208 protein-coding genes, 9 tRNA genes and 1 pseudogene (1 of these 218 running past the window's edge) are annotated in these 228769 nt (G+C 61.9%); 105 read left to right on the top strand and 113 right to left on the bottom strand.

Going from position 1 to position 228769, the window contains the following annotated elements; genetic code table 11:
• Window positions 1–142: 142 nt before the first annotated feature.
• Window positions 143–835, bottom strand: coding sequence for a tRNA/rRNA methyltransferase (locus KI797_RS06110; RefSeq protein WP_042648595.1), 693 nt, complete (start codon window positions 833–835; stop codon window positions 143–145).
• 194 nt (window positions 836–1029) lie between these two features.
• Here KI797_RS06110 and aceK point away from each other — a divergent pair, with 194 nt between their 5' ends.
• Window positions 1030–2757 (top strand): bifunctional isocitrate dehydrogenase kinase/phosphatase, encoded by a 1728-nt coding sequence (gene aceK / locus KI797_RS06105; protein ID WP_042648594.1) that lies wholly within the window; start codon window positions 1030–1032, stop codon window positions 2755–2757.
• A 314-nt stretch (window positions 2758–3071) separates the two neighbouring features.
• Here aceK and KI797_RS06100 read toward each other — a convergent pair whose 3' ends face one another.
• From KI797_RS06100 to KI797_RS06075, 6 genes are all read right to left on the bottom strand, one after another.
• On the bottom strand, window positions 3072–4031 hold the full coding sequence (locus KI797_RS06100; protein ID WP_226172014.1) for a LysR substrate-binding domain-containing protein: 960 nt from the start codon (window positions 4029–4031) through the stop codon (window positions 3072–3074).
• The gene (pdxH, locus tag KI797_RS06095) at window positions 4031–4669 is read right to left on the bottom strand and encodes a pyridoxamine 5'-phosphate oxidase (protein WP_171273446.1); all 639 of its coding nucleotides are present in this window, start codon (window positions 4667–4669) and stop codon (window positions 4031–4033) included. Before pdxH ends, KI797_RS06100 begins: the two co-directional genes overlap by 1 nt.
• A gap of 151 nt (window positions 4670–4820) precedes the next feature.
• Window positions 4821–5081, bottom strand: a complete 261-nt coding sequence (locus KI797_RS06090) for a hypothetical protein (RefSeq protein WP_378002259.1) — start codon at window positions 5079–5081, stop codon at window positions 4821–4823.
• A 53-nt stretch (window positions 5082–5134) separates the two neighbouring features.
• On the bottom strand, window positions 5135–7099 hold the full coding sequence (locus KI797_RS06085; RefSeq protein ID WP_042648591.1) for a reprolysin-like metallopeptidase: 1965 nt from the start codon (window positions 7097–7099) through the stop codon (window positions 5135–5137).
• 250 nt (window positions 7100–7349) lie between these two features.
• Entirely contained in the window at window positions 7350–7679 is a 330-nt protein-coding gene (locus KI797_RS06080; protein WP_042648590.1) for a hypothetical protein, read from the bottom strand.
• On the bottom strand, window positions 7676–9661 hold the full coding sequence (locus KI797_RS06075; protein WP_042648589.1) for a reprolysin-like metallopeptidase: 1986 nt from the start codon (window positions 9659–9661) through the stop codon (window positions 7676–7678). The genes KI797_RS06080 and KI797_RS06075 overlap by 4 nt, the downstream gene beginning before the upstream one ends.
• Before the next feature lie 210 nt (window positions 9662–9871).
• Between KI797_RS06075 and KI797_RS06070 the strand changes: the two genes are divergently transcribed.
• Window positions 9872–11083 carry an RsmB/NOP family class I SAM-dependent RNA methyltransferase gene (locus tag KI797_RS06070; protein ID WP_226172011.1) on the top strand — a complete coding sequence of 404 codons (1212 nt, stop codon included), beginning with the start codon at window positions 9872–9874 and terminating at the stop codon, window positions 11081–11083.
• 65 nt (window positions 11084–11148) lie between these two features.
• Here the strand turns inward: KI797_RS06070 and KI797_RS06065 are convergent, their stop codons facing one another.
• Entirely contained in the window at window positions 11149–11493 is a 345-nt protein-coding gene (locus KI797_RS06065; RefSeq protein ID WP_005331467.1) for a Grx4 family monothiol glutaredoxin, read from the bottom strand.
• Between the two features lie 288 nt (window positions 11494–11781).
• On the opposite strand from KI797_RS06065, the gene sodB reads away from it, so the two are divergent.
• The gene (gene sodB / locus KI797_RS06060) at window positions 11782–12366 is read left to right on the top strand and encodes a superoxide dismutase [Fe] (RefSeq protein ID WP_005331469.1); all 585 of its coding nucleotides are present in this window, start codon (window positions 11782–11784) and stop codon (window positions 12364–12366) included.
• A 101-nt stretch (window positions 12367–12467) separates the two neighbouring features.
• Here sodB and KI797_RS06055 read toward each other — a convergent pair whose 3' ends face one another.
• The 41 genes and pseudogenes from KI797_RS06055 to KI797_RS05855 form a co-directional block, all read right to left on the bottom strand.
• Window positions 12468–13277 (bottom strand): MlaA family lipoprotein, encoded by an 810-nt coding sequence (locus KI797_RS06055; protein WP_042648587.1) that lies wholly within the window; start codon window positions 13275–13277, stop codon window positions 12468–12470.
• Between the two features lie 88 nt (window positions 13278–13365).
• Window positions 13366–14619: a c-type cytochrome biogenesis protein CcmI gene (gene ccmI, locus KI797_RS06050; protein ID WP_042648586.1), complete on the bottom strand. Its 1254-nt coding sequence runs from the start codon at window positions 14617–14619 to the stop codon at window positions 13366–13368.
• Window positions 14616–15095 (bottom strand): cytochrome c-type biogenesis protein, encoded by a 480-nt coding sequence (locus KI797_RS06045; RefSeq protein WP_005333041.1) that lies wholly within the window; start codon window positions 15093–15095, stop codon window positions 14616–14618. The genes ccmI and KI797_RS06045 overlap by 4 nt, the downstream gene beginning before the upstream one ends.
• An 11-nt stretch (window positions 15096–15106) precedes the next feature.
• Window positions 15107–15637 (bottom strand): DsbE family thiol:disulfide interchange protein, encoded by a 531-nt coding sequence (locus KI797_RS06040; RefSeq protein ID WP_043129055.1) that lies wholly within the window; start codon window positions 15635–15637, stop codon window positions 15107–15109.
• On the bottom strand, window positions 15634–17589 hold the full coding sequence (locus KI797_RS06035) for a heme lyase CcmF/NrfE family subunit (protein ID WP_042648585.1): 1956 nt from the start codon (window positions 17587–17589) through the stop codon (window positions 15634–15636). The genes KI797_RS06040 and KI797_RS06035 overlap by 4 nt, the downstream gene beginning before the upstream one ends.
• A 165-nt stretch (window positions 17590–17754) precedes the next feature.
• A complete protein-coding gene (gene ccmE / locus KI797_RS06030) occupies window positions 17755–18246 on the bottom strand; it encodes a cytochrome c maturation protein CcmE (protein WP_043129054.1) in 492 nt (163 codons plus the stop codon).
• On the bottom strand, window positions 18243–18449 hold the full coding sequence (gene ccmD, locus KI797_RS06025; protein ID WP_025326268.1) for a heme exporter protein CcmD: 207 nt from the start codon (window positions 18447–18449) through the stop codon (window positions 18243–18245). Before ccmD ends, ccmE begins: the two co-directional genes overlap by 4 nt.
• A 2-nt stretch (window positions 18450–18451) precedes the next feature.
• Window positions 18452–19192: a heme ABC transporter permease gene (locus KI797_RS06020; RefSeq protein ID WP_005333032.1), complete on the bottom strand. Its 741-nt coding sequence runs from the start codon at window positions 19190–19192 to the stop codon at window positions 18452–18454.
• 165 nt (window positions 19193–19357) lie between these two features.
• Window positions 19358–20026, bottom strand: coding sequence for a heme exporter protein CcmB (ccmB, locus tag KI797_RS06015; RefSeq protein WP_043129052.1), 669 nt, complete (start codon window positions 20024–20026; stop codon window positions 19358–19360).
• 2 nt (window positions 20027–20028) lie between these two features.
• A complete protein-coding gene (gene ccmA, locus KI797_RS06010; protein ID WP_042648455.1) occupies window positions 20029–20664 on the bottom strand; it encodes a cytochrome c biogenesis heme-transporting ATPase CcmA in 636 nt (211 codons plus the stop codon).
• Window positions 20665–20885: 221 nt separating this feature from the next.
• Entirely contained in the window at window positions 20886–21272 is a 387-nt protein-coding gene (locus tag KI797_RS06005) for a DUF2802 domain-containing protein (RefSeq protein ID WP_042648456.1), read from the bottom strand.
• A gap of 94 nt (window positions 21273–21366) precedes the next feature.
• Window positions 21367–21855, bottom strand: a complete 489-nt coding sequence (locus KI797_RS06000; protein ID WP_005333026.1) for a chemotaxis protein CheW — start codon at window positions 21853–21855, stop codon at window positions 21367–21369.
• A gap of 69 nt (window positions 21856–21924) precedes the next feature.
• Window positions 21925–22785 (bottom strand): chemotaxis protein CheW, encoded by an 861-nt coding sequence (locus KI797_RS05995; RefSeq protein WP_226172008.1) that lies wholly within the window; start codon window positions 22783–22785, stop codon window positions 21925–21927.
• Window positions 22782–23576, bottom strand: a complete 795-nt coding sequence (locus KI797_RS05990; protein ID WP_042648458.1) for a ParA family protein — start codon at window positions 23574–23576, stop codon at window positions 22782–22784. Before KI797_RS05990 ends, KI797_RS05995 begins: the two co-directional genes overlap by 4 nt.
• Window positions 23577–23580: 4 nt before the next feature.
• Complete coding sequence (locus KI797_RS05985) at window positions 23581–24489, bottom strand: flagellar motor protein MotB (protein ID WP_042648459.1); 909 nt, start codon at window positions 24487–24489, stop codon at window positions 23581–23583.
• A gap of 2 nt (window positions 24490–24491) precedes the next feature.
• Window positions 24492–25229, bottom strand: a complete 738-nt coding sequence (locus KI797_RS05980; RefSeq protein WP_042648460.1) for a flagellar motor protein — start codon at window positions 25227–25229, stop codon at window positions 24492–24494.
• A 2-nt stretch (window positions 25230–25231) separates the two neighbouring features.
• Window positions 25232–26347 (bottom strand): protein-glutamate methylesterase/protein-glutamine glutaminase, encoded by a 1116-nt coding sequence (locus KI797_RS05975; RefSeq protein WP_042648461.1) that lies wholly within the window; start codon window positions 26345–26347, stop codon window positions 25232–25234.
• A 31-nt stretch (window positions 26348–26378) separates the two neighbouring features.
• The gene (locus tag KI797_RS05970; protein WP_214006112.1) at window positions 26379–28514 is read right to left on the bottom strand and encodes a chemotaxis protein CheA; all 2136 of its coding nucleotides are present in this window, start codon (window positions 28512–28514) and stop codon (window positions 26379–26381) included.
• 11 nt (window positions 28515–28525) lie between these two features.
• The gene (locus tag KI797_RS05965; RefSeq protein WP_025326257.1) at window positions 28526–29266 is read right to left on the bottom strand and encodes a protein phosphatase CheZ; all 741 of its coding nucleotides are present in this window, start codon (window positions 29264–29266) and stop codon (window positions 28526–28528) included.
• Window positions 29267–29278: 12 nt separating this feature from the next.
• The gene (gene cheY / locus KI797_RS05960) at window positions 29279–29650 is read right to left on the bottom strand and encodes a chemotaxis response regulator CheY (RefSeq protein ID WP_425266319.1); all 372 of its coding nucleotides are present in this window, start codon (window positions 29648–29650) and stop codon (window positions 29279–29281) included.
• Window positions 29651–29773: 123 nt separating this feature from the next.
• On the bottom strand, window positions 29774–30493 hold the full coding sequence (locus KI797_RS05955; RefSeq protein ID WP_025326255.1) for an RNA polymerase sigma factor FliA: 720 nt from the start codon (window positions 30491–30493) through the stop codon (window positions 29774–29776).
• Window positions 30486–31361 carry a MinD/ParA family protein gene (locus tag KI797_RS05950; RefSeq protein WP_025326254.1) on the bottom strand — a complete coding sequence of 292 codons (876 nt, stop codon included), beginning with the start codon at window positions 31359–31361 and terminating at the stop codon, window positions 30486–30488. The genes KI797_RS05955 and KI797_RS05950 overlap by 8 nt, the downstream gene beginning before the upstream one ends.
• A 1-nt stretch (window position 31362) precedes the next feature.
• Window positions 31363–32862, bottom strand: coding sequence for a flagellar biosynthesis protein FlhF (gene flhF / locus KI797_RS05945; RefSeq protein ID WP_226172005.1), 1500 nt, complete (start codon window positions 32860–32862; stop codon window positions 31363–31365).
• Window positions 32863–32878: 16 nt separating this feature from the next.
• On the bottom strand, window positions 32879–34981 hold the full coding sequence (gene flhA, locus KI797_RS05940) for a flagellar biosynthesis protein FlhA (RefSeq protein ID WP_182788213.1): 2103 nt from the start codon (window positions 34979–34981) through the stop codon (window positions 32879–32881).
• Between the two features lie 391 nt (window positions 34982–35372).
• Complete coding sequence (flhB, locus tag KI797_RS05935; protein WP_042650090.1) at window positions 35373–36503, bottom strand: flagellar biosynthesis protein FlhB; 1131 nt, start codon at window positions 36501–36503, stop codon at window positions 35373–35375.
• Window positions 36496–36687, bottom strand: coding sequence for a hypothetical protein (locus KI797_RS05930; RefSeq protein WP_171268715.1), 192 nt, complete (start codon window positions 36685–36687; stop codon window positions 36496–36498). Before KI797_RS05930 ends, flhB begins: the two co-directional genes overlap by 8 nt.
• A complete protein-coding gene (gene fliR / locus KI797_RS05925; RefSeq protein ID WP_043129034.1) occupies window positions 36680–37477 on the bottom strand; it encodes a flagellar biosynthetic protein FliR in 798 nt (265 codons plus the stop codon). Before fliR ends, KI797_RS05930 begins: the two co-directional genes overlap by 8 nt.
• A gap of 70 nt (window positions 37478–37547) precedes the next feature.
• Window positions 37548–37817 carry a flagellar biosynthesis protein FliQ gene (fliQ, locus tag KI797_RS05920; RefSeq protein WP_010673927.1) on the bottom strand — a complete coding sequence of 90 codons (270 nt, stop codon included), beginning with the start codon at window positions 37815–37817 and terminating at the stop codon, window positions 37548–37550.
• A 27-nt stretch (window positions 37818–37844) separates the two neighbouring features.
• Window positions 37845–38720 (bottom strand): annotated as a pseudogene (gene fliP, locus KI797_RS05915) (flagellar type III secretion system pore protein FliP).
• Window positions 38707–39081: a flagellar biosynthetic protein FliO gene (gene fliO / locus KI797_RS05910; protein ID WP_226172002.1), complete on the bottom strand. Its 375-nt coding sequence runs from the start codon at window positions 39079–39081 to the stop codon at window positions 38707–38709. Before fliO ends, fliP begins: the two are co-directional and overlap by 14 nt.
• A complete protein-coding gene (fliN, locus tag KI797_RS05905) occupies window positions 39078–39473 on the bottom strand; it encodes a flagellar motor switch protein FliN (RefSeq protein ID WP_042650085.1) in 396 nt (131 codons plus the stop codon). The genes fliO and fliN overlap by 4 nt, the downstream gene beginning before the upstream one ends.
• A gap of 50 nt (window positions 39474–39523) precedes the next feature.
• Window positions 39524–40594, bottom strand: coding sequence for a flagellar motor switch protein FliM (gene fliM, locus KI797_RS05900; protein WP_042650084.1), 1071 nt, complete (start codon window positions 40592–40594; stop codon window positions 39524–39526).
• 10 nt (window positions 40595–40604) lie between these two features.
• A complete protein-coding gene (gene fliL / locus KI797_RS05895; RefSeq protein ID WP_226171999.1) occupies window positions 40605–41111 on the bottom strand; it encodes a flagellar basal body-associated protein FliL in 507 nt (168 codons plus the stop codon).
• A gap of 57 nt (window positions 41112–41168) precedes the next feature.
• Entirely contained in the window at window positions 41169–43142 is a 1974-nt protein-coding gene (locus KI797_RS05890) for a flagellar hook-length control protein FliK (RefSeq protein WP_226171997.1), read from the bottom strand.
• Window positions 43143–43232: 90 nt separating this feature from the next.
• Window positions 43233–43673: a flagellar export protein FliJ gene (gene fliJ, locus KI797_RS05885; RefSeq protein WP_043129023.1), complete on the bottom strand. Its 441-nt coding sequence runs from the start codon at window positions 43671–43673 to the stop codon at window positions 43233–43235.
• A 16-nt stretch (window positions 43674–43689) separates the two neighbouring features.
• On the bottom strand, window positions 43690–45021 hold the full coding sequence (gene fliI / locus KI797_RS05880) for a flagellar protein export ATPase FliI (RefSeq protein ID WP_226171994.1): 1332 nt from the start codon (window positions 45019–45021) through the stop codon (window positions 43690–43692).
• 120 nt (window positions 45022–45141) lie between these two features.
• Complete coding sequence (gene fliH / locus KI797_RS05875; RefSeq protein ID WP_226171992.1) at window positions 45142–45945, bottom strand: flagellar assembly protein FliH; 804 nt, start codon at window positions 45943–45945, stop codon at window positions 45142–45144.
• Window positions 45946–46013: 68 nt separating this feature from the next.
• Entirely contained in the window at window positions 46014–47075 is a 1062-nt protein-coding gene (gene fliG / locus KI797_RS05870; protein ID WP_043129018.1) for a flagellar motor switch protein FliG, read from the bottom strand.
• Window positions 47068–48774, bottom strand: a complete 1707-nt coding sequence (gene fliF, locus KI797_RS05865; RefSeq protein ID WP_042650077.1) for a flagellar basal-body MS-ring/collar protein FliF — start codon at window positions 48772–48774, stop codon at window positions 47068–47070. Before fliF ends, fliG begins: the two co-directional genes overlap by 8 nt.
• A 55-nt stretch (window positions 48775–48829) precedes the next feature.
• Window positions 48830–49147: a flagellar hook-basal body complex protein FliE gene (gene fliE, locus KI797_RS05860; protein ID WP_042650076.1), complete on the bottom strand. Its 318-nt coding sequence runs from the start codon at window positions 49145–49147 to the stop codon at window positions 48830–48832.
• A gap of 204 nt (window positions 49148–49351) precedes the next feature.
• On the bottom strand, window positions 49352–50128 hold the full coding sequence (locus KI797_RS05855) for a lipid-binding SYLF domain-containing protein (RefSeq protein ID WP_226171990.1): 777 nt from the start codon (window positions 50126–50128) through the stop codon (window positions 49352–49354).
• A 339-nt stretch (window positions 50129–50467) separates the two neighbouring features.
• Between KI797_RS05855 and rimO the strand changes: the two genes are divergently transcribed.
• The 11 genes from rimO to KI797_RS05800 all read left to right on the top strand — a co-directional run bounded on the left by rimO (window position 50468) and on the right by KI797_RS05800 (window position 64965).
• Window positions 50468–51796: a 30S ribosomal protein S12 methylthiotransferase RimO gene (gene rimO, locus KI797_RS05850; RefSeq protein ID WP_226171988.1), complete on the top strand. Its 1329-nt coding sequence runs from the start codon at window positions 50468–50470 to the stop codon at window positions 51794–51796.
• 560 nt (window positions 51797–52356) lie between these two features.
• Window positions 52357–54039, top strand: a complete 1683-nt coding sequence (locus tag KI797_RS05845) for an ABC transporter substrate-binding protein (protein WP_041205282.1) — start codon at window positions 52357–52359, stop codon at window positions 54037–54039.
• Window positions 54040–54157: 118 nt separating this feature from the next.
• Window positions 54158–55141, top strand: coding sequence for an ABC transporter permease (locus KI797_RS05840; protein WP_042648440.1), 984 nt, complete (start codon window positions 54158–54160; stop codon window positions 55139–55141).
• Between the two features lies 1 nt (window position 55142).
• On the top strand, window positions 55143–56057 hold the full coding sequence (locus KI797_RS05835) for an ABC transporter permease (RefSeq protein ID WP_042648441.1): 915 nt from the start codon (window positions 55143–55145) through the stop codon (window positions 56055–56057).
• Entirely contained in the window at window positions 56054–57076 is a 1023-nt protein-coding gene (locus tag KI797_RS05830) for an ABC transporter ATP-binding protein (RefSeq protein ID WP_226171986.1), read from the top strand. The genes KI797_RS05835 and KI797_RS05830 overlap by 4 nt, the downstream gene beginning before the upstream one ends.
• Before the next feature lie 11 nt (window positions 57077–57087).
• A complete protein-coding gene (locus tag KI797_RS05825; RefSeq protein ID WP_226171983.1) occupies window positions 57088–58080 on the top strand; it encodes an ABC transporter ATP-binding protein in 993 nt (330 codons plus the stop codon).
• 100 nt (window positions 58081–58180) lie between these two features.
• The gene (locus KI797_RS05820) at window positions 58181–59896 is read left to right on the top strand and encodes a glycoside hydrolase family 9 protein (RefSeq protein WP_226171981.1); all 1716 of its coding nucleotides are present in this window, start codon (window positions 58181–58183) and stop codon (window positions 59894–59896) included.
• A complete protein-coding gene (locus KI797_RS05815; protein ID WP_226171978.1) occupies window positions 59889–60761 on the top strand; it encodes a BadF/BadG/BcrA/BcrD ATPase family protein in 873 nt (290 codons plus the stop codon). The genes KI797_RS05820 and KI797_RS05815 overlap by 8 nt, the downstream gene beginning before the upstream one ends.
• A gap of 150 nt (window positions 60762–60911) precedes the next feature.
• Window positions 60912–62777 (top strand): beta-N-acetylhexosaminidase, encoded by a 1866-nt coding sequence (locus KI797_RS05810; RefSeq protein ID WP_226171975.1) that lies wholly within the window; start codon window positions 60912–60914, stop codon window positions 62775–62777.
• A gap of 200 nt (window positions 62778–62977) precedes the next feature.
• Window positions 62978–64531 (top strand): methyl-accepting chemotaxis protein, encoded by a 1554-nt coding sequence (locus tag KI797_RS05805; RefSeq protein ID WP_226171972.1) that lies wholly within the window; start codon window positions 62978–62980, stop codon window positions 64529–64531.
• A 77-nt stretch (window positions 64532–64608) separates the two neighbouring features.
• The gene (locus tag KI797_RS05800) at window positions 64609–64965 is read left to right on the top strand and encodes an MGMT family protein (RefSeq protein WP_041205261.1); all 357 of its coding nucleotides are present in this window, start codon (window positions 64609–64611) and stop codon (window positions 64963–64965) included.
• A gap of 20 nt (window positions 64966–64985) precedes the next feature.
• Here the strand turns inward: KI797_RS05800 and KI797_RS05795 are convergent, their stop codons facing one another.
• Both KI797_RS05795 and topA read right to left on the bottom strand, forming a co-directional pair.
• Window positions 64986–65156, bottom strand: a complete 171-nt coding sequence (locus KI797_RS05795; protein WP_162852227.1) for a hypothetical protein — start codon at window positions 65154–65156, stop codon at window positions 64986–64988.
• Window positions 65157–65271: 115 nt separating this feature from the next.
• Complete coding sequence (gene topA, locus KI797_RS05790) at window positions 65272–67893, bottom strand: type I DNA topoisomerase (protein ID WP_171273422.1); 2622 nt, start codon at window positions 67891–67893, stop codon at window positions 65272–65274.
• A gap of 360 nt (window positions 67894–68253) precedes the next feature.
• Here topA and astB point away from each other — a divergent pair, with 360 nt between their 5' ends.
• The gene (gene astB, locus KI797_RS05785; RefSeq protein ID WP_226171969.1) at window positions 68254–69591 is read left to right on the top strand and encodes an N-succinylarginine dihydrolase; all 1338 of its coding nucleotides are present in this window, start codon (window positions 68254–68256) and stop codon (window positions 69589–69591) included.
• A gap of 88 nt (window positions 69592–69679) precedes the next feature.
• On the opposite strand, the gene sohB is transcribed toward astB, so the two are convergent.
• A complete protein-coding gene (sohB, locus tag KI797_RS05780; RefSeq protein WP_226171967.1) occupies window positions 69680–70687 on the bottom strand; it encodes a protease SohB in 1008 nt (335 codons plus the stop codon).
• Between the two features lie 221 nt (window positions 70688–70908).
• Between sohB and KI797_RS05775 the strand changes: the two genes are divergently transcribed.
• The gene (locus KI797_RS05775; protein WP_042648450.1) at window positions 70909–71664 is read left to right on the top strand and encodes a YciK family oxidoreductase; all 756 of its coding nucleotides are present in this window, start codon (window positions 70909–70911) and stop codon (window positions 71662–71664) included.
• Window positions 71665–71751: 87 nt separating this feature from the next.
• Entirely contained in the window at window positions 71752–72636 is an 885-nt protein-coding gene (locus KI797_RS05770; RefSeq protein ID WP_005331279.1) for a LysR family transcriptional regulator, read from the top strand.
• Between the two features lie 69 nt (window positions 72637–72705).
• On the opposite strand, the gene KI797_RS05765 is transcribed toward KI797_RS05770, so the two are convergent.
• Complete coding sequence (locus KI797_RS05765; protein ID WP_226171963.1) at window positions 72706–73878, bottom strand: MFS transporter; 1173 nt, start codon at window positions 73876–73878, stop codon at window positions 72706–72708.
• A 163-nt stretch (window positions 73879–74041) separates the two neighbouring features.
• Here KI797_RS05765 and KI797_RS05760 point away from each other — a divergent pair, with 163 nt between their 5' ends.
• Both KI797_RS05760 and KI797_RS05755 read left to right on the top strand, forming a co-directional pair.
• Window positions 74042–75184, top strand: coding sequence for a MalY/PatB family protein (locus tag KI797_RS05760; RefSeq protein WP_226171960.1), 1143 nt, complete (start codon window positions 74042–74044; stop codon window positions 75182–75184).
• A gap of 239 nt (window positions 75185–75423) precedes the next feature.
• Window positions 75424–76758 carry a TAXI family TRAP transporter solute-binding subunit gene (locus KI797_RS05755; RefSeq protein ID WP_226171958.1) on the top strand — a complete coding sequence of 445 codons (1335 nt, stop codon included), beginning with the start codon at window positions 75424–75426 and terminating at the stop codon, window positions 76756–76758.
• Window positions 76759–76833: 75 nt separating this feature from the next.
• Here KI797_RS05755 and KI797_RS05750 read toward each other — a convergent pair whose 3' ends face one another.
• Entirely contained in the window at window positions 76834–77742 is a 909-nt protein-coding gene (locus tag KI797_RS05750) for a LysR family transcriptional regulator (protein ID WP_226171956.1), read from the bottom strand.
• 169 nt (window positions 77743–77911) lie between these two features.
• Between KI797_RS05750 and KI797_RS05745 the strand changes: the two genes are divergently transcribed.
• The 4 genes from KI797_RS05745 (at window position 77912) to ygjK (ending at window position 83450) form a co-directional block, all read left to right on the top strand.
• Window positions 77912–79168, top strand: coding sequence for an adenylosuccinate synthetase (locus tag KI797_RS05745; RefSeq protein WP_218409413.1), 1257 nt, complete (start codon window positions 77912–77914; stop codon window positions 79166–79168).
• A 262-nt stretch (window positions 79169–79430) separates the two neighbouring features.
• The gene (locus tag KI797_RS05740; protein WP_226171954.1) at window positions 79431–79970 is read left to right on the top strand and encodes a YbhB/YbcL family Raf kinase inhibitor-like protein; all 540 of its coding nucleotides are present in this window, start codon (window positions 79431–79433) and stop codon (window positions 79968–79970) included.
• Window positions 79971–79981: 11 nt separating this feature from the next.
• Window positions 79982–80785, top strand: coding sequence for a helix-turn-helix transcriptional regulator (locus tag KI797_RS05735; protein WP_226171952.1), 804 nt, complete (start codon window positions 79982–79984; stop codon window positions 80783–80785).
• Between the two features lie 184 nt (window positions 80786–80969).
• The gene (gene ygjK / locus KI797_RS05730; RefSeq protein ID WP_226171950.1) at window positions 80970–83450 is read left to right on the top strand and encodes an alpha-glucosidase; all 2481 of its coding nucleotides are present in this window, start codon (window positions 80970–80972) and stop codon (window positions 83448–83450) included.
• Between the two features lie 74 nt (window positions 83451–83524).
• Here ygjK and tyrS read toward each other — a convergent pair whose 3' ends face one another.
• Window positions 83525–84724, bottom strand: a complete 1200-nt coding sequence (gene tyrS, locus KI797_RS05725; RefSeq protein WP_226171948.1) for a tyrosine--tRNA ligase — start codon at window positions 84722–84724, stop codon at window positions 83525–83527.
• 114 nt (window positions 84725–84838) lie between these two features.
• On the opposite strand from tyrS, the gene KI797_RS05720 reads away from it, so the two are divergent.
• Together KI797_RS05720 and KI797_RS05715 are read left to right on the top strand one after the other, a co-directional pair.
• The gene (locus KI797_RS05720) at window positions 84839–86158 is read left to right on the top strand and encodes a peptidoglycan DD-metalloendopeptidase family protein (RefSeq protein WP_226171945.1); all 1320 of its coding nucleotides are present in this window, start codon (window positions 84839–84841) and stop codon (window positions 86156–86158) included.
• 56 nt (window positions 86159–86214) lie between these two features.
• The gene (locus KI797_RS05715; RefSeq protein WP_226171942.1) at window positions 86215–87339 is read left to right on the top strand and encodes an anhydro-N-acetylmuramic acid kinase; all 1125 of its coding nucleotides are present in this window, start codon (window positions 86215–86217) and stop codon (window positions 87337–87339) included.
• Between the two features lie 91 nt (window positions 87340–87430).
• Here the strand turns inward: KI797_RS05715 and KI797_RS05710 are convergent, their stop codons facing one another.
• Window positions 87431–87712, bottom strand: a complete 282-nt coding sequence (locus KI797_RS05710) for a hypothetical protein (RefSeq protein WP_182788160.1) — start codon at window positions 87710–87712, stop codon at window positions 87431–87433.
• Window positions 87713–88119: 407 nt separating this feature from the next.
• On the opposite strand from KI797_RS05710, the gene KI797_RS05705 reads away from it, so the two are divergent.
• Window positions 88120–89385 carry a RidA family protein gene (locus tag KI797_RS05705; RefSeq protein ID WP_226171925.1) on the top strand — a complete coding sequence of 422 codons (1266 nt, stop codon included), beginning with the start codon at window positions 88120–88122 and terminating at the stop codon, window positions 89383–89385.
• Window positions 89386–90049: 664 nt separating this feature from the next.
• Here the strand turns inward: KI797_RS05705 and KI797_RS05700 are convergent.
• On the bottom strand, window positions 90050–91000 hold the full coding sequence (locus tag KI797_RS05700; RefSeq protein WP_005342491.1) for an IS1595-like element ISKpn3 family transposase: 951 nt from the start codon (window positions 90998–91000) through the stop codon (window positions 90050–90052).
• Between the two features lie 239 nt (window positions 91001–91239).
• Complete coding sequence (gene tkt, locus KI797_RS05695) at window positions 91240–93231, bottom strand: transketolase (RefSeq protein WP_042650725.1); 1992 nt, start codon at window positions 93229–93231, stop codon at window positions 91240–91242.
• A gap of 341 nt (window positions 93232–93572) precedes the next feature.
• Between tkt and metK the strand changes: the two genes are divergently transcribed.
• From metK to ruvX, 7 genes are all read left to right on the top strand, one after another.
• The gene (metK, locus tag KI797_RS05690; protein ID WP_005330558.1) at window positions 93573–94724 is read left to right on the top strand and encodes a methionine adenosyltransferase; all 1152 of its coding nucleotides are present in this window, start codon (window positions 93573–93575) and stop codon (window positions 94722–94724) included.
• Window positions 94725–94792: 68 nt separating this feature from the next.
• A complete protein-coding gene (locus KI797_RS05685) occupies window positions 94793–95320 on the top strand; it encodes a SprT family zinc-dependent metalloprotease (protein WP_226171921.1) in 528 nt (175 codons plus the stop codon).
• 73 nt (window positions 95321–95393) lie between these two features.
• Window positions 95394–96086 (top strand): endonuclease, encoded by a 693-nt coding sequence (locus KI797_RS05680; protein WP_005330560.1) that lies wholly within the window; start codon window positions 95394–95396, stop codon window positions 96084–96086.
• Between the two features lie 69 nt (window positions 96087–96155).
• Window positions 96156–96887 (top strand): 16S rRNA (uracil(1498)-N(3))-methyltransferase, encoded by a 732-nt coding sequence (gene rsmE / locus KI797_RS05675; RefSeq protein ID WP_182788154.1) that lies wholly within the window; start codon window positions 96156–96158, stop codon window positions 96885–96887.
• A 51-nt stretch (window positions 96888–96938) separates the two neighbouring features.
• A complete protein-coding gene (gene gshB, locus KI797_RS05670) occupies window positions 96939–97889 on the top strand; it encodes a glutathione synthase (RefSeq protein ID WP_042650729.1) in 951 nt (316 codons plus the stop codon).
• A 207-nt stretch (window positions 97890–98096) separates the two neighbouring features.
• The gene (locus KI797_RS05665; protein ID WP_139435608.1) at window positions 98097–98651 is read left to right on the top strand and encodes a YqgE/AlgH family protein; all 555 of its coding nucleotides are present in this window, start codon (window positions 98097–98099) and stop codon (window positions 98649–98651) included.
• 55 nt (window positions 98652–98706) lie between these two features.
• Window positions 98707–99129 carry a Holliday junction resolvase RuvX gene (gene ruvX / locus KI797_RS05660; protein ID WP_025326196.1) on the top strand — a complete coding sequence of 141 codons (423 nt, stop codon included), beginning with the start codon at window positions 98707–98709 and terminating at the stop codon, window positions 99127–99129.
• A gap of 27 nt (window positions 99130–99156) precedes the next feature.
• On the opposite strand, the gene yidZ is transcribed toward ruvX, so the two are convergent.
• The 4 genes from yidZ to KI797_RS05640 form a co-directional block, all read right to left on the bottom strand.
• Window positions 99157–100176, bottom strand: a complete 1020-nt coding sequence (yidZ, locus tag KI797_RS05655) for an HTH-type transcriptional regulator YidZ (RefSeq protein WP_226171918.1) — start codon at window positions 100174–100176, stop codon at window positions 99157–99159.
• A gap of 13 nt (window positions 100177–100189) precedes the next feature.
• Entirely contained in the window at window positions 100190–101359 is a 1170-nt protein-coding gene (locus KI797_RS05650; protein ID WP_042649334.1) for an MdtL family multidrug efflux MFS transporter, read from the bottom strand.
• Between the two features lie 267 nt (window positions 101360–101626).
• Window positions 101627–102778, bottom strand: a complete 1152-nt coding sequence (gene blaMOX / locus KI797_RS05645) for a CMY-1/MOX family class C beta-lactamase (protein WP_226173022.1) — start codon at window positions 102776–102778, stop codon at window positions 101627–101629.
• 248 nt (window positions 102779–103026) lie between these two features.
• A complete protein-coding gene (locus KI797_RS05640; protein ID WP_041205244.1) occupies window positions 103027–104466 on the bottom strand; it encodes an alanine/glycine:cation symporter family protein in 1440 nt (479 codons plus the stop codon).
• A gap of 744 nt (window positions 104467–105210) precedes the next feature.
• Between KI797_RS05640 and tal the strand changes: the two genes are divergently transcribed.
• On the top strand, window positions 105211–106161 hold the full coding sequence (tal, locus tag KI797_RS05635; RefSeq protein WP_226171915.1) for a transaldolase: 951 nt from the start codon (window positions 105211–105213) through the stop codon (window positions 106159–106161).
• 193 nt (window positions 106162–106354) lie between these two features.
• Window positions 106355–106534, top strand: coding sequence for a DUF3545 family protein (locus KI797_RS05630; RefSeq protein WP_025326190.1), 180 nt, complete (start codon window positions 106355–106357; stop codon window positions 106532–106534).
• A gap of 95 nt (window positions 106535–106629) precedes the next feature.
• Here KI797_RS05630 and KI797_RS05625 read toward each other — a convergent pair whose 3' ends face one another.
• Together KI797_RS05625 and ung are read right to left on the bottom strand one after the other, a co-directional pair.
• A complete protein-coding gene (locus KI797_RS05625; protein ID WP_041205240.1) occupies window positions 106630–107178 on the bottom strand; it encodes a hemerythrin domain-containing protein in 549 nt (182 codons plus the stop codon).
• A 176-nt stretch (window positions 107179–107354) separates the two neighbouring features.
• The gene (ung, locus tag KI797_RS05620) at window positions 107355–108041 is read right to left on the bottom strand and encodes a uracil-DNA glycosylase (RefSeq protein ID WP_226171912.1); all 687 of its coding nucleotides are present in this window, start codon (window positions 108039–108041) and stop codon (window positions 107355–107357) included.
• Between the two features lie 599 nt (window positions 108042–108640).
• Here ung and grcA point away from each other — a divergent pair.
• Window positions 108641–109021 carry an autonomous glycyl radical cofactor GrcA gene (gene grcA, locus KI797_RS05615; protein WP_005330139.1) on the top strand — a complete coding sequence of 127 codons (381 nt, stop codon included), beginning with the start codon at window positions 108641–108643 and terminating at the stop codon, window positions 109019–109021.
• A gap of 100 nt (window positions 109022–109121) precedes the next feature.
• Here the strand turns inward: grcA and KI797_RS05610 are convergent, their stop codons facing one another.
• From KI797_RS05610 to hemA, 7 genes are all read right to left on the bottom strand, one after another.
• On the bottom strand, window positions 109122–110405 hold the full coding sequence (locus KI797_RS05610; protein WP_226171909.1) for a dicarboxylate/amino acid:cation symporter: 1284 nt from the start codon (window positions 110403–110405) through the stop codon (window positions 109122–109124).
• A gap of 304 nt (window positions 110406–110709) precedes the next feature.
• On the bottom strand, window positions 110710–111564 hold the full coding sequence (gene kdsA / locus KI797_RS05605; RefSeq protein ID WP_005330144.1) for a 3-deoxy-8-phosphooctulonate synthase: 855 nt from the start codon (window positions 111562–111564) through the stop codon (window positions 110710–110712).
• A 37-nt stretch (window positions 111565–111601) separates the two neighbouring features.
• Window positions 111602–112402 (bottom strand): SirB1 family protein, encoded by an 801-nt coding sequence (locus KI797_RS05600; protein ID WP_042649337.1) that lies wholly within the window; start codon window positions 112400–112402, stop codon window positions 111602–111604.
• An 11-nt stretch (window positions 112403–112413) separates the two neighbouring features.
• Complete coding sequence (locus KI797_RS05595) at window positions 112414–112797, bottom strand: SirB2 family protein (RefSeq protein ID WP_043133018.1); 384 nt, start codon at window positions 112795–112797, stop codon at window positions 112414–112416.
• A 42-nt stretch (window positions 112798–112839) separates the two neighbouring features.
• Complete coding sequence (gene prmC, locus KI797_RS05590) at window positions 112840–113673, bottom strand: peptide chain release factor N(5)-glutamine methyltransferase (protein WP_226171908.1); 834 nt, start codon at window positions 113671–113673, stop codon at window positions 112840–112842.
• Complete coding sequence (prfA, locus tag KI797_RS05585; protein WP_041205238.1) at window positions 113673–114761, bottom strand: peptide chain release factor 1; 1089 nt, start codon at window positions 114759–114761, stop codon at window positions 113673–113675. The genes prmC and prfA overlap by 1 nt, the downstream gene beginning before the upstream one ends.
• A gap of 51 nt (window positions 114762–114812) precedes the next feature.
• Complete coding sequence (gene hemA, locus KI797_RS05580; protein WP_226171907.1) at window positions 114813–116072, bottom strand: glutamyl-tRNA reductase; 1260 nt, start codon at window positions 116070–116072, stop codon at window positions 114813–114815.
• Window positions 116073–116197: 125 nt separating this feature from the next.
• Between hemA and lolB the strand changes: the two genes are divergently transcribed.
• From lolB to KI797_RS05500, 15 genes are all read left to right on the top strand, one after another.
• The gene (lolB, locus tag KI797_RS05575) at window positions 116198–116776 is read left to right on the top strand and encodes a lipoprotein insertase outer membrane protein LolB (RefSeq protein ID WP_043133024.1); all 579 of its coding nucleotides are present in this window, start codon (window positions 116198–116200) and stop codon (window positions 116774–116776) included.
• Window positions 116776–117672, top strand: a complete 897-nt coding sequence (gene ispE / locus KI797_RS05570) for a 4-(cytidine 5'-diphospho)-2-C-methyl-D-erythritol kinase (protein WP_404801080.1) — start codon at window positions 116776–116778, stop codon at window positions 117670–117672. The genes lolB and ispE overlap by 1 nt, the downstream gene beginning before the upstream one ends.
• A tRNA-Gln gene (locus tag KI797_RS05565) sits at window positions 117652–117726 on the top strand. The genes ispE and KI797_RS05565 overlap by 21 nt, the downstream gene beginning before the upstream one ends.
• A 173-nt stretch (window positions 117727–117899) precedes the next feature.
• A complete protein-coding gene (locus KI797_RS05560; protein ID WP_005330162.1) occupies window positions 117900–118847 on the top strand; it encodes a ribose-phosphate pyrophosphokinase in 948 nt (315 codons plus the stop codon).
• 95 nt (window positions 118848–118942) lie between these two features.
• Window positions 118943–120961, top strand: a complete 2019-nt coding sequence (locus KI797_RS05555; RefSeq protein ID WP_226171903.1) for a bifunctional metallophosphatase/5'-nucleotidase — start codon at window positions 118943–118945, stop codon at window positions 120959–120961.
• Between the two features lie 197 nt (window positions 120962–121158).
• Entirely contained in the window at window positions 121159–121755 is a 597-nt protein-coding gene (gene pth, locus KI797_RS05550; protein ID WP_005330168.1) for an aminoacyl-tRNA hydrolase, read from the top strand.
• Window positions 121756–121968: 213 nt separating this feature from the next.
• Window positions 121969–123060, top strand: a complete 1092-nt coding sequence (gene ychF / locus KI797_RS05540) for a redox-regulated ATPase YchF (RefSeq protein WP_005330171.1) — start codon at window positions 121969–121971, stop codon at window positions 123058–123060.
• A 235-nt stretch (window positions 123061–123295) separates the two neighbouring features.
• Window positions 123296–123372, top strand: a tRNA-Met gene (locus KI797_RS05535).
• Window positions 123373–123389: 17 nt separating this feature from the next.
• Window positions 123390–123464 (top strand) — tRNA-Gln (locus KI797_RS05530).
• 47 nt (window positions 123465–123511) lie between these two features.
• Window positions 123512–123586: transfer RNA gene (locus tag KI797_RS05525), tRNA-Gln, on the top strand.
• Between the two features lie 35 nt (window positions 123587–123621).
• A tRNA-Met gene (locus KI797_RS05520) sits at window positions 123622–123698 on the top strand.
• A gap of 17 nt (window positions 123699–123715) precedes the next feature.
• Window positions 123716–123790, top strand: a tRNA-Gln gene (locus KI797_RS05515).
• A 141-nt stretch (window positions 123791–123931) separates the two neighbouring features.
• A tRNA-Gln gene (locus KI797_RS05510) sits at window positions 123932–124006 on the top strand.
• A 38-nt stretch (window positions 124007–124044) separates the two neighbouring features.
• Window positions 124045–124121, top strand: a tRNA-Met gene (locus KI797_RS05505).
• 8 nt (window positions 124122–124129) lie between these two features.
• Window positions 124130–124213 (top strand) — tRNA-Leu (locus KI797_RS05500).
• Between the two features lie 195 nt (window positions 124214–124408).
• Here KI797_RS05500 and KI797_RS05495 read toward each other — a convergent pair.
• On the bottom strand, window positions 124409–126241 hold the full coding sequence (locus KI797_RS05495) for an SLC13 family permease (protein ID WP_226171901.1): 1833 nt from the start codon (window positions 126239–126241) through the stop codon (window positions 124409–124411).
• 269 nt (window positions 126242–126510) lie between these two features.
• Between KI797_RS05495 and yqfB the strand changes: the two genes are divergently transcribed.
• The 3 genes from yqfB (at window position 126511) to KI797_RS05480 (ending at window position 128299) form a co-directional block, all read left to right on the top strand.
• Complete coding sequence (yqfB, locus tag KI797_RS05490) at window positions 126511–126843, top strand: N(4)-acetylcytidine aminohydrolase (RefSeq protein ID WP_226171899.1); 333 nt, start codon at window positions 126511–126513, stop codon at window positions 126841–126843.
• Window positions 126844–126930: 87 nt separating this feature from the next.
• On the top strand, window positions 126931–127851 hold the full coding sequence (locus KI797_RS05485) for an alpha/beta hydrolase (protein WP_226171898.1): 921 nt from the start codon (window positions 126931–126933) through the stop codon (window positions 127849–127851).
• 61 nt (window positions 127852–127912) lie between these two features.
• On the top strand, window positions 127913–128299 hold the full coding sequence (locus tag KI797_RS05480; RefSeq protein ID WP_042648465.1) for a DUF1622 domain-containing protein: 387 nt from the start codon (window positions 127913–127915) through the stop codon (window positions 128297–128299).
• A 103-nt stretch (window positions 128300–128402) separates the two neighbouring features.
• On the opposite strand, the gene KI797_RS05475 is transcribed toward KI797_RS05480, so the two are convergent.
• On the bottom strand, window positions 128403–129767 hold the full coding sequence (locus KI797_RS05475; RefSeq protein ID WP_226171897.1) for an MDR family MFS transporter: 1365 nt from the start codon (window positions 129765–129767) through the stop codon (window positions 128403–128405).
• A 171-nt stretch (window positions 129768–129938) separates the two neighbouring features.
• On the opposite strand from KI797_RS05475, the gene KI797_RS05470 reads away from it, so the two are divergent.
• Together KI797_RS05470 and KI797_RS05465 are read left to right on the top strand one after the other, a co-directional pair.
• Window positions 129939–130535, top strand: coding sequence for an HAD family hydrolase (locus tag KI797_RS05470; protein WP_226171895.1), 597 nt, complete (start codon window positions 129939–129941; stop codon window positions 130533–130535).
• A gap of 182 nt (window positions 130536–130717) precedes the next feature.
• Entirely contained in the window at window positions 130718–131698 is a 981-nt protein-coding gene (locus KI797_RS05465; protein WP_026141915.1) for an IS5-like element IS5 family transposase, read from the top strand.
• Window positions 131699–131806: 108 nt separating this feature from the next.
• Here KI797_RS05465 and KI797_RS05460 read toward each other — a convergent pair whose 3' ends face one another.
• From KI797_RS05460 to tapM, 19 genes are all read right to left on the bottom strand, one after another.
• The gene (locus tag KI797_RS05460; protein ID WP_226171893.1) at window positions 131807–132142 is read right to left on the bottom strand and encodes a hypothetical protein; all 336 of its coding nucleotides are present in this window, start codon (window positions 132140–132142) and stop codon (window positions 131807–131809) included.
• A 226-nt stretch (window positions 132143–132368) separates the two neighbouring features.
• On the bottom strand, window positions 132369–133166 hold the full coding sequence (locus KI797_RS05455; protein WP_042649569.1) for a DUF1338 domain-containing protein: 798 nt from the start codon (window positions 133164–133166) through the stop codon (window positions 132369–132371).
• Window positions 133167–133315: 149 nt separating this feature from the next.
• On the bottom strand, window positions 133316–134785 hold the full coding sequence (astD, locus tag KI797_RS05450; protein ID WP_226171891.1) for a succinylglutamate-semialdehyde dehydrogenase: 1470 nt from the start codon (window positions 134783–134785) through the stop codon (window positions 133316–133318).
• 65 nt (window positions 134786–134850) lie between these two features.
• Window positions 134851–135870, bottom strand: coding sequence for an arginine N-succinyltransferase (gene astA / locus KI797_RS05445; RefSeq protein ID WP_025326162.1), 1020 nt, complete (start codon window positions 135868–135870; stop codon window positions 134851–134853).
• Between the two features lie 75 nt (window positions 135871–135945).
• The gene (locus KI797_RS05440) at window positions 135946–137163 is read right to left on the bottom strand and encodes an aspartate aminotransferase family protein (RefSeq protein WP_041205231.1); all 1218 of its coding nucleotides are present in this window, start codon (window positions 137161–137163) and stop codon (window positions 135946–135948) included.
• 278 nt (window positions 137164–137441) lie between these two features.
• Window positions 137442–138023: an aminodeoxychorismate synthase component II gene (locus tag KI797_RS05435; RefSeq protein ID WP_226171889.1), complete on the bottom strand. Its 582-nt coding sequence runs from the start codon at window positions 138021–138023 to the stop codon at window positions 137442–137444.
• 369 nt (window positions 138024–138392) lie between these two features.
• Window positions 138393–138608 (bottom strand): hypothetical protein, encoded by a 216-nt coding sequence (locus KI797_RS05430; RefSeq protein ID WP_005329964.1) that lies wholly within the window; start codon window positions 138606–138608, stop codon window positions 138393–138395.
• A 123-nt stretch (window positions 138609–138731) separates the two neighbouring features.
• On the bottom strand, window positions 138732–139736 hold the full coding sequence (trpS, locus tag KI797_RS05425) for a tryptophan--tRNA ligase (protein WP_041205201.1): 1005 nt from the start codon (window positions 139734–139736) through the stop codon (window positions 138732–138734).
• A 17-nt stretch (window positions 139737–139753) separates the two neighbouring features.
• The gene (locus KI797_RS05420; RefSeq protein WP_226171886.1) at window positions 139754–140419 is read right to left on the bottom strand and encodes a phosphoglycolate phosphatase; all 666 of its coding nucleotides are present in this window, start codon (window positions 140417–140419) and stop codon (window positions 139754–139756) included.
• Window positions 140409–141080: a ribulose-phosphate 3-epimerase gene (gene rpe, locus KI797_RS05415; RefSeq protein WP_041205203.1), complete on the bottom strand. Its 672-nt coding sequence runs from the start codon at window positions 141078–141080 to the stop codon at window positions 140409–140411. Before rpe ends, KI797_RS05420 begins: the two co-directional genes overlap by 11 nt.
• Before the next feature lie 438 nt (window positions 141081–141518).
• Window positions 141519–142391, bottom strand: a complete 873-nt coding sequence (locus tag KI797_RS05410; protein WP_226171883.1) for a Dam family site-specific DNA-(adenine-N6)-methyltransferase — start codon at window positions 142389–142391, stop codon at window positions 141519–141521.
• Between the two features lie 70 nt (window positions 142392–142461).
• Window positions 142462–144012, bottom strand: coding sequence for an SPOR domain-containing protein (locus KI797_RS05405; protein WP_226171880.1), 1551 nt, complete (start codon window positions 144010–144012; stop codon window positions 142462–142464).
• The gene (gene aroB / locus KI797_RS05400) at window positions 144002–145084 is read right to left on the bottom strand and encodes a 3-dehydroquinate synthase (protein WP_226171878.1); all 1083 of its coding nucleotides are present in this window, start codon (window positions 145082–145084) and stop codon (window positions 144002–144004) included. Before aroB ends, KI797_RS05405 begins: the two co-directional genes overlap by 11 nt.
• A 16-nt stretch (window positions 145085–145100) precedes the next feature.
• Complete coding sequence (gene aroK / locus KI797_RS05395; protein ID WP_005329951.1) at window positions 145101–145619, bottom strand: shikimate kinase AroK; 519 nt, start codon at window positions 145617–145619, stop codon at window positions 145101–145103.
• Between the two features lie 191 nt (window positions 145620–145810).
• A complete protein-coding gene (locus tag KI797_RS05390) occupies window positions 145811–148036 on the bottom strand; it encodes a type IV pilus secretin PilQ (RefSeq protein WP_226171876.1) in 2226 nt (741 codons plus the stop codon).
• A gap of 16 nt (window positions 148037–148052) precedes the next feature.
• Entirely contained in the window at window positions 148053–148580 is a 528-nt protein-coding gene (locus KI797_RS05385) for a pilus assembly protein PilP (protein WP_042649570.1), read from the bottom strand.
• Window positions 148581–148582: 2 nt separating this feature from the next.
• Window positions 148583–149182 carry a PilO family type IV pilus biogenesis protein TapO gene (tapO, locus tag KI797_RS05380; RefSeq protein WP_005329946.1) on the bottom strand — a complete coding sequence of 200 codons (600 nt, stop codon included), beginning with the start codon at window positions 149180–149182 and terminating at the stop codon, window positions 148583–148585.
• Window positions 149179–149748 (bottom strand): PilN family type IV pilus biogenesis protein TapN, encoded by a 570-nt coding sequence (gene tapN, locus KI797_RS05375; protein WP_005329944.1) that lies wholly within the window; start codon window positions 149746–149748, stop codon window positions 149179–149181. The genes tapO and tapN overlap by 4 nt, the downstream gene beginning before the upstream one ends.
• The gene (gene tapM / locus KI797_RS05370) at window positions 149736–150797 is read right to left on the bottom strand and encodes a PilM family type IVa pilus assembly protein TapM (RefSeq protein WP_041205206.1); all 1062 of its coding nucleotides are present in this window, start codon (window positions 150795–150797) and stop codon (window positions 149736–149738) included. Before tapM ends, tapN begins: the two co-directional genes overlap by 13 nt.
• 297 nt (window positions 150798–151094) lie before the next feature.
• On the opposite strand from tapM, the gene KI797_RS05365 reads away from it, so the two are divergent.
• Window positions 151095–153584: a penicillin-binding protein 1A gene (locus tag KI797_RS05365; protein WP_041205207.1), complete on the top strand. Its 2490-nt coding sequence runs from the start codon at window positions 151095–151097 to the stop codon at window positions 153582–153584.
• Between the two features lie 56 nt (window positions 153585–153640).
• Here the strand turns inward: KI797_RS05365 and oxyR are convergent, their stop codons facing one another.
• The 3 genes from oxyR to KI797_RS05350 form a co-directional block, all read right to left on the bottom strand.
• Window positions 153641–154537 carry a DNA-binding transcriptional regulator OxyR gene (gene oxyR, locus KI797_RS05360; RefSeq protein ID WP_005329937.1) on the bottom strand — a complete coding sequence of 299 codons (897 nt, stop codon included), beginning with the start codon at window positions 154535–154537 and terminating at the stop codon, window positions 153641–153643.
• A gap of 163 nt (window positions 154538–154700) precedes the next feature.
• Window positions 154701–155348 carry a DsbA family protein gene (locus KI797_RS05355; RefSeq protein ID WP_226171874.1) on the bottom strand — a complete coding sequence of 216 codons (648 nt, stop codon included), beginning with the start codon at window positions 155346–155348 and terminating at the stop codon, window positions 154701–154703.
• 74 nt (window positions 155349–155422) lie between these two features.
• Window positions 155423–156283: a Vmh family MBL fold metallo-hydrolase gene (locus KI797_RS05350; protein WP_226173019.1), complete on the bottom strand. Its 861-nt coding sequence runs from the start codon at window positions 156281–156283 to the stop codon at window positions 155423–155425.
• Window positions 156284–156409: 126 nt separating this feature from the next.
• On the opposite strand from KI797_RS05350, the gene KI797_RS05345 reads away from it, so the two are divergent.
• Window positions 156410–157312 (top strand): LysR family transcriptional regulator, encoded by a 903-nt coding sequence (locus KI797_RS05345; RefSeq protein WP_226171872.1) that lies wholly within the window; start codon window positions 156410–156412, stop codon window positions 157310–157312.
• 48 nt (window positions 157313–157360) lie between these two features.
• Here KI797_RS05345 and KI797_RS05340 read toward each other — a convergent pair whose 3' ends face one another.
• Together KI797_RS05340 and KI797_RS05335 are read right to left on the bottom strand one after the other, a co-directional pair.
• Window positions 157361–158143, bottom strand: a complete 783-nt coding sequence (locus KI797_RS05340; protein ID WP_041205209.1) for a BPSS1780 family membrane protein — start codon at window positions 158141–158143, stop codon at window positions 157361–157363.
• Window positions 158144–158182: 39 nt separating this feature from the next.
• Window positions 158183–159148 (bottom strand): fimbrial protein, encoded by a 966-nt coding sequence (locus KI797_RS05335; RefSeq protein ID WP_226171870.1) that lies wholly within the window; start codon window positions 159146–159148, stop codon window positions 158183–158185.
• Between the two features lie 210 nt (window positions 159149–159358).
• Here KI797_RS05335 and KI797_RS05330 point away from each other — a divergent pair, with 210 nt between their 5' ends.
• Window positions 159359–160186 (top strand): M23 family metallopeptidase, encoded by an 828-nt coding sequence (locus KI797_RS05330; protein ID WP_042649587.1) that lies wholly within the window; start codon window positions 159359–159361, stop codon window positions 160184–160186.
• Window positions 160187–160252: 66 nt separating this feature from the next.
• On the opposite strand, the gene KI797_RS05325 is transcribed toward KI797_RS05330, so the two are convergent.
• On the bottom strand, window positions 160253–161590 hold the full coding sequence (locus KI797_RS05325) for an MATE family efflux transporter (RefSeq protein ID WP_226171868.1): 1338 nt from the start codon (window positions 161588–161590) through the stop codon (window positions 160253–160255).
• A gap of 153 nt (window positions 161591–161743) precedes the next feature.
• Between KI797_RS05325 and mscM the strand changes: the two genes are divergently transcribed.
• From mscM to frdD, 7 genes are all read left to right on the top strand, one after another.
• A complete protein-coding gene (gene mscM / locus KI797_RS05320) occupies window positions 161744–165019 on the top strand; it encodes a miniconductance mechanosensitive channel MscM (protein ID WP_226171865.1) in 3276 nt (1091 codons plus the stop codon).
• A 77-nt stretch (window positions 165020–165096) separates the two neighbouring features.
• Window positions 165097–165774, top strand: coding sequence for a glycerophosphodiester phosphodiesterase (locus tag KI797_RS05315; RefSeq protein ID WP_042649591.1), 678 nt, complete (start codon window positions 165097–165099; stop codon window positions 165772–165774).
• Window positions 165775–165933: 159 nt separating this feature from the next.
• Entirely contained in the window at window positions 165934–167811 is a 1878-nt protein-coding gene (locus KI797_RS05310; RefSeq protein WP_005329900.1) for a methyl-accepting chemotaxis protein, read from the top strand.
• A 514-nt stretch (window positions 167812–168325) separates the two neighbouring features.
• Entirely contained in the window at window positions 168326–170110 is a 1785-nt protein-coding gene (gene frdA, locus KI797_RS05305; protein WP_042649592.1) for a fumarate reductase (quinol) flavoprotein subunit, read from the top strand.
• Entirely contained in the window at window positions 170103–170837 is a 735-nt protein-coding gene (locus tag KI797_RS05300; protein WP_005317203.1) for a succinate dehydrogenase/fumarate reductase iron-sulfur subunit, read from the top strand. The genes frdA and KI797_RS05300 overlap by 8 nt, the downstream gene beginning before the upstream one ends.
• A gap of 11 nt (window positions 170838–170848) precedes the next feature.
• Window positions 170849–171247 (top strand): fumarate reductase, encoded by a 399-nt coding sequence (locus KI797_RS05295; protein WP_041205215.1) that lies wholly within the window; start codon window positions 170849–170851, stop codon window positions 171245–171247.
• An 11-nt stretch (window positions 171248–171258) separates the two neighbouring features.
• Window positions 171259–171615 (top strand): fumarate reductase subunit FrdD, encoded by a 357-nt coding sequence (gene frdD / locus KI797_RS05290; protein ID WP_041205216.1) that lies wholly within the window; start codon window positions 171259–171261, stop codon window positions 171613–171615.
• A 99-nt stretch (window positions 171616–171714) separates the two neighbouring features.
• Here the strand turns inward: frdD and KI797_RS05285 are convergent, their stop codons facing one another.
• Both KI797_RS05285 and KI797_RS05280 read right to left on the bottom strand, forming a co-directional pair.
• Window positions 171715–172953: a winged helix-turn-helix domain-containing protein gene (locus KI797_RS05285; protein WP_042649593.1), complete on the bottom strand. Its 1239-nt coding sequence runs from the start codon at window positions 172951–172953 to the stop codon at window positions 171715–171717.
• 74 nt (window positions 172954–173027) lie between these two features.
• Entirely contained in the window at window positions 173028–173669 is a 642-nt protein-coding gene (locus KI797_RS05280; RefSeq protein WP_042649594.1) for a class I SAM-dependent methyltransferase, read from the bottom strand.
• Window positions 173670–173799: 130 nt separating this feature from the next.
• Here KI797_RS05280 and KI797_RS05275 point away from each other — a divergent pair, with 130 nt between their 5' ends.
• The 7 genes from KI797_RS05275 to KI797_RS05245 all read left to right on the top strand — a co-directional run bounded on the left by KI797_RS05275 (window position 173800) and on the right by KI797_RS05245 (window position 180307).
• Complete coding sequence (locus tag KI797_RS05275) at window positions 173800–174465, top strand: thermostable hemolysin (RefSeq protein ID WP_042649595.1); 666 nt, start codon at window positions 173800–173802, stop codon at window positions 174463–174465.
• Window positions 174462–175955 carry an AMP-dependent synthetase/ligase gene (locus tag KI797_RS05270; RefSeq protein ID WP_226171862.1) on the top strand — a complete coding sequence of 498 codons (1494 nt, stop codon included), beginning with the start codon at window positions 174462–174464 and terminating at the stop codon, window positions 175953–175955. Before KI797_RS05275 ends, KI797_RS05270 begins: the two co-directional genes overlap by 4 nt.
• The gene (locus KI797_RS05265) at window positions 175952–176617 is read left to right on the top strand and encodes a TenA family transcriptional regulator (protein WP_182788093.1); all 666 of its coding nucleotides are present in this window, start codon (window positions 175952–175954) and stop codon (window positions 176615–176617) included. The genes KI797_RS05270 and KI797_RS05265 overlap by 4 nt, the downstream gene beginning before the upstream one ends.
• Window positions 176607–177455 carry an SDR family oxidoreductase gene (locus tag KI797_RS05260; RefSeq protein WP_182788091.1) on the top strand — a complete coding sequence of 283 codons (849 nt, stop codon included), beginning with the start codon at window positions 176607–176609 and terminating at the stop codon, window positions 177453–177455. Before KI797_RS05265 ends, KI797_RS05260 begins: the two co-directional genes overlap by 11 nt.
• Window position 177456: 1 nt before the next feature.
• Window positions 177457–178092, top strand: a complete 636-nt coding sequence (locus KI797_RS05255) for a tetratricopeptide repeat protein (RefSeq protein ID WP_182788089.1) — start codon at window positions 177457–177459, stop codon at window positions 178090–178092.
• Window positions 178093–178175: 83 nt separating this feature from the next.
• On the top strand, window positions 178176–178868 hold the full coding sequence (locus tag KI797_RS05250) for a response regulator (protein WP_043133278.1): 693 nt from the start codon (window positions 178176–178178) through the stop codon (window positions 178866–178868).
• Window positions 178865–180307 (top strand): ATP-binding protein, encoded by a 1443-nt coding sequence (locus KI797_RS05245; RefSeq protein ID WP_182788087.1) that lies wholly within the window; start codon window positions 178865–178867, stop codon window positions 180305–180307. Before KI797_RS05250 ends, KI797_RS05245 begins: the two co-directional genes overlap by 4 nt.
• Window positions 180308–180383: 76 nt before the next feature.
• On the opposite strand, the gene rloA3 is transcribed toward KI797_RS05245, so the two are convergent.
• A complete protein-coding gene (gene rloA3, locus KI797_RS05240) occupies window positions 180384–180857 on the bottom strand; it encodes a retropepsin-like aspartic peptidase RloA3 (protein WP_041206839.1) in 474 nt (157 codons plus the stop codon).
• 425 nt (window positions 180858–181282) lie between these two features.
• Here rloA3 and KI797_RS05235 point away from each other — a divergent pair, with 425 nt between their 5' ends.
• From KI797_RS05235 to KI797_RS05210, 6 genes are all read left to right on the top strand, one after another.
• On the top strand, window positions 181283–182326 hold the full coding sequence (locus tag KI797_RS05235) for a GMP reductase (protein ID WP_042649602.1): 1044 nt from the start codon (window positions 181283–181285) through the stop codon (window positions 182324–182326).
• Between the two features lie 94 nt (window positions 182327–182420).
• Window positions 182421–183614, top strand: coding sequence for an elongation factor P maturation arginine rhamnosyltransferase EarP (gene earP, locus KI797_RS05230; protein WP_042649603.1), 1194 nt, complete (start codon window positions 182421–182423; stop codon window positions 183612–183614).
• A gap of 43 nt (window positions 183615–183657) precedes the next feature.
• Window positions 183658–184224, top strand: coding sequence for an elongation factor P (efp, locus tag KI797_RS05225; protein WP_011707002.1), 567 nt, complete (start codon window positions 183658–183660; stop codon window positions 184222–184224).
• Between the two features lie 198 nt (window positions 184225–184422).
• Window positions 184423–185034, top strand: coding sequence for a DUF2238 domain-containing protein (locus KI797_RS05220; RefSeq protein WP_042649604.1), 612 nt, complete (start codon window positions 184423–184425; stop codon window positions 185032–185034).
• A 106-nt stretch (window positions 185035–185140) separates the two neighbouring features.
• Window positions 185141–185893: a DUF3530 family protein gene (locus tag KI797_RS05215; protein ID WP_226171859.1), complete on the top strand. Its 753-nt coding sequence runs from the start codon at window positions 185141–185143 to the stop codon at window positions 185891–185893.
• Window positions 185894–186010: 117 nt separating this feature from the next.
• Complete coding sequence (locus tag KI797_RS05210) at window positions 186011–186967, top strand: D-2-hydroxyacid dehydrogenase (RefSeq protein ID WP_042649606.1); 957 nt, start codon at window positions 186011–186013, stop codon at window positions 186965–186967.
• 110 nt (window positions 186968–187077) lie between these two features.
• Here the strand turns inward: KI797_RS05210 and KI797_RS05205 are convergent, their stop codons facing one another.
• The 3 genes from KI797_RS05205 to KI797_RS05195 all read right to left on the bottom strand — a co-directional run bounded on the left by KI797_RS05205 (window position 187078) and on the right by KI797_RS05195 (window position 189613).
• Window positions 187078–187554 (bottom strand): glycine zipper domain-containing protein, encoded by a 477-nt coding sequence (locus KI797_RS05205; protein ID WP_042649607.1) that lies wholly within the window; start codon window positions 187552–187554, stop codon window positions 187078–187080.
• Between the two features lie 244 nt (window positions 187555–187798).
• Complete coding sequence (locus KI797_RS05200) at window positions 187799–189346, bottom strand: sensor domain-containing diguanylate cyclase (protein WP_226171856.1); 1548 nt, start codon at window positions 189344–189346, stop codon at window positions 187799–187801.
• An 18-nt stretch (window positions 189347–189364) separates the two neighbouring features.
• Entirely contained in the window at window positions 189365–189613 is a 249-nt protein-coding gene (locus tag KI797_RS05195; protein WP_139751017.1) for a hypothetical protein, read from the bottom strand.
• 13 nt (window positions 189614–189626) lie between these two features.
• On the opposite strand from KI797_RS05195, the gene KI797_RS05190 reads away from it, so the two are divergent.
• Both KI797_RS05190 and KI797_RS05185 read left to right on the top strand, forming a co-directional pair.
• On the top strand, window positions 189627–190229 hold the full coding sequence (locus KI797_RS05190) for a nitroreductase family protein (protein ID WP_042649609.1): 603 nt from the start codon (window positions 189627–189629) through the stop codon (window positions 190227–190229).
• Between the two features lie 110 nt (window positions 190230–190339).
• Window positions 190340–191821 carry a sensor domain-containing diguanylate cyclase gene (locus KI797_RS05185; protein WP_226171853.1) on the top strand — a complete coding sequence of 494 codons (1482 nt, stop codon included), beginning with the start codon at window positions 190340–190342 and terminating at the stop codon, window positions 191819–191821.
• 24 nt (window positions 191822–191845) lie between these two features.
• Here the strand turns inward: KI797_RS05185 and KI797_RS05180 are convergent, their stop codons facing one another.
• Together KI797_RS05180 and KI797_RS05175 are read right to left on the bottom strand one after the other, a co-directional pair.
• Complete coding sequence (locus KI797_RS05180; RefSeq protein WP_226171850.1) at window positions 191846–192508, bottom strand: HAD-IA family hydrolase; 663 nt, start codon at window positions 192506–192508, stop codon at window positions 191846–191848.
• Window positions 192505–192729 carry a hypothetical protein gene (locus KI797_RS05175; protein ID WP_025326108.1) on the bottom strand — a complete coding sequence of 75 codons (225 nt, stop codon included), beginning with the start codon at window positions 192727–192729 and terminating at the stop codon, window positions 192505–192507. Before KI797_RS05175 ends, KI797_RS05180 begins: the two co-directional genes overlap by 4 nt.
• A 113-nt stretch (window positions 192730–192842) precedes the next feature.
• Here KI797_RS05175 and KI797_RS05170 point away from each other — a divergent pair, with 113 nt between their 5' ends.
• Window positions 192843–193739 carry a LysR family transcriptional regulator gene (locus KI797_RS05170; protein ID WP_226171847.1) on the top strand — a complete coding sequence of 299 codons (897 nt, stop codon included), beginning with the start codon at window positions 192843–192845 and terminating at the stop codon, window positions 193737–193739.
• A gap of 45 nt (window positions 193740–193784) precedes the next feature.
• Here the strand turns inward: KI797_RS05170 and KI797_RS05165 are convergent, their stop codons facing one another.
• Window positions 193785–194435 (bottom strand): cold shock domain-containing protein, encoded by a 651-nt coding sequence (locus KI797_RS05165; protein ID WP_226171844.1) that lies wholly within the window; start codon window positions 194433–194435, stop codon window positions 193785–193787.
• Between the two features lie 148 nt (window positions 194436–194583).
• Window positions 194584–195747, bottom strand: a complete 1164-nt coding sequence (locus tag KI797_RS05160; protein ID WP_226171841.1) for an FAD-dependent monooxygenase — start codon at window positions 195745–195747, stop codon at window positions 194584–194586.
• A gap of 227 nt (window positions 195748–195974) precedes the next feature.
• Here KI797_RS05160 and miaB point away from each other — a divergent pair, with 227 nt between their 5' ends.
• The 5 genes from miaB to lnt all read left to right on the top strand — a co-directional run bounded on the left by miaB (window position 195975) and on the right by lnt (window position 201685).
• The gene (gene miaB, locus KI797_RS05155; protein ID WP_226171838.1) at window positions 195975–197408 is read left to right on the top strand and encodes a tRNA (N6-isopentenyl adenosine(37)-C2)-methylthiotransferase MiaB; all 1434 of its coding nucleotides are present in this window, start codon (window positions 195975–195977) and stop codon (window positions 197406–197408) included.
• Between the two features lie 49 nt (window positions 197409–197457).
• Window positions 197458–198513: a PhoH family protein gene (locus KI797_RS05150; protein ID WP_005329829.1), complete on the top strand. Its 1056-nt coding sequence runs from the start codon at window positions 197458–197460 to the stop codon at window positions 198511–198513.
• The gene (ybeY, locus tag KI797_RS05145) at window positions 198510–198977 is read left to right on the top strand and encodes an rRNA maturation RNase YbeY (protein WP_226171835.1); all 468 of its coding nucleotides are present in this window, start codon (window positions 198510–198512) and stop codon (window positions 198975–198977) included. The genes KI797_RS05150 and ybeY overlap by 4 nt, the downstream gene beginning before the upstream one ends.
• A 99-nt stretch (window positions 198978–199076) precedes the next feature.
• A complete protein-coding gene (gene corC, locus KI797_RS05140; RefSeq protein WP_005329827.1) occupies window positions 199077–199958 on the top strand; it encodes a CNNM family magnesium/cobalt transport protein CorC in 882 nt (293 codons plus the stop codon).
• 197 nt (window positions 199959–200155) lie between these two features.
• Complete coding sequence (gene lnt / locus KI797_RS05135) at window positions 200156–201685, top strand: apolipoprotein N-acyltransferase (RefSeq protein ID WP_226171832.1); 1530 nt, start codon at window positions 200156–200158, stop codon at window positions 201683–201685.
• Window positions 201686–201897: 212 nt separating this feature from the next.
• Here the strand turns inward: lnt and KI797_RS05130 are convergent, their stop codons facing one another.
• Window positions 201898–202380 (bottom strand): zinc ribbon-containing protein, encoded by a 483-nt coding sequence (locus KI797_RS05130; RefSeq protein ID WP_226171829.1) that lies wholly within the window; start codon window positions 202378–202380, stop codon window positions 201898–201900.
• 235 nt (window positions 202381–202615) lie between these two features.
• On the opposite strand from KI797_RS05130, the gene leuS reads away from it, so the two are divergent.
• The 15 genes from leuS to KI797_RS05055 all read left to right on the top strand — a co-directional run bounded on the left by leuS (window position 202616) and on the right by KI797_RS05055 (window position 218143).
• Window positions 202616–205192: a leucine--tRNA ligase gene (leuS, locus tag KI797_RS05125; protein WP_226171827.1), complete on the top strand. Its 2577-nt coding sequence runs from the start codon at window positions 202616–202618 to the stop codon at window positions 205190–205192.
• Window positions 205193–205301: 109 nt separating this feature from the next.
• Window positions 205302–205784: an LPS-assembly lipoprotein LptE gene (locus KI797_RS05120; protein WP_226171825.1), complete on the top strand. Its 483-nt coding sequence runs from the start codon at window positions 205302–205304 to the stop codon at window positions 205782–205784.
• Between the two features lie 13 nt (window positions 205785–205797).
• Complete coding sequence (gene holA, locus KI797_RS05115) at window positions 205798–206832, top strand: DNA polymerase III subunit delta (protein ID WP_226171823.1); 1035 nt, start codon at window positions 205798–205800, stop codon at window positions 206830–206832.
• 64 nt (window positions 206833–206896) lie between these two features.
• Window positions 206897–207550 (top strand): nicotinate-nucleotide adenylyltransferase, encoded by a 654-nt coding sequence (gene nadD / locus KI797_RS05110; protein WP_042649620.1) that lies wholly within the window; start codon window positions 206897–206899, stop codon window positions 207548–207550.
• 212 nt (window positions 207551–207762) lie between these two features.
• Window positions 207763–208101, top strand: coding sequence for a ribosome silencing factor (gene rsfS / locus KI797_RS05105; RefSeq protein WP_226171821.1), 339 nt, complete (start codon window positions 207763–207765; stop codon window positions 208099–208101).
• Between the two features lie 20 nt (window positions 208102–208121).
• Window positions 208122–208589, top strand: a complete 468-nt coding sequence (rlmH, locus tag KI797_RS05100; protein WP_042034723.1) for a 23S rRNA (pseudouridine(1915)-N(3))-methyltransferase RlmH — start codon at window positions 208122–208124, stop codon at window positions 208587–208589.
• 99 nt (window positions 208590–208688) lie between these two features.
• Window positions 208689–210617: a penicillin-binding protein 2 gene (mrdA, locus tag KI797_RS05095; protein ID WP_226171819.1), complete on the top strand. Its 1929-nt coding sequence runs from the start codon at window positions 208689–208691 to the stop codon at window positions 210615–210617.
• Window positions 210618–210683: 66 nt separating this feature from the next.
• On the top strand, window positions 210684–211787 hold the full coding sequence (rodA, locus tag KI797_RS05090) for a rod shape-determining protein RodA (RefSeq protein ID WP_226171817.1): 1104 nt from the start codon (window positions 210684–210686) through the stop codon (window positions 211785–211787).
• Window positions 211787–212800: a lytic murein transglycosylase B gene (mltB, locus tag KI797_RS05085; RefSeq protein WP_226171815.1), complete on the top strand. Its 1014-nt coding sequence runs from the start codon at window positions 211787–211789 to the stop codon at window positions 212798–212800. The genes rodA and mltB overlap by 1 nt, the downstream gene beginning before the upstream one ends.
• Window positions 212742–213674 (top strand): septal ring lytic transglycosylase RlpA family protein, encoded by a 933-nt coding sequence (locus tag KI797_RS05080; protein ID WP_226171813.1) that lies wholly within the window; start codon window positions 212742–212744, stop codon window positions 213672–213674. The genes mltB and KI797_RS05080 overlap by 59 nt, the downstream gene beginning before the upstream one ends.
• Window positions 213675–213866: 192 nt before the next feature.
• Window positions 213867–215096: a D-alanyl-D-alanine carboxypeptidase family protein gene (locus KI797_RS05075; RefSeq protein ID WP_226171811.1), complete on the top strand. Its 1230-nt coding sequence runs from the start codon at window positions 213867–213869 to the stop codon at window positions 215094–215096.
• 289 nt (window positions 215097–215385) lie between these two features.
• Window positions 215386–215649 (top strand): DUF493 family protein YbeD, encoded by a 264-nt coding sequence (gene ybeD, locus KI797_RS05070; RefSeq protein WP_226171809.1) that lies wholly within the window; start codon window positions 215386–215388, stop codon window positions 215647–215649.
• An 82-nt stretch (window positions 215650–215731) separates the two neighbouring features.
• The gene (gene lipB, locus KI797_RS05065) at window positions 215732–216409 is read left to right on the top strand and encodes a lipoyl(octanoyl) transferase LipB (RefSeq protein ID WP_043129089.1); all 678 of its coding nucleotides are present in this window, start codon (window positions 215732–215734) and stop codon (window positions 216407–216409) included.
• Between the two features lie 85 nt (window positions 216410–216494).
• Complete coding sequence (lipA, locus tag KI797_RS05060; protein WP_042649627.1) at window positions 216495–217460, top strand: lipoyl synthase; 966 nt, start codon at window positions 216495–216497, stop codon at window positions 217458–217460.
• A 164-nt stretch (window positions 217461–217624) separates the two neighbouring features.
• Window positions 217625–218143: a GNAT family N-acetyltransferase gene (locus KI797_RS05055; protein ID WP_226171807.1), complete on the top strand. Its 519-nt coding sequence runs from the start codon at window positions 217625–217627 to the stop codon at window positions 218141–218143.
• 48 nt (window positions 218144–218191) lie between these two features.
• Here the strand turns inward: KI797_RS05055 and nqrE are convergent, their stop codons facing one another.
• The 4 genes from nqrE to KI797_RS05035 form a co-directional block, all read right to left on the bottom strand.
• Entirely contained in the window at window positions 218192–218791 is a 600-nt protein-coding gene (gene nqrE, locus KI797_RS05050; RefSeq protein ID WP_043129091.1) for an NADH:ubiquinone reductase (Na(+)-transporting) subunit E, read from the bottom strand.
• A 171-nt stretch (window positions 218792–218962) separates the two neighbouring features.
• Complete coding sequence (locus KI797_RS05045) at window positions 218963–219394, bottom strand: hypothetical protein (RefSeq protein ID WP_226171805.1); 432 nt, start codon at window positions 219392–219394, stop codon at window positions 218963–218965.
• A gap of 273 nt (window positions 219395–219667) precedes the next feature.
• Entirely contained in the window at window positions 219668–221398 is a 1731-nt protein-coding gene (gene recJ, locus KI797_RS05040) for a single-stranded-DNA-specific exonuclease RecJ (protein WP_182788040.1), read from the bottom strand.
• A gap of 101 nt (window positions 221399–221499) precedes the next feature.
• Window positions 221500–222849 (bottom strand): sigma-54 dependent transcriptional regulator, encoded by a 1350-nt coding sequence (locus KI797_RS05035; RefSeq protein ID WP_081805640.1) that lies wholly within the window; start codon window positions 222847–222849, stop codon window positions 221500–221502.
• 442 nt (window positions 222850–223291) lie between these two features.
• Between KI797_RS05035 and KI797_RS05030 the strand changes: the two genes are divergently transcribed.
• From KI797_RS05030 to KI797_RS05020, 3 genes are all read left to right on the top strand, one after another.
• The gene (locus KI797_RS05030; RefSeq protein WP_226171803.1) at window positions 223292–224986 is read left to right on the top strand and encodes a hypothetical protein; all 1695 of its coding nucleotides are present in this window, start codon (window positions 223292–223294) and stop codon (window positions 224984–224986) included.
• Window positions 224987–225344: 358 nt separating this feature from the next.
• Window positions 225345–225752 carry a large-conductance mechanosensitive channel protein MscL gene (gene mscL / locus KI797_RS05025; protein WP_005329794.1) on the top strand — a complete coding sequence of 136 codons (408 nt, stop codon included), beginning with the start codon at window positions 225345–225347 and terminating at the stop codon, window positions 225750–225752.
• A 753-nt stretch (window positions 225753–226505) separates the two neighbouring features.
• Window positions 226506–228769 carry the 5' portion of a COG1361 family protein gene (locus KI797_RS05020; RefSeq protein ID WP_226171800.1) on the top strand. 88 nt of this gene lie beyond the right edge of the window, so only the first 2264 of its 2352 coding nucleotides appear in the window; it begins with the start codon at window positions 226506–226508; its stop codon lies off the right edge, out of view.

Below are 228769 nucleotides of genomic sequence, written 5' to 3'. Positions count from 1 at the left end.
GCGCATCAACCGGCCCCAGTGCCACCTGTGGTGGTACCGGTAATAATGGTGGTGGTGATGATGTTGGTGAATAGCTGCATGACGAACACTCTTGAACGAAACTGGTTGTTAGCAATACCTTGCCGGACCTTGGGCTGTCAACCTAAACCTCTTTGCCAAACTTGCGGGCGAGGTCTTTGCAGAGCAGATGCAGCATATTCAGATCCCGCTGCGGCAGCATGGGTACTCGGTCCATCACCCATTGATGCAGCTTTTCATCCTGATAAACTCCGAGTTCACCAAGCAATTCTGCTGTTTTTGATTTGAGTACGCGAACCTGCCCGGTACCATCAAAATTTTCTGCTACGGCCTCGGGCTCGTCCAGCAGGGGACTCATCTCGTAGGCATACAGCATGATCGCCTGCCCCAGGTTCAAAGAGGGATAACTCACCTTGAGGGGCAGATAGCTGATGAGGTCCACCTGGGCAAGCTGCTCGTTGGAGAGGCCGGACTCCTCGCAGCCAAACACGATGGCCACCTTTTCGAGGGAAGGCTTGGCGCGGATCTGATCGCGGATCTCGGCCGGGGTGAGGTAGTGCTGATAACGGCCACGCTGGCGGGCCGTGGTGGCGACCACCAGATCCATGTCGGCAAGGGCCTCCTCCAGGGTGTCGAAGGCGCGTGCCTCGGTCAGGATCTCCTGGGCGCCATGGGCGACCCAGCTCGCCTCCTCCTCTTCGTGTACCCGGCTCCCTACCAGTCGCATGGCATCGAAGCCCATGGTTTTCATGGCGCGAGCGGCCGCACCCACATTGGCCGCGCGAGCGGGGGCCACCAGTACAAAATAGAGTTTCATCGGGTTTCTCCTGAACAGGGCCGACGCCGCGAACTGCAGCAAACCGCCGGTAAAACAGGGGCGCAATCTACCGTTTATCCCCGAACATTGCCACTTGAACAGATGTTTGGATGTTGCCATAGTGGCCGGACGAGTGAGCCCGTTGCCTACCGGCACAGACGCCATCGGCCCGATACATCACAAGGAAGAGAGAGATGCAGCAGCCATTGGAACAGGCGGTCGCCGAGACGATCTTGCAGCGTTTCGAGTCGTTTTACAGCCGCTTTCTCGAGATAACCCAGGGCAGCAAGAGCCGCTTCGAGAACAGCGACTGGTTGGGGGTGCAGCTCGCCGGGCGCGAGCGCATTCGCCTCTATGATCATCACGTCGGTGCCACCACCGCCCTCATCAAGCAGATGATGGGGGAGCAGTTGCCGACCCAGGCCCTGCTCAAGCAGGTGAAGGGGGCCTTCAGCGATCTGCTGCCCCGCTGCGAGAACTTCGAGGTGGCGGAGTCCTTCTTCAACTCCGTCTATCGCCGGATCTTCCGCCATCGCAACATCCGCGACGAGAATCTCTACATCCACCCCTTTCGCAGTCGGGGTGAGCACCCGGATCTGAGCGCCTTGCTGCGAGTCTATCGCACCGACCTTGCCCACCTGCCGCAGACCCTGAGCCAGCTGCTCGGGGATTACAGCTTCACCCTGCCCTTTGAGGACAAGCAGCGGGACATCATCGACATTCACCGCCATCTGGCGGAGAGCGGCCCGGCCATACTGCACGAGGAGCCATTCGCCATCGAGCTCTTGAAGGAGGTGTTTTACCGCAACAAGGGGGCCTATCTGGTGGGCCTCATTCGGGTGAAAGGCGAGGTGCATCCCTTCATCCTGCCGCTGCTCAGCACCGGCCAGAGCATCTATGTGGACACCGTCATCTTCGAGCCTGAGCTGGCCTCCATCGTGTTCGGCTTCGCCCGCGCCTACTTCATGGTCTATGCCCCTGTGCCGGCCCTGTTCGTGCTCTTCCTGCGCCAGATCATGCCCCGCAAGCCGGACTACGAGATCTACAACGCCATCGGCTGCCAGAAGCACGGCAAGACAGAGCTCTATCGCCACTACCAGCAGCACCTGGCCCAGAGCCGGGAGCAGTTCGTCATCGCACCCGGCATCAAGGGGATGGTGATGAGCGTGTTCACCCTCCCCTCCTACGATGTGGTATTCAAGGTGATCAAGGACGAGTTCACCCCGCCCAAGGACGTGAGCCACGAGCAGGTGAAGGCGAAATACCGGCTGGTGAAACAGCACGACAGGGTGGGCCGGATGGCCGACACCCAGGAATTCACCAACTTCGAGTTTCCCCTCGATCGCATCTCCCCCGAACTGCTGGCCGAGCTCAAGTCGGTGGCCCCCTCGGCGCTCACCATTACGGCCGACAAGCTGGTTATCAAGCACCTCTACACCGAGCGCAAGATGATCCCGCTCAACCTCTATCTGGATCAGGCGGACGAGCAGCAGACCCGGCTCGCGCTGGAGGAGTACGGCAACGCCATCAAGCAGCTGGCGGCGGCCAACATCTTCCCCGGCGACATGCTGTTCAAGAACTTCGGCGTGACCCGCCACGGCCGGGTGGTGTTCTATGACTACGACGAGATCTGCTACATGACGGAGTGCAACTTCCGCCAGATCCCGCCGCCGCGCTACCCGGAGGATGAGTGGAGCGCCGAGCCCTGGTATTCGGTGGCCCCGAACGACATCTTCCCCGAGGAGTTCGCCACCTTCCTGCTGCAAAAGCCCCAGGTGCGGGAGATCATGATGCAGGTGCACAAGGAGCTGTTCGATGCCAACTACTGGAAGATGCTGCAGGGCAACATCAAGGAGGGGGTGTTCGAGGATGTCTATCCCTACCGGCGCAAGAAGCGCTTCCGCTTTCAGCGGGGGGGATGATCCCGGCAGAAACAGCAAGAAGGGACGCTGCGGCGTTAATGTCGGGCAATCCAGGGGCCATTGACCGACCCTCTGCGGTGTAAAAATCCGAAACCAGTTGATTTGGTTTCGGATTTTTTATGCGTATCGAACAGGACCATGACCGCCTTCACGCCAGCGATGTCGCCCAGCTGGAATCGCTCTCTGACCTCATTCCCGCAGCCCCTCACCTCACTGCTCGGGGAAGAGGGCCTCGTCACCCTGCACCCTCGACGCCTGTCCATTACGCCTCTCTTTCTATCCCTGCCATGTCGCGCCGCGGCATAGATCCGGCGCTACAACCAGGGCAGGGTCGCCGCACTGGTGGGGAGCGACTGGTTCAGCAGCGCCAGCTGCACCGTCTCCCGGCTCACATGGGGAGCATAGAGGTGGATGAAGTCGTACATGTAGTCCCGCAGATGGGCGTGCCTGCGCAGGCAGACATGGGCTGTGCTCGAGGCGATCAGATGATCGATGTTGAGACAGACCAGGCTCTCCCTGTCCGCCTCGTCGAACGCCGAGGTGGCGATCACTCCCACCCCCATGCCGAGGCGCACATAGTGCTTGATGATGTCGCTGTCGGTGGCGGTCAGCACGATGCGGGGACTGAGGCCATGACGGCCGAACGCCTTGTCCATCTTGGAGCTGCCGGTGAAGCCGAACACATAAGTGATGAGGGGATATCGGGCCAGATCCGCCATGGCCAGCGGCTGGCAGTCGAGCAGCGGATGACCGTGGGGCACCACCACGCCGCGCCCCCAGCGGTAACAGGGAACGGTCGCCAGCTCCTCGAACAGGTGCATGGACTCGGTGGCGATGGCCATCTCCACGTCCCCGTTTTCTACCATCTGTGCCAGCTGGGCCGGCGCCCCCTGATGCAGCTGGATGCTCACCGCTGGGTAGCGGCGGGAGAAAGCGGTGATCACCGCGGGCAGCTTGTAGCGGGCCATGGTGTGGGTGGTGGCGATGCGCAGCACCCCGCTGGTGGCCAGCTGGTCACCGAGGGAGAGCTGGCCAATCTGTTCGACCTGGGCCACCACCCCCTTGGCCAGCTCCATCACCTGCTCCCCCATGGGGGTCAGGCCCGCCAGGTTCTTGCCCTTGCGGGTGAACAGCGCCAGCCCCAGCTCCTCCTCCAGCATCTTCATCTGCTTGCTGAGGGTCGGCTGGGAGGTGTAGAGCTTCTCCGCCGTCGCCGAGATGTTGAAGTTGTTCTTCACTATCTCGGTGAAGTTCTTGAGCCGGGCTATGTTCATCAGGGGGCCAGGCGCTCGATGTGCCAGCCATCCCCCTCGCGGCTGTAATAGAAGCGATCGTGCAGGCGATGCTCACCCCCCTGCCAGAACTCCACCGTCTCGATCCGCACCCGGAAACCACCCCAGAAGCTCGGCAGCGGCACCTCGCCATTGGCAAACTTCTGCTTGAGCTCGAGGAACTTGGCCTCCAGCACGCCACGGGCCGAGATGCGGGTCGACTGTTTGGAAACCCAGGCGGCTATCTGACTGTCCTTGGGGCGGCTGTGGAAGTACTTCATCACCTCGAAGGTGCTCATCTTCTCCACCCGACCGGTCACGTGCACCTGACGGTCCAGGGTGTGCCAGGGGAAGAGCAGACTGATACGCGGGTTGCCTTCCAGCTGGTGTGCCTTGCGGCTGCCCATGTTGGTGTAAAAGACCATCCCCTCGGCATCGTAATGCTTGAGCAGCACGGTACGCTGCCAGGGTTGCCCCTCGGCATCCACGGTCGCCACCACCATGGCGGTGGGATCGGTCAGCCTGGCCTCGCACGCCTGGGCCAGCCACTTCTCGAACAGGGCGAGGGGCTCGGCCGGCAGATCGGCCCGGTGCAGTCCGCCCCTGGTGTATTCGCGACGCAGATCAGCAACATCCATCATCTTGATTTTCCTTCAAATAAATAATGGTTCCACGACCATCAAGAGAGTGACGCAGGCATTGTGCTCCGCCCGTCTGCCAGTGACAAGCCATAACGCAGCGGGGAGGCAACTGCCTCCCCGCTGTGCTTACCTGCACACTATTACCTCTCAATTACCTCTCAATCGCCTCTGGCATGCACTTTTCCAGCATCCGTCGGTTATATCGGGTGGCATAGTCAATCCGCTGCTTGAACTCCGCCTCCTTGCCTATCTCAATCACATCGCCGAATCCTTCCAGATAACGCACCCCGCACCGGGTTCTCGCTTCTGCTTGCAGTGACTCCACAACTCCTGGGGCCATGCCGCCACGCCCGCCGCGTACGATGAGCCGATAATCCTGAGCGGCAAGACTCTCCTCTATTGTCTCGGTCATAGAGGCGGCCACAACCTGTTCTGCGCATATATGCAGAAGCAGCAAACTGGCGACTAGCCGTAATATCTGCGCCATCCGGCTGCCCCTCCCATCAGGAAGATCACGATAAGACTTACTGCGCCGCCACCACCGCCGCCACCCGCACTGTTATTGTTAATCACGCTTGCACTCTCCGTCGTAGCCGACGCATTACCTTTTATTCCATTGATAGAGAAAAAAATATTATTGCTGCATGCCAGCTTCAGCCTGGCCGTGCTGGTCAACGATGCAGGCAACACCACACTGGTCGAGCCGTTATTGGCCAGACCGCTTGCCAGCGTAGTCCAGCTAGAGCCGCCATTCTGTGTCAGTGCCAAATCCACGCGAGAGCAGTTAATGGGAGGCTGATCGGTCCCTGCAACATCCCATGTCACCATCTGGGTACTACCCGCAACCATGGTGCCGACCTGTGGGGCAGTGATAGCAAATGCCGCGCCGGTATTGATCACCTGTACCACCATTTCATCACTGCTCACCGCCCCCTGCCCATCGCGCACAGTAAGGTGGAACTGAAGGTTACGATTGGTCGCAGGCCACGCCTCTCCTTTGGCCAATACACCCGAGATCAGCGAGCTCATGGCGGGCAAAGTTCTGTGGGGTTCCGATGTCGGAGAGACAAAACGAAACAGCGGGCGGGTTCCATCATCCACCATGGTCGCCACACTGTAGGATGCATTGCCAAGATCAACCTGCTCCCAGGTGTAACTCAGGGGATTACCGTCCAGATCCAGCGCGCTGCCGACCAGTGTGAAAGGAGTATTGGCGGGGATCACCCGATCGCCCCCCGCATCCACGACCGGCGCATTATTGGCAAGAGCCAGATCTGTGCCGCAGGAGGGCAAAGAGGCCATCAGGGTGCGCATCTGCTCGATCGACTTGCTGTGAAAGAAGGGGCTGCTGTTGATCTGCAGATTCTCTTCACCACAGATCCCGGCATAGGCCATGATGGTCGAGCCACTGCCCGGCTCCCAGGCTGAGTGAGCCTTGCGACCCGTTGCACAACTGTCGGCCGTGCCGTTGAAAGAGTGTTCGGCCCCCAACTGATGCCCCAGCTCATGCGCCACATAATCAATAAAGAAGGCATCGCCGACAGGCGGTGAGCCCCCCGTCATGCCCCGTGAACGGCTGAAGGGGTTACACAGGGATCTCTGGGTCGCCACGCCGCCACCGGATGTCGCCAGCAGATGGCCCAAATCAAAGGTTGGATTTAACAGTAGCCCCTGTTGGGTCTGGTTGATGGCGATATCCTGGGTCGAGTTGGTGAAGGGATCCGTTGCAGGATCGGTGAAAATCACCTTGTCCGTATCGGCTGCAAGCTGAAACTCGGCACCCACTTCACGGCGATAGACTTCGTTGACCCGATTAAGCAGTGTTGCAATGGCCGAGAGTGCAGCGACCTTGGTGCCACCGTGATACTGGGTATATTCACCGGTTGCCGAGATAGCGATGGTGTAGCGCTTGCGCAAATTGCCATCGACCAGCACGGCCCGCTCGCGATCGACTCCCAGAGAATCCAGCACCTGATCCACATCCTGTCGCCGCCAGGCATCCTGCTGCTCATAAACGGCATAGGAGAAACCGTCCTGAAGCGGATCGATGTAAAAGGTACGCCCCCGGTGAGTAAACAAACCGTGAAAACCATGCATGGTGACATCGAATCGACCGGTATCCGTGGCCTGATCGATGGCCTTGCCATTGTAGGTATTGATAGAAGGGTAACGCTGGGCCAACGAGTCAGGAAGCAGGGTATTGGGATGAACATCAAACTGCACCGTAGTGCCATCTGGGAGTGGCAAGGTCAACACACTGGCAAGATGCCCGGGTTCAAAAGGCTTGTCCGGAACGACCACTCTGACCTTGTCAGCTCGCACATCATAGGCGCCCCCCCTTGCCGCGCTCTCATCCATGAAGGTCCACTGGGGTTCTGCCGCAACCTGAACAGACAAACTGGTGATAATCACCACAATGCCATGCTTCATAGAGCCTCCTTGCCCTACCTTGGTGATCCCAAGTATGGTGCAGCGTAAATGGCCGATCTGCGTCACAGACAGAAAAGAAAATCCGCACAAAACCGCTATCACGCTTAAAAAACCTGCTACTACCGATCTCCACACCTCCGGTGAAACAAGCGGACTCCGTTCAAAAGCGGAAAAATGAAGGCGCCATTGGCGCCTCCACGGATAACCTGGGGGCAGAAGTGCCCCTCATCTGGATGGGTATATTGGTGTATTACTGCTTGTCAGCACCCGATGCTGCCGGGCAATGCGTCACCATGAGCTGGTTATACTCACTGGCATAAGTGCTCAGCCTGGCATGTGCCTCTTTCTGATCCGGCTTGATGACATCGCCGAACCCGTCCAGATAGCGCACGCCACAACGGGCCTTGGCTGCAGCCTGTTCACCCACCGCAATGCCGGGTGCCACCTCGCCACGCCCGGCCCGCACGATCAGCCGGTAATCCTGCTTGGCCAGGCTGGCACTGATCGCCTGATCCAGGGCGTCGGCATCGGCCTGGCAGCCGCCTATCAGGGTGAGCAGCAGCACGCCGGCCAGTCTCATGCCCGCCTCCGTTGCCAGCCCAGCAACGCCAGGGCCAGGGTCCAGAAGCCGAGGGCACCGCCACCACCGCCACCCCCTTCCACGCGCTGGGTCACCGACAGCTTGAGCGGACTGATGGCAAAGAAGAGGTTGTCACTGCAGGCCACTTTCAGCCTGGCGGTGCCGTCACTGCCCGCCGGAATGGCGACACTCGCCGACCCCGAGTTCGGCTGGCCGCCGGCGAGCAGGGTCCAGTTCACCCCCTCGTCCCGGGTCATGTAGAGATCCACCTTGCTGCAGTTGATGGGGGCCGCGTTGGTACCGGCGACGTCCCAGTCGATGGTCTGCGTCTGGCCGGCTGCCAGCGGCGTCACCAGGGGACTGGTCAGGGCAAAGGCCTTGCCGGTGTTGACCACCTGGATCTTCATGTCGTCGCTGCTGACACCCCCCTTGCCGTCCCGAGCCGTGAGGCGGAAGTTGAGCTCACGGTTGGTGGCAGGCCAAGCCTCCCCCTTCGCCAGGGTGTTGGTGAGCAACGAGGGAAGGCTTGGCAGGGTGCGTTCCGGCACGCTGGTCGGCGCCACGAAACGGAACAGCGGACGACTGCCGTCGTCCACCATGCTGGCGACGCTGAAGGACTCGGTGCCGAGATCGATCTGCTCCCAGGTGTAACTCAAGGCGTCGTTATCCAGATCGGTGCCGGCCCCCTTGAGCACGAAGGGGGTGTTGGCCGGGATCACATGGTCGTTGCCTGCGGCCACCTGAGGCGCATTGTTGGTGAGGCTCTGGGTGGTGCCGCAGCTCGACACCGTGGCCATGTGCGCCCGCATCTGCTCGATGGACTTGCTGTGGAAGTAGGGCAGGCTGTTGGCCTGCAGGTCCTCTTCCCCGCAGATCCCGGCATAGGCCATGATGGAACTGCCGCTGCCGGGCTCCCAGGCCTGGCTGGCCTCCCGGTTGCCGCCACCGCAACTGCCGGTGGTGCCGTTGAAGGTATGGTCGGCCCCGAACTGGTGGCCAATCTCGTGGGCCACGTAGTCGATGAAGAAGGCATCTCCCACCGGGTTCGAGGAACCGGTCATGCCTGCCGATTTATCCGCGGTGCAGAGCACTCCCAGCCCCGCCAGCCCACCGCCCCCGGTGTTCACCACGTGACCGATGTCGAAGGCACCGAGCCCCTGGGTCTGCGCCACGGCCTGCACCTGCATGTTGACGTCGACGTCGCTCAGGCCAGAGCCGGACGGGTCATCCCCGTTGAAGAAGGGATCCGTGGCCGCGTCGGTGAAGATGATGGTGTCGTTGCCGCTGGCCAGCTGGAACTCGGCTGCCACGTCACGCTGGTACACCTCGTTGACCCGGTTGAGCAGGGTGGTAATGGCACCGAGACCGGCCTCCACAGTCCCGCCGTGATACTGGGTGTACTCCCCCGCCGCCGAGATGGCGATGACGTAGCGCTTGCGCTCGTTGCCATCCACCAGCACCTGGCGGGCCAACGTGCCGGCCTTGCTGCCGATGACGCGATCGGCCTCCTCTTCCAGCCGGCTGTGGGCATCCTGCTGGTAATAGACCGCATAACCCTCGCCGTTGCGCAGGGGATCGACAAACACCATCCGGCCCTGGTGGCTGAACATGGCGTGGAAACCCTGGGGGCCGAGATCGACACGCCCGGTTTCGACCGGGTTTGCTTCGTCGTGTCCCTTGAAGGTCCGGATCCCGGGGTACTTGGCGGCGAGGTCCGCCGGCAGCAGATCATAGGGCTGCAGGCTGAAGGTCACCTCCTTGCCATCCGGCAGCGGCAGGGCCAGTCGATGCTCCCCTCCCAGCAAACCGGCGAAGTAATCGGCCGGTACGGTGGCGATGCGATATTGGCTGGCTCGCACCTCATAGCCATCGGCAGCGGTGGCCTTTGCCGCCACCGTATTCCACTCACTGGCGGCCAGGCCGGTGGTGCTCATCAGACCGGCCACCAGCAGCGCCAGCGGAGAGTATTTCATCAACTGCATCTTTTTATTCCTTTTTCAATGCGTTCGCCTGAACTGCCTCAGCATCATTTTCCTGCCACAGTGAGAAGTCCAGCACCATCCGCTGTACATTCCCCGAATGGGGACGGTTGCACCAATGCAGTCTAGCCCCTATCATGGCGCGGATTTGTCCGTTTCAGAACCCTCCTGTGTCACGGGCCGGTTCATCCTTTTTTGGCCAAGGTTAATCTCATGCTCAAATCCCCACTGTTGCCCCGTTTCGGGGATCTGGTCGTTGCCATCGTTGACGATGTGCTGGGTCAGGGTCTTACCCTCGACCGCGCCTATGCCCGTCACTTCTCCGGCATCGAACTCAAACCGCAAGAACAGGCAAGGATTGCCCTGGTCACCGGCGACCTGCTGCGTCGTCTCAGTCTCTATTGCTTCCTCACCGGCATCCAGGTGCGTCAGGCCGAAAAAAATGTCTGGCCGCTGCTGCACAGCTGGCACGCCTTCCACAAGATTGCCCAGCCCAACAACCCGACCCTGGATCGCTTCAACGAAGAGGCGTTCCGTCGCCGTCTGACCGAGGCCAAAAAGAACCCGGTGCTGATGGATGGTTGCCCTTCCTGGCTGGAAAAACTCGGCAGCGAGCAGCTGGGTGACGCCTGGCCCGCCGAGCGTGCTGCCTTGGCCTGGATGCCCAAGCGCTACCTGCGGGTCAACACCCTCAAGTGCAGCCGGGAAGAGCTGCAGGCCATTCTGACCAAAGAGCACGTCACCACCATCCCCGTCGACGGGGTGGATACTGCCCTGCAGGTCACCTCTGACGCCGCCCTGTTCCGCACCAAGGCCTTCGCCGATGGCTGCTTCGAGCAGCAGGATGCCGGCTCCCAGCTGGTCGCGGCCGCGCTGGAAGTGACCCCGGGCATGCGCGTCATCGACGCCTGTGCCGGTGCCGGTGGCAAGACGCTGCATATCGCCGCCATGATGGAGGGCAAAGGCCGCCTGCTGGCGATGGACGTGGAAGAGTGGAAGCTGGAGAACCTCAAGCAACGCGCTCGCCGCGCCGGTGCCCACAACGTGGAGACCCGGGTCATCACCAGCAGCAAGACCGTCAAGCGCCTCAAAGAGAGTGCCGACCGCGTGCTGTTGGACGTGCCCTGCTCCGGTCTTGGCGTACTCAAGCGCAATCCGGATGCCAAGTGGCGTGATACCGCCGAGCGATTGCCGGTGCTGGTTGCCCTGCAAGAAGAGATCCTGCAGCGTTACAGCCAGATGGTGAAGGTGGGTGGTCTGCTGGTCTATGCAACCTGCTCCATCCTGCCCCAGGAGAACCGTCAACAGGTGGACAAATTCCTCGCGGCCAACGAAAACTACCGCCTGCGGGATGACCACACCGTCAGCCCCTCCGAGACCGGCTTCGACGGTTTCTATATGGCACGGATCGAGCGCATCGGCTGAGGCCCTGCGTACCCATAGAAAAGGGGAGCCAATGGCTCCCCTCTTTGCATGATGCGGATGCGACCTTATTCGGCGGCGGCATCATCCTGCTTGTGCTTGGCGGCCACTTCCTTGATCAGGGTCTGCAGCTCGCCAGCCTGGAACATCTCGATCATGATGTCGCAACCACCGACCAGCTCACCCTCGACCCACAGTTGCGGGAAGGTCGGCCAGTTGGCAAATTTCGGCAGCTCGGCACGGATGTCCGGGTTTTGCAGGATGTCGACGTAAGCAAAGGGCTCGCCACAGGACATCAGGGCCTGGGAGGCCTGGGCAGAGAAACCGCAGCTGGGTAGCTTGGGGGATCCCTTCATGTACAGGATGACGGGATTCTCAGCCAGCTGCTGTTTGATCTTTTCAATAGTTTCCATAAATGCCTCACTAGAGCGATTTCGGCGGCCATTCTACTGCAAACCGGGCAGACCACAAACTGGCAAACGGTCCCGAATGCAAGAAGTGATGAATCAATACGTCGCAGCTTGATCCGGATCATGGCGAGAATCAAGAGTTGTTCGCTCATCTTTGATGCTGCTACAATCGACGGGCTTTGGGCCATTCAGGCCCCATCATTTCAAGAACAATTCTTTTCAACATAGAAAAGAGTATGCAATGTCTTGCAACCGTCGCCTTCGCACGGACCAGCCAATGGAGAGTAGAAAATGGCATTCGAACTTCCCGCTCTGCCCTATGCAATCAATGCTCTGGAACCGCACATCTCCCAGGAAACCCTGGAATACCACCACGGCAAGCACCACAACACCTACGTGGTCAACCTGAACAACCTGGTGCCGGGTACCGAGTTTGAAGGCAAGTCTCTGGAAGAGATCATCAAGACCTCCACCGGCGGTGTCTTCAACAACGCCGCCCAGATCTGGAACCACACCTTCTACTGGCACTGCCTCTCCCCGAACGGCGGTGGCGAGCCTACCGGCGCCCTGGCCGATGCCATCAACAAGGCATTCGGCTCTTTCGCCGAGTTCAAGGATGCGTTCACCAAGTCTGCCATCGGTAACTTCGGTTCCAGCTGGACCTGGCTGGTAAAGAAAGCCGACGGCTCCCTGGCCATCGTCAACACCTCCAACGCCGGCTGCCCGCTGACCGAAGCCGGGACCACCCCGCTGCTGACCGTCGACCTGTGGGAGCACGCCTACTACATCGATTTCCGCAACCTGCGTCCGAAGTACATGGAAACCTTCTGGGCCCTGGTCAACTGGGAATTCGTGGCCAAGAACCTGGCTGCCTGATAGCCGCTTCATGCCAAAACGCCCCGCACTGCGGGGCGTTTTTTTATGGCAGGAAAGCAACGAAAAAGGCGCCATGGGCGCCTTTCTGATAACCATTGACCTTACTGGTCTATCTCGTCCAGATACTCGTCCAGGTTGCTGTCATCCTCCTGCTGGCCCTGCTGCTTGAGCTCAGGCTGGCGACCCGTCACCTTGCCGTCGTTGTACTGCAGGTAGAAGTCCTTGGTGAGGGCATAAGGATCGAGCGCATTGTCGATGATCCGCTCCTGATCGATGAGCTTGGCGCGGGTACCCAGGCCATCCAGCGCCCAGTGAATGAATTTCATGGGGAAAGTCAGCAGCGCGTAGGGGAAGTACACAGTATCGATGGTATCCCCCACCAGCTCGCGGGTGGTGGTCGGGCCGTAGACGGGCACCATGATGTAGGCACCATCCCCGATGTCCGCCTTGCCGAGTACGGTGTCCATTTCCAGCATGTTGCGCTCGAGGCCGGCATGTCTGGCCACGTCGAAGATGCCCAGCAGACCCACTGTGGTGTTGAGGGTGAAGCGGCCCAGGTTGGTCCCCGCCCCCTTCAGGTCACCGACCAGCAGGTGGTTGACCATGCTGCTCGGCTCGTCGAAGTTATCCACGAAATTCGCGATACCGTCCTGCACCCCCTGCGGCACATAACGGGCATAGCCATGGACCACGGGGCGGGCCACATAGGGCTCCAGCACGTCATAGTTGACGGCCCACATGGCGCGGTTGGCGCCCTGGAAGGGGTCACGGGGATCGCTGGCCGTGCTGGTCGCTTCGGGACGGCTGGGGGTTTCCTTGAGATCCAGGCTCTCTGGACCCGGCTTGGGAGGGCCACCCGCACAGCCCCCCAACAGCAGTGCCACTGCCAATGCTCCTGAACGCAGATACATATGAAAGTCCTAAGCTTTTTATTGGGAATTGCCATGAATTATAGGTAGCTCGCCCCTCCAGGGGCGGGCTACCTATGTAAAAGAGGTATTAGAGTGCGTGATCGATGCGGATGTCAATCGGCGCTGTGGGGATAGCATTCGTCGATACCGTGACCGAGACCCCCTCGAAGGCGCCCTCCTTGTTCATCACGTTGCCGCCCCGGGAGAGGCGCGCCTTGAACTGCAGCTCGGGATGAGCCGCCAGCTTGCTGCCCTGCATCATGGCATCCCCATCCCCCAGTGACAGGGTGAGGGGCAACTGCGGGCCCGGGATGCGCTTGACCGCGATGGGCATGGGTGGGCCGTTGGGGATCACCGCAAACACAAACAGGTGAGCGTCCTCAGGCAACTGGATGCCTGGCGCCAGAGTGATGTGCAACGGGAACTCCCCTTCCTTCACCGCCAGTACCTGGGTTTGTGCCTGTTTGCTTTGGGTTGCCGCCATGCCACGCTGCTTGAGCTGCTGCTCGGCATACTCGATGGAGCGCTCCACCATGGCGTGGCGGGTCGAGCCCTGCTCCAGCAGCGGCAACATGGCTCGCCAGCGAACCAGCGCGGTCTGGAAGTCCTCTTTTTGCAGCGCCATGAAGGCATGAACCGAGCGCGCCTCTATGTTGGCCGGATCCTGGGCAATAGCCGCCTGCAGCAGCTGATCCGCTCTGGCCTCCTCCCCCGTCATCATCAGGGCCTGGGCATAGGGCACCGCCACCATGGCCTTCTGCGGGGCCAGGGAGTAGGCCCGCTCCAGCGCCTCGCGGGCCATCTCGGGGTCATTGCCATCCAGGGTCAGACGCCCCAGCAGCAGCCAGCCACGATAGTCGCTCGGTTCTTCTTTCAGCCGGGTGCGCAGCCCCAGGGTGAAGTCCAGCAGATCCTGCTCAGTGACATTGCTATCCCGCTCCACCAGGATACGGTTGCTCAGCTCCCCGAGCCGGCTGCTGGCATCCTGCCAGCGGCTCACCTCCTGCCAGGCCCCCAGCTTGTAATAAAGCCCCAGACTCACCACCACCAGCACCAGCACACCCGGGATCCAAGTCAGGCTCTTGCCGCCACGGGCGCTCTGCTCCACGTCGGGGATGTCGTCCAGCAGGCTGCGTTGCAGCTCCACCAAGGACTCGGACTCCTCGGCCAGTATCCCCTGCTCACGCTCCTCGCCTATCTCCAGCAGACGCTGACGGTAGAGCTGCTTGTTGAGCGCCGAGCGGCTGATGCTCTGCCTGCCCTCGCCGCGCCACAGCGGCAGGATCAGCGCCAGGCTCGCCAGCACCAGCAGGGCCGCGATCACTATCCAAAATGCGGTCATTGTTTCTCTTCCTCTTTGAGCAACTCGGCCAGACGGCGCCGCTCTTCTTCGCTCAGGGCGTTATCCATTCGTTTTGTCGCCGCCGGGGCACGGCGGCTGCGCACCACGACCGTGGTGGCGCCGATGACGATGACCAGCAGGGGGCCAAGCCAGAGGATCAGGGTGGAGGCCATCAGGGGCGGATCATACAGGATGAAGTTGCCGTAACGGGCCACCATGTAATCCACCACCTCTTGCTTCTCCTTGCCCTCGCGTACCATCTGGTAGGTCTTGTCCCGCAAATCCTTGGCGAGCCCGGCATTGGAGTCCGCGATGTCCTGGTTCTGGCACTTGGGACAGCGCAGCTCCTTGGTCAACTCGCGGAAGGTCTGCTCCTGGGCATCGCTGTCGAAGGTGTAGACGTCGATGGCGGCGCTGGCCTGACCGGCGCCGAACAAGCCCGCCAGCAGCAACAGGGAGGCAATAAGGGTTTTCATCAGAGTTGCCCTCACTTCATGGCATCGAAGATGGGTTTGAGGGTCGAGGCCCAGACTTCCGGGTTCACGTCCCCCACGTGGCGATAGCGGATGATGCCCTGGCTGTCGATGAAGAAGGTCTCGGGCGCGCCGTAAACCCCGAGATCCAGCCCCAACATGCCGTCCGGATCGTAGAGATTGACCTCATAGGGATTGCCGAGCTCCGCCAGCCATTTGATGGCCTTGTCCCGCTCATCCTTGTAGTTCATGCCGACGATGGGAATGCCCTGCCCCGCCAGCTGCTTGAGGTAGGTGTGCTCCCCATAGCAGGTCGGACACCAAGTGGCCCAGACGTTGAGCAGCATGGGACGCCCCTTGAAGATGCTCCTGTCATGCTGCTTGTCGAGGTCATAGATGTCCTGCAGGGTGAACACGGGCACCTCCTTGTCCACCATCACGGATTCCAGCTTGGTGGGGTCGGAGTAGAGCCCCTTGAACAGGAACAGGGCACCCATCAGGAAGATGATGAAGGGCAGCAGAAATAACCAGGTCTTCTTGCTCATGCCTTGGCCTCCTCGTCACGACGGCCGAACCGGTAGCGCTTGTCCAGCATGGCCAGCACGCCGCCGATGGCCATGAAGACGCCGCCGAACCAGATCCAGCGCACGAAGGGCTTGTAGTAGATCCGCACCGCCCAGGCGCCGTTGTCGAGCTGCTCGCCAAGCGCTGCATAGAGATCCCGGGTGAAGCCGGCGTCGATGGCGGCTTCCGTCATCGGCATGCGACTCACCTTGTACATCCGCTTCTCGGGCTTGAGCAGGGCTACCTGCTTGCCGTTCTTGTGCACCTCCAGCACCCCCTTGAAGCCGTCGTAGTTGGGGCCGTTCTTTTCGGCTGTCCCGGCAAACACGAATTCGTAATCGGCGAAGTGCACCCGATCACCGGCCTGCATCCGCAAGTCCTTCTCGATGCTGTAGTTCTGGGTGCAGGCGATGCCGATGATGCTGACCGCGAGCCCCACATGGCCCAGGATCATGGCCCAATGGCTGTTGCCGAGCTTGCGCACCCCGGTGGCAAAGCTGTGTTTGTGGGTGGCTCGCACCCAGGTCTCCTGGATGCTGGTGATGATGATCCAGCTACCCAGACCGATGCCGAGCGCGGCCCAGGGCTTGAACTCCCCGGCAAAGAGCTGCGGCAACCCGAAGGCGGCGACCAGGCTCAGCCCCAGGGCCAGCACCACCTTGCCCTTGAGCTCGCCGAGCTCCTGACGGCGCCAGCGGAACAGCGGACCCACCCCCAGCAGCAGGGCGAACGGGATGATGAGCCAGCTGTAGATGTGGTTGAAGAAGGGGGTACCGATGGAGATGCTGCCGAGCCCCAGCTCCTTGTGCACCAGCGGCAACAAGGTGCCGAGCAGCACGGTGAGCAGGCCCGCCACCAGCAGGATGTTGTTACCGAGCAGCAGGGTCTCGCGACTCCACAGCTCGTGCTTGCCGTGGCTCTTGACCTGGGAGCCCTTGAAGGCGAACAGCAGCAAGGAGCTGCCTATCACCGCCAGCAGGAAGCCCAGGATGAAAAGGCCGCGGGTCGGGTCGGAGGCAAACGCGTGGACCGACACCAGCACGCCGGAGCGCACCAGGAAGGTGCCGAGCAGGCTCAGAGAGAAGGCCGAGAGCGCCAGCAGCACTGTCCAGGCCTTGAAAGTGGCGCGTTTCTCGCTCACCGCCAGGGAATGCAGCAGAGCCGTGCCCGCCAGCCAGGGCATGAAGGAGGCGTTTTCCACCGGATCCCAGAACCACCAGCCGCCCCAGCCAAGCTCGTAATAGGCCCACCAGGAGCCGAGCACGATTCCCAGGGTCAGGAAGACCCAGGCCGCCATGGTCCAGGGACGGGACCAGCGCGCCCAGGTGGCATCGAGCCTGCCCGTCATCAGGGAGGCGATAGCGAAGGCGAAGGCCACCGAGAAGCCCACGTAACCCATGTAGAGCATAGGGGGGTGGAAGATGAGGCCGGGATCCTGCAACAGGGGGTTGAGGTCGCGCCCATCCACCGGGAAGTACGGCAGGGTGCGGGTGAAGGGGTCAGAAGTGAACAGCACGAAGGCGGTAAAGCCCACCGAGATGAGACCGAGCACCCCCAGCACCCGCGCCACCGCATCGAGCGGCAGGCGACGGCTGAACAGGGCCACGGCCGCGGTCCAGCCCCCCAGGGTCAGCACCCAGAGCAGCAGGGAACCCTCGTGGGCCCCCCACACCGCCGAGATGCGGTACTGCAGCGGCAGCAGGCTGTTGGAGTTGGTGGCCACGTACTGCACGGTGAAGTCGTTGTCGACGAAGGCCCAGGTGAGGCAGAGGAAGGAGAGCAACAGCAGCAGGAACTGGCTGTAGGCGAGCGGACGGGCCGCCGACATCATGCCGAGGCGCCCCCACTTGGCCCCGAGCAGCGGGTAGCTGCCCAGCAGCAGGGCGGTGGCAAAGGCCAGGATCAGTGCGAATTGCCCCAGTTCAGGGATCATGGCTGACTTCCTTTCAATTGCGCCGCGACCAGAACCGGTGCACAGGCATAAGACGGTGAGAACTGCCCTACTTCGGGGATCATTGACTATTTCCTTTCGATTGCACGATGAGACATACCGATTCGGCGGCGACACGAGGTGAACACAGGGTCAAGGCTGCCGGGATCATTGCTTGGCCCCTTGCAACTGTGCCTCGGTATATTCGGGCTTGAAGTGCATACCATTGGTGGCGTCGGCCACTTCCGGCGGCATGTAGTTCTCGTCGTGCTTGGCCAGCACCTCGAAAGCGGCCACAGTGGTGGCATCCTTGAGGGAGCCCTGGGCGACGATGCCCTGCCCTTCCCGGAACAGATCCGGCAGGATGCCATCGAACTCCACCGTCACCAGATGGCCACCGTTGTCCACCAGCTTGAAGGACACCTGGAGGCTCTTGGGATCCCGCTCGACCGAGCCCGGCACCACCAGGCCGCCGATGCGCAGGCGCTGCCCCTCTTCCGGCTTGATCTTGTCCGGTCCCTTGCCTTCCACCAGCTCGCTCGGGGTATAGAAGAGATCGATGTTCTGGCTGAGGGCATAGAGCACCAGGCCGATCACGCTGGCGAGGCCCAGGCTGATGGCCAGAATGATGGTGAGGCGTTTCTTGCGTCTCGGGTTCATAGGGTGTTCTCCATCTGCTGGGCCGCCTTGCGACGGGCCTCGCGGGCCTGCTTGTTGCGCAATTCACCGAGCAGGTTGCGGGTTTTCAACCGGGTGGAAATGACGATGCCGACCAGGCAGAGCGCGGTCAGACCGAAAGAGAGCCAGACGTAGAAGGCGTAACCGCCCATGGCCATGAAGTCGCTGAATGAGGCAAAGTGCATGCTTACTTCTCCTGGCTGGCGATGTCGGCGACCCAGGGACGATGCCACTCCCGCATCAGGAGTTCATTCCTGAAACGCATCAGGGTCAGGGCCCCGAGGAAGGCCGCAAACGCCAATATCATGATGAGCAAGGGCCACAGCATCTCGGGGGAGATGGAGGGCTTGTCAAACTTGGTGATGGAGGCGCCCTGATGCAGGGTGTTCCACCACTCCACCGAGTAGTGAATGATGGGCAGGTTGATCACCCCCACCAGCGCCAGGATGCCGGCGGCGCGACCCGCCACCACCTTGTCGCTGAAGGCGTTGTACAGCGCGATGACGCCAAGATAGAGAAACAGCAGGATGAGCTCGGAGGTGAGGCGCGCATCCCACACCCACCAGGTGCCCCACATGGGCTTGCCCCAAGCGGCGCCGGTAAACAGCGCGATGAAGGTGAACACGGCGCCCACCGGGGCGATGGCCGCCACCGTCATGTCCGCCATGCGCAGTTGCCACACCAGCCCGATGAAGGCCGCCACCGCCATGGTTGAGTAGGCCCCCATGGAGAGGATGGCGGCAGGCACGTGGATGTAGATGATCCTGAAAGAGTCTCCCTGCTGATAATCGGCGGGGGCAAAGGCCAGCCCCCAGACCGTGCCTATGATGAAGGCAAGCAGGCTTGTCACGACAAACCAGGGCAGCAGGGTGCCGGCCAGCCCATAGGCGCGCTCGGGTTTGGCATAAGGGTGCAACCATTTCCACATAGCTCACGGAACCTTTCAGTTATTAATTTTTAAGTGGCGAGGGCTACCATACCCACCGGCGGGAAACATCATATCCCCCCAAAGCAATAAGCAGCCATCCCCTTGATCTATCTCAATTATATTCTTCACAAAACAGCCTCAAAAGAAGCTTTTTTTGATAATCAATCAATTGACGCTGACCCGCAGTGCCGCCGAGATGGCCAGGGGCGTCAGGGTCAGGGCCCCCGCCAGCATGGCCCCCAGGATCGCGAGCTGGCCCCCGTAGGGCAACCCCATGCTCGCCGCATCGATGGCGGAGGTGGCGAAGATCAGCACCGGGATATAGAGCGGCAGCAGCAGCAGGCTGAGCAGCACCCCCCCCTTGCGCAGCCCCGCCGTCAGTGCCACCCCGACCGCCCCGAGCAGGCTCAGCACCGGGGTGCCCAGCGCCAGGGTTGCCACCACGGCCAGATAGGTCCTGATGTCCAGGGAGAGCAGGATGGCGAGCAGCGGGGAGACCAGCAGCAGCGGCAGGCCGGTCAGCAACCAGTGAGCGATCACTTTCGCCAGCGCCAGCAACCCGAGGGGATGGGGCATCAGCATCATCTGCTCCAGGGCGCCGTCGCTGAAATCATCGCGAAACAGCCGCTCCAGGGAGAGCATGGCAGCCAGCAGGGCCGCCACCCAGATGATACCGGGGGCAATGCGGGCCAGCAGCTGGGGCTCGGGCCCGATGCCGAGCGGAAACAGGGTGATGACGATGAGGAAGAACCAGAGCGGATTGAAGATGTCGGCACGCTGGCGCAGGGCCATCAGCAACTCGCGGTGAATAAGGTGGATTACGGCGCGCAGCATGGCTACTCCTGCAACAACGAGGTCAGCGACAGTGTCTTCAGGCGCCCCTGCATCAGGGTCAAGTCCTGATGGGTGGTGAGAACCACCATGCCGCCGCGATCCGCGTGAGTCAGGAACAGCCGCTCCAGCACCTTGACCCCCTGCTTGTCGATGGCGGTAAAGGGCTCGTCCAGGATCCAGAGCGCCGGGCGCTCCGACAGCCAGAGCCTGGCCAGCGCCACCCGCCGCTGCTGCCCGGCCGAGAGCTGGCCCGCGGGATAATCCTCGAAACCGGCGAGGCCGACCTGGGCCAGCACCTGCCAGAGATCCACGTCGCCCTCGGCCGTGCCGTGCAGCTTCTGATAGAAGGAGAGGTTCTCGAGGGGGGTCAGGGTCGCCTTGACGCCGGGCTGATGGCCCAGGTAGAGCAGGCTGGCATGGTACTCATCCCGGCAATGGCGGATGTTCTCCCCGTTCCAGCACACCTCCCCCGCGAAGGGTTGGGAGAGGCCGGTCAGCAGACGGAGCAGGCTGGTCTTGCCCACCCCGTTGGGGCCTTCAATCTGCATCAGATCGCCCGAACGCACCGCGAAGGAGAGATGTTCAAACAGGGTGCGATCTTCACGCACGCAGCTCAGATTGTTGGCTTGAAGCAGCATGGGGATGTAATCGTTGAAAATGAGGCGGCCTGCATCTTAACACAGGATCCGGAGGCGTCTTTTCAAAGATGCCAATAATCAACAGGATTTGTGGGGGAGATCGCGCACCGGCAGAAGAAGATGTGGCAGGGGGAAACTGGAGTGACCAGGCACGGGCAGAGGGAGGGGTGGCAGGGAAGAGCGGGGCGGCCAGTGCCTCCCCTCTCGATCTGAAGCAGGGGTCAGGTGCGCCCCTTGCGCAGGGAGATCAGCAACTCGGCTTCGGCCTGGGGCAACTCGCATTCGCTCATCACCTCGTCGAGATCGGCGCCAAGCTCCACCATCTTGGCGGCGCGGCTGTAGAGGCGGCGCTCCGGATCCTGCAGGGTCAACTCCTGCTGGCTATCCTGGATCTTCTGCATGGCCCCTTCGGCGGATTGCAGGCGCTGACCCATGCCGATGGCACCGGTATGCAGCTCCATCATCTGCTTGCGCAGACTCTCGAGTTGCCCCTGCAGCGTCTCCATCCTGGCCTCGGACTCTCGCTGACGGCGGCGGTGACCCAGAATACCGTAGAGGGCCAGCACCAGCGCCAACAAGGACAACCCCAAGGCTGCTAATTCAATCATCAAACTGTCACCTTCCTCATCACAGGGTCCCGCTCGGCGTCAAGGTGCCGCGGGCAAATCCGGGACCGCTGTTGTATCACTTTTTGACGCGCCGTTACAGGGAGCCGATATCGTCCCACTCTTCGTCGGAGAGCAGCTTGTTGAGATCCACCAGGATCAGCAGCTGACCGTCGCGGTTGCTCACACCCTGGATGAACTTGGCGCTCTCCTCGGTGCCCACTGCCGGGGCAGCGTCGATCTCGGAGGAGCGCAGATAGACCACCTCGGCCACGCTGTCCACCATGATGCCGATCACCTGCTTCTCCGCCTCAATGATGACGATGCGCGAATTCTCGCTCACATCCCCGGCCGGCAGGCCGAAGCGGGAGCGAGTGTCGATGACGGTCACCACGTTGCCACGCAGGTTGATGATGCCCAGCACATAGTCTGGCGCACCCGGTACCGGGGCTATCTCGGTGTAGCGCAACACCTCCTGGACCTGCATCACGTTGATGCCATAGGTCTCGTTTTCCAACTGGAAGGTCACCCACTGCAGCACTTCGTCCTCGGCCAGATTCTGTGCAATATTGCGCTTCTCTGTCATCTTCTTGATCCTTGTATGAACCCGTCAACGGGTAAAATTAGCAATAAAACCATGGCGGTGCCGATGTTGTCAGCGGCCTTCAATGTTCACGCCTCGGCCAAGGAGCACCAAGAGCTCCCTGACGTGCAGCAGGGCACACATCTTCTCCTTGACCATGCCCGCCAGCCAGGGGCGTTTCCCCTCCTGATGGCGCCACTTCACCTGATCCCGATGCAGCAGTTCGGTGCCCTTCAACTGATGACAAGCCAGTCCCCAGGGTGATTCCCCCAGCATAATCAGATATTTGTACTCGTCTATCTCCAGATGCTGGCCCGGCATGACCCACTGGGCCGTGTCGACCACGTTCATCTTCTGCTCCCGGGAGGTCATGATCCCCTTGTACCAGCCCGGCTGGCCGAACAGGGAGGTCACCTCCCCCAGCTGGTGAATGCCGCCGAGCTCGGTCAGGGGTACCGCGAAGGTCACCCCGGCCACGTCGAAGAAGAGCGCCTGAAACTCGTTGCCGGTATCCAGGTTTTCCCAGGCCGCAGGGGCAGGCTCAGGTTCCGCCGCCAGCGCGGGTTCGGCCAGTGCCAGGGCGACGGGCTCGGCGATCACCGGGATCACCTCGGGCGTCACCAGGGCCACCTCGACTGGCTCGGGCTCCGCCTCGACCTCGAGCTGGAAGGGCTCGACATGCACCTCCTCATGGCTCAGGACATCCATCTCATCCTGCACCTGGCTCACCTGGGCGAGCAGCTCGCTCAGTTGCGCCAGTCGGTTGTCAGCCTCCAGATAGGGGGCGGCGGTCAATTCCGGCAAGACAGCAGGCTGACGCTGCAGCGCCGGGGCCGGCGGCTCGTCGTCCGGTCCTTCCCGCAGCAGGGCGTCATCGAGCAGCAGGGAGTGGAAATAGTCATCCATGGCCCGAACCTGGGTGGTCTCTCTCATGGCTTCACCTCCTGGGTCCGTTGACGCTCCAGCGCATCGAGATGGTTGAGCAGGGTCTCGTAGGCATAGGTGCCACGGCTGCCCGGTGCATAGATGGACGGGGGGATGTGCAGCAGGCTGGCATCCCGGAATTTGGTGTCGATGGGAATGACCGCATTCCACACCGCCTCCCCATACTGCTCCTTGATGGATTGCAGCGTCATCAGCGACGCCCGGGTACGCTTGTCGAACATGGTCGGGATCACGGTATAGCGGAACTTGTCCCGCTTGGATCGCTGCATGATCTCGAAGGTCTTCATCATCCGCTCCAGCCCCTTCAAGGCCAAAAACTCGGTCTGCACCGGCACCAGGATGCGATCGCAGGCCGCCAGCGCGTTCACCATCATCACCCCCAGCACCGGCGGGCAGTCGATGAGCACATAGTCATACTGATCCTGCACCCTGAGCAGGGCACGCTTGAGCACCAGCCCCATGCCTTCCCGGTTGCCCATGACCCTGTCCAGGGTCGCCAGGGTAATGGAGGCGGGCAGCAGGTGGATGTTCTCGAACTTGGTCTTGAGGGTCATCCGGTTGACCAGCTCGGCACTGGGCTTGGCCGCCTGGAACAGCTCGTAGAGGGTGCCCTCCAGCCGGTCCGAGTCAAAATCAAAATAAGAGGTCAGGGAGGCATGGGGATCGGTGTCGATCAGCAGTACCCGCTGGCCACGCTGGGCCAGAATGCCCGCCAGGGAGACGACCGTGGTGGTTTTACCGACTCCACCCTTCTGATTGGCAACCGTCCAAACAATCACTGTATCAATCCTGCCTTGTTGTTATGCGTATGCCACCACCGGGCAGCGTCACCACTCTGACGTTCTCGCTGTCGACGCTCTGTGGCGCGGCCGATGCCGGCGTCGCCGTCAGGGGTTTGGCGGGGGACGCCGGCACCCAGGCGAATCTGGAGATGGCGACCACGACCTTGCGATTCTGTAATCGCCCCTGCTCGCTGCCGTTGTCGGCGAAGGGGGAGAACTCCCCATAGGCCTCATAGGCGAGCCGCTCGGGGGCGATGCCCTTGACCACCAGGGCGCCGAGCACAGCCTCGGCGCGGGCGGCAGACAGGGTCCAGTTGGAGCGAAACATTTCGTTGTTGATCGGCTGGTTATCCGTGTAACCCCGCACCCTGACATAGTTATCGACCGGTTTCAGAATACCTGAAAGCGTATCGAGCACCGGGGCCGCATTGCTCCCCAGAAAGGCGCTGCCGCTGCGAAACAGCAGGCCGGAACTCAGCTCCACCGTCAGCCAGTTGTCATCCTTCGCCAGCTTGACCACGCCGGCCTCCACCAGGGCGCCCATGGCCTCCTGCAACTGCAGATCGATCGTGGCAAGGGCCGTGCCATCTTGCTGGATCGGGGTACCCGTGATAGGAGCGAGCGAAGGCGACGGGGAGGCCTGGCTCTCCAGCAGAGAAGACGCCGCCGACACCGGATGGTTAAGCAGGGAGTTGCCCTGCCCCTCCAGCAAGCCGTCGCTACGCGGAACCTGGTTGAATGCCTGGGTCATGCCCTCGATGACGGCGCGGTACTGCTCCTTGTTGACGATGGCTACGGAGTAGAGCACCACGAAGAGGGCGAAGATGAGCGTCATGTAATCGGCATAGGAGACCAGCCAGCGATCGAGATGTTCTCGCCCTTGCAGGTGCAAACGATAGCGCTTGCGCATGGCTATTCCCCTTTCAGATACGCCCGTAGCCGCCGTTCAACCTGCTGGCCATTCTCCCCGTGGGCGATGGCCAGCAACCCTTCCAGCGTCATCTCCTGATAGAGACCGTGGTGGTAGTGGAATGCCCGCAGGCGATTCGCTATCGGCAGATAGAGGAGGTTGGCAAAGCCCACCCCGTAGATGGTCGCGACGAAGGCGATGGCGATGCCGGCGCCCAGGGTGCCCGGCTCTTCCAGGTGAAACATGGCCTGGATGAGGCCTATCACGGCCCCTATGATGCCTATGGTCGGGCTGTAGCCCCCCATGGCCTCGAACACCCTGGCAGCGTGCTCGTTGCGCTCCTGTTCGATGTCGATATCCGCCTCCAGCAGGCGGCGGATATCGTCGATGGAGACCCCGTCCACTATCATGGTGAGGCCCTGGCGGGTGAAGGGATCGCTCTCCTCTTCGGCCTGGTTCTCCAGCGCCAGCAACCCCTGCTGGCGCGCAAACTGGGCCCAAGCCTGCAGGCGTTCGGCCTGTTGCACCAGATCCCGCTGTGGCGGAAACAGCATCCAGCGGGCTTGGGCGAGTGCGGCCAGCATGTACTTGCGGGGCGTCTGCAGGATGACGGCACCCCAGGTGCCCCCGACCACGATGACGAAGGCCGGGCCATCCAGCAGGGTCAGCAGGCTGCCACCGTGCCACCACTGGGCGACGGCCACGGCAGCCAGCGCCAGCACCAGGCCGAACATGCCCATGGTCAGCGACCCAACTCGACCAGGATGCGCTGGGCAACCCTGTCCAGCGGCAGGGATTCGCTGGCGATGCCCGCCTTGGCAACCGCCTGGGGCATGCCGTAGACCACGCAGGAGGCTTCATCCTGCGCCCAGATGGTGGCGCCCTGATCCTTGAGCAGACGCGCCCCGTCCCTGCCATCGGCCCCCATGCCGGTCAACACGATGGCGAGCACCTTGTCGCCGTAGATTTTGGCGGCCGAGGCGAAGGTGATGTCGACACAGGGCTTGTAGTTGACCTTGTCATTGCCCTCGATGATGCGAAGACGAGCACCGGGCCCACGCCCTTCCAGCAGCATCTGCTTGCCACCGGGGGCGAGATAGGCGTGACCAGGCCTCAGCACGTCACCGTCCTCTGCCTCCTTGACCCCGATCTGGCACAAGCCGTTGAGACGGGCGGCGAAGGCCGCGGTGAAGGTGGCCGGCATATGCTGGATTAACAAAATCGGATGGGGGAAATCTCCCGGCAGCTTGGTCAGCACATTCTGCAGCGCCACCGGACCGCCGGTGGAGGTGCCGATGGCCACCAACTGATAGCTCTTGCCGCTGCGCTTGAAGCTGGCGGGGGCTGCGGCGGCGCGGACCGGTTCTGGCTGGCGCTCAAGAGGACGTGCCAGGGCAGCACCGAGGGCGGGACGCACCGCGGGCTCCGGCGCCCGGGGTCTGGTGGCCGCCATCAGGAAGCGCTTGCGGGCAATCTCCCTGACGCGCTGTTGCAGCAGCTTGACCGCCTCATCCTTGTCACGGGCGATGTCTTCAAACTTCTTGGGCAGAAAATCGAGGGCGCCGGCATCCAGTGCATCCAGGGTCGCCTTGGCCCCCTCATGGGTCAGCGAGGAGAACATCAATATGGGGGTCGGACACTTGGCCATGATCTCGCGCACGGCGCTGATGCCGTCTAGCACCGGCATTTCGATGTCCATGGTGATGACGTCAGGCCGCAACTGCAGCGCCTTGTCTACCGCTTCCCGGCCGTTCTGGGCCGTGTCGATCACCGTCATCAGAGGGTCCTGATTGATGATCTCGCTGACCCGGCGACGGAAGAAACTCGAATCGTCGACCACTAATACCTTGACTGCCATTGTTATTCTTTTAACTCCTTGAGCCAGCCGCTCAGTGGCGGCGGGCATAAGCCTTGAGCAGGCTGGGCACGTCCAGGATGAGGGCGATGCCGCCATCGCTGGTGATGGTGGCGCCGGCCATGCCGGGGGTCCCTTGCAGCAGATTGTCCAGAGGCTTGATCACCACCTCTTCCTGACCGATGAGGTTGTCCACCACGAAGCCCACCTGCTGGGTGCCGATCTGGACGATGACCACATGGCCTGTGTCCTGACGGGCCGTCTTGCCGGCACCACGGACCAGCCACTTGTGCAGGTAGAACAGCGGGATCGCCTTGTCGCGCACTATGATGGTGAGCTGGCCGTCCACCACGTTGGCCTTCTTCAGATCCAGGTGGAAGATTTCGTTCACGCAGCCCAGCGGCAGGGCAAAGGTCTGTTCACCCACTTCCACCATCAGGGTCGGCAGTATGGCCAGGGTCAGGGGCACCTTGATCTCGAGGCGGGTGCCCTTGCCCCAGGTCGAATCGATGTGCACCGAGCCATTGAGGCTGACGATGCTGGTTTTCACCACATCCATGCCGACGCCACGGCCGGAGATGTCGGAGATCTCGGACTTGGTGGAGAAACCGGGGGCGAAGATCAGGTTGTAGGCATCGTTGTCGCTCATGCGCGCCGCGCTGTCGGCATCGAGCACACCACGGCTGATGGCGATGGCTTTGAGCTTCTCCGGATCCATGCCAGCGCCGTCATCTTCGATGCAGAGCAGGATATGGTCACCCTGCTGGGAGGCGCTCAGGGTGATGGTGCCCTGACGGGGCTTGCCCGCCTTTTCCCGCACGTCTGGCATCTCGACCCCGTGATCGCAGGAGTTGCGCACCAGGTGAACCAGGGGATCGGCCAGGGCCTCTACCAGGTTCTTGTCGAGATCCGTCTCTTCACCCACCATCACCAGCTCGATATCTTTCTTGAGGGTGCGGGCGAGATCGCGCACGACGCGAGGGAAGCGGCCGAAGACTTTCTTGATAGGTTGCATGCGGGTCTTCATGACCGCGCCCTGCAGATCAGCGGTCACCACATCCAGGTTGGCCACCGCCTTGGACATCTCTTCGTCATTGCTGGCGATGCCGAGGCTCACCAGGCGGTTTCGCACCAGCACTAGTTCCCCCACCATGTTCATGATGACGTCCAGGGTCTTGGTATCCACCCGCACCGTGGTGTCGTTTTGCACCGCACTGCTCTCGGGGGCCGCCTGCTTGGCAGGGGCGGGTGCCGGGGCCGGTTTGGCCGGCGCAGGGGCGGGTTTGGCGGGGGCGGCGCTGGCCGCGACCGGCGCCTTGGGCGGGGTCACAGGCGCGGCGGGAGCCTTGGGCTCGGGAGCCGGTGCAGCCACCATGCTGTGCTGCGGCGCCTGGCCACGGCCATGTAATTCATCCAGCAGGCGTTCGAACTCGTCGTCGTCGATGAGCTCGTCCACCTCTTTTTGTACCGATTGCAGCGGGGAAAGATCCGGGGCACCGCCGTGTTGGCCCTGGCCGTGCAGCTGATCGAGCAAGGCCTCGAACTCATCGTCCGTGATGTCGCCCGAGCCGCTCAACACGGGGGCGGCAGACACCGTCGGCGCCTTGCCGGCACCGTGCAGTTCATCCAGCAGGCGCTCGAATTCGTCGGCGGAGATCTCGTCGATGGAGCCGCCACCGTTGACGGCAACAGGCGCACTCTCGGCGACGATGACGGGTTCGGGCTCGGGTTCTGGCTGCTGCGGGGCGGCAACGCTGGCGGTACGCAGTTGCTCCTGCCCTTCGGGTTTGCACAACTCGTGCAGATCGTGCAGCAGATCGGCAGAGGCCGGGCTGGTCGGCTCCCGGTTCTGCACCTGGGCAAACATGACGTTGATGGCATCAAGGGCCTGCAAAATGACATCCATCAGCTCGGCACTGAGGGTTCGCTTGCCGTTGCGCAGCATGTCGAACAGGTTCTCGGCACCGTGGCAGACGTCCACCAGCTCGGTCAGGGAGAGGAAACCCGCTCCCCCCTTGACGGTGTGGAAGCCGCGAAAGATGGCATTCAACAGATTCTTGTCATCGGGCCGCTTTTCCAAGTCGACCAGTTGTTCAGACAACTGTTCCAATATTTCTGATGCTTCGACCAAAAAGTCTTGCAGTATGTCTTCATCAACTTCGAAGGCCATGCGTCACTCCATTAGAATCCCAGGCTAGACAGCAGATCGTCCACATCATCTTGACCATTGACCACATCGGACCTTGTCTGCGGGTTCATGATGGGGCCTTCTGCCTCGATGCCGCTCGCTGGCAGGCTGCGCGCCGAATTCTCGATGACGGCCTCACCAAACATGGTCAGCATCTCTATCAACTTTGTTTCAACTTCCTGCACCAGCTTGATCACCTTGCGGATCATCTGACCGGTCAAGTCCTGGAAATCCTGAGCCATCAGGATTTCAGTCAGCAGTTGTCGTAACTTATCGGCATCCGTCTCCGAAGCCTTAATAAAATCATTCAGTTGATGGCAGAGTGCCTTGAACTGGCCCAGTTCAAGATCCCGGCTCATCAAGGCATTCCAATTGGGCATCACCAGCTGAATGTTGTCATTGAGCCGATCGGCGATGGGAAGGCTGGCCTCTACCGCATCCATTGTGCGATTGGCCGCCTTGTCCGTCATGTCGATGACATAGCTGAGACGCTCCCGGGCATCCGGGATCTCGTGGGTGGCCAGGTCGGGGATCCTGGGATCCAGGCGAAAATCTTGCAGTGAGTTGTGTAACTGACGGGTCAGCTGCCCCACCTTGTCAAACAGGGCCGCCGCATTGGGGGCGCACACATCGGCGAGGATGGTATCGGCCTGTTCAAACTCTTCTCGCTCCAGGTGGGCAACCAGCATCCTTGCCTGTTCAAGCGAGATCATGGCACTCGTTTTGGCCTTCATCCCTGCCGCTCCTTAGCCGATTCGTTCAAAGATCTTGTCGAGCTTCTCTTTGAGGGTGGCGGCAGTGAACGGCTTGACGATATAACCATTGACCCCGGCCTGGGCGGCTTCGATGATCTGCTCGCGCTTGGCTTCCGCAGTCACCATCAGTACCGGCAGGTGCTTGAGTTTGTCATCGAGACGGATCGCCTTGAGCAGGTCGATACCCTGCATGCCGGGCATGTTCCAGTCGGTGACCACGAATTGATAATCGCCGTTTTTCAACATCGGCAGGGCCGTGTTGCCATCGTCTGCTTCATGGGTATTGTTATATCCCAGGTCACGCAGCAAGTTCTTGATAATCCGGCGCATCGTTGAAAAATCGTCGACGATGAGGATTTTCATGTTCTTGTCCAAAATTCCCTCCTAAATAGCCGCCAAAACGGCTCACTTACATGATGCAGATCGCAGGTTTTATGGTGCGGATTATGCCTTAGAGTTGCGTTCCAGTGTAGCCAGTACAACCACTTATAAATTCCAATCTCTCAGACGGGCCCGCAGCCTGTGCATGGCCTGGCTGTGGATCTGGCTCACCCGAGACTCGCTGACGCTCAGGACTTCCCCGATTTCACGCAAGTTCAGCTCTTCGTCGTAATACAGTGACAGCACCAGGGCTTCCCGTTCGGGCAGGCGGGCGATGTGCTCGGCCAGGGCGCCCTGGAAGCGCTCGGCCGCCAGATCGTCGAAGCCGCCGTGACCGCTGGCGTCATCGGGATGCCCTATCACATCCTCGCTGACCCCGAGATCCTCGATGCCGATGATCTTGCCGCAGGAGACATCCTGCAGCATGGCATGGTATTCACCCAGGGAGACCCCCATGTTGGCGGCCACCTCGGTGTCTCTGGCATCCCGGCCATGGGCCTGCTCCACGTTCTCGATCGCCTCGGCGATGGCACGGCTGTTGCGATGCACCGAGCGGGGCACCCAGTCCCCGCGGCGGATCTCGTCGAGCATGGCGCCGCGGATGCGGATGCCGGCATAGGTTTCAAAGCTGGCGCCCTTGCTGCCGTCAAAGTTGCGGGAGGCTTCGAGCAGCCCAATCATACCTGCCTGGATCAGGTCATCCAGCAAGACACTGCTTGGCAGGCGAGCCAATAAATGCTGGGCAATCCGCTTGACCAGGGGAGCGTGACGCTCCACCAGCACGTAGGAATCCTGATGACGCAAGTATGCTTGGGCTTTATTCACGGGAGTCTTCCTGTGCTATGACCGGCTTTTGCAATAAATTTTCCAGGAAAAATTCGAGGTGTCCCCCCGGTTGGTTCGGGATGGGCCAGCTCGCCGCCTTGTTCGCCAGGGCACGGAATGCCAGGGAGGCGGGCGACTTGGGGAACGCCTCGACGATCAGCTTCTGCTTGCGCACCGCGGCCCGCAGGTTGGTGTCGTAAGGCACGCAGGCCACCAGCTCGAGGGAGGTGTCCAAGAAGCGGTCGGTGACCCGGGTCAACTTGGCGAAGAGCTCCTGTCCCTCGCGCAGGGAGCGCACCATGTTGGCCACCACCTTGAAGCGGAACACCCCGTGATCCTTGGAGAGGATCTTGATGAGGGCATAGGCATCCGTGATGGAGGTAGGCTCGTCGCAGACCACCACCATGATGTCCTGGGCCGCACGGGTGAAGCTCAGCACCATGTCGGAGATCCCCGCCGCCGTGTCCACCAGCAGCACGTCTACCTGGGTCTTCATCTCGCTGAAGGCGCGAATGAGCTCGGCATGTTGCACCGGCGACAGCTCGACCATGGACTGGGTGCCCGAGGTGGCCGGCACTATCATCATGCCGTAGGGCCCCTCGACGATGATGTCGTCTATGGTGCACTCCCCGGCCAGCACATGGGAGAGGTTGCGGTGCACCCGCAGCCCCAGCATGACGTCGACGTTGGCCAGACCCAGGTCGGCATCCAGCACCAACACCCGCTTGCCCTGGGCGGCCATGGCGCCAGCCACGTTCAGGGTCACGTTGGTCTTGCCAACGCCCCCCTTGCCTCCAGACACGGCGATCACTTTCACTCGATTGTTTTGACGCATTTTGCGCAGACCACTCGCCTGATCCATATACATGTTACTCATAAAACTCCGAATCTTCGGCCTCGCCAAAACCTGAACCCCAGAAGTAAGGGTCTTCTGTTTCCCGCTCCAGCGAGCCCATGGCCGCGCCGACCAGCAGCGCCGCATTGGCAACTTGAATATCTTCCGGCACCCGCTGTCCATCGGTGATGTAGCTGATGGGCAGGGCGTTCTGGATGCATACGTTAATCACTTCACCCAGATTCAGGCTCTCGTCGAGCTTGGTCAGGATGCAACCGGAGAGCGGAATGCGCCGGAAGTGATCCACCGCCTCCTGCATCACCCGGCGCTGGGAGGTGGCGGACATCACCAGGTAGCTGCGAATGCGCACCTTGGCATTCTTCACCAGGGTGTCGAGCTGCTCGGTCAGGCGGATATCCCGCTGCCCTACCCCGGCGGTGTCGATAAGCACCAACCGGCGGTGACGGAACTGATAGAGCGCATTGGCCAGCTCTTCGGCGTCCCGCACCTGGCGCACCGGGCAACCCATGATGCGACCATAGGTCTGCAACTGTTCGTGGGCCCCGATCCTGTAGTTGTCCGTGGTGATGAGGGCCACCTGCTCGGCGCCGTACTTCATGGCAAACCGAGCCGCCAGCTTGGCGATGGTGGTGGTCTTGCCGACCCCGGTCGGGCCGAGCAGGGCCACGGCGCCGCCCTGGCGCAAGATGTCGTCTTCGCTGATCTTGAGCTGGGCCGTCAGCACCTCGGCCAGCTGGGCCATGGCCTGATGGATGGGCATGTCTTCCGGGATAAGTCCGGCGAGCTGATCGGCGAAGGCATCGTCGAACCCCATCTTCTTGAGTTCCTTGATGAGCAGCGCCCGCATCGGCTCGCGGCGCTCCACCTCCTGCCACATCAGACCGGAGATCTGGTGCTCCAGCAGCTTGCGGATGCTGGCCATCTCCTTGCGCATCCCCTCCATCTCCTGATCCCGCTGGGGGGCCTGGGCGGCACGGGGGCCGGGGGCAGGACGCGCCTTCGGCTTGGCGGGCTCGGGGGCGGCCCCCCACTGGCCCTGTTCGGCCAGGGTTCTGGGGGCGCTGCCGGCCGCAGCCAGCCCGGCGGACTGGGTGCCGGCACCGCCATTGGCGGGCCAGGAGGCAGCGGCAGGACTACCGTTGCCCGTCCCATTGGCAGACCATGACCCCGGGGCGGCATTGCCGCCCGCCGGGTTGGCCGGGTTGAGCTTCTGCTGGCGTGCCAGCAGGGCCGCCAGGGTATCGGCATAGTATTCGTTCTGCTCCTTGGGGGGAGCCGAGCGCGTCATCTGCTTGCCCGCAGACGAGATATTGACGCTCTCATCGTTCAACTGACGGCGAACCGGCGCATCTTTAGGTCCAGGCACCTGGGACTGATAATCGACGGCCGCGACTATCTCCACCCCACCGGTGACCTTTTTGTTGGACATGATGACGGCATCCGGCCCGAGAGTCTCCTTGACCTCGGCCAGCGCCGTGCGCATGTCTTTGGCAAAAAACCGCTTAATCTTCACCCGTCATCTCCGCTAACTAGCCCTGTCCCACCGCACTGACGATGCGGATCTGCTTGTCATCAGGCACTTCCTGATAAGACAGGACGCGTAATCCAGGAATGGCATTCTTGACAAATTTCGCCAGGGTATTGCGCAATATCCCCGATGTCAGAAGCACGGCCGGCTGGCCTTCCAGTTCTTGTCGTTGAGTGGCTTCCACCAGGGAGCGCTGCATCCGCTCCGCCAGTCCCGGTTCGATACCGGCGCCATCTCCCCCACCTGCTTGCAGGGATTGATGCAATATGCGTTCCAGTTCTGGTGAAAGGGTGATCACCGGCAGTTCGGGCTCTGGGCCGGCAATCTCCTGCACGATCAGCCTGCGCAGAGCGATACGGCAGGCGGCGGTCAGCACTTCCGGGTCAGGACTGCGTGGTGCATATTCCACGAGGGTCTGCAGGATAGTGCGCATATCGCGAATTGGCACGCCTTCATTGAGGAGATTTTGCAATACCTTCACCAGGTTGCCCATGCTGATCACCTCGGGAACCAACCCTTCCACCAGCTTGCTCTGATGCTTCCCTATCATGTCCAACAACTGCTGCACCTCGTCGTGACCCAGCAGCAAGGCGGCATGGTTGGAGAGGATCTGGCTCAGGTGGGTGGCCACTACGGTGGCCGCGTCCACTACGGTATAGCCAAGGGTCTGGGCCTGGGAGACCTGATCCTTGGCGACCCAGACCGCCTCCAGCCCGAACGCGGGATCCTGGGTCGCGATGCCCTGGATCTGGCCAAACACCTGGCCCGGGTTGATGGCCATCTCCTTGTCGTGATAGACGGTGGCCTCGCCGGTGCTCACCCCCATCAGGGTGATGCGGTACTGGTTGGGGGCGAGATCCAGGTTGTCGCGGATGTGCACCGCAGGCACCAGGAAGCCGAACTCCTGGGAGAGCTTCTTGCGCACCCCCTTGATCCGGTTGAGCAGCTCGCCCCCCTGGTTCTTGTCCACCAGCGGGATGAGCTGATAGCCCACTTCCAGACCGATGATGTCCACCGGCATCACGTCGTCCCAGCTCAGGTCCTTCGGCTCGAGCGGGGCATCGCCCTGGGCCGGCAGGAGTTCACCGCTCGCCACCCTGGCCTTGTTCAGTTTCTCCCGACGCAGCAACCACCAGGCTCCGGCCGCCGCCACCGCTCCCAGGCTCAGGAAAGCCAGGTGGGGCATGCCGGGCACGCTGCCCATCATCAGCAGGATGCCAGCGGAGATCACCAGCGCCTTGGGGTTCTCGAACAGCTGGCCGAGTACCGCCGTGCCCATGTCCTGATCGGTATTTTGGCGGGTGACTATGATGGCCGCGGCAATGGAGAGCAGCAGGGACGGGATCTGGGCCACCAGGCCGTCACCGATGGCGAGCAGGGTGTAGATCTGGGCCGCTTCACCGAAGCTGAGCTGGTGCTGCATCATGCCGATGATGAAGCCACCGATGATGTTGATGAAGAGGATCATGATGCCGGCAATGGCATCCCCCTTCACGAATTTGGAGGCACCGTCCATGGAGCCGTAGAAGTCCGCTTCCTGGGTCACGTCCTGACGGCGCTTCTTGGCCTCTTCCTGGTTGATGAGGCCGGCGTTCAAGTCCGCATCGATGGCCATCTGCTTGCCGGGCATGGCATCCAGGGTGAAGCGGGCGCTCACCTCGGAGATCCGGCCCGCACCCTTGGTGACCACCACGAAGTTGATGATCACCAGGATCATGAAGACGATGATGCCCACCGCATAGTTGCCGCCGATGACCACGTTGCCGAAGGCCTCGATCACATGGCCCGCCGCCGCGCTGCCGTTGTGGCCTTCCAGCAGCACCACCCGGGTGGAGGCGACGTTGAGGGCGAGCCGCAGCAGGGTCGCTATCAGCAGGACGGTAGGGAAAGCGGCAAACTCCAGCGGCCGGCGGGTATAGACGGCCACCAGCAGCACCACGATGGAGAGGGCGATGTTGAAGGAGAAGAGGATATCCAGCATCAGCGGCGGTATGGGGAGTACCACCATGCCGAGGGAGGCGAGCACCAGCAACGGGGTCCCGATCCCCTTGCTGAGCAACCATCTGTACTCTTTGAAACGGCTCACTCCAGCCTTGAATCCCATCGTTCTTCTCGATTTACCACTGCCGATGCCGAACTAAAGCAAATATCAAGCCAATTACCCAACCAGTTGATCTATATAAATTTTATTTTGATGCTGTCAGAAGTCCGTCGGAGGACACGTTCGGGTAGCTTGATGGGCAGCGAGGTGTTGCCAGCAAATCCCGCTGGAATGGGCAGCGCCATGGTGATCAGTGTGGGGAATAGCGAGCCGATCCATGGCAAACGGGGCGGGAGCGAGGCTAGATGCAATATTCCGGTGGCACAGTGGACTGCTCCCTGGCAACGGGAGCTGTCAACGCCTCAGAGCACAGACTACTTGCGATAGTCCGGTGGCACAGTGGACAAATCCCTGGCGATCATGGGTAACCAGCCACCCTCAGCTGAACACCAAACTACTTGCGATATTCCGGCGGAATGGGCAGATCCCTTGCGACCGGAGTCGGGCGGCGGCCACGGCCACGGCGGAACTTCTTGAGCTGATAGACGTAGGCCAGCACCTGGGCCACGGCGGCAAACAGCCCCTCGGGGATCTCCTGACCAATCTCGGTGGCGTGGTAGATGGCCCGGGTCAGCGGCGGCGAGGACATCACGGGGATGTCGTATTCCCGCGCTATCTCCCGGATCTTCATCGCCACCTCGTCCACCCCCTTGGCCAGTACCTTGGGGGCGGCACCGGGTTTGCCCGCGTCGTACTTCAGGGCCACCGAGTAGTGGGTCGGGTTGGTGATGATGACGTCCGCCTTGGGCACATCCCCCATCATTCGGCGCATCGCCATCTGCATCTGCAACTGGCGTATCCGTCCCTTGACCTCGGGCTTGCCCTCGCTGTCCTTGAACTCGTCCTTGATCTCCTGCTTGGTCATCTTGAGCTGGCGATTGTGGTTCCAGGTCTGGAACGGCACGTCGATGGCAACGATGGGGATCAGGGCGCAGCAGAGGATGATCAGCATCCACAGCAGCAGGTCCAGCGCATCGATGATGCCGCCGGGGAAGCCCTCGAGGGAGAGATTGAGCAAATGATTGAACTGGCTCGACAGCATCCACCAGGCGAACAGGCTAATGAACACCACCTTGGCGATGGACTTGACGAGCTCCACCAGAGACTGCACCCCAAACATCCTTTTCAAACCACTCAAGGGGCTCAGCTTGCTCCATTTGGGCAACATGGCCTCGGAGGAGAAGTTCATCCCCCCGAGCAGGGTGTTGCCCACGAAGGCGGCTATGGTCACCAGCAGGAACAGCAGGCCGAGAGGTTGCAGCAGCTCCCACAGCAGGGTGGGCAGCATGACCCCCATGGCGTTGGGGTCGAAGGCCTGATCCCGGTCCAGGGTAAAGCCCATGGTGAGCACCTTGACCATGGCACCCGCCAGACTCTCCTTGATCATCAGCAAGCCGAACACGGTCGCCAGCAGGACGCTGGCGGTTCCCAGCTCCTTGGAGCGTGCAATCTGCCCTTTTTCCCGGGCCTGTTGCAGTCGTTTGCCCGTGGGTTGTTCTGTGCGTTCCTGATCGGTATCAGCCATGCTGACCCCCGACTGACTGGCCGCTGTCGATCAGCCAGCCAATAGCATGGCCTGGTTGTTCGGTGCCGTTGACCTGATCGGTATCAATGAGATGCAGTCCCCCGACTGACTGGACGTTGTCGATCAGCCAGCCGATAGCATGGGCTGGTTGTTTGGTGCCGTTGACCCGATCGGTATCAACCATTCTGCCCCCCCAGGCATTGGACCTGGATAAGCTCGCAGCTGGTCTCCTGCACCCGCTCCCAGAGGGCGTCGAAGTGCCCCATGAAGCCGCCTATGGTGAGCCAGAGGATGAAGAGGCCCGACATCATGCTGACCGCAAAGCCGATGCTGAAGATGTTGAGCTGGGGGGCCGCCCGGGTCATGACCCCGAACGCGAAGTTGATGAGCAGCAAGGCTATGATGGCCGACAGCGCCATCACCAGGGAGGCCTGGTACATGACCCCAAGGAAGCTCACCAGGCTGCGGATGGCGGGCAGGCTGAGCCCGCTGTCCGAGACCGGCAGGGTCTCGAAGCTCAGCACCACCATCCTGATCATCAGGAGGTGCCCATCCACCGCCAGGAACACCAGGGTCGCCAGCATCAGGTAGAACTGGCCCACCACGGGGGCAGACTGGCCGTTCATGGGATCCACCAGGGTGGCGAAGCCCAGACTGGTCTGCATGGCGATGATCTGGCCCGCCATCACGAAGCTTTCCAGCAGAAACTGGGTCATGAGGCCGAGCGCTATGCCGATGAGCAGCTGCTGCCCCAGCACCAGGAAGCTGCCGACGGAGAACAGCTCCACCTTGGGCATGGGGGGCAGCAGGGGGGCGATGATGAAGGTGATGGCGAGCGCCAGCCCCATGCGAACGTTCGCAGGAGCAAGCCGGCTGCCGAACACCGCCATCACCATCAGCAGGCTGCTCACCCGGGCAAGCGGCCAGAGCACGGACGCCAGCCACTCCATGATCACCGCAGTGGTATAGCTCATGCCGCCACTCCGGGAGCCATGGGACGGGTCGTCATCGGCAGCCTGACGGTCGCTAATGCCGACATAGGCATCAGCCGACCACCTCGGGGATCTGGCTCACCATCAGCTGGAAGAAGTCCATCAGGCTCTGCAAGCCCCAGTGGGCGCCGGCCCCCAGGGCCAGCAGGGTGACCACGAGACGGGGCAGGAAGCTCAGGGTCTGTTCGTTGATGGAAGTGGCGGCCTGAAAGATGGCGACCACCAGCCCCACCATCAGGCTCGGCAGGATCACGGCGCACACCATGATGGTCACCAGCCAGAGCGCTTCACGGAATACGTCGACAAAGGTTTCCGGACTCATCTTATCGGCTCCTTTCCATTGACCGGCTTACCCCGCCCCCAGCCCGAAGCTGGTGGCCAGGGAGCCCAGGATCAGGTTCCAGCCATCCACCATGACGAACAGCATCAGCTTGAACGGCAGGGAGACCAGGATTGGAGGACAACATCATCACCCAGCCCCCAACCCAAAGCTGGTCGCGAGCGACCCCAGGATCAGGTTCCAACCATCCACCATGACGAACAGCATCAGCTTGAACGGCAATGAGACCAGCATAGGCGACAGCATCATCATCCCCATGGCCATCAGTATGCTCGCCACCACCAGATCGATGACCAGGAAGGGCAGAAACAGCATGAAGCCTATCTGGAACGCGGTCTTGAGCTCGCTGGTGACGAAGGCCGGGATCAGCACCCGCAGCGGCACATCCGCCGGCTCGGCCACCTGCACGTTCGCTATCTCCATGAAGGTGTTGAGATCCTTGACCCGGGTCTGGGCCAGCATGAACTGGTGGATGGGCAGCTCGGCCTTCTCCAGCGCCTCCTTGGGCCCTATGGTCTCCGCCAGATAGGGCTGCAGCGCCTCCTCGTTGATGCGATCCAGCACCGGGGACATGATGAAGAAGGACATGAAGAGGGCGATGCCGATCAGCACCTGGTTGGACGGGCTCTGCTGCAGGCCTATGGCCTGTCTGAGGATGCCGAGCACCACGATGATCCGGGTGAAGGAGGTCATCATGATGACAATGGCCGGCAGGAAGGAGAGCGCGGTCATCAGCGCCAGCACCTGCAGGGTCAGGCTGTACTCCTGACTGCCATCCGCCATGGTCTTGACGGTCAGCGCCGACATGCCGTCCTGGGCCATCGCCAGGGGCGACAGCAGCACGGCCAGCAGGCTCAGCAACCCGATCCAGTTAACTTTTTTCATGCTTGCCCATCAATTTGCCAAGCTGCTGGGAGAACGCCTGGGGCTGACGCTCGTCCAGGGGCTCTTCCAGGCGATAGAGGAAGTTGACCTGCTGCGGCGTCACCCCGATGAGCAGCTGTTGATCGCCCACCTTGACCACCATCAGCTTCTCCTTGTACCCGAGCGGCAGAGTGGCGATGACCTTCATCTGGCCTCCCCCCATCACCTGCGTGAGCTTGCTCTTCTTGAGCAGGAAACCCAGCACCAGGATGAGGCCGATCACCATCAGGCTGGAGAGCAGCCAGGAGGTGATACTGGGGGGATTGGCCCCCTCTGCCAACGCTGGGGCGGCGAACAGTATCAGAGCGAGAGCACGGATCATTTGAGTTTCTTAATACGCTCTATCTGGCTGATGACGTCGGTCAACCGAATCCCGAACTTGTCATTGACCACCACCACCTCGCCGTGGGCGATCAGGGTGCCGTTGACCAGCACGTCCAGGGGTTCGCCCGCCACCCGATCCAGCTCCACGACAGAACCCTGGTTCAGCTGCAGCAGGTTGCGGATGCTGATCTGGCTGCGCCCCACTTCCATGGCGATGGTTACCGGGATGTCCAGAATGGTGTCCAGCTTGCGCCGCTCCTCGGCACTGATGGGGGCGTCGTCTCTCAGCTCTTCCAGGGGGGCGGGCTTGGCCTCGGCCGTCACCTGCTCTTCCAGCGCGGCAGCCCAGGCGTCAGCCATCAGATCCTGCTCGTCATCGGTTCCGCTCATCTTCACTTCCTCATGCTGCTTCTTGACCCAGGTCGCAGGCGACGGGTCTATTAGGGCTGTTTATCGGCGATGCTGCGTTCGAGCTCTTCCAGCTCGGCCTCGCCATCGATGCGCACGCCCCCCCGGGTCACCAGATGCATCTCTGTCTTGACTCCGTCAGGGCGCTTGATTTTATCCACTATCTTGAGCGCCACGTTCTCCTTGGTGCGCCCCATCTTGGCGTGGAAGGTGGGCAGGTCCTCCACGAAGACCAGCAGGTTCTCCGGCATCTCCACCGGGATGATGTCGCCCGGTTGCAGCTCCATCAGCTCGCGCAGGGTCAGCTCCGTCTCCAGCAGCTTGGCCTTGAGCTCCACCTTGACGTCCATGATCTCGTCGCGCAGGGCCTTGCTCCAGCGCACGTCGGTGTCCCCCTTGTCGCTCTGCACCCCGGCATCGAGCAACTCGCGGATGGGTTCGAGCATGGAGTAGGGCATGGCCACGTGAAAGTCGCCGCCGCCGCCGTCCAGCTCGATGTGGAAAGAGCTCACCACTATCACCTCGGTGGGACTGACGATGTTCGCCATGGCCGGGTTCACCTCCGAGTCGAGGTATTCGAAGCCCACGTCCATCACCGGCGCCCAGGCATCCTTGTAGTCCTCGAACACCAGCTTGAGCAGCATCTGGATGATACGCCGCTCGGTGGGGGTAAACTCGCGCCCCTCGATCTTGGCGTGGTAGCGGCCGTCGCCGCCGAAGAAGTTCTCCACCAGGATGAAGACGAGGCGCGCTTCCATGGTGATGAGTGCCGTGCCCTTGAGGGGGCGGAAGCGCACCATGTTCAGGCTGGTCGGCACGAACAGGGTGTGCACGTACTCGCCGAACTTGAGCATCTGCACGCCGTTGATCGACACCTCTGCGGTGCGTCTCATCATGTTGAACAGGCTGATGCGCATGTGACGGGCGAATCGCTCGTTCACCAGCTCCAGGGTCGGCATGCGGCCACGGACGATGCGGTCCTGGGAGGAGAAGTCAAACTGGGCGATACCGGGATCCCCGGCCGCCCCTAGCTCTTCCTCTTCGACATCATCGACACCGTGCAGCAGGGCATCAATTTCGTCCTGACTTAACAGATCGCTCACGCTTCACCTTTCATTGCATGACAAAGCCGGTAAACAGCACTTGTTCGATTACGGGGGAAGAGACCAGATCCTTCAGGACCCGGCGACACTCTTCCAATGAATCCTGACGCAGCTTCTCCTTGCCCTCGAAGGTCATCAGCTGCTCGGCGGTGGCCGCGCTGAAGACCCGCAGCAGGGTCCCTTCGATCAGGGGAATATTCTGTTTGGCCAGGGTCTCGTCAGCGGCCCCGCGCACCATCAGCTGGATCTTGATCTGCACCAGCCGATCCCGTTGCCCGCCCGCCACGTTGAACACGAAGGGGCGCGGCATGCCCACATAGAGGGAGGGCTGGGGCGCACTGGCTTCGGGCTTGGCCTCGGCCGTGTCGGCCGCCGGCTCGTCCGAACCGGAAAACATGAACCAGGCACCGGCTCCGCCGCCACCCAGAAGGATGACGACCAGGGCGACTATCATGATCAGCTTCTTTTTCTTGGCCGCCGCCGGGTCCTTCAGCGTCAGTTCGTTATCGTCTGCCATCCCTTGTCCACCCTAGTCTCAAACTTGTTCGGTATCATAAACTTACTCGGGCAGGCATCAAGCATAGAAATCAATTCCGGCATCGTTTGTCGATTCCACCAGCAGACTCAGGGTGCGGGTCGCATGTTCCCCCTCCCCCTGGCCGTTGCCGCCAAAGGAACCGTTCCCCTGCTGACCCCGTTGCTCCTGACCATTGAAGGTGGACTGACCCTGGGATTGTTGCTGTGATGGCTGCCCCTGGTGCTGCGCCTGTTGCTGTACCTGAGTCTGGCCAAGCTGTATCCCCTGCCCTGCCAGCATATCTCTGAGCCTCGGCATGGCCTGCTCCAGCATCTCCCGGGTCTGGCCATGCTGCACCACGAAGTGGACATTGGCCTGGCTATCCGCCCCCATCTGGATCTGGATCTTCATCTTGCCAAGGCCCAGGGGGTCTAGCTGGATCTCTGCCTGCTGCAGCTTGTCCGCCAGCATCAGGTTCACCTTCTGGTGCAACTGGGCCGGTGCCTCCGGGGTGGCCAGCTTGAGGTGCGGCAGGCTCTGGGGTTCCCGCCGCGCGCTCACCTCGGCCGCCGACTTGCCATCGCTGGTCTGGGTCTGCTGCAGTGGCTGGCTTCCCTCGCTCGGCTCGGTGCCCCCGACTTCCATCCCGAGCTGCTTGCCCAGCTCATCCAGCTTGGATTTCTGCGCCGCTGGCTTGAGTTCCACTGCGGCTCCGACGGCCACCGCGGGTTCGGCCTCCATCTGCTGGATACCGGCCGACAGGGCCGTCAGCGAGGCTTGCGGCCCCTGGGATTCGTGACGCGCCAGCGTCTGCTGGGGCGCCGTCAGCACGGGTTCCGGGTCCGCAGCCCTGGCCAGGGGAGAGGCACTGTGGGCCGCGCCAGCGCTCGCATCGGGTTTGCTCACCCCCGTCGTCTGCGCAGGGCTGGACTCTTGTTCCGGCCGTTCCGGCGCAGCCATGCGAGGCTTGCTGCCATCCTCAGTCGCGGCATCCGTGCTGGCCTCAACGCCATCAGTCACGCCAGCGTCCATCCTGACCAGCCCTTCACCAAAGGCCTTGGCCGCACCGGCCTGAACGGCATGAGGCGTTTGTGCGCCAACACCATTGACCGTGGCCTCCGAGGCCATCTGTTTCTGGGGCTCGCCTGTCACCTGGGCCGCTGCGCTCCGTGGCTCGGTGGCTTGTGAGGTGGCGACCACCTTGGCCAGCAGGGCGGCGCGCTCTTCGCCAGACAAGGGGAGCACCGTCGGTTTCGATGATGCAGGCTCGGGATCGACCGGCGTGCCTGCATCCACGGCTGCATCTTCCAGCTGGTTTATCGGCTGGGCGTTGGCGGAGGCAGCGTCTTCCAGCCGGCTTATCGGCAGGGTATTGGCGGAGGCAGCGTCTTCCGGCCGGCTTATCGGCAGGGTGTTGGCGGTGGCGGCGATGGCCTGAGCCCCCTTGCCGGGTTCATTCGTACTGTTTTCCTTGTCCGCAAGAGCGGACACCTGGGTGCTATTCCCCTCGCCCGCTTGTTGCAACAGCGCCTGCTGTGTGGCGATCTCTCGCCCTGCAGCGCCCGGTGTCGGGGCAGGCTTGCCGCCGTCGGTCAACGACGGTGACTCGGGCGGCAAGTCATTGCCGTCGGTGGCCACGGGCAGTGCCTGCGTCATTGGAGCGGCGGCAGGCAGAGTCAGGCTGGTGTCCTGGCGCAGGGAGGCCTGCAGCTGCTGCAGAAAATCGTCGGGGGGAAGATCTGTCTCGCTGGTCTTTGCCTTGTCGGCTTTGTGCTGGGTGCTCGAGGTAGCCTCTTCGGCCACCGCCAAAGATTTGGCATCCGGGGCGAGTGCGGTGAGCGCGTCGTCGCTCACGGGAGTGGCGACGGCGCCCTTGTCGACCAGCTGCGCCAGGGCCATGGCATCGGCAAAGGCAGCCTTGCTGTCCCCCTGCAGCGGCTCGGCCCCTTCCTGGGTAAGGCTCGGGAGGGTGATGCCACTGTCGGCAGGGGTGGCCTGAGTCGCGGCCTTGATCAACTGGGTCTGTATCATGCTGGGATCCCTGACGACAATCCGGTGTGGTGGCCGCACGGCCAGCAGGCAGGTGCGGCGTCTTAGCCTGTGTTGGCAATAGAAAGCAAGTTACAGGCCAGAATGGTGATAGCGTCGCAGGATGGCGTAATCGTCCAGCATCTTCTGCTCCTGACGCTGGGCCTTCAGCTGAGCTCGCCCCGCCTGCTTCTCGAGCAGCAGCTCGACCGCCTTGCGCCGCTGCTGGGCTTCGAGCCACTGGGTACGGCACTGGGCCAGCGCCTCGCGCACCTGCAACACCCCCTGGTACTGCTGGGTCGCCGCATTTTCCAGCTTGTTGATGAAGGCGTGATACTGGCTGTTCTGCTGGGGCGTGATCCCCTGCAGGCCGCGATCAGTCCACTGCTGATGGTAGATCTGGCGGTACTGGTTGAGGGCGTTCTGCTGGTCCATGAACAGCTTCAGATCCTGCTGGGCCTTGGCCAACGCCAGAGCGGCCTGCTGTTCGGCCTCCAGCAGTCGGCCTGCCAGCAACGTCAATCCTTTACTCATCGGGGCTCTCCACCGGTCAACGCATCAGTGGCATGGCCACCAGTTGCAGGGATTGCAGGCCTTCATCGTAGTGAATGACCTCGCGCATCTTCTGCTGCAAGAACTGATCCAGGTAGGGTTTCTGGATGATGGCCCGATCGATGCGCGGATCCGATCCCTGGCTGTAGGCGCCTATGGTGATGAGATCCCGGTTTTGCTGATAGAGGGAGTAGAACTGCTTGAAGGTGCGCGCCAGCTCCATGTGCTCCGGGGAGGTCACCATGGGCATGACCCGGCTGATGGATTTTTCGATGTCGATGGCGGGGTAGTGGCCCGCATCCGCCAGCTCCCGCGCCAGCACAATGTGGCCATCGAGAATGGCCCGCGCCGCATCGGCGATGGGATCCTGCAGATCGTCCCCCTCCGTCAGCACGGTGAAAAAGGCCGTGATGGAGCCCTGGCCATCGCTGCCGTTGCCGGCCCGCTCCACCAGCGCCGGCAATTTGGCAAACACCGATGGCGGATAGCCCTTGGTGGCCGGCGGCTCCCCCACCGCCAGCGCGATCTCCCGCTGGGCCTGTGCGTAGCGGGTGAGGGAGTCCATCAGCAGCAGCACGTTGAGCCCCTGCTCGCGGAAATACTCGGCGATGGCGAGCGCGGTCTCGCACCCCTTGAGTCGCATCAGCGGCGAGGCATCGGCAGGGGCGGCCACCACCACGGCGCGCTCGCGCCCCTCGGCGCCGAGGATCTCCTCGATGAACTCCTTCACCTCCCGGCCCCGCTCGCCGATGAGGCCCACCACCACCACGTCCGCCACCGAGCCCCGGGTCATCATGCCGAGCAGCACCGATTTACCGACGCCGGAACCGGCGAACAGCCCCATGCGCTGGCCACGCCCCACGGTGAGCACGGCGTTGATGGCCCGCACCCCCACGTCCATGGGTTGATGGATGGGGCGACGGGCCAGCGGGTTGATGCGATGCTGGGCGAACTGCACCGTCTGGGACGAGATGATGGGGCCGAGCCCGTCCAGGGGCTGGCCGATGCCGTCGATGACCCGGCCAAGCAGGTTCATGCCCACCGGAATGCCGTGATCCTCGGTGACGGGCACCACGCGGGCGCCGGGAATGACCCCCTTGAGCTGCTCGCTCGGCATCAGGAACAGGCGATCGCCGGAGAAGCCCACCACTTCGGCCTCCAGCACGCCATCCTGGGTGTCGATACGGCACAGGGCCCCGATGGCCGCGCGGCAGCCGATGGCCTCCAGGGTCAGTCCGACCACCCGGGTAAGCTTGCCCGCCACCGGCGGTATGGGCGCAAGATCGCGGACCCAATAGCCTTGCAGTCGGCCGAGCAGGGATGCTGTCATCGCACCTCCAGAGGTAAAAGGGAAAGAGGCCGAGACCCGGAGTCAGCCGGCATGGCCACGCCGTCGACAGACGGTACGCAGCAGCGGCACGCACTCCCTATGCCAAACCGGGGAAGAGGGTTAGTCGGCATTGTCACGAAGGAAATTGCGCAGTAACTGATCGATGCGTCCCGCCAGGGTCAGATCGATGCTGGAGAGTTCGGTGGCCAGCTGCAGATCCCCCGGGGAGAGGGTGGGGTCGCTCTGCAGCCGCCAGTGACGCTTGGCACACTCCTCGGCACCGAAGGCCTGCTCGACCCGGGCCACATCGTCCGGGTGCAGCATCAGGGTAACCCCCTGCTCGGCGGCGGGCAGCAGGGCAAGGCCCTGCTTGAGGGCCTCGAGCAACAATTTTGGGGAGGTCTCGGCCTCGTGGCGAATGAGGGCGCGGGCCAGCTGCTGCACCAGGCTGATGAGCTGCTGCTCAACCGCCGCGTCCAGCTCGCTCAGGGGCGTGGCGAGGCGGGCGACGAGCGCTTGCCAGTGGGCAATCTCCTGCTCCACCTGGTCGCGGCCCATGGCAAGCCCCTCTTCACGGCCTTGCTCCAGACCCGCCTGATGGCCCTGCTGCAAGCCTTCCAGCTTGCCCTCTTCGAGCCCCTTGGCAAAACCGGCTGCTCGCCCCTCGGCCAGCCCCTCTTCCCAGGCGGCCTGACGAATCGCCTCCACCTCTTCGGCGGTGATGCTGGGGGTAGGCTCCTCCGGCTGCTCTTCTGGCGGCATCTCGTCCGCCTGCTCCTGGCGATACCAGTCAGGGCCGAGCCCCAGGGCATTGCTCTGGATCTCGGATTCGACCTCCATCTCGGGCCAGCCCCAGGCTTCCACCCGGGTCTCGTCCGCTTCGGGTCTGACATAACCCCGCAGCTTGTTGTTCTTGTTATTCATCTGCGAAAGACACTCCTGGCATGCCGGACGAAAGGGCCGACATCATCGCACATTCCATTGCCCATGGCTTAGAGGAACTCTTCGCCACCGCCCGCCCCCAGCATGATCTCGCCCGCGTCCGCCAGACGGCGCGCCGTGGAGAGGATCTCCTTCTGGGCGGCCTCCACCTCGGAGACCCGGATCGGCCCCATGGCCTCCAGATCGTCCGCCAGCATCTCGGCGGCCCGCTTGGACATGTTCTTGAACACCTTCTCGCGCATCTGGTCATCCGAGCCCTTGAGGGCCCGTTGCAGCAGATCCCCCGGCACTTCCCGCAGCAGGGTCTGGATGCCCCGATCGTCCACATCGATGAGGTTCTCGAACACGAACATCAAGTCCTGGATCTGCTGGCTCATCTCCTCGTCCGACTCGCGGATGGAGTCCATCAGCTGGCCTTCGATGTTGGTGTCCAGGTAGTTCATGATGTTGGCGGCAGCCTTGAGGCCACCCATCTTGGCCGCCTGGGCCCCGGCCGCACCGGCGAACTGCTTCTCCATGATGTCGTTGAGCTCTTGCAGCGCCGCCGGTTGCACCTCTTCGAGGTTGGCGATGCGCATCACCAGATCCAGGCGCACCTGCTCCGGGAACTGGCTCAGGATCTCGGCGGACTGCTCCGGCTCCAGATAGGAGAGGACTATGGTCTGGATCTGCGGGTGTTCATTCTGGATGATGCTGGCCACCTGGCGGGCATCCATCCACTTGAGGGAGTCGAGGCCGCGGGCACCGGATCCCAGGATGATCTGATCCACCAGGTTGCTGGCCTTGTCCTCCCCGAGCGCCGCCACCAGGGCCTTGCGCACGAAGTCTTCACTGCCGATGCCGATATTGGTGTATTTCTGGATGTCGTCGATAAATTGACGATGCACCGCCGCCACCCGGTCGTGACTGAAATCCGACATGGAGGCCATGGACATGCCGAGCCGCTGCACCTGCTTGGGCTCCAGATGACGGAAGATCTGGGCGGCATCCTCCTCGTTGAGGCTCAGCATCAGCACCGCCGCCATCTCCATCCCGCTCATCTGGTCCAGGATCTGGCGCTGGTTATCGGTAATCTCGTTACCGGTGACTTGGTTTTTCTTCTCTTCAGGCATCTCGGTTCGTTACCCATTCTTTGATGACCTGAGCGGCCAGGTCTGGTTCATTCGCTACCAAGGCACGCACGGCCTTGAGCAGGTCCTCGTCACGGTGCAGATCAGGCAGCTTGAGCTGACCATCCCGCAGGCCGAACACCGGCTCGGCCTCGGCCTGGGCCGCCAGCAGGCTCAGCTCGTCGTCGCCACCCAGCACTGTGTGATTGTCGAAGTCCAGCTCCCCTTCCGGCTTGGCATCCGGGTAGAGCAGACGCTTGAGCATGGGCCGCACCACGGTGACGATGAGCACTATGATGACCAGCACCGAGGCGGCGATGCGCACCGCACGCCAGAACCAGGGCTGTTCGTAGATGGGCATGTCGGCCACGGCTTCCAGCTCGGGGCGGTTGAACGGAATGGCGACCACCTCCAGGGTATCCCCCCGGGTCACGTCGAAGCCGAGGCCGCCGCTGAGCAGGCGACGCAAGGTATCGAGTTCGGCCTGGCTGCGGGGCTCGCGGGTGACGGCCCCCTCGGCGCCGGGAGTGGCCTTGTAATCCACCGCCACCGACACTGTCATGCGGCGGATGCCGCCCTGCTGACGCCGGATGTGGCTGACGGTGGTGTCCAGTTCGAAGTTGCGGGTCGCCTCCTTGCGGGAGCGGCCGGAAGAACCGGTTCCCCCTTCCCCGCCAGCGGCCTGTTCGGGAATGTTCGACGCGGCGGGCGGCTGGTTGGTGAGCGCACCGGGTACGCCGCCATTGCTGCCATTGGCGCTGTTCTCTTCCACCGTCATCTCGGAGCGCACGGCGGGCAAGTCCGGATTGTAGGTCTTGCGGGTCTGCTCCTGCTGGGAGAAGTCGAGGGAGAGATCCACTTCCGCCGTGTAGTTGTCGGCCCCCAGCACCGGGATCAGGATGGCGTCAATTTTTTGTTTGTATTCCAGCTCCTGCTTCTGCTGCATCGCAAACTCCTTGCGAGTCTGGGCAGAGAGCGGATCCTGGGAGCCGGAGTTGAGCAGGCGACCGTTCTGATCGGTCACGGTGACGCGGGTAGGCTCCAGGCCGTGGACGGCGGAGGCGACCATGTCGACGATAGAGTCCACCTCCCCCTGGCCCAGCGCAGCCCCTTTCAGGCTCAGCACGACGGTGGCGCTCGGCTTGCGTTCGTTGCGGGCGAACACGTTGTCTTTCGGGATGGCCAGCAGCACCTGGGCCTTGGCGACGTTCTGGAACTGCTCGATGGCGCTCGCCAGCTGGCGCTCGCGGCTCAGTTTCAGCCGCTCGCTCTCCATGCGCTGACTGACGCCGAAGCTGGAGTCCTTGAGCAGGATGGCTTCCCCATCGTTGCTGGCCTCGCTGCTGCTGGCGAGGCCGGCGCGGGTCAGGCGCAGCCGGATGTCTGCATAATTCTCGGCACTGACCAGCACGCTCTTGCCGTCCACCTGATAGGGGATCTTCTGCTGATCCAGATAGTCGAGGGTGGAGACCAGCTCCTGGGTGCTGAAGGTGCCGAGCGGACGCATCTCCGGCTCCTTGCCCCACAGCAGGATGAAGACGGCGATGGCCAGACAGATGGTCAGCCCCAGGATCAGGGTGATCTGCCGCAACACATCGGTGTTGGACAAGAAGCCCAGCGCCGAGCTCTTCTGCTCCTGCTCATCGAGGGCGGCCGCCCCCTCGTTGTTCATCAGCAGATCGCCGTTTGGATCGTTAGCCACGATTTATGTCCTTATTGCTGACATGTTTATGATGCTCGGTCGCCATGGGCCTGAGTTATACCGGCATGTTCATGATGGTCTTGTAGGCATCGACCATTTTGTTACGCACCTGCACCGTCGCCTCGAAGGCGATGGAGGATTTCTGCCCGGCGATCATCACTTCGGAGAGATCCACCGACTTGTCCCCCAGATCGAACCGGGTGCGCAGATCGTTGGCGCTGCCCTGCAGCTCGTTGACGTTGTCGAGGGCCTGCTGCAGCATCTGGCCAAAATCCGAGTTGACCTGACGACCGGGCTGGGTCAGCGGCGTGGCACCGGCTTCGACCCTGAGAGCCTGCATCTCTTGCATCAGGCTGCTTGCGCTTATTTCCATCTTCTCTTCCCAGACAAATCGTTGACACTGGCAAGCCTTAAGCAATTAGAGTGCCAATGCATAAAGATCCTGTACCCCACCTGTGCAACGGGCCATCATGCCGGCAGCAGGGATCCCGGGAAGATGCCCGTCTGCTGGCCGCGCGGCGAGCAGGCGGGCACATGAAAAAGGCCCGCATCGCGGGCCAGGCTCAGATTCCGATCTCTATTGCGTCAGATCCTCGTCGATCCAGTATTTGGATCCCGTGATGCTGACACCGTACAGCAACCCCTTCTCGCCAAGCTGGTAGATGGCCATGCCGCCGTTGTAACCCGAGTCGAGCGACGCGCTCTCCTTGCCGGCGACCACGCCCGCCTCCGAGGTCGCCTCCCAACCCTTGTTCACGAAGTTGTCAAAGGTCTGTTTGGTCTCGAACAACATCACCTGCTGATAGAACTTGCCGCCGAAGCCAGCCGCCATGCCGGCGCCAAACATCTTCATATAGGTGTGTTTGCCATTCGAGCGGTTCACCGCCACCCCGGATCCCTGATTGGTGTGGATCATCAGGGAGAACTTGCGCGAGTCGAACACCGCATAACCATAGGCCTTGTCAAACAGCAGCTTGGCGGAGGGTTGCTCGTTGAACAGCCGCACCAGTGCGGTATCGGCCATGGTATCGAGGGCGGTGCGGGCCTCTGCCGGGGTCTTGGGTTCCAGCATGGTATCGAGCTTCTTGTCGGCGGCCGTCAGCCACTCCTTGCCGGTGGCTGCGCTCTCTTCCGTCCAGGCGCCCGCCTTGTTGTAGGCATCGGCCCCCCAGGTGGAGACAGACTCCCAGGTCGCCTTCGAAAAATCGGTGATCCCCTGCCACGCCTCCTTGCCGGTCTCGCTCACCGCAGTGCCAAGCTCGGAGGCCGCTTCCTTCAATTTCGCCCAGTCGGCATGGCTGGGGCTAGATGCAAGTGCCAGGACGGCGGCAATAAACCAGGATCGGCTCTTCATTGTGTGCTCCTTAAATATCGCATCAGCGGACATGTCACCCTATCAGATTTAAGCCAACTCCAAGAAGTCCCGAATGCCTCTCCATTCCGCTCCAGTCAGCAAACACAGACTTCCCATCTCTCCAGTATGGTGTCGCAGCCCTCATCCGGTCTGAGGGAACTGCGGTCCCCGGACGGTCACGACCGCCACCATCATGCACGGCTCCCCTTGTCTGCCGATAGCCGACGGGCCCGACCGTAAATATTGTTCGGCCTGACAACCTCGGTTGTATAGTTTTTGGTTAGCCATTCCGGTAAAATCCGCGCCCTTGAATAAGAGCCACCTAAGAGTGATTGAGCGATGTCCAACACAAAACAGGCCCCCAAAGTAGGATTCGTCTCCTTGGGTTGCCCCAAAAACCTGGTCGATTCCGAGCGCATCCTGACCCAGCTGCGTACCGAAGGGTACGATGTGGTGCCCAGCTATGACGATGCGGAGCTGGTGGTGGTCAACACCTGCGGCTTCATCGACAGCGCGGTACAGGAGTCGCTGGAAGCCATCGGCGAGGCCCTGGCCGAAAACGGCAAGGTGATCGTCACCGGTTGCCTCGGTGCCAAAGAGAACCAGATCCGCGAGATCCACCCCAAGGTGCTCGAGATAACCGGCCCCCACGCCTACGAAGAGGTGCTGGGTCACGTTCACAAGTACGTGGAAAAGCCGACCCACAACCCCTTCACCAGCCTGGTGCCGGCCCACGGCGTCAAGCTGACTCCCCGTCACTACGCCTATCTGAAGATCTCCGAGGGCTGCAACCACCGCTGCACCTTCTGCATCATCCCCTCCATGCGCGGGGATCTGGTGAGCCGTCCCATCGGCGAGGTGCTGGCAGAGGCCAAGCGCCTGAAAGAGGCCGGCGTGAAGGAGATCCTGGTCATCTCCCAGGACACCTCCGCCTACGGCGTGGACGTCAAGCACCGCACCGGTTTCTACGACGGCATGCCGGTCAAGACCAGCATGGTGGCCCTGTGCGAGGAGCTGGCCAAGCTCGACATCTGGGTGCGTCTGCACTACGTCTACCCCTATCCCCACGTGGATGACGTCATCCCGCTGATGCGCGATGGCAAGGTCCTGCCCTACCTCGATATTCCGCTGCAGCACGCCAGCCCGCGCATCCTGAAGCTGATGAAGCGCCCGGGTACCGTCGAGCGCACCCTGGAGCGCATCCAGAAGTGGCGCGAGATCTGCCCCGAAATCACCCTGCGCTCTACCTTCATCGTCGGCTTCCCCGGCGAGACCGAAGAAGAGTTCCAGATGCTGCTGGACTTCATCGACAAGGCGGAGCTGGACCGCGTTGGCTGCTTCAAATACAGCCCGGTCGAGGGTGCCAAGGCCAACGAGCTGCCGGATCCTGTGCCGGAAGACGTCCAGGAAGCGCGTTTCCAGCGCTTCATGGAGCTGCAGCAGCAGGTCTCCGTTCGCAAGCTGGCCCGCAAGGTCGGCAAGGAGATGACGGTGCTGATCGACGAAGTGGACGAAGAGGGCGCCACCGGCCGCTCCTTCGCCGACGCGCCCGAGATCGACGGCCTGGTCTACCTGAACGGTGAAACCGGCCTCAAGCCCGGCGACATGGTCAAGGTCCGCATCGACGAAGCGGACGAGTACGATCTGTGGGCCAGCCTGGTCAACTAATCCGCTAACGGATGTGGCACCCGAAGCCAGTCAGTGAATGCTGACTGGCTTTTTTATTGCCCGTAATTCAGTCGACACGAAAACCCATTGGCATCCAGCGCCGGGTTCTTCTGCCAGAGAGGGACCACCCGCCATCACCCGACGAGCCGGAAGATTCCTCCTTAGTGAGCCAGCGCACAGTTCTGTCCCTCTCCTCGGAGCGCTTGTTTCAAGCTCAAAAAAAAGCCTCTGGACGGGAGGAAAAATGAGCACGATCCACTTCACACTATCGTCTTTGAATTGTCATAAAGGGTGACTTGGTACTTTGTGAGAATTAATGCAACTGTATAATTTAAAAGGATTAAAAATAGAGTTTGACGATAATGACGAGAGGGTGGGAGTTTTTACGATATCGACGAAATGAAGAGTTGTTGTTTTCCTGTTAACTCTGCTTTTCTAGGGGCGTTGGATGACACAACTACAAGGGTGCAAAACCTGACCAACATTGAGGGCCGGTATCCAAGCATGGGATCCGGTGCTCCATTCCAAAACCATGGAAGACCAATAAGAAAGGAAAAAATATGCTTGCCAAAGTATCCAAAATCGCTACCTCAGTCATGCTGGGAACCCTGATGCTCGGTGCCGCCGGCACCGCCATGGCCGCCGAAAACAAGACGGTGCTGACCCTGGTTGCACAGCAGGAAACCGCATGGGTCAAGAACTTCAACCCCTTCCTGCAGGCCGGTCTGCTGCACACCACCCGTCACTTCATCTATGAGCCGCTGGTGATCTTCAACGATATGCAGGGTGGCAAACCCGTCTATCGTCTGGCCACCCACTACGCCTTCAGCGATGATCTGAAATCCGTCACCTTCGATCTGCGTGACGGGGTCAAGTGGTCCGATGGTGAAGCCTTCACCGCCGACGACATTATCTTCTCCTTCAACCTGGTCAAGGCCAACAAGGCGCTGGATGAGCGCTCCATCTGGACTCAAATCAAGGGTGTCGAGAAGCTGGGTGAGCATAAGGTCAAATTCGACCTGGCCGAGGTCAACACCAACGTGGTGAATGACCTGGTGCTGGTGCCCATCGTCCCCGAGCATCAGTGGAAGTCGGTGAAAGACCCGGTTGCCTTCACCAACGACAAGCCGGTCGGCACAGGTCCCTTCACCGAAGTGGACAACTTCTCCGCCCAGCTCTATACCCAGTGCCGCAACCCGCACTACTGGGACAATGCCAACCTCGCCATCGACTGCCTGCGCATGCCGCAGATGGCCACCAACGACCAGGTACTGGCTGCTGTGATGAAGGGTGACGTGGACTGGTTCGGCTCCTTCGTGCCGGACATCGAGCGCCTCTACGTCGGCAACGATCCCAAGAACAACAAGTACTGGTTCCCCGCCTCCGGCACGGTGGCGTTCAACGTCAACTTCCAGAGCAAGAACCCGGGCAATAACGAAGCCTTCAACGACATCAACTTCCGCCGCGCCTTCTCCATGGCGATGGACCGCCAGTCCATGGTGGACATCGCAGGCTACGGCTACCCGACAGTCAACGAATACCCGTCAGGCCTTGGCAAGGCATTCGCCTCCTGGGACAACCCGGACGTCGAGAAGAAATACGGCAAATACAACAAGTTTGACCTGGAAGGTGCCAAGGCACTGCTGAAGGAAGCGGGCTACAAGGACTGTGACGGCGACAAGTTCCTCGACACCCCGAGCTGCAAGAAGATCGAGTTCAAGGTGCTGGTACCGAACGGCTGGACCGACTGGGTCAACACAGTCCAGATCGGGGTCGAAGGCCTGCAGGCTCTGGGCCTGAACGCCAAGACCTCCACCCCGGAAGCCACCGTCTGGACCGAGAACCTGATCACCGGTGACTTCGACGTCGCTCTGCAGGGTTACTTTGCCGGTGCCAACCCGCACAAGTACTTCGAGACCGCCTTCCACTCCCGCAACATGGGTGAGCGCGGCAACCGCTTCGCGGCGCCCCGTTACAAGGATCCTGAGCTCGACAAGCTGATCGATGACTTCACCCAGACCGCCGATGCGGCCAAGCAGAAGGAGATCATGTTTGCCATCCAGGAGCGCGTCGGTGCCAACCAGACCATCATCCCGGTGTTCAACAACCCGACCTGGTACGAATACAGCACCAAGCGCTTCAATGGCTGGTTCAGTGCCGACAACCCGGTCGCCAAGCCGCAGGTACACCCGGACACCCCGGAACGTCTGCTGCACGTGTTGTCACTCAAGCCAAACAGCTAATCACCTCGGCCCCCTGCGGGGGGCCTTTTTTCCCCGCCATGTCTTCCATCCCCCGTCGTTGCCGGGGTTGGGGGAGCTTTGCCCGGCGCGGGGCAGGCTTGCAGTAAAAGGGTTCACCATGGGATTTATACTAAGACGCTTTTCCTTCTATCTGGTCGCCTTCCTGGTGGCCGCCACCATCAACTTCCTGCTGCCCAGAGCCATGCCCGGAGATCCCGTCTCCGTCATGTTCGCCCGGGCCGGCGCCATGATGGAACCTGCCGCCCTCGAGGCCCTCAAGGCCACCTTCGGGTTCGTTGACGGCCCCATCACCACCCAGTTTCTCGCCTATGTGAAGAGTGTCTTCACCTGGGATCTCGGCACCTCGGTGCGCTACTACCCCCAACCGGTCGCCGACGTGCTCGGTCGCGCCATCGGCTGGACCCTGTTCCTGGTGGGTACCTCCACCATTTTGAGCTTCTCCATCGGCTCCATCGTCGGCATCTTCGCCGCCTGGTACCGGGGGGGACGCATGGACAGCATCCTCTCCCCGCTCACCCTGGTGATGCAGGCCATTCCCCCCGTGGTGGTCTCCCTGCTCGCCCTGTTCCTGTTCGGGGTCAGCCTCGGCTGGCTGCCCATCGGCTACGCCTACAGCCCGGAGATCCCCGCCGATTTCGGCTGGGAACACATCAAGAGCATCATGCTGCACGCTATCATGCCGGTGGGCACCCTGGCCATGGTGCAGGTGGGGGGCTTCCTCATCACCATGCGCAACAACATGATCAACCTGCTCGGCGAGGACTACATCACCATGGCCAAGGCCAAGGGACTCTCCAGCAACAGAGTCATCTTCAACTACGGCGCCCGCAACGCCGTGCTGCCCAGCGTCACCGCCCTCTCCATGGCGCTCGGTTTCGTCATCGGCGGCTCCCTCATCACCGAGGTGATCTTCAACTATCCGGGTCTCGGATTGACCCTCTATCAGGGCATCCTGGCCCGCGACTACCCGCTCATTCAGGGGCAACTGCTCATCATGACCATCACCATGCTCAGCTTCAACTTCCTGGCGGACGTGCTCTACGTCTTCCTGGATCCCCGTCTGCGTACAGGAGGCAAATAAGATGCGTATGCCGACCATCCTCAAGATCCTGCTGGGCAACAAGAAGGCGGCCTTTGGCCTCGCCATCGTAGTCACCTTCGTGCTGATGGCCCTGTTTGCCCCGCTGCTCGCCAGCAATGAACCCACCAAGCGGGTCGCCCGCCCCCACCAGCCCCCCAGCATGGAGCTGGTGATGGGCTCCAACCGCATGGGTCACGATCTCTGGGCCCAGTTCACCAGTGGCGCCCGCATCTCCCTCATGGTGGGCTTCGGGGCAGGCCTGCTGGTCTGCGCCCTCGCCATCGGCATCGGCATCACTGCCGGTTACTTCGGCGGCGTGGTGGACGAATGCCTCACCTTCCTGATGAACGTGGTGCTGGTGATCCCCAACCTCCCTTTATTACTGGTGCTCGCGAGCTTTATCGGGGAGGCGTCACCGACGGTGATTGCGCTCATCATAGGCTTTACCTCCTGGGCCTATGGCGCCCGGGTGATCCGTGCCCAGACCCTGGCACTGCGGGAGAAAGAGTTCGTCATCGCCGCCGAGGTACTGGGTGAGCCGGCCTGGCGCATCATTCTGGTGGAGATACTGCCCAACCTCATCTCCATCATAGGGGTGAGCTTCATCGGCTCCATCATCTACGCCATCGTCACCGAGGCGACCCTGGAGTTCCTGGGACTGGGTGATCCGACCGTGGTCAGCTGGGGCATCATGCTCTACAACGCCCAGACCTCCAGCGCCATCCTGGTGGGTGCCTGGTGGGAAATCCTGGCCCCCTGCTTTGCCATCGCCACCCTGGGGGCGGGTCTGGCCATGCTCAACTTCGCCATCGACGAGATAGCCAACCCGCAACTGCGCTCTCACAAGGGTCTGCGCCGCTGGAAACAGCTCGCCGCCCCCGTCACCCCCATTGCCGCCCAGGAGAAGACAGCATGAGCTCGCAACAACCCCTGCTGTCGGTACGCAACCTCTGCGTCGACTACATCACCGAGAGCGGCGACGTGCGCGCCGTCAATTCGGTCAGCTTTGACATCGCCCCCGGCGAAGTCTTCGGCCTCGCCGGCGAGTCCGGCTGCGGCAAGTCCACCGTCGCCTTCTCGGTGGCCCGGCTGCACAAGCCGCCCGCCTACATCAGTGGCGGCGAGATCCTGTTCAAGGGGGAGAACATCCTCGGCTTTGACGACGAGCGGCTGCGCAGCTACCGCTGGCGCCAGGCGAGCGTGGTGTTCCAGTCCGCCATGAATGCGCTCAACCCCGTGCTGCGCATGGAGGAGCAGTTCTGCGACGTGCTCTTGGCACACAACCCCGGCCTGACCCGCTACGAGGCCATCAAGCGCGCCCAGGAGCTGCTGGAGATAGTCGACATCCACCCGAGCCGGCTCAAGGATTACCCGCACCAGTTCTCCGGCGGTATGCGCCAGCGGCTGGTGATCGCCATCGCCATGGCGCTCAACCCCGAGCTCTTGATCATGGATGAGCCCACCACGGCGCTGGATGTGGTGGTGCAGCGGGAGATACTGCAGAAGGTCTACGCCCTCAAGGCAAAGTTCAACTTCTCCATTCTCTTCATCACCCATGACCTCTCGCTCATGGTCGAGTTCTGCGATCGCATCGGCATCATGTATGCGGGGGAGCTGGTGGAGGTGGCGCCGTCCAAGTCAATTCTGACCGCCCCCTTGCACCCCTACACCAAGGGGCTGGGCAACTCCTTCCCCCCCCTGCACGGGCCAAAAACCGTGCTGGAGGGGATCCCCGGCACCCCGCTCAACCTGCTGGAAGTGCCGGTCGGCTGCCGCTTCCAGGCCCGCTGCGGCAAGGTGCACGAACGCTGCCGCCAGGAATATACCCAGCTGGCCGAGATCCGGCCCGGGCAGCAGGCCGCCTGCCACCTCTATGACTCGGCCGAGGAATCCCTGAACCACCCCATCTATCTGGACAAGGCCGCTGGCTGTTAAGGATGTCTGTCATGCAAATCGCCCAAACCGACGCGCCCATCATCGAGGTCCAGCATCTCTACAAGGACTTCGCCGTCAACTCCAATGCCATCAAAAGCGGCAAGATGCGGGCCCTCTCCGACATCACCTTCAACCTGCACCGGGGCCGCGCCCTGGCGGTGGTGGGGGAATCGGGCTCCGGCAAGAGCACCATCGCCAAGATCATCGCCAAGATGTACAAGCTCTCCAACGGCCGCATCCTCTACCGGGGCCGGGATCTGGAAGAGTTCAACAAGGGCACAGCCCTGCTGGACTATCGTCAGAGCGTGCAGATGGTGTGGCAAGACCCGTTCGGTTCGCTCAACCCGACCCACACCATCTACCACCACATCGCCCGTCCCCTGCTGCTGCACAGCAAGGTGCTCGACAAGAAAGATCTGCCTGACATGGTCTATGCCCTGCTGGAAAAAGTGGGGCTGACGCCGGCCAAGGCCACGGCGGCCAAGTATCCCCACCAGCTCTCCGGCGGCCAGCGCCAGCGGGTCAACATCGCCCGCAACCTGGCGGTGGAGGCCGAGGTGGTGCTGGCGGACGAACCCACCTCCATGCTCGACGTCTCCATTCGCATCGGCATCCTCAACCTGATGGAGCAGATGAAGAACGAACTCGGCGTCTCCATGCTCTACATCACCCACGACATCGCCACCGCCCGCTACGTGGCCGAAGATCTGGCGGTGATGTATGTGGGTCACATGGTGGAGTGGGGGGAAGTGGACGAGATACTGCACCACCCCCAGCACCCCTACACCCAGTTGCTCATCTCGGCGGTGCCCGACCCCGAGAAGAGCATTCACGCCGAGCTGGAGGGGGGCCGCAAGGGGGAGATACCGCTCTGGACCCCGGAATCCCATGGCTGCCCCTTCGCCGGTCGCTGCCATCAGGCCATGGCGCGCTGCAAGGAGAGCCTGCCCCCCGTGACCCGGCTTGCCGACAACCACTTCTTGCGCTGCTACCTGCACGAATAAGCCAGCCCCTCGCCGGGGGCGGCCTTCCCGGCCCGCGACACCTTCACCCGGGCCTCCTCGCGAGGCCTCTTCATTGCCCCAGACCAGGGAGTAAAGCTGGATGGAACTCTTGATCAATCAGGTGGGTTACGAGTGTGACGGACACAAGATTGCCCTGCTGCAGACCGCCGCCGATGTGGAGATAAGCGGCCTGGTGCGACTGCGCCGCCTGCATGATGACCGCCTCCTGCTGGAGGTTCCTCTCCAGGCCGCAGGCCAGGTGCCCGGCTGGCAGGGGCGAGCTTATTGGCGCGCCGACTTCTCCGCATTCAAGGAGCCCGGCCACTACCGGCTGGAGGCGATAACAGCCCAAGGCATAGTCCGCTCCACCCGCTTCGCCATAGGCCAGGATCTGCTGACCAGCCGCTGCCTCTCCGATGTCATTCACTACTTCAAGGGGCAGCGCGCCAGCGGCACCTTCGATAGAGCCGACCGCCGCGCCCGCCTGTTTGGCACCGACCAGCACAAGGATGTGCACGGCGGCTGGTTCGATGCCAGCGGCGACATGAGCAAGTACCTGAGCCACCTCTCCTACGCCAACTACCTCAATCCCCAGCAGACCCCATTGGTGGTGTGGAGCCTGCTCAAGAGCCGGGCGCTCCTGGCGACGCGCCACGACATCGACGGGCTGAACCTCTGCAAGCGGCTCAGTGACGAGGGGCTGCACGGGGCGGATTTTCTCTGCCGGATGCAGGATGAGAGCGGCTTCTTCTACATGACCCTGTTCGACAAGTGGAGCAAGGATCCCGAGCAGCGCGAGCTGTGCGCCTACGCCACCCAGCAGGGGCTCAAGTCCAGCGACTGGCAGGCGGGCTTCCGGCAAGGGGGGGGCATGGCCATCGCCGCCCTGGCCCGGGCCGCCCGCGAGCAGACCGGCGGCGACTTTGATACCAGCCACTATGCCGGGGCGGCCAGGCGCGGCTACCTGCACCTGCGCGAACACAACCTCGCCTACCTGGACGATGGTTGCGAGAACATCATCGACGACTACTGCGCCCTGCTGGCGGCGGTCGAGCTGACCCAGACCCTTGGCCGCGACTGGCTCGGGGAGGCAAGGGACCGGGCTGGCAGGCTCTGCGCCCGCCAGCGCCCCCACCCCGAGCTCGGCCACTACTGGAGTGCCAACGACGACGGCTCGCGCCCCTACTACCACGCCGCCGAGGCGGGTCTGCCGGTGCTGGCCCTGCTGGAATACCTGGGAGTCGAGCCGGATCAGGAGCACCGCGCCCGGGTGAGCGCCGTGGTGCAGCAGGCGCTGGCCGCCGAGCTGGCCCTCGCCGCCCGGGCAGGCAACCCCTTCGCCCTGGCCCGCCAATATGTGAAGGGCGTCGACGAAGCCCCCCGCATCAGCTTCTTTATGCCCCACCACAACGAGTCCGGTTACTGGTGGCAGGGCGAGAACGCCCGGCTGGCATCCCTCGCCGCCATGGCCTTCGCCGCAGCCCGTCACTTCCCCCAGCAGAGCCAGCTCCTGACGACGTTCGGCCAGCACCAGCTCGACTGGATCCTCGGGCAAAACCCCTTCAACGCCTGCATGCTGGCGGGGCACGGCATCAACAACCCGAGCTACACCGCTGGTTATCCCAATGCACCCGGGGGGATCTGCAACGGCATCACAGCCGGGTTCGATGACGAGGCTGAGGTGGCTTTCATCCCCGAGGAGTACAAGGAGAGGCTGGATCAAAACTGGCGCTGGGGGGAGCAGTGGATCCCCCACGGCGCCTGGTTCGCCCTGGCCATCAGCTGGCAGAGTGCGCCGGAGGCCCGTCATGATTGAGTACTGGGTCGGGGTCGATGGCGGGGGAACGCACACCCGCGCTCGCATTCGGGACAAAGGGGGCAGAGTGCTGGGAGAGGGACGCGCCGCAGGCTCCAATCTGGAGCTCGGCATCCCCCTCGCCCACGCCAACGTGCTGGCGGCCATCGCCAGCGCCCGGCTGGCCGCCGGGCTTGGCATCGAGTGCGAACAGCAGATGGGGGTAGGGCTGGCGCTCGCCTCTGCCGAGCTGGCCGACTGCTACCACGCCCTGCTTGAGATGCCCTTCCCCTTCGCGAGCGTCAGGCTCACCTCCGACGCCTTCGGCGCCTGCCTCGGCGCCTTTGGCGGCCGTGAGGGGGCCATCCTCATCGCCGGCACAGGATCCGCCGGGCTCATCTATCACCACGGCCGGCTTCATACCTGCTCAGGGCGCGGCTTTCCCATCTCGGATCTCGGCAGCGGCGCCTGGCTGGGGCTGCGCGCCATCCAGCAATCCCTACTCTGCCACGACGGCATACTGCCCCCCAGCCTGCTCGCCGTGCGCCTGCTCGATCACTTCAAGCGGGATCAGGCCGAGGTGGTGCGCTGGGCCGCCCGCGCCATTCCCGCCGACTATGGCCGCTTCGCCCCCTGGGTGTTCGACGCCGCCAGCGACGGGGATGAACTCGCCAACCAGCTGCTGGATGAAACCTGTGCCCAGTTGCAGACCCTGCTGGAGGGCATGGGGCTGCTGGGAGCCGACCGCATCGCCCTGCTGGGCGGCGTCGGCATGCGCCTGGCCCCTCGCCTGGGGCACCTCAACCTGGTTCCCCCGCAAGCCGATGCGCTGGAAGGTGCCATCCTGTTTGCCCAATCGGAGGCCTACCCATGCCTGCATCCTTGAGCCCTGTCGGGTGTGAACGATGCGCTGGAAAGGGCACAACCCCGTTTGCCCAGTCAGAGGCCTACCCATGCCTGCATCCCTGAGCACTGTCCACGCCGAGCCACCTGCGGGAGAGGACCCCATCTTGTTCACCCCATCCGAGGAATACCCATGTCTGCACCCCTGATCCATACCCAGATCGACCGTCGCGACGGTGAAGACGTCTGGTTCCGCTTCACCCTGAGCCAGCTCCCGGCAAGCCCCTGGAAGCTGCACTTCTGCCTGGCTCGCCACATAGATCCCCAGTCGGTGGAAGGGGGATCTCTGGCGCGCCAGAGCGGTAGCTACAAGGTACTGGTACCCCATGAAGGGGTCAGCGAGCTGCGTTTTTGCTGCCGCAACACCCCCATCAAACGCTACTCCGATCTGCCCCAGGGCTTCTTCCTCAGCCTGACGGACGAAGGCGCCCAAGCCCAGCTGCAACCCGTGGTGCAGACGGGCCAGGATCTCGGCCTGCCGCCGAGCCCCGCCGTGACCCCCGATCTGCCCGAGGTGGAGCCCGCCAACGGCATAGTGCCCCAGCCGGCGCACCTGAGACTGCCGGAAGGCAACTTCCGCCTGGCCGAGCGAGCCCATGTCAGCGGCCCAGTCTCCCTCGCTCCCCTGCTGGCCCATTTCAACGAGCTGACGGGGCTCGCCCTGACACAGGATCACGACGCCGAGATCCACCTGGTCGAGGCGCCGCTTACCCCCGAGGGCTATGAACTCACCATCACGCCGGAGGAGATCCGCATCCGGGCCGCCGGCGAGGCGGGCTGGCGCCACGGTCTGGTGACCCTGGCACAGTGGGCCCTGCAACACGGGGAGAGCCTGCCCTGCCTCGAGGTGGAGGATGCACCGCGCTTCGGTTTTCGCGGCATCTTCCTCGACTGCGCCCGCCACTTCCACTCCATCGCCACCCTCAAGCGCCTGCTCAAGCAGATGAGCCTCTACAAGTTCAACCGCTTCCACTGGCACCTGACCGATGACGAGGGTTGGCGCCTCGAGATCAAGGCCTTCCCCCAGCTGACCGAGGTGGCGGCCTGGCGGGGACATGGCCTGGCGGTCGGTCCCCAGCTCAGCGGCGGCCCCGAGCCCTATGGCGGTTACTACACCCAGAGCGAGGTGCGCGAGCTGGTGGCTTACGGCGCCGGGCTCGGCATCACCATCATCCCGGAGATAGACATCCCGGGTCACTGCCACGCGGCCATCAAAGCGCTGCCCGAGCTGCTGCGGGAGGAGGCGGACAGCTCCCGCTACCTCTCGGTGCAATATTTTGACGACAACGTGCTCAACCCGGCCCTGCCCGGCACCTATCGCTTCCTGGAGGCGGTGATCGACGAGGTGTGCGCGCTCTTCCCCGGCACTCAGGTGCACATGGGGGGGGACGAGGTGCCGACCGGAGTCTGGACCGACAGCCCCGCCTGTCAGCAGTTGATGGCAGAGCAGGGCTACTCCGATTGCCGGGAGCTGCAGGGCCACCTGCTGCGCCACTGCCAGCAATACCTGGCGGCCAGGGGCAAGCAGATGCTGGGGTGGGAGGAGATACTGCACGGGGACAAGGTGAGCCGGGACGCCACCATCTTCGCCTGGACCAGCTTCCAGGCGGGGCTGGATGCCGCCTCCGCGGGCTACCCCGTGGTGATGGCCCCGGCCCAGTCTCTCTATCTGGATCTCGCCTGGAGCCCGGACATCCATGAACCCGGGCTCTACTGGGCGGGGACCCTCAATCTGGAGCAGGTCTACCGATGTGATCCTGCACCGGCCGATTTCCATGCCAACGATAACATCCTGGGGGTGCTGAGCCCCTTGTGGTCGGAACTGGTCACCTCTCGCGACCGTCTCGACTACATGTTGTTCCCGCGCATGCTCGCCACGGCCGAGGTGGCCTGGAGCGACCCCGCCCGCAAGGCCTGGGATCACTTCGCCGCCCGCCTGCCCGGCCAGCTGCAGATCCTCGATCAGTTACAGGTGCGTTACCGGGTGCCACAGAGGTAGTGTTGTCTTTCTCTTTTTGGCGACCTTTTGGTCGCCATTTTTTTACCACTAAACAACAGAAATCCAACCTGGCCCCTACTTTTACTCCGCCTTTGTTGGCAAAATAAGGCCCCCGATGAGGCCGGGCAAGACGCACTGCGCCCGGGCCTGCATCCGGCTCAACCACAATAACAACCAGCAACGCCTCGGAGCTTACCCTTATGGCCCGCAAACACGTCCAGATCCAGGACAGTGAAGTTGAGTTCCCCGCCGACGTGCAACTCGTCTCCACCACGGATCTGCGCGGCGTCATCACCTACGCCAACCCTGCCTTCTGCCGCATTGCCGGCTACCAGGTCGATGAACTGGTCGGACACAACCACAACCTGGTGCGTCACCCCGACATGCCCAAGGCCGCCTTCGCCGACCTCTGGGATCGCCTCAAGGAGGGCAACCCCTGGCGCGGCATGGTCAAGAACCGCTGCAAGGATGGCCGCTATTACTGGGTCGACGCCTATGTGACCCCCATCTACGAGAACGGCAAGATAAGCGGCTACCAGTCGGTACGCTGCAAGCCGGAACCCCAGCTCAAGCAGGTCGCCGCCCAGGCCTATCAGGCCCTGCTCAAGGCAGAACGGGGCGGCGCCAGCAAGCTGCCCTCCCTGCACAGTGCCAGACCCCTGCTGCTCGGCCTGCTGATGCTGGTGCTCTTTGGCTGGGCGGCCTTCTCCCAGGGTGCCCTGACGGTACTGCTGATGCTGCTGCCCCTGCTGGCCGGAGCCGGTACTTACTGGCGCGAGCTCATCTCGCTGCCACGCTACCTCAAGCGGCTCGGCCAGCAATATGACAGCCTGACCCGGCTGGTCTACTCGGGGGATGCCCCCGGCGCCATCGCCGATTTCCATCTCAAGATGCTGCAGGCCCGCATTCGTACCGTGCTGGGTCGGGTCAACGACGCCACCCATCCCCTGCAGACCTTGGCGACCGATCTGCAGGACTCTTCCCATCAAGCCTTCCTCGACATCAACGAGCAGGACGCCCAGACCCAGCAGATGGCCGCCGCCATGACCCAGATGGCCAGCACGGCCCACGAGATAGCACGCAACATCCAGGACACCAACAGTCAGGTGACAGAGGCACGCAGCAGTTGCCAGCACACGGTGCAGCAGTTGGATCAGACCGAGCAGCAGATGGAGCTGCTGGCCAGGCAGGCGGAGCATGCCTTCCACTCCGCCGTCGAGCTGGCGAACGAATCCGAGCGGATCGGCAGCGTCATGGGCGAGATCCAGGGCATCGCCGAGCAGACCAACCTGCTGGCGCTCAACGCCGCCATCGAGGCGGCGCGGGCCGGTGAGCAGGGACGCGGCTTTGCGGTGGTGGCGGACGAGGTGCGTACCCTCTCCACCCGCACCCACAAGGCGACCGAACAGATCCAGGGCAGCATCCGCCAGATCCAGCAGACCCTGGGCCGCTGGCAGGGGATGATGCAGGACAATCTGGCCCAGACCCGCGAGTGCGCCCTGATGACGCGCCAGGGCTCCGGCAACCTGCATCTGGTGCTGGGGGAGATAGATCAGGTGACCGAGTTCTCCACCCAGATAGCCGCCGCGGCCGAACAGCAGCAGGCGGTGGTGGAGGAGATCAGCCGCAACATCCACCAGATCTCCCAGTACTCCCGCGCCAACAGCCAGAAGATCCAGGCGGTGGACAACTCCAGCCAGGAGCTGCTCAAACGCGCCAGCGAGCTCAGGGGGCTGAGCCAGACTTTCGGCTAAGCAAGATCCCGTATTGCCCCCCAGACCACGGAAGCGCCACAATGGTGGCGCTTCTGTTTCACGCCGAGTAACACACCATGATGATGACCCCTCCTCCTTCCCCCTTGAACAAGGTGGCGCGCATCGAGGCTATCCTGGCTCTGATCCCGGCCGGCCGGGTGGTGAGCTACGGCCAGGTGGCGGATCTCGCGGGCCTGCCCGGGCGGGCGCGGCTGGTGGGAAAAGTGTTGCGGGAGACCGACAAGACGCTGCCCTGGCATCGCGTGCTGGGCGCAGGGGGCACCCTCTCCTTGCCCAAGGGCTCGGCGGGGTTTGATGAACAGGTAGGAAGATTGCAGGAAGAGGGGGTGCCCGTGATTGGCGGGCGGGTCAGGATGGGGGAGTGGCAGTGGCAGCCCGACCTCGCCGAGCTGCTCTTTCTGATCCCGTTCTAGTCCCTTTCTGGGCGATTTCGCTAATCGCTGGCAAGGGGGCCCAGGATGTCGTCGCAACGTACCTGCACCGGGATGGTTTCATCTTCCCGCTGCAGCAATACCAGCAGACTCTGCCTGTCCACTTCCAGCACATAGGCCGTTCCTTCCCGTGTCAGGCAGGTCATGCCTGGCCGGATTTCATGTATTTCCATGACAACCTCCCTGTCTTGTGCTGCCATCCATGCAGCCCTCTCAGTATACCGCCATCTCCCAATAAAAAGGCCCCTCGCAAGGGGCCTCTTTCATCATGGTATGAGCGGTAGTGGATCAGGCTTTCTTCGCCTTGGGCAGGCTCTCCTGCCATTTTCCATTGTCGTAATGGGCGGTCCAGCCCGTTGCCTTGCCGTTCACCTCCGTCATCACGTACTGCTCCTTGCTCTTGCGGCTGAAGCGCACCACGGATGCGTTACCGTCAGGATCTGACGCCGGGGCGTCGGCCAGGTACTGATGCTTGGGCGACAACCGATCGCGGAAGCGCTTGAGCTCCTCCACCAGAGGCGCACGAGTCTCACGGGATTTCGGGAAGTTGCTGGCGGCTAGGAAGAGACCGGCGGCGCCATCACGCAACACGAAGTGGGCGTCGGACTGGGTGCACTTGAGCTCGGGCAACGGCACAGGATCTTCCTTCGGCGGTGCTATGTCGCCGTTTTTCAGGATCTTGCGGGTATTCTTGCAGGTCTCGTTGGTGCAACCCATGTACTTGCCGAAGCGGCCGTTCTTGAGCTGCATCTCGGAGCCGCAGCGATCGCATTCGATGCTCGGACCTTCATAGCCCTTGAGCTTGAACTGGCCCTGCTCGATTTCGTAACCGTCGCAGTCCGGGTTGCGACCACAGACGTGCAGCTTGCGGCTGTCGTCGATGATGTAGGCATCCATGGCGGTGCCGCAGACGCCGCAGCGGTGCTTGGCGCGCAGCGCCTCGGTCTCGGCTTCGTCCCCGTCGGTGGCGGAGACGAACTCGTCGGCACTGACCAGGTTGATGGTCTTCTTGCAGCGCTCCTTCGGCGGCAGGGCATAGCCGGAGCAGCCGAGGAAGACGCCTGTGGTGGCAGTACGAATGCCCATCTTGCGGCCGCAATCCGGGCAGTCGATGTCGGTCAGCACCATCTGGTTGGCTCGCATGCCCCCCTCTTCCGCCGGCTTGTCGGCCTGCTCCAGCTCCTGGGTAAACTCGGCGTAGAAGGCGTCCAGCACCTTCTTCCACTCCAGGCTGCCTTCGGCGATGCCATCGAGCTTGTCTTCCATCTTGGCGGTGAACTCGTAGTTCATCAGCTCGACGAAGTTCTCCACCAGGCGGTCGGTGACGATCTCACCCATCTTCTCGGCGAAGAAGCGGCGACTCTCGACCCGCACATAGCCGCGATCGACGATGGTGGAGATGATGGAGGCGTAGGTGGACGGGCGGCCGATACCGCGTTTTTCCAGCTCGCGCACCAGGGCCGCTTCGGTGAAGCGGGCGGGCGGCTTGGTGAAGTGCTGACGGGGATCCAGCTTGACCAGCTTCAGGATCTCGCCGACGGTCACCGCCGGCAGCTGGCTGTCGTCCCCCTTGCGACCCATGGGTGGCAGGGCCTTGGTCCAGCCAGCGAAGCGCAGGGTGCGACCACGGGCCTTGAGCTCGAACTCACCGGCCTTGACGGTCAGGGTGGAGGAGTCGTACTGGGCCGGGGTCATCTGACAGGCCACAAACTGGCGCCAGATGAGGTCATAGAGCCGCATGGCGTCCGGCTCCATCCCTTCCAGCATCTCGGCAGTCACCTGCACGCTGGAGGGACGGATCGCCTCGTGGGCCTCCTGGGCGCCGGCCTTGGAACCATAGAGATTCGGATCGCTCGGCAGATAGGCGGCGCCATACTGCTCGCCGATATATTCCCGCACCGCCTCGACCGCCTCTTTGCTGAGGTTGGTGGAGTCGGTACGCATGTAAGTGATGTAACCCGCTTCATAGAGGCGCTGGGCCATCATCATGGTCTTCTTGACCCCGAAGCTCAGCCGGGTGGAGGCCGCCTGCTGCAGGGTGGAGGTGATGAAGGGGGCGGACGGCTTGGAGCCGGTCGGCTTGTCTTCCCGGTTCACCACCTTGTAGTCGACCCCTTCGAGGGCAGCCACGGCGGCGAAGGTCTCGGCCTGGGTCACCGGCTTGAAGTCGACGCCGTTGCGGCTGACCACTTCCATCCGCAGGTCGGCCTTGTCACCGGTCAGCAGATCAGCGTTGAGATCCCAGAACTCCACCGGCACGAAGGCCTTGATCTCGCGCTCTTTATCGACGATGAGGCGCACCGCGACGGATTGCACCCGACCGGCGGAGAGACCGCGGGCCAGCTTCTTCCACAAGAGCGGGGAGACCATGTAGCCCACGACGCGGTCGAGGAAACGACGGGCCTGCTGGGCGTTGACGCGATGGATGTTCAGCTCGGACGGCTGGGCAAACGCCTCCTGGATCGCGGTCTTGGTGATCTCGTTGAACACCACCCGCTTGTAGCGGCTGTCGTCGCCGCCGATGATCTCCCGCAGATGCCAGGCGATTGCCTCCCCTTCTCTATCCAAGTCGGTTGCGAGATAGATGGTGTCGGCCTTGGCGGCCAGACTTTGCAACTCGCTGACCACTTTTTCCTTGCCAGGCAAAATCTGGTAGTTGGCCTGCCAGCCTGCGGTCGGGTTGATCCCCATCCTGGAGAACAGGGCGTTGCGATCCTTGGCCGCCTTCTCGGATTCGCTGAGCTTGATGCCGCGAATGACAGGTTTTTTGGGCTCTGTGCTGCCGCTGCCGCTGGTCGGCAGATCGCGCACGTGACCGACGCTGGATTTCACCACGTAGTCCTTGCCCAAATATTTGTTGATGGTCTTGGCCTTGGCCGGAGACTCCACTATGACCAGTGATTTGCCCATGCTGTAACTATTATCCTCATTGCACCCGACGGGGTTGGCGTGCGGTTTTGTGGGGCTGTATAAGAGATTTGACGGGAAAAAGCAATCTTGTGAACAAATTTGCCATGCAGCCCGAACCACCTTGCTTCTTTATTTATTAATGCGAAGGGGACGCGCGGGAAGCAACCGCTTTTTTGTTTTTATGCTATATCCCCCCCTTTTTTAGATTGGAAATGACATATCCAGCCACCCCCGTCACATAAAAAACCATCTTGGTTATCAGCTTGTTACAAAGGATGAAATCTCTTTATAATGGCCGCACGCCGCAGCTTTGTGCGCGGAAGGAACCGCTCCCCATATAAAAATCGAAAGGATGTAGTCATGAAGCACTTCGAGGTCAACTTCGACGGCCTGGTCGGCCCCACCCACAACTATGCCGGTCTCTCCTATGGCAACGTGGCGTCCCAAAGCAACGCCAAGGAAGCGTCCAATCCGAAGGAGGCCGCCAAGCAGGGGCTGCGCAAGATGAAGGCGCTGACCGAGCTCGGCATGACGCAAGGGGTGCTGGCGCCACAGGAACGGCCGGATCTCGCCACCCTGCGCCGCCTCGGCTTCACCGGCAACGATGCCAGCGTCCTGGCCCAGGCCGCAAAACAGGCCCCCGCCGTGCTGGCCGCCTGTTACTCCGCCTCCAGCATGTGGACCGCCAACGCCGCCACCGTCTCGCCAAGCGCCGACACCCAGGATGGCCGCATCCATTTCACCCCCGCCAACCTGACCAACAAGTTCCACCGCTCCCTGGAGCCCGAAGTGACCGGCCGCATCCTGCGCGCGGTGTTTAACAACGATCGCCACTTCAGCCACCACCAGCACCTGCCGGAGAACGATCACTTCGGTGACGAGGGGGCCGCCAACCACACCCGCCTGTGCCGCGCCTACGGCGAGGCCGGGGTCGAGCTGTTCGTCTATGGCCGCAGCGCCTTCGACGTCTCACAGCCCGCCCCCAAGCGCTACCCGGCCCGCCAGACCCTGGAGGCCAGCCAGGCCATCGCCCGTCTGCACGGGCTCGGGGAAGAGAGCGCCGTCTTCATCCAGCAGAACCCGGACGTGATCGATCAGGGGGTATTCCACAACGACGTGATCGCGGTGGGCAACCAGAATGTGCTCTTCTTCCACCAGCAGGCCTTCCTCCATACCGAGGCGGCCCTGGCCGAGGTCCGCACCAAGTTCGGTGAAGGGGAACTGCACTTCATCGAAGTGCCGACCAATGAGGTGTCGGTGCAGGACGCGGTGAAATCCTATCTGTTCAACACCCAGATCCTGACCCTGCCCTCCGGCGAGATGGCGATCATCGCCCCCACCGAGTGCCGTGACAATCCGGCGGTCTCTGCCTATCTGGCCAAGCTGGTGACCCTGGGCACCCCCATCAAGGGGGTACATTTCATGGACGTGAAGCAGAGCATGCGCAACGGCGGAGGCCCCGCCTGCCTGCGACTGCGGGTCGCCATGAACGACGCCGAGCTCGCGGCGGTCAACCCGGCCTGCCTCATCAACGACGGCCAGTTCGCCCGTCTGGACAACTGGGTCGAACGTCACTACCGCGACAGCCTGGCACTGGACGATCTGCGCGACCCGGCCCTGGTGCTGGAGACCCGCACCGCCCTGGACGAGCTGACCCAGATCCTCAAACTCGGCTCCGTCTACCCCTTCCAGCGCTGAGGCGCGCCATCGGCCTGCAGAGCCGACGCAATAAAAAAGAGAGCCGGGCAATGCCCGGCTCTCTTGTTTCAACCTATTGAACTGTACCTCAGCGCCAGGGACTCTGCTGCCACAGGCGACCGAGGGCACCCTCCAGCCCCAGTGCGGCCTGGCGGCCCAGCCGCTGGGTCAGGCTCTTGGGCTTGCGGTAGCTGATGCCGACCACCTTGTGGTGGCTGGCCTGGGCCAGCAGGTAGTCATCGCTGGTGCAGAGTGCATCCACCAGGCCGAGCTGCTTGGCCTGGCTCGCCAGCCAGTGCTCCCCCGTGGTGACCTTGTCGATGTCGAGGTCGGGTCTGTGCTCGGCCACGAACCCCTTGAAGCGCTCGTGGATGGCCCCCAGCTCCTCGCGAAACTTCTCCCGCCCCAGATCGTCGTTCTCGCCGAACATGGTGATGGTGCGCTTGTACTGGCCGGCTGTGTGCATCTCGAATTCGATATCGTGTTTTTTCAAAAGTTTGTTGAAGTTCGGCAACTGGGCTATCACCCCGATGGAACCGACGATGGCAAAGGGCGCCGCCAGTATCTTGTCCGCCACACAGGCCATCATGTAGCCACCACTCGCCGCCACCTTGTCGATGGCCACCGTCAGCGTGATGTCCTTGTCACGCAGGCGCTGCAGCTGGGAGGCCGCCAGGCCATAGCCGTGCACCACGCCGCCGCCGGACTCGAGGCGCAGCAGCACCTCGTCCCCGGGCCGGGCGACCCCAATCACGGCGCTCACCTCTTCCCGCAGGGAGGCCACTTCCCTCGCATCCATGCTACCGTGAAAATCGAGCACAAACAGCCGGCTGCGCTCATCGGTCGCCTTGGTGCGCGCCTTCTCTTCGGCCTTGCGTGCCTTGTCCATCTGCTTGCGCTCGGCCTTGCCGGCCAGGGCCGTCTGCAACTGATGACGCCCCTGCTCCAGCTCGCTGGAGAGATCGGTCACCACCAGCTCCCCCTTGCGGGTCCTGGGCTGACGGCTGCTCGCCACCATCAGGACGACGGCGCCGATGGCCAGCAGTAGGGTGAGGGTCTTGGCCAGGAACAGGCCGTATTCGGTCAAAAATGCCACTTGATGCTCCGCGCTATGTTCGGTTTTTTCACATAGTAAGGAGTTTGTCGGCGCCGCGCAAAAACTCTGCCCTGGCCCAGGGCCATCTTGCGCCAATTCAGGCTACCGCCCTGTTTTCTTCACATTTTTGCCGTCTCATGCTGGTCAACGGCAGGGCCGGATCAGTACACTTGCCTCCTCTATTGCGCCCATCCGCCACGGATTTGTTAACAGGAGTGCACATGCTCGATTATCAGGCCCCTCGGGATCTGCTCAAGGACAAGGTCATTCTGGTAACGGGTGCCGGTGACGGTATCGGCCGCGAAGCGGCGCTCACCTATGCCGCCCACGGTGCTACCGTGGTACTGCTCGGTCGCACCAGCGCCAAGCTCGAGGCGGTCTATGACCAGATAGAGGCGGCCGGTCACCCGCTGCCCGCCATAGTCCCTGTCGATTTGAAAGGGGCCACCGCCGCCCACTACCGCGGCATGGCCGAGACCTTCTCCCAGCAGTTCGGCCGCCTCGACGGCGTGCTGTTCAATGCCGGCCTGCTTGGCACCCTCTCCCCCTTCGAGCACATCCAGGAGAAGGAGTGGGACGAGGTGATGCAGGTCAACGTCAAGTCGGAATTCCTGCTGACCCAGGCGCTGCTGCCCCTCATTCGCCAGACCGCCAAGGCGCACGGCGAGGCCTCCATCGTCTACACCTCCTCCAGCGTGGGGCGCAAGGGACGAGCCTACTGGGGCACCTATGCCATCTCCAAGTTCGCCATCGAGGGCATGATGGAGGTGTTGGCGGACGAGCTGGAGAACACCGGGGTGCGGGTCAACACCCTGAACCCGGGCGGCACCCGCACCAGGATGCGGGCCAGCGCCTTCCCGGCGGAAGATCCCCAGTTGCTGAAGACCCCAGCCGACCTGATGCCGCTCTATCTCTATCTGATGGGGCCGGACAGCCGTGGCAAGACCGGCCAGACCTTCGTGGCCCAGCCCAAATAAATCAACACACTAACCAGATGGGGTTAAAGTGAAGGGGGGCGCCAGTCGCGCCCTGTTGAATCCCATCGGCCCCTGACAGGTTGCACTATGTTTCGTCCCAAGAGCACGTTTGAGCAATGGCGGATCTTCCAGGCCGTGGTGGACTGTGGCGGTTACGCCCAGGCCGCAGAGGCGCTGAACAAGAGCCAATCCTCCCTCAATCATGCGGTCGCCAAGCTGCAACAGAGCCTGGGGCTGGCCCTGCTGGAGGTGAGGGGGCGCAAGGCGGTGCTGACGCCGGCGGGGGAGATCTTCCTCAAGCGGGCCCGCCAGCTCAGCCAGCAGGTGGAAGAGCTGGAGAACCTGGCCAACAACCTGGAGCGCCAGTGGGAGCCGCAGATCAACCTCTATGTGTCGGTGCTGCAACCGCGCGAGCGGCTCTATCGGGCGTTGGCGCACTTCCATCCCCGCAGCCGGGGTTGCCGCATCAATCTGCACGAGCGGATCCATTGCCACTTCAATGCGCTCCAGGTGGGGGATCTGATGCTCTCCGAGCACCTGCCCCACGATCGCACCGGTCTGCCCCTGGACGAGGTCTGCCTGTTGCCGCTGTGCGCGGCTGAACATCCCCTCGCCGGGCAGGAGGAGCCCATCACGGCCGAACTGCTCGCCAGCCATAACCAGATAAGCCTGCACCCCCCCATCCACCGCTCGGTGGACTGGAACGATGCGGATGACACCGGCTGGAAGGCGACCCACTATCGCGAGGTGCTCAGCATGGTGAGCCTCGGTCTCGGCTATGCCTGGGTACCACGCCACCTGGTGCAGGAGGAGCTCGCCAGCGGCGCCCTGGTGAGGCTCGATCTCGCTGGCGGCAGCGAGCGCTACCTCTACACCTACCTGCTCACCCCGTCGACCGATGCCCTGGGGCCGGCAGCCGAGCTGCTGCTGCGCTGCCTGCGCAACGAATACCAGGCCGACAGCGGCAAATAGCCCCGCGCCGGCCAACGCGGCCGGCCCCTGCTCATCCCGTCAGGCCCTCCCTCGCCCGCCCCGGGCACCTCACACATTGGGCACCCGCCAGCAGGCGGCCAGCGCGGCCAGCGCCAAGGCGGTGGCCACCATGAAGACCCCGTGAAAACTCCAGATCTCCGCCACAGTCCCAGCGATGGCGCCCGCCATGATGGAGCCGGTGCGGATGCTGTTGGCAAACAAGGTGGTCGCCACCCCGGCCCGGCCCGGCATCAGATCCTGGAAATAGGACATGCCGATGCCGGCGACGATGCCGATGAAGATGGCGTTGAGCAGTTGCAGTGCGATGAGGGCCCCCTGACTCGACAGGGTCACTAGCCCGGCGTAGAAGCCGACCCCGGCCAGCACCGCCAGCAGCATCATGGGCCGCTTGCCAAAGCGCCGGGTGTAGTAACCCGCCAGCAGCATAAAGGGGATCTCCAGGGCCGCCGCCGTCCCCATCAGGATCCCGGCCAGCTTCTCCTCCAGTCCCAGCTCGCGGGTGATGTAGAGCGGCATGTTGATGAGGTACATGCTGTTGCAGGTCCACATCAGGGTGGAGGCGATGAAGAGCGCCCGCACCGAAGGATCTCGCCAGCTGCTGACCCGCTCCCCTTCGCCCTGGGTGCTCGGCAGCGGCAGGGAGGGCAACCAGCGCCAGACCACGAAGGCACAGATGAGATAGGCGAGGGCGGAGGCCAGATACATCACCTCGAAGCCGTAACCGATGGCAAGCGCGAAGGCCGCCGGTGGCCCGATGACCCAGGCCAGGGAAAACTGGGCCCGCAGCACCGAGCTGAACATGTCCGCCCGCTTGTTGCGGCTGTCGGCGTATTCGCGCGCCAGGGCAAACAGCTGGGGACTGGCGGTGGCGGTCAGGCTCGCCAGCACCACCCCCAGGCTCACCAGCAGCCAGTATTGCCGGTTCCAAGCAAACAGCAGGGAGAGCACTATGCCGGCGACACAGCAGCGCAGGATCAGTTGCTTGCGATCCCCCCCGTTGTCGGAGCGATGGCCGAGCCACTGGCTGATGAGGATGCCGATCACCGCGTTGACGGTATAGAAGAGCCCCACCAGGAAGGGGCGCACCTGCACCTCTTCGGCCAGAAACAGGCTCAAGGTGGGCACTTGAAGTGCCACCGCCACCCCGGTCATGAAGGTCACCGCGAGGAAAGAGAGAGAGACGGGATCCGGCCTCTTGCGGGCAGCACTCAGCAAACTCATAGAGATACCATTGATATGGAAGAGAAAAAGGGAGCCAGAAGCCGGCGGGTGTACAGTATGACGGCGTTTATTTTATGCGATTATCAACAGCCACCTCAAGGGTTGCGAGGCCACGTCCAAGTCCGTACATTGGTAAACCCTCTGGCCAGTACAAGGATTTCACATGTTTGATTTTGATCGGGAGATAGATCGCAGCGGCACCATGAGCCTGAAGTGGGACAAGTACAAGGGTCAGGATGTGCTGCCCATGTGGGTGGCCGACACCGACTTCGCCTCGCCCCCCGCCGTCATCGAAGCGCTCACGGCGCGGGTGGCCCACGGCATCTTCGGCTATTCCCGCCCCTCCCCCCGGCTGATCGAACTCATCATCACCCGCATGCAGCAGCGCTATGGCTGGACTATCTCCCCGGAGTGGCTGGTCTTCCTGCCGGGGGTGGTGCCCGGTCTGAACCTCGCCTGCAAGGCCTGGAGCCAGCACGGCCGTGGCATCATTACCCCCAAGCCGGTCTATTACCCCTTCCTGCAGGCGCCTGGCTTCAACGATCGCCCCCTGCTGACCGTCCCTATGATTGAGGAAGCCGGGCGCTGGGTGCTGGATCTGGAGGAGCTGGAGCGCCAGGCTCCCTCCGCCGACCTGCTGCTCTTGTGCAACCCGCATAATCCGGGGGGCACCGTCTTCACCCGCGAGGAGCTGCTCGCCATCGACGCCATCGCCGAGCGCCACAATCTGGTGGTCTGCTCGGACGAGATCCACTGCGATCTGCTGCTGGACAAGGATGCCCGCCACCTGCCCTACGGTGCCCTGAGCCCGTCGGCCGCCGAACGCAGCGCCGTCATGATGGCGCCGAGCAAGACCTTCAACATCGCGGGTCTGTGCTGCTCCTTCGCGGTAGTGCCCAATAGCCGCCTGCGCCTCAAGCTGCAGCAGGCGATGCGCGGCATCAGTGCCGACGTCAACCTGCTGGGCTTCGTGGCCGCCGAGGCCGCCTACGAGGGTGGTGAACAGTGGCTCAGCGAGCAGCTCGACTATCTGAGGGCCAACCTGACGCTGATCGAGCAGGCGGTGGCCCGCTGGCCCGGCGTCAAGCTGGCAAAGAATCAGGCGACCTATCTCGCCTGGATCGATGTAAGCGGCCTCGAGCTGGATGACCCGGTCGCCTTCTTCGAGCAGGCGGGTGTCGGTCTCTCACCGGGCGCCCAGTTTGGTGATGGCCAATGCGTGCGCCTCAACTTTGGCTGCACCCGGGCTCGCCTCACCGAAGCCTTGTCGCGCATGGAGAAAGCCATTCTTCAGCGCGGCATCTGACCAGGATCGCACGCTCCGGCAAGCCACCGGGCAAAGCTCAGGGAGACGCTGGCCCGCATGGAGGAGGTGATTCTCCAGGCACGCCACTGACGGCAAGGAGGGGGCTGCCGGTCAGCCTCCCCCAGCCATGGACGGGAATGGCGAAAGCCATTCAGGTTCACATCTGATATAGATAAGATGTGACTCATGACGGGATGAGCCTGGTTCATCCCTTTTTTCAGCCATTGTTCCGGTTCCCTATGCACCCAAGACCCCTGCGCGCCCTGTCACGCCTGTTACACCTTGCCCAGCCCTGGCTGGCGGCCGTGCTGGCGCTGCCCCTGTCTGCCGCCCCCGCCTATGTCACCATAGGCACGGGGGCGCTCAACGGCGTTTACTACCCCACGGGGGGCGCCATCTGCCGCCTGCTCAACGACGACAGTGCCAGCCACGGGTTGCACTGCACGGTACAGAGCACCTCGGGCTCCATTGCCAACCTGGCCGCACTGGCCAAGGGCGACATCCAGCTGGCGCTGGTACAGTCGGATGTCTTGTTCCATGCGGCACACGGCAGCGGCCCCTTCGCGGGTCAGGCCCCGAACGATCAGCTGCGCAGCCTGCTGCGGCTCCATAATGAATCCCTGACCCTGCTCGCCAGTGCCACCAGCAACATCACCACTCTGGCGGACATCGAAGGCAAGCGGGTCGATCTGGGCAGCCCCAACTCGGGAGACAGGGTCACCAGCCAGGCACTGCTCGAAGCCATGGGCTGGCGCCCAACCGACTTCACACTGCCTCCCGTGGCATCCCCCGGCAACCGGCTGGAGGGACTCTGCAACGGTACCCTGGATGCCGCCTTCCTGGTTGCCGGCCACCCCAATCAGGGGATCGGCGATCTGACCGGTCGCTGCCAGGCCCGCCTTATCCCCATCGAGGGGGAGCAGATAGACAAGCTGCTCAAGCAATACCCCTACTACCAACGCAGCCGCATCGGCGCCAATCTCTACCCGGGGCAGACCAGCTCCCTCGCCACCTTTGCCGTGACCGCCGAGCTGGTGGCCAAGGCCAGCCTGCCCGAGGCCGAGGTGCGCACCCTGCGCGACGTGCTGAGCCGCCATCTCAAGCAGTTCACTCGCCTGCACCCGGCGCTCACCACCCTTACCCCCGAATCCATGCAGGCAGGGGACATACTCCCGCTGCACCCCGGTATGCTGGATGCCGTGCCGACCCTGTTGCCCGAGTCCCTAGCCCCCTCCGGGGCCGAAGCCACCTCAGGGGCGCTCCCCACGGCGCCGTCCGCCCCCACCAGCGCGGCCACCCCGCTGGAAGGGGCTGAAGTGCTACCGGAGCAGCCTGCTGGCGCCACCCTGCCGGCCAGCTCGGATGCGGTGGCGACCGGGCAAGCCCCGGCGCTGACCACGCTACCGGTGCCGACGGAGGCTGATATAGCGCAGGGCAGCCAGCCGGATGCGGCCGGGATCGCCACCCCTTCCGCGGCAAAGAGCACCGAGCAAGTGACAACCGCCACACCCGCACCGGGCAGCCCAAGCGGCGCCTCGCCGGCCACCCACGAGACGCCAGCCCCCGCCCAATGACGGGGAGAGCACAATGCAAGAGGCCACCCTGGGGTTGCCTCTTGTCATCTGACTGTTCAGCGAAGGGCACCGGGTTCACCCTTTGGGGGACAGTAACGAGTCCGGGCGCAGGATCTCCTCCTCCACCCAGTGCAGCAACTGCTTGATGGCCCGCGACAGCACCTGGTTCTGGCGCACCACATACCCCAGGCTGGTGCCGGGGAAGTCGGTGAGCCGGGTAACAGGGGCGGTGAGTTTGAGCCGCGGGTGGAGCGAGAAATCCGGCACTATGGCGACCCCGAACCCCGCCTCCGCCCAGTCGAGCTGGGCATCCACGCTGCCCACCTCCATGATGCGACACGTCGGCAGCCCGAGCAGGGGCAAGGAGGGGTCGATCAGCGCCCGAGTGCGGGTGTCGTGCCCCAGCAGGATGAGGGTGGGTTCGTCGAGGGGATCGCTCTCCCCGGCCTTGGCACGGGCCTGCCAGCGGGTAAGCCCTTGCCCCAGCGCGCACCAGGTCACCTGCTGCAATTCGGTGTAGTAGAGCGGCTCGCTGCGCTTTTGCGCCATCACGAAGCCGAGATCCGCCTTGCCCGCCCTGACCAGATCCGCCGCCTGATCCGAGGTGGTGTTGAACAGGGTGAGATCGATGCCGGGAAAGGCCTGCTTGAAGCGCTGGAACGGCTGGATCAGCAGCAGGCGCGAGATGATGTCGCTGGCGGCGATGGCGAGCGTCCCCTGGCTCAACTGGCTGAGGGCGTTGAGATCGGACTGACAGAGCTGCAGCTCGTTGATGGCGCGCTCGGCGCTTTGCAGCAATCGCTCGCCAGCCTGAGTCAACCGAAACGGGCTGCGCTCGATGAGCTTGACCCGAGTGGCCTGCTCCAGGTTCTTGAGGTGCAGGCTGACGTTGGGCTGGGTCATGTGCAGCTCGGTGGCGGTCTGGCCGAAGTGCTGCAAACGGGCCAGGGTGACAAAGGTATTTAACCAGTGAATATCCAACATGAGGTAACTCTCACCCACGACTGGCGCGGGGTAGCGCGTCATGGCGGGGCTTTGCCGATAAATTGGCCATAATTATATGGCTTACTTATCGGAATTATAAAGATAATTAATTTTTCTAATCCGCATAGGGCTCCTAGGATGGACGCCTAACGTCTTAGGAGAAAGAGTCATGTCGTCTATCGTAGTCGTAGGTGCTAACTGGGGTGATGAAGGCAAAGGCCGCATCGTCGATTATCTGGCAGGCCAGTCCGCCGCCAGCATCCGTTTCCAGGGCGGCAACAACGCCGGCCACACCGTGGTCAACGATCTTGGCACCTTCAAGCTGCACCAGCTGCCAAGCGGCGTCTTCAACCCGGATTGCCTGGTCGTGCTCGGCCCTGGCATGGTCATCAGCCCGGAGCCGCTGACCAAAGAACTGGCCGAAGTGAAGGCCGCCGGCGTGACTCCGAAACTCGCCATCTCTGACAGAGCCACCTTCTGCCTGCCGATCCACGCGCTGGAAGACACCCTGGAAGAAGTCCGTCTGGGTGATGGTGCCTATGGCTCCACCCGTCAGGGCATTGCCCCGGCTTACGGTGATCGGGTCATGAAAAAGGCGATCCTGGTGGGCTGGCTGAAACAGCCGGACGTGCTGGTCGAGCGCATCCAGTTCTTCCTCGACTGGAAACTGCCGCAGCTCAAGGCGCTCTACCCCAGCTTCGAATTCAAGCAGACCGCCCAGGAGATGGCCGACTGGCTGCTGGAAGTGTCCGCCCCCTGGATCGACGCCGTCTGCAACGTCAGCGAGCCGCTCAAGGCCATCCAGGCCAAGAACGGCACCCTGCTGTTCGAAGCCCAGCTGGGCGCCGGTCGTGACCTCATCTACGGTGAATACCCCTGGGTGACCTCCTCCCACGTCTCCGGCGCCTACGCCGGCATCGGTGGCGGCCTGCCGGCCCTGCGCCCCGAGCGCGTGATTGCCGTGGCCAAGGCGTTCAGCACCTCGGTCGGTACCGGTACCCTGATCACCGCCATGGAGAACCAGGACGAGTTCCGCAAGTTCGCCAACGAGTTCGGCGCCACCACTGGCCGTCCCCGTGACATCGGTTACTTCGATGCGGTCGCCACCAAGCAAGGTCTGGAGATCCAGGCTGCCAACGAAATCGCCCTGACCAAGCTGGACTGCCTCTCCGGCATGCCGGATCTGAAGATCTGCGTGGCCTACGAAGGTGCCAACACCGAGAACCCGATCTGGCCGCAAACCGCCGGTCTGAAGCCGGTGTACGAGTCCATGGAAGCCTGGAGCGAAGACATCTCCCACATCCGCAAGTTCGAAGACTTGCCCAAGGCTGCCCAGCACTACGTGCTGCGCATCGAAGCCCTGCTGGGTGTGCCGGTGCCCATGGTCTCCGTCGGCCCGGGCCGCGAGCAGATGATACTGCGCTAAGCCGCCTGCTCTTCTGTCAGCACAATGTCAAAACCGGCCTCATGGAGGCCGGTTTTTTTATGGCCGCGCACCACTGACCAGCGCGGCATCCCCAACTCCCAGCCACCTCCTTTTCCGACAAAGCGCAGTTCGGCTCAAAATAGACACTCTTCAATCCAACATTGAGCAGTATGGTTGAACCTGGCTCGACCCCCATCGCTAGACTGATCCCGTCATCAGGATCCTCCCATGGGGATCCCCTCATTCATGAAGGAGCACCACCATGAAATTACCCCTGAGTTCGGCCCTGCTCTCCCTGCTGTGCGTGGCGGCCCTGCCCGCCTCTGCCATGACCCTGAAGAGCACGGACATCCAGGAAGGCCAGCTGATGGACAAGGCACTGAGCTTCAACGGCTTCGGCTGCAAGGGGGAGAACCGCTCCCCCCAGCTGAGCTGGCAGGACCTGCCGGCCGGCACCCAAAGCGTCGCCATCACCGCCTATGATCCCGATGCCCCCAGTGGCAGCGGCTGGTGGCACTGGCTGGTGGTGAACCTGCCCGCCAGCCAGAGTTCACTTGCCAGCAACGTCTCCGGCAAACTCAAACAGGGCCTTGAGCTCAGAACCGACTTCGGCAGCCAGGGCTACGGCGGCCCCTGCCCGCCCGCCGGTCACGGCATGCACCGCTACCAGTTCACCGCTTGGGCACTGCCCGAAGCCAAACTCGAGGTCAAGGCAGATACCCCGCCCGCCATGGTAGGCTACATGCTCAATGCCATGGCGCTCGGCAAAGCCACCCTGACCGCCACCTTCGTCACCCCCTAGGAGCCCGCCGGATGAGCACGCCGCTGCTGCAACTGAATCACTATTTCGGGATCCGCCAGCAGCCCCTGCACCGGGTGCTCATCTATGCGCCGACCCTCATCTGGGTACAGCAGGGGCACAAGCAGCTGTGGTGGCAGGACAGGCGCCTATCGTTTGACAAGGGGAGCTGGCTGCTGATCCCGGCAGGCCACCAGCTCACCTTCGTCAACCAGCCCGAGCAGGGCAGGTTCAGCTCCCATGCCCTGACCCTGCTGGCCCCGCCCCCCGCAACCTGGCTGACTGATGCCCCGGCTACCCCGCAGCGGGAGCCGCGCCTTGAGGTAAGCCCGGCACTGGCGTTCTGCTTCGAGCTGATCTGCTCCATGGCCGACCGCAGGCTGAGCGAGGCCACCCAGGCCCAGCTGCTGCACGGCTTCTATGCCGAGCTGCGCGCCGCCCATGCCCTCGATCTGCTGTTTCCCGCCAGCACCATGACGCTCGGGGAGCGGCTGGCCCGCTACCTGGGGGTGGAGCCCGGCGCCGACCACAGGCTGGAGACCCTGGCCCCCCACTTTTCCATGAGTCGCGCCTCCCTGGTGCGCAAGCTGGCCGCCGAGGGGCGCAGCTTTCGCCAGCTGCTGGCCCAGGTGCGCATGAGCCACGCCCTCACCCTGCTGCAACAGGGATTGGGCCCGCTGGAGGCCGCCCTCGCCTGCGGTTACGACTCCCCCGGCCGCTTCGCCGCCCGCTTCAAGCAGGAGTTCGGTCTGACCCCCCACCAATATCTGCGCACCTGCCCCTCAACGGCCCCGCAACGCCAAGTAAATAGTTACTAAAAACGACTCCTGTGTAACCTCATGTAACCCGGTGATCCCGATCACACGGCTCCCCGCCCGTACTGTGACGTAGCGCCAACCTTTCCGCTTTCTTTCCCCTAAAATGGCTTTGAAAACGTTTTTACTAAAATAAACACAAAAAAAGCACCTTCCTTAACCTACAAAATCGTCATTGGAGCGAGATATGTTTCGTAAAAATTTACTTTCCGTCGCCCTGGGTGTCGCCCTGTTTGGTCTGGCCGCCTGTAACGGCAATGACTCAAGCGCACCGACCCCGTCCGACGCCACCCTGGCGAACCAGTACCGGAACGTGATCGATCGCACCGGTACCCCGCTCCAGTTCCGTGACTTTGACAGCTACTCCAACCTCAAATACAACCCCCTGCTCGATCTCGGGGCCTGGCACGGCTTCCTGCTGCCCAAAAGCGACACCGAGTGGGGAGGCTTCACCGGCCCCATGGTGATCGCCGAAGAGTACAGCCTCTTCTTCGCAAGGGAGCTGGACAAGCTGACTCTGAGCGATGAGAGCGGCCGTCAGTACCCCCTCACCAGCGCCAGCAAGCATGAGATCTACGCCATCCCCGGCGCTCTGGTGCAGCGCTTCGAGTTCGAGCCCTTCACCCTGGAGCTGGAGCTGCGCTACGGCGATGCCCGCACCGCCCTTGTCCGCACCCGTCTGGTGAACAATCAGGATGCCCCCCTCACCCTGACCCTCAACTGGCAGGGGGAGCTGCTCCAGCAGTGGGATGCCAGGAAAACGGTCGCCGAGCAGTATCCCGACTGGACCCGCACCCTCCGCCAGAGCGAGCAGGGGATCGAATTCCAGTTCGGCGAACTGCGCAGCACCTGGAACATCATGCAAAGCGGCAGCGCCAGCTATCGCATCGACCGCACCCTACCAAGCCGCACCACCCTGGACGAGAAGGGGCTCGGCTATGTGAGCGAGGCCAGCCTCACCCTGGCCGCCAAGGGTCAGCAGGATATCTACACCCTGCAGAGCTATGTCCACTCTGCTGATGAGGCGAGCCGCTACCAGCAGAGCCGCCAGGCCCTGCTGGCCAAGCCTGCCGACGCCTTCGATGCCTCCATCCGCCGCTGGGAGGGCTACCTCGAGCGCGGCCTCTCCAACCAGGGGATCCCCGAATCGGAGCGCCGCATCGCGGTCAAGGCGATGGAGACCCTCAACGGCAACTGGCGCTCGCCGGCTGGCGCCATCCTCCACGACGGCGTCACCCCCTCCAACACGGCCCGCTGGTTCGACGGCGTCTGGGCCTGGGACAGCTGGAAGCACGCCTACGCCATGGCTCACTTCAACCCGGAGGTGGCCAAGAACAACGTGCGCGCCATGTATGACTACCAGGTTCAGCCGGATGATCCGGTGCGTCCGCAGGATGCCGGCATGGTGATCGACGCCGTCTTCTACAACAAGCTCGCCGATCGCGGTGGCGACGGCGGCAACTGGAACGAGCGGGACACCAAGCCGCCCCTCTCAGCCTGGGCCATCTGGGAGATCTACAGCGCCACCCAGGACAAGGCCTTCATCGCCGAGATGTATCCGAAGATCCAGGCCTATCACGACTGGTGGTACAGGGCGCGGGACAACAACCGCAACGGCATCATCGAATATGGCGCCACCCGCCACGTCGAGCACAACGACGAGTTCGGCAATATCACCTTCAAGGTGCAGTACAGCGGCGCGGTACCGGACGGAGTCGATCTGTCGAGCTGCACCCCCGAGGGGGATGGCTGGTACGGCTGCGCCGGCATGGCGCTCTATCAGCAGGTGCTGAGCGTTGGCGGCTACGCCGAGATGGACATAGGTGCCCAGCACGGCGCCGGCTGGGAGTCCGGCATGGACAACGCCGCCCGCTTCGGCTTTATCGAGCAGGACCAGCTCAAGCGCTACGCCGACAAGGCCTATGGCGGGGACCTGGCCCGTGCGCGCCAGGACTGGAACGTCGCCTTCTTCGAGAACCACGAGGATGACGGCAGCCTCATCGGCTTCTCCATCGATCAGGAGTCGGTGGAGCTCAACGCCTTCCTCGCGAAAGAGAAGCGCATCCTAGCGGACATGGCAGATCTGCTCGGCAAGCCGGATGAAGGGATCCGCTACCGCGACGGCGCGACCCAGCTGGCCGGCTACATCAACAGTTGCCTGTTCGATGAAGCCTCCGGCTTCTATTACGATCGCCAGATTGCCCAGGGCGATGTGGCGGACGCCAACGGCTGCGTCGGCAAGTTGCTGACCGCCCGTGGCCGTGGCCCGGAAGGCTGGAGCCCGCTCTGGGCCGAGGTGGCCGACAAGGAGAAGGCGGCGCGGGTGCGCGAGGTGATGCTGAGCAGCCAGGAGTTCAACACCAAGGTGCCGCTCGGCACGGCGGCCCTGACCAACCCGGCCTATGACCCCGACATCTACTGGCGTGGCCGGGTCTGGCTGGATCAGTTCTACTTCGGGGTGAAGGGGCTGGAGAACTACGGCTATCGTGACGACGCCCAGATGCTGGTCAACAAGCTGTTTGCCAATGCCGAGGGGCTGGCGGGCAGCGGCCCCATCCGCGAGAACTACAACCCGGAAACCGGCGCCATGCAGGGGGCCAGCAACTTCAGCTGGAGTTCGGCCCACCTCTATATGCTCTATCGCAACTTCCTGAAAAAAGAGGGGTAATCCCCGCTGACCCGGTAAATGACGCAACAAAAAGGCCTCCAGATGGAGGCCTTCTTTCTATCAGGGGAGCGCGCTTACTTGACGGTCACCCGGGCAAACTTGCGCTTGCCGACCTGATAGACGGCGGTGCCGGCAGCGATCAGCGCCTTGCCATCGTCCAGCTTGTCACCATCCACCTTGACCGCGCCCTGCTTGATCATCCGCAGTGCCTCGGAGGTGGTCTCCACCAGGCCGGCGTCTTTGAGCAGGTTGGCGATCGGCAGACCTTCGCTTTCCAGGGCCAGCTCAACTTCCGGCATCTCGTCCGGAATGGCGTTCTTGGAGAAGCGCTGGGTGAAATCTTCGTGGGCCGCTTCGGCCGCCGCTTCGTCGTGGTAGCGGGTGATGATCTCTTTCGCCAGCCAGATCTTCACATCCCGCGGGTTCAGGGTCCCGGCTTCGATGCCGGCCTTGAAGCCTTCGATGTCCGCCAGCGGGCGGGAGGAGAGCAGCTCGTAGTAGTTCCACATCAGGGTGTCGGTGATGGACATGATCTTGCCGAACATCTCCCCCGGGGCATCGTGCACGCCTATGTAGTTGGCGGCGGACTTGGACATCTTCTTGACGCCGTCCAGACCCACCAGCAGTGGCATCATCAGCACGCACTGGGCGGCCATGCCGGCATCTTTTTGCAGCTCGCGACCCATCAGCAGGTTGAACTTCTGATCGGTACCGCCGAGCTCGACGTCCGCCTTGAGCGCGACCGAGTCATAGCCTTGCAGCAGCGGATAGAGGAATTCGTGAATGGCGATGGACTGGCCGCCGCTGTAGCGCTTCTTGAAGTCGTCGCGCTCCATCATGCGGGCCACTGTCTGCTTGGCCGCCAGCTTGATCATGCCGGTCGCGCCCAGCTCACCCAGCCAGCTGGAGTTGTACTCGATGCGGGTCTTGGCGGGATCCAGGATCTTGAACGCCTGCTCGGCATAGGTGAGGGCGTTGTGCTTGATGGCCTCTTCGGAGAGCGGCGGGCGGGTGCTGTTCTTGCCGGACGGGTCGCCCACCATGGCGGTGAAGTCGCCGATCAGCAGGATGATCTCGTGGCCCAGGTCCTGGAAGGTCTTCAGCTTGTTGAGGATCACTGTGTGACCCAGGTGAATGTCCGGAGCCGTCGGGTCCATCCCCAGCTTGATGCGCAGCGGGCGCCCTTCCTTCAACTTGGCGACAAGTTCTTCTTCAACCAGAATTTCTTCCGCTCCGCGCTTGATCTCGGCTAGCGCCACCTCGAGCTGGGACATTTTTTGACTCTCCAATCACGATTCCACAGGGCCAGACATATTACTGGAATGGCAGGCCAATTGGAAAGGCGGTAAACTCCGACCTTCTTCTGGGTTCAACTTCGTCAGCTTCTCATGGTCATTTGGCACGCCTTCAACTCTCTTCCTACCTGGCACCGCAAGATGGTGCTTATTCTGAGCATTCTGGTGATGATGCTGGCAGCCTGGCCAAGCGAACAGGCCGTCGCCACCCGGGTCGATGACAACGGCAACGAACTTGCCCTGCACCAGCCCGCCGACGCGGCCGCCGCCACCGATGAACTCGAGGACGCGCAGCCCCTCACCCCGCCCAAGCCGCGCTACATCACCAAGCAGGTGAAGGTGCGCCGGGGCGACAACATGGGGGTCATCTTCCAGCGCATCGGGCTCAATACCACTGATCTTCATCTTATCGATCAGCTCGACGGCAGCGATCCCCTGCGCATGCTGCAGCCGGGACAGGAGCTCACCTTCAAGCTCACCGAACAGGGCGAGCTGCACAGCCTCTACTACCCCCACAGCCTGGAGCAGGCGCTCAAGGTGAGCCGCAAGGACGACAGCTTCGTGGCCAGACCGGTGCGCCTCGAGCTCGACACCCGCGAGCAGGTGGCGAAGGGGGAGATCCGATCCAGCTTCTGGGGCGCCGCCAGCGAGGCGGGCATGACGGAGGATCAGATCATGGATCTCGCCGCCATCTTCGGCTGGGACATCGATTTTGCCCAGGACCTGCAGCCGGGGGACAGCTTTAGGGTGGTCTATCAGGACAAGTATCAGGATGACGAGCGGGTGGCCTCCGGCGACATCCTGGCCGCCGAGTTCATCAACCAGGGGGCCATCTATCGCGCCGTGCTGAACCAGGATGGCAACTACTACACCCCGGAAGGCAAGGCGATGCGCAAGAGCTTCCTGCGCGCCCCGGTCAACTTCAAATACATCAGCTCCAACTTCAATCCGCGTCGCCTGCACCCTGTCACCGGCAAGGTGCGCCCCCACAACGGCATCGACTACGTGGCCCCCGTGGGCACCCCCATCATGGCGGCGGGCTCCGGCAGCGTGGTGGCCGCCGGTTACAACCAGTTCAACGGCAACTATGTCTTCATCAAGCACGCCGGCAACTACGTGACCAAGTACCTGCACCTCTCCAAGCGCACCGTGAACAAGGGCCAGCGGGTGAAACAGGGGCAGACCATAGGCCTGCTGGGAGGCACCGGCCGCGTCACGGGCCCGCACCTGCACTATGAATTCGTGGTGGGCGGCGTGCACAAGAACCCGCGCACCCTCAACTTGCCCCAGGCCGAGACCCTCACCGGGCGCGCACTGGCCAGCTTCAAGGCACAGGCCAGACCGCAACTGGCCAAGCTTGACAGCACGGACCTGCAACTGGCCCAGAACCAGCGGGACAGCAACGGCAGCTAAGAGTCGCCCCACTGCCATCGTGGCTGCTGTAAATGAACAGATAACAAGGAGAGGCCATGAGCGAGCGCTATATCGGATTGATGTCGGGTACCAGCATGGATGGCATCGATGCCGTGCTGGTCACTCTGGATGGGGAAACTCTTCGGGTGGAGGCGGCGCTCTGCCACCCCTGGCCAGAGGCAACGGCGCGCGAGCTTCACGCCCTCTGCACCCCGGGGGAGAACGAAATAGACCGCATGGGTGTGGCCGACAATCGCGTGGCGCAGGAATTTGCCGCCGCCACCCTGGCGCTGCTTGCCAAGGCAGGGCGTGAGCCCAAGGATATCCGCGCCATCGGCTCCCACGGCCAGACAGTGCGCCACCGCCCCCAGCTCGGCTTTACCTTGCAGATCGGCAATGCGGCCCTGCTGGCGGCGCTGACCGGCATCGACGTCATTGCCGATTTTCGCACCCTGGACATGGCCCTCGGCGGTCAGGGGGCGCCGCTGGTGCCCGCCTTCCATCAGGCCATTTTTGCCAAACCGGGCGCCCTGCGGGTGGTGCTGAACCTCGGCGGCATCGCCAATATCTCTGTGTTGCCGGGCCATGCCGACGGGGGCTCTGGTTCAGGGGTATATGGCTTCGATACCGGTCCCGCCAACACCCTGCTCGATGGCTGGTATCGCCGCCATCAGCCCGACGGCGGCAGCTATGACGCCGGTGGCCAGTGGGCGGCCAGCGGCCAGCTTGTTCCCGAGCTGCTAGCCAAACTGCTGGCTCACCCCTACTTCACCGCCCCCGCCCCCAAGAGCACGGGTCGGGAGATGTTCACCCTGAAGTGGCTAGACCACGAGCTGGCAGGCACGGCATACGCCCCGGTGGATGTACAGCGCACCCTGCAGGCGCTGACCTGCCACAGCATAGCCCGCCAGCTGCCCGCAGTGGATGAGACGCAAACCAGGCCAGAGCTGTTCGTCTGCGGCGGCGGCGCCCACAACGGTCCCCTGCTGGCGGAACTCGCCGCCCTGCTGCCCCGCTGGCGCCTTACCAGCACGGCCGAGCTGGGGCTCGCCCCAGACTGGGTGGAAGGAGCCGCGTTTGCCTGGCTGGCACAGCGCTTCATGACGCGCCAGCCCGGCAACCTGCCCGCCGTCACCGGCGCCAGCCGACCGACGGTGCTGGGCGCACTCTACCCCGCCTGAGCGGGCAACCTGCGCACACGCACAGAGAGGGCGGCACATGCCGCCCTCTCTGTCATTGTCCGGCTCTGCCGGCAGACGTTATCGACCGTGTTCATCCCCCTTCTTTTTCACACTGCAATTTCATTGCATAAATCTGGATGTCATATGCAGCCCGTATTGGTTGATTGCAGCGGCTCGCTTGCGTCAATGACATCGTCGTCATGCAGCCTGGGTGAATGATATTTCCCGCCGCTGTTTCAAGGGTCGAAAACGGGCACTGGCTAACATATTTTTGATGTTGCTGACAGCCCCATCCATGGGCATAAAATGCATAGCCATTCATATTGGAGTGCATGAACAGCAAAATATTGCCGATGATTAACCCTTTATTCACAGAATTGATCAACGATGGCCCGGTACAAACCCACGTACTGCGGCCATTTCCCTTATAAGGCGCGTTATGACACCCGGTCAGCCGTTATATATGGTGAATTGAACCGCATTTTAGCTATATTTCAGAGCATTGAGCCACCTCATAGAAATGCGATCCCGGTTTGCATCCCCTGGTCGGCCCCCCATAGAATCCCCCTGTCTGAATCATCAACCCGATCCATTTCTCCATCAGCCGCTCGCCCACGCAGGCGACGTCGAAGCCAGACTCGAAACAGCGATGACTGTTTTCCGTATCACCCGTCGTCATTCGTCGGGAACGGGCAACTGTTGCCGAAATAAAGCGAGGTGTGCGGCAAACGAGGAAGGAAGGCGTTGACCCTACATCAATAAAGAGAAAGGAGTATCGCCATGAGTGGTACCATCATCAAATCCGCCAGAAATACCCTCAATGCACCGCAGGATCTGGGCCCCTGCACCCAGAGCGTGGCCTTCTCCCACTACAACAATATTTCCGCCCAGCTCCCCGTCGATACCAAGACAGGCAAACTGGTGAGTGGCGATATCCAAGCCCAGGCCAGACAGTGCCTGACCAATATCCAGGCCATAGTCCAGAGCATCGGCCACGTCATGGACGACATGGTGAAAGTCACCCTCTTCCTCAAAGACATGGGGGATCTGGAGGCGGTCGACGCCGTCTATCGGGAATTTTTCCCCCACCATCTGCCAACCCGCACCGTGCTCGCCGTGGCCGGTCTGCCGCTCGGTGCAGCCGTCCAGATGGACGCCCTGCTCTCCAATGGGGAAGGCACCTTCCCGCAGGCACCCTGCCCGCTGGTGAAACTCTCCCGCAACAGCGACAAGGCACCGCAGGATCCGCTCTCGACCCATACCGTCGCCTTCTCCCACTACAACAATATCGGTGCCCAGCTGCCGGTGGATGCCACCACCGGCCAGCTGGTTGCCGGCGGCATCCAGGAGCAGGCGGCCCAGTGCCTGCGCAACATCAAAAACGTGCTGGAGAGCATAGATGTGCCGTTTGACGATATCGTCAAGGTCACCGTCTATCTGACCAGCCTGGTGGATCTGGACGCCGTCAACGAGGTTTACCGCACCTTCTTCCCGGACTCCGCCATCGCCCGCGCCGTCGCCTATCTGCCGGCCCGCAGCGTGATCGCGGCCTCCGCCCTGCCGCAGGGTGCCAGGGTGCAGATGGATGCGGTGATCTCCCACGGTGACGGCACTCCGCCGCAGCTGGTAGAAGACAGACACAATCTGGTGATCAGCGCCCGCAATACCGACAAGGCGCCGCGCAGCCCCCTGCACACCCAGACTGTCGCCTTCTCCCACTACAACCATATCGCCGGCCAACTGCCGCTCGACATGGCCACAGGCAAAGTGCTGACCGGCTGTATCCGTGAGCAGACCGCCCAGTGCCTCGGCCATATCAAGACCATCGTCGAGAGTATCGGCCACGTGATGGACGATATCGTCAAGGTCAATATCCAGGTGAAGAACATCGAGGATCTGGACGCAGTAAACGCCATCTATACCAAATACTTCCCGAACTATCTGCCCGCCCGCACCGTCATTGGGGTGAGCGAGTTGCCCGCCGGCGCCCTGGTGCAGATTGATGCGGTGATGTCCAACGCGGAAAGTACCCCGCCGCAGGCGTAAGACATGCCCTGAATAATAAAAAGAGACCGGCTATATGTCGGTCTCTTTTTTGGTAACAGGAAAGAATATTATTTTTATGGCATCAACGTAAAGAACGCGAACGTTCGATTACGCTTCGCTAATCGAACCTACGAGACAATAATATTTTCACGCTTAATCTTTCTCTATCGCTTTTTTAATTCCATTGTAATAATAACCGTCTTCAGGCTCTTGACCAAATGCGATCTGCATTATCATCTTAATCATCATAACTGTCCCGATTTTAATGCCGTTCTCATCTACCTCTGCACCTGAGTAATCTGGGTGGATTGATGACTCATAATTTATGACCCAGTAAACACCAATTTTGTTTGTGACCTCAAGCATTCTATTAAAAATACTAGGGAAAGTGCGAACAAGTATCCCACGAACAAAAAATGAAAATTTTAGTCATTTAATATCAATGGGTTACCAGTAAATGCTCTCGTGCCATATGACTTATTCGCACCTTCCTTAGAGTCTCACCATTGATTCCCCAGTGATCAGTAAAAAAATCTCTTGGTTTTGATATAATAAAATCTCTACACATTTCATATGATGATATATATACAGAAGCGCTCATTAAGTTCTCTCGCAACTTCTTTGGATTTGTTAGCTTTTCCCATGCTTCCATAACTATACCTGATTACCCATGACCCTCAGCCAGCTTCAAGAGCCGATATGGCATCGGAGGGCTTGCCACGACTGCATGCCCCAATTCAACCAACATGCTCTTGAGGTCAAAACGATGATTAAACCGGAAGCAGTATTCCGCAAGATGCCTTGGTAAATGCTTCGCTCCGAGCGTATGGCAACTGCCCCGCAGCGAGTTTTTCACATTTCCTATCATCGTGTTTACCCAGTTGAATGCCGGATGATCCAGCCAGTCCAGGTTGCCCCCGGTGACAACACCCAGGTGCTCACAATTGGCCTCCTTGACCGCTTTGAAACAGGCCAATCCATCGGATATCACCGCGCTACCACTGGCAATATGCCGTTTTGCCCAATCAGCAACGGACTTGGTTTTGAAACCATCGACCACCGTCATCCGCATCTTGATTGGATGTCCTTCCTTGTTCAGGGCCACTGCTGCCACAAACGGCGTCTTGCCTGCCGCGCCCCGACCCCGTTTGCCACCACGGCGCTCGCCACCCCAGTAGACATCATCGAGCTGAATGATGCCGCTGATGGGCTGCTTGTCATCGGACTCTTTCATGGCTTGCAGCAGCTTGTGCTTGAGCATCCAGGCGGTGTCATATTTGACGCCCAACTGGCGCTTTAGCTCCATCGCTGACAAGCCTGTTTTGGTTTGTGACAACAGGTGCATTGCCAGAAACCACTTGGTCAGTGGGAGCTTGGTGTTTGCGAAAATCGTGTTTCCAGTCAATGACATCTGGTGACGGCAGTGATTGCATTGCCACACACGTGGCCGCCTTCTCAGGCGACAACAGGTCTTGTTGGCACATTCAGGGCAGACAAAGCCGTTAGGAAAACGCCAAGTGAACAGCGCGTTTTCGCACTGAGCCTCAGTGCCATAGTCCTTGAGAAACTCAAACAGGCTGTAGCCTTTCTGGAATTGGATTTTGCTTTTGGCCATGATCTCGCACCTCGATAACTGTACGTAAGATCAGTATAGTTCGTGGTAACTGACTGCTAATCATGGGTAATCAGGTAACTATATCTCCAAGAAATTAAATTGAAGGATAACTCACTTTATAAGCTGCTATAACAAACTTTTAATATTATATTTCAAGCTCATAAAAAAGCCCCCCATCTTGCGATGGAGGGCATTTTATCGTTCAGGCTATTGGGCCAGTGCGACCCAATGGTCAGCGATTACAGGGACTCTGCAGTCGCAACCACGTTTTCCACGGTAAAGCCGAATTCCTTGAACAGCAGCTCGGCCGGGGCGGACTCACCGAAGGTGGTCATGCCGATGATCTTGCCGCCGAAGCCCACGTACTTGTACCAGTAGTCGGCGATGCCCGCTTCGATGGCGACACGCTTGGTGACGCTGGACGGCAGGACGGACTCCTTGTACTCGGCAGATTGGGCGTCGAACACGTCGGTGGCCGGCAGGGAGACCACACGCACGGCGCGGCCCTTGGCAGTCAGCTGCTCGTAAGCTGCAACGGCCAGCTCCACTTCGGAACCGGTGGCGATCAGGAGAAGCTCCGGGGTACCGGCGCAATCCTTCAGCACATAGCCACCCTTGGCCACATCGGCCAACTGCTGGGCGGTGCGGTCCATCTGGGGCAGGTTCTGACGGGAGAAGATCAGGGAGGTCGGACCGTCGGTACGCTCGATGGCGTGCTTCCAGGCGATGGCGGACTCTACCTGGTCACAGGGGCGCCAGGTGCTCATGTTCGGGGTCAGACGCAGGGAGGCGATCTGCTCGACCGGCTGGTGAGTCGGGCCATCTTCACCCAGACCGATGGAGTCGTGGGTGTAAACGAAGATGGCACGCTGCTTCATCAGGGCGGCCATGCGCAGGGCGTTGCGGGCGTACTCCATGAACATCAGGAAGGTGGCGCCGTAGGGGATGAAACCACCGTGCAGGGCGATACCGTTCATGATGGCGGACATGGCGAACTCGCGCACACCGTAGTGAATGTAGTTGCCGGAGGCATCTTCATTGGTCAGGGACTTGGAGCCGGACCACATGGTCAGGTTGGACGGGGCCAGGTCGGCGGAACCACCCATGAACTCCGGCAGCAGCTTGCCGAAGGCTTCCAGAGCGTTCTGGGAGGCCTTGCGGGTGGCGATCTTGGCCGGGTTGGCTTGCAGAGTCTCGATGATCTTGGCGGACTCTGCGGCCCAGTTGGCCGGCAGCTCGCCAGTGGTGCGACGCTTGAATTCGGCGGCCAGGGCCGGGTGCGCGGCTTCATAGGCGGCAAACTTGGCAGCCCAGTCGGATTCGAGCTTGGTGCCCTTTTCTTGCGCATTCCACTCGGCGGCGATCTCGGACGGGATGACGAACGGTGCGTGGTCCCATTTCAGGAAGGCACGGGCGGCGGCGATCTCGTCGTTGCCCAGCGGTGAGCCGTGGCAGTCGTGGGAGCCGGACTTGTTCGGGGAACCGTAACCGATGATGGTGCGGCAGCAGATCAGGGTCGGCTTGCCGGTCTCGGCCTTGGCGGCTTCGATGGCGGCATTGATGGCTTCCGGGCTGTGACCGTCAACGGCCGGGATGACGTGCCAGCCGTAGGCTTCGAAACGCTTGGGGGTGTCGTCGGTGAACCAGCCTTCCACGTGACCGTCGATGGAGATACCGTTGTCATCCCAGAACGCGATCAGTTTGCCCAGCTGCAGGGTACCGGCCAGGGAGCAAGCCTCGTGGGAGATACCTTCCATCAGGCAGCCGTCGCCCATGAAGGCGTAGGTGTAATGGTCAACGATGTCGTGACCCGGCTGGTTGAACTGCTCGGCCATGGCCTTCTCGGCGATCGCCATGCCCACGGCATTGGTGATGCCCTGACCCAGCGGGCCAGTGGTGGTCTCGATGCCAGGGGCATAACCGTACTCCGGGTGACCCGGGGTGCGAGAGTGCAGTTGGCGGAAGTTTTTCAGATCATCGATGGAGAGGTCGTAACCGGAGAGATGCAGCAGGGAGTAAAGCAGCATGGAGCCGTGGCCGTTGGACAGCACGAAGCGGTCACGGTCGGCCCACTTGGGGTTATTCGGGTTGTGCTTGAGGTGGCCACGCCACAGCACTTCGGCGATATCTGCCATTCCCATGGGGGCGCCCGGGTGACCGGAGTTGGCTTTTTGAACGGCATCCATACTCAATGCGCGAATGGCATTGGCAAGCTCTTTACGAGAAGGCATCTGTATCTCCTGCGATTGCTTCATTTGATGGCCAAGATTAAGGCGCGTTATTGTCCCAGCAGGGCGGGCGCGGTGCAAATATTATCTGGGCGAATAAAGTGGCTTTGGGAGCACAATCGCTTTTCTGGCCCGGGAAAACGATTCAATCCGCCCCCTCCCTTACCTCCATGGAGGTGGATCCAGGCTGCACCTTGGCCCGGCCGGGTCCAACCCCAAATAGTGCTGGCAATCACCCTGTGACCTAATTAAAATAGACGTCCAGATGTAGATACCTCTACAGTCATCCTGTCATTTTCCGGTTATGGCCAAGGCGATAACCCCATACGAATCGAGAACCAATCATGGCAAAGCTGTTTACTTCCGAGTCGGTCTCCGAAGGCCATCCCGATAAAATCGCCGACCAGATCTCCGATGCGGTGCTGGACGCCATCCTGGTGCAAGACACCAAGGCCCGCGTCGCCTGCGAGACTCTGGTCAAGACCGGCATGGTGATGGTGGCCGGCGAAGTAACCACCTCTGCCTGGGTCGACATCGAGCAGATCGTGCGCGACACCGTGCGCGAGATAGGTTACACCCACTCCGACATGGGCTTCGATGCCGACTCCTGCGCCGTGCTGAACGCCATCGGCAAGCAGTCCCCTGACATCAACCAGGGTGTGGATCGTACCGATCCGCTGGAGCAGGGCGCCGGTGACCAGGGCCTGATGTTCGGCTATGCCACCAACGAAACCGACGTGCTGATGCCCGCCCCCATCACCTACTCCCACCTGCTGGTGAAGCGTCAGGCCGAAGTGCGCAAGAACGGCACCCTGCCGTGGCTGCGCCCGGATGCCAAGAGCCAGCTCACCTTCGCCTACGACAGCGAAGGCAAGATCCTGGGTGTGGATGCCGTGGTGCTCTCTACCCAGCATTGCGACTCCATCAGCCACAAGGATCTGGTGGAAGCGGTGCGCGAGGAGATCATCAAGCCGGTGCTGCCGGCCGAGTGGATCAACAAGGACACCAAGTACTTCATCAACCCGACCGGCCGTTTCGTCATCGGCGGCCCCATGGGTGACTGCGGTCTGACCGGTCGCAAGATCATCGTCGACACCTACGGCGGCATGGCCCGTCACGGTGGTGGCGCCTTCTCCGGCAAAGACCCTTCCAAAGTGGACCGTTCTGCCGCCTACGCCGCCCGCTATGTGGCCAAGAACATCGTTGCCGCCGGTCTGGCTGCCCGCTGTGAAGTCCAGGTTTCCTACGCCATCGGCGTGGCCGAGCCGACCTCCATCAGCGTCGAGACCTTCGGCACCGGCAAGGTAGCCGAGGAGCTGCTGGTCAAGCTGGTGCGCGAGTTCTTCGAGCTGCGCCCCTACGGCCTCATCGAGATGCTGGATCTCAAGCGTCCCATCTACCAGGCAACTGCCGCCTACGGCCACTTCGGCCGTGACGAGTTCCCCTGGGAGAAGACCGACAAGGCCGCTCTGCTGCGCGACGCCGCCGGTCTGTAAGGCTGGTCGTTGTGATAAAAGGGGAGCCTGGCTCCCCTTTTGCTTATCCGCTACCCGACGAGATCTCGATGTCTGCCACCAGAGTCCAACTCGACGCTTCCCTGCTCCAGCTGCTGCACCAGCGGGTCGACGCCTGCTTAGTGCAGGCGGAGGCACGCCTCGGCCGCCCCTTCCCGCGCCCGCAGATCCACTGCAACATGCGGGGCCGGGCGGCGGGGTCAGCGCGGCTGCAAACCTGGGAGTTGCGCTTCAACCCCGCCCTCTATCAGGCCAACCAGCAGGCCTTTCTGGCCGAGGTGGTGCCCCATGAGGTGGCGCACCTGCTGGTCTATGCGCTCTGGGGGGAAGGACGCGGCAAGTCGCGGGTGCTGCCCCACGGCCGCCAGTGGCAGTCAGTGATGCGGGAGGTGTTTGCGCTCGCCCCCAACACCACCCACAGCTTCGATCTCGCCGTGCTGGCCCAGCGCACCCATGCCTACGCCTGTGCCTGCCAGCAGCATCAGCTCTCGGTGCGTCGTCACAACAAGGTGGTGCGCGGCGAGGCCCGCTATCACTGCCGCCGCTGTCGCCAGCCCCTGGTGCTGACAGCGGATTGAGTCAACCCGTGTCGCGCCCCTGTGATAGGGTACGCGGCTTCTTCATTCACTCGTTTCATTGCCAAGGATCTTCATGTTTCGCCCTCTGATTTCCCTCTGCCTAGCCCTGCTGGTCAGTGCCCCGGCCCATGCCCAGGCCCCCCAGACCTTTCGCGCCGCCAAGCAGGATCTGAACAAGCTCTATCAGAGCCACCCCACCACCTTCTATTGCGGCTGCAACATCAAGTTCAGCGGCAAACAGATGGCCCCGGACTGGGAGAGCTGCGGCTACCTGCCGCGCAAGCAGGCCAATCGTGCCTCTCGTATCGAGTGGGAGCACGTGGTGCCCGCCTGGGAGTTCGGCCACCAGCTCCAGTGCTGGCAGGAGGGCGGGCGCAAGAACTGCGGCAAGAGTGACGAGTTCAACAAGATGGAGGGGGACATGCACAACCTCTTCCCCGCCATCGGCGAGGTGAACGGCGATCGGGCCAACTACCGCTTCTCCGACTGGAACGGCAAGCCGAACCAGTACGGCAAGTGCCAGATGCTGGTGGACTTCAAGGATCGCCGGGTGCAGCCGCCCAAGGGGCCGGTGCGCGGCCAGATAGCCCGCGCCTACCTCTACATGGGCCAGCAGTATGGGCTGCGCCTGGCCGCCCAACAGCGTAAACTGTTCGAGGCCTGGGACAGGCAGTACCCGGCCGACCGCTGGGAGTGCGAGCGCAACAGCCGCATCGGCAAACTGCAGGGCAATACCAACCCCTTCATTGAAAAGCAGTGCCAATAGCCCCATTTGACAGGGAGGGTCACCCCTCCCATCACCCAACGCGTTCAAGCCAAGAGACTGTGATCAGCCATGCGCATTCCACGTATCTATGAACCGGCCGCCCTGCAGGTGGGCCAGACTCTCGCCCTGTCGGAAGACGGTGCCAACCACATCGGCCGGGTGCTGCGGATGCAGCCGGGTCAGCAGCTCGAGCTGTTCAACGGCGACGGCAACCAATATGCCGCCACCATCACTGCCGTCGGCAAGAAGTCGGTGGAGGTGCACATCGACAGCTGCGAGGCCCGCTCGGTGGAGTCCCCCTTCGCCATCCATCTGGGCCAGGTGATCAGCCGTGGCGACAAGATGGACTTCACCATCCAGAAATCCGTGGAGCTCGGCGTCACCTGCATCACCCCGCTCTTCTCCGAGCGCTGCGGCGTCAAGCTGCCCGCCGATCGGCTGGAGAAGAAGCGCGAGCAGTGGCAGAAGGTGGTGATCAGCGCCTGCGAGCAGTGCGGCCGCAATGTGGTGCCCGAGGTGCGTATGCCCATAGAGCTGGATGCCTGGCTGGCGGAAGAGACCCAGGAGCTCAAGCTCAACCTGCACCCGCGCGCCCCTTACAGCATCAACACCCTGCCGGTCCCCGAGCACGGGGTGCGGCTGCTGATCGGCCCGGAAGGGGGCTTGTCCAGCGACGAGATCGCCCGTACCGTGCAAGAGGATTTCAAGGAGATGCTGCTGGGGCCGCGGGTGCTGCGCACCGAAACCGCCGCCCTGACCGCCATCACTGCGCTGCAGTGCCGCTTCGGCGATCTCGCCTGAAACAGGTTTTAAGAATCTCACTCGCAATCGAGCCACCAGAAGGAATCTCGGATGACCATCAAACTCGGCATCGTGATGGACCCCATCTCGGCCATCAACATCAAGAAGGACTCCAGCTTCGCCATGCTCGAAGAGGCGCAAAAGCGTGGCTATGAGCTCTTCTATCTGGAGATGAAGGATCTTTACATGCAGGCCGGTCGCGCCTTTGGCACCATGCGCCCGCTGACCGTCAAGCATGACTACGCCCACTGGTTCAGCCTGGGCGAGGTGATCGATCAGCCGCTCTCCAGCCTGGACGTGATCCTGATGCGCAAGGATCCCCCCTTCGACACCGAGTTCATCTACGCCACCTACATGCTGGAGCGAGCCGAGGACGAGGGTTGCCTCATCGTCAACAAGCCCCAGAGCCTGCGCGACGCCAACGAGAAGCTCTACACCGCCTGGTTTGCCGAGCACACCCCGACCACCCTGGTCACTCGCCGTGCCGACAAGCTGCGCGCCTTCCACGCCGAGCACAAGGACGTGATCCTGAAGCCCCTGGATGGCATGGGCGGCGCCTCCATCTTCCGCATGAAGGAAGATGATGCCAACGTGGGGGTCATCATCGAAACCCTCACCGCCCACGGCAGCCAGTACTGCATGGCCCAGACCTTCCTGCCCGCCATCAAGGACGGCGACAAGCGGGTGCTGGTGGTGGACGGCGAGCCCGTGCCCTACTGCCTGGCCCGCATTCCGGCCCAGGGAGAGACCCGTGGCAACCTGGCGGCCGGCGGCCGCGGCGAGGCGCGCCCCTTGAGCGAGGCAGATTGGGCCATTGCCCGTGCTGTCGGCCCCACCCTGAAAGAGAAGGGGCTCATCTTCGTCGGGCTCGACATCATAGGCGATCGCCTGACCGAGATTAACGTCACCAGCCCGACCTGCATCCGCGAAATCGAGGCGGCCTTCCCGGTGCATATCACCGGCATGTTGATGGATGCCATCGAACGCCGGCTGGGACAGTGACCCTGATTGACGGGCCGGGGAATGCCCCCTCGAAGCCGTCACCCAGACAGTGACACCACAGGGGCCAACGCGGCCCCTGCTCTTTTCGGTTGCGTGACGATGTGAGCCAGCGCCCGGACTTCCGGTTTCTCTGCGCGAAAAAGCGGTTTTGCCCGCCGCCGTCAACTGCCATAATCACCCCAAATACCTTTGCACTCTTTGATATCTATGCAAACACTGCAAAACCATTTTCTGCTCGCCATGCCGAGCCTCACGGACGCCTACTTCGAACGTTCCTTGGTCTATCTGTGCGAGCACAGCAGCGAGGGAGCCATGGGACTGGTGGTCAACATCCCGGTGGACATGTCCCTGGACGCCATGCTGACCAAGCTCAAGCTGAGCCCACCCGCCACCGCCGAGATGAAACAGCCGGTGCTGCAGGGGGGCCCGGTCCATGCTGATCGCGGCTTCGTGCTGCACAGCTTCCGGCCCGGCTTCAACTCCACCCTGCAGGTGAGCGACGAGATGATGGTCACCACCTCCAAGGACATCCTCGAGACCCTGGGCACGGACGAGGCGCCGGACCACTGGCTGGTGGCGCTGGGCTATGCCGGCTGGAGCGCAGGGCAGCTCGAGCAGGAGCTGGTGGATGGCGCCTGGCTGGTGATCCCCCCCAACCCCAGGCTGGTGTTCGACACCCCCATTCACCAGCGCTGGCAGCAGGCCGCCGCCAGCATAGGCGTCAATCCCCTGCATCTATCCAGCCAGGTGGGGCACAGCTAGCCTTCTCCAAGCGGGCCCCCGGGCCCCTTCTACACATCCAGTTTTAAGGAACTCCATGTCATCACGCAGCATCATGGGCTTTGACTACGGCACCAAGAGCATCGGCGTCGCCATCGGCCAGGAGCTCACGGGCACGGCCCAACCCCTTCGTTCCCTCAAGGCCAACGACGGCATTCCCAACTGGGACGAAATTGAAAAGTTGCTCAAGGAGTGGCAGCCGGATCTGCTCATCGTCGGCCTGCCACTGAACATGGATGGCACGGATCAGGAGATCACGGTACGGGCCCGCAAGTTTGGCAACCGCCTCCATGGCCGCTTCGGCAAGCCGGTGGAGTTCAAGGACGAGCGGCTCACCACCACGGATGCCCGCGCCCGCCTGTTCGAGCGCGGCGGCTACAAGGCGCTGGACAAGGGCAGCGTGGACGGGGTCTCCGCCCAGCTAATCGTCGAAGCCTGGATGGAAGAGCAATACGGTTGAACCCGGGGGCCGGCCAGGCCCCCTGCATCAGGCATCTCCCGCCGGCGCCAGCGCCGCCCCTCCCCCGCCCCACGGGAACAGGGCCAGTCCCTGCGCCGCCATGCCATAGAGCCGCTTCGTCTCATTGCGCAGCCACATCACCTTGGCATCCTGATTGTGACGCTTGTGCCAAAGCAGAATGAAAGCAATCTCCAGCTGGACGTAGAGCTTCTCGGGCAGCGGTAGCGGCATGGCCATCAGGTTGCCGTGGTGACTGGCGGCATAGCCAGCGCAATAGGAGGGCGCCACGGCGATCAGTTCGTGACTCGACTGGGAGGCGATGTGCAGGGCCTGCTCGAAGCTTGCGACCATGATGGGCACCTCCCGCCCTTGCCCCTCATCCTCCAGCAGATCGTCCAGCGCCCAGCTGTCGCTGGCCTCCCACACCACGCTTATCTGGGGACAGGCCAGAAAGTTTTCCAGCGACCACGCCCGCCCGAGCAGGGGGTGATCCTTGCGCAGGAACACCACGGGGCGATCGGTGAACAGCACCTCGTGGTCGATGTAATAGGGCAGCCGGTTGACCCTGGCCTGGGAGCGACCATGGGTCTCCCGGGCGCAGAAGCCGAGATCCGCATCCCCGTTGACGATGTCGTTGAGGGAGTGGTCATCCCACCCCAGCATCCTGACCACAGAGTGGGGGTACTTCTGGTAGATGGTCATGGGCAGCTCGCTCAGGAAGCTGATGCCAAAGGGGGACTCCATCAGCAGGCTGAAGCGGGCCCCCTCGGGGATCGCCTCGCTGTTGAGGGTACTGATGCTCTCGGTGAGCTGGAACCAGGTCCTGAGCTCCTCCTCCAGGGTCAGGGAGAGCTGGGTCGGCTGCAGCCCCTGCCGCACCCGCACCAGGAGGGGATCGTCAAACCAGTCCCGCAGCTTGGCGAGCGCCTTGCTCACAGTCGAGGGGGTGACGCAGAGCTTCTTGGCCGCCCCTGACACACTGCGCTCCTGCATCAGGTGCTTGAAGACCACCAGCAGGTTCAAATCCAGTTCACCCAGGTTGCGCATCTTTCCTCTCCCCTTATCCCCGCGACCGCGCTTCGCGCAGCGCGAGCCATGGTAACAGCCCTTTGACGGCCAGGTAACTGAGCAGGGTCAGCAACAGGGCAGAGATCAGCATCCCGGATGGGGCAACGCCAAGCTGGCCCAGCAACCAGATATAGAGGCCGGAGAGGCTGATCTGCATGATGCAGAGCAGGGCACTGGCAAATGCCGCATGGTGCTGGCACTCCGCCAGCGCCTCCCCCATCGCCACCCCGAAACCGCAGGAGAAGCCGATGCAGACCAGGGCAAAGCCCGGCAGCAGCAAGCGAATGTTGCCTCCCAGCTGCCAGTGGCCGAGCAGGAGGCAGGCCGCCAGCAGGTAGGCCAGATGGGAGAGCGCCAGCACCCTGTGCTTGCCCTGCCAGCGCAGCAGCAACGGTGTCAGGAAGGAGGTGGACATGCTCACCCCGGCCATCACCATCATCACGATGGCGTACTGCTCCGTGGTGAAGCCAAGCCCCTGCATCAGGATCAGCGGCGAGACGCTCACATAGACCAGGATGGCAGTCACGCTGGCACTGGTCAGCAGCGAGTGCAGCATGAAGCGTGAGGATCGCAGCAGGGCAAAGGGCCGGGTTGTTCCCCCCTGCAGGCGGGCCGGGCGGGTTTCCCTGAGCAGCAGCAGGTTGACCAGGCCGCTGACGGCGGCCACCAGCGCCATCGCCACGAAGATCCCGCGCCAGTCGAAGCGGGACAGGATGAGATAACCCAGCACAGGCGCCAGCACCGGGATGACGCAGATAACCCCGTTGATCATGGAGAGCGCCATCGCCAGCCGCGCCTGGTTCAGCACATCCCGCAGCACGGTAAAGGTCATGATATAGAGCGCGCCCGCCCCCGCCCCCTGCCAGAAGCGACCGAGGTAGAACTGACTGATCCCCGTCGCATTGGCCGCCACCAGGGAGGCGATGACAAAGATGAGGGCGCCCCCCTGCACCACCCAGCGACGCCCATGGCGATCCGCAATGATCCCACCCAGCAGTACGGTGGCCGCCATGCCGAACAGGTAGATGGAGAAGGCGGTGTGGATCTGCGCCTCGCTCGCCTGCAGGGTCTGCGCTATCTGGGGCACCGCCACCAGATAGAGATCGATCCCGACCGGATAGAGGATGATCATCAGGAAACTGCACAGCAGGAAAATACCCATGGATGCTCCATTGCAGAGGGCCTCGCCCACGCAGACCATTGATCGACGACCGTTGACGGCATGGGGGACCGGATGAATATGCGAAGCACTATAGGGGGGGCCCCCCTTCGTACCTAGTGAAGAGATGGCGAACGGTAGATTCCAATTTGGAAATCGTAATGTCAGTGACGAGCCATTCTGGCCATTCAGTGAAGAGTGACCGTACCAGCGGCACCAAAGAGTACGCCGGGCAATCCCGGCGTACTCACGTCAATCAGTACAAGCGCATCACTCGGCCAGCTTGCTCAGGATGGCGTGGGCCGTCTCTACCCTGGCCTGGATGGGATAGTTGCGATTGGCCAGCATGACGATGCCAATCCCCTTGGCTGGCACAAAGGCCACATAGGCACCAAAGCCGCCGGTGGAGCCGGTCTTGTTGAAGAGCACCTGGCTGCCCGTCTCGTTGGGGGCGGGCGTCGTCGGGTTGGCCTCGAGGATCACCTTGGCCGAATTGCCTGCAAGCAAGGTCTCTTCGGTCACGGGATAGGTGTAACTCTCCCAGCCGAGCCCCTGAGTCATCCCACCCACCGAGTAAACCCCCTTGTGGGTCAGGGCAATCGCCTGCTGCATCGCCTCGTCCCCGGTGCCTGTCATGTTGGCGCCGACAAACTTCAGCAGATCCGCCGAGCTGGTCTTGATGCCATAGGCCTCGTCCGCCAGGACCCCCGGGTTGACCCTGATAGGTTTGTCCTCTTTCGAGTAGCCATAGGCGTAGTTCGCCATGGCCTCGGCAGGGACCTTGAGATAGGTGTGCTCGAGACCAAGCCCGGGCAGCAGGGTCTGGCTCATCAACTGTTCAAAGGGTTGGCCCAGGCTCTGGGCCGCGAGATGGCCGAACAGGCCGATGCTGGGGTTGGAGTACTGGCGATGGCTGCCCGCCCGATAGGCTGGCGTCCACTGGCGATAGTAGGCACGCATCTTGTCGATGGAATCCACCTCATCGGGGAATTGCAGCGGCAAGCCCCCGGCGCTGTAGGTGGCGAGCTCGGCCATGGTGATACCGTCAAAAGCCGATCCCTTCAGCCAGGGCCCATGCTGACTCACCTTGTCATCGAGCTTGAGCGCCCCCTTCACCACGGCATAAGCCCCAAGCGTTGCCGTAAAAGTCTTACTGACCGATCCAATCTCGAACAGGGTCTGCTCGCTGACACGGGCGCCGCTCTCCCGGTTGGCCATCCCGTAGTTGAAGTAGTGGGCCTTGCCATCTTTCAGCACCGCCACCGCCATGCCCGGGATCCGGTGCTCCTTGAGCACGGGCCGGATACTGGCATCCACCAGGGGGCGCAGGGGATCGGCCTGGGTGTCCGCCGTGGCCTGGGCCAGACCGGCCCAGAGCAGCGTGCTCGCCGTCAGCAATGTCATCCGCACCTGTTGTTGCATGGTCATTTGTCCTCTCGGTTGTTTGGGTTCGCCGCACCTGCGACGAGCTATGGGGCCAACATAACGAGCCAAGGTGTGCTGGATGTGAAGTGGCGTGAAGTATCGTCGCTGTTGCCAGGAAGGCTTTCAGCCAACCCCCCTTGTGAGTCCAGCCATCCCATGCCACCGCCTCGGGCAGGCACAAGCCATATAGAAGAGGGGAGCCAATGGCTCCCCTCTTTCATTATCCAACCAGATCAACGCAGGGCTCAGGCCTGCTTGCTCTTGGGTGGGTTGTCCCAGATCCCAGCTTCCAGCTGGCTGCGGATCTCGGGGTACTTGTTGGCATCGAAGGTGGGAACGCGACCCACCTTGAGCTGATCGTTGTAGTCCTTGGCCAGCTTGATGGCGACACCAGAGAGCAGCAGGATGGCGATCAGGTTGACGATGGCCATCAGCCCCATGGAAACGTCCGCCAGGGCCCACACAGTCGGCAGCTCACCCACGGAGCCGAACATCACCATGCCCAGCACGAACATCCGGAACAGCATCAAGCCGCCCTTGTGGTTGTGCTCCAGGAACACCAGGTTGGTCTCGGCGTAGGAGTAGTTCGCGACGATGGAGGTGAAGGCGAAGAAGAAGATGGCCGCCGCGATGAAGATGTTGCCACCACCACCGACCTGGGAGGAGAGCGCACGCTGGGTCAGCTCGACCCCGGTGACCCCTGAACCTGGCTCAAACTGGCCGGACATCAAGATGATGGCGGCAGTACAGGTACAGATGACGATGGTGTCGAGGAAGACCCCCAGCATCTGCACATAACCCTGGGACGCCGGGTGCGGCGGATAGGGCGTCGCGGTCGCGGCGGCATTGGGCGCAGAACCCATGCCGGCCTCGTTGGAGAAGAGACCACGCTTGATGCCGTTGATCATCGCCTGGGAGATGGCGTAACCCATGGCCCCTGAACCCGCCTGCTCGATGCCGAAGGCAGACTTGATGATCAGGACAAAGACCCCGGGCAGCTCGCTGATGTTCATGGCCACCACGAACAGTGCCATCAGGATGTAGGCCAGCGCCATGAAAGGCACCACCAGTTCGGCGAAGCGGGCGATACCGCGGATGCCACCGAAGATGATGAGACCGGACAGCACCACCAGTGCCAGGCCGCTCACCCAGTCAGGGATGCCGAAGGCGACGTTCATGGCCAGGCTGATGGAGTTGGCCTGCACCGCGTTGAACACCAGGCCGAAGGCCAGCAGCAGACAGAGGGAGAAGACCACCCCCATCCAGCGCATGCCGAGGCCGCGCTCCATGTAGTAAGCCGGACCGCCGCGATAGTTGCCGTCTTCATCCTTGACCTTGTAGAGCTGGGCCAGGGTACTCTCGACGAAGGCGGTGGCCATGCCGATGAAGGCGATCAGCCACATCCAGAAGATGGCACCAGGCCCCCCCAGATAGATGGCGACGGCCACACCGGCCAGGTTGCCGGTGCCCACACGGGCAGCCAAGCTGGTACACAGGGCCTGGAAGGAGGAGATGCCGGCACTGTCGGATTTGCGGCTATTGCGCAATACCGAGAACATGTGGCCGAAGTGACGGACCTGGATAAAGCCCAGGCGGAAAGTAAAGAAGAGTCCGACCCCGATGAGCAGGTAAATGAGCACGGCTCCCCACATCAGGTCGTTAATCATTGCAATCAAGGTGTCCATAATTCTCTCGTTGTTATCACATCCATGGTCAGTCTGCGCTGACCGCTCTCTGTCAATTTCCGAATTAGCATTGCGCCGAAGGGGCGGAATCTAGCATAGGGAGGGAATTCAGAATAGTGATAGGGCTCACTGGAAAGACAAAAAACGAGCGGTTTGATGCAAAAAAGCTTCATTTAGCACGCAAATAATCAACAAAACTTGATGCATCACTCCACATCCGACAATGAAGACCCAAAGGAGAATCATTCTACCATGACTCCCATGGCAGTAAAAATGGATGAAAGAAAAGACCCCGGGAAGACAAGCGTTTGCCTCTGAAGCCACCCAGGCAGGAGGGTGTCACGCCAAACGTTTTACACGTAATTAAATTTCAAGTAGCTGACAATAGTATTTGTGTGACACACTGCACAGAATGGAGAATCAACTAAAAAAGTTGCTTTTTTGCCGGTCGCCGGCCGCTGGTATGAAATCAATAAAAATCGTTTTTTATCATACACTTTCATCCCATCACGCCCCCCCCTCCCACCACCTGGGTGATTCGCATACAAGCCCCCCTATTGCAGGAAGCGCTACATCCGTATTAATTAGGCAGGCAGTGGCGATGGGCCTTCCCCATCGTGCTTTTCTGAGCCTGAGTCGCCGGGATTTTGTAATTTAATTTCAGAACGGCCGTCTCACGCCCGCCACCCCCGAGCCTGCGCCCTCACCAAGAGAGTGCGCCCTCATAAAGAGATGATATTTGCCATGGCCGATAAATTAACCCAGCTGAAAGCCCTGACCACAGTTGTCGCCGATACCGGTGATATCGAAGCCATCAAGCGCTACCAGCCCATCGATGCCACCACCAACCCCTCCCTGGTGTTGAAGGCATCCGAGATCCCCGAGTACGCGGCGCTGATCGAAGACGCCATCAGCTGGGCCAAGTCCCAGAGCCAGGACAAGGCACAGCAAATCATCGACGCGGGCGACAAGCTGGCGGTCAACATCGGTCTGGAAGTGCTGAAAATCGTTCCGGGCCGCATCTCCACCGAGGTGGATGCCCGTCTCTCCTTCGACACCGACGCCAGCATCGCCAAGGCCCGCAAGCTGATCCGCCTCTACAACGAAGCCGGCATCAGCAACGATCGCATCCTGATCAAGCTGGCCTCCACCTGGGAAGGCATTCGCGCCGCCGAAGTGCTGGAGAAAGAAGGCATCCAGTGCAACCTGACCCTGCTGTTCTCCTTCGCCCAGGCCCGCGCCTGTGCCGAAGCTGGCGCCTTCCTGATCTCCCCGTTCGTGGGCCGCATCCTCGACTGGTACAAGGCCAAGCACAACCGTGACTACACCGCGAGCGAAGATCCGGGCGTGGTCTCCGTCACCGCCATCTACGACTACTACAAGCAGCACGACTACCAGACCGTGGTGATGGGTGCGAGCTTCCGCAACACTGGCGAGATCCTGGAACTGGCTGGCTGTGACCGCCTGACCATAGGCCCGGCCCTGCTGGAAGAGCTCAGCAAGACCGAAGGTACCGTGGTGCGCAAGCTGAACTACACCGGTGAGCGCAAAGCCAAGCCGACCCCCATGACCGAAGCGCAGTTCCGCTGGGAGCTGAACCAGGACGCCATGGCGGTCGAGAAGCTGGCAGAAGGCATCCGTCTGTTCGCCGTCGATCAGGGCAAACTGGAAACCATGCTGGCCAGCCACCTGTAAAAAGACGGCCTAAGCCATCTCGGGCAGCCCCTTCCACAGGAGGGGTTGCACCGATAAAACCGGGCTCCCGCAAGGGCAGCCCGGTTTTTTTTATCTGCCTTCCCGTTTGTCACAACTTGGTCATAAAAACGTTTTATTTTCAAATGCGTCGTGTTATACGGATGGTGAAAACCATAAAACCAAGGAGGGAGCCATGGACATGTTCAACTTCGATTTTGACGAGGTCGTTGAGCTGGGTTCACGTAGCCGCGGGACAACGGGAAAGAAACGTAAATGGCGTGAGATCGAGGCGCTCAAAGACAAGCACCGCCTGCAGAAGGAGCTGCAAGCCATCGATATCGCCTATGAAGGTTCGGAAGAACTGGAGCTGTAGCGCCACCGCCGTCACGATGACGGCACAGACGTGCTGACACATAAAACAAACGCCCCGGCCAAGCCGGGGCGTTTGTTTTTTAGTCCACCTGCCATTCAGGACGAGGGGGGCAACGAGAGCTGCTTGGCCAGCGCCTGGAAGTGCTGGCTCACCTCGACCCCGAACAGGGGATCATTGATGGCCCTGTTCTGCCAGAGCTGCTCGAGATGGCGCCAGTCATCCTCGGTCAGGGAGTCACGCAGATGAGGGAAGATCACCCCCTCCTCGTAGTTCATGTGCGCCTCCTGCTGCTCGATGAACTGCTCCAGCTTGGCGGTAAACTGCTCCAGTGGAATGACCGCATCCATCAGGATCATCTCCACCATCTCCTTGAGTTCGGTACCGGCCACCAGCAGGCTGGCGTGCTCCTCATGCAGGCGGTTGGCGACCTCTCCCTCCACCACCCTGTATTTCAGGTAGTAGTCATAGATCATGTCTTCCTTGGGGTGATGGTGCTTGTCGGAGACCTCCCGCAGGTAGTCCACCACGTCCCGCAGCAGGAAATAGCTCACCTGCTGTTCATGGCGGATGGCGGCCAGCTTGTGCTTGAGCAGCGTCAGCAGCCTGGCGATGTTGAGATGGTCCTTATGCAAACTGGATAACATGGGCACTCCTTGCACTGAATTGAAAAAGATCCTGTCTCGAGTATACGGTCATTTATTACGCGAACTTTGCACTCAATCAAGTCAGATGCACACAATCCTCGCCCGACCGCCGGTACCAGCCCAAGCGATGCAGACGACCCTGCGCGCCCTTGCCCACCCAGAGGCGGGAAAGGCGGTCAGACCGGCACGGGCTGGCTATGGCAGATAGAGAGCCAGTCGATAGGGCTCATCCCCTGCTGCACCAGCAGGCGGTTTGCCTCCGAAAAGTGGCCACACCCGATGAAGCCGCGGTGAGCGGACAATGGGCTGGGATGAGGGGCCGTCAGCACATGATGACGCGCCCGGTCGATGAAGCGTCCCTTCTTCTGGGCATGAGCTCCCCACAGCAGGAAGACCACCCCCTGACAGTGGGAGTTGATCCGCTCTATGACCCTGTCGGTGAAGGTCTCCCAGCCCAGATGGGCATGGGAGTGGGCCATACCCGCCTGCACCGTCAATACCGTATTGAGCAACAGTACCCCCTGGGTTGCCCAGGATTCCAGGAAACCGTGACTGGGTGTGACAAATCCCGGCAGATCCCGCTGCATCTCCTTGTAGATGTTGACCAGGGAGGGGGGCGTACGCACCCCTGGCAGCACGGAGAAGCAGAGGCCGTGCGCCTGATCCGGTCCGTGATAGGGGTCTTGCCCCAGGATCACCACCTTGACACTGTCCAGCTCGGTCAATTTGAAGGCATTGAACACCTCGGTGGCCGGAGGATAGATGACCTTGCCCGCTTCCCGCTCCTCCCTGACTGTCGCCAGGGTTGCCTTGAAATAGTCCTGCTCTTTCTCCGAGCCGATCACATCCTTCCAGGTCAGCACGCCAGTCTCCTCTCTCTGTGAATCCACTACCTCTGACACCCCAATATCCTCAATGAATGCAGCAAGGGGCTCAGGATAGGGGGCCAGGCAGCAAGACGCAACCGTGGCTCGGCTCTGGGAGATGGCCGCACATGCATCCCGGTGTCCGCCTCCCCCCTTGGCGCCCTGTCTATCGAGATGACGATCGATGGCCGCAGCCATCGGCGCACTGGCGGCCACGCCACCTGGCCACCCAGCGGCGCCCTACCCTGATCTGATTAGGCACCCACCTCTGACCTTGTAAGGAAAATAACGGCTAAAGATGTAGTTAAATTACTAGATATACCCAATAAAAAATGCATAATTCATATATCTTACGAAATCATAAAAATGATTTATTTTTGATTAATCTCAATGAATTAATCCCTTTCATTGCGCGCAAAATGCGCCTTTATTGATTTGGATCAATTTTCGTATTATTACCATCGTGGTATATATGACCCCAACGAAGTAAAGGTGTAAGGCAAGGCCCCGTTAAATCATCCCGTCATCAAGGTGGTTTAAAAACATCAGGGTAATGTGCTTACCGTTGAATCCGCTTTCCTATGAGGAGTCATACCATGATCAAGGGCATCCAAATCACCCAGTCCGCCAACGCCGCACTGCTGAACTCTTTCTGGCTGCTGGACGAAGAGAAGCAACAGGCTCGTTGCATCTGCGCCAAGGGCGACAGCTTCGCCGCCGATCAGGAAGTCAGCGTCTCTGACCTGGGCCAGTTCGAATACCGTGAACTGCCGGTCCAGACCGAACCCGTGGTCGAGGGGGGTCAACACCTGAACGTCAACGTGCTGCGCCGCGAGACCCTGGAAGACGCCATCGCCAACCCGGAAAAGTACCCGCAGCTGACCATCCGCGTCTCCGGCTACGCCGTGCGTTTCAACGCCCTGACCCCGGAACAGCAGCGTGACGTGGTCACCCGTACCTTCACCCAGAGCCTGTAATACCCTCTGCGGTCATCTGCACCATGAAAAACGGCCCACGCGGGCCGTTTTTTTATGGGCAGAAGTGTGGGTTTCCCCCTCCCTGGGTAACGCCTGGCAGCTATCCGTGCTGATTGACCTTCTGTACGGTGGCCGGGTTGGCGAGCACCTCGTTCATCTGCTGCTCATCGAGCTGACCGCAGTAACGCGCCACCACCACAGTGGCCACCCCGTTGCCGATCAGGTTGGTCAGAGCACGCGCCTCCGACATGAAGCGATCTATCCCCAGGATCAGCGCCAACCCGGCGAGCGGCAGATGCCCCACCGCAGAGATGGTAGCCGCCAGCACGATGAAGCCGCTGCCGGTGACCCCGGCCGCCCCCTTGGAGGAGATGAGCAGTACCACCAGCAGGGTGAATTGCTGGAACAGATCCAGCGGCGTATTGGTCGCCTGAGCGATGAAGACGGCCGCCATGGTCAGGTAGATGGAGGTGCCATCCAGGTTGAAGGAGTAACCGGTCGGGATCACCAGGCCCACCACCGACTTCTTGCAGCCGAGCGCCTCCATCTTCACCAGCATGCGCGGCAATACGGATTCGGAAGAGGAAGTCCCCAGTACGATCAGCAGCTCTTCCCGAATATAGGAAATAAAGCGCACTATGCTGAAGCCATTTGCCCTGGCAATGCTGCCCAGCACCATGAAGATGAATAACAGGCAAGTCACATAGAAGCAGGCAATTAACTGGCCGAGCTGAACCAGCGAGCCGATACCATATTTCCCTATGGTAAACGCCATGGCACCAAAGGCGCCAAACGGTGCCAGTTTCATGATCATGTTGATGATGCCGAAAATAACCTGGGAGAAGCTGTCGATCATATTGAAGACTAATTTCCCCTTCTCGCCGATATGATGCAGGGAGAAGCCAAACAACACCGCAAACAGCAACACCTGAAGAATGTTGCCGCTGGCAAAGGCACCGATCACGCTGGCCGGGATCACGTCAAGCAGGAAGGCGATGATGCCCTGGGACTTGGCTTGTTCGGCATAGGCCGAGATGGCGCTGGCATCCAGCGTGGCGGGATCCACGTTCATGCCGACCCCGGGTTGCAGCAGGTTGACCACGCACAGCCCGATGACCAGGGCTATGGTACTCACCACCTCGAAGTAGAGCAGCGCGATGGCACCGGTTTTCCCCACCGCCTTCATGCTCTCCATGCCGGCGATGCCGGTCACCACTGTGCAGAAAATAACGGGGGCAATGATCATCTTGATTAATTTCACGAAGCCATCACCCAGCGGCTTCATATCAGCCCCGAGGTCGGGATAGACATGTCCCAGAAATACCCCCAGGGTGATCGCGAGCAGCACCTGGAAATAAAGGCTGCTAAATACTTTCTTGTGCATGATTAACGTCCTGTTAATTAATTGACATCTCATATGGCAGAAATAGGCATGCAGGGCACCGTCACGAGACAATATCCTTATCTCGCTGGCGTCATGCTATTTCGTCATCGCAACGGCGCCACTTTCACACGTTATAAGAAGCAATTAAGAGACATCAATCACACAACATATTTAACACCATTAACACCACAGCAACCTGAATGTATTTGGTCGGCGATGTATTTAAGACCCCAATGAAAACATTCTGGATATAAAAATGCCCCGCATGGCGGGGCACCTGGCATCACTAAACCGGCGTGCTGGATCAGACGGAGGTATCCAGCGGTTCGAAGCCCTTGATGAGGTCGTCGATGGCCTTCATCTGCTTGAGGAAGCCTTCCAGCTTCTCCAGCGGCAGGGCGCTCGGGCCATCGCAACGGGCCACTTTCGGGTCCGGGTGTGACTCGATAAAGAGACCGGCCAGACCGACCGCCATGCCGGCACGAGCCAGCTCGGTCACCTGATCACGGCGACCGCCTGAGGCCGCTCCCAGCGGGTCGCGGCACTGCAGGGAGTGGGTCACGTCGAAAATCACCGGATAACCACCTGTGGTCTTCTTCATCACCCCCAGGCCCAGCATGTCCACCACCAGGTTGTCATAACCGAAGTTGGCACCGCGCTCGCACAGGATCAGCTGATCGTTGCCGCACTCCTCGAACTTGTCGGTGATGTTCTTCATCTGACTCGGGCTCAGGAACTGCGGCTTCTTGATGTTGATGACGTTGCCGGTGCGGGCCATGGCCTCCACCAGATCGGTCTGGCGCGCCAGGAAGGCGGGCAGCTGGATGACATCCACCACCTCGGCAACCGGCTTGGCCTGATGCACTTCGTGCAGATCCGAGATGACCGGCATACCGAAGGTCGCCTTGAGCTCCTGGAAGATCTTCATCCCCTCTTCCAGACCCGGACCGCGGTAGGAGTGGATGGAGGAGCGGTTGGCCTTGTCCCAGCTCGCCTTGAACACGAACGGGATGCCCAGCTTGCTGGTCACTTCCACGTACTTCTCGCACACCGCCATCGCCATGTCGCGGGATTCCAGCACGTTCATGCCGCCAAACAGCACGAAGGGTTTGTCGTTGGCGACGTCGATCGCGTTGATCTTGATATTCTTCTGTTCCATCTCGGCATCCTTAAGTAAAGAGGCTTCCCCAGACCCCTCAATGGAGGGGCTTGGGGCTAAGATCCAGGCTGGCCAGCTGGGTTTTCAGCACATCGGCCACAGGATCGTCCGGGCATTGTTCAATAAAGTATTCAAAATCGTCGGCGGCGAAGCGGGGGCAATCGAGTTGCTCGTAGATGAAGCCCCGATCCCGCGTCTCCAGCGGATCACCGGGCTTCATGCGCAGCAGCAGCTCGCTGCAGCGCAATGCTTCTGTCATGCGCTCCTCCCGCAGCAGGGCCCCCTTGTTGACGTTGAGCAGGCGTTCGATGATCTCCCACTGTCCTGCAGGCTGCAGATGGTCATCGCTTAAGGTAGCCAGGTTGCCGAGGGCACCGCGCAGCAGCAGCTCGATGCGATGCAGGCTCAGCTCGTCACCGTTGAAGGGGTCCACATAGACCTCCCCCTCCAGACCGGCGAAGCTCACCAGGAAATGGCCCGGGAAGCAGATCCCTTCCACATCCAGGCCAATCTTGCGACCCAGCTGGATGATGAGGATGCCAAGGCTCACCGGTATGCCCTTGCGCTGCACCAGCACCTGGTTCAGGTCGCAGTTGGCGGCAGAGAAATAATCCTGCCAGTCGCCCCGAAACCCTAAGGTCTGGTAGAAGCCCTGCAGCAGCTGACGGCGCACCTCGTCACAGTCCCCTTCGACTATGGCCTCGTCCAGCCAGGTATCGAGGCGGGCCAGCTCGGCCTCTCCCGCGCCGCCATGGCCCAGGATCTCGTCGCTCACCGACAGCGCCAGTTCGGCCAGGTCGTGGGCCTCGAAGTCGGTCCACTCATCCACACGTATCATCGTCGTCATCCCTAACCGAACAGGTTGGCCTGCTTTTGCACCGCCAGCTTGGCGATAAAGAAGATCCACCCCAAGGCGCCCAGGAAGGCAAACCAGCGGATGCTGTTGCTGCGCGCCAGGCGCAGCGCCATCATGCCGAGGAAGGCCACCGCCAGCACGGCGCTCAGCTTCTCGCTGAGCCAGGGGATCCCGTTGTTGAGGGGATTGAGATCCAGCACCATGCAGAGCAGCACGCCGGAGAGCACCACCAGGCCATTGAGCCAGCCGCTGGCCTGCAGCACCCGGCCGTTACGGGCATGAATGGAGCCGGTTTGGGCCCAGTAAAAGCGCAGCATGAACATCAGCACGGCCCCGACAATCAGGGTGAGGTGCAGATGTTTGAGAACAACATACATATGGTTTCCTTGCACAGGGGCGGACAGTTCCGCCCGTCATCATCACGGCGCCAGACGACCCAGGGTCACCCGCTCGTTATCCCCATAATCCCGCACGGTTTCCACCTGGCAGTAGCCCTGTTGCAGCAGAAGCTGACGCACCACTGCCCCCTGCTCCCAACCGTGCTCCAGCAGGAGCCAGCCCCCCGGGCACAGATGGGCGGGGGCACCGGCGATTATCAGGCGAATGTCCGCCAGCCCCTGCTCGTCCGCCACCAGGGCGGAGCGCGGCTCGAAGCGCACATCCCCCTCGTCGAGATGGGGATCCGCCCCGTCGATATAGGGCGGATTGGAGACAATCATCGCAAAACGCGGTGCATCCGCCAGGGGCTCGAACCAGCTGCCGTCCCGCACTGCGATGGGCAACCCCAGGGCGGCGCTGTTGGCGCGGGCCAGGACGGCGGCGTCCGGCATCCGATCCACCGCCCATACATCGGCATCCGGTCGCTCTGACTTGAGCGCCAGCGCGATGGCGCCGGTGCCGGTGCCGAGATCCAGCAGGGCACAGGGGCCGGCCGGCAAGCGCGCCAGCGCCTGCTCCACCAGCACCTCGGTGTCGGGGCGCGGGATCAGGGTGGCCGGGCTCACCTTGAGCGGCAGGGACCAGAACTCCCGCTCGCCGATGAGGTGGGCGATGGGTTCGCCATTGAGACGGCGTTCGAGCCAGCCCTGCAGGGTCACCTGCTGGGCGGCATCGAGCTCGCGCTCAGGCCAGGTCATCAGGTAGCTGCGCCGGCAATCCAGCAGATGGCAGAGCAGCGCATCGGCGTCGGCACGGGGGGATTCCCCAAAGGCCAGGGTCGCCATGATGTGGGCACGAGCCTGCTGGATCTGCATTAGTTGCTCTCGGCCAGGGAGGCGAGCTGATCCGCCTGATACTCCTGCACCAGGGGCGTGATGACGCAATCCAGATCCCCTTCGAGGATCTCCCCCAGCCGATAGAGGGTGAGGTTGATGCGGTGCTCGGAGAGGCGACCCTGGGGGTAGTTGTAGGTGCGGATACGCTCGGAGCGATCGCCTGAGCCCACCAGGTTGCGGCGGGTGCTCTGCTCGGCGGCGCGGTGACGCTCGTCCTCGGCCGCCTGCAGGCGGGCAGAGAGCACAGACATCGCCTTGGCGCGGTTCTTGTGCTGGGAGCGCTCATCCTGGCACTCCACCACCAGCCCGGTGGGCAGGTGGGTGATGCGGATGGCGGAGTCGGTCTTGTTGACGTGCTGACCACCGGCCCCGGAGGCGCGGAAGGTGTCGATCTTCAGCTCGGAGGGGTTGATCTCGATCTGTTCGGCTTCCGGCACTTCCGGCAGCACGGCCACGGTACAGGCGGAGGTATGCACCCGGCCCTGGGATTCGGTCTCGGGTACCCGCTGTACCCGGTGACCGCCGGACTCGAACTTGAGGCGACCGTAGACGTGCTCGCCGTCCACCTTGGCGATCACCTCCTTGTAGCCACCGTGCTCGCCGTCGTTGCAGCTGACGATGGAAACGCGCCAGCCTTGGCGTTCGGCGTAGCGGGAATACATGCGGAACAGATCCCCCGCGAAGATGGCCGCCTCGTCGCCACCGGCGCCGGCACGGATCTCGAGATAACAGTTGTTGTCATCCTTGGGGTCCCGCGGCAGCAGCATCACCTGCAGCGCCTGCTCCTGCTCCTCGAAGGTCGCCTTGGCGAGCGGCAGCTCCTCCTGCGCCATCTCGCGCAGGTCGGCGTCATCCTCTTCCAGCATCATCTTGGTGGTCTCGAGGTTCTCCTCTGCCTGACGGAAGCGCTGGAAGGCGTGCACTATGTCTTCGAGCTGGGCATATTCCCGGGTCAGGGCACGGTATCTGTCCTGATCCGAGGCGACCCCGGGCTCGCCGAGCAGGGCCTGTACTTCTTCGTGGCGCTCGATGAGGCCTTCCAGCTTTCTGATCAATGACGGGTTCATAAATCTTGTGTTCTCGATGGAGGTAGGGGCAGCCGGCTGGCCACCCCCAAACTATGACTCTTGTGACAACCCCAGCACCTGACGCAGCTGGGACAGCTTGTGGCTGTCCCCCTGAGCTGCGGCCTGGCGCAGGGCCTGGGTAGGTGCGTGGATCAACTTGTTGGTGAGGCGATGGGTCAGGGCCTTGAGCGCCTGCTCGGCATTCTCGCCCTGTTGCAGGGCCAGCAGGGCACGCTGCAACTCTTCATCCGCCACCTGCTGGGCCTGGTGGCGGTAATCGCGAATGAGATCCACAGAGTGCTGGCTGCGATACCAGCCCATGAAGTCGTCACGCTCTTCCTGCACGATGAGCTCGGCCTCGGCGGCCGCCCGCTTGCGGGTCTCCAGGTTCTGCTCGATGATCCCCTGCAGATCGTCCACCGTGTAGAGATAGGCATCGGAGAGCTCGTCCACCTCGGCCTCGATGTCCCGCGGCACGGCGATGTCCACCAGGAACATGGGCTTGAAGCGGCGGGCCTTCAACGCGCGCTCCACCATGCCCTTGCCGATGATGGGCAGGGGGCTGGCGGTGGAGCTGATGACGATGTCCGCCTCGTGCAGGTAGTCCGGGATCTCTTCCAGCGTCATCACCTGGGCGCCGAACTCCTCGGCCAGCAGCTGGGCCCGCTGCAGGGTGCGGTTCGCCACCATCATCTGGGTGACGCTCTGCTCGCGCAGGTGGCGGGCCACCAGCTCTATGGTCTCGCCGGCGCCCACCAGCAACACCTTGGTCTGGGAGAGATCGGAGAAGATGCGTTTCCCCAGGCTGACGGCGGCGAAGGCCACCGACACCGCGCTGGCGCCGATCTCGGTGTCGGTACGCACCCGTTTCGCCACCGAGAAGGATTTCTGGAACAGGCGCTCGAGGGAGCCCTTCACCGCTTCCGCCTGCTGGGCGTGGGCGTAGGACTGCTTGATCTGCCCTAGGATCTGCGGCTCGCCCAGCACCAGGGAGTCGAGCCCGCAGGCCACCCGCATCAGGTGGCGCACCGCCTCCTCGTCCTGGTGGCGGTAGATGGCGGAGAGCACCTCGCTCGCCTCCAGCGCGTGGAACCGCTGCAACCAGCTCAGCACCTGCTCCCCCTGCCCTTGTTCCAGGCTGCAGTAAAGCTCGGTGCGATTGCAGGTGGAGACGATCACCGCCTCGCTGACGCCGGGCTGCTCCACCAGCTCACGCAAGGCGCGATCGATGCAGTCCGGGCCAAATGCGACCCGTTCCCGCAAGGCGACACTGGCGGTGTTGTGGTTGATTCCGAGGGCAAGCAGACTCATGGGTGGGTGATGATCGTTTCGTGCACAGGGTATGAAGGCCGACAATTGTACGAGAAAGGGTAAGTCTTTAAAAGCGATACGGCCGCCCCTTATACTGTGGCAAACCTCTTATCCGGAGCACGACCTTGTTCTTGCGTATCTTCTCCCTTGCCTGCCTGCTGGCACTGGCCGGCTGTACCACCACTCAACCCCAGCGGGATCAGGTCAACTGGCAGCAGGAACGGGCCCGTCTCGAACAGCTGACCCACTGGGAACTGTCGGGCAAGATGGCCATCATCACGGCGCGCCAGAAGGGCAGCGCGCGCCTCAACTGGCAGCAAAACGGCGATGACTATCGCCTCAACCTCACCAGCCTCATCGGCACCCATATCCTGGAACTCTCCCGCAGCAAGGGTGAGATCACCCTGACCGACAACGAGGGCAAGGTGCACCAGAGCCAGGATGCCGAGGCCCTCGTCTATCAGCTCACCGGCTGGAATATTCCGGTCACCGGGTTGCCGGAGTGGATCAAGGGGCTGCCAGGCCAGGCCGAATTCGAGCTCAACCCCGATGCCAGCCTGGCCTCGGTGCGCGACGGTCAGTGGCAGATCGTCTATGGGGACTACCGGGATCAGGACAACTACCGGCTGCCCCACCTGCTGACCATGACCGGCCAGGGCAGCCGCCTCAAGTTGCAGATCAACCAATGGACCCTGGCGCCATGATGAGCCTCCCAGACCAGATCGCGCCGAAAACGCCGATCCGCTGGCCGGCACCGGCCAAGCTCAACCTCTTCCTGCACGTCAACGGCCGCCGTCCCGACGGCTATCACGAGCTGCAGACCCTGTTCATCTTCCTCGATCACGGTGACTGGCTGGAATTCGAGCCGCTCGCCGATACCGACCTGCTCACCCTGAGCCCGGCCATCCCCGGCGTGCCGGATGAACAGAACCTCATCATCCGTGCCGCCCGCCTGTTGCAGGGGAGGCTGCCAAGCCCGATGGGGGCCCATATCCGGCTGGAGAAGGTGTTACCCATGGGGGGCGGCATCGGCGGCGGCTCGTCTGACGCCGCCACCACCCTGGTGGCCCTGAATCATCTCTGGCAGGCGGGGCTCGGCGAAGACGAGCTGGCGCAGCTCGGCGTGCAGCTAGGGGCCGACGTGCCTGTGTTCGTGCGCGGCCGGGCCGCGTTTGCGGAAGGGGTTGGCGAGAAGCTGCAACCGGTCGAGGTGCCGAGCGCCTGGTATCTGGTGCTCAAACCCGATTGCCATGTGGCAACGGCGGCGGTTTTTCAGGATCCCGATCTGCATCGCAACACCCCCAGGATGACATTGCACAACCTGCTGGAAGGTGTCTGGAAAAACGATTGCGAATTGCTGGTGAAAAAGCGCCACCCCGAGGTTGCCAATGCGCTCGGCTGGTTGCTAGAATACGCGCCGTCAAGAATGACGGGCACTGGCGCCTGCGTCTTTGCTCAATTTGAAGACGAAGTGGCTGCTCGGAAGGTGTTGGCAAGGGTGCCGGAAGGCTGGGATGGGTTTGTCGCCAAGGGCGAGAACATATCACCACTCTTCGTCACTTTGCAACAAGTCAGTGATTGGGGTATCGCCAAGCGGTAAGGCAGCGGGTTTTGATCTCGCCATTCCTAGGTTCGAATCCTAGTACCCCAGCCAATCTGACGTGATGGTGCCGAAGGTGACGGTTCTGCCGTCCACCCGGGTAATCCGGCGCCACCACAGAGCTTCCAGAGACCTTGTCCGTTCTCTTGATAAATCGTTTGCCCCCAAACGATATGGGTCTGAATCAGACTCCCCACATACTGGATGCAACCCCGAGGTTTCAAACCGTGCCTGACATGAAGCTGTTTGCTGGTAACGCAACGCCGGAACTAGCCCAGAAGATCGCAGATCGCCTGTTTATCAAACTCGGCAATGCTGCCGTAGGTCGCTTTAGCGACGGCGAGATCAGCGTACAGATCAACGAGAATGTACGCGGTGGCGATATCTTCATCATTCAATCCACCTGTGCCCCGACCAACGACAATTTGATGGAATTGATCGTCATGGTGGATGCACTGCGTCGTGCTTCAGCTGGCCGTATCACTGCCGTTATCCCCTACTTTGGTTATGCCCGTCAGGACCGCCGCGTCCGCTCCGCCCGTGTGCCCATCACCGCCAAGGTTGTCGCCGACTTCCTCTCCAGCGTGGGTGTGGACCGTGTGTTGACCGTTGACCTGCATGCCGAGCAGATCCAGGGCTTCTTCGACGTCCCCGTCGACAACGTGTTCGGCAGCCCTGTGCTGCTGGAAGACATGAAAGCCAAGAACCTCGAGTCTCCCGTGGTCGTCTCGCCGGACATCGGCGGCGTGGTCCGTGCCCGTGCCATCGCCAAGCTGCTGGACGACACCGACATCGCCATCATCGACAAGCGTCGTCCCCGTCCGAACGTCTCCCAGGTCATGCACCTGATCGGTGACGTGGCAGGCCGTGACTGCGTCATCGTCGACGACATGATCGACACCGGCGGCACCCTGTGCAAAGCGGCCGAAGCGCTGAAAGAGCGCGGTGCCAAGCGCGTGTTCGCCTATGCGACCCACCCGGTCTTCTCCGGCACCGCCGTGGAGAACATCAAGAACTCGGTCATCGACGAGCTGATCATCACCGACTCCATTCCGCTCACCGCGGAGATGAAGGCGATCGGCAAGGTCAAGCAGCTGACCCTGTCAACCGTACTGGCGGAAGCCATTCGTCGTATCAGCAACGAAGAGTCCATCTCTGCCATGTTTGAGCATTGATAAACCCCGTTGTGACAAAAACCGCCAACTGGCGGTTTTTGTTTTTTCAAGCCGGTCAAAGCAATGCCCTGCCCCCGCAGGTTAAGGAAGTCCCCATGAAGTGCTTGCGTCTCCTCACTCTCCTCCCCCTGTGCGCCCTGCTCTCTGCCTGCCTGACCGGCCAGCAGGATCCGCCCTTCACCCTGACCCTGGCACACATGAACGATACCCACTCCCAGTTCGACCCGGTCAACGCCGTGTTGAAGGGAGCCCTCTTTGGCAAGCAGGGGGAAGCAGATACCCTCTACACCCGCCTCGGCGGTTATCCCCGCCTGCTCACCATGACGAAAGCCTACCAGGCCGAGGCGCTCGCCAAGAACCAGCCGCTGTTGCTGCTGCACGGCGGCGATGCCTGGCAGGGCAGCGGCTACTTCAAGCTCAACGAGGGGATGGCCAATGCCGAACTGCTAAGCCAGTTCGGCCTGGATGCCATGGCCCTTGGCAACCACGAGTTCGATCTCGACAATCAGAAGCTCGCCCGCTTCATCGAGGGGGTGAACTTCCCGGTGCTGGCAGCCAATCTGGACAGCCGCGACGATCCGGATCTGAGTCGGGCAAGCAACCTCAAGCCGTTCGTCATCTACGCCTTCGACGGCAACCAGAAGAGCCCGGTCACCGATCTCGACCATCTGCCAGCAGACAAACAGCTGGTCGCCGTCATCGGGCTGGTGCTGGAGGACATGGCCAACATCTCCCCCAACGTCGGCAAGCTGCGCTTTGCCAAGGAGGTGGCCTCGGCCCAGGCCACGGTCGACCTGCTGCAAGCCAGGGGGATCAAGCGGATCGTCGCCCTGACCCATATCGGCAACGCGCGGGATTTGGCGTTGGCGGCCAAGGTAAACGGCTTTGATGCCATCGTCGGCGGCCACTCCCACAGCCTGCTCGGTGACTTTCGCAACATCGGCTGGGGCAAGACGGGGGAATACGCCCAGTTGGTCACCAATCCGGACGGCGTGGGCCTGACCTGCGTGGTGCAGGCGGGCTCCTACGCCCAGGCCATCGGCCTGACCCGGGTAAGTTTCGACGCCCAGGGCCGGGTCATCGCCTGCAAGGGCCAGAACCAGCTGCTGGCCAGCCGCGACTTCTTCGCCGATCCGGCCCGCCAGCAGGTGCTCGACGAAACCCGCAGCCAGCAGGCCGGCAAGTTCATCGACGCCCAGCCCAACCTGGTGACGGTGGATGAAGATCCCCGCCTGCGCGGCATCATCGACAGCCACTACAAGCCGGCGCTGGAGCAGGCCTACGGCCCCGTCATCGGCACCCTTCCCGCGCCGCTGCAAAATGCCCGTCGCCCCGGCGACAACGGCAGCGACAGCCACGGCTCCGACGTCGCTCCCCTGGTGGCGGAAGGTCAATACCACTGGGCCAACACCCCGCAGGTGAAGGCCCTGACCGGCGGTCCGGTCGACTTCGCCCTGCTGGCGGTGGGGGGCGTGCGCGCCGACCTGCCCGCCGGTGAACTGCGGCAGGGAGAGGCGGCCCTCAGCCTGCTGCCGTTCAAGAACCCGCTCAGCGTACTGACCCTCTCCGGTGCCGAGGTGCGCGCCTTGCTGACCGAAACCATCACGGCCACCCTGCCCGCCAGCGCCCATGCGGGCAAATTCCCCTATGGCGGCCACCTGCGTTACACCTTCCAGGAGACCGAAGCAGGCAAGGCGGGCCAGCTGACCCGGCTGCAGTGGAAAACGGCCGAGGGTCAGTGGCAGGATCTGGTGGATGCAAAGCGCTATCGGGTGGTGACCAACGCCTACAGCGCCAACGGCAACGACGGCTGGCAGACCCTGGCACGGGCCCAGCGCCAGAGTCCAGAGAGCCAGAGTCCAGAGAACAAGAGTGCCGAGCGCGTGGATCTCGCCTGGGTTGCGGGTCAGCTGACCGCCTTCCCGGTGCTGGCAGTGGCGCAGCGTGGCGAACAGCTCAGCGCCGTCTATGGGCCGGGTAAGGCCCTCGACTGCAAGGCGGCCAAGGTGGATTGCGGCACAGACGCAGCCTCGTTCGTGGACTATGTGCGTTATACCCGCCCCCTGCTGACCGCCCTGGATGAAGAGACGGTCACACTGCTGCGGTCCAAATAAGGCGCCACCCCAGCCAACACAAACCAACACGGGCCTCGACAAGGGGCCCGTTTTAGCGGCCGTTGGCACCCGGTTCACGGGTTATTCCTCCGGCTCGCCGAGCTTTGGTTGAGTGATCGCCACTCGGCGGCTAGAATATTGCGTCCCATTGCCCCGGGCCATCCGCTCATGGCAAGTAGCGAGTGAAGACATCAAGCGTGACGCATCAAATCAAACTGATTGTCGGGCTGGGTAATCCCGGCCCCGAATATGCCAAGACCCGCCACAACGCGGGAGCCTGGTATGTGGAGCAGTTGGCCCGCTGGCACAATGTCAGCCTGCGCGAAGAGCCCAAGTTCTTCGGCCACACCGCCCGCTTCCTGGTGGAGGGGCAGGATGTGCGGCTGCTCATCCCGAACACCTATATGAACCTCTCCGGCAAGGCGGTGGCGGCCCTGGCCCGCTTCTACCAGATAGTTCCCGAAGAGATACTAGTGGCCCACGACGAACTGGATCTGCCCCCCGGCATCGCCAAGTTCAAGCAGGGCGGCGGTCACGGCGGCCACAATGGCCTGAAAGACATCATCGCCAGGATGGGCAACAACAATAACTTCTTCCGGCTGCGCCTCGGGATAGGTCATCCCGGTGCCAAGGAGCTGGTCGCCGGTTTCGTGCTGACCAAGGCGCCCAGCAGTGAACAGAGCCTGATCGAGGCCGCACTGGATGAGTCTTTGCGCGCCACCGACATCCTGTTCAAGCAGGACATGACCAAGGCTATGAATCGTTTACACAGTTTCAAGGCCGAGAAAGTTTGAACCGATTTTGGTCGGTGGTGCACTGGACGAATTCCGATCTACACGCCACCGATATCCTGTTCAAACAAGATATGACCAAGGCCATGAACCGGCTGCACAGCTTCAAGGCCGAGAAAGTCTGAATACAGATGCCTGACATGAGTCAGGCTCGCACAATATGACAGGGCTGCCCGCGTGGCCCCTCACAGCATCCATCACGTAAGGTAACAATTCATGGGTTTTAAATGCGGTATCGTGGGCCTGCCCAATGTAGGCAAATCCACCCTGTTCAATGCGCTGACCAAGGCCGGCATCGAAGCCGCCAACTTCCCGTTCTGCACCATTGAGCCGAACACGGGTGTGGTCCCCATGCCGGATCCCCGCCTCGACCAGCTGGCGGCCATCATCAACCCCCAGCGCGTGGTGCCGACCACCATGGAGTTCGTGGACATCGCCGGTCTGGTGGCGGGCGCCTCCAAGGGCGAGGGTCTGGGCAACCAGTTCCTGGCCAACATCCGCGAGACCGAAGCCATCGGTCACGTGGTGCGCTGCTTCGAGGACGAGAACATCATCCACGTGGCAGGCAAGGTCTCCCCGGCCGATGACATCGAGGTGATCAATACCGAATTGGCCCTGTCGGATCTGGACGCCTGCGAGCGCGCAATCCACCGTCAGTCCAAGCGCGCCAAGGGCGGCGACAAGGATGCCAAGCTGGAAGTGGAAACCCTGGAAAAGATTCGGGTTGCCCTGGAAAACGGCCAGATGATCCGCGGCATGAAGCTGGACAAGGAAGAGCTGGCGGCCGTTGCCCACCTCAACTTCCTGACCCTGAAACCCACCATGTACATCGCCAACGTGGCGGAAGATGGCTTCGACAACAACCCCTTCCTCGACAAGGTGCGTGAAATCGCCGCCGCCGAGAACGCCGTTGTGGTGGTGGTCTGCTGCGCCATCGAGGCGGACATCGCCGAGCTGGACGACGCCGACCGCGCCGAGTTCATGGCCGATCTGGGGATCGAAGAGCCGGGTCTGAACCGGGTGATCCGCTCAGGTTACGAGCTGCTGAACCTGCAGACCTACTTCACCGCCGGGGTGAAGGAAGTGCGCGCCTGGACCATTCCGGTCGGCGCCACCGCCCCGCAGGCGGCGGGCAAGATCCACACCGACTTTGAAAAAGGCTTTATTCGTGCCCAGACCATCGCCTTCGACGACTTTATCACCTACAAGGGTGAGCAAGGCGCCAAGGAAGCGGGCAAGATGCGCGCCGAAGGGAAAGACTACATCGTCAAGGATGGCGATATCATGAACTTCCTGTTCAACGTCTAACCCCATGAGAGGCCAGCATTTGCTGGCCTCTTTGTTATGGGCGCAGGTTGCGGATCTGCTGCCAAATGTCGCAAAAAAAACCAGATTGTTGGGCTTTTGCGCGACAGCGTCCAATAACTCGCCAAACGCACCCAAATTCGGTTTTTCTGGCAAAAAAAGGGTTGACGCCCCAGAGCCAGATACGCATAATTCCGGCCGCACAGTGACGAGGCAACGACTCACTGGAAGCACGGTTGGCTATGTAGCTCAGTTGGTTAGAGCATCGCACTCATAATGCGAGGGTCACAGGTTCGAATCCCGTCATAGCCACCATTTACAAGTTGTTCAGTTGGGGTATCGCCAAGCGGTAAGGCAGCGGGTTTTGATCTCGCCATCCCTAGGTTCGAATCCTAGTACCCCAGCCATTTTTAAAAGTTCTTTGGCCTGTCTCATGACTGTCGAAGAGCACTGTTGGGGTATCGCCAAGCGGTAAGGCAGCGGGTTTTGATCTCGCCATCCCTAGGTTCGAATCCTAGTACCCCAGCCATTTTTACTTGTAATCGACAATGTCGGATACAAGACGGCTATGTAGCTCAGTTGGTTAGAGCATCGCACTCATAATGCGAGGGTCACAGGTTCGAATCCCGTCATAGCCACCATTTACAAGTTGTTCAGTTGGGGTATCGCCAAGCGGTAAGGCAGCGGGTTTTGATCTCGCCATCCCTAGGTTCGAATCCTAGTACCCCAGCCATTATTGCCGTTCATCGAACTTGTCGGTGAACACTGTGGTAAACGTAAGAGGTTTTTAATCTCGTCAACGTTCCTAGGTTCGTATCCTAGTGCCACAGCCATTTTTAAAAGATGTTTGATAGTCTCTGTCAGGCATCGTCGTTGGGGTATCGCCAAGCGGTAAGGCAGCGGGTTTTGATCTCGCCATCCCTAGGTTCGAATCCTAGTACCCCAGCCATTATTTTGTTCTCTTCCACTTGGTGGTCGATAACAAACGGCTATGTAGCTCAGTTGGTTAGAGCATCGCACTCATAATGCGGGGGTCACAGGTTCGAATCCCGTCATAGCCACCATTAATATTGCGGAAGTGGCGAAATTGGTAGACGCACCAGATTTAGGTTCTGGCGCCCTAGGCGTGAGAGTTCGAGTCTCTCCTTCCGCACCATCAAGGCAGTACCAAACAGACCAGCTTATGCTGGTTTTTTTGTGCCCGGATTTCAGCCCTTGTCTCCTCTCCTTCCCTGCCGTTCTCCCTGCTCACTACCTTGTCAGCCCGAACCTCATCCCACAGCGTCGGGAAGGATAGCCAATAAAAAGCGGCCCGCAGGCCGCTTGCACTCCTTGTCTCCCTCAAACGTGCTCAGAACGGGAAGAACCAGGGGATGGCGATGACGCTCACCACCATCACCAGCACCGTAAACGGCACGCCCACGCGGACGAAGTCCATGAACTTGTAGTTGCCGGGCCCGAGCACCAGGGTATTGACCGGTGAGGAGACCGGCGTCATGAAGGCCGCCGAGGCGGCAATGGCGATGGTCATGGCGAAGGGATAGGGAGAGACCCCCATCTGCTGGGCAGTGCCGAGCGCAATGGGCGCCATCAGCACAGCGGTGGCCGTGTTGGAGATAAAGAGCCCGATGGCCGCGCAGAGCACGAACAGGCTGGCCAGCATGACACGGGGCCCCATCTCCCCTACCGCCGAGATCAGCGCGCCGACGATGAGATCCACCCCGCCGGTCTTCTGCAACGCCAAGGCAAAGGGCAGCATGCCGACGATCAGGATCAGGGTCGGCCAGTGGATGGACTTGTAGGCGCTCTCCATGTCGATGCAGCGGAACTTGCCCATCAGCAGGCAGGCGATGAGCGCCGCTATGACGTTGGGCACGGGATCCGTCACCATCAGCACTATCATGACCGTGAGGGCAATCAAGGCGTGGATGGCCTGGCTGCGGGCCGGCGCCATCTCATCCACCTCGGCGGGCAGGCCGAGCAGCAGGAAGTCCCGGTGGTGGGTCTGCAACTGGCGAATGAGGCTCCAGTTGCCCACCACCAGCAGGCTGTCACCCATCAGCAGCGGCTCATCCACCAGCTTGCCGGTGAGCGCCTCACCATTGCGGCGGATCCCCACCACGCTCAGGCCGTAGCGGGAACGAAACGCCACCTCGCGGATGCTCTTGCCGAGCAGGCGGGATTCGGGAATGAGGGAGACCTCGGCCATACCCACCTCCCGCGCCTGATCCGAGAAATACTCTCCGCGCAATATCATGGGCTCGAGCCGCGCCTCGCTGCAAAACTCCCGCACGTCCACCTCGGGGTCGGACATGTCGATGAGCAGTACGTCCTTGGCCTGGAACTCGGTGACGCCGGAAACGGTCACCATCACCCGCCGAAACTTGCGCCAGCGTTCCAGCCCGATGACGTTGGCGCCGAAGCGGGCACGCAGTTGCAGCTCGTCCAGGGTCTGGCCTATCAGGGGAGAATCGGGGCGGATCGCCAGGCGGCGCGCCCGCCCGGCCAGGCGATAGTCGCGGATGAGATCGCGCATTGTGCTGCGCCCCGCCTGCTTGCCTTTGCCCTCTTCCCCCTCGCGCACCAGACGGTTACGCATCAGCAGCATGTAGATTACCCCCAGCCCGAGGATCAGCACCCCCATGGGGGTGAAACCGAAGAAGCCGAAGCCCTGGATGTCGTGGCGCATCAGCTCGCTGTTCACCACCATGTTGGGCGGGGTGGCCACCAGCGTCATCATGCCGCTGATGAGACCGGCAAAGCCGAGGGGCATCATCAGCCGTCCGGCAGGGATCCCCATCCGGTTCGCCACGCTCAGTACCACGGGGATGAAGATGGCCACCACACCGGTTGAGCTCATCACGGCCCCCAGGGTCGCCACCGCCACCATCAGCAGCACCAGCAACCGGGTCTCGCTGCTGCCCGCCACCTTCACCAGGGCATCCCCTACCTGATAGGCGATGCCGGTGCGTACCAAGCCATCCCCCACCACGAACAGGGCGGCGATCAGGATGACGTTGGGATCGCTGAACCCCGCCAACGCCTGTGGCAAGGTCAGGGTGCCGCTCAACACGAACAGGATGATGATCAACAAGGCCACCACATCCATGCGCACCCTGTTGGTAATAAACAGGAAGATGGCACCCACCAGCATGCTGAGCACCCAGATCAACTCGGAATTCACACTCGCTCCTTTCGTTCATGTCCGCCGGGCGGAGAACCGCGCCAGACGCCATCAGACCACAGCCAGTCCCCCTCCATTTTGTTACATATCAAGAAAGAGGAGCCCACATCATCGCACATTCGGGTTCACTTGCAGCCACTTTGCAGGGCAGAGCAAGCGCCCCAGCGCCCGTCTGGCAAAAAGTGCTGCGCGCCCTCCCCGGCACACCTAGAATGGGCCAGCCACTGGCTGATCCGGCCCCTGCTCACCCCTTGTCCTTCGGAGAGAAAATGTCTGTTCACACCCCAATCTACCCGGAATTCACCTTCTTCGGCCGCTTCGTCGCCGATATCCAGTCCGGCCGCAAGACCATCACCATCCGCGACGAGAGCGAGGCCAACTGGCAGTCCGGCCAGCGCCTCGCGCTCTTCACCAACCCGGAGTACCAGCCCTTTGGTGCCATAGAGGTGCTCTCGGTCACCCCCGTGGCCTTCGAGGAGCTGACCGACGAGCACGCTCGCCAGGAGAACATGACCCTCGCCGAGCTCAAGGCGGTCATCCGGGACATCTACCCCGCACTGCCGCCGCTCTATGTAATTGAATTCACACTGATTGAAGCCTGATTTTGTGAGCTGCCTCAGCTAACCCCGGTTGCACTCTCAGGCCAAAAGCGCACAATGCCTGTATTTATATACAGCCAACGGTGCAGCATGAACACACAACTTGAACCTGCCATCGCCGCCATGGTGGCGGACTTCATCGCCGCGGGTCGCCCCAAGGCAAGCAAGCTGAGCTGGCAGACCAGGCGTGAGGGCTATCTTGCCTCTGCCGTCTTGGGGGGCGAGCGGGAAGAGGTGGGCGCCATCGAGGAGTGGCAGGCCGATCACTACGCCATCCGGCTCTACCAGCCCAAATCCCCCCCTTCCACCACTTATCCGGTGCTGATCTATTTCCACGGCGGCTGTTTCGTCAGCGGGGATTTCGAGACCCACGATCGCCAGATGCGGATGTTGTGCAACAGTGCCCATGCCCTGGTGTTTGCCGTACATACCCGCCTCGCCCCCGAGCATACCTATCCTGCCGCCCATGACGACGCGCTGGCAGCGACTCTCGCCATCATGGCCGGGCTGCCGCAGTGGCACGGCGATCCCGGGCGAGTCGCACTCGCAGGCGACAGTGCCGGCGGCCACCTCGCCCTGGTCACCACCTTGCGGCTCAAGGCGGCGGGAGCGGCACTGCCCGCCGCCCAGATCCTCATCTACCCCATGCTCGATGCTGCGGGCGATAGTGACAGCTATCAACAGCTCGGTGAGGACTACCTTATCACTCGCGACATGCTGCTCAGCGGGTTTCAGGCCTATCTGGGCAGGCTGCCCACCAGCCATCCCGAGGCGAGCCCGCTGCACCATCCTGATCTTGCGGGACTGCCGCCCACCCATATCCTCACGGCCGAGTACGATCCCCTGCGTGACGAGGGAGAGGCCTTGTATGGCAAACTGCTGCAAGCCGGTGTTACGGCTACCTGTCAGCGACAGCTCGGGGTGATCCACGGTTTCTTCCAGCTGGCGAGCATCAGCCCTGCGGCCCGTCATGTTCTCGCACAGGTCGCCATGCTGCTCAAGGGGCTCTGAGTTGGATCCTTCCCCCATGCCGTGTTAAAAGTGTCCCTTTTGAATCAGGGAGGTGACCCGAGTGTTTGAGATAGCGAGCCTGAGAGAGGGCATGATGCACGGGGTCGAGCTGTTCCAGCTGCTGCTGGAGATCATCTCTATCGCCTGCGTGGTGACAGGGCTGGGCAAGACCCTCTGGCTGGCGGCACGGGTGCGGGATCACGAACCCGGTTTTCCCCGCATCCGCCTCTGCTTCGGCAGCTGGCTCATCCTGGCTCTGGAGTTCCAGCTCGCCGCCGACATCCTGGCCACCACGGTCGCGCCGAGCAAGGAGGAGCTTGTCCGCCTCGCCATCATCGCGGTGATCCGCACCTTCCTGAACTACTTCCTCGGCAAGGAGCTGGACGCCCAGACCGAGCGCCAGCGACCCGAGCCGGTCAGGTTGCCCTCCCGCCCCGACGCCCGATAAGCGGCAGACTGACAGAAGGCCGCGAAACGGGAAGAAAGGCTCCAGCCTGCACCAATGAAGAGGGCTCCCCGCGGGGAGCCCTCTTTGTATCGGATAGCAGCCATCAGGCCGGCATGCTGGCCAGCTCGTGGCGTTTCAGGGCCAGCAGGGTGATGAGCAGAGCGGCGCTGGCGATCAGTGCCATGCCCACATAGGTGGCGCTGAACCCCGGTGCCAGCTCGGCGGGGCTCAGGCTCGCCAGGTTATGGCTGGTCCCGGCCGGCAGGGCCCCGTGGAACAGCACGGCGCAGATGGCCACCCCGACCGCGCCCCCCAGCTCGCGGCCGAAGTTGAACAGGGACATGCCGATGCCGCGATCTTCCCGCGGCAGGGCGTTTTGCACCACCACCGAGAGGGCCGGCAGCACCAGCCCCAGCCCCAGACCGGCGAAGCCCAGCCCCAGATTGGCAAAGAGATCGAAGTGAATTTGCCACAGGGCCAGCGCCGCCAGGGCGAAGCCCACCACCACGAAGCGCTTGTAATGACCGGAGTGGCCAATCAGCTTGCCGCCGACGAAGGCCCCCGCCGTGATGCAGACCATGAAGATCACCATGTAGAGGCCGCTCTCGCTGGCTCCCATCCCCTTCTGCCACTGCATCTGCAGCGGCAGGTAGACCAGCACGGCGAACATCAGCAGTTGCGAGGCCAGCGCCAGCAGCACGCTCACCAGATAACCGGGCAAGCGGGCCAGATGGGCGGGCAGTATGGGATCCTGGGCCCGTCGCTCCACCAGGATCAGCAACAGCAGGGCCAGAGCCAGCCCCGCCGCCAGCCAGATGGCGGACAGCGTGGCTTCCGGCGAGAGCAACAGCAGAGAGAGGGTGGTGACGGTGATGAGCAGCCCCGCCCCCTTCCAGTCGAAGCGGCTGTAACGGCGCACATTGAGGTGGCCCAGGTTGCGCTTCACTAGCCAGAGCGCCAGGGCCCCGAGGGGCAGGTTGATCCAGAAGATCCAGCGCCAGCTCAGTTGCTCGGTGAAGTAGCCCCCGAGCAGGGGCCCGGCGATGCTGGAAACTGCATAGACCGCCGAGATGTAGCCCTGATACTTGCCCACCTCCCGCGGGGGAATGCAGTCGGCGATGACGGTGAAGGCGAGCGCGATCAGCCCCCCGCCCCCCAACCCTTGCAACACCCTGGCCGCCAGCAGGGTCGTCAGATCCTGGGCCAGGGCACAGGCCACGGACCCTGCCAGAAACAGGCCTATGCCGATGTTGAGCATCCGTACCCGGCCGAACAGATCGCTCAGCTTGCCGTATATGGGCAGGGCGGCGGTGGCCGCCAGCAGGTAGGCGGTGACCACCCAGGTGAGGGCGGCGCCGGCGTTCAGCTCGGCGCCAATGATGGGCAAGGGGGTGGTGACTATGCTCTTTTCCAGTGAGCCCAGGGCGATCACCAGGGCCACGCTCGAGAAGACGGTTTTTGGGGACATAAAAGAGGCTCGCTACTGTGAGATGCCGGCACCCGAGGCGCAGAGCGCATGATTGTCTCATAAATCAGCAGCCGAGGGTCAAGCCCGCCGCCTGCCTCACCACGACGGCGGTCGCGGCATCCGGGGAGCGGATCTGGTAGTGTGCTCTTTTAGCCGAGGAGGAAGTACCCCATGTCCGAGCAGTTCCAGTTTGAACAATACGACGCCCTGATCTTCGATATGGACGGCACCCTGGTGGACTCCATGCCCTTGCACCTGGATGCCTGGGAGATCACCAGCGCCGAATTCGGCCTGCCGTTCGATCGGGCCCAGCTCAACGAGTACGGCGGCATTCCCACCCGCAAGATAGTGGCCATGCTGGCCGAGCAGCACGGGCTGGCCATCGACATAGAGGCCTTCGCTCGCCGCAAGGTTGCCCTCTATCTGGAGCGGATCGACAGCGTCAGCGTCTTCCCCGCCATGTGGGAGCTGGTCAAGGGCTACCACGGCAAGGTACCCATGGGCATAGGCACCGGCTCAACCCGGGAACATGCAGCGCACATCCTGCGCCAGACCGGGCTCGATGCCTTCATCCCCGTGCTGGTGAGTGCCGATGACGTGACTAACCACAAGCCCCATCCCGACACCTTCCTGAGAGTGGCCGAGCTGCTCGGCGCCAACCCGGCCAACTGCCTGGTGTTTGAAGATACCCGGATAGGCATTCAGGCGGGCAAGGCCGCCGGCATGACCACCTTGCTGGTCGATCAGGGCGCACTTTACCCTCGCTAGAGTGGGCAAATGAGCCCCTGCCGCCAACAAAAACGCCTCCACAAAGGAGGCGCTTCTATATCTCGAACCATTAGCTTGATGTTCTCAAGGCCATGTGATACGGATGATACCTAGGGAAGGTGCGAACAAGTCCCTGATATGAGATCCTGTTTGTCATCTGGAGCCATGGAACAGGGTTCATCATGAGTCATCAACTTACCTTCGCCGACAGTGAATTCAGCAGTAAGCGCCGTCAGACCAGAAAAGAGATTTTCTTGTCCCGCATGGAGCAGATTCTGCCATGGCAAAACATGGTGGAAGTCATCGAGCCGTTTTATCCCAAGGCTGGTAATGGCCGGCGACCTTATCCGCTGGAAACCATGCTACGCATTCACTGCATGCAGCATTGGTACAACCTGAGCGATGGCGCGATGGAAGATGCTCTGTACGAAATCGCCTCCATGCGTCTGTTTGCCCGGTTATCCCTGGATAGCGCCTTGCCGGACCGCACCACCATCATGAATTTCCGCCACCTGCTGGAGCAGCATCAACTGGCCCGCCAATTGTTCAAGACCATCAATCGCTGGCTGGCCGAAGCAGGCGTCATGATGACTCAAGGCACCTTGGTCGATGCCACCATCATTGAGGCACCCAGCTCGACCAAGAACAAAGAGCAGCAACGCGATCCGCAGATGCATCAGACCAAGAAAGGCAATCAGTGGCACTTTGGCATGAAGGCCCACATTGGTGTCGATGCCAAGAGTGGCCTGACCCACAGCCTAGTCACCACCGCGGCCAACGAGCATGACCTCAATCAGCTGGGTAATCTGCTGCATGGAGAGGAGCAATTTGTCTCAGCCGATGCCGGCTACCAAGGGGCGCCACAGCGCGAGGAGCTGGCTGAGGTGGATGTGGACTGGCTGATCGCCGAGCGCCCCGGCAAGGTAAGAACCTTGAAACAGCATCCACGCAAGAACAAAACGGCCATCAACATCGAATACATGAAAGCCAGCATCCGGGCCAAGGTGGAGCACCCATTTCGCATCATCAAGCGACAGTTCGGCTTCGTGAAAGCCAGATACAAGGGGTTGCTGAAAAACGATAACCAACTGGCGATGTTATTCACGCTGGCCAACCTGTTTCGGGCGGACCAAATGATACGTCAGTGGGAGAGATCTCACTAAAAACTGGGAATAACGCCTTAAATGGCGAAGAAACGGTCTAAATAGGCTGATTCAAGGCATTTACGGGAGAAAAAATCGGCTCAAACATGAAGAAATGAAATGACTGAGTCAGCCGAGAAGAATTTCCCCGCTTATTCGCACCTTCCCTAGGCCTTTGTCTTTATCTGAAAGATACGTGATCAAGTCCTTGAAATGAATTTTTAGCAAGTCCATTTCTTCGAACTCTGGAACCGCTGGTTCAGTAAACTCTATCGCCTCCAAAACGCCAGAGGCGTTGTAATATGCGAACACTCCTAAATTCTCAAAGTAATCACATGGAAATACAGACTCCTCCGCTCTTTTAAAAGAGTCAAATACTCCTCCTAATAATAATCTCACTTGGTCAGGAGTCATGCCAAACTTGATTTTCCCTGCCCCCACAAAGGGGGAAATTAAAAATCGCATAAAATACTCTCACTTAAAAATCAGTCACATGCTACAGACACAGTTCAGCATTTAGTTTCGGCATCATCTGTTTAATGGAATATTTCAATGATGTATATCAAATGACTTTATTCATTCCTTTGGGCAAGCGCTTAGCCCGACAGGGCACTACACCACAGCAATAATTTGACCGTATTTAATCCAAAATAAAAACGCCCCAGGCGGGGCGTTGTTTTCATGGTGGCCATTACATGGCGTTGGTGGATTCGAAGATCTTGTCGGCCGACGCTTCGACGAAGCCCGGGTAGAGCACGCCGTCGGCCTGCGGGTAGCGCAGGGCAAACTCGTAAAAGCAGCTTGGGATGGTGCGCACGCCGTCGCTGAAGGGCACCTCGGCCTTGTCCGCCATGGTGGAGGATTGCTCCAGCATCACCTGGGGATCCCCCTTCACCTCGCCGCCGACGGTGTTGAGCACGAAGCCCGCCGCTTTCAGGGCTGCATTGACCTGCTGGATGGTGTCGAAATCCTTCAAGCGGTTGATGTTGACGGTGAAGTGGTTGGCACGGTAACCCCAGGCGGCCATCCAGGCGGCGTACTCGCTCTCTGCCAGCAGCGTCTGGTAGTCGGCGTGGGAAACCTGCCAGGGGGCACCGGTGTAGAGGAAGGCTGGAGTGTCGGTCAGGTGATCGGGCACCTGATCCACCAGCTTGTGGATGATGGCCTGGGCGCCTTCCGAGAGTTCTTCCACCTTCAGCTCGCTGATGAACACCTTGGGCGCATCCGGATCGGCATGTTCGAAGTGCTTGGCATAGAGCTTCTTGGCCTTGAACACATACTCGCCTTTCTCCTCGTAGCCCAGGGCACGGAAGTGGGCCGCCAGTTTCTCGAGGCCGAGCTTGGGCAAGTTGTAGGTACGAAACGCCACGTGATCGTTGATGATGGGGGCTCCGCCCCCCAGCAGTTGGTGAACCTTGTGGGCACTGGGGGTGACTTGAATGTAGTTGTCCCACAGATGGCCAAACAGGGTCTCGATATCCTTTTGCATCTCTCTTTCCTTTGATTGCGGGTACAGACAAGGGCACCTGTTCAGTGCCCCTCTTTTATTTTCTTGCTATCAGAAGATCAGACCGGGGGTATGACGCAGTCGTCGGCAGCGTTGGGCCTCTCCTGCCACATCAACCCCCTCCTTCTCGATTAGAAGGTCAAACCCGGGGACAGCTGATCCGGCATCGCGGCCTTGCTATCTTCCACCGAGGCGACCGGATAGGCACAGTAGTCAGCGGCGTAGTAGGCGCTCGCCCTGTGGTTCCCGGAGGCACCGATGCCACCAAACGGCGCGGCACTGGAGGCGCCGGTGATGGGCTTGTTCCAGTTGACGATGCCGGCACGGATCCGCTTGAAGAAGTGGTTCCAGTCCGCCTCGTTGTCGCCGAGCAGGCCGGCCGAGAGGCCGAAGCTGGTGGCGTTGCCCTGGTCGATGGCGGCATCGAAGTCGTCGTAGCGAATGAGCTGCAGCAGCGGACCGAAGTACTCTTCGTCCGGCAGCGCTTTGATCACGGTCACGTCTATGATGCCCGGAGAGACGAAACCGGTGCCCGCTTCCAGGTGCTTGAGGCTGAGCAGGCTCTCGCCCCCCAGCTGTTGCAGCTTGGCTTGCGCCTCGACCATGCCGAGCGCCGCGCGCTCGCTTATCATGGCGCCCATAAAGGGTTGCTCGGCAGCATCATAGAGGCCGACCCTGATCTGGCCGACCACCTCCACCAGCCGTTTGACCAGGGCATCGCCGCGCTCGCCACGCTCCACGAACAGACGACGGGAGCAGGTGCAGCGCTGGCCGGAGGTGATGAAGGCAGACTGGACTATGGCATGGACGGCACCGTCGATGTCGCTCACGTCTTTCACGATCAGCGGGTTGTTGCCACCCATCTCCAGGGCCAGGATCTTGCCCGGTTGGCCGGCAAACTGCTGGTGCAGGAAGTGGCCAGTGCGTGACGAACCAGTGAAGAAGAGGCCGTCGATGTCCGGATTGCCCGCCAGCGCCTTGCCGGTCTCCACTTCGCCCTGCACCAGGTTGAGCACGCCCTTGGGCAGCCCCGCCTCCTGCCATACCTTGAGCATGGCCTCGGCCACCATGGGGGTCAGCTCGGAGGGCTTGAACACCACGGCGTTACCCGCGATAAGCGCAGGCACTATGTGACCGTTGGGCAGGTGGCCCGGGAAGTTGTAGGGGCCGAACACGGCGACCACGCCGTGGGGCTTGTGGCGCACGAACGCCTTGGCACCGGGCATGGGGTTCTCGACCGTGCCGGTGCGCTCGTCATGGGCGCGGATGGAGATGGCGATCTTGCCCTGCATGGCCGCCACTTCGGTGCGGGTCTCCCACAGCGGCTTGCCGGTTTCCCGGGCGATGGTCAGGGCCAGCGCTTCCTTGTGCTCGCCGAGCAGATCGGCATAACGGCGCACTATGGCCAGACGATCCTCGAGGGCCAGATCAGACCAATGGTAGAAGGCCGCGCGGGCAGCCTTGACGGCGGCGTCCACCTGGGTCTGGCTCGCCGCCTCCCCGCGCCAAATCACTTCGTTCCTGGCCGGATCTTTTGATTCGAACGGCTTGCCTTCGCCGGCCAGCCACTGGCCATCGATAAACTGGACTAAAGACATCATCAATTCACTCCCTGTGGTGCAGAGGCCGCCTCGGCAGCCTGCTTCAATGTGGTGATATGGATCCGTTATTCCAGATCGACGACCCGAACCATGTCGCCACTCTCCACCTTGAGGGCGGCCGCCATCTTGGGCGGTATGATGGCTTCGTGCTTGTCCAGATCGACCCGGATGTTGCCGTAGCAGGCGCGGTATTGTTCAAACCTGGCGTTGCAAACGAGATAGGTGTGACCGCCGATGGGTTCACCCACCAGCACCGCCAGCTTCTGGCTGCGGCGCACGCTGCGGATGTGCTTCACATCGCACTCGACGGTGGGGCCGGCATCGAAGATGTCGACATAACCACGGTTCACGAAGCCCTCGTCCTGCAGCATCTTGATGGCCGGACGGGTCTTCTCGTGGGTCTGACCGATGACGGCGCGTGCCTCGTTGCTCAGCAGATTGACGTAGATGGGGTACTTGGGCATCAGCTCGGCGATGAAGCGCTTCTTGCCGATGCCGGTGAGGTAGTCGACGGTGGGAAAGTCCATCGAGAAGAAATGCTTTTGCAGCCACTCGTAGAAGGGGCTGTGACCGTTCTCATCAGAGACGCCGCGCATTTCGGCGAAGACGGTCTTGTCAAACAGCTCGGGGTGCTCGGCCATGAATAGGAAACGGTGCTTGGAAAGCAGGCGGCCATTGAGCCCCTCGCGGGCGCATTCACGCAGAAACAGGGTGCACAGCTCGGAGTTGCCGGTGTAGTCGTTGGAGAGCGTGAGCGTCTCAACCACGTTGTAGATGCCGAGCTTGGGGGAAGAGTGCACCACCTTGCCGATGTGATAGTTGTAAAACGGCTGGGACAGGCCGACGGCCGCGTCGATGGCGCAGGTACCGACCATCTCGCCTGTCTCCAGATCCTCGGCCACGAAGAAATAGAGGCAATCGCCCTTGCCGGCGGGCTTGTCCAGGAAGGTCTGGGTCGAGGCATCGATCTTGCGTTGCAGCAGTTCATCGTTGACCGGCAACGAGGTCATACCGGTGCCGGATTCGATGGCACAGGTCTTGAGGCCGGCGAAGTCGCGCTGCTCGATAGGACGGATAACCAACATAAATGACAACTCCCTTTCATTGACGACAGGTGGGGTCCCGGCTCCTGCCGGGAGGGCTCCCCACCTCAATTTGGATCAGGCGTTAACCACCTGAGCAACCGCTTTCTCGAACCGGGCCAGCCCTTCCTTGATGTCCGCTTCCGGGATCACCAGAGAGGGGGCGAAGCGCACTACATTGGTGCCTGCTACCAACGCCATCAACCCCTGATCGATGGAGGCAAGCAGGAAGTCGCGGGAGCGACCCTTGAAGTCATCGTTCAGCACGGCGCCGAGCAGCAGGCCCTTGCCGCGCACTTCGCTGAAGCAGTGGTACTTGGCGTTGATGGCGTCCAGACCGTCGCGGAACAGCTGCTCGCGCTGCTTGATGCCGCTCAGCACTTCCGGGGTATTGACCACGTCGATCACCGCCTCGGCCACTGCACACGCCAGCGGGTTGCCGCCGTAGGTAGAGCCGTGAGTGCCCACTTTCAGGTGAGACGCGATCTCGGTGGTGGTCAGCATGGCACCGATGGGGAAACCGCCGCCCAGCGCCTTGGCGCTGGTGAGGATGTCCGGCGTGACCCCCAGACCCATGTAGGCAAACAGCTCGCCGGTACGACCGACCCCGGATTGCACCTCGTCATAGATGAGCAGGGCATTGTGCTTGTCGCACAGCTCACGCACCCCTTTGGCAAACTCGTCGGTGGGGCGAATGATGCCACCCTCCCCTTGCAGCGGCTCCATCACCACGGCACAGGTATTGTCGGAGATGACGGAGGCCAGCTCTTCCAGGTTGTTGTAGGCGACGTGGGTGATGTCGGCCGGCTTGGGACCGAAGCCATCGGAGTAGGCCGCTTGGCCGCCGACGCTGACGGTGAAGAAGGTGCGGCCGTGGAAGCCCTGATGGAAGGCGATGATCTGGGTCTTGTGGGCACCGAACTTCTCGATGGCGTAACGACGGGCCAGCTTGAGCGCCGCTTCGTTCGCTTCGGCGCCGGAGTTGCAGAAATAGACCTTCTCGGCAAAGGTGGCGGCGACCAGCTTCTTGGCCAGACGCAGGGCCGGCTCGTTGGTCATCACGTTGGAGAGGTGCCACAGCTTCTCGCCCTGGGTTTTCAGGGCTTCGACCAGCTTGGGATGGCAATGGCCCAGGCCATTGACCGCGATCCCGCCCGCGAAGTCGACATACTCGCGGCCTTCCTGATCCCAGACACGTGATCCCTCCCCGCGTACCGGAATGATCTTGGCCGGCGCATAGTTGGGAACCATCACTTCATCAAACACTTCACGTGTCACTGCCAACAACTCTGACATATTGCTCTCCTGCTATATCGCGGCAGAATAATCCACCGCCCAAAAGTTAAATCCGTGTAAACGTGGCGGAATTATCACAGAAAAAAAGTAAAAAGTCTGTAACTTAACCGCCAATGAGGAACAATGTTCGATTGCCTGTGAGATTTTAGGCAACCGCATTGCATAACGGCTCAGGGGGTGTTGGCAAGAGATAATTTGGGCAGGAAGGAGGGTGAATAAAGTGTCAGGGAAAATTTTTTTGGCCTCATTTCGATTATGAGACGAGGATCACGATTTTTTCAGGAAACGGCCAAAAAGTTGGCCAGCAACTGGTGTCCCTGCTCGCTCAAAATGCTCTCCGGGTGGAACTGAACTCCCTCCAGTGCCAGTGTTTTATGCCGCAGCCCCATGATCTCGTCCATGGAGCCATCGTCATGTTCGCTCCAGGCAGTGATCTCGAAACAATCGGGCAGGGAGTCATGCGCCACGATGAGCGAATGGTAGCGGGTGACCCGCAGCGGATCCTTGAGTCCCTTGAATACCCCCTCCCCCGTATGGCGGATGAGGGACGTCTTGCCGTGCATCACCTGACGGGCACGCACCACCTGGGCGCCGAACGCCTGAGCCAGGGACTGGTGGCCGAGGCAGACGCCGAGAATGGGTATCTCACCGGCAAAACGGGAGATGGCCGCCAGCGAGATGCCCGCCTCGTTCGGCGTGCAGGGACCGGGAGAGATCACCAGATGGCTTGGGGCAAGCCGGGCTATCTCTTCCAGACTCAGCTCGTCGTTGCGCCTGACCACCACGTCCTGCCCCAGGGCGCCAAAATATTGCACAAGGTTCCAGGTAAAGGAGTCGTAGTTGTCGATGAGTAGCAGCATGAGAGAACCCTGGGAATAGAACAGAGACGGTAAGCAGACTGCGCCTGCCGGCCGTCCACGGACAAACGCCGCGCATTCTGGCATGTCTGCCCCCGTTAATAAACCGCTGAGGGGTCATCACGCGGGCATGGATGGTGGCTTCTGGTTTTTACTCAGCAAAACATCCCTGCCATCTCGAAGACGTTGTCCCCATGAGGCTGACCAACCTATGCCCCTCAACGGGGAAACGGACGAGAACAGGCAGAAGACACCGGATAGCCCATGGGCTGGGCTCGGGAGCAGGAAGGGGGAAAGGCGGGCACGGCTTAAGTGCCGAAAGCGGGGTGTGGCATGGCAACCCAGCAGATGGGCAGAAGCCGGGAGAGCACCTCAGCGATCCAGATAACGTCCCTGCTCCAGCTCGCGCTCGCGCTGGCACTCGGCCAGATAGATGGCGGCAGCGATGGCCGGGGTCTTGTGGTGCTTGTCGATGGCATTGGAGACCATCAGCTGCAGGGTGTTGAGGTTCTTGGCCTTGCGAAACTTGCGCAGCCAGTTGCCCTTGTCACTCAGTTCTTCAATCGGGGTATGTGATTCGACAGACATGCTTTCTCTTGGGGCAAGAACCCGCGTTTGACATTGGAAGTTGAATTGACGAACCAGGGGTCGGGTAAAACAAAGAAAGCCAGGCAAATACCCAGCTCTCTACGACTACACCTTCCCAGTATGTCAGGCTCGAGGAACGAAGCCGACGACATCATATACGCTGGTCAGGGTTTTTTCAGCCCTTTCCCGCGCCTTTTGTGCGCCAGCCGCCAAAATTGCCTGCAGATGAGTCTCATCCTGACGCAGCTCGCGGAAGCGTGCCTGGATGGGCTCCAGCAGGGCGACCACGGCATCGGCCGTCTCGCTCTTGAGGTGGCCGTACATCTTGCCCTCGAAGTGCTGCTCGAGCTCGGGGATGGAGCGGCCTGTCACCCCGGACATCAGGGTCAGCAGGTTGGAGACCCCCGGCTTGTTCTCGGGATCGAAGCGCACCACGGCCGGCTCGTCGGAATCGGTCATCGCCCGCTTGATCTTCTTGACGATCTGCTTGGGATCTTCCAGCAGGCCGATGAAGTTCGCCTCGTTGTCGTCGGACTTGGACATCTTCTTGGTGGGATCCTGCAGGCTCATCACCCGGGCACCGTCGGTCGGGATGAAGGGCTCAGGCAGGGTGAATACCTCACCGTACAGGTTGTTGAACCGGGTGCAGATGTCGCGAGTCAGCTCCAGATGCTGCTTCTGGTCGTTGCCGACCGGCACCTGGTTGGCCTGATAGAGCAGGATGTCCGCCGCCATCAGCACCGGATAGCCAAACAGGCCGACGTTGACGTTGTTCTCGAAACGGGCGGACTTGTCCTTGAACTGGGTCATGCGCGACAGCTCGCCCATCTGGGTGTAGCAGTTCAGGATCCAGCCGAGCTCGGCGTGCTGCGGCACGTGGGACTGGATGAAGACGGTGCTCTTGGCCGGATCAATGCCGACCGCCAGATAGAGGGCGGCGGCATCCAGGCACGCCTTGCGCAGGGCGGCAGGCTCCTGGCGGGTGGTGATGGCATGCAGATCGACGATGCAGTAGAGGCAGTCGAAGTCATCCTGCATGTTGACCCACTGACGCAAAGCGCCCATGTAGTTGCCTATGGTCAGCTGGCCCGAGGGTTGGGCCCCGCTCAATACGATTGGTTTAGCCATGAATGTGTTGATCCTTGTTATTCAGCCAACAGGGCATCGAGCTCTGCAAACTGCTCGCATACCCAGTCAGGGCGGGAATCCGCGATGGGACGGCCATAGTTGTAGCCGTAGGTGAGCCCCACCACCTTCATGCCGGCGGCCTGGGCGGCCAGCACATCATTTTCGGAGTCCCCCACCATCAGGGTGCGGGACGGGCTGACGCCAAGCTCGTGGCAGGCGTGCAGCAGTGGATCCGGGCTCGGTTTCTTGACGGGCACGCAGTTGCCCCCCAGCCAGAGAGCGAAACAGTCGCCGATGCCGAGGGCATCCAGAATGGGCTGCACGAAGTGACTCGGCTTGTTGGTCACCACGGCCTGCCGGTAGCCGAGCGCCTGCAGGCGGCGCAGGCTCTGCTCCACACCGTCATACATGGCCAACCCTTGCAGCAGGCAGGCCTGATAGTGCTGGTCAAACAGGGGGCGGGCCCTGGCAAACAGCTCGGGCGCCTCGCGGTAATCGAGGGCACGCTGGATCAACTTGTCGGCGCCATTGCCGACCCAGGTGCGTACCACGGCTTCGTCAACCTCGGCCAGCCCCAGATCGGTCAGGGTGCGGTTGACCGCCAACGCCAGTTGGGAAGCGCTGTCGATCAGGGTGCCATCCAGATCGAACAGCACCAGATCGAAGGGACGTTCAACGGACATGAGCCAGCTCCGCCCGCATTTGATCGATCACCGCCTTGTAATCCGGCTTGCCAAAGATGGCAGAGCCCGCCACGAACATGTCAGCCCCGGCGGCGGCGATCTCGCGGATGTTCTCCACCTTGACGCCACCGTCGATCTCGAGGCGAATGTCACGACCGCTCTCATCGATCAGGCGACGCACCTGACGCAGCTTGTCGAGGGTGCCGGGGATGAAGCTCTGACCACCGAAACCCGGGTTGACCGACATCAGCAGGATCACGTCCAGCTTGTCCATCACATACTCGAGGCAGGTGAGCGGCGTGGCCGGGTTCAGCACCAGACCGGCCTGGCAACCCTGCTCCTTGATGAGACCCAGAGTGCGGTCCACGTGATCGGAGGCTTCCGGGTGGAAGGTGATCAGGTTCGCACCCGCCTTGGCAAAATCGGGCACGATGCGATCCACCGGCTTGACCATCAGGTGCACATCGATGGGGGCTTCGATGCCGTAGTCACGCAGGGCCTGACAGACCATGGGGCCTATGGTCAGGTTGGGGACATAATGGTTGTCCATCACGTCGAAGTGCACCACGTCGGCCCCGGCGGCCAGCACCTTGGCCACATCCTCACCCAGACGGGCAAAGTCGGCGGAGAGGATAGAGGGGGCAATCAGAAAGTCTTTCATCAGCGTCATCCATTGGCAGCGTGGCAGAAAAAGCGGCGCAATTTTACCGCAAACGTGAAATGAAAACGACCCGCAAGTGCAGAAGACGCGGACCGCGAGTCTCACCACAAACACGGAATGAAAACGACCCTCACCTGCAGAAGATGCGGACCGCGAGTCTCACCGCAAACGTGGAATGAAAACCACCCGCAAGTGCAGAAGACGCGGACCGCGAGTCTCACCACAAACACGGAATGAAAACGACCCGCACCTGCAGAAGATGCGGACCGCGAGTCTCACCGCAAACATGGAATGAAAACGACCCGCAAGTGCAGAAGACGCGGACCGCGAGTCCTGCCGCAATACACGCGATGACAATGACCCGCTCGTACAGCCGACCCGGATCTCGCTCTCGCCCAGTCAGAAACGACAACGGTCCCCGCAGGGACCGTTCATGATTCAACCGACGGAGACCAGTTCGGCCTCACCGGGGTAATGGCCCTGCTCGGGGGCGATGCCGGGCGGATAGAGCGCCAGCAACTCGGCTACCTTGTTGCGGCTGCCGCCGTTGCGGCTGATGGTGCGCTTGACCAGGATCTCGTCCAGCCGGGCCCCGCGGTAGAGCTCCCGGGTCAGCTCGATGTCGTGGTTGCTGATGAGCACTGGCACCCCCTTGTGGGCGGCGGTATGACGGGCCAGCCTGGCCAGCAGCGCCTGGTCATCCAGAGTGAAGCCGCCGGCCGAGTAGGTGGTGAAGCTCGCCGTGGTGGAGAGCGGCGCATAGGGGGGATCGCAGTAGATCACCCAATCCTCATCCGCCCTGGCCATGGCATCGGCATAACTCTCACAGATGAAGGTGGCCTTCTGTGCCTTCTCGGCGAAAGCCCACAGCTCTTTCTCCGGGAAATAGGGCTTCTTGTACGAGCCGAACGGCACGTTGAAACCGCCCTTCTTGTTGTAGCGACACAGACCGTTGAACCCGTGGCGATTCAGAAACAGGAACAGCTGAGACCTTTCGAACCCGGCTTCGGTCTGGTTGAACTGGGTGCGCAGCCGATAATAGGCAGTCTTGTGGTTGTGCTCGGCCACAAACAGCTTGCGCGCCTCGCGGATGAAGTTGTCCGGCTGCCGCTTGAGATGATTGTAGAGACCGATCAGATCCGGATTGATGTCGTTGAGCACATAGGCATCGTAATCCGTGTTGAGAAACACCGAGCCCGCTCCGACGAAAGGCTCCAGCAACACACGCCCGGCCGGCAAGCGCTCGGCAATCTCTTCGACCAGGGAGTATTTTCCCCCGGCCCATTTTAAAAACGCGCGTGTTTTTTTCATGGAAGTCCGGTGTTAAGAAGGCAATGCCCAAAAAAGGGGGACGATTCTACCCCCTTCGCCGGGCGACTGGCTATTGCTTCAATTCTTTTTGTATCTGGGCAAATGACTTGGGCCAGGGTTGTCCCTTGAGCAAGGCGGGGGTGAGCTTGCGGATCGCCGCCTTGGCCTGGGTGCTGTTGGCATAGTCGCCCTGCACCACCACGTACCAGGGGCTGCCACGGAAGCGGGTCTTGTAGACCCAGACCTTGCCCGCCAACCCATGCTCGGCCACGAAACTGTCGACCGCCTGGGTATTGCTCGCCCCCATCAGCTGGATGCTGTAGTGGTTCCTCACTTTCTTGTTGAGGGTTGCCGCCGGCGTCAGGGCCACCTTGGGCGCTGGCGCCGCAGCGGGCGTAGCCGCGGCAGGAGTGGGCGTCGCCTTGGCAACAGGTGCCGAGTTCTGTGTCTTGGGCTGTGCCGTTTCCACGGTCGGGGCCGCACGGGAACTCCCTCCAATCAGCTCGTCCACCACCGTCGTCGGCAGGGCGCCGCTGATGTTGGGCTGCGTCATCAGCTTTTCGACCACTTCGTCGGAGATGACGACACGTCGCCCCTCGTAATTGCTCGACTCCGTGGTGACTGTCTCGCTCTCGACCTTCTTGGGCAAAGTCTTGGCATCGGGCTGCCAATCCCGGGCAACCTGCTGGCCTCCCTGCTCCCCAGATGTCGTGCCACCGCCCTGAGTCGACTGGGACCCGCTCGCCGTGCCGATGCTGAGTGGATCTGTGGCGACAGGGTTGGGCAACGCCATCCCCTGGGACTGGGACGAGGCCGGGGTCTCACCCTTGCCCGCCTCCTCGAACAGAGGGAGGTAACTCAGCGCCAGCAAACCAGCGGCCGCCAGGGCCAGCACGGTCGCAATTTTCTTGACGGGCAACTCGGCCTGACGTTTCTTGGGCCTTCTGTCGGTCATGACATCCTCCAATGACTGCATGATGGCGGAAGGGTGCCCCCCCGCCCCCTTCAGGATCTCTTCCACTTTGGGCTTGGGCAAGAGGGCCGCCGGGATCTTCAGCTCCTTGGCCTTCTCATACAAGAAGATGCGCTGCTCCGGTGCGCTCAGTGGCGCGACTTCCAGCTCGAGCGCGGGCATGGCACGCCCCTTGAGGGCACTCTTCTGATCGCGACACCAGACGTCACTGCCCGAGAGCAGAATGGCCAGTTTATGGGGAGAGGCCAGTGTATCGTTGTGGCGACCAAGCGCCCACAGCTCCCCCACCAGTTCGGTCGGCAAGGTGTCGGCACGCTCGATCATGAGCAGCAGGGTGGAAGACTTGCCCTCCAGCATGCGGAAGAAGCTGTCGGCCAGCGCATCCTGTGCATTGAACAGGGGGCGCGCCACCACCTGCTGAAGCAGCAACTGGCGCACGTCTGCCATCTTCATGGCCGGACTGCCGATGAGGCTAACCACCCGCACCTGGTCAGGCAATTGGGCCAGCAGGGATTCACACAGGGTGCCACGGCCGCTGCCGGGCTTGCCGGAGAGAAAAATAAAGGGGTGATTGAACTCAATCAGATGCAGCAGCCGGTCAACCAGCTGCCGCTGGGAAGGCAGTTTAAGCAATTTGTTATTGGTCACGACCAGACTCGATCACCGCCATCAACTGCATATCCGTCACATCGGCCACTACCTGGGCCTGCCCGATCCCGACTGGTAACACCAGCCGCAGCTTGCCTTCCAGCACCTTCTTGTCACGGCGCATATGGAGAATGAAGGCGGCAAAATCCATCTCGGGCGGCGCCAGCACCGGCAGATCGGCCGCCAGCAACAGGTCGCGGACGCGTGCCACCTCTTGCGCCGTCATGTCGCCACGGGCCAGGGCCGTCTCGGCCGCCAGCATCATGCCCGCCGCCACCGCCTCCCCATGGAGCCAGTTGCCATAGCCCTTCTCTGCCTCGATGGCATGGCCGAAGGTGTGGCCCAGGTTCAGCAGGGCACGGACGCCGTGCTCGGTCTCGTCCTGACCGACCACGTCGGCCTTGATTTCACAGCAACGGCGAATGGCGTAAGAAAGAGCATCTGCGTCAAGGCGTTGCAGCCGCACCATGTTGACTTCGAGCCAGGAGAAGAAGGCCTCATCCCAGATGATGCCGTACTTGATCACCTCGGCCATGCCGGCTGCAAACTCCCGCGCAGGCAGGGTCTTGAGGCAATCGGTGTCGATGATCACATGCTTGGGCTGATAGAAGGCGCCCACCATGTTTTTGCCAAGAGGGTGGTTGACGGCGGTCTTGCCGCCGACGGAGGAGTCAACCTGGGAGAGCAGTGTGGTAGGCACCTGAATGAACGGAATGCCTCGTTGATAGCTTGCCGCAGCAAAGCCGACAACGTCGCCTATCACGCCGCCCCCCAGGGCGATGAGGGTGGTGTCACGACCATGACTGGTTTCCAGCAGAGCAGACATGATCCGCTCGAAGGTAGCCAGGGTCTTGTAGGCCTCGCCATCCGGCAATATCAGGTGTTCAACCTGAAAACCGGGCAGCAACTGAATGATCTGCTCAAGATACAAGGGGGCGACGACAGTGTTGGTCACTATCATGACCCGCTTGCCCTTGATCGTCTGCGTCAGCACCTCGGGGCGTTGCAACAGACCAGCAGCTATCTCAATCGGGTAGCTGCGCTCACCCAGTTCGACCTTCAACCTTTCCATGGACGTCCTCTATTGATTACATACCAATCAACTTAACGATTTGATTAGCTACAACTTTTGCACTTTGATCATCCGTCTGGATGACAAAGTCTGCGACTTCTTCATACAGGGCGTTGCGCTCGAGGGCCAGACGCTCCAGCACTTCGCGGGGCGGCTCTTCGGTTTGCAACAGGGGGCGACGCTTGTCTCTCTGGGTACGCGCCAGTTGCTTTTCAATGGTGGTTTCGAGGTAGACCACGATGCCGCGCGCAGAGAGTTTGTTGCGGGTTTCACGGCTCTTGATGGCGCCGCCGCCCGTTGCCAGCACGATACCCTGCTGCTCGGCGAGTTCACCGATCACCTTCTCTTCGCGGATCCGGAAACCCTCTTCGCCTTCAACATCGAACACCCAGCCGATATCGGCACCACTGCGGCGCTCAATCTCATGATCTGAGTCGAAAAACTCCATGTGCAGTTGTTCTGCCAGATGTCTACCTATGGTGCTCTTGCCCGCACCCATGGGACCTATCAGGAAAATATTGCGTTTCTCAGCCATGTCTTTTCGTTAGTAATTACAAACTGTATGGCCCCGGTAACTACTCGACCGGGGTACCTATGAACCTTATCTTGCGATGGATCAGGAGGGGGATTATCTCAATAGAAACCAGGACTGGCAACCGCAGCCCTTACGCCCCAGCCTCATCGGGGCGTAAGGTTATATGTGTTTTACCCTCACATGTAAAGTTTTCAGAGGGCGTCGGTGACTATCCTCGGGGTCACGAAGATCAGCAGTTCACGCTTCTTGTTCTCACTGGTGGTTTTCTTGAACAGATAACCGAGGCCGGGAATATCCCCCAGCAGCGGTACCTTGCTGACGTCGTTCTTGATGGTCTGTTGATAGATGCCGCCCAGCACCAGGGTCTCACCATTGTTGACCAGCACCTGGGTGGTGATGGACTGGGCGTTGATGGAGACTGCATCCCCAGTACCGGTCGGGACAGTTTCCCCCTTGGTATCCTGGGTCACGGTCAAATCCAGGATGACCCTGTTGTCGGGGGTGATCTGTGGCGTGACCTTGAGACTCAGCACCGCCTTCTTGAAGGTGACCGAGGTCGCCCCGCTGGAAGAGGACTCCACATAAGGGATCTCGGTCCCCTGTTCGATCAAAGCCGGTTTCTGGTTCGCCGTGGTGACCCGAGGGCTTGCAATGATCTCGGCCTTGCTCTCCTTCTCCAGCGCCGACAGTTCAAGGTCGAGCAGAGTGCCATTGGCGAGACGGGCAACCTGGAAGGCCAGGGTACCGGCGGCGTTGGTCACCGGCAGGTTGACGTTGAGCCTGTCTTCCACGCCGGGGCGCGTGATGGTGGAGCTGCCGTCATTATTACCAGCGCCATCATTGCCCTCTATGGTGCCAGAGGTGCCATTGCCATGGCCATCCGTCTTGGTCACCCCCCACCGCACGCCCAATGCCTCGTCAAAGCCGTCGTCTATGGTCACCATGCGCGCCTCGATCACCACCTGCTTGACCGGGATATCGAGGATATCCAGCATCCGCTTGACGTTGCCGATGACATCCGCCGTGTCTTTGACCACCAGCACGTTGGTGCGTTCGTCCACGCTCACTGCGCCTCTGGGAGAGAGCAGCTTGGTGCTCTCGGAGGAGAGCAGGGCCGCCACTTCGGATGCCTTGGCATAGTTGATCTGCAAATATTCGGTATAGAGCGGCGCCAGATCGGCCACCTGATTTCGGCTCTCCAGTTGCTGTTTCTCTCGTGCGGCAATCTCGTCCGCCGGGGCCACCAGCAGGATGTTGTTGTCCAGCCGCTTGTCGAGCCCTCTGACCTTGAGAATGATGTCGAGCGCCTGTTCCCAGGGCACACCATCGAGACGCAACGTGATATTGCCGGAGACGGAATCCGTGGTCACCAGGTTGAGATTATTGAAGTCGGCGATGATCTGCAGCACGGTTCGTACAGGAATATCCTGGAAATTCAATGAGATTGGTTTTCCCTGATATTGTTTCGCGGTCGTGGTGGCGACGCGTTTTTTCACCTCTATGATGAACATCTTGTCGGCCTGGTCGTAGCGATAATCAAACTGGCCATTGACCGAGAGTTCAAACAGGGTGTCATTGCCCTGGCGGAACACCTCCACCTGGGAGACCGGGGTCGCAAAATCCTGCACATTGATAAGATTGAGTTGCTCATCCGGGATCCGGGTACCGTGGAACTTGGCGAGCACCTTCTGGCCCCGACTGCTCACATCCACTGCAGCCGAACTGTTATCCAGGGTCACGAGAAATTCCCCCTGCCCCTCCTTGCCACGGCGAAAATCCACCCCCTTGACCGAGTTGAAGTAGGCACCTCCCGCGTTAGCCTGCGAGACGGACAGGACGGGTTTGCTGGCCGCAACGGGGGCGGGAGCCGCCACGGGAGAGGAGACAGAGACGGGCTGGGCCTGATATTGAGACTGGTTCTGAGCGACCCGCTGGGTATCAATCAGCGCCGACTGGGTCACTGGCTGGCTCCTGACAAGGGCTGACGGACTGGCACTTGGAGAGGTCGTCGTCGCAGCCACTGGCTGACCGGCCTTCTCTCCCAATGACACCAGCAATTTGTTGCCCTGTTGATGAACCTGGTAAGGGGTCAGCTGATCGAGCGCTATCTTGATATCGAGCCCTTCCCCCTTGCCCTCCACCTTGAGGTTGTCCACCCCTTGCTGCTTGATGGGCAGCGGGTTGACCGTCAGCGCGCCTATGGCTCCGGGCACGTGCAGCAAGAGTTGATTGGGTTCATACGACAGTCTGTCGGTAAATCCGCTCACAGGCTCGCTGAAGCTCAGCTCGAGCAAGAGCTGATCGGCCAACAGCGGATTTACCCTGACCTCCTGCAACGCTGGCACCGCCCACACCTGAGCGCATGCGCCCAGCCACAACAGCGCCACACCGCTCATCCTTCTTATTGTTGTTCTCATCTCTGCTCATCCCTGATCATAGTTTTGCGTCGAGATTGGCCATGGCCAGCTGAGTTTCTCGGGTGACCCAGCATCCTTTGCCATCCGGTACCGTTTCCATCAAGTCAACATGAGTATTCGTTATCTTGATGACTCTGCCCTGATCCAGTCCCATGTACTGATTGAGCCCCACACGCACGGCTTGCCCGTCCGGGGTCCTGATCAGCGCCCATAACTGTCCCTGCTTGCCGATGGATCCCTTCATGCTCAAACTGGCCAGCGAATAGCGCTCCAGCACCTCCTTCTCCCGATTCGCCACTATCTGGGCGCAGTCCGGCTTGGTCTTCGCATCCACTCTGGAACTGGTCTCAGGTTGCGGTTCAATGAAGGGGCTGCGTTGATCGCTGTGCTGATAGGCCATGGGGGAAAAGGGTTTTATCTCCGGCAAGGGTTCGATCGGGATGGGTTGCCTCGCCTTGGTTTGTTGTACGTACTCGTCCATGTCTTCCTGCCCGCCGCAGGCCGTCAACAACAGCACCGGCAAGAAGAGTCCTATCACTCTCATGCTCATGGCTTCTGCTCCAGGGTTTTACCGTTGTATTTGTAGGTCTTGGCCTGCATGGACATGCCTATCAATTCGCCCTGATCCCGGCTTTGATTGAGCTGAAACGACTCCAGGATGACGATGCGCGGCAATGCAGCCATGTCAGCCGTGAACTTGCCAAGCTCGTGATAGGTGCCCACCACCTCGATGCGCATGGGAAGTTCGGTCGAGAATTCGTGTTTGACCTCTGCTTCCCAGTTAATCCTGTTCAATTTGAGCCCGTTGTCGGTGGCGATAAAGCTGATGTCATCCAGCAGCCCTGCCACTTCATGGGTGTTGGGCAACTGCTTGAGCTGGGCATCCACCAAATGCTCCAGTTGCACCATCTGCTTCCGGTATGCCTCCAGGTTGGCAGCCAGCATGGCCTTGCTCTCGAATTGGGCCTTCAGCTCCTGCTCTTTGACGGCCTCCTGCCGCAAGGCCGTCAGGGAATTGGCAATCACATAGTAGTAGATGGCCCCCCCCAGCAAGGCACAGCAAAACAGGATGAAGATCCCCTTGGCAACCTTGGGCCAACGCGCGATGTCATTGAGATCCAGGTCATTGAACTGTTGCAGGTTCATTTTTGCCCCTTAGCCGCGGCCGGAGCTACGCCAGCAATCTGGAACATCATGGAGAACTGGCTGAGGGCCACGGGCGCCACATCCGCAGTAAAAATAGTGCTGAGCTGAGACTGCCCCAACCAGCCCGAACCATCGATGCGCCTCATCATGCTGGCAACCCGGCCATAGGCTTCAGCCTTGCCGTTGACATCAATTCTGTTGGCCTGCAAGGCCAGGGTATTGAGGTAGACACCGTTGGGCACCAGCACGGGGAGCTGGTTGAACAGGCGTACCGGTATGTTGCGTCTTGTCTGCAACTGCTCGATAAGCTGCATCCGGTCGATCAGTTCCTTGCGACGCTCCTTGAGCAACCGGATCTCGCCAAGCTGGGTATCGAGTGTGGCCATCTCCTGCAGCAGACGTTGGTTGCGCTGCTGCTGATACCCGATCTGCTGCTGCACCAGCCAGTCGACGGCAAAGGCAAGGGAGGCCGTGGCCGCGAGGAACAGACCGATCATGATGCCAAACTGTTTCTTCTGACGCTGGGCCCTGGCCAGTCGCCAGGGCAGTAGGTTTATATTTGACATGGTGTGAAGCTCCGCAGTGCCAGACCGAATGCCGCCATGTACTTGGCTCCATGGATGAGGCCTCCTTCTCCCTTCGGCTTGCCAAACAAGGCAAAGGGGTCGGGATGCAGGACGTCACAGTTGAGCTCGCTGCCTATCTGCCCGACGAGACCAGGCAGCAGGCTGCCCCCTCCCGTCAGAACCAGTTTTGACAGTTCCTTGTTGCCCGACGAACTGCAAAATAGCTGCACATTACGCTTTACCTGCAACACCAGGGTGTTGAGATGAGGCAACAACACATCCACCTCATGGTCGGCAGGCAAGCGACCCTGTACCTTGGCAAGCTCCGCCTCATCCAGACTCATGCTGTAAAAAGAGGCCAGGGCCTGGCTGTATTGATCGCCACCGAAATTCTGCAGACGAGAGTAGACGACCTCCCCCTTGAGCAGCGCGGCAAAGGTCATGGCACTGGCGCCTATGTCGACGATACCGACCGGCTTGTCCCAGGTTTTCAGCTCGGGTAGACAGGCGAGCACGGCACGCCCCAGCGCATGGGCACCCACATCTACCACCATGGTCTTCATATCGGCCTCCATCAGCGCACTGACCCGGCCGTTGACGCTCTCGGTGCGCGCCGCACTCAGCAGCACCTCCTGGCGGCTCTCATCGGCCGTCAGGCCGAGGATCTCGAAATCCAGACTGACCTCATCGAGGGGGAAGGGAATGAGCTGCTCTGCCTCCAGGTGAACCTGGTTCTCCAGCTCGTTCTCGTTGATGTTGGCATCAACCTGAATGACCTTGGTGATGACATTGGAGCCCGTCACGGCCGTGGCCACGAGCTGACAGTCCCCTTGTATGAGCCGCTTGAGCGACTTGAGGGACTGACCGACCCGTTCAATGTCCTGCAGTTGATAATCGACCAGGGTGCCCTTGGGCATGGGGATCTCGGCAACCGATTCGAGATGCACCTTGCCAGGACGTCCGCTGAGGGTGACGGCCTTGATGGTTTGACTGCCAAAATCAATGCCCGCCAAGGAGAGGAGGGATCCCTTACTTAATAGCCCAAACATATACACATCCATGCGTTATTGGGTTTTAGGACTTATTGTAGGACAGTGCATCACGACGTGATGACTTAACTCAATATAATGCTCTATCTATCAATGTCATAAAGTTTATGTCAAAAGTTGACGCTCCTCTCCTTTCGGCCTTGATTGCGGCCCCCTTGGTAATTGCGTCCTGGAATGCTAACCTCCCGCCTCTTCTCGAGGTCGATGTCCCCGGACAGGAAAACCTCGAATCCGCGAGGGTAAAAAGGCTATACTCTGCGCCCGTTGGCTAATTTTAAGACGATTGGTAGTTCTTCCATGCTGAAATGGCTCGTTCGCCTGTTTATTGTCATGATGCTGGGTGCAGTGCTGGGTGTTGCCAGCCTCATCGGTATCTACTTCTACATCAAGCCCCAGTTGCCGGATGTGAGCGCCCTGCGCGATGTCAAACTGGCCACTCCGATGAAGGTGTACAGCCGGGACGGGGAACTGATCTCCCAGTTCGGCGAGATTCGTCGTATCCCGTTGCGGTTGGATGAAATCCCCCAGCCCATGATAGATGCGGTGCTCGCCACCGAGGATGCCCGTTTCTATGAGCACCCGGGCATAGACCCCATCGGCATCATCCGGGCCGCCACCGTCTGGGCCGTCTCCGGCCAGGCCCGCCAGGGCGCCAGTACCATCACCCAGCAGGTTGCGCGCAACTTCTTCCTGAGCAACGAGAAGACCCTGGTGCGCAAAATAAAGGAAGTGTTCCTGGCCTGGCGCATCGAGCAGAATCTCTCCAAGGATGAGATCCTCACCCTTTATCTCAACAAAATCCCCCTCGGTTACCGGGCATTCGGGGTCGGCGCCGCCGCCCAGGTCTACTTCGGCAAAGACGTCAAGGATCTGACCCTGGACGAGATCGCCATCATCGCCGGGTTGCCGAAAGCCCCTTCCATGCTGAACCCCATCCGTTCGCCGGAACGTGCCTTTGCACGTCGCAACGTGGTGTTGGGCCGCATGCTGGAGACCGGCAAGATCACCCAGGCCCAGTTTGACGAGGCCTCCAAGATGCCGGTCAAAGCCCGTTACCACGGTGCCGAGACGACTCTCAATGCCCCTTACCTGAGCGAGATGGTGCGCCAGAAGATGGTGGAGCAGTTTGGTGAAGATGCCTACACCATGGGGCTGCACGTTTACACCACTGTCACCGCCAAGCGCCAGCGCGCCGCCCACCAGGCGCTACTGGACGGCGTCTTCGACTATGACACCCGCCACGGCTATCGCGGCCCGACCGCCCTGCTGTGGAAGGCCGGGGAAACGGCCTGGGACTACGATCAGATCATGGCCCACCTGGCAAAGCAACCGACCTACCAACCCCTGATGGCCGCCGTGGTCACCAAGGTCGGCGACAAGAGCGCCACCCTGGTGCTGAAGAATGGCAAGCAGGCAGAACTCGGCTGGAACGGTATCAAGTGGGCCCGAACTTTCATCACCGATGATCGCCAGACCTATCCACCGAAATCGGCACGGGACGTACTGAAGGTCGGTGCCCAGATCTGGGTGCGGGAGAAAGGGGAAGAGCTGCTGCTCTCCCAGATCCCTGACGTCAACGCCGCCCTGGTCGCCATGAACCCGCAGGACGGTGCCATCGAGGCCCTGGTTGGTGGCTTCAGCTTCGAGATCTCCAAGTTCAACCGGGTCGATCAGGCTCGTCGCCAAGTCGGCTCCAACATCAAGCCCTTCCTCTATGCCACCGCGCTGGAGCAGGGTTATACCCTGGCATCCCTCATCAACGACGCCCCGATCAACCAGTGGGATCCCGCCAAGGGTCCCATGTGGCAACCAAAAAACTCGCCGGCCATCTATGAAGGCCCGACCACATTGCGCCTTGGCCTCGCCAAGTCCAAGAACGTGATGTCGGTCCGGCTGATGCGCGCCATCGGGCTGGATACCTATATCGATGGCCTGACCCGCTTCGGCTTCGCCCGCGAGCATATCTCCGCCAATGAATCCCTGGCTCTGGGTGCCGCCGAATTCACCCCGCTGGAAGTGGTGCGTGGCTACTCCGTGCTGGCCAATGGCGGCTTCCAGGTGACGCCTTACTTCATCACCGAAGTGACCGACAGCTTTGGCACTCCCCTGTATCAGGCCAATCCGGCTGCCGCCTGCCGCGACTGCGGTGTACTGGCCGCCGCCGGGCTCGACAGCGCCGATGCCTACGCCAACACAGTCCCTGACTGGAAGGCCCAGTGCCCGATTGACCCTGTCGTGCCCAACAACATGGCGCCCCAAACCATCAGTGCCCAGAGCGCCTTCCTGATCACCGACACCCTGACCACCGCCATCTGGGGTGGCAATGGCTGGCGTGGTACCGGCTGGCGCGCGGCCCGTGACCTCAAGCGTCACGACATCTCGGGCAAGACGGGGACCACCAACGAATCGAGGGATGCCTGGTTCTCCGGTTACACCCCGAATCTGGTAGCCACCTCCTGGATCGGTTTTGACAACCACCAGCGCGGTCTCGGCCGGGCCGAATTCGGGGGCGGCGCCGCCCAGCCCATCTGGATCGACTTCATGAAGACGGCCCTGCAGCAAGTGCCAGAGCGCAAGATGCCGGTCCCCGAAGGGATCATGCAGGTACGCATCGATCGGGAGACAGGTCTGCTGACCAACCGTGCCGATGGCGCCAGCATGGAGGAGTTCTTCAAGGAAGGCACTGAACCGACCCGCTATGCAAGCCAGCTCTCCGATGGCAATCAGGTCTACGGCGGCGATGGCTCCAGCAGCGATGGCCCCGTCTCCACCGACGACATCTTCTAAGCTGCCCCTTGAGGCAAAAAAACCGGCGCTCTAGCGCCGGTTTTTTTATCTGCCTTTCAGCCGAGCAGCCCTTTCATCAGGGCTGAGATGCGGGAGGCCAGTTCATTGAAGCAGGGGCGGCGCACCGAGTAGTGGCGATAGAGCAGGGAGATGGTGCGCCCCGGTACCGGGTCTATCACCGGACGATAGCTGACGCCCCTCTCCTCGGCGTTGGCGGGCACCGCCAGCTTCGGCACCAGCGTCATGCCGCTGCCTGCCGCCACCATGTTGCGCAGGGTCTCGAGACTGGTGCCCTTGAAGCGCTGATCCTCGCCGATGCCGGCGGCAAAACAGAATCCCAGCGCCTGCTCCCGCAGACAGTGTCCATCGGCCAACATCAACAATTTTTTGCCCTTAAGATTGTGCAGTGGCACCGCCCTGGCACTGGCTTCCGGATGATGTTGGGGCACCGCCAGCCACATGGGCTCCTGATAGAGAGGGATGGAGCCAAAGCCGTCCATGCCCTCCAGCTCGGCGAGCACCAGGCAATCAAGCTCTCCTTCCTCCAGCCGCTTGAGCAGCACCTGGGTCTGCTCCTCGTAGAGATAGAACTCCAGCTTGGGGAAGTGTTCCCTCAGATCCTGAATGATGTGGGGCAGCAGATAGGGACCCACTGTGGGAATGAAGCCGATGTGGATTTCGCCGGACATGGGCTCGGCGAAGTGCTGGCCTATGCTCTTGAGCTCGCGCACCTCTTTGAGCACCTTGCGGGCCTGCCGGGCCATGGCATCGCCGGCCGGGGTAAACAACACCTTGCGGGAGGTGCGCTCGATCAGGATCACCCCCAGCTCATCTTCCAGCTTGCGCAGCTGGCCGCTCAGGGTCGGCTGGCTGACGAAGCAGCGCTCCGCCGCCTTGCGAAAATGTTTCTCCTCTTCCAGCGCTACCAGGTACTCGAGATCGCGAAGGTTCATAGGTACTGCATCCTGCCAATCAAAGAGGCCGTTAGCATGCCCAAGAACGGTGCGGGGGACAAGGGAAGCCCGAAACGGGGAGCGCTCTCCCCTGCCCCGCTCACCCGACATGCCCTCTGCCGTGACCCTGAGGGCCGATGCGGCAAACCAGGGCATGCCCGGATCAGGCCGCCATCAGGGCGGCGAGATGGCTCACGAAGGCTTGCGGCTCCCCCAAGAATGAGGAGGCGGGCAGCGGGATGAGACTTCCCCCCCGCATCAGCCCGAGAGTCGGGAACCCCTGCCCGCCGAGCCGACGCAGCCAGCCCTGGCTTTGGGCCAGATGCCCGGCGAGATCCACCTGACCAAAGGCCAGGGCGAACGCCTCCGGCGTGATGCCCTGCTCCTGCGCCAGCCGCGCGAGATGGGCCTGGTCACCGACCCACTGACCGTCAAGGTAATGGGACTGCTGAATGCGATGCAGCAGGCTCAAGCCATCACCACCCAGCTCGGTGACCGCCAGTATGGCCCGGATGGGGGGCTCGGAGTCGAGCAAGAGGCCGTCACTGAGCAAGAGTTCGTTGAAGTAGCGCTCACCGAAAGGCTGGTCGGTCAGGGCCTGGATCCGCTCGTCATGGGGGCGGACATGGTCCCTCAGGGTCTGGCCCATGGGCTGGCGGCGCGAGCCCAGCCAGAGGCCGCCCGCATGCAGCGCGATCTGCAAATCCGGGATCCCGGCCGCGGCCTCGAGCAAGGGGGCGGCGCCATAGCACCAGCCACAGAGGGGGTCATAGACATAATGGAGGGTGGTTTGCTGTTCGCTCATATTCATTCTCACTTCAATCTTGGATAAAAAACCGGGCCCTGGGGCCCGGTAAAAAAACACAGGGAAAAGGACTCAGGCCATTACCACTTCATCTCGCCCATGTTGACCTTGGCACCGATGGCCAGACCATCGTCAACCGGCAGGGACGGGAAGGTCTTCTTCAGGCCGTCGATCAGCTGATCGCTGTTCTTGGCAGTGGCCAACGCCTGCTCGAAGCGCTGGACGTAGTCACGGGTAAAGGTCACGGCGGCAGTGCCTTTGGGTGCGGAGCCCAGGAAGTGGCCAGGTACCACGCGCTCGGGTTTCAGAGCCAACAGGTTGTCCAGCGCCTTGACCCAGTTGCTGCGGGCCGCCTTGGTCTGGCTGTCCGCCATCCAGACATGCACCCCGCTGTATACCGGCACGCCGCCAAACACCGTCTTGATGGAGGGAGCCCAGAGGAAGGCATTCGGGGTGTTCATCTCCTTGATTTCAATCTTCTCGCCATCCAGGGTCAGGTGGGAGGCAGTCATCACCTGCGGCACGGTCAGACTCTTCGGTGCGCCCTTGCCCAGGATCGGGCTCCAGTAGCTCAGCTTGGCATCCTTGGTCTGGTTGATATGGTCAACCACATGCTGGTCGGCCAGCACTTTGACATCCGGGAACGCCGCCATGACGGGCTCCAGACCGAAGTAGAAGTCGGGGTCACCGGCACTGATATACACAGTGGTCAGCTTCTTGCCGCTCTTCTTGATCATCTCGACCAGCGCCTGACCATGTTGCACGTCGAACTGGGCATCGATCAGGATGGCCTCTTTGTCACCGGTCACCAGTGAGGAGGAGACCGGGAAGATCGCCTTCTCGCCAGGGTTGTAGACAGTCACGCTCAGGGGGGCAGCCAGTGCGGCGCCACTCAGCAGGGTGGTCGCCAGAGTCAGGTTGCGGATCAGGGTGTTGTTCATCATCTATTCCTCATTAAGTATTCGGGGGTTCATTTGATGGACAGAGTGTATTGGATCGCCTAAGTTGCAAATACAGCGTAAAAAGCACATAACTGTTGCATATATCGAACATATAGAGAGCCATACATGGATCGACTGACCGCATTGCGGGTCTTCGTCAGCGTTGTCGAGCAGGGGAGTCTGAGCGGCGCCGGGGAGAAACTGGATATGTCCCGCGCCATGGTGTCGCGCTATCTGGCCGAACTGGAGCGCTGGATGGGCGCCCGCCTGCTGCACCGCACCACCCGCCGTCTGAGCCTGACCGGGCCGGGAGAAGAGGCACTGAACCGTGCCCGCGCCATGCTGGCGCTCGGCGAGGAGATGGAACAGATTGCCGTGAAGAGCGATGACGCCCCCAAGGGGCAACTACGCATTACCAGCAGCTACTCCCTCTCCGAAGCGCTGCTGGTCGGGGCTGCCAACGACTATCTGGCTCGCTACCCCGGTACGGCCATCGACATCCTGCTGCTGGACAGAACCGTCAACCTGGTGGAGGAGCGGATCGATCTCGCGGTGCGCATCACCAACGATCTGGATCCCAACCTGGTGGCGCGCCGCCTCGGCACCTGCCACTCCGTCGTCTGTGCCAGCCCCGCCTATCTGGCCCATCATGCGCCGCCGCAGCGGGTGCAGGATCTGGCTCTGCACAACTGCCTCACCTACACCTATTTCGGCAAGAGCCTGTGGGAATTTCAGGGGCCCGAGGGCCCGGAGTCCGTGCCGGTGAGCGGCAACCTCAGCGCCAACATCTCCAACCTGCTGCTGGCGGCGACCCTGGATGGGGCGGGGATCAGCCTGCAACCCGCTTACTCGGTGCAGGCCCACCTGGAGAGCGGCGCCCTGGTGCCCCTGCTGACCCAGTGGCAACCCAAGCAGCTCGGCGTCTATGCCGTCTATGGCACCCGCAAGCAGATGTCCCCCCTGCTGCGCAGCTTCCTCGACTTCCTGATCGCGCACATGGCGGACGATCCCCTGTGGCAGGCCCGCTGAGAGCTCATGAAAAAGGGGCCTGTCGGCCCCTGTCATCCCTGTGTCGGCTTATGCCTCGAAACCAAACGCCTTGACCGGCGGCTCGCCGTCGTCGGCAGCCTCCTCGTCCACATAGATGTCGCGATAGGCGGCGTAGATGGAATAGTTGATGGCCGGCAACACCACCAGCAAGCCCACCAGCATAAGCAGCGCACCAAAGAAGATCAACACGGCCCCCAGCAGCCCCCACCAGAGGAAGGGCCACATATTGCTCAAGCAACCCTTGAAGCTGAGCCTGGCCGCCTGCCAGATCCCCACGCCGTGGAAGAAGATGAGGGCGGGAGCGAAGGTGATGGCCATCAGCACGGGCACCAGCAAGGCCAGCCCCAGCAACAGACAGAGCAGGAACCCCTGCGCCTGTTCTGGCGTCAGGGTCAGGGTCTCCGGATCCTGGGAGAGCAGACCGGTCAGGCCCCACTGATGCAGCATGAAGGCGCAGATGAGCAGTATCCCCATGAACAGGGCGAGCACCATCAGCCCCCCCAGCATCAACGGGGTCAGCCGGTGACGGAAACCGGCGAAGAAATCGGCGAACTGCAGGGGCTGGCCCTCATGACCCCGGCGGGCCACCGCCACCCAGCCAGCGCCCCACACCATGTAGAGCAGCTGGGAGATGAAGCCCCCTGCCGGCAGCTGTTCCAGCAACATGCCCACCAGGAACCAGATCACTATCATGGCCACACTGGCGCCCATGCCCCTGTTGAAGATGTCGAACCCGGTGCGGATCCAGATCCAGCCCTGCCCTATGGTGTGGCGTTTGGGTTCGCGGCGCAGGGCGCTGTCACTGTTCATCATTGACCTCGTCGAAAATAGCAGCAGAAAACCCTGTCATCAGGGCACGCTCACCGTGACCATGATGGTGCCCGTGTAAGCACCGGTGCGCACCACCTGACCCGGCAACCGGGTCGGATACAGCCTCACCTGATATTGGGTGGTGTGGCTGGCCGCCGAGTAGGGTACCGCGATGGCAGTATCAAATGGAATAGGAGTCAGCGTATCCTGCTCGACCATGCCCACCCCGACCCCGGCCAGGCTGGTGGTGATGAAGCGATTCTGGCTGCTGAGCGCCCCCCCGAAGCTGTAGGACAGCGGTATCACGTAGTCACTCGGGATCTGGCTGCAGGTCACGCTCACATTGACGCTGCGCGGGGCATAACCCCTGGGTATCTCCCCCTCGACGAAGACACTCTGCGCCACGGCGCCGAGATCGATGGGAATGCTGGTGCCGGCCGGGAACTGGCAGGTCGGTGTCGAGGTGACGCTGATGTTCATCGCCAGGGTGCTGAAGGCATTGACCGGGCTGGTGTCGGGTACACTGGCTCGCCGCACGAAGAGGTGGGCGACGGTGCCGTTGAAGGTCTGGGTACCCGTGACCCCCTTGAGCAGCTTCAGGGTATAACGGCCGCCATTCACGTTGATTCCCCCCAGCAGGGAGACATTCAGCAACCCACCGACGCAGGCACTGAGCAGCCCTGTGGTCGTGGCGCTGAAGGGAACTTCCTGGTATCCCCCTGCCGCATTGAACTCAGTTTTGAGGCCAAAATAGGGATTGAGTTTGATGAGGGTGCCCAGAGGATCGGAGACGGTGGGCAGGTTGGTGGTCCCCTGGTAATAGACGGTCACAAACAGCCCCACCGAAATCCCGGTGCAATCACAGGTAGCCGTGCCCGTGGTCAAGAAGGCGGTGGGACCGCTGGTTTCTCCGGGCTGATAGAGGGTACTGGTGGTGATGGGGCCGGTCGCCACGAAGGGACTGGTGCACTGGCCATTGACGGCCCGTGCTTCGCCCGCCCACAAGCTCCCCAGCCAGTGCCTTACTGCCTGCCGTCATAGGTGCCATTCAAAGATACCTTTAGTGACACATTAGTAAATAGCATGGAATTCTCAATCTTGCCGTGCGGCACAGTCTCCTGTCCGGCGCCATGGCGCGAGGTGACGGACAGCCGGGCAAGAATGTGGCATCATTTTCCCCCTTTTTATCTCACCGCCTTGTTCGATGGAGCCACCATGCGCCGCCTGTTCTTCCTTCTCATGTTGCTCGGCAGTCCCGCTCTTCACGCCGAATCCAGCTTTATCAGCCGTCTGCTCAACCACCCAGTGCCGGGAGGCGTGGCCGTGGTGCAACTGGGAGACGGCGCCAAGGCGCCCGCCGTGCGGTATCAGGACAAACCCGTCCTGGTGGTGCAGGAAGAGGGCAAGCGCTGGATCGCCATCGTCGGCATCCCGCTCAAGAGCCAGCCCGGCCCCCATCAAGTGACCACGAACGATGGCCGCACCTTGAGCTTCACGGTCGGCAACAAGCACTATCGGGAGCAGCACATCAAGCTCAAAAACACCCGTCAGGTCAATCCGCTGGCCGAGGACATGGCCCGCATCAACCGGGAACTGGCCGAGCAGACCCTGGCCTACCAGACCTTCAGCCCCACCCAGCCCAGCAACCTGCTGTTCGACAAGCCGGTCAACGGCCCCCTCTCCAGCCCGTTCGGGCTGCGCCGCTTCTTCAACGGCGAGGAGCGCAACCCCCACTCCGGCCTCGACTTCGCGGTCGGCGCCGGTACCCCCATCAAGGCACCGGCCGCCGGCAAGGTGATCCTGATCGGCAACTACTTCTTCAACGGCAATACGGTGTTCGTCGATCACGGCCAGGGGCTCATCAGCATGTTCTGCCACATGTCCAAAATCGACGTGACCCTGGGCCAGAGCCTGCCCCGTGGCGGCATCGTCGGTCGGGTCGGCGCCACCGGTCGCGCCACCGGTCCCCACATGCACTGGAACGTCAGCCTCAACGACGCCCGCGTCGATCCCGCCATCTTTATCGGCGCCTTCAAACCCTGATCCGGGCAGGATGAAACGAAAAAGGCAGCCCGGGCTGCCTTTTTCGTTCATGGAGAGGGGCGCTAGTCACAGGGTTGCGGCATGCTGCCCGGCCTCCTTGCCCATGGCCCGCCACATCGCCAGTACCAGCAGGGTGCTGCAGGTGGGCAGCGCCAGCCAGACCCCGGCCACGCCCCACAGGGAGGAGAAGCCCCAAAGGAAGCCGCCGATCAGCACCAGCTTGCCGCCGGTGAGCAGGGAGGCGATGCGGGCCCGGTTGATGGCCTGGAAATAGGTGGCGCCCACCAGCAGCAGCCCCTCCATGGGCAGGCCCCAGAAGTAGAGCCAGATGCCGAGGCTGGCCACCGGCAACAGGGCCGCGTTGTCGCCGGCAAAGAGATAGACCACCCCCTGTGGCCAGAGGTAGAGCGGGATCATGCCGCACAGCGCCACCGCCAGGGTCACCCCCAGCGCAAGGTTGCGCACCCGCAGTACCCGAGCCCAGTTACCCGCTCCGGCGTTGAAGCTGGCGATGGGCTGGATGCCCATGGCGATCCCCTCGAAGATGAGATAGAAGAAGGCCTCGCTGTAGCTGATGACGCCGTAGGCAGCCACGTGCAGCGAAGTGCCGACTGACAGCAGCGCCTTGTTGTGCAGCGCCAGCACCACAGACAGATAGAGGTACATCAGAAAACTCGACACCCCGAGTCGCAGGGTCTCCCCCATCAGGCGCCAGTCTGGCACCAGAGTATCCCAGCGGATGCGCAGCTGGCTGCGGGGGGTGAAGAAGTGCCACAGGCAGAGACCGCCGGTCACCGCCTGGGAGAGCATGGTGGCGATGGCCGCCCCCGCCAGTCCCCAGGGGATCACTGCCATCAGCAGGTAATCGAGCAGCACGTTGAGCACGCCGCCCCCCACCAGGATCCAGGTGGTGAGACCGGGCCGTCCGTCGTTGCGCAGCAGGGCGGTGAACGCCATGGAGAGCACGGCAAAGACCCCGAGCCAGGCGTACCACTGCAGGTAGGCGAAACCGGCGTCGAAGATGACCCCCTCGGCCCCCATCCAGGTCAGCATCTCCCTTCCATACCGGATGCCAATGAAGGCGAGCAGCGCGGAGGCGATGAGCACCATCACCAGCGCATTGCCGACGATGTGGCGCGCCTTTGCCTGCTCCCCCTTGCCCAGATAAAACGAGGCGAGCGACGAGGAGCCCATGCCGATCAGCGCCCCCACCGCATAGAGCACGGCGCAGATGGGGTAGGCCAGCATCATGCCCGCCAGACCGTCCTGACCCAGGAGATGGCCGACGAAGATGCCGTCTATGGTGACATAGACGCCAGTGACCAGCATGGCGGCTACCGTCGGGGTGACGTAACGCAGGAAGAGCCGGGAAAGGGGGGCCGTGCCCAGATCGACAGAGGACATAAATTGCTCAACGGAGGGAAACGGCCAGAATAATAGCCAAACAAGACCCGGATCACCCGTTATTTATGTTGCAGATCATTAATATGGAAGGCTTTACCCGCCCCGGCCCCTGCTTTAGGCTAAGGCGACTTCTCATGAACGGAAACGTGCGCCATGTTGCAACGCCTGCTCTGTCTGATGCTCTGTCTCAGCCTGCTCCCCTTCTCCGCTGTCCAGGCCGATGATGCCGTCACCCAGGTGGAAGAGTTGCTGCAAAGCGTCCCCAAGACCGACAGCCTCGAAAACCAGCAGCTGCGGGAGAGCTATCAGCAGGCACTACAGTATGCCCGGGACGCCCAGCGCTATCGGGAGCAGGGCAAGGCCTATCAGCAGATCCTCATCGACTACCCCAAGGAGTCCGCTCGCCTCAAGGAGAGCCTGCACAACTATCAACCCCAGCCCCGCCCACCCCTCTCCTCCTTGAAAGAAGAGACGTTGCGCCAGGCCATCAGCCTGAGCAGCAACCGCCAGATCAACCTGCGCAAGGAGCGCCAGGCGGTGACCGACAGCCTCAACCAGCTGGAGAGCACGGGCCAGGAGTATCATGTGCGGGTCGATGAGCTGCGCAAGCAATTGTTGCAGACCCGCTCCCAGCTCGATCGCCTGAGCTTCAGCAACGAGTCGGACAGGCTGCAGGAGGCCCAGCAACTGGCCACCCGCCTCAAGGAGCAGAGCCTCTCCGACCGGATCCAGATGCTGGAACTGGAACAGCTCTCCGCCCAGCAGCGCAACGATCTCGGCAAGCTGAAACTACAGGAGCTCAACCTCGCCATCACGGACGAGGACGAGTGGCAGAACAGCCTGCTTGCCCAGCAAAACCAGTTGCGGCGAGAAAAGACGGTGCAGGCGCTGGCGGAGAGCGAGCGGCTGCGCAGGCAGCTCACCTCGGATCTGCCCCTGCTGCAGGAGCAGCAACAGCAGAACCAGGCGCTATCCCTGCAACTGGGTGCCCTGGAGGATCAGATAGAGCGGGTACAGGACGAGCAGCGCGGCGTCGACACCTCCCTGTCAGGACTGAACGATCTGGTCAACTCGGTGCGCGAACAACTGGAGTGGCTGCAGATAAGCAACGCCTACGGCGAAAACCTGCGCAGCAAGCTGGCCGATCTGCCGGCCTACTTCCCGCTGGAGAAACTGGAGTCCGACATCGTCAAGGCGCGCATGGCGAAATACCAGTACGAGACCGAGCAGGATGCCCTCAAGGATCCCGCGCAGATCCGCAACGAGCTGCTCAGCGGGGATGAGATCACCCTGGACAGGGCCCAGCGTGCCGTGCTCGACAACCTGCTCAAGGCCAGACGACAACTGCTGACCCGGCTCAACGACGCCTCGGATACCCTGATTCAGGAGCAGACCCGGCTCAAGCTGCTCTACAGCCGCCAGAACAGCAAGATCGACGAGATCCGCGAGATCAGCGCCAGCCATCTGTTCTGGATGCCGGATGTGCGCCCGCTCACCCCGGCCGTCCTGCTCGGTGTGCCCACCGCCCTGAGCCTGCTGCTCGATCCCGTCAACTGGCTGCAACTGCCCAGGGCCATCGTGGAAAACAACCCCATGACCCTGACCCTGGCCGGGCTCGGTCTGCTGGTGCTTGCCTGGTGCTGGGCCAAGCTGGGACGCCATCTGGTGCAATACAGCCACTACATAGCCCCGCGCATCGGCAAGGTAACCCAGGACAAGTTCAGCCTCACCAGCCGGCTGCTGATGCGCTCCCTGCTCGCGGCCCTGCCGCTGCCCGCCATGGTGTTGATGATGCGCGGCCTGCTGGACGGCGCCTGGCAATACCCCTTCGCGGTGGCGGTGGCCCGCGGCCTTGGCGAGATCTGGTTTTTGCTGCTGGCGCTGCTGGTGGCCCGCCATCTCACCCTGGAGAAGGGGATCCTCATCCTCCATTTCCGCTGGCAGAAAGAGCGGGTCCAGAAGGTGTGGGGCCAGTTCCGCACCCTGCTGCTGGTGCTGATCCCGAGCTTCTTCGTGCAGGGCATGGCCAACAGTTATCAGGAGCACGCCTTCTACGACTCCCTCGGCCGGCTGGCCTTCATCGTCGGCGCCCTCTGGCTGCTGCTGTTCTTCGCCCGCCTCAACCGGGAGAAGCTGCCCCTCACCTGGGGCCAGGCCGACATGACCAAGCCACACCTGCTGCACCACTTCATCTGGAACAGCCTGATGCTGGCCCCCCTGCTGGCGGTACTGGGCACCCTGTTCGGCTACTTCTATACCTCCCGGATCCTGCTGCGCCAGCTGGAGCTGAGCCTGCTGGCTGGGCTCGGCTGCCTGCTCGTCTACTATCTGGCGCACCGCTGGATGCTGATCCAGCGCCGCCGCCTCGCCTTCGATCGTGCCAAGAGCAAGCGGGCCGAGATCCTGGCCCAGCGGGAACGAGAGGATGACGATTTAAGCTCCGAGATCCCGGACGTGGTGGAGGAGCCTGAGCTGGATCTGGACACCATCAGCGCCCAGTCCCTCGGCCTGGTGCGCACCCTGCTGATGCTGGGCTTCACCATGCTGGTACTGGTGCAATGGTCGGATCTCAACTCGGCGTTCAGCTTCCTCAGCAGCATTGAGGTGTGGCAGGTGAGCAGCAAGGTGGCTGGCATAGAGCAACTCTCCGCCATTACCCTGCAGGATCTGATGCTGACCGCCTTCGCCTTCATCCTGACGGTGGTCACCGCCCGCAACCTGCCGGGGCTGATGGAGCTCACCCTGCTCCAGCACCTGAGCCTCTCCCCCGGTACCGGCTTCGCCCTGACCACGGTCAGCAAGTATCTGGTGATCCTCATCGGCGCCCTCACCGGCTTCTCCATGCTCGGCATCGACTGGTCCAAGACCCAGTGGCTGGTGGCGGCGCTCTCGGTGGGTCTGGGCTTCGGTCTGCAGGAGATCTTCGCGAACTTCGTCTCCGGCCTCATCATCTTGTTCGAGAAGCCGATCCGGCTCGGCGACACCGTCACCATTCGCGATCTGACCGGCACTGTCACCAAGATCAAGACCCGCGCCACCACTATCGTGGACTGGGACAGGAAGGAGATCATCGTCCCCAACAAGGCCTTCATCACCGAGCAGTTCATCAACTGGTCGCTGTCTGATGCCATCACCCGGGTCAAGCTGCGCATTCGCATCGGTCTGACCCAGGAACCCAAACGGGTACAACAGTTGCTGGAACAGTGCGTGCAGGAGTCCACTCTGGTGCTGGATACCCCGACCCCCGAGGTGTTCCTGATCGAATTCACCGACTCGGCCCTCATCTACGAGATCCGGCTCTATGTGAACAACATGGACCACAGAATGCCGATCACCCATGAGGTGCACTCGCTGATCCTGGAGAAACTCAACCAGCTCGGCATGCATCTGCCCCACCAGCAGATCGATATCAGGATGAGCCGAGGCTGATGGCTCCCTCCCCTTCATAAGGGGAAGGGTGGGGTTCTAGCTCACTCATCCCCCAATGACGACAACAGGAGCAGCGAATGCAGATCATTGCCCATCGCGGTGCCAGCAAACTGGCACCGGAGAACACCCTCAAAGCGATGGAGATAGCCATCGCACTCGGAGTCGGCGCCATCGAGCTCGACGTACAGTGGGCAGACGGCGAGCTCTGGGTCTTCCACGACCGACGGCTGGAGCGTTGCACCGACGGCCATGGGGTGCTGACAGAGCAGTCCCGGGACTATCTGGCGAGCCTGGATGCGGGGGACGGGGAGCGGATCCCGACCCTGTGGCAGGTGATGAGCCTGATTGCGGGGCGCTGCGAGCTGCACATCGAGCTCAAGGGGGCGCACACCGCCGAGCCGGTGGCGGCCCTGACCAGGCGGGCCGAGGCGGAGCTTGGCTTCACCCCGCCCCACTGGGTCGTCTCCTCGTTTCACCATCCCGAGCTGGCGCACTTCGCCCGGCTGAGGCCGGAGCTGCGCCTCGGCGCCCTGACCGCCAGCCTGCCGCTGCACGGCGCCCGCTTCGCCGAAGAGTTGGGGGCCTGGTCCCTGAACTGCGACGTGGATTTTGTCGACGCCGGACTGGTGGCGGATGCCCATCGCCGAGGGTTAAAGGTATTGGTCTATACGGTCGACGAGGTGAGTGATGGGGATGCCCTCGCAGCCATGGGGGTCGATGGCATCTTTACCAACCGGCCAGATCGATTCAGCTGAGTATTAGCACGCCCTGGCAGGCCATCAGGAGGTGAAAAAAGATCGAAAATTTTCTGTGCACCGGGATACATAAAGTCCACTTTCAGCCGATACAGAGTTGGCTCATAACAATAACAAACACCACACAGATCTCAGACTGACGCTCACAAGGATGTAAACATGAACCTATCCATCAAGAACAAGCTGGTCCTCGCCATCGGGGCCATCATCCTGGTCATCACCGGCCTGCAGGTCTGGTACAACACCACCCAGCTGCGCAGCGAAACCCAGCGGCTGATCTGGAGTTTCATCGATGACAGCTCCATCGCCAACGTGAAGGGCATCTCCCGCTGGCTCGATGCCCGCATCAACCTGGTCACCGCCACCAAGGAGGCCTTCACCAAGGAGGACGAGCCCCTCAGTCACCTGGCCCAGTCCATGAACGCGGGCAACTTCGACCTGGTCTATGTGGGCACCAAGGATGGCCGGATGATCCAGAGCAAGCCCACCGATCTGCCGGCCGGCTATGATCCGCGCCAGCGCCCCTGGTACAAGGACGCCACGGCGGCCGGCAAACTCGCCATCACGGCCCCCTACGCCGACATCACCACGGGCCAGCTAATCATCACCATCGCCGAGCCTTTCAGCCGTGGCAACACCGACGGGGTCATCGCCGGTGACGTCTCCATCGACGGTCTGGTGCGGGACGTGCTGGCCATGAACTCGGAAGGCACCTACGCCATCCTGGTGGACAGCAACGGCACCATCATCGCCCACCCGGACAAGGCGCTGGCCCTCAAACCCGCCACCGCCCTCTCTCCCGAGCTGACGGCGGCCAAGGTCAACGAGCTGGCCCATGACAACACCATCTCCGAGATGATGATCAGCGGCAAGGCCAGCGTGTTCGATCTCACCGAGATCCCCAACACCAACTGGTATTTCGGCATAGTGGTGGATGAAGCGGTCGCCTACCAGTCCGTCTCCCGCATGGTCACCTCCGCCCTGCTGCAGGGCCTGCTGACCATCCTCATCGTGGCCGGCTTCTCCTACGTGGCCATCAACAGTTCCCTGGCCCCACTGAAAACCCTGGGCGAGGCGATTGCCGATCTCTCCCGCGGCAATGGCGATTTGACCCGTCGCATCAAGATCGAGCGGGAAGATGAAGTCGGTACCGTCGCCAAACACGTCAACACCTTCATTGAGCGCATCCACGTGATGGTGCAGGACATCTCCAACTCCTCCGGACAGCTCAACCAGCAGGCCAGGTCCTCCCACGACATGGCGGAGAAATCCAACCAGGGGCTGGCCCGCCAGCAGAACGAGATCTCCCAGATTGCGACCGCGGTGCACGAGATGTCCGCCACCGCCGTCGAGGTCGCCAGCAATGCCGAGCAGACCGCAGAGGCGGCCCGCAGCTCCTCCAGCAGTTGCGAGCACGGCAAGCAGGTGATCGCGCGCAACCAGCGCTCCATCACGGATCTCGCCACCCAGGTCAAGCAGGCCTCCGGCATCATCCAGGAGCTGGAGAAGAACGCCCAGGAGATCAACACCATCCTCTCCACCATTCAGGGCATCGCCGAGCAGACCAACCTGCTGGCGCTCAACGCCGCCATCGAAGCCGCCCGGGCCGGTGAGCAGGGTCGCGGCTTCGCCGTGGTCGCCGACGAGGTGCGAGTGCTGTCACAACGTACCCACAGCTCCACCGTCGAGATCCGCAGCATGATCGAGACCCTGCAGCGCAACACTCAGGGCGCCGTCAGCACCATGCACGAGGGTCAACTGCTGGCCCAGAACAGTGTGGAAGATGCGAACGACGCCACCCAGGCCCTGGAGCAGATCACCACCTCCATCAACCAGATCTCCGACATGGCGACCCAGATCTCCAGTGCCGCCGAGGAGCAACGGGCGGTGACCGACGAGGTCAGCCGCAACATCCAGGCGGTCAAGGACGTCTCGGACGAGCTGGCGGTGGATGCGGACAGTTCACGCAACCTCTCGGCTCAACTTAAAAATATTTCAGGTGAGCTCAACAATCAGGTCGGCATGTTCCGCATCTGATCGAACCAATCAAAAGGGGCCGTCCAGGCCCCTTTTTTATATAAACCCTTTTTGTTTCAATGGTTATAATTCCCCTTCGACACAGAACACTCTGTGATCAGCCTCTCCATTCGAATATCCTTCTGACACAGATGATGCCTGCCACGGCTATATTCGCATTACTTTTTTGATGTCTTTTCATCGGCCGCAAACATGATAATAGTTATCATTAAACATTTCTGATAAAAAACTTAAAAACTTTATGGGTAATACCTAAAAAGAGAGGCATTTCTCATTTTTTTGAAAGAAAACTACGTACAATCTTGGGGTTAAAATCACTCGAGTAGCGAGTACGGCTGATCCAGATCACTGATGGATGGCGATAATGACGGCATTTTCATCCAAGGAATGGGGTGGTTGTAATAAAAATCACCGTTGCCAAGCACTAAAACAAAGCAGTTTGACTTGCATCAAGCCTGAATTTTTTTCATAGAGCAAAATCGTGCCCAGCAAATCTATCCCTAAGGAGGCAGATGTGGATATTATCAAGACCGATGTTGCCATCATCGGTGCCGGTGGCGGTGGCCTGCGTGCCGCAATCGCCATTGCAGAAGCCCACCCGGAGCTGGAAATCGCCCTGATTTCCAAGGTCTATCCGATGCGCAGCCACACCGTGGCCGCCGAAGGTGGCGCCGCAGGTGTCGTGCGTGATGACGACTCCCTCGAAAACCACTTCAACGACACCGTCTCCGGTGGTGACTGGTTGTGTGAGCAGGACGTAGTCGAATACTTCGTCAACAACGCCACCAACGAAATGATCCAGCTGGAGCACTGGGGTTGCCCCTGGAGCCGCAAGCCGGATGGCAAGGCCAACGTCCGCCGTTTCGGCGGGATGAAGATCCCGCGCACCTGGTTCGCCGCAGACAAGTCCGGTTTCCACATTCTGCACACCCTGTTCCAGACCTCCATCAAGTACCCGACCATCAAGCGCTACGATGAGCACTTCTGTCTGGACCTGATCGTCGAAGATGGCCGCGTGCAAGGCGTGCTGACCTTCGATATCCAGAACGGCATCACCCGCTTCATCCAGGCCAAGTCCGTGGTGCTGGCTACCGGCGGTGCCGGTCGCGTTTACCGCTACAACACCAACGGTGGCATCGTCACCGGTGACGGCATGGCGCTGGCCTACCGTCACGGCGTACCGCTGCGTGACATGGAATTCGTCCAGTATCACCCGACCGGTCTGCCGGGCACCGGCATCCTGATGACCGAAGGTTGTCGTGGTGAGGGTGGCATCCTGCTCAACAAGGATGGCTATCGCTACCTGCAAGACTACGGCCTGGGCCCGGAAACCCCGGTCGGCCAGCCGAAGAACAAACACATGGAGCTGGGTCCGCGCGATCGTCTCTCCCAGGCATTCTGGCAGGAGCAGCAGAAAGGCCGCGTGATCCAGGGCCCGATGGGCGACGTGGTTCACCTCGACCTGCGCCACCTCGGCGAGAAGTACCTCAAAGAGCGTCTGCCCTTCATCTGCGAACTGGCCAAGGCCTACGTGGGTGTGGATCCGGTCAAGGAGCCAATCCCGGTCCGTCCGACTGCCCACTACACCATGGGTGGCATCGAAACTGACGGCAAGTGCGCCACCCGCATGCCCGGCCTCTACGCCGCTGGCGAGTGTGCCTCCGTTGGCCTGCACGGTGCCAACCGTCTGGGCTCCAACTCCCTGTCCGAGATCGTGGTCTTCGGCAAGGTGGCCGGTGAACAGGCAGCCGAATTCGCGGCGACCCAGCAGCACGGCAACACCGAAGCGCTGGCCGCCAAGGCCGAGGCGCTGATCAAGCAGCACCTCTCGCTGATGGACATCGACGGGACCGAAAACCCGGCCGACATCCGCAACGAACTGGGCATGTCCATGGAAGCTGGCGTCGGTATCTACCGTACCGAAGAGCTGATGCAGGGCACCATCGACAAGATCAACGAGCTCAAAGCCCGTTACAAGAAGATCAAGATCAACGACAAGTCCTCGGTCTTCAACACCGATCTGCTGTACGCCATCGAACTGGGCTACATGCTGGACGTGGCCGAAGCCATGGCGCACTCCGCCATCAACCGTAAAGAGTCTCGTGGTTCCCACCAGCGTCTGGACGGTTATGAGGAGCGTGATGACGTGAATTTCCTCAAGCACACTCTCTCCTTCTATGCACCGGAAGGGGCCCCGACCATCGATTACTCCGATGTGAAGATCACTAAATCCCAACCGGCGAAGCGTGTGTACGGTTCCGAGGGTGAGAAACAAGACGAGGCTAAGAAGAATGGCTGAGATGATCGAAATTGAAATCCTGCGCTACCGTCCCGAGCAGGATAACGAGCCCTGGATGCAGACCTTCCAGGTGCCTTACCTGAAAGAGATGTCCCTGCTGGATGCGCTGCAGTACATCAAGGATCAGCTGGACTCCACCCTGAGCTTCCGCTGGTCCTGCCGGATGGCGATCTGCGGCTCCTGCGGCATGATGGTCAATGGCATTCCGAAGCTGGGTTGCAAGACCTTCCTGCGGGACTACCTGCCGGGCAAGATGAAAATCGAGCCGCTCAACAACTTCCCGATCGAGCGCGACTTGGTGGTCGACATGTCCGATTTCATCGAGAAGCTGGAGAGCATCAAGCCCTACATCATCCCGAGCGAACCGCGCAGCCTGTGCGACGGCGAGTACACCCAGACTCCGGCCGACATGGCGAAATATCACCAGTTCTCCATGTGCATCAACTGTGGTCTGTGCTACGCCGCCTGCCCGCAGTATGGCATCAACAAGAAGTTCACCGGCCCGGCGGCCCTGGCGCTGGCTTATCGCTACAACGCCGACAACCGCGACAGCGCGTCCAAAGAGCGGATGAAGATCATCAGCCAGGACGAGGGCGTCTGGGGTTGTACCTTCGTGGGTTATTGCTCCGATGTCTGCCCCAAGGGTGTGGATCCGGCCGCAGCCATCCAGCTTGGCAAGGTCGAGAGCGCCAAGGACTACATGATCGCCATGTTCAAGCCGGATTGAGGAGTGAGACCATGAACAACACAGAGAGCAAACGTAAGCCTTACGTGCGCGAAATGAAGAAAGACTGGTGGCTGAAGAATGCCTTCTACACCGGTTACATGATCCGCGAAGGCACCAGCATCTTCGTCTCCATCTATGCCGTCGTGCTGATGTGGGGTCTGTTGCGGCTGGTTCAGGGTCAGGAAGCGTTCAACGGCTGGCTGGAATCCCTGCAAAGCCCGGTCGCCATCCTGTTCCACGTCATCGCGCTGGCAGCCTGCCTGTTCCACGCCAAGACCTGGTTCGCCCTGGCCCCCAAGGCCATGCGTATTTTCCGTGGTGAAGACCTGGTGCCGGAGAAGCCTATCGTCATCGCCCAGTATGTGGCGCTGGCGGTGGTATCCCTGCTGATCCTGATCATCGTGGCTTGAGGAGATTAATGATGAGACGTTCTGACGAGCCCATTTACTGGGGACTGTTTGGTGCCGGTGGCATGGTTGTCGCCATGCTGCTGCCGGTGATTGTCCTCATTACTGGTCTGCTGGTGCCCATGGGCATCATGGACGTGGAGACCATGAGCTACGAACGCGCACTCGAGTTCGCCAGCTCCTGGTGGGGTGCCTGCATCCTGCTGGTGATCATCGCCCTGCCGATCTGGCACGGCATGCACCGCATCTACCACGGCCTGCATGATCTCGGGATCCACACCACCAAGCTGCACCACTACGTGTTCTATGGCTTCGCCTTCCTGGTGTCAGCCATCACCGTCGGTCTGCTGATGGTGCTGGTACTCCAGTAATCCTTTAGTTGCCAGCAACAGATGATAAAACCGGGCCCAGTGCCCGGTTTTTGTTTGGTTGATGGTTGGCGCGCGGCGCGTTGTCTGGCTGCGTATTGCTCAAGGAAGCGGCGCTGACTCCGGCCACAGGGCCCGCAGGGGCGCCGGCATGGCGCCGAGGCGAAGCAGCGGGGTCTGGTGCCACTGCGCCAGTTTTTGCAGCGCCTTCTCCAGATCCTGCGCCAGGCTGGCGGTCACCCTGACCCCTGGCTCCAGATAGAGGCTCTTGACCTCGAACACCCCCTCCTTGCGATGGGCCTTGGCATCCAGGCGCCCCACCAGCTTGCCTCGGCGCAGCAGAGGCAGCACGAAGTAGCCGTACTGGCGTTTGGGGGCCGGGGTGTAGCACTCGATGCGGTAGTCAAAGCCAAACAGTTCGCTGGCTCGCTTGCGATCCCACACCAGGGGATCGAAGGGTGAGAGCACGGCGGTGTGGGTCGCCTTGAGGCTGCCTGCCTGGGCCCGGGTCAGCTCATCGGAGAGCGATGCGTGCACGAAGGCACCGTGCTGCCAGCCCTCCACCCGCACCGGCAACAGCTCCCCCTCGTCCGCCAGCTGATGGAGCAGGACATCGTATTTGCCGCGCTTGAGCCGGTAGTAATCCGCCACCCAGCCGGTCTTGACCAGCCCCAGCGCCCGGCAGCTGGCACGCACCATGTCCCGCTGGGCGAGCTCAGGGCTCGGCAGATCCCGCCCGTCGTCCCACTCGGGCATGACCCGCTCGGCGAGATCGTAGACCCGCTGGAAGTTGCGCCGCTCGCGCACCATCAGCTGACCCGCGGTGAACAGCACCTCCAGGTGGCGCTTCTCGGGCTTCCAGTCCCACCAGCCGTTGCCGCCCCCCTTGCGTTCGCCTCTTTCGTTTCCAATATCGGCTGCCCGCACCGGGCCCTCCCGGCGGATGCGCTCGACTATCTGCGCAATCTCGCCGCCGTGGGTCTTGAGCCACTGGGCGGAGAACTTCCAGCCCATGGCGGCGGGATCCAGCATGCGATGGCGCAGCAGCCGGTAATCCTCCCGGGGGACGAAGCAGGCCTCGTGGGCCCAGTATTCGAAGAGATCCCCCTCGGCCAGCAACTGCTCCAGCCAGCGCGGATCGTAGTGGCCGAGCCGGCTGAACAGCACCAGATAGGGGCTGCGGGCCACCACCGAGATGGTGTCTATCTGCAGCAGCGCCATGCGGCGGATGCAGTCAAGCAGATCGGAGGGGCCGGCCTTGGCGCGGCGCGGGGTCAGCAGCCCCTGGGCGGCGAGTTGCAGGTGGCGGGCGTCTTGCAATGACAAATGGGGGATCGACATGAAAATAGGGGCATCCGTTCCTGAGTGTCAGGTCACCAGCATGCCCAAGCCGCCGCCAAATGAAAATGCCCCGTTCAGGGTTTGGTGAACACGGCCACATCGGTGTGGGGGAAGCAGAGGTCCGCCTGCCAGCGGGCAGCCAGGGCGCGGAACGACGCCTCGGCAAAGAAGACGATGTGGGTCGGATCGTGGCGATAACGCCAGCTCTTGAAGCGCTCGTCACCCAGCACCCGCTGGGTCTGCAACACCAACACGCCGCCGGGGTTGAGGCAGGCCCAGAGCCCGTCCAGCACGGCGCGGGGGGCGGCCAGGTGCTCTATCACCTCGGTGCTGGTGATGAAATCGTAGCGACGAGTGAGCAGCTCGGGCTGGTCGGCATAGAACTTGTCGTAACCCGCCATATCAAAGCCCGCCTCCCGCCCCATGGCGATGAGGGCAGGCCCGGGACCGCAGCCGAAATCGAGGCCACAGGCAGGAGGGCTCACCCGGGAGAGCACCTCGCCGAAGGCCCGCATCAGAAAGCCGCGATAACGGGGATCATCCACCCGGTTGTCATGCCCGTCATAGACCGCCTTCTCTGCCGCATCGTCCAGATGATCCGCCTCATCCAGCCAGACCAGCTCGCAGTCCAGACAACGGTGATAGCGCTTGCCTGCCACCGACAGGGGGTAACTGTGGCGAGCCGAGCAGAGGGGGCAGCTGACGCTTGATGACATGACGGATCCTCCTGGGTAACAGCCGCGCAGATTGCCTGCCCGCCGCCTTGCTGACAACTTTTTTTGCGCCTTAAGGGTTTCTTAAGTTTGCCCTTTTACTCTCAACCCATCGCAAGAGAAGGAGCCAACCATGACCATCGAGATCCAAGCCCCCTACAGGTTGATCCTGGCCGAATCCCCGCAGCAGGTCATGGCGCTGCAAACTTATATCCAGGCCGCCTACACCCTCGAATTCAACGCCCGCATTCCCCATTTTCTGCCCTGTCTGCTCGGGCTCTACCGGGCCGATGGGGTGCTGGTCGGCGCCTGTGGCCTCAACCAGGCCTGCAACGGCGAGGGCGAGCAACCCCTCTATCTAGAGCAGTATCTGGAGCAACCCATCGAGGCCGCCATCGAAACCCGCCTCGGGGTAAGACCGGCCCGCAGCCGCATCATCGAAGTGGGCAACCTCGCCTGCAGCGAGCCGGGCAATGCCCGCCTGATGTTTGCCGCCCTGTGCCGCCTGCTGTGTGACAACGCCCTCGATTACGTGGTGTTCACCGGCACCGCCAAACTGCGCAACAGCTTTGCCCGGCTGCGTCTCAACCCGGTGGAGCTGGCCCCCGCCCAGGCCCACCAGGTGGGGGAAGACGCCAGTGCCTGGGGAGAGTACTACCGCTGCCAACCCAAGGTGATGGCCGGGGACATCAACCAGGGGCGCGAGGTGCTCGCCCAGAGCAGCCTGCTGCTCAACCTGTTGGGGCCCATGCCCATGCTTTTTAGCCACGCCGACAATGACAAGAGGTGCGCTCAATGAGCCTGTTTGACGCCATCGCCCGCCACGCCAGCCTGACGCCGCGACAACCGGCACTGCAAGGCAGCCAGGGTTCGTTGGATTACCAGAACCTGTGGCAGCAGATCCAGCACCTGGCCGACCGCTTGCAGCAAGCCGGCATTCGCCGCCTGGCCCTGCAGCTCGACAACGGTCTGCCCTGGGCGCTGCTCGATCTGGCCTGCACCCGGGCCGGTATCGTGGTCATTCCGGTTCCCCACTTCTTCAGCCCGGCGCAGCAGTCCTGGCTGCTGGAGAGCAGCGGAGCCGACGCCCTGGTGGGACCCGAACATGAGGGCTGGCAGGCCGCAGCCCCCCTCATCCTGATGACGGGCACCGCCGACGAACAGGATCTGCCCCTGTGGCGACGCACCCCGCTCGCGCCTCCGGCCCTGCCGGACGGCACAGCCAAGATCACCTATACCTCGGGCACCACGGGCCAGCCCAAGGGGGTCTGCCTGTCCCTTGCCCAGATGATGGCAGTCTGCGAATCCCTAGCCCTAAGGGTCGCCCCGGCCGGAGTTGAACAGCACCTGACCCTGCTGCCCCTGGCCACCCTGCTGGAGAATCTGACCGGTCTGTACGTGCCACTGCTCACCGGCGCCTGCAGCCGCATCCCCTCGCTCGGCGAGCTGGGTTTCACCGGCTCCAGCACCCTCGACCCGGCCATGCTGGGCCAGGCCCTGGCACGCTGGCCCAGCCACAGCCTGGTGCTGGTACCCGAACTGCTGCGCCTGCTGCTGGCGCTGTGCGCCAACACCCCGGCCCTGGCCGAACGGCTCAAGGGGCTTCGCTTCGTCGCCGTCGGTGGCGGCAAGGTCGCCCCCGAGTTCATCGCCCATGCCCGCGCGCTGGGGCTGCCAGTCTATGAGGGCTATGGCCTGTCGGAGTGCGGTTCGGTCGTGGCGCTCAACGGCCCGGACGATGACCGTCCGGGCAGCGTCGGCCGCCCCCTGCCCCACTGCCAGGTGACGATCGCCGCCGACGGCGAAGTCATGGTGAGCGGCAGCGCCATGCTCGGCTATCTGGGGGAAGAGGGCGCTGCGGCCAGCCAGATCGCCACAGGGGATCTGGGTCACCTGGACGCAGAAGGCTACCTGCACATCACGGGGCGCAAGAAGAACGTGCAGATCACCGCCTTTGGCCGCAACTTTTCGCCGGAGTGGGTGGAGGCCCAGGCCCAGCTCTGCCCGGCCATCGTCCGCATCGTGATCTTCGGTGACGGCCAGCCCGCCAACGTCGCCCTCATCCAGCCGCTGCCGGGCACCCAGTGCCAGTTGGCCGAGCAGATTGCCCGGCTCAACCAGCAGTTGCCCGATTACGCCCGCATCCATCACTGGCTGCCGGTGGCGCTGGATCAGCACCCCGGCCTGCTGACGGCTAACGGCCGCCCCCGTCGCAACGAGATTTATCACCACTTTTCCCGGCAGATCGACCAATGCCTGACTCAAGGCCTCACAGGAGAATCCTCATGAGTTTCTACCAGACCCTGCAACACGCCACCGCCGCCGAGCGCGAGCACCTGTTCAATGCCCCCATCATCGAGGCCTGCCGCCGCGGCGACATCAGCCGGGAGACCTACCTCGCCTTTCTGGCAGAGGCTTACTACCACGTGCGCCACACGGTGCCGCTCCTGATGGCCACCGGCGGCAAGCTGGGACAGGAGTATGAGTGGGTGCGCGGCGCCATCCGGGAGTACATCGACGAGGAGTACGGCCACCAGGAGTGGATCCTCAATGACATCCGCGCTTGCGGCGGTGACGCCGAGGCGGTGCGCCATGGCCGACCCGGTCAACCCATCGAGCTGATGGTGGCCTTCCTCTACGACCAGATCCAGCGCGGCAACCCCATGGGCTTCTTCGGCATGGTGCAGGTGCTGGAAGGCACCAGCGTCGCCATCGCCCTGACGGTGGCGGACCAGCTCAAGAGCGGCCTCGGTCTGCCACCCCAGGCGATGAGCTACCTCAGCTCTCACGGCGCCCTGGATCAGGAGCACCTCAAGTTCTTCGAATCCCTGATGAACCGGGTGGAAGACGCCGCCGATCAGGCCGCCATCATTCACGCCGCCAAGGTGGTCTACCGCCTCTATGGCGACATGCTCCATCAGCTCACGGGATCCTCTGCCAATGAAGCTTGAAGGGAAACGCATACTGCTCACCGGCGCCAGCGGCGGCATAGGGGAAGCCCTGGCCCTGGAGCTGGCGGCCCAGGGGGCGCATCTGCTGCTGCACGGACGCCGGGCCAGCGCACTGGAACGGCTGCGCAAGGAGCTGCCCCACCCGGAGCGCCATCAGACGGTGACCGCCGATCTGGGCTCGCCCCAAGAGCGGGCCCGGTTGTTGCAGCACCCGGCGCTGGATGACGGGCTGGACGTGCTGATCAACAGCGCGGGCTGCAACCAGTTCGCCTGGCTGGAGGATCAGAGCAGCGAGCAGGTGACGCGCCAACTGCTGCTCAACGTCGAGGCTCCCATCCAGCTCACCCGCGCCCTGCTGCCGAGGCTGCGCAAGCCCGCAGTCATCATGAACATAGGCTCCAGCCTCGGGGCCATCGGCTATGCCGGTTACAGCGTTTATTGCGCCAGCAAGTTTGCCCTGCGGGGCTTTAGCGAGGCGCTGGGCCGGGAACTGGAGGGCTCCGGCATCAAGGTGCTGCACTTTGCCCCCCGCGCCACCCGCACCCACCTCAACTCCGAGGCGGCCTACGCCATGAATGCCGAGCTCGGCACCCACACCGACAGCCCTCAGGACGTCGCCGAGGAGGCCGTCATCGCCCTGTGCAACGAGACACGCCGCAGCTGGCTCGGCTGGCCGGAGAAGCTGTTCGTGCGGCTCAACGGCCTGATGCCCGCCCTGGTCGACAAGGCGCTCGCCAGACAACTGCCCGTCATCGAGCGCCATGCCCGCCGCCCAGCCCACCCGGCCACCGATCACGGGGACAACCCCACCTGTGCCACGCACGAGAAGGAACATTGAGATGAAACACGCCACTTTCCGCCCCCGATTTGGCCACAGCGTCCTGCTGCTCGCCCTCGCCAGCAGCCTGGTTCAGGCCGCAGATGCCCTGCCCACCATTCAACAGCAGTGGGCCCACTGCCAGTACCAGCAGACCGGCAAGGCCAAGGAGAGCTGCCTGGAGACCCTGAGTGCCCAGGCGGATCAGGCCAGTGCCAAGGAGGCCTTTCGCACCGATCTGCTGATCTGGTCTGCCATCGTCAAGAGCACCTGGGCCGGCGCCAAGGGCGGCCTCGGGGCCCTCAGCCTGGTGAAAGAGGCCAAGGCCAAGCTGGAGATCGCCATCAAGCAGGATCCCAAGGCGCTGGAGGGCTCCGCCTACACCAGCCTGGGCTCGCTCTACTACCAGGTGCCAGGCTGGCCGGTCGGATTTGGGGATGACGACAAGGCCGAGCAGCTGCTCAAGCAGGCACTCACCATCAATCCTACCGGCATCGATCCCAACTTCTTCTACGGCGACTTCCTGCTGGAACAGGGGGACAAGGCCCAGGCGAAGATCTATCTGGACAAGGCCCTGGCCGCCCCGGCCAGACCGGGCCGCGAGGTGGCGGACGAAGGGCGCAGGACGGAAATCCGCGAGCGTCTCGCCAAGCTATAAACACAAGCATATCAGTGCACTATTTAAACTCTGCCCACCAACTTGCATACTGGTGGGCAGCGTCATTTGAGGGGAAAAAAACAATGCGGATCCTGTTGGTGGAAGATGACATGATGCTGGGGGATGGCATGGTGGATGCCCTGCGCAGCAGCGGCTACACGGTGGACTGGCTGCAGCAGGGGCTGCCCGCCCTGTCGGCGCTCAAGAGCGAGGAGTTTGCCGCCCTCATCCTGGACCTCAATCTGCCGGACATCGACGGCATCAGCCTGCTACGCAAGCTGCGCCGGGAGGGACAGACGCTGCCGGTGCTCATCCTCACCGCCCGTGATGCCCTGGACGACCGGGTGCTGGGGCTGGACGCGGGCTCCGACGACTACATGGTGAAACCCTTCGCCCTGCAGGAGCTCAACGCCCGCCTGCGCGCCCTGGTGCGCCGCAGCAAGGGGCAGGCCCAGGCGGTGCTGGAGTATGGCGATATCCTCATCTACCCCGAATCCCAGCAGGTCACCTATCAGGGGGAGGCGGTCAGACTGACCCCCCACGAATACAAGCTGCTGCAGGAGCTCATCAGCCAGAGCGGCCGGGTGCTGAGCCGTGATCAGCTGCAGCAGAGCCTCTATGGCTGGGATGAGGGAGCCGAAAGCAATGCGGTGGAGGTACACATTCACCACCTGCGCAAGAAGTTCTTCCCCGAACTCATCCGCAACATCCGCGGCGTCGGCTACATAGTGCCGCAGCCAGATACCCTGGGCACCAGAGGGATATCCAGCCAATGAGTCGCGTCCGCTCCATCCGTCGCTTCCTGCTCTCCGGCATCCTGGCCCTGGTCAGTCTCAGCCTGGCCGTCAGCGGCCTCATCGGCTATCTGGAGGCCAACCACGAGATGGAAGAGCTGTTCGATGCCCGTCTCGCCCAGTCCGCCCGCATCACCAATCAGCTGCTCAGCCGTTATCTGAAGCAGCGCGTCGAGCTGCCCAGCAACGGCGCCGTCTACCAGGAGTGGGAGCAGGCCGTGCCCGACACCTTTCATCAGGAGAAGCGCAGCTTCAGCCAGCTTGGGCGGGACAACGAGTTCACCCCCTACGGCCACGAGTTCGAACACAACCTCTACTTCCAGCTGCTGAGCGAGCAGGGCATCATTCTGCTGCGCTCGCCCAATGCGCCGGAGCAGCCCCTGACCACCCTGGAACGCGGCTTCAACAGCGAGACCAAGGATCACCACGAGTGGCGCACCTTCACCCTCTACAACGAGGATGAGCACACCTGGCTCATCGTCGCGGAGCGCGATGACGAGCGAGGGGAGCTGGCCAGCAAGATGGCCACCCTGACCATGCTGCCGCTCTTCATCACCCTGCCCTTCCTGCTCGTCCTGCTCTGGTGGCTGGTGCAACGTGGCCTGGCTCCGTTACACCAGCTGACCCAGGCCATCGGCGAGCGTCATCCTGCCAACCTGAGCCCGCTCAACCTGGCCATCAAGGCCGAGGAGCTGACGCCGCTGGTGGCGGAGATCAATCGGCTGATGCACACCCTGGCGGACACCATAGAGCGGGAGAAACAGTTCACCAACGAGGCGGCCCACGAGCTGCGCACCCCGCTGGCGGTGCTGCGCATCCACAGCGAGAATGCCCTGGCGGCCGAGGATGATCTCAGCCGCGAACAGGCGCTGCGCAAGATGTTGCTGGCGCTCGATCGCAGCGACCGGCTGATCCGCCAGCTGCTGACCCAGGCCCGCATCGACAATCAGCAGGTCCCGGCGCTCGGCAGGCTGGATCTGAGCCTGCTGTTGCAGGGCACCCTGGCCACCCTTGCCCCCATCGCCCTGAAGAAGGACCTGCAACTCTCCCTCGAGGGCGACGAGCATCTGCAGGTGATGGGACAGGCCATGTTGCTGGAGCTGATGTTTGGCAACCTCATCGACAATGCGCTGCGCTACACCCAGGTGGGCGGCGAGGTCGCCGTGGTGATCACTCAGGAGGGCAACAGGGTCAGGGTCGATGTGCGGGACAATGGCCCCGGCATTCCCACCGCCGCCCTGTCGCGCCTGTGCGAGCGCTTCTTTCGGGTCAACCCCCAGCAGGGGGATGGGGTGGGACTTGGCATGGCCATAGTCCAGCGCATAGTACAGCTGCACGGCGCGGACCTCGACATCCACAACCGGCCCGAGGGGGGCCTTGAGGTGAGCGTGCTGCTGCCCGCCGCCCCCCGCCCGGCATAGAAGGCACAGGCCTCAGGGGAGAAAAAACGCGGGGCCTCGGGCCCCGCGTGCGATCCTCGCGCCTTTGGAATGACGCCTAGCCACAGCTCGGCTGCACCGTGAAGGTGCGGGCGGAGTCCACCGGCCCCAGCTCCGCCAGCAGACGACGACCGAGCAGCACGGGATAGATCATGTCGCTGCGATCTCGCAGGGTGAACCACTCCTTGTAGACCTTGTCACCGACACAGATGGACATGGTCACCGTGGGACGCTCCTCCATGCCACCGGCACCGCGCACCGTCACGCTGCGCTCCACCGGCCGTTCCAGGGTCTGGCGCACCTCCTTGTCGGTGTTGGCATCGGTCAACGCCAGGGTGAAGCGCACCCAGGGCTTGCCGTCACGCTTGAAGTGGTGCAGCTCCCGCGCATCGAGGGACGAGGTGAGCGCCCCGGTATCCAGCTTCATCTTGACCGCGACGCCACTTGGCATGATCAGGCCCTTCTCGATCCAGCCATAGACGGTGGGGGCCGCCCAGGCGCCCGATGAGAAGCAGAGGCTGGCCAACAACAACCAGCCGGCTTTGTGTGGTGATACGGACAATGTGTTCTCCTCGTCGAAGCGGGCCCACGCTGGCCCTCTGCGCCAGAGTGGGCAGCACGCAGGCCCCTGTCAACTGGCAAAAGAGGCGTCCCTGATCTCATGGCGTTCACGGCATGGGGGATCCGACAGCAGTTGACTCTGGTGCAGGGGAAAAAAAGAGGAGAGAGAGGGGAGAGAGGGGCCACGGCGAGGTGCTGGATGAAGCTGGTGGTCGACCTCAGGTTGTGACGCCAAAGGCTACCACAATGCTGAGCGAATTATCAGTCTTGTTCTGGCGGGATTTTTGCCTAGACTGTTGTAAACCGGAGGCCTTGAAAACCTGCGGTTTTTTGTGCCTGCCGAAAATTTTGCCCACTGCAACAGTGACTTTCACAAGGCTCAATAAGGAATTTGCAATGCGTATCGAAGAAGACTTGAAGCTCGGTTTCAAGGATGTCCTGTTTCGTCCCAAGCGCTCTACCCTCAAGAGCCGTTCCCAAGTCAGCCTGACCCGTCAGTTCACCTTCAAGCACACCCAGACCCAGTGGCAGGGGGTGCCCGTCATCGCCGCCAACATGGACACCGTCGGCACCTTCGCCATGGCGCGTACCCTGGCCGGCTTCGAGATGATGACGGCGGTACACAAGCACTACAGCCTCGCCCAGTGGCAAACCTTCGTGAACGACACCGATCCTGCCCTGCTGGGCCATGTCATGGTCTCCACCGGCACCTCGGAAGAGGACTTCATCAAGACCCGCCAGATCCTCGCCATGTCCGAGGCGCTGCGCTTCATCTGCGTGGACGTGGCCAACGGCTACTCCCAGCACTTCGTCGAGTTCCTGCGCAAGATCCGTGAAGCCTGCCCGAACCACGTCATCCTGGCGGGCAACGTGGTCACCGGCGAGATGGTGGAGGAGCTGATCCTCTCCGGCGCCGACATCGTCAAGGTGGGCATAGGCCCGGGCTCGGTCTGCACCACCCGGGTCAAGACCGGCGTCGGCTACCCCCAGCTCTCCGCCATCATAGAATGCGCCGATGCGGCCCACGGCCTCGGTGGCCAGATCGTCGGTGACGGCGGCTGCACCTGCCCGGGCGACGTGGCCAAGGCGTTTGGCGGCGGCGCCGACTTCGTGATGCTGGGGGGCATGCTGGCGGCCCACGAGGAGTGCGGCGGCGAAGTGGTGGACGTGGATGGCGAGCCCTTCATGAAGTTCTACGGCATGAGCTCTTCCAGTGCCATGGACAAGCACGCCGGCGGCGTCGCCGAATACCGTGCCTCCGAGGGCAAAACGGTGCTGCTGCCCTACCGCGGCCCGGTCGAGAACGCCGTGCGCGATATCCTCGGCGGTGTGCGTTCCACCTGCACCTATGTCGGCGCCAGCCAGCTGAAAGAGCTCACCAAGCGCACCACCTTCATCCGGGTGCGCGAGCAGGAGAACAACGTCTACGGCAAGGAGTAATCTGCCGCAGCCCCGTCACGCGCTGACGGTTAGAAGCCAGGCCACCGGTGTGCTACCCTGCGCACCGGTTTTTTTGCATCTGGAACCTCAAGCCATGACAAGCCCCCTGCCCCCCTTCGACTGGGACATCTTCTGCACAGTGGTGGACAACTTCGGCGACATAGGCGTCACCTGGCGGCTGGCCCGCCAGCTCGAGCAGGAAGGGCATGGAGAGGTGCGGCTCTGGGTGGACGACCTGGCGAGCTTTGCCCGCATCTGCCCGGGGCTTAATCCCGCGCGGGATCGCCAGTGGGTTGAGGGAATTCACATCCAACGCTGGCAGGGCCCCCTGCCAGCGGATGCCATTCCGGCCAGAGTGGTCATAGAGGCCTTCGCCTGCGAGCTGCCCGCCCCCTTTATCGAACGCATGGCCGAGCAGAGCCCGCCCCCCTGCTGGATCAATCTGGAGTATCTCTCGGCAGAGAGCTGGGTCGAGGATTGCCACGGCCTCGCCTCGCCGCAGCGGGTCGGCAAGCTGAGCCTCAATAAATACTTCTTCTTCCCGGGCTTCACGGCTAAGACCGGTGGACTCTTGTGCGAGCAGGGGCTCATCGCCGAGCGGGAGCGGTGGCAGCAGGATGAGGCAGGCCTTGCCGCCTACTGGGCGAGCCTGGGGCTGCCGCCCAGGGCGCAAGACGAGCTGCGGATAAGCCTCTTCACCTACGAGAGCGAGGCGCTGAAAAGCCTGGTGCAAAGCTGGAGCCAGGGCGCCACCCCGGTCACCCTGCTGCTGCCGCTCGGTCGCTCCCTCAACGACGTGCTCAGCGGCGCAGGGCTTGAGAGTGCCATCGGCACGGCCAGGGCGGGGGAGCTGCTTCAGGTGGGCCAACTTGCCATCAAGCTGCTGCCGATGACGAGCCAGGCAGGCTACGATCGGCTGCTGTGGAGCTGCGATCTCAACCTGGTGCGCGGCGAAGACTCCTTCGTGCGAGCCCAATGGGCGGCAAGGCCCTTCCTGTGGCACATCTATCCCCAGGACGATCAGGCTCACATTGCCAAGCTGGATGATTTCCTTGACCACTACTTATCTAGCTTGCCAGATCTGGCCGACTTGCCGACCGATGCGGCCCACTGGCTGCGCGCCTTCAATCATGCCCTCAACCATGGGCAAGATGTGCGCGAACTCTGGGCCCAATGGCCGCAATTCGGCACTATTTGGCAACAACATGCGCGAAGCTGGTCACAGAAGTTGCTTGCCGATGGGGATCTCGTCACTCGGCTGGTGAAATTTTTAGAAAGCCGTATATAATCTGGCAGTTTTTATCTGCCCGTATACGAACAGGAATTTTTACATGAAAACCGCACAGGAAATCCGCGCTGGTAACGTCGTCATGATCGGTACCGAGCCGATGGTGGTCCAGAAAGCCGAATTCAACAAATCCGGCCGTAACTCCGCCGTGGTCAAGATGAAGCTGAAAGGCCTGCTGAACGGCAGCGCCACCGAGACCGTATTCAAGGCCGACGACAAGCTGGAAGTCGTTCAGCTGGAGCGTAAAGAGTGCACCTACTCTTACTTCTCCGACCCCCTGTATGTCTTCATGGACACCGAGTACAACCAGTACGACGTCGAGAAAGACAACCTGGGTGACGCCCTGAACTACATGGTTGACGGCATGGAAGACATCTGCGAAGTGACTTTCTACAACGAGAAAGCCATCTCCGTAGAACTGCCGACCACCATCGTTCGCGAAGTCGAGTACACCGAGCCGGCCGCCCGTGGCGACACCTCCGGTAAAGTGACCAAGCCGGCCCGCCTGAAGGGCACCACCTACGAGCTGGCCGTTGCCGCCTTCGTAGAGATCGGCGACAAGATCGAAATCGATACCCGCACCGGTGAATTCAAGCGTCGCGTCAACTGATTTGACGGCTTCACGCCCGTGTTGAAAAAAGCGAGCCCCAGGCTCGCTTTTTCTTTATGGGCACCGGCCCTGCGATCATTCAGCCCCGGTCAGTGACAGTGGGCCTTCCATTGAGGGAGAATTCCCCTGCCCCCTTTCGTCTCGCGCCGATTGGGACTACACCATGAAGTCAGGTTCCTCCTCCCTCACAGGCTCCCTATGACATCTCATCAAAAACTTCTGCTGTTGCTGCTCACCCTGGTACTGCTGGTGCTCTCCGGCTGGCAACCCTATGACAGGGTCACCTGGCTGCTGGAAGTCGCCCCCGTGCTGATCGTCGTGCCGCTGTTGCTGCTGAGCCAGCGCAGCTACCCCCTCACCAGCCTGCTCTACCTGTGTATCTTTCTGCACGGGGCCGTGCTGATGCTGGGGGGTGCTTACACCTATGCCCGGGTGCCGCTCGGTTTCGACCTGCAGCAGTGGTTCGATCTCGGTCGCAACCCCTATGACAAGATTGGCCACTTCTTCCAGGGGTTCGTGCCCGCCCTGGCCTGTCGCGAGATACTGCTGCGCGGCCACCATGTGCAGGGCAAGAAGATGCTGGTGTTTCTGGTGATCTGCGTGGTGCTCGCCGTCAGCGCCAGCTATGAACTCATCGAGTGGGGCGCCGCTCTGGCTCTGGGTCAGGGCGCCGACGAGTTCCTCGGCACCCAGGGGGATCCCTGGGATACCCAGTCCGACATGTTCTTCGCCCTGATGGGGGCCGTCAGCGCCCTATTGCTGCTCTCCCCCCTGCACGACCGCCAGCTCGGCAGGCTTGCCCGGCCCTGAGCCCGTCGAGGGAAGGGCCTGCCCCTTCCCTCTTGCTACTGGATCCCCCGACCCCCTTCAGAAATCCGGCACGCCGCCGCTAACCCAGTCAACCGGGGAGCGCATTATGGCCAGATTATCCTTACCACTGCTGTTTTTGACCCTGCTGGCGAGCACCACCTTGCCGGCCAACGAGATCTCGCCCCCGGCCCCTCTCTATCACTGGCAGGAGAGCGACTGGAAGGGAGTGCCTGACAGCACCCGGATCGACAAGCAGAGGGTGCTCTTTGCCAAGCACGACGGCGACAGCTATCTGGGGCTTGCCATCCTGCTGCCGGACTGGCAGCGTAGCGGCCAGCTGTGGCAACTGACCCGGGATCTGGGTCGACTCGGCTTCGATACCCTGCTGCTGCTCCCCTCCCCCCAGCAGACCGAGCTGGATCCGGCCTCAGAGCAGAAGCAGGAGAGCATTGACGCATTTCGCCGGCAATTTGCCGAACGCATCGTCAAGCTCGGTGACGCCAAGCTGCAGGAGGGCGGGTTCAAGCTGTTGCTGGCGCAAGGCACCAGCGCGGCCTGGGCCGCCAACCTCATCACCAGCGAGCAATTGCCCGCCCCCGATGCCCTGGTGCTGCTCGACGGTTTCTTTCCCAACCAGCTGAGCAACCAGACCCTGGCCAAGCAGGTGGCCCAGGCCAGCATTCCCACCCTGGATCTCTATCAGGAAGACGGGGGACGCTGGCCCCTGCTGGCTGCCGAGGCTCGCCAGAGCGAGAGCCGCCGCAGCCACAAGCTCAACTACCGTCCCTATGCCTTGATGGAACTGGGCGAAACGCCGGGTCGCATCCAGGGCTGGCTGACCCATCTGGGCTGGATCTGACCCCAAAAATGCCGCCGGCCTCACATCCGGCGCGATTGCCAAGCCATTGATGCGCTGCAAACTGGCCCTCGGTCGCCGATGTTTGGCATCATAAACGCCTCAACGGCAGGAGGCTTAATGCAGCAAATCGTGTTTCTCGACAGTGACACCCTGGACGCCGGCATCAATCTGCGTCGCCCCGACTTCCCCCATCACTGGCAAAGCTACCCCGAGACGAGGCCGGAACAGGTGGTGGAGCGGCTCAGTTGCGCCAGCATCGCCATCATCAACAAGGTGCGCATCGGCGCCGCCGAGCTGGCCCGGCTGCCGGACCTGAAACTCATCGCGCTGGCCGCAACCGGCAGTGACAACCTGGATCTGGAGGCGTGCCGCGCCGCCAACGTCGGCGTCTGCAACATCCGCAACTACTCGGGCCCCTCGGTGCCGGAACACGCCATGGCGCTGATGCTGGCCTTGTCTCGCAACCTGTTCGCCTGGCGCCAGTCCCTGCTGGAGGGGCGCTGGCAGCAGAGCGGCCAGTTCTGCTTCTTCGATCACCCCATCACGGATCTGCACGGCAAGCGCCTCGGCATCATCGGCAAGGGCACCCTGGGGCAGGCTCTGGGGCAGAGGGCCAGTGCCATCGGCATGGAGGTCTTTTATGCCCAGAGCCAGGTCGGCGCCAGCCACGACGAGGATCGGTTGCCCCTCGACGAGCTGCTGCAAAGCGCGGACATCATCAGCCTGCACTGCCCGCTCACCCCCTACACCCGCCACCTGATAGGTCCGCGGGAGCTGGCCATGATGAAACCGGGAGCTCTGCTGATCAATGTGGGCCGCGGCGGCCTGGTGGACGAGCAGGCCCTGCTGGAGGCGCTGGCCAACGGTCGCCTCGGCGGCGCCGGGTTCGACGTGGCGAGCATCGAGCCACCTCCCCCCGACCACCCCCTGATGCAGGCGCTGCGTTACCCCAACTTCATTCTGACGCCCCATGTGGCCTGGGCCAGCGAGGAATCGATGCAGCGCCTCGCGGATCAGTTGATCGACAACATCAACGCCTTTGCCGCCGGCAGGCGCCAGCACCGTCTGGTCTGACACGCCGAGGCCGGGGCCGGCAACATCGCTCGGCGGGTATCCCTACCGCCTTCGATACGATGGGCACGAAAAAGGGGCCCCTGGCCCCTTTTTCTCTCTCCTGGCTGACCTCAGTCGTCGTCATGCCATCTGTGCTTGCGGTGCTTTTTGTGATGCTTGTGGTGCTTGTGATAGCGCCTGTCGTCATAGTAGCGATCGTTGTTGCTCTCGTGACCGTCGCCGGTTTTGGCGCCTATGGCCGAACCACCAGCCCCGCCGATGCCGGCACCGATCAGCTGGCCAGTGCTGCCACCCACGCTCTTGCCGATGGCGGCACCGCCCAGGGCACCGACCGCGCCCCCCAGGGCTGCCTCATTCTTGTTGCCCCGGTCGGCCGTGGCCGCACCGCCCGCCGCACCGCCAACAGCGGCCCCCACCAAGGCGCCGGTGTCGCCCCCCAGCTGCTTGCCGATCATGGTACCTGCAACCCCGCCGACACCACCACCGAGTATGGTGTTGACGGTCTCGGACGCCTGCGCCTGACCATTGCCCAACAGCAGCGCGCCCAGCAGCGCCATCGCGCTCATGCCGTATTTTCTCATTTCCATGGGGTACTCCTGTCAAACCTGATGTCTGATTGATTATTTTTCCCTGCACTATACAAAGCGTCCCGGACTCCGCTACCAGGATTACGGCGTCCTCGCCGGCAGGGAAAGTGTCTCTCCTTCGCGACATGGCACAATCACATGAGCTAACCGACTGAAAATGAATTAAAAAAAAAGGTCACATGGGAAATTATCCCCACTGTGACCCCTTTCTCGGCCATTCAGGCCCTTTTTCTCCCGATGGCGGTCAGACAGATACTGTCACGACCTCCCCTTTTGGGGGATCTTGGGTGGGTGACAGGTGCCAGCAATCCCGTCCCTGCCGCTTGCTTTGGTACAGGCACTCATCCGCCCGATCGAGCAGGGCGGCGGCGTCATCCGGATAGCGAGCTCCACCCGCGCTCAGGGTGATGGACTCCTCAAACTCGCGCCACTGCAGCACCCGCACCCGGGTCAGCAGCTGGGTCAGACGCTCCTCGACCTCCTCCTGCTCCCAGGGCAGCAGGGCCGCAAACTCATCCCCACCTATACGGTAGACCTGAGCCTCTCCCAGGGTTCTCGCCATGATGGTGGCCACCCGGAACAGCACCGCATCGCCCACCCCGTGTCCCCAGCTGTCATTGATGCGCTTGAAGCAATCCACATCAAACAGCACCAGCCAATGGGGCGTGCCCTCCTGCGCCAGCCTGGCCCTGCCTTGCTCGAAGGCCCGCCGGTTCATGATGCCGGTGAGGGGATCGTGCAGCAGAGCATCCTGTCCCTCCAGCAAGCTGTTTCTCACCTGACTGATCTCCCCCAGGCTGCCGTGCACGAACCACGTACGCCGGCGCAGCTGGATCTCCATCAGCGCCGCATCCTGGACGAGGCCGCTGAGAGATCGCTGCACCAACGCCTGCTCCTGGCGAAAAATGCGCACCAGAAACAACAGACTGCACAGCCAGATACCGAGCAGTGCCAACGCGGGCAGCACCACCATCAGCAGGGTATCTTGCAGGTTGTCATGAAAGTGGGCGGGAGGCAGATAGATGTTGAGATCCCAGTCGATATCCGACAGCGGGTGTGTCAGGTGGCAACCTTCCCGGATCACCTTCAACTCGGCCCCCTGGCTCGGCGTGCCGGGCACCGCCGGCAACAGTGACAGGTTGTGTCCCACCACCAGTCGGTTTCCCTTGCCCTCGGTGATGTAGATGGCAGCCTGATCGCTGCCCATCGCCCGTCGCAGCGCCGACTGCAGCGAGTTGAACGACATGTCGACCATCAGCAAACCCAGCAGTTCCCCCTCGTCATCCTTGACCCGCTTGATCAGGGTCAAGACCTCTGCGTTGCCGCCGAACTCCTGGTAGGGACCAAACCAGACCAGCTCGTCGCTGTCGTTGGCCAGGGTCTGATACCAGGGGCGCTTCTGTGCCTGGTAGCCGGTCGGCACCTGCCACTCGGGGTAGCTCTCGAGACGGTCGACGCGGGTGTTGTAGAAGTAGAGGAAATGGGCGTCGTGCTTGAATTGGTGGGCGATGGCCCAGATCGGGTTGATGGCAGAGCCCCCCCGCGCGATGGCCCGCTTGTCCAGGGAGGCCTCCAGCACGCCGAGCTGCCGCCGATTGGCCAGCACCATCTCGTGGATCAGGGTGGCGTCGATGGAGGTGAGCATGTGGTCATAGCCGGCGATGGTCTTGTCGATGCTGCGCAGGTAGCTGGCCGCCGCCAGCAACAGGGTGGTGATCAGCACCAGGGCACCGAGCAGAAACGACAGCGGTGTCAGTATGTAGTAGCGCTCCTTGATGATAGCCGCAGCCATGCCATCCTCTATAAAATGTCACATAAGATGCATTTTATAGTGGAAAACACCGCCCAAGTATTGATTGAAGTCATTAACAACTACGGTTAATGACAACCAAGACATCAGCGGGCCATACCCGGTTTCATCAAGTGAATATCCATGAAAAGTGGAAACAGTCATCACCCAGCGTTGACGGTTTCTTGCACAGAAGGTGTTATAGTCCATGACTGGATAAATCGGAGCCAGATGACCTTTATCGGCAATGCTGGCGGTGATGATCCACAACCAAGGAGATGTTATGAGCAGTCCGTTTATCGAACAGATCAAAGTACGTCGTACCATCTATGCCCTGGGTGACCAGGTGACCCATTCCGAGGCTCAGCTGACGGCTCTCATCAAGGATGCCATCAAGCACAGCCCTTCCTCCTTCAACTCCCAGAGCTCCCGTGCCGTCATCCTGTTTGGCGAACAGCACCACAAGCTGTGGGACATCGTCAAAGCTGAATTGAAAAAGATTGTACCGCCAGAGGCTTATCCCCAGAGCGAGGCCAAGGTAAACGGCAGCTTCCGCGCAGGCTTCGGCACAGTGCTGTTCTTCGAGGACACCGCCGTCATCAAGGATCTGCAGCAAAAATTCGCCCTCTATGCCGACAACTTCCCCATCTGGTCCGAACATGGCACCGGGATCGCCCAGTTTGCGGTCTGGACCACCCTGGCCCAGGAAGGTGTTGGCGCCTCCCTGCAGCACTACAACCCGCTGATCGACGAGGCGGTCCGCAAGGAGTGGGACCTGCCCGCCAGCTGGCTGCTGCGTGCCCAGATGCCCTTTGGCAGCATAGAGCAACCGGCCGGTGACAAGACCTTCATGGACGACGAGGTCCGCTTCCGGGTCTTCGGCTAACCCCAAAGGCCCCCTCGCCGAGGGGGCCCTTGCCCCTGCTTCCTCCCGCATTTTCCGCTCCGTGCAACCATACTCAGGGCTATCACGCCAACCGCCCTCAGGAGAGACGCATGGGAGAAGCCAGACGCCAGCGTATCTTGTCCACTCTCTATCCCTTGTTTGCCCTGCTCTGTGTCGCCACCCTCATCCTGCTGTTTTCACTTGTCGGCATCTTCACCCGCCCTCCCAGCCTGCTGGCGGCCTTCTGGCCCGCCAATGCCGTCCTGCTCGGCATACTGCTGCGTTACCCGCGCCTGGCCTCGCCCCCAGGCTGGCTGGGGGGCCTGCTGGGTTATCTGCTCGCCTCCCTGTTCACCGAGGACCCGCCCCTCAAGACGGCGCTGCTCACCCTCGGCAACCTGGCCGGCGTCAGCGTCGGCTACCTGCTGTTCCGCCGGCTGGATCACGAAGACAAACGGCTCAGGCGACCCACCTCCATCGTCTATCTGCTGCTGATCGCCATGGCGGCCTCCTTCGCCGCCGGGCTGGTCGGGGCAGCGATCAACCCCATGCTGTTTCAGGGCTCACACCTCTACGGACTCGGCTTCTGGTTCGCCAGCGAGCTGGTCAACTACATGGCCATACTGCCGGTGATCCTGACCCTGCCCCCGCCGGACACACTGCCGGACTGGTGCCGCCTCCTGTATCAGACAAATATCTCCTGGAGCAGGCTGCTGCCCCTGCTGAGCCTGGTTGGCACCCTGCTGCTGACCCTGCTGATCGAGGGGCCTGGCTCCATTGCCTTTCCGGTCCCGGCCCTGCTCTGGTGCGCCATCAACTACTCCGTCTTTGCCACCAGCCTGCTCTCGCTCTCCTTCAGCACCCTGATCCTGCTCGCCCTCTCCAACGGCTACCTGACAATCAGTCAGGATGTCCAGACCCAGTACTGGATGTTCTCGGTGCGGATCGGCGTCATGTTGATTGCCCTCACCCCACTCACCGCAGCCAGCATAATGGCGACACGCAATAACCTGCTGCGCAGGATGGAATACCTGGCGCACCACGATCATCTCACCGGCGTCCTCAATCGGGCTGGCTTCTGGCCCGGTGCCGAACAGATGGCGGAGAAGCTGGAACGGGGGAAACGCCCCCTCGCGGTCTGCATGCTGGATCTGGACAACTTCAAGCGCATCAACGACCGCCATGGTCACGAGGCGGGCGACAAGCTGCTGAAGGCCTTCACCACCACGGTGAGCCAGCATCTGCGCCAGGAAGACCTGTTCGGCCGGATGGGAGGAGAGGAGTTTGCGGTGCTGCTGCCCGATACCACCAGGGCCCAGACACTGGACGTGGTCGAGCGGCTACGGGAGGCGGTTGCTCGGCTGAAGGTGCTGGATGGGGAAGGCAACCCGGTCTCGGTCACTGTGAGCATAGGAATAGCCTGCCAGCACCAGGGTCACTTCAACCTGGACAGGCTGCTCTCCCGCGCCGATCAGGCCCTCTATCAGGCCAAGCACAATGGCCGCAACCGGGTGGAAGTGCACGGGGGTGAGGAGGCAGACAGGCGCTCGGGGGATGCGGCGCCCCCCGCCATGGACTCGGATCCCTCTTGACGCCCCGGCAGATGGAGGCCGGCCTCAGTCCGGCAGCAGGTTCGCCATGCAAAGCTGCAGGCCAGCCTCGTCCTCGGTCAGGCGGATCTGCCGCCAGTCCTCCAGCCGCGCCCTGACCCCGTCATCGAGCCGTTTGTCGCCCCCTATCTGCACTACCTGACAGCCAGCCTGCAGGGCGCTGCATATCCCCGCAGGGGCATCCTCGAACACCAGGCAGTCGGCGGGAGCAAGGCCAAGCCGGCGTGCGGCAAGCAGATAAGGCTCGGGATCCGGCTTACCTCGCACCACATCTTCTGCCCCGATCAATAGTCTCGGCAACGGCAACCCGGCACTGGCCAGGCGGTGCCGCGCCACCCGCTGGCTCGCGGAGGTCACCAGCGCCCAGCGCGCCGGCGACAAGGCTCCAAGCAGGGTGCGGGCCCCGGCGATCGGCTCGGCCACTCTCGCATGCTGGATCTCCAGCTCGTCGAGCAGGGCCACCTCCCGGGCCAGATCCAGCTGCGGCGCCAGCGCGCGTATCACCTCCCGCGAGCGCACCCCATGGCACATGGCCAGCACAGGCTCGGGATCCAGCCGATGGCTCTGGCACCAGAGCCGCCAGACGGTCTCCACCTCTGTGGTGGAGTGCACCAGGGTGCCGTCCATGTCCAGCAGCAGGGCCTCGGCCCTCAGGGTGAGCACGGTCATGCGGTTCTCCCCGCCAGCACGTCGACGAAGGCCTGCCGCTGGGCCGACTGCTCATAACAGGCAAGCGCCTGCTCGGTATTGCTCGCCCACACCGGCAGAGGCCCGACGGCAAACCCCTGCTGCAACAGGCTGGTCAGAAGCTCACCCGTCTCCGGCGCCGCCAGTGGCTGGGCCATTACCAGGCTTCCCTTGATCAAGAACAGATAGCGTTCACTCGACATGACATGACTCCTTGTGGCTGGTCAGAGGGCAAAAGGCCCGTTTCGAGACCATTAGAACAAGGGAGTTAGATAATTTATAATCAATAAATCGCCACATTGGATAACCAAATGGAATGAAATTCGACTTAAGACAGCTGCAGGCCTTCGTCATGCTGGCCGAGACCGCCAACTACCGGGAGGCCGCCAGTCGGCTCTTCATCACGCAACCGGCGCTGACCAAGCAGATCCAGGGGCTGGAGCTGGCGCTCGGCAGCACTCTGTTCAACCGGGGCCGCCATGGCGCCGAGCTGACCGCCATCGGCACCCAGTTACTGCCCCAGGCCCGCGCCCTGGTGGAACACGGCAAGGGATTCGAGCACCACGCCCTGGCGCTGGCGAGTGGCGCCGCCGGGCGCCTCAAGATAGGGTTCGGGTTGTCGAGCTTCGCACTGGCGCCCTCTCTGGTGGCCCGCTTCAAGCAGCAGGCCCCGGATGTAATGGTGCATCTGCAGGACATGACCTCCGCCGTCCAGCACGATCTGCTGCTGGCGGGGCGGCTGCAGGTAGGCTTTATGCGAAGGCCGCAAGCGCCACAGCTGCGGGAGCACAGGTTGCTGACCGACCGGCTGGTGCTGGCCGTGCCAAGCCAGATGACGGGGCCGGATCCGGCTGCGTTCGACGTGGAGCGGGCGCTGACCACGCAGCCGTTGCTGCAGATGGTGGGCCACCGCTGCCCCGGCCTCAGCCAGCAGATCGCCCGCTTCCTCGGCGCCAACCGGCTGACCGGCATGATCCAGGAGGCGGAGGACATCCAGACTCTGGTGGCCCTGGTGGCCGCCGGCATAGGCAACGCCATACTGCCCCGCAGCGTCGGCTTCATCGCGGGCAAGGACGTGACCCTCTATCCCCTGTCCGGCCCCTGGTCCGAGTGGGAGATAAGCCTGGTGTGGAACCCCGACTTTGCTGATCCCATTCGGGATCGCTTCCTGACCCTGGTCAGGGCCATGCACCCGGAGGGGAATAACCTCTGACAGGAGTGCTGCCCAAACAGGGAAATGGAAAGCAGCAAGGCTGGCTCAATGGCCACACCACTGATCTTCACAGGGGATGCCATCCCCCTCTCCATCCATCTTGGTATTGGGGCAATGTTGCAAGAACCAGGTCGCCTCTTCGCAGGAGGTCATCTGGGAGCAGTGCTGACGACCGTCGCACTGACGGACAAAAGAGGACGCCTGCGCCTTGCCGTACGAGGTACTGGTCTCCTCCTGACTGAAAGTGGGTGCTGCTGGAGGGGAAACAAACTCCGCCGAGAAGCGGGAATAAAGGGAGAACAGTCCCGCCAGCACCAGCAGGGGGACAAGCTTGCCACGCCAGTTGCCCTTGCGGCGAGGGGCGTGATGCACGCGGGCTCTGGGCATGGCGGGTTGTGGAGCCCTCATGTTCACATCGGCCCTGTTCCCGCGATCCGGCATGGGGGACTCGATGGATGGTCTCAGCGCGTCTGCCAGCGAGAGAGGGCGGTCGGGGAAGAACACCTGCACGGCGCAGGGCTTGTCATCCTTGCCGCTCTCGACCTGATAGGAGACCCTCTCTCCCACCTCGGGCAGCCTGCCATCGAATTGCAGGGCGGTGATGTGCACGAAGAGATCGGCTCCGCCCTGATCCTGCTTGATAAAACCGAAGCCGCGCTGCGGGTTCCAGCTCGCGATCCTGCCCTGATGTCGCATGTCCTCATCCTTGTGGCCAGCACTGTTTTGACCATGTTGCCTCAAAACGACAGGGTTTCAACAGGGCATTGAAATCAACCCCGTGCCGGCCTGATGCGCCGACGAGCAGACATCAGATACCGTCATCGCTTTGCGGTCAGGGGAACTTTTATACCAGCCCCAGGGCGTAGCGCAGCGCCATCTCCTTGAGCGGCCCCGCCTTGTCCGCCAGGGTCAGGGCCAGATTGCGGGCCAGCTTGAGCGGGCCTATCTCATTGCTGAACACTCCGTAGAAGAGATCCATCCCCGACTGCATCAGCAGGTTGTCGGGGCGGCGACGGCGCTCGTAGCGGCTAGCCAGGGTGATGTCGTGCCAGTCAGCCCCCGCCTTGCCCAGCAGCTCGGTCCAGCAGGCCACGTCCTTGAAGCCGAGGTTGACCCCCTGCCCCGCCAGCGGGTTGATGGTGTGGGCGGCGTCGCCGAGCAGCACCACCCGTCCGGCGTGGTAGTGGTTGGCGTGGCGGCGCACCAGAGGGAAGCTGCCCTTGTCAGTCACCTGGAAGCCGCCGAGCCGGGCCGGGAAGTGGCGACGCACCTCGGCGGCCAGCGCCTCGTTGCTCATGGCCGTGAGCGCCCGGATGCGGGCCGGGCTGTCGTACCACACCAGGGAGCCGTGCCGGCCGGGCAGCGGCAGGAAGGCCCGCGGGCCCTGCGGGGTGAACTGCTGCCAGGTGATGTCTTCCTGCTCGAACTCGGTGTCGATATTGATCAGCATGCAGTGCTGGCGGTACTCGAAACGCGACACCCCGATCCCGGCGAGGCGGCGGGTGAGCGACTCGGCGCCGTCGCAGGCCAGCACCCAGCGCGCCTGCAGCTCGGTGCCGTCATCGAGCAGCAGGCTGGCGTGCTCGGCACCTTGCTGCAGCCGGACCACAGCCGCCGGGGTGTGGGTCTGGATGTTGGGGAAATCCTCCATTCGCCTCAGCAGGGCGAGCTGCACCAGCCGGTTCTCTATGATGTAACCGAGCTGGGGCAGCCCCAGCTCCGCCGAATCGAAGCGGGTGGCGAAGCCGTCCAGCTCCCAGGTCTCCAGCCGGCGATAGGGACACAGCCGCATCTGCTGCAGGTGCGACCAGGCGCCGGCCTTGTCCAGCAGCGCCACCGAGGCCTGGCTGATGGCGGAGACCCGCAGATCCAGCGGCTGATCCGGGGCGTAATGCTCCGGCAACCGGGTCTCGATGACCCGCACGTTGAGACCCTCTGCCGCCAGCAAGCAGGCGGTGGCGGCGCCCACCATGCCGGCGCCGACGATGGCGATATCACACTGTTCCATAACTTGATTCCTGCAAGGGGTCGCCCCGAACAAGGAAGAGAGGGGGCGAACCGAATGGGGCATGATAACGCAAGGAGACCGGATAAACAGTGCGTCAGGCGGGCAATTGCCGCGACGGGCCAGGCCATATGGCGGCGGCGCGGCCCCAGACTGGTCAGCACCGGGATTGCGGAGTAAAATGGCCGGTCCTTTGACCCTGCCGATCTTAAACACAGTCAAGAGTAGCAATGAGCAAGAAACTTCATATCAAGACCTGGGGCTGCCAGATGAACGAGTACGACTCGTCCAAGATGGCCGACCTGTTGGACGCCAGCAATGGTTACACGCTGACCGAAGAGCCCGAGGAGGCAGACGTCCTGCTGCTCAACACCTGCTCCATTCGTGAAAAGGCCCAGGAGAAGGTGTTCCACCAGCTCGGTCGCTGGAAGAAGCTCAAGCTGAAAAAACCGGGACTGGTGATCGGGGTGGGGGGCTGCGTCGCCTCCCAGGAAGGGGAAGCCCTGCGCAGCCGGGCGCCCTATGTGGACATCGTGTTTGGCCCCCAGACCCTGCACCGCCTGCCCGCCATGATCAAGCAGGTCCAGGAGGGGCGCGGCGCCCAGGTGGACATCGCCTTCCCGGAGATCGAGAAGTTCGACAACCTGCCGGAGCCCCGTGCCGAGGGGGTCACCGCCTTCGTCTCCATCATGGAAGGCTGCTCCAAATACTGCTCCTTCTGCGTGGTGCCCTACACCCGTGGCGAGGAGGTGAGCCGACCGCTCGACGATGTGCTCTACGAAATCGCCCAGCTCGCCCAGCAGGGTGTGCGCGAAGTGAACCTGCTCGGCCAGAACGTCAACGCCTACCGCGGCCCGACCTTCGATGGCAATGACTGCACCTTCGCCGAGCTGCTACGCCTGGTGGCCGCCATCGACGGTATCGACCGCATCCGCTACACCACCAGCCATCCCATCGAATTCACCGACGACATCATCGAGGTCTACAAGGACACGCCGGAAGTGGTCAGCTTCCTGCACCTGCCGGTGCAGAGCGGCTCTGATCGCATCCTGACCATGATGAAGCGCCCGCACACAGTGCTGGAGTACAAGTCCAAGATCCGCCGCCTGCGCGCCGTCCGTCCCGACATCACCATGAGCTCGGACTTCATCGTCGGCTTCCCGAACGAGACGGACGAGGACTTCGAGGCCACCATGAAGCTTATCGAAGAGATCAACTACGACATGAGCTTCAGCTTCATCTACAGCCCGCGCCCCGGCACCCCGGCCGCAGACCTGCCGGACGACGTCGACATGGAGGTGAAGAAGGCCCGCCTCACCCGCTTGCAGAACCAGATCAATCACCAGTCCATGCTCATCGGCCGCGCCATGCTGGGCTCGGTGCAGCGCATCCTGGTGGAGGGCCCCTCCAAGATGGATCCCATGCAGCTCAGTGGCCGTACCGAGAACAACCGGGTGGTCAACTTCGAGGGGCCGCACCGCCTCATCGGCGGCTTCGCCGATGTTGAGATCACCGACGTGCGCCCCTACTCCCTGCGTGGCCGCTTCATCCGCGGCGAGGATGAGATGAATCTGCGCATCGCCACCGCGCCGAGCGAAATCCTGGCTCGCCGCCCGGACAACGTCCCCGATGATCTCGGGGTGGCGGCCTTCAGACCCCATTAATTTTCTCCCCCCTCCCGAGGGCGGGGGGAACAACCGATACGAGGACATTTTGAGCCGACACATCTCGACCCTGAACCTGCACCTGGAACCCGCCGACAACCTGCGTCTCGCCAGCCTGTGCGGCCCTTTTGACGACAACCTCAAGCAGCTGGAGCGCCGTCTTGGCATCGAGATCAGCTACCGTGACAACCACTTTCAGGTGCTCGGCAAGCAGGCCCAGATAGATGCGGCGGCCGTCATCCTCAAGCACCTCTATGTGGAGACCCAGCCGCTCAGGGGGGGCAAGGTGAATGACATCACCCCCGAGATGGTGCACCTGACGGTGCAGGAATCCCGGGTGTTGGAGCAGGACGACGAGGCGCCGAGCCAGCCCTATGGCAAGGAGGTGACGGTCAAGACCAAGCGCGGCCTCATCAAGCCGAGGAGCCCGAACCAGGCCCAGTACATCGCCAACATAGTGCGCCACGACATCAGCTTCGGCATTGGCCCGGCCGGTACCGGCAAGACCTATCTCGCCGTGGCCGCCGCCGTGGATGCCCTGGAGCGCCAGGAGATCCGCCGTATCCTGCTGACCCGCCCTGCGGTGGAAGCGGGGGAGAAACTCGGCTTCCTGCCCGGGGATCTCTCTCAGAAGGTGGATCCCTACCTGCGCCCCCTCTATGACGCCCTGTTCGAGATGCTGGGCTTCGAGCGCGTCGAGAAGCTGATGGAGCGCAACATCATCGAGGTGGCACCGCTCGCCTATATGCGCGGAAGAACCTTGAATGACGCCTTCATCATCCTGGACGAGGCCCAGAACACCACAACGGAACAGATGAAGATGTTCCTGACCCGTATCGGCTTCAACTCCAAGGCGGTGGTCACCGGCGACATCACTCAGGTGGATCTGCCGCGCAGTACTAAATCCGGCCTGCGCCACGCGCTGGAAGTGCTACAGGGGGTCGATGGCCTGTCGTTCAACTTCTTTGAATCCAAGGACGTGGTGCGCCACCCCGTCGTCGCCCGCATAGTGCAGGCCTACGAGGCGTTCGATGCCCAGCAGGCGGCCGACAAGAGCGCCCCCAACACCCGCAACGAGAACACCAGCAAAGAGAGTGCCCAATGAGCGTGACCCTGGATCTGCAGCTGGCCTGCGCCAGCACCGACAGCCTGCCGACCGAAGCCCAGCTGCAAGGCTGGCTCGATGGCACCATCCTGGGTTTCCAGGACGAGGCCGAGGTGACGGTGCGGCTGGTGGACGAGGCGGAGAGCCGCGAGCTCAACCACACCTATCGTGGCAAGGACAAGCCCACCAACGTGCTCTCCTTCCCGTTCGAAGCCCCCCCCGGCATGGAGCTGCCCCTGCTCGGGGATCTGGTGATCTGCCGTCAGGTGGTCGAGGCCGAGGCGGTCGAACAGGGCAAGCCCCTCATGGCCCACTGGGCTCACATGGTTGTGCACGGCAGTCTGCATCTGCTAGGTTATGACCATATCGAGGACGAGGAGGCCGAGGAGATGGAGCAGCTCGAGCGCGACATCATGCAGGAACTCGGCTTTGCGGATCCCTACCTCGACGACGTAGAAGAGTGACAGGCCGGTAAAGAGGTCACCGTCTTGAAACAGACAGCCGCCATCCTTATATCGGCAAGACAACATCCCGAATGTTCACACGAGTAACCAAGAGAGAAAATGACCGACGATCACCCTAGTACCGGCTCGCCGAAGAAAACCTGGCTCGACAAGCTCAGCCAACTCTTCCAGGGCGAGCCAAAAGACCGCAATGATCTGGTAGAAGTCATCGCCGATGCGGAAGAACGTGACCTCATCGATCAGGACACCAAGGACATGATCGAAGGCGTGCTCGAAATTGCCGAGCTGCGCGTGCGTGACATCATGATCCCCCGCTCCCAGATGGTGACCATCGAGAAGTCCCAGCCTGTGGACGACTTCCTGCCCGTCATCATCGAATCCGGCCACTCCCGCTTCCCGGTGATCAACGAAGACAAGGATCATGTGGAGGGCATCTTGCTCGCCAAGGATCTGCTGCCATTCGGCTTTGGCGGCCATCACGCCAGCGAGCCGCTGCAGCTCGAGAAGATCCTGCGCCCCACTGTGATCGTGCCGGAGAGCAAGCGGGTCGATCGCCTGCTCAAGGAGTTCCGCGAAGAGCGCTACCACATGGCCATCGTGGTGGACGAGTTCGGCGGCGTCTCGGGTCTGGTGACCATCGAAGACATACTCGAACTTATCGTGGGTGAGATAGACGACGAGTTTGACGACATCGAGGATGAGCCGGAAGAGATCCGCCGCATCAGCAAGCGGGTCTTCTCCGTCAGCGCCTTGACCGAGATCGAGGATTTCAACGACTTCTTCGGCACCCAATTCAGCGATGAAGAGGTAGATACGGTAGGCGGCCTGGTGATGCACGCCTTCAGCCACCTGCCCAAGAAGGGCGAGGAGATTGAGCTGGACGGCTACCTGTTCAAGGTGATGCATGCGGACCGTCGTCGCCTGCAGCAGTTGCAGGTGAAGATCCCGGAGAATCATGCGGCGGCCCAGCCGGAGTCCTGATCCCGCCCTCCCGCGCCGTCAATCAACGCCCCTGCTTTCAGGGGCGTTTGTCATTCTGCCACCCCTGCGCCTTCCCATTCCCCTGCTGCGCCCCCCTTCGACATCCGGCTGGCCGGGAGGCTCGCCGTTGACGCGGTTTGCGGTTAAGATGTCGGCCATTCCACATTCATTCAGCCCAATTCGAGCCCCGATCCCCCGTGAAATCGAAACTTCTGACAAGCCTGTTCGCCCTGGCCTCTGGCGCCATCGCCGTGCTGGCCTTCTCCCCTTTCGGCTACTGGCCTCTGGTGATCCTCTCCCTGCTCGGCCTCTATGCCCTGCTGGACAAGGCCAACCCCAAGCAGGCGGCATGGCGCGGCTTCGGCTATGCCATGGGGCTGTTCTTGCCGGGACAATGGTGGATCCATGTCAGCATGACGGAGTTTGGCGGCATCCCGCTGCCCGCTGCCTTCGTGCTGCTGGCCGGCCTCTGCGCCTATCTGTCGCTCTATCCGACCCTGGCCTGCTGGGTCTTCGCCCGCTTCTTTGGCGGTCGCCACTGGAGCCGCTGGCTGCTCGCCTTCCCGGCGCTATGGCTGATGGCCGATTGGTTGCGGGGCGCCGTCATGACCGGCTATCCCTGGCTCTGGTTTGGCTACACCCAGATTGACGGCCCCCTCAAGGGCTTCGCCCCCATCCTCGGGGTACAGGGCATCACGCTCGCCCTGCTGCTCACCACCTCCGCCCTCTGGCTCACCTGGCAAAGCCGCAAACCGGCCTGGCTGCTGCTGCCGGTCGTGCTGGTCGGCGCCGCCCAGGGGCTGATGCACCTCAACTGGGTGACCCGGGGCGAACCGGTCAAGGTGGCTCTGGTGCAGGGCAATATCGCCCAGTCCCTCAAATGGGATCCGGAGGCCCTGATCCCCACAGTGCGCACCTATCAGGATCTCAGCCGCGAGAATCAGGACGCCGACATTATCGTCTGGCCGGAATCGGCGATCCCGGCCATCGAGAAGGAGATGGGTACCTATCTGGAGAGCCTGGACAAGGCGATGAAGGTGAATGACACCGGCCTGCTGGCGGGGATCATTCATTACGATCTGAAGCAGCAGCGCTTCTTCAATACGGTGCTCGGCATGGGGGTGCAGGATCTGGACGGCAAGGAGTCCTATCACTATGAGCACAAGAATCGCTACTACAAGTACCACCTGCTGCCCATCGGCGAGTTCGTGCCCTTTGAAGATCTGCTGCGTCCCATCGCCCCCTTCTTCAACCTGCCCATGTCCTCCTTCAGCCGGGGTGACGAAGTGCAGCCGAACCTGATCGTCAAGGGGCTCAAGTTTGCCGCCGCCATCTGCTACGAAATCATCTTCCCGGACGAGGTGCGCCGCAACGTGCAGCCGGATACCGACTTCCTGCTGACCGTCTCCAACGACGCCTGGTTCGGCACCAGCATCGGTCCCTGGCAGCACATGGAGATCGCCCGGATGCGCGCCCTGGAACTGGCTCGCCCGCTGCTGCGCGACACCAACACCGGCATCACCATAGTCACCGAGATCGACGGCAGCATCATCGCCCAGATCCCGCAGTTCGAGGCTGGCGTGCTGCGCGCCGAGGTGCGTCCCGCCCACGGCCAGACCCCCTATTTGCGCTTTGGCAGCTGGCCCATGTACGCGCTGGCCGCCCTGCTGCTCGGCCTGGCGCTGGTATTGCGCCCCCGCGCCCACCCCTGGGCGCGCCAGCGTTGATCCAGCGTTGCTATCCGATAAACAAGAGAGGCGCCCAAGGGCGCCTCTCTTCTGTTCAGTCTGATACCCGCTCAGAACCTGTTCAGGCTTCAGCAAGGTGAAGAGCAGCGCAGGAACCGGAGCGTATAGATATACGTGAGCCCTCGGTTTCACATAAGCGAGCAGCACATGAGCCTTGATCACGGCCTCGCAGCAAGAGCGTGGGCAAGTTCTCAGGGGGAGAGCGGCTCACGGTGATACTCGTCGGCCCCGCACTCCGGGCAAGTGCCGAGCTGCTCCGGGTGCAGCACGGTGTGGCGCCACTCGCAGTGATCGCACACCTGCACCCCCAGCCCCACCCAGTCACCGGCACGGTAGACCCCCTTGTGTTCCAGCTCGTCCGCCAACTCGCTCCACTCCACCTGGGCGCGGTCGGTCACGTCCGCCAGCCAGGACCACACTGTATCCTTCAATGCCAGCATAAAGGCGGACTCGGGCACCTCGGCGCGGCTCTCGTCATAGTTGCCGAGATCCCGCTTCACATATTCTGCGATCAGCGCCAGCTCGTCCTGGGTCAGATCGCCGGCCGCCTCCAGATAGGCCTGTACCTTGGCGATCATCCGGTTGAGGCGCTCTCCCTGAAACTCTTCCGTCTCTTCCCACTGCTTCTTGAGCTGGGCGATGAAGGCTTCATACCCTTGTCGACGTTTGTCCATGGCCATTACTCCTCTGCTGAACCCTGATCGTGCCCGGCCTGAGCCAGAGACTGAGCCGTGCTGGCGGTGGTTGCCGCCCTCTGTCACCCTTGCTGCTCCGCGAAACCTCCATGCTGCCCGGGTCGGGCCAGAGACTGGGCGGATGCTGGCGGTTGTTGCCGCCGCAGGATATGGGTATTCTATCGGGATTTCCCAGCCGTTTTATCTATTCATTTCACAGATCCGGATGTCACCAATGCAAGAGCAATACGTTCCCCAATCCATAGAACCAGCAGTGCAAAAGCACTGGGATGCCAAGAAAACCTTCAAGGCCGTGGAGAAAGTAGACAAGGAAAAGTTCTACTGCCTCTCCATGTTCCCTTATCCGTCTGGTCGTCTACACATGGGGCACGTGCGTAACTACACCATAGGTGATGTGATCTCCCGTTATCAACGGCTCAACGGCAAGAATGTGCTGCAACCGATCGGCTGGGACGCCTTCGGTCTGCCGGCGGAAAACGCCGCCATCAAGAACGCCACTGCGCCGGCACCCTGGACCTACGAAAACATCGAATACATGAAGAACCAGCTGAAGATGCTGGGTCTGGGCTATGACTGGGACAGAGAGCTTGCCACCTGCAAGCCGGACTACTATCGCTGGGAGCAGTGGTTCTTCACCAAGCTCTACGAGAAGGGTCTGGTCTACAAGAAGACCTCCTCCGTCAACTGGTGTCCGAACGACATGACGGTGCTGGCCAACGAGCAGGTGATCGACAACTGCTGCTGGCGCTGCGACACCCCGGTGGAGCAGAAAGAGATCCCCCAGTGGTTCATCAAGATCACTGACTACGCCGAAGAGCTGTTGAATGACATCGACAACCTCGAAGGCTGGCCGGAGATGGTCAAGACCATGCAGCGCAACTGGATTGGTCGCTCCGAAGGGGTCAACATCAGCTTCGCTATCGAGGGTCAGGACGAGCAGTTGGAGGTCTACACCACCCGCCCGGACACCTTCATGGGCGTGACCTATGTGGGCATAGCCGCGGGTCACCCGCTGGCCACCCAGGCTGCCGCGACCAATCCCGAGCTGGCCGCCTTCATCGAGGAGTGCAAGCACACCAAGGTCGCCGAAGCTGACATGGCGACCATGGAGAAGAAGGGCATGGCCACCGGCCTCTATGCCATTCACCCGCTGGATGGCCGCAAGGTGCCGGTCTGGGTCGCCAACTTCGTGCTGATGAACTACGGTACCGGCGCCGTGATGGCGGTACCGGGCCACGACCAGCGCGACTTCGAATTCGCCACCAAATATGGCCTCGATATCAAGGCCGTGATCAAGCCGGCCGATGGCGAGGTGGACGTGAGCACGGCCGCCTACACCGAGAAGGGCGTACTGTTCAACTCCGGCGAGTTCGACGGTCTCGACTTCCAGGGCGCGTTTGATGCCATCGCCAACAAGCTGGAAGCCCTCGGCCACGGCAAGCGCACCGTCAATTTCCGTCTGCGTGACTGGGGCGTTTCCCGTCAACGTTACTGGGGTGCTCCCATCCCGATGCTGACCCTGGCTGATGGCACAGTCGTGCCGACGCCGGAAGATCAACTGCCGGTGCTGTTGCCGGAAGATGTGGTGATGGATGGCATCCAGAGCCCGATCAAGGCCGACGCCGAGTGGGCCAAAACCACTTACAACGGTCAGGAAGCGTTCCGCGAGACCGATACCTTCGACACCTTTATGGAGTCTTCCTGGTACTACGCCCGCTACTGCTCCCCGGACTACGACAAGGGCATGCTGGACCCGGCTGCTGCCAACCACTGGCTGCCGGTGGATCAGTACATCGGCGGTATCGAGCACGCCTGTATGCACCTGCTCTACGCCCGCTTCTTCCACAAGCTGCTGCGTGACGCTGGCCTGGTCAACAGCGACGAGCCGTTCAAGCGCCTGCTCTGCCAGGGCATGGTGCTGGCCGACGCCTTCTACTACAAGGACGAGAAAGGCGGCAACGTCTGGGTCAGCCCGACCGAGGTCAAGGTAGAGCGCGACGACAAGGGCCGCATCACCAAGGCCGTCGATCTTGAGGGCCGTGAAGTCATCCACTCCGGCATGACCAAGATGTCCAAGTCCAAGAACAACGGCATAGACCCGCAGCTGATGGTAGAGCGTTACGGCGCCGATACCGTCCGCCTGTTCATGATGTTCGCCTCCCCGGCCGACATGACCCTGGAGTGGTCCGACTCCGGTGTAGAGGGCGCCCAGCGCTTCTTGCGTCGCCTGTGGCGCACCACCTTCGAGCATGTCTCCGGCGGAGCCGTTGCCGCGCTGGATCTGGCTGCCCTCACCAACGAGCAGAAAGCGGTACGCCGTGAACTGCACAAAACCATCGCCAAGGTGAGCGATGACGTGGGTCGCCGTCAGACCTTCAACACCGCCATCGCCGCCATCATGGAGCTGATGAACAACCTGGCCAAGCTGGGCTCTGACGAGCAGGACCGCGCCCTGATGCAGGAAGCGCTGGAAGCCGTCGTCGTCATGCTCTACCCCATCACCCCGCACATCGGTTTCGAGCTGTGGAAGATGCTGGGCAAGGAAGGGGACATAGACGTGACCGGCTGGCCGGTGGCCGATGAAGCCGCCATGGTCGAGACCGAGAAGCTGGTGGTGGTGCAGATCAACGGCAAGATGCGCGGCAAGCTGACCGTCCCGGCCGAGATAAGCCAGGCCGACGTCGAGAAGCTGGCCATGGCCGATGCGTCGGTGCAGAAGTTCACCGAAGGCCTGACAGTGCGCAAGGTCGTCTATGTACCGGGCAAGCTGCTCAACATAGTCGCAAACTGAGGATGACCGCCCCTATTCCCTCCCCATGGGAAGGAGCGGGGGGTCTGAACGGACGTATGACGGCGGGCAAGCGCCCGCCGTTCTTCACTTGATGCAAAGAGGAATTCACATGGGCATGTCCCTCACTCGCTGGATTGCCATCATGCTGACGGGCCTGCTGCTGCAGGCCTGCGGTTTTCAGATGCGGGGAACCGCCATCCCCCCCGAGCTGATGACCATGAAGGTGGTCGGTGACAACAAGAGCGACTTTTATCGGCTGGTGACCACCCGCCTCAAGGCCTCCGGGGTGACCCTGGCAGACAAGGAGGGCATTCCGGTACTGGCCCTGTCCGGGGTACGCAGCAGCAGCCAGGTCGCCTCCGTTGACTCCATCGGCCAGGACCGCGAGTACCTGCTGGGTTACAGCACCCAGTTCACCGTCTCCATGCCGGGCAAGCCGACCCAGGTCTTCCCCATCACCTTCAACCGCAGCTTCCTGAACAAGCCGGATGCGGCGCTGGCCTCCTCCCGCGAGCAGGAACAGCTTGGCAAGGAGATGCAGGAGCAGGCCGCGAACCTGGTGATCCGCCAGCTGAGCCAGGTCAAGTTCTGATGCGAGCATCTTGATGAGAGTCTATCCCGAGCAGTTCGCAGATCATCTCAAGGCAGGGCTCAAGCCCTGCTATCTCGTTTTTGGTGACGAGCCGCTGCTCAAGCTCGAGGCCATCGACGCCGTGCGTCAGGTGGCCCGCAAGCAAGGTTTCGATGAACGCCACAGCTTCGTGGTGGAAGCCGGGCTGGACTGGAACCAGGTCTATGATGCCTGTCAGGCCATGAGTCTCTTCTCGGCCCGCCAGATCATCGAGCTGGAGCTGCCCGCCAAGGTCGACAAGGATCTCGCCGCCCGCATCACAGAGATCGGCAAGCAGCTTCATCCCGACCTGCTGCTGGTGCTCTCGGGGGGGCGTCTCAACCAGACCCAGATGAAGGCAGCCTGGTTCGACAAGCTGAGCCAGAGCGGCACCTATGTGCCGGTCAATCACCCCGAGCCCCGTTTCTTCCCGCGCTGGATGAGCGCGAGATTTCAACGCTTTGGCCTCAAGGTGCTGCCGGATGCAGTCAACTTCATGTGCCACGCCTTTGAGGGCAACCTGCTGGCCGCGAGCCAGGAGATAGAGAAGCTGACCCTGCTCGGCCCACCCCAGCCTATCAGCGTCGCCTATCTGCAAGAGACCATCATACGCCACGCCCACTTCACCCCGTTCCAGCTGGTCGATACCCTGCTGGAGGGCAAGGTGAACCGGGCTCAGCGTATCCTGCTGGCGCTGCGAGCCGAAGGCACCGAGCCCGGCATGCTGGCCTGGACCCTGTGCCGGGAGCTGGAGCAACTCACCGAGCTGGCCCTGGCAGCCCGCGCCGGTCAGCCGCAGGTGGAACACTTCAGCCGGTTGCGCATCTGGCAGAGCCGCCAGCAACTCATTCAGCAGGCCCTGACCCGGCTACCCGTTGGCAAGATACAGCAGCTGTGGCAGCTGATGGCCCGGCTCGATGACGCCCAGCGCCGCTTCGACACCGAGCAGGCCTGGCTGATGTTGCAGACCATAGCCCTGGGTTTTCGCGATGGCGCGCCGCTGCCCCTGCTGGAGGTGGAACCATGCTGATCGCACCGGTTAAACGCCGGGCGGGCTCCTTGGCACCCTTCCATGATCTGACTGGGAGAGTCTCATGCTGAAGGCCCCCATCGGCATCCTGGGCGGCACCTTCGACCCCATCCACATCGGTCATCTGAGGCCCGCCATCGAGGCACGCGACGCTCTGGGCCTGGCCGAGGTGCGCCTGCTCCCAAACCATATTCCGCCCCATCGCGCCAACCCGTTCTGCTCCAGCGAGCAACGGCTCGCCATGGTCGCGCTGGCGGCGGCGGAGAACCCGGGCTTCGTAGTGGATGAGCGGGAGCTGCAACGGGATAAACCGTCCTGGACCATAGACACTCTCATCGAGCTCAGCCAGGAGCTGCCGGATACCCCGGTCTGTTTTCTGATGGGCATGGACTCCCTGCTCGGCTTGCCAAGCTGGCATCGCTGGCAGGAGCTGCTCGATCATGCCCACCTGGTGGTGAGCATGCGCCCGGGCTGGCAACCGGATTACCCGGGCGAGGTGGCCAGCCTGCTGGCCCGCCACCAGACCCGGGATGTGCAGGATCTGCATCGACACCGCCAGGGCCATGTCTGGATCGCCGACAACCTGCCCATCGAGCTGTCGGCCACCCGGCTGCGGGCTCTGCTGGCGGCGGGGCAGGATCCCAGGTACCTGCTGCCGGCCCCGGTTGCCGACTACATCCGGCGGCATCGGCTCTATCAGCCATCACCAAGCCGGTGATCGGCGCCATGCGGGCTTGTCAGCCGACACCCTGAGGCGCAGCCGGTACAGGCTTGACTATTGTCCCGCCCGGTTGCGCACTATAGTGATCAACAGGGGTCTGCCTTGCCCATGGCGGCGGCCCCGGATCCATTCCCCTTTGCCAGACTGGGAAACGGGAATGACCATGATATAATCCGCCGCCCTCTGGCGCCGGAAGATAGGAGAAGACATTGCAAGGCCAAGAACTGCTCGCCTTTATCGTCGACAAAATCGATGACATGAAAGGCCGCGACATCATCACCCTGGATGTCCGCGGCAAATCCAGCATCACGGACACCATGATCGTCTGCTCCGGCAACTCCAGTCGCCACGTCAGTGCCATCGCCCACAATCTCGCCAGCGAGGCCCGTCATGCCGGGCTCGACCTGCTGAGCGTGGAAGGGGAGCTCACCGGTGAGTGGGTGCTGGTGGACATGGGTTCCGTCATCGTCCACGTGATGCAGGATGAGTACCGCGATTTCTACCAACTGGAAAAGCTCTGGGGCGGCGCCCAAGTACAGGTGCAATAAGGGTGCAAGCGTAAAGAACGATGAAGATCCAGTTGATTGCGGTGGGCACCAAGATGCCTGCCTGGGTAGAGCGTGGCTTCGAAGAGTACCGTCGCCGTTTCCCGAAAGACATGCCGTTCGAACTCGTCGAGATAGGCGCAGGCAAACGCGGCAAGAATGCCGACATTCCCCGCATCCTGCAAAAGGAGGGGGAAGCCATGCTGGCCGCCGCCGGCCGCTCGCGCATCGTCACCCTGGACATTCCCGGCAAGCCCTGGACCACGGAGCAACTCGCCGTGCAACTGGAAGCCTGGAAGCTCGATGGCCGGGATGTGGCGCTGCTGGTGGGCGGGCCTGAAGGCCTCTCCCCCGAGTGCAAAGCCGCCGCCGAGCAGAGCTGGTCCCTGTCACCCCTGACCCTGCCCCATCCGCTGGTGCGGGTGCTGGTGGCCGAGAGCCTCTACCGCGCCTGGAGCATCACCACCAATCATCCGTATCACAGAGAGTGATCCATGCAGAGCCCACGCATTCCGCTCACCCGCCCTGCCCCCGGAGCCTGCGCATGCATACCGCCTCTCTCACCCGCACGTCAGCCATAAGGTAACGGCATGCTGAAGAATCGCATCGAAATGCGCGATCACAGTGCCGAGGGACGTCTGTTCTTCCGGCGCACCCTGGTCGCCTACATCGGCATGGTCGTCCTCATGCTGGTGCTGCTGGGTAATCTCTATTACCTGCAGGTGGAGTCTTACGAAACCTATCAGACCCGTTCCAACGACAACCGGATCCGGGTCGTGCCGGTGGCACCGCCACGGGGCCTCATCTATGACGCGAACGGCGTGCTGCTGGCGGAAAACCGCCCGGTCTACAGCCTGGAGATCGTGCCGGAAGAGACCGAGGATCTGGAGAAGACAGCCGACGAGCTGATCACCCTGCTGGCCCTGCCGGAGGGGACCAAGGAGCGGTTCCTGGCCGAGGTTAAGCGCCAGCGCCGCTTCAAACCGGTGCCCCTGTTCGAGAAGCTGACCGAGTATCAGGTCGCCCTCTTCTCGGTCAACCAGCACAACTATCCGGGCGCCAGCATAGAGGCCTATCTCAAGCGCTACTATCCGTTTGGCGATACCCTGACCCATGCGCTGGGCTATGTGGCCAAGATCAACACCCGTGACGTGGAGCGCCTCGACAAGGAGGACAAGCTCGCCAACTATGCCGCCACCAAGGACATCGGCAAGCAGGGGGTGGAGAAGTTCTACGAGGATCAGCTGCACGGCGTGGCGGGCTACCAGGAGGTCGAGGTCAACAACCGCGGCCGGGTGGTGCGCACCCTCAAGTTCCAGCCGCCGGAGCCCGGCAAGGACATCTACCTCAACATCGACATCCGCCTGCAGCTTAAAGCACAGGAGCTGCTGGCCGGTCGTCGGGGCGCCATCGTCATGATGGATCCCAATACCGGCGCCATCCTGGCCATGGAGTCGAGTCCGAGCTACGACCCCAACCTGTTCGTGACCGGCATCTCCAACACCAACTACTCGGCGCTGCTCAATGATCCGGCCCGCCCGCTGGTGAACCGTACCACCCAGGGTATCTATGCCCCCGCCTCCACCGTCAAGCCCATGATGGCGGTGATGGGGCTGAACGAGGGGGCCATCACCCCCAACTATCGCTACTTCGGTGGCCCCAGCTTCTCCATCCCGGGCACCACCAAGAAGTTTCGTGACTGGCGCCGCTGGGGTCATGGCTGGCTCGACGTCTATCGCGCCATCGAGGTATCGGCGGACACCTACTTCTACGATCTCGCCTACCGGGTCGGCATCGACAAGATCCACAGCTACATGACCAAGTTCGGCTTCGGTCAGTACAGTGGCGTCGACCTCTATGAAGAGACCAAGGGGGTCATGCCGTCCCGCGACTGGAAGATGGCGCGCTGGCGTCAGCCCTGGTATCAGGGGGACACCATCTCCATCGGTATCGGCCAGGGCTACTGGAGCTCCACCCCCATCCAGCTCGCCAAGGCGATCAGCATCCTGACCCAGAACGGTCACGACGTAACGCCACACCTGCTCAAGAGCACTGCCTCGGCGGATGGCGTGGTCAATGCCCCCATCAACCCGAACGTGGCCATCGCCGCCAAGAGCGACACCTACTGGCAGGTGGCCAAGGACGGCATGTGGCGCGTCATCAACGGTCACGAGGGCACCGGTCGCCGCGCCTTTGCCAATACCCCCTACAAGGCGGCGGGCAAATCCGGTACCGCACAGGTGGTGGGCCTGAAAGAGAACCAGGTCTACAACGCGGCCACCACCAAGGTGGAGCACCGCGACAACGCCCTGTTCGTCGCGTTCGCGCCGTTCGAGGCTCCCAAGGCCGTGGTCGCCCTGGTGCTGGAAAACGCCGGTGGCGGCAGTGCCATGGGGGCGCCGGTCGCCCGCCACATGCTGGACGCCTACCTGCTGCCGCCGGAACCCCAGTTGCCCCCCGCCCCCAGCAAGCCGTCCACCCCCAGCCCGGATCAGAGCGAGGCCGTTCCCAATGAGTAACTCCGCACGCCTGCAAGGCATCTTGCCTCCCCAGGCCATCCATGCAGCACGAGGGCTTCTCCCATCATGAGTAACTCCGCCCGCCAACAGAGCCTCTGGTACCGACTGCACATCGACCTGCCGTTGCTGCTCGGCCTGCTGGCGCTGATGACCCTCTCCATGGTGGTGCTCTACTCCGCCTCCGGTCAGGATATGGACTCCATCGTGCGCCAGCTGGTGCGCGGCGGCCTCGCCTTCGCCCTGATGATCGGCCTGGCCCAGCTGCCCCCCTCCCTCTATGCGCGCTGGTCCGTGCCCCTGTTCACCCTGGTGGTGCTGCTGCTCATCGCGGTGGACGTGTTCGGTCACATCGGCAAGGGGGCACAACGCTGGCTGGACCTCGGCTTCATGAAGTTCCAACCCTCCGAGGTGATGAAACTCTCCATGCCCATCATGGTGGCCGCCTGGCTCAGCCGGCACTCCCTGCCCCCCAAGTTCAGCCATGTGGTGATCGCCCTGGTGATGGTGCTGCTGCCCACCCTGCTGATCGCGGCCCAGCCCGACCTCGGCACCTCCATCCTGGTGGCGGCCTCCGGTTTCTTCGTGATCTTCCTGGCGGGGATCAGCTGGTGGCTCATTGGTCTGGCTGTGCTGCTCATCGCCGCCTTTATGCCGGTGCTCTGGTTCTTCCTGATGCACGACTACCAGCGCCAGCGGGTACTGATGCTGCTGGACCCGGAGAAAGATCCCCTCGGGCGCGGCTACCACATCATCCAGTCCAAGATAGCCATCGGCTCAGGCGGCGTGTTCGGCAAGGGGTGGCTGCAGGGCACCCAGTCCCAGCTGGAATTTTTACCGGAGCGCCATACCGATTTCATCTTCGCGGTGTTCAGCGAGGAGTTCGGCCTGGTGGGCGTGGCCCTGCTGCTGGTGATCTACCTCTACATCATCAGCCGCTGCCTGTTCATCTCCATGCAGGCCCAGAACAGCTTCGAGCGCCTGCTCGGCGGCGCCCTGACCCTCACCTTCTTCGTCTATGTGTTCGTCAACATGGGCATGGTGAGCGGCATCCTTCCTGTGGTGGGGGTCCCCCTGCCGCTGGTGAGCTATGGCGGCACCTCCATGGTGACCCTGATGGCGGGCTTCGGCATCCTGATGTCCATCCAGACCCACAGAAGGCTGCTGGCCTGATGAGTCTGGGGTGGCGGGGGCTGGCCTGCTGGTTGCTGACGGCCGTGTCACTGACGGCCGGTGCGGCCCCCGAGCCACCGCAGCTGGAGCGGCTCGCCCTGCAGCACTCGGTGCCGCTTGCCGAGTTGCAGGCAGCCACCGCAAAGGCCCAACTGCGCCAGGATGTGCTCGACACCATAACCCGCCCCTGGGAGGCCAAGCCCTGGCATCGCTACCGGCCGCTATTCGTCACCCCGCAGCGGATCAGGGACGGGGTCGGCTTCTGGCAACGCCACGCCGCCACCCTGACCAGGGCCGAGCAGTACTACCGGGTGCCCGCTTCCCTCATCGTCGCCATCATCGGCATCGAGACCTTCTACGGTCGCCAGATGGGTCGCCATTCCGTGCTCGACAGCCTCTACACCCTGGGGTTCCACTACCCCGCGCGCGAGGAGTTCTTCGCCAAGGAGTTCGCCCAGCTGGTGCTGCTTGCCCGGGAGGAGAAGTGGCCACTCACCCGCCTGAAGGGCTCCTACGCGGGCGCCATGGGGATGGGGCAGTTCATGCCCTCCAGTTACCGTCACTACGCCGTCGATTTTGACGGGGATGGCAAGCGGGATCTGTTTGCCAACCCGGCAGACGCCATCGGCAGCGTGGCCAACTACTTCGCCGAGCACCGCTGGCGCTGGGGGGAATCCGTCGTGGAGCCCGCCTTGATTGGATTGGCGCCTGTGGGTACCCTGCTGAGGCCAGAGCCCGAGCTCAAGCAGCAGTGGGCCGAGCTGGCCGCCGCCGGGATCGAGCTCGCCGCCCCGCTGGCACCGGACACGCCGGTCAAACTGCTGGCATTGGAACAGGCAGACGGGCCCGAATACTGGGTCGCGCGCCACAATTTTTATGTGATCACCCGCTATAACCGCAGCCCCCTCTATGCGATGGCGGTGCATCAACTCAGTCAAGCCATCCAGGACGCTTATGCATTACAGCCACAGACTTCTCCCCCTCAGCCTGACCTTGTTGCTGGCCGCCTGTAGCAGCCAGCCGGAGCCACAGCCGCTGCCGCCCGAACCCGTCCCGCAGGAAAAACCCCAGGTGATCGAGATCCCGCAGGCGACCGGCGCCATCCCCCGCCCAGAGCCCCTGAGCGAGAGCGGCAACCGTGACTACTGGATCGGCAAGCAGAAATTCGAGGTGTGGCGCGACATCAAGCACTACAGCGAGGAGGGCACCGCCAGCTGGCTGTCCCAGGATCTCGATGGCAACAAGACCGCCAACGGCGACGTGCAGGACAGCACCCTGTTCAGCGCCGCCCACCGCAACCTGCCACTGCCGAGCTATGTGCGGGTCACCAACCTGGACAACGGGTTGGAGACCATAGTGCGAGTCAACGATCGCGGTCCCTTCGGCAGCGAACGCCTGATCGATCTCTCCCAGGCTGCAGCCACACAGCTGGAGATGGTCGATGGCGGCGAGGCCCGGGTGCGGCTGGAACTCATAACCGATCAGCCGGATCAGATGGTCGAGATGGTGCCCATGACGCCGATGCAACCCATGCAACCGGCAGCCCAGGAGGCCGCCTTCCTGGGTGAAGCCCAGCCAGCGGCTGCGACCACAGTCGCCCCGGCCAAGGCTGCTCCCGCTGCGGCCGCCACGGCGACCACCACCCTCTCCACACCCAAGGCCGCAACCGGCCAGGGCAAGATGATCCAGGTGCTGGCCAGCGGCTCCCAGCCCAGAGCCGAGGCCATGGGCAAGGTGATGACCCAGCGCTATGGCGTGCCCTACCAGGTGGTGGCCCACGGCGCCATTTTCCGGGTCTTGCTGGGACCGGTCGCCGCCGATCAGCAGGCCAGCCTGCTGGAGCAGATCCGGCAGGGGGGGCTGGAACAGGCTTTCATCGTTCCCTGATGACAGGGTCGACAGAGTGAACCGTCACTTTCCCTCGGCGTCACGTCGTTTCCCGGCGTGACGTCGACAATCGATGGATAAAAAACCAGACCAGATGGCACGCCGGACTATGACCGACCGGCACATCTGGTATAGTGGAGCCCGCTTTTTTTCAACTTGGGTACTCCCCATCCAGGCACCAGGAATTTCAAGATGTCCAAATTTGCCCGTTCCGTTATTCTGGCCTCCCTGCTAAGCGCCACCGCCCAGGCCAACCAGCCGGTACCGACGCCGGATTCGGCTCTGCCGACTGCCCAGCCGGTCCCCACCCTGAACAGCTCCCCCATGGTGGTGCCTGCCGCGCCGGAGATCTCCGCCAAGGCCCATATTCTGATCGACTACTACTCCGGTCAGGTGCTGGCCGAGCAGAACGCCGAAGAGCGTCTGCCCCCCGCCAGCCTGACCAAGATGATGACCTCCTACATCATCGGCCAGGAGCTGCTGAAGGGGAACATCAAGCGCACCGACATGGTGACCATCAGCCAGAACGCCTGGTCCAAGAACTACTCCGACTCCTCCAAGATGTTCATCGAGGTGGGCAAGCAGGTCTCGGTCGATGATCTCAACAAGGGCATCATCATCCAGTCCGGCAACGACGCCTGCGTCGCCATGGCCGAACACCTGGCGGGCAGCACCGACTCCTTCGCCAGCCTGATGAACTCCTGGGCCGCCAAGCTCGGCATGAACGACAGTCACTTCATGAACCCGCACGGTCTGGATGCGGAGGGTCACTACAGTACCGCCCATGACATGGCCCGTCTGGGTCAGGCCCTGATCCGCGACCTGCCGGAGGAGTACAAGATCTACTCCCAGAAGTCGTTCGTGTTCAACGGCATCACCCAGCACAACCGCAACCGCCTGCTGTGGGATCAGTCCCTGCAAGTGGATGGCATCAAGACCGGCCACGTCAGCCAGGTCGGCTACAACCTGGTCTCCTCCGCCACCAACAACGAAGGCATGCGCCTGATCGCCGTGGTGCTGGGCGCCAGCAGCGAAGGTTCCCGCGCCGCCGAGAGCAAGAAGCTGCTCACCTACGGCTTCCGCTTCTTCCAGAGCCTGACCCCCTACAAGGCAGGTACCGAGCTGGTCACCCAGAAGATCTGGATGGGCGACAAGTCCGAAGTGAAACTGGGCGTCGATCAGGATGTCTCCGTGCTGGTCACCCGTGGTCAGGGCAACAACCTGAAGGCGGACTTCCAGCTTGAGAGCGAACTGAAGGCACCGCTGGCCAAGGGTCAACGTGTCGGTACCGTGTTCCTCAAGCAGGGTGACAAGGAGATCAAGCAGGTTCCGCTGGTCGCCCTGGAAGAGGTGCAGGAAGGTGGCCTGATGAGCCGTCTGTGGGATTACCTGGTGATGCTGGTCTCCAGCTGGTTCAAATAAGCAAGGCCTATTATCATCACCAAACAGCGGCGCCAACAGGCGCCGCTGCTGTCTTTACCGTGCAATTGCAGTGAATAACCCTGCAATCTGCAGGTTCCGCCGACGCTCCATTTGTGGTAAAAAGCAGCATTCCCACGTCTTGTCGACCTGGCGGGCCTTGATCCCGTGCCGGGCAATGCCCATATAACGTGGAACCGTGCCCATGCTTGACGCGACTGGCGGCCCGAGTCCCTCGGCCAAACAAGATGCAAGATGACGTCGTTTGATGACGACACTAAAGGTGAGTGAGATGAATACCAAGTTTGATGAGCTGCTGGAGTTCCCCTGCAAGTTCCCGTTCAAGGTGCTTGGCGTGGCCGATCCCGCCCTGCCGGATCAAGTGGTTGAAGTGCTGCAGCAACACGCCCCAGGCACTTATAGCCCGACCGTTCAGGCCAGCACCAAGGGTAACTATCACTCGGTACGAGTGACGGTCACCGCCCAGAGCAAGGAGCACATCGAAGCCATGTACACCGCACTCGGCAAGATCGAGCTGGTTCGCTACGTCCTGTGAGTCGCCTCTCTCGCCCCGCCATCGGGGCGAGCGATTATTTGCCATTCTGTTTTGCCGACGCAAGCGCCGTCAGTGAGGAAAGATGTCATCACAGATCCCCGCCCAGCCACGGCTGTTAGTCAGACAGTTGGGTCGTCGTCCCTACCAGCCGGTGTGGGACGCCATGAAGGCCTTCACCGACAACCGCACCAGCGACACCCCGGACGAGTTCTGGGTGGTGGAGCACGATCCCGTCTACACCCAGGGCCAGGCCGGCAAGGCCGAGCATCTGCTCGCCCCCGGTGACATTCCGGTGGTGCAGAGCGATCGCGGCGGCCAGGTGACCTATCACGGTCCCGGCCAGCTGGTGCTATACGTGCTGGTGGACGTGCGCCGCAGCAAGCTCTCTGTGCGCGAACTGGTGACCTGCCTGGAAACCGCCATCATCAATACCCTGGCGAAGAGCGGTATTGAGGCCTATGCCAAGGCCGATGCCCCCGGCGTCTACGTGAAGAACGATCTGGGCATGGAGGCCAAACTCGCCTCCCTGGGCCTGCGAATCCGCAAGGGCTGCTCCTTCCACGGGCTGGCGCTGAACGTCAACATGGACATGACCCCCTTCCTGCGCATCAATCCGTGTGGCTATGCGGGCATGGCCATGACCCAGACCAGCGCCCTGGGCGGCCCGCAGAGCGTGGCAGAGGCACAATCCATCCTGGTGATGGAGCTGGCCAGCCTGATTGGCTATGAGACGATCACGAATACCGAAGAGGCAGCATGAACAAGCCCATGCTGCGTGGTCATGAGGGCCCCGACAGGACCCTGGTGGCTATCAATCAGACAATAACAAACACCGAGAGTGAATCATGAGCAAACCCGTTCGTATGGAGCCGGGCGTCAAGCTACGCGATGGCGACAAGATGGCCCTGATCCCGGTGAAATTCATGCCGGATCCCAACGAGGAAGTGCTGCGCAAGCCGGACTGGATGCGGATCAAGCTGCCGCCGTCGAGCCAGAAGATCGAGCACATCAAGAGCACCCTGCGCAAGAACAAGCTGCACTCGGTGTGTGAAGAGGCCTCCTGCCCCAACCTGGCGGAGTGCTTCAACCACGGCACCGCCACCTTCATGATCATGGGTGCCATCTGCACCCGTCGCTGCCCCTTCTGCGACGTGGCCCACGGCCGCCCGCTGGCGCTGGATCCCGAGGAGCCGAAGAAGCTGGCGCTCACCATCAAGGAGATGGGGCTGAAATACGTGGTCATCACCTCGGTGGACCGCGACGATCTGCGTGACGGCGGTGCCCAGCACTTCGCCGACTGCATCAAGCAGATCCGCGAGCACAGCCCCCAGACCCGCATCGAGATCCTGACCCCGGACTTCCGCGGCCGGATGGAGCAGGCGCTGGAGGTGTTCCGCGAGACGCCGCCGGATGTGTTCAACCACAACCTGGAAACCGCCCCGCGCATGTACCGGGTCGCCCGCCCGGGTGCCGACTACAAGTGGTCTTTGGAGCTGCTGCGCCGCATCAAGGAGATGCACCCCCATGTGCCGACCAAGTCCGGTGTCATGATGGGCCTTGGCGAGACCAACGAGGAGATCGTCCAGGTGCTCAAGGACCTGCGCGAGCACGGCGTCAACATGCTGACCCTGGGTCAGTATCTGCAGCCGAGCCGTCACCACCTGCCGGTCAAGCGCTACGTGCCGCCCGCAGAGTTCGACGAGCTGAAGGACGTCGCCATGGATCTCGGCTTCAGCCACGCCGCCTGCGGCCCCTTCGTGCGCTCCTCCTACCATGCGGATCTGCAAGCCAAGGGCGAAGAGGTCAAATGATCTCGCCCGAAAGAGGGGTCAAATAACCTCTCCTGCTAAAAGAAGAGCGCCCAAGGGCGCTCTTCTTGTTGAACATGTCGGACTCGACACGCCCGGCCAACCCCATGGCTAATTCCCGGCGCCGGGGTTAAGGTGGCGACTCCCTTTCCTTGAGTGACACTCAGATGCCAACCCCTATCGTTCGTCTGATCCCCATGGATGAGGCGGCTTTCCCCGCCTATCGCGACTACTTCATCGACGACTACGCCCAGGATCTCGCCAGCAATCACGGGCTGACCCTGGCCGATGCCCGCCATCAAGCCGAGGCTTCCTTGCTGCAACACCTGCCCCAAGGGGCCGCCACACCGGGCCAGAGCCTGCTCTGCATCCTCCCTGTGAGTGACACTGTGAGTGGCAATACGGGGAATGAAGTCGCGCCGACGGCGGCCATCGCCGGCTATCTCTGGCACTGTGTCGACAGCGCCGCCCACACCACCTTTATCTATGACTTCTACACACTCCCGGCCCATCGTGGCCTGGGATATGGCAAGGCCGCCATGGCGGTGCTGGAGGCCGAGTTGAAGTGCCTTGGCGTCAGTCAGATCAAGCTGAGGGTCGCCCATGACAACCCCAGAGCCAGGGCGCTCTACGAAGAGATCGGCTTTCATATCACGGGCTACAACATGGCCAAGATGCTGGGTTGATGGCTCTCGTCATCAACCCTCTTTCCTCATGCCATGGCGAGCCGGCGCTCACAGCGAGATCCCGGAAAACGACATGAAGCCCAGCGACATCAGCCCAGCCACTATGAAGGTGATGCCGATGCCCCTCAATCCCTCTGGCACGTCCGAGTACTTCATCTTCTGGCGCAGGCCGGCGATGGCGACGATGGCCAGCAGCCAGCCGAGCCCGGAGCCAGCCCCATAGACCAGGGATTCGATGAAGTCGTAATCCCGCTGGGCCATGAAGATGACGCCGCCGAAGATGGCGCAGTGCACCGTCAGCAGCGGCAGGTAGATCCCCAGGGCCTGATGGAGCGCCGGGAAATGCTTGTCCAGCACCATCTCCATCACCTGCACCAGAGCCGCCAGCACGCCTATGTAGATGATGAAATCGAGAAAGCTCAGGTCAAACTCCCCGAGGAAGGTGCTGTCAGGGCGCAGGATATGGCGGTAGATCAGGTTGTTGAGGGGAATGGCGATCACCATGACCACCAGCACCGTCATGCCAAGACCAAAGGCGGTGTTGATGTTCTTCGACACCGCGAGGAAGGTACACATGCCGAGAAAGAAGGCCAGGGCCAGGTTTTCCACAAAGATCGACTGAATAAACAAATTGACGTAATAGTCCATGAATCCGGCTCACCACTTGATTGTGCAAAGAGAATGTTCGCCTCTGGCCAGGGCCAGCGGCAGGAACGGGATGACAGTCAACACGGGCGCGATCGCAGACGACAGGGATCGATGGATCAACAAAAAGGGATCAGTGACAGAGAAGGCGTGCGCCCGGCGAGGGGAAGGACACTAGTCGCCGTGGCAGAAGCGAAATTGCAGGTGATGGCAGAGCAGTTGCCGCTGGTGCAGATGACCTAAGCAACCCGGCCACTGTCTGAGATAGATGAGGGGCAGGAAGAACAGCAGGCCGCAGAGCAGGCCGAGGATCTCGTGCTGGAACCAGGCCAGCAGCATCTGGTAGAGATCCGGGCCCCTGGTCCCTTCCAGCCGCCGCCCCTGCTCGAAGCTGAGCCGCCACTGGGAGACGGGAGGCAGGCTGACGCTGTCGGCCAACCCCGGCGCAGGGGGCTCGTGCAGTTGCATCGAGGATGTCGATGTCCCCTGGGGCGACAGCGCGGGCGCACCGAGCCCTGCCGCGGCAGGAGCGGCAAGCCACAGCAGGCAGGCGACGGCGAACGCCATCGGCCAGCGCAATTGTCGGCCAGGGGGTGGCAAGGGCACAGACTCCTTGAAAAAGCCAGGGGTTAGGTGAGGGTTAATATATCACGATTGCTCTTTTTATTGAATTTTGGCATCCGTTAGCTAGCTAAATTCAATACAAATAGACCTGTTTTATCCACAAAATGAGCATTTTACACCTCAATGAAAACAGCTAGGAACGGACTCCCTTCCTCGCCCCCTGAGCCCCATTCAGTGAGGGCATAGCCGCTCTTGCAACAAAAACGGCCACCCCAGGGTGACCGTTGTCATCGACAGGGCGCAGTCGCCGCCAGCTCAGAGACCAGCGGCTTCCAGATGCTCCACCAGCAGTTGGACGCTGCGGTTGCCGCGCCACTCGTTGACGTCGAGCCGGTAGACCAGCCGCACCCGCTTCACCGAGGCGTCCGGCCAGCGCTTGAGATCGACCCCGAAGGCGATGGCATCCACCGCATGGCCCGAATCCGTGGTCAGCATCATCTTGAGGTGCTTCTCCCCCACCAGCCGCTGCTGCACCAGCACAAACTCGCCGTCGAACAGCGGCTCGGGGAAGGCCTGACCCCAGGGGCCGGAGGCGCGAATAAGCTCCGCCAGCTCCAGACTCAGTTCATCCGGCAGCAGCTCGCCATCGGTGAGCAGCACCCCGGTCAGCAGCTCCGGGGTCACCAGCTCGCTGATGACCGTCTCGAAGGCCCGGCCGAAGGCCTCGATATTGGCCTTGGGCAGGGTCAGCCCCGCCGCCATGGCGTGGCCGCCAAACTTGCCCATCAGACCTGGATGGCGGGTGTCGAGCAACTCGAGGGCATCGCGCAGGTGTACCCCGGGAATGGAGCGACCCGAACCCTTGAGCTCGGTGTCGCTGCTCTCGGCAAAGGCAATCACGGGTCTGTAGTACTTCTCCTTCACCTTGGAGGCCACCAGCCCCACTACCCCCTGATGCCACTCGTCTTTGTGCAGCACGATGCCGGAGGGGACTTCACCATCGCGAAAACGGATCTGTTCCAGGGTGGCGAGGGCCTCCTGCTGCATCCCCTGCTCGATCTCCTTGCGCTCCTGGTTGAGGCTGTCCATTTCGGAAGCGAGCTGGCGCGCCAGATTGAGGTCATCGCTCAGCAGACAGGCGACCCCGAGGGACATGTCATCGAGCCGACCCACCGCGTTGAGGCGAGGCCCCAGTGCAAAGCCGAGATCGGCGGCACACAGCCGGCGACCGTCGCGGCCCGATACGTCCACCAGCGCCTGGATGCCGGGACGGCAGCGACCGGCCCGGATCCGCTGCAGCCCCTGATGCACCAGGATGCGGTTGTTGCCATCCAGCGCTACCACGTCGGCGACGGTGCCAAGTGCCACCAGATCCAGATAATCCGCCACATTGGGGGCGCGAATGCCCTGGCGCTCGTACCAGCCGCTCTGGCGCAGATGGGTATTGAGGGCCGCCATCAGATAGAAGGCCACTCCCACCCCGGCCAGGGACTTGGAGGGGAAGTCACAACCATGCTGGTTGGGGTTCACTATCGCATCGGCGTCAGGCAGCTCCTGGCCTGGCAAGTGGTGATCGGTAACCAGTACCCGCATCCCGGCCGCCTTGGCCGCCGCCACCCCGGCAATGCTGGAGATGCCGTTGTCCACCGTGATGAGGAACTCGGCGCCGCGGGCCACCGCCAACTCGACGATCTCGGGGGTGAGGCCATAGCCGAACTCGAAGCGGTTGGGCACCAGAAAATCGATGTGATGACCCCCCATGGCCCGCAGGGCCAACACGCACAGGGCCGAGCTGGTGGCGCCGTCGCAGTCGAAGTCACCGACGATGAGGATGCGCTGCTGCGCCGTCAGGGCATCCGCCAGCAGGGGCACCGCCTGCTCCATGCCGAACAGGCGCTGGGGCGGCAGCAGCTGACTGGCGCTGCGCTCAAGCAGGGCGGGATCCTCCACCCCACGGCTGGCGAAGATTTGGCGAAGCAGGGGGTGCAGGGTATCTGGCAGGTGAGCGTCATCCACTCGGGGACGACGACGGATTTGCAGGGGCATGGTGTCAATCCTGTCTTCTAATACGGTGAGCCGATGGCAGGGCGGTATGATACACGCCTCAGGCGAACAGGGAACAGCGGCAAGTCAGCTCGGGGGAGACGCTAGGAAATCAGGGCCTCGGGAGGAGGAGGAGGTGCAGAACGCTCCAGCACCCGGTAGAGGGTGAGCCTGGAGATCCCGAGATGCCGGGCGGCCTCGGTCACATTGTTGCCACAGAGCACCAAAGCCCGGCGCACGGCCTCGCATTCCGCCTCGGCCCTGACCAGATTTAGAGGTCGAATGGCACCCTCTACCAGCGGCAACGCCAGCCCCAGATCCTGGTGATCGATGCGGCACCCTTCACACAGGACCAGCGCTCGCTCCAACCGGTTCTTGAGCTCCCGCACATTGCCAGGCCAGTGATACTTCATCATCTGGTGCATGGCGCTGGCAGTGAAACCATTCACCTTGGGATTCAAGGTATTACCCAGCTTGTTCAGGAAATACTGGGCAAGCAAGATGATATCCTCCCCCCGTTCACGCAGGGGAGGCAGTGCCAAGTCCAGCACACAGAGACGGTAGAAGAGATCGGAACGAAAATTGCCCTGCGCCATCTCCTGATCCAGCACCCTGTTTGTCGCGGCTATCACCCGGATATCCACCTCGATAGGCTCAACGCCACCGACTCTCACTATGGTGCGTTCCTGCAAGAATCTCAGCAGATTGACCTGCATCGGCAACGGGAGATCCCCTATCTCATCGAGAAACAGGACACCGTGATGGGCCCGCTCCACACAGCCAATGTGACGGCGCCAGGCATCGGTGAAAGCGCCCTTTTCATGGCCAAACAGTTCTGACTGGATCAGGGTGGGTGGAATGGCGCCGCAGTTGACGGCAACGAAGGGGCCATCCGCCCGCTGGGAGTGCCGATGGATCAGCCGGGCAACCAGCTCTTTGCCCGTGCCGCTCTCCCCTTGCAATATCACCGACGAATCAGCCTTCGCCAGTCGCTCGACCCGATTCATCATCTGCCGCATGACGGGGCTGGTACCGATAATTCCCCCCTCCTCCTTGCCACGATCGCAGGGGCGATGAGCCCCCCTCCTCAAGCAGGCGATGCCAAACGCATGCCCCAGCACGGCGAGTAGACGATCATCCTCTACCGGCAGGCTGTGATAGTCGAAACAGTAGTTCAGGAGCAGCTCTTGCACCCTGGGCAGGGCCAGCAGATGAGGGGGAGCGAGTGCGACCCAGATCATGGTGCTGCATGTCTGACGAAACAGGATCTCCACCGCCTCGGCGGCATCTTCGCTCAACAGCACCAGACCGACTCTGGGCGCCTGTTGTGCGTAGTAGCTGAAAGCTTCCTGAGGCGATGAGGCCGAACAAAAACGCCACCCCAGTGAAGATGCATGTGACGGAGGGCGCCACACCTCGCTCGTGTTGACACACAGTAGTGTACGAATCTCCATCAACAACACTCCACAGCTCTGCGGCCAAACAATGTGCAAAGTATTGGATAGATGGCCTACATGTGCCACTTCTGAAACAAGGATAAAAACGAACTCGAACAGGCCCCAAAAAGACAACAAAACAAATTAAAACAATATCTTAACAAGATAATGGCGTTGCTTTGCCAGTCCAGCAAGGCAACTGGTATACCCCCTTTGTTTCGCCTCGGGAACAGTGCCAAAAAGCCCCCCTTCAATGGGAAGCCTGCTCAGACACCGATAATTCATCAATCTCTGTCTCCTTCGGTTAACAACGCCGTCATCCCATCTCATCGAAATAAATATTTTTTCATTCATTTTCAATGCTTTACCCATATGGAACGAAGTCTGCATTCATGCAGCGCCTCCGGCTGTGCAAGTAGAACCGGACGACATGGACAACAACAAGCAGAAGGAATGCAACATGGATACCCGAGCAATACCTCTCTGGCCACGCTGTTGGCAGCACGGTCTCACGGCCCTGACCTTGCTGCTGGCGCTCTGTGCGCCGGTACTGGCCGCCACGGCGGAGTCACCGTTCGAGCTGGATGCCAACCCGCAGGACAACATCGACACAGGTGCAGTCATGAGTGATGACTGGGATACCCCACCCGACACCGGAGGGGCCACCAAGTTCACCGGCATCATCCAGGACACCGCCCCAAGGAGCATCTTTGGCGGGGGGGATAAAGACATACTGGATATCGATAAATGGAGCTGGAGCGATGGTTCGGTGCCTGACAAGGATGACCTGACCCACGCCTATGCCGCCGCATACAACGAAAATAACGACCTGTTGCTCTACTTCGGCGCCGACAGGATCTCCAATGTAGGCGACGCCTTCATGGGGTTCTGGTTCTTCAAACAGAAGGTCACCGCCCTGCCCAACGGCAAGTTCAGCGGCAAGCACACCGCGGGGGATACCCTGGTGCTCATGAACTTCCCGCAGGCAAACAACGCGGTTCCCTACCTGGCCGTGGTGACCTGGGATCCGACCTGCAGCAAGGCGGCCAACAACAACCCGCAGCCGGGACAATGTGCCGCCTCCAATCTGCGACTCAAGCTGCAAGGTTCGGGTGCCAACGACGTCGTCTGTGCCAGCCAGGGCGGTGCCAACCTCGCCTGTGCCCTGACCAACACGGGTAACGTCCCCGTGCCCGCCAGCACCCTGGCGAACGGTGTCGGCGGCCTGTGGAGCGATTACACCCCCAAGAGCGGTACTCAGGGTACCTTCCCCTTCGAGAGCTTCTTCGAGGGTGGGATCAACCTTAGCCAGATCGTCGGCGGCAGTGACGGCTGCTTCAGCAGCTTCATGGCCGAGACCCGCTCCTCCAGCTCCTTCACGGCCGCATTGAAGGACTTCGTGCTGGACAACTTCGAACTGTGCAAGGTCGAGATCACCAAGGTCTGTACCGGCGGTGACCTCAACGAGACCGAGACCGGCTTCACCTTCAGCTTCGAAGGCGTCGTCACCAACGGAGGCTTTGGCACCATCTATGACGTCGTCGTCACCGACGATAACGGCACCCCGGCAGACACCAGCGATGACTTCATCGTCGCGAGCTTCGATTCCATACCCAAAGGGGGAATGGAAGATTACAGCGGCAGCTTTGGCGCCGCCGGTAACGGGCCGACCAACGGTGTCAGTGTCAAGGCCGCCTCCAGCGATGGCGGGCTGCAGACGATCACCGCATCCGCCACGGCAGCCTGCCCCACGGTCCAACGAGAACCCGGGATCAGCGTCACCAAGACCTGTAGCACCAAGGTCATCGATGAGGGTAGCCAGCTGGTGATCAGGGTCGACTACAGCGGCCAGGTCTGCAATACCACAGGGGTGGGCCTCATACCGCCGCTGAACCTGAGCGGCGTGACCGTCACCGACGACCCCAGCGGCAATGTGCACAACATCGGCACGCTTAACGCGGCGGACTGCAAGGACTATTTTGGATCCTACACGCCAAGTAGTGCAGGGTCGGAAAACCCGGGCTCCATCTCCTTCAGCGACACGGTCACGGCCACAGGGACTGCACCCCTGGGCTTTGGCACCGCGACCGACATGGCAACGGCTACCTGCCCGCTCTGTCCGACTTGCCCAGATTGCCCCACTCCAGGGCAGTAACAGGGTTTGATCAGGGTTAAACCACAAGGGCCATGGTGCAGACCATGGCCCTTTTCATGGCGCCGACTTTCATGACGCCGACAAGGCATCGCAATCTTCCTGAGCCCAGAATGACCCCACCATCTCTCCACAGCATGCACAGCTGCTCTCCGATCGCATTGCCCTGCTTAGTTATCGATGAGTTAATAACACCGAATGTAAAAATTTCTCATTCATACAGGTTGCCAATCGGGCTTGAGCCCCGCAAGCTAATCAGGACGACGGGATAGATCATGGTCATCCCTCTGTTTTACTGATGTTTTATTATCCAGATTCGACGTGGGGCCCGACCTCACGCCGTCCATTTTTAGGGGGAAAAATGAGTCTGATTCAAGAGTTCAAGGCCTTTGCCGCCCGCGGCAATGTCATCGACATGGCGGTCGGTATCATCATAGGTGCCGCCTTCGGCAAGATAGTCTCCTCCTTCGTGGGCGACGTCATCATGCCGCCCATCGGCCTGATCCTGGGGGGGGTGGATTTCAGCGATCTCGCCGTCACCCTGAAGGCTGCCGAAGGCGACATCCCGGCCGTGGTCATCGCCTACGGCAAGTTCATCCAGACCATCATCGACTTCCTGATCATCTCCTTCGCCATCTTCATGGGGCTCAAAGCCATCAACACCCTCAAGAAGAAGCAGGAAGAGGCCGCCACCCCGGCCGGCCCCACCAAGGATCAGGAGCTGTTGACCGAGATCCGCGACCTGCTCAAGTCCCAGCAGGGCAAATAAGCGCACGGGTCCCCTGGACGTCGCCAGCGCGCATGCCAGCAAGAAACCAGTAGCAAGAGGGAGGCCTGTGCCTCCCTCGCTTTTTAGCCAGAGAGCACTCCCCTGGCTCCCCCTCCACATTCATCCTGACTTTGTACCGCTCTTCTCCCACCTCGGCACCGCACATGCAACACGCCAGCCCCTCGACAGGAGCCGATGCAGGGCAGTCAAGGGGATGGGGTTGTCTCAGCCTTGATACAGAGGCCGGGAACCCGACGTCCGGGCTCCCGGCTGCCATGTCCAAAGGGCGCCATCCTGCTTGCAGTCACCCGAGCCGCCTTGGCGACTCGCCCACGCCTCTCATGACATCCCGCAATCGCAACGGCTGACGGAACCGCATTCGGTACACCTCTGTTCCATCGCTGTAACAGAGGGAATAATTAAAAAATCTTTATTTATCATGCATCTATCATCTCACCCCCGCTGACGACCCCATGTCATCGTTACAACTTGATGGACATACGCTCGTGAACGATGCTGAAAAAACTCATTAATCTCTTTCTATTCAAACACTTATGTATTTGGTGCGTTCCTTGCTGCAGGGGTGCTGTCTATCGATGCCCACCCCACAGAGCTGTGCCAGATCCCCAGTCTCGTTTGCAGGAGATCGGCCCTCTGCGTGGTCACGTCCGGGCCTGGGACATCACTCGGTTCAGGCAGTCGCAGCCGAGTGACATGGAACCAAGAACCACAAGACAGGAAGAGGGAAATGCTATGAAACCAAGTCAGCGCAATCGCCTGCTCAAATCCCTGACGGTCCCTTTCGGGATCGTCATGCTGGGGGGGCTCAGCCTCACCCCGGCCTGGGCTGGCATCTTTCCGGGCCTGCAACAAGAGGCCTGTATGGCAGACGCCTATATTGCCAAGGGTGGCTCACTCGCGGGCGGCAGCCTCAACTGCACGGCCAAGGACATCGAGGTCTCCAAAGTAGTGCCGGTTAATCCGAACCAGGAGTGCACCAACGGCCAGGTGTTCACCTTCAATGCAGACGTGACCATCAAGACCAACGCCAGCGAGCGTTATGACACCACCTTCTACCTGCCGAGAACGTCCCAGAGCCCGCAGGTGGTACAAGGAGGGGCAAGGAACTGCAGCCTGGTACTGCCCAAGGCGAGCGACGCCGGGGAGAATGGCCAGGTCGCCTATGTGAATCTGGAGCCGAAACTGAAAGCCACGGACTTCCTGGATACTTGCGGCGACATCACCAAGGCCAACGGTACCGACCAGTACACGCTCCTCAACCAGCCCATCACCATGCTCTGTCAGCCCAGCCCCACGGACCCCAACAAGGCCCTGTTCACCTATTGCGCGGCCTGGGACATCCAGAAGAGCCTGAGTTGCAGCGAGAGCACAGTGCCTCCAGGCGCCGTGCCCGCCACCAAGTCCAAGTGCAACTGCGATAGCTTCGCCATCAACGTGTTCATCAGGCCTGAGCCACCCACCATCACCAAGACGGTCGAGCCGACCAGCCTGCCCGAGCCGGGTGGCGTGTTTACCTACAACCTGAGCTTTACCAACTCGAGTGCCGCCTCTCTGTATATCGCCAGCCTGAAGGATGAGATCGACGTGGGTGGAGATGGCTCCTACGACAAGAGCGTGGACCTTTGGGGCGCCACCGAAAGCGTCGGAACGGCAGACGGCATCTATCTGCTCAGCAGCACCTGTGCGAAACCCGCTGCAGGCTCGACGACGAAGGAGGTATTGCCCAGCGCCACCTACAGCTGCGAATTCACCTTGCATATCAAGGATCGCGATCTGCCCAACGATCAGAGTCCCGAGAAGTACGTCGACAACATAGTGGCCCTGTTCAAGGACAAGAACGGCGGCACGGTCGGCGACGGCAGCACCTGCCCGACCGGCTTCCAGTCTGCAGGCAACAACTGCAGCGCGGCCAAGATGGTCGAGATCACCAATCTCCCGCCGGCCATCGCGGTTGAGAAGACCCCCTCCGTTGACGAGGTGCTGGAGCCGGGGGCCAATGTGACCTACACCGTCAGGGTCACCAATACCGCGGGCGATCACGATGATCCGCTCACCCTGACCAGCCTGGTGGACGACAAGTTCGGCGATCTGGACGGGCAGGGCACCTGCGATCTGGGCAGCGGCGTGGCCCTGTTCAAGGGCTCACCTTTCGAATGCAGCTTCACCGAGTTTGTCGGTGGCAACGCTGGCGATGTACACACCAACAAGGTGACCGCCAAGGCCCTGGACAACGAGGGGGATGAGGCAACGGGAGATGACAGTGCCACCGTCAACATCAATGACGTGGCATCGACCATCACGCTGCAAAAGGATGCCGTGCCCATCAGTGTGCTCGAGACGGGTGACTCCGACGAGAAACGCTCGGTGGCCTATACCTTCACCTTCTCCGTCGATGCCGGCGGCGTGGACAAGGTCACCTTCAATGACCTGGATGATGACGTGTTCGGCAATCTGACCAGCCAGTGCCAGGTAAGCAAGAAGAACGGCGTCACACTCGTGCCCGCCGTGGCACTGTCCGGCTTCATGCTGAACCCGGGTGAGTCGGCCAGTTGCACCCTCTCCAAGGATCTGCAGGGCAATGCTGGTGAGAGTCACACCAACACGGCGACCATCAGTGGCAAGGATGAGGACGATCAGACCGTGACCGACAGCGATGACGCCACCGTGATGTTCACCGATGAAAAACCCGACATCAGCAAGCTCTTTGCCCTCAAGGCCGCCGGCTTTGTCCGCATCAGCAACAACGGAGTAGACACCCTGACCGTCACCGCCCTGACCTTCAAGGGGATCGATGTGGCGGATGGGAACGGGATTCCGGGCAGCTTCACCCTCTACGATGAGCCCGGGGTGAGTACCCATGAGGGCGGCTTCGGGCCCTTCGCCTTCTGCGCCACGGGCGGGACCATACTGCCAGGCGGCCACTATGATTGCGCCTTCGTGCTGGAGCTCGAACCCGGCCTCGCCGAGCTCGGCAACATCGACCTGCAGGCGAGCAA

Source organism: Aeromonas media, from assembly GCF_020423125.1.
GTDB lineage: Bacteria > Pseudomonadota > Gammaproteobacteria > Enterobacterales > Aeromonadaceae > Aeromonas > Aeromonas media.
The sequence above is the reverse complement of the archived record's forward strand: the minus strand, read 5'-3'. Positions and strand labels throughout refer to the sequence as shown.

What these genes read in the sequence shown, in the direction of transcription:
- miaB (WP_226171838.1), top strand. Translation starts at nt 195,975, where the DNA reads ATGAGCAAGAAACTTCATATCAAGACCTGGGGCTGCCAGATGAACGAG.
- hemA (WP_226171907.1), bottom strand. Translation starts at nt 116,072, where the DNA reads ATGAGTCTGCTTGCCCTCGGAATCAACCACAACACCGCCAGTGTCGCC.
- prmC (WP_226171908.1), bottom strand. Translation starts at nt 113,673, where the DNA reads ATGCAGATCCAGCAGGCTCGTGCCCACATCATGGCGACCCTGGCCTTT.
- KI797_RS05745 (WP_218409413.1), top strand. Translation starts at nt 77,912, where the DNA reads ATGTCGTCTATCGTAGTCGTAGGTGCTAACTGGGGTGATGAAGGCAAA.
- fliI (WP_226171994.1), bottom strand. Translation starts at nt 45,021, where the DNA reads ATGACAGCATCCCTGCTCGGCCGACTGCAAGGCTATTGGGTCCGCGAT.
- tyrS (WP_226171948.1), bottom strand. Translation starts at nt 84,724, where the DNA reads ATGTCCCAGCTCGAGGTGGCGCTAGCCGAGATCAAGCGCGGAGCGGAA.
- KI797_RS06055 (WP_042648587.1), bottom strand. Translation starts at nt 13,277, where the DNA reads ATGTATCTGCGTTCAGGAGCATTGGCAGTGGCACTGCTGTTGGGGGGC.
- mrdA (WP_226171819.1), top strand. Translation starts at nt 208,689, where the DNA reads ATGCTGAAGAATCGCATCGAAATGCGCGATCACAGTGCCGAGGGACGT.
- oxyR (WP_005329937.1), bottom strand. Translation starts at nt 154,537, where the DNA reads ATGAACCTTCGCGATCTCGAGTACCTGGTAGCGCTGGAAGAGGAGAAA.
- KI797_RS05265 (WP_182788093.1), top strand. Translation starts at nt 175,952, where the DNA reads ATGAGTTTCTACCAGACCCTGCAACACGCCACCGCCGCCGAGCGCGAG.
- fliO (WP_226172002.1), bottom strand. Translation starts at nt 39,081, where the DNA reads ATGATCCGTGCTCTCGCTCTGATACTGTTCGCCGCCCCAGCGTTGGCA.
- KI797_RS05770 (WP_005331279.1), top strand. Translation starts at nt 71,752, where the DNA reads ATGTTTCGTCCCAAGAGCACGTTTGAGCAATGGCGGATCTTCCAGGCC.
- sodB (WP_005331469.1), top strand. Translation starts at nt 11,782, where the DNA reads ATGGCATTCGAACTTCCCGCTCTGCCCTATGCAATCAATGCTCTGGAA.
- rimO (WP_226171988.1), top strand. Translation starts at nt 50,468, where the DNA reads ATGTCCAACACAAAACAGGCCCCCAAAGTAGGATTCGTCTCCTTGGGT.
- KI797_RS06020 (WP_005333032.1), bottom strand. Translation starts at nt 19,192, where the DNA reads ATGTGGAAATGGTTGCACCCTTATGCCAAACCCGAGCGCGCCTATGGG.
- lipB (WP_043129089.1), top strand. Translation starts at nt 215,732, where the DNA reads ATGTCATCACAGATCCCCGCCCAGCCACGGCTGTTAGTCAGACAGTTG.
- KI797_RS05165 (WP_226171844.1), bottom strand. Translation starts at nt 194,435, where the DNA reads ATGCGACATCAGGGCAGGATCGCGAGCTGGAACCCGCAGCGCGGCTTC.
- yqfB (WP_226171899.1), top strand. Translation starts at nt 126,511, where the DNA reads ATGTCTGTTCACACCCCAATCTACCCGGAATTCACCTTCTTCGGCCGC.
- KI797_RS05220 (WP_042649604.1), top strand. Translation starts at nt 184,423, where the DNA reads ATGACATCTCATCAAAAACTTCTGCTGTTGCTGCTCACCCTGGTACTG.
- KI797_RS05470 (WP_226171895.1), top strand. Translation starts at nt 129,939, where the DNA reads ATGTCCGAGCAGTTCCAGTTTGAACAATACGACGCCCTGATCTTCGAT.
- KI797_RS05595 (WP_043133018.1), bottom strand. Translation starts at nt 112,797, where the DNA reads ATGTATGTTGTTCTCAAACATCTGCACCTCACCCTGATTGTCGGGGCC.
- KI797_RS05285 (WP_042649593.1), bottom strand. Translation starts at nt 172,953, where the DNA reads ATGTCGATCCCCCATTTGTCATTGCAAGACGCCCGCCACCTGCAACTC.
- astB (WP_226171969.1), top strand. Translation starts at nt 68,254, where the DNA reads ATGAAGCACTTCGAGGTCAACTTCGACGGCCTGGTCGGCCCCACCCAC.
- KI797_RS06035 (WP_042648585.1), bottom strand. Translation starts at nt 17,589, where the DNA reads ATGATCCCTGAACTGGGGCAATTCGCACTGATCCTGGCCTTTGCCACC.
- recJ (WP_182788040.1), bottom strand. Translation starts at nt 221,398, where the DNA reads ATGCCCCTGCAAATCCGTCGTCGTCCCCGAGTGGATGACGCTCACCTG.
- KI797_RS05270 (WP_226171862.1), top strand. Translation starts at nt 174,462, where the DNA reads ATGAGCCTGTTTGACGCCATCGCCCGCCACGCCAGCCTGACGCCGCGA.
- KI797_RS05665 (WP_139435608.1), top strand. Translation starts at nt 98,097, where the DNA reads ATGCAAACACTGCAAAACCATTTTCTGCTCGCCATGCCGAGCCTCACG.
- KI797_RS05120 (WP_226171825.1), top strand. Translation starts at nt 205,302, where the DNA reads ATGGGCATGTCCCTCACTCGCTGGATTGCCATCATGCTGACGGGCCTG.
- KI797_RS05855 (WP_226171990.1), bottom strand. Translation starts at nt 50,128, where the DNA reads ATGAAGAGCCGATCCTGGTTTATTGCCGCCGTCCTGGCACTTGCATCT.
- nadD (WP_042649620.1), top strand. Translation starts at nt 206,897, where the DNA reads ATGCTGAAGGCCCCCATCGGCATCCTGGGCGGCACCTTCGACCCCATC.
- tkt (WP_042650725.1), bottom strand. Translation starts at nt 93,231, where the DNA reads ATGCCTTCTCGTAAAGAGCTTGCCAATGCCATTCGCGCATTGAGTATG.
- KI797_RS05160 (WP_226171841.1), bottom strand. Translation starts at nt 195,747, where the DNA reads ATGGAACAGTGTGATATCGCCATCGTCGGCGCCGGCATGGTGGGCGCC.
- KI797_RS05600 (WP_042649337.1), bottom strand. Translation starts at nt 112,402, where the DNA reads ATGATACGTGTGGATGAGTGGACCGACTTCGAGGCCCACGACCTGGCC.
- KI797_RS05055 (WP_226171807.1), top strand. Translation starts at nt 217,625, where the DNA reads ATGCCAACCCCTATCGTTCGTCTGATCCCCATGGATGAGGCGGCTTTC.
- KI797_RS05685 (WP_226171921.1), top strand. Translation starts at nt 94,793, where the DNA reads ATGTCTGCCACCAGAGTCCAACTCGACGCTTCCCTGCTCCAGCTGCTG.
- KI797_RS06040 (WP_043129055.1), bottom strand. Translation starts at nt 15,637, where the DNA reads ATGAGCAAGAAGACCTGGTTATTTCTGCTGCCCTTCATCATCTTCCTG.
- KI797_RS05295 (WP_041205215.1), top strand. Translation starts at nt 170,849, where the DNA reads ATGAACAACACAGAGAGCAAACGTAAGCCTTACGTGCGCGAAATGAAG.
- KI797_RS05170 (WP_226171847.1), top strand. Translation starts at nt 192,843, where the DNA reads ATGAAATTCGACTTAAGACAGCTGCAGGCCTTCGTCATGCTGGCCGAG.
- astA (WP_025326162.1), bottom strand. Translation starts at nt 135,870, where the DNA reads ATGTTGGTTATCCGTCCTATCGAGCAGCGCGACTTCGCCGGCCTCAAG.
- KI797_RS05275 (WP_042649595.1), top strand. Translation starts at nt 173,800, where the DNA reads ATGACCATCGAGATCCAAGCCCCCTACAGGTTGATCCTGGCCGAATCC.
- KI797_RS05705 (WP_226171925.1), top strand. Translation starts at nt 88,120, where the DNA reads ATGAGTGGTACCATCATCAAATCCGCCAGAAATACCCTCAATGCACCG.
- KI797_RS05410 (WP_226171883.1), bottom strand. Translation starts at nt 142,391, where the DNA reads ATGAAAAAAACACGCGCGTTTTTAAAATGGGCCGGGGGAAAATACTCC.
- fliQ (WP_010673927.1), bottom strand. Translation starts at nt 37,817, where the DNA reads ATGAGTCCGGAAACCTTTGTCGACGTATTCCGTGAAGCGCTCTGGCTG.
- KI797_RS05435 (WP_226171889.1), bottom strand. Translation starts at nt 138,023, where the DNA reads ATGCTGCTACTCATCGACAACTACGACTCCTTTACCTGGAACCTTGTG.
- KI797_RS05130 (WP_226171829.1), bottom strand. Translation starts at nt 202,380, where the DNA reads ATGGACAAACGTCGACAAGGGTATGAAGCCTTCATCGCCCAGCTCAAG.
- ispE (WP_404801080.1), top strand. Translation starts at nt 116,776, where the DNA reads ATGAGCCTCCCAGACCAGATCGCGCCGAAAACGCCGATCCGCTGGCCG.
- grcA (WP_005330139.1), top strand. Translation starts at nt 108,641, where the DNA reads ATGATCAAGGGCATCCAAATCACCCAGTCCGCCAACGCCGCACTGCTG.
- KI797_RS06070 (WP_226172011.1), top strand. Translation starts at nt 9,872, where the DNA reads ATGCTCAAATCCCCACTGTTGCCCCGTTTCGGGGATCTGGTCGTTGCC.
- KI797_RS05430 (WP_005329964.1), bottom strand. Translation starts at nt 138,608, where the DNA reads ATGTCTGTCGAATCACATACCCCGATTGAAGAACTGAGTGACAAGGGC.
- KI797_RS05680 (WP_005330560.1), top strand. Translation starts at nt 95,394, where the DNA reads ATGTTTCGCCCTCTGATTTCCCTCTGCCTAGCCCTGCTGGTCAGTGCC.
- ccmI (WP_042648586.1), bottom strand. Translation starts at nt 14,619, where the DNA reads ATGACCGCATTTTGGATAGTGATCGCGGCCCTGCTGGTGCTGGCGAGC.
- KI797_RS05700 (WP_005342491.1), bottom strand. Translation starts at nt 91,000, where the DNA reads ATGGCCAAAAGCAAAATCCAATTCCAGAAAGGCTACAGCCTGTTTGAG.
- aceK (WP_042648594.1), top strand. Translation starts at nt 1,030, where the DNA reads ATGCAGCAGCCATTGGAACAGGCGGTCGCCGAGACGATCTTGCAGCGT.
- flhB (WP_042650090.1), bottom strand. Translation starts at nt 36,503, where the DNA reads ATGGCTGATACCGATCAGGAACGCACAGAACAACCCACGGGCAAACGA.
- KI797_RS05715 (WP_226171942.1), top strand. Translation starts at nt 86,215, where the DNA reads ATGAGCGAGCGCTATATCGGATTGATGTCGGGTACCAGCATGGATGGC.
- KI797_RS05190 (WP_042649609.1), top strand. Translation starts at nt 189,627, where the DNA reads ATGAGCAGTCCGTTTATCGAACAGATCAAAGTACGTCGTACCATCTAT.
- KI797_RS05720 (WP_226171945.1), top strand. Translation starts at nt 84,839, where the DNA reads ATGGTCATTTGGCACGCCTTCAACTCTCTTCCTACCTGGCACCGCAAG.
- KI797_RS05820 (WP_226171981.1), top strand. Translation starts at nt 58,181, where the DNA reads ATGGAACTCTTGATCAATCAGGTGGGTTACGAGTGTGACGGACACAAG.
- topA (WP_171273422.1), bottom strand. Translation starts at nt 67,893, where the DNA reads ATGGGCAAATCACTGGTCATAGTGGAGTCTCCGGCCAAGGCCAAGACC.
- earP (WP_042649603.1), top strand. Translation starts at nt 182,421, where the DNA reads ATGACAAGCCCCCTGCCCCCCTTCGACTGGGACATCTTCTGCACAGTG.
- KI797_RS05245 (WP_182788087.1), top strand. Translation starts at nt 178,865, where the DNA reads ATGAGTCGCGTCCGCTCCATCCGTCGCTTCCTGCTCTCCGGCATCCTG.
- KI797_RS05555 (WP_226171903.1), top strand. Translation starts at nt 118,943, where the DNA reads ATGAAGTGCTTGCGTCTCCTCACTCTCCTCCCCCTGTGCGCCCTGCTC.
- KI797_RS05930 (WP_171268715.1), bottom strand. Translation starts at nt 36,687, where the DNA reads ATGGTTGATACCGATCGGGTCAACGGCACCAAACAACCAGCCCATGCT.
- KI797_RS06045 (WP_005333041.1), bottom strand. Translation starts at nt 15,095, where the DNA reads ATGAAAACCCTTATTGCCTCCCTGTTGCTGCTGGCGGGCTTGTTCGGC.
- KI797_RS05310 (WP_005329900.1), top strand. Translation starts at nt 165,934, where the DNA reads ATGAACCTATCCATCAAGAACAAGCTGGTCCTCGCCATCGGGGCCATC.
- KI797_RS05805 (WP_226171972.1), top strand. Translation starts at nt 62,978, where the DNA reads ATGGCCCGCAAACACGTCCAGATCCAGGACAGTGAAGTTGAGTTCCCC.
- frdD (WP_041205216.1), top strand. Translation starts at nt 171,259, where the DNA reads ATGAGACGTTCTGACGAGCCCATTTACTGGGGACTGTTTGGTGCCGGT.
- KI797_RS06065 (WP_005331467.1), bottom strand. Translation starts at nt 11,493, where the DNA reads ATGGAAACTATTGAAAAGATCAAACAGCAGCTGGCTGAGAATCCCGTC.
- tapN (WP_005329944.1), bottom strand. Translation starts at nt 149,748, where the DNA reads ATGTCAAATATAAACCTACTGCCCTGGCGACTGGCCAGGGCCCAGCGT.
- fliH (WP_226171992.1), bottom strand. Translation starts at nt 45,945, where the DNA reads ATGAATAACAAGAACAACAAGCTGCGGGGTTATGTCAGACCCGAAGCG.
- KI797_RS05845 (WP_041205282.1), top strand. Translation starts at nt 52,357, where the DNA reads ATGCTTGCCAAAGTATCCAAAATCGCTACCTCAGTCATGCTGGGAACC.
- KI797_RS05825 (WP_226171983.1), top strand. Translation starts at nt 57,088, where the DNA reads ATGCAAATCGCCCAAACCGACGCGCCCATCATCGAGGTCCAGCATCTC.
- KI797_RS05330 (WP_042649587.1), top strand. Translation starts at nt 159,359, where the DNA reads ATGCGCCGCCTGTTCTTCCTTCTCATGTTGCTCGGCAGTCCCGCTCTT.
- ruvX (WP_025326196.1), top strand. Translation starts at nt 98,707, where the DNA reads ATGTCATCACGCAGCATCATGGGCTTTGACTACGGCACCAAGAGCATC.
- KI797_RS05215 (WP_226171859.1), top strand. Translation starts at nt 185,141, where the DNA reads ATGGCCAGATTATCCTTACCACTGCTGTTTTTGACCCTGCTGGCGAGC.
- KI797_RS05465 (WP_026141915.1), top strand. Translation starts at nt 130,718, where the DNA reads ATGAGTCATCAACTTACCTTCGCCGACAGTGAATTCAGCAGTAAGCGC.
- fliN (WP_042650085.1), bottom strand. Translation starts at nt 39,473, where the DNA reads ATGAGCGGAACCGATGACGAGCAGGATCTGATGGCTGACGCCTGGGCT.
- rpe (WP_041205203.1), bottom strand. Translation starts at nt 141,080, where the DNA reads ATGAAAGACTTTCTGATTGCCCCCTCTATCCTCTCCGCCGACTTTGCC.
- mscL (WP_005329794.1), top strand. Translation starts at nt 225,345, where the DNA reads ATGAGTCTGATTCAAGAGTTCAAGGCCTTTGCCGCCCGCGGCAATGTC.
- fliJ (WP_043129023.1), bottom strand. Translation starts at nt 43,673, where the DNA reads ATGAGTAAAGGATTGACGTTGCTGGCAGGCCGACTGCTGGAGGCCGAA.
- ychF (WP_005330171.1), top strand. Translation starts at nt 121,969, where the DNA reads ATGGGTTTTAAATGCGGTATCGTGGGCCTGCCCAATGTAGGCAAATCC.
- KI797_RS05975 (WP_042648461.1), bottom strand. Translation starts at nt 26,347, where the DNA reads ATGGCAGTCAAGGTATTAGTGGTCGACGATTCGAGTTTCTTCCGTCGC.
- KI797_RS05315 (WP_042649591.1), top strand. Translation starts at nt 165,097, where the DNA reads ATGCAGATCATTGCCCATCGCGGTGCCAGCAAACTGGCACCGGAGAAC.
- KI797_RS05760 (WP_226171960.1), top strand. Translation starts at nt 74,042, where the DNA reads ATGTTTGATTTTGATCGGGAGATAGATCGCAGCGGCACCATGAGCCTG.
- KI797_RS05830 (WP_226171986.1), top strand. Translation starts at nt 56,054, where the DNA reads ATGAGCTCGCAACAACCCCTGCTGTCGGTACGCAACCTCTGCGTCGAC.
- KI797_RS05210 (WP_042649606.1), top strand. Translation starts at nt 186,011, where the DNA reads ATGCAGCAAATCGTGTTTCTCGACAGTGACACCCTGGACGCCGGCATC.
- KI797_RS05325 (WP_226171868.1), bottom strand. Translation starts at nt 161,590, where the DNA reads ATGTCCTCTGTCGATCTGGGCACGGCCCCCCTTTCCCGGCTCTTCCTG.
- astD (WP_226171891.1), bottom strand. Translation starts at nt 134,785, where the DNA reads ATGATGTCTTTAGTCCAGTTTATCGATGGCCAGTGGCTGGCCGGCGAA.
- KI797_RS05765 (WP_226171963.1), bottom strand. Translation starts at nt 73,878, where the DNA reads ATGAGTTTGCTGAGTGCTGCCCGCAAGAGGCCGGATCCCGTCTCTCTC.
- metK (WP_005330558.1), top strand. Translation starts at nt 93,573, where the DNA reads ATGGCAAAGCTGTTTACTTCCGAGTCGGTCTCCGAAGGCCATCCCGAT.
- KI797_RS05795 (WP_162852227.1), bottom strand. Translation starts at nt 65,156, where the DNA reads ATGGAAATACATGAAATCCGGCCAGGCATGACCTGCCTGACACGGGAA.
- KI797_RS06100 (WP_226172014.1), bottom strand. Translation starts at nt 4,031, where the DNA reads ATGAACATAGCCCGGCTCAAGAACTTCACCGAGATAGTGAAGAACAAC.
- KI797_RS05750 (WP_226171956.1), bottom strand. Translation starts at nt 77,742, where the DNA reads ATGTTGGATATTCACTGGTTAAATACCTTTGTCACCCTGGCCCGTTTG.
- mltB (WP_226171815.1), top strand. Translation starts at nt 211,787, where the DNA reads ATGAGTCTGGGGTGGCGGGGGCTGGCCTGCTGGTTGCTGACGGCCGTG.
- KI797_RS06085 (WP_042648591.1), bottom strand. Translation starts at nt 7,099, where the DNA reads ATGAAGCATGGCATTGTGGTGATTATCACCAGTTTGTCTGTTCAGGTT.
- aroB (WP_226171878.1), bottom strand. Translation starts at nt 145,084, where the DNA reads ATGGAAAGGTTGAAGGTCGAACTGGGTGAGCGCAGCTACCCGATTGAG.
- KI797_RS05650 (WP_042649334.1), bottom strand. Translation starts at nt 101,359, where the DNA reads ATGGGTATTTTCCTGCTGTGCAGTTTCCTGATGATCATCCTCTATCCG.
- prfA (WP_041205238.1), bottom strand. Translation starts at nt 114,761, where the DNA reads ATGAACCCGTCATTGATCAGAAAGCTGGAAGGCCTCATCGAGCGCCAC.
- KI797_RS05890 (WP_226171997.1), bottom strand. Translation starts at nt 43,142, where the DNA reads ATGATACAGACCCAGTTGATCAAGGCCGCGACTCAGGCCACCCCTGCC.
- KI797_RS05985 (WP_042648459.1), bottom strand. Translation starts at nt 24,489, where the DNA reads ATGCGCAAGCGCTATCGTTTGCACCTGCAAGGGCGAGAACATCTCGAT.
- KI797_RS05980 (WP_042648460.1), bottom strand. Translation starts at nt 25,229, where the DNA reads ATGGGCATGTTCGGCCTGGTGCTGGCGCTGGCTGCCGTGGCCGTCGCC.
- KI797_RS05460 (WP_226171893.1), bottom strand. Translation starts at nt 132,142, where the DNA reads ATGCGATTTTTAATTTCCCCCTTTGTGGGGGCAGGGAAAATCAAGTTT.
- KI797_RS05235 (WP_042649602.1), top strand. Translation starts at nt 181,283, where the DNA reads ATGCGTATCGAAGAAGACTTGAAGCTCGGTTTCAAGGATGTCCTGTTT.
- pdxH (WP_171273446.1), bottom strand. Translation starts at nt 4,669, where the DNA reads ATGATGGATGTTGCTGATCTGCGTCGCGAATACACCAGGGGCGGACTG.
- KI797_RS05345 (WP_226171872.1), top strand. Translation starts at nt 156,410, where the DNA reads ATGGATCGACTGACCGCATTGCGGGTCTTCGTCAGCGTTGTCGAGCAG.
- KI797_RS05300 (WP_005317203.1), top strand. Translation starts at nt 170,103, where the DNA reads ATGGCTGAGATGATCGAAATTGAAATCCTGCGCTACCGTCCCGAGCAG.
- mscM (WP_226171865.1), top strand. Translation starts at nt 161,744, where the DNA reads ATGTTGCAACGCCTGCTCTGTCTGATGCTCTGTCTCAGCCTGCTCCCC.
- ybeY (WP_226171835.1), top strand. Translation starts at nt 198,510, where the DNA reads ATGAGCGTGACCCTGGATCTGCAGCTGGCCTGCGCCAGCACCGACAGC.
- fliG (WP_043129018.1), bottom strand. Translation starts at nt 47,075, where the DNA reads ATGCCTGAAGAGAAGAAAAACCAAGTCACCGGTAACGAGATTACCGAT.
- ccmA (WP_042648455.1), bottom strand. Translation starts at nt 20,664, where the DNA reads ATGCTGCTTCAAGCCAACAATCTGAGCTGCGTGCGTGAAGATCGCACC.
- ccmE (WP_043129054.1), bottom strand. Translation starts at nt 18,246, where the DNA reads ATGAACCCGAGACGCAAGAAACGCCTCACCATCATTCTGGCCATCAGC.
- KI797_RS05280 (WP_042649594.1), bottom strand. Translation starts at nt 173,669, where the DNA reads ATGTCATCAAGCGTCAGCTGCCCCCTCTGCTCGGCTCGCCACAGTTAC.
- KI797_RS06110 (WP_042648595.1), bottom strand. Translation starts at nt 835, where the DNA reads ATGAAACTCTATTTTGTACTGGTGGCCCCCGCTCGCGCGGCCAATGTG.
- KI797_RS05260 (WP_182788091.1), top strand. Translation starts at nt 176,607, where the DNA reads ATGAAGCTTGAAGGGAAACGCATACTGCTCACCGGCGCCAGCGGCGGC.
- KI797_RS05390 (WP_226171876.1), bottom strand. Translation starts at nt 148,036, where the DNA reads ATGAGAACAACAATAAGAAGGATGAGCGGTGTGGCGCTGTTGTGGCTG.
- KI797_RS05455 (WP_042649569.1), bottom strand. Translation starts at nt 133,166, where the DNA reads ATGCAAAAGGATATCGAGACCCTGTTTGGCCATCTGTGGGACAACTAC.
- KI797_RS05950 (WP_025326254.1), bottom strand. Translation starts at nt 31,361, where the DNA reads ATGTATATGGATCAGGCGAGTGGTCTGCGCAAAATGCGTCAAAACAAT.
- KI797_RS05420 (WP_226171886.1), bottom strand. Translation starts at nt 140,419, where the DNA reads ATGTCCGTTGAACGTCCCTTCGATCTGGTGCTGTTCGATCTGGATGGC.
- KI797_RS05035 (WP_081805640.1), bottom strand. Translation starts at nt 222,849, where the DNA reads ATGGAGATTCGTACACTACTGTGTGTCAACACGAGCGAGGTGTGGCGC.
- ccmD (WP_025326268.1), bottom strand. Translation starts at nt 18,449, where the DNA reads ATGCACTTTGCCTCATTCAGCGACTTCATGGCCATGGGCGGTTACGCC.
- KI797_RS05630 (WP_025326190.1), top strand. Translation starts at nt 106,355, where the DNA reads ATGGACATGTTCAACTTCGATTTTGACGAGGTCGTTGAGCTGGGTTCA.
- KI797_RS05185 (WP_226171853.1), top strand. Translation starts at nt 190,340, where the DNA reads ATGGGAGAAGCCAGACGCCAGCGTATCTTGTCCACTCTCTATCCCTTG.
- KI797_RS06090 (WP_378002259.1), bottom strand. Translation starts at nt 5,081, where the DNA reads ATGACCGAGACAATAGAGGAGAGTCTTGCCGCTCAGGATTATCGGCTC.
- gshB (WP_042650729.1), top strand. Translation starts at nt 96,939, where the DNA reads ATGACCATCAAACTCGGCATCGTGATGGACCCCATCTCGGCCATCAAC.
- KI797_RS05440 (WP_041205231.1), bottom strand. Translation starts at nt 137,163, where the DNA reads ATGTCAGAGTTGTTGGCAGTGACACGTGAAGTGTTTGATGAAGTGATG.
- tapO (WP_005329946.1), bottom strand. Translation starts at nt 149,182, where the DNA reads ATGAACCTGCAACAGTTCAATGACCTGGATCTCAATGACATCGCGCGT.
- KI797_RS06075 (WP_042648589.1), bottom strand. Translation starts at nt 9,661, where the DNA reads ATGCAGTTGATGAAATACTCTCCGCTGGCGCTGCTGGTGGCCGGTCTG.
- ygjK (WP_226171950.1), top strand. Translation starts at nt 80,970, where the DNA reads ATGTTTCGTAAAAATTTACTTTCCGTCGCCCTGGGTGTCGCCCTGTTT.
- KI797_RS06005 (WP_042648456.1), bottom strand. Translation starts at nt 21,272, where the DNA reads ATGATTGAATTAGCAGCCTTGGGGTTGTCCTTGTTGGCGCTGGTGCTG.
- lipA (WP_042649627.1), top strand. Translation starts at nt 216,495, where the DNA reads ATGAGCAAACCCGTTCGTATGGAGCCGGGCGTCAAGCTACGCGATGGC.
- holA (WP_226171823.1), top strand. Translation starts at nt 205,798, where the DNA reads ATGAGAGTCTATCCCGAGCAGTTCGCAGATCATCTCAAGGCAGGGCTC.
- fliE (WP_042650076.1), bottom strand. Translation starts at nt 49,147, where the DNA reads ATGGAAATAAGCGCAAGCAGCCTGATGCAAGAGATGCAGGCTCTCAGG.
- KI797_RS05365 (WP_041205207.1), top strand. Translation starts at nt 151,095, where the DNA reads ATGCTGAAATGGCTCGTTCGCCTGTTTATTGTCATGATGCTGGGTGCA.
- KI797_RS05610 (WP_226171909.1), bottom strand. Translation starts at nt 110,405, where the DNA reads ATGCACAAGAAAGTATTTAGCAGCCTTTATTTCCAGGTGCTGCTCGCG.
- KI797_RS05775 (WP_042648450.1), top strand. Translation starts at nt 70,909, where the DNA reads ATGCTCGATTATCAGGCCCCTCGGGATCTGCTCAAGGACAAGGTCATT.
- KI797_RS06000 (WP_005333026.1), bottom strand. Translation starts at nt 21,855, where the DNA reads ATGACAGAGAAGCGCAATATTGCACAGAATCTGGCCGAGGACGAAGTG.
- KI797_RS05030 (WP_226171803.1), top strand. Translation starts at nt 223,292, where the DNA reads ATGGATACCCGAGCAATACCTCTCTGGCCACGCTGTTGGCAGCACGGT.
- rsmE (WP_182788154.1), top strand. Translation starts at nt 96,156, where the DNA reads ATGCGCATTCCACGTATCTATGAACCGGCCGCCCTGCAGGTGGGCCAG.
- KI797_RS05625 (WP_041205240.1), bottom strand. Translation starts at nt 107,178, where the DNA reads ATGTTATCCAGTTTGCATAAGGACCATCTCAACATCGCCAGGCTGCTG.
- trpS (WP_041205201.1), bottom strand. Translation starts at nt 139,736, where the DNA reads ATGGCTAAACCAATCGTATTGAGCGGGGCCCAACCCTCGGGCCAGCTG.
- KI797_RS05350 (WP_226173019.1), bottom strand. Translation starts at nt 156,283, where the DNA reads ATGAACAACACCCTGATCCGCAACCTGACTCTGGCGACCACCCTGCTG.
- KI797_RS05205 (WP_042649607.1), bottom strand. Translation starts at nt 187,554, where the DNA reads ATGGAAATGAGAAAATACGGCATGAGCGCGATGGCGCTGCTGGGCGCG.
- KI797_RS05475 (WP_226171897.1), bottom strand. Translation starts at nt 129,767, where the DNA reads ATGTCCCCAAAAACCGTCTTCTCGAGCGTGGCCCTGGTGATCGCCCTG.
- KI797_RS05800 (WP_041205261.1), top strand. Translation starts at nt 64,609, where the DNA reads ATGATGATGACCCCTCCTCCTTCCCCCTTGAACAAGGTGGCGCGCATC.
- KI797_RS05385 (WP_042649570.1), bottom strand. Translation starts at nt 148,580, where the DNA reads ATGAGAGTGATAGGACTCTTCTTGCCGGTGCTGTTGTTGACGGCCTGC.
- rodA (WP_226171817.1), top strand. Translation starts at nt 210,684, where the DNA reads ATGAGTAACTCCGCCCGCCAACAGAGCCTCTGGTACCGACTGCACATC.
- KI797_RS05970 (WP_214006112.1), bottom strand. Translation starts at nt 28,514, where the DNA reads ATGGCCTTCGAAGTTGATGAAGACATACTGCAAGACTTTTTGGTCGAA.
- fliR (WP_043129034.1), bottom strand. Translation starts at nt 37,477, where the DNA reads ATGAGCTATACCACTGCGGTGATCATGGAGTGGCTGGCGTCCGTGCTC.
- nqrE (WP_043129091.1), bottom strand. Translation starts at nt 218,791, where the DNA reads ATGGACTATTACGTCAATTTGTTTATTCAGTCGATCTTTGTGGAAAAC.
- KI797_RS05840 (WP_042648440.1), top strand. Translation starts at nt 54,158, where the DNA reads ATGGGATTTATACTAAGACGCTTTTCCTTCTATCTGGTCGCCTTCCTG.
- rlmH (WP_042034723.1), top strand. Translation starts at nt 208,122, where the DNA reads ATGAAGATCCAGTTGATTGCGGTGGGCACCAAGATGCCTGCCTGGGTA.
- KI797_RS05995 (WP_226172008.1), bottom strand. Translation starts at nt 22,785, where the DNA reads ATGAGAGAGACCACCCAGGTTCGGGCCATGGATGACTATTTCCACTCC.
- yidZ (WP_226171918.1), bottom strand. Translation starts at nt 100,176, where the DNA reads ATGCGCAACCTGGGTGAACTGGATTTGAACCTGCTGGTGGTCTTCAAG.
- ccmB (WP_043129052.1), bottom strand. Translation starts at nt 20,026, where the DNA reads ATGCTGCGCGCCGTAATCCACCTTATTCACCGCGAGTTGCTGATGGCC.
- KI797_RS05815 (WP_226171978.1), top strand. Translation starts at nt 59,889, where the DNA reads ATGATTGAGTACTGGGTCGGGGTCGATGGCGGGGGAACGCACACCCGC.
- KI797_RS05835 (WP_042648441.1), top strand. Translation starts at nt 55,143, where the DNA reads ATGCGTATGCCGACCATCCTCAAGATCCTGCTGGGCAACAAGAAGGCG.
- KI797_RS05735 (WP_226171952.1), top strand. Translation starts at nt 79,982, where the DNA reads ATGAGCACGCCGCTGCTGCAACTGAATCACTATTTCGGGATCCGCCAG.
- efp (WP_011707002.1), top strand. Translation starts at nt 183,658, where the DNA reads ATGAAAACCGCACAGGAAATCCGCGCTGGTAACGTCGTCATGATCGGT.
- cheY (WP_425266319.1), bottom strand. Translation starts at nt 29,650, where the DNA reads ATGAAAATCCTCATCGTCGACGATTTTTCAACGATGCGCCGGATTATC.
- KI797_RS05180 (WP_226171850.1), bottom strand. Translation starts at nt 192,508, where the DNA reads ATGACCGTGCTCACCCTGAGGGCCGAGGCCCTGCTGCTGGACATGGAC.
- KI797_RS05200 (WP_226171856.1), bottom strand. Translation starts at nt 189,346, where the DNA reads ATGGCTGCGGCTATCATCAAGGAGCGCTACTACATACTGACACCGCTG.
- KI797_RS05075 (WP_226171811.1), top strand. Translation starts at nt 213,867, where the DNA reads ATGTCCAAATTTGCCCGTTCCGTTATTCTGGCCTCCCTGCTAAGCGCC.
- blaMOX (WP_226173022.1), bottom strand. Translation starts at nt 102,778, where the DNA reads ATGCAACAACAGGTGCGGATGACATTGCTGACGGCGAGCACGCTGCTC.
- KI797_RS06080 (WP_042648590.1), bottom strand. Translation starts at nt 7,679, where the DNA reads ATGAGACTGGCCGGCGTGCTGCTGCTCACCCTGATAGGCGGCTGCCAG.
- tapM (WP_041205206.1), bottom strand. Translation starts at nt 150,797, where the DNA reads ATGTTTGGGCTATTAAGTAAGGGATCCCTCCTCTCCTTGGCGGGCATT.
- KI797_RS05810 (WP_226171975.1), top strand. Translation starts at nt 60,912, where the DNA reads ATGTCTGCACCCCTGATCCATACCCAGATCGACCGTCGCGACGGTGAA.
- aroK (WP_005329951.1), bottom strand. Translation starts at nt 145,619, where the DNA reads ATGGCTGAGAAACGCAATATTTTCCTGATAGGTCCCATGGGTGCGGGC.
- corC (WP_005329827.1), top strand. Translation starts at nt 199,077, where the DNA reads ATGACCGACGATCACCCTAGTACCGGCTCGCCGAAGAAAACCTGGCTC.
- KI797_RS05250 (WP_043133278.1), top strand. Translation starts at nt 178,176, where the DNA reads ATGCGGATCCTGTTGGTGGAAGATGACATGATGCTGGGGGATGGCATG.
- KI797_RS05485 (WP_226171898.1), top strand. Translation starts at nt 126,931, where the DNA reads ATGAACACACAACTTGAACCTGCCATCGCCGCCATGGTGGCGGACTTC.
- KI797_RS05175 (WP_025326108.1), bottom strand. Translation starts at nt 192,729, where the DNA reads ATGTCGAGTGAACGCTATCTGTTCTTGATCAAGGGAAGCCTGGTAATG.
- KI797_RS05740 (WP_226171954.1), top strand. Translation starts at nt 79,431, where the DNA reads ATGAAATTACCCCTGAGTTCGGCCCTGCTCTCCCTGCTGTGCGTGGCG.
- leuS (WP_226171827.1), top strand. Translation starts at nt 202,616, where the DNA reads ATGCAAGAGCAATACGTTCCCCAATCCATAGAACCAGCAGTGCAAAAG.
- fliL (WP_226171999.1), bottom strand. Translation starts at nt 41,111, where the DNA reads ATGGCAGACGATAACGAACTGACGCTGAAGGACCCGGCGGCGGCCAAG.
- KI797_RS05640 (WP_041205244.1), bottom strand. Translation starts at nt 104,466, where the DNA reads ATGGACACCTTGATTGCAATGATTAACGACCTGATGTGGGGAGCCGTG.
- KI797_RS05255 (WP_182788089.1), top strand. Translation starts at nt 177,457, where the DNA reads ATGAAACACGCCACTTTCCGCCCCCGATTTGGCCACAGCGTCCTGCTG.
- KI797_RS05355 (WP_226171874.1), bottom strand. Translation starts at nt 155,348, where the DNA reads ATGAATATGAGCGAACAGCAAACCACCCTCCATTATGTCTATGACCCC.
- KI797_RS05755 (WP_226171958.1), top strand. Translation starts at nt 75,424, where the DNA reads ATGCACCCAAGACCCCTGCGCGCCCTGTCACGCCTGTTACACCTTGCC.
- kdsA (WP_005330144.1), bottom strand. Translation starts at nt 111,564, where the DNA reads ATGGAACAGAAGAATATCAAGATCAACGCGATCGACGTCGCCAACGAC.
- KI797_RS05080 (WP_226171813.1), top strand. Translation starts at nt 212,742, where the DNA reads ATGCATTACAGCCACAGACTTCTCCCCCTCAGCCTGACCTTGTTGCTG.
- KI797_RS05965 (WP_025326257.1), bottom strand. Translation starts at nt 29,266, where the DNA reads ATGAAGGCCAAAACGAGTGCCATGATCTCGCTTGAACAGGCAAGGATG.
- KI797_RS05340 (WP_041205209.1), bottom strand. Translation starts at nt 158,143, where the DNA reads ATGAACAGTGACAGCGCCCTGCGCCGCGAACCCAAACGCCACACCATA.
- flhA (WP_182788213.1), bottom strand. Translation starts at nt 34,981, where the DNA reads ATGGGATTCAAGGCTGGAGTGAGCCGTTTCAAAGAGTACAGATGGTTG.
- ybeD (WP_226171809.1), top strand. Translation starts at nt 215,386, where the DNA reads ATGAATACCAAGTTTGATGAGCTGCTGGAGTTCCCCTGCAAGTTCCCG.
- tal (WP_226171915.1), top strand. Translation starts at nt 105,211, where the DNA reads ATGGCCGATAAATTAACCCAGCTGAAAGCCCTGACCACAGTTGTCGCC.